The organism is Bradyrhizobium sp. SZCCHNS1022, from assembly GCF_032484835.1.
Classification (GTDB): Bacteria; Pseudomonadota; Alphaproteobacteria; order Rhizobiales; family Xanthobacteraceae; genus Bradyrhizobium.
Window position 1 is genome coordinate 1,493,592 of the sequence record NZ_JAUETT010000001.1, and the last position, 224,678, is coordinate 1,718,269.

Genomic DNA, 224,678 nt, shown 5'->3' on the forward strand with positions numbered 1-224,678 from the left:
CCTACACCCGTTACATCCGTTCCGCCGTGCTCGACGTCATCAAGCTCGATTACGTCACCACCGCACGCGCCAAGGGGCTCAACGAGAAGAAGGTGATCGTCAAGCACGTGGTGCGCAACGCGTTGATCCCGGTGGTGACGCTGGTCGCGCTGCAGATGCCGACCGTGTTCGGCGGTGCCATCGTCACCGAGCAGATCTTCCGCATTCCCGGCATCGGCTCGCTCCTGATCAGCGCGATCCTCGCCAACGACACGCCTGTGATCATGGCGGTGACCTTCGTGTTCGCCTGCCTGGTCGTCCTGTTCAACCTCATCGCCGATATCCTGTATGGCTGGCTTGACCCACGTATCTCCTTCCGTTGAGACGGTCGTCGCGCCGGTTAAGCGCAAACGCCGTTTCTCGCCCGGCCGCGACGCGGTTCGGCGCTTTCTGCGCCATCGCCTCGCGGCGGTCAGCGTCCTTGTGCTGGCGTTGCTGGCGTTGTCGATCCTGATCGGGCCTTGGCTGTGGCGCGTGCCGATCAACGAGATCGATTTCACCGCGCGCCTCGCAGCGCCGTCCTGGGATCATCCGTTCGGCACCGACGATCTCGGCCAGGATCTGCTCTCGCGCATGATCTATGGCGGCCGCATCTCGCTTGCAGTCGGCTTTGCGGCGATGGCGGTCGGCCTGTGTTTCGGCATCATCGTCGGCGCCATTGCCGGCGCCTCGAGGGGCGTCGTCGATGCCGCGCTGATGTGGCTGACCGACCTGTTCCTGTCGTTGCCGCAACTTCCGCTGCTGCTGCTCGTGATCTATCTGTTCCGTGATTTCCTCAAGGGCTGGCTGGGGCCGGAGGGCGGCGTGTTCGTCCTGATCGTGCTCGTCATCGGCGGCTTCCGCTGGATGCCGGTGGCGCGCCTGGTGCGGGCGCAATTCCTCTCTCTGCGTGAGAAGGAGTTCGTCGAGGCGGCCCGTGCGCTCGGCGCCTCCAACCTGCGTCTCACGGTGCGTCACATCCTGCCCAACGCACTCGGCCCCGTGATCGTCGCCGGTACCATCGACGTGGCGGCCGCGATTATTGCCGAGTCGACCCTGTCGTTTCTCGGCCTCGGTTTTCCGCCTGACATCCCGACCTGGGGCCGCCTGCTCTATGATGCCAAGGACTATCTCGACATCGCGCCGCATTGGGCGCTGTTCGCCGGCGGGGCGATCTTCCTCACCGTCATCGCGATCAATTTCATCGGCGACGGCCTGCGCGACGCGCTCGATCCACGGAAGGTGATGTGATGGATGCGTGCGTGACGCCGCTGCTCGAGATCAAGGGGCTCAAGACCTATTTCGACAGCGATGAAGGCAAGGTGCAGGCGGTCGACGGCGTCGACATCTCGATCGGTCGTGGCGAGACCTTGTGCGTGGTCGGCGAGTCCGGGTCCGGCAAGACCGTGACTGCCATGTCGGTGCTGAAGCTGATCGCGATGCCCCCCGGGCGCATCGTCGGTGGCCAGATACTGTGGCAGGGCCGCGATCTGGTGCCGCTCGGCTCGTCCGAGATGAACAAGATCCGCGCCAGCGAGATCGCGATCGTGTTCCAGGAGCCGATGACCTCGCTCAACCCGGTCTACACGATCGGCGAGCAGATCACCGAGGTGATCCGGCTGCATCAGGGCCTTTCGAAGCGCGCGGCGCTGGAGCGCGCGATCGAGATGCTGGCTTTGGTGCAGCTCCCTAATCCGCAACGTCGCGTGCATGATTATCCGCATCATTTTTCGGGCGGTCAGCGCCAGCGCGTGATGATCGCAATGGCGCTGTCCTGCAATCCGAAGCTCCTGATCGCCGACGAGCCGACCACCGCGCTGGACGTGACGATCCAGGCCCAGATCCTGGACCTGCTGCTCGACATGAAGGAGCGGTTGGGGATGTCGATCATGCTGATAACGCATGCGATGGGCGTGGTCGCCGAGGTCGCCCAGCGTGTCGTCGTCATGTATGCGGGGCGCGTGGCGGAGGAGGCGCCGGTCGATCGCCTGTTCGCCAATCCGCGCCATCCCTATACCCAGGGCCTGATCCGCTCGATCCCGCGCATCGACCTCGATGCGGTGCGCAAGACGCGGCTCGAGAGTATCGCTGGCACCGTGCCCAAACTGGTCAACCCGCCGGAAGGCTGCCGCTTCGCCTCGCGTTGCCGTTTCGCGCTTCCGGACTGCAAGCGCGCGCAGCCGGAACTGCGTGAGATCGAGCCGGGCCACAAGGTCGCCTGCATCCGCGCCGAGGAGAGCTTGCTGCAATGAGCGCGCTTGCTGAAGCCACACCCGCCGCCGCGCCGCTGCTCAGCGTCCGCGATCTGACCAAGGCGTTTCCGATCCGTGGCGGCCTCTTGAAGCGCCAGATCGGCAGCGTGCGCGCGGTCGACGGCGTCAATTTCGATATCGGCGCGAGCGAGACGTTCGGCCTCGTCGGCGAGTCCGGTTGCGGAAAATCGACCACCGGCCGCTGCGTGCTGCGTCTGATCGAGCCGAGTTCGGGCGAACTCCGCTTCGAGGGCAAGGACGTGATGTCGCTGTCGGGCGACCGCTTGCGCGCGCTCCGGCGCGACATCCAGATCATCTTCCAGGATCCTTATGCCTCGCTCAACCCGCGCATGACCGTCGGCGCCATCATCGGCGAGGCGCTCACGATTCACGGGCTGGCGGCGACGCGGCAGCAATACGAAGCGCGCATCGTCCATCTGCTCGAGACCGTCGGCCTGCAGGCCGACCACATGACACGCTATCCGCATGAATTCTCCGGCGGCCAGCGCCAGCGCATCGGCATCGCGCGGGCGCTCGCGGTCGAGCCGAAGCTGATCATCTGCGACGAGCCGGTGTCCGCACTCGACGTCTCGATCCAGGCGCAGGTGATCAATCTGCTGGAGGACCTGCAGCAGAAATTCGGCATCGCCTATCTGTTCGTCGCGCACGATCTTTCGGTGGTCGAACATATCAGCCGCCGCGTCGCGGTGATGTATCTCGGCCGCATCGTCGAGACCGCGGCCGCGCGCCAGCTCTATTCGGCGCCCAAACATCCCTACACCGAAGCGCTGCTCTCGGCGGTGCCGATTCCGGACCCGTCGGTCAAGCGCAAGCGCATCCGCCTGAAGGGCGAGGTGCCGAGCCCGATCAACCCGCCCTCCGGCTGCCATTTCCACACCCGCTGTCCGCTGGCGAAGGACATCTGCAGCAAGGACGTGCCGCCGCTGAAGGAGAGCGCTCCGGGCCATCTGGTGGCGTGTCACTTCAGATAGGCAAGGGACGGCCGCAGATCGTCGGGATCACCGCGGCGCCAGCTCGATCACGCCGGGGGCCGCATCGGTCCGAAGCATCGCGATCAGCTCCGCCCGTCGTGCCAGCACGGCGCGCTGGTTGATGTAGCCTTTGTCGGTGATCTCGCCGGCATCGAGCGATGGCGGCTCGGCCATCAGCAACGCGCGCGTTGCAAAGCGCGACGAGCCGACTGCGTCGGCGCGCAGCTTCGCAAGACCTCGCGCGACCGCCTCCCGCACGGCCTGATGCGCCAGGACCTCGGTGACCGGAGCCGTATCAGGCAGTCCGGCCGTGACCCGGCAGGCGGGCAGGCTGGGAACAATGAGGAAATGAACCTCATCGGTGCCGTGACCTGCGATCACAATGTCCTGCGCGAGCGGCGCCAGTGCCGCAATTCCCGCGATGCGCAGCGCCCCGACATTCACCCAGGTGCCGGAGCTGAGCTTGAAATCCTCGGTGATGCGGCCGTCGAAGAACAGCCCGCGCTCCGGACGGTCAGGGTCGGCAAATTTGACGGCGTCGCCGATCTTGTAGAAGCCTTCCTCGTCGAATGCCGCCGCGGTGAGCTCGGGCGCCCGCCAGTAGCCTGGCGTCACGTTGGGTCCGCGCACCCGGATCTCCAGCTTCTCGCCGGCAGGCACCAGCTTCAGCTCGGTGCCAGGTATCGGCACGCCGATATTGCCGGCGCGCTCGGCAAAGAAGTGGCAGTCCGTGGCAAGCGGAGACGTCTCGGTCGCGCCCCAGGCCGAGATCAGCGGTGCCGGCCGGCCGGTCGTTGCCTGACACAGCTCGTTCAGCGCATCCCACAGGTTCTGCGGCAGGGCCGCGGCTGCGTAGAAGATGCATTTCACGCCCGAGAAGAAATTCTGCCGAAGCTGGGCATCGGATTTCAACGCACCTACCAGCATGTCGAAGCCGCGGGGCACGTTGAAATAGACGGTCGGCACCACGCTGCGCAGGTTGGCCAGCGACGTCTCGAACAGGCCCGGTGCCGGCTTGCCTGCATCGATGTAGAGCGAGCCGCCCTGGCTCAGCACGAGATTGAAGTTGTGGTTGGCGCCGAACGTGTGACTCCAGGGCAGCCAGTCGACGATGACCGGGCCGCCCTCGATCTCGCCGAGAAATGTCCAGAGCTGGGCCTTGGCCTGCTGGCTCGTCGTCAGCATGCGCTGGGTGTTGATGACCGCTTTGGGTTGGCCGGTCGATCCCGAGGTGAACAGAAGCTTGGCTACCGTATCCGGCGTCACCGCGGCGAAGGCGCTGTCGACCTCCGTGCCGGCGCGCGTCGCGATCACCGATTGCAGCGGCACTGACGTGGCCGCATCGCCATCCCCGGCGATGATCGCCGCATCGTGATGTCCGTCGATCGCCGCCAGCGCCCGGGTAAACGGTTCTCGCTGCGCGACGAAGATCGCGCCGGGGTCGAGCAGCCGCATCATCGCGCGCAGCTTCTCATGGTCGGTCGACATCAGAGAGTAGGCCGGCGAGATCGCGCTGACGGGTACGCCGACATACTGCGCGGCGAGTGACAGCATCGCATGCGCGATGCTGTTGTCCGAGAGAATCGCGAGCGGGCGGGCGGGCCCGAGACCTTGCGATAGCATCCAGGCTGCGGCAGCGCGAACCTGAGCCAGCGCTTCGCGATAGCTGAGCCTGGTCCATGTTTCGCCGCAGCGCTCGGCGAGGAAAGTCCGCTCCGGAGCCTCCCGTGCCCAGTGTTCGAGCCATTCGCCCGTGCACCGCGCCGACGCCGTCAGCGGCATGGGCGAGCGCAGGAGGATGATGCCGTCGTTGCGCCTGGTTGCTTCGACCGAGGGTTCAGCGAACATGGCGTCCTCGGCGGTCATGACGCGCTCGGCGAAGCGCATGGGGCGCCTTCAAGAATGCGCAACCTGCTTCGTTGCGCCGCGGCATTTCGGTCGCGCCGCATCCGGCCGCTGCCTCACGGGCTGACATGGCTCCTCCCCTCATCTTCTTTATTGGAACAGAGAGTAGCAGAATAGTTGCACTTTGCAATTATTGTCGATGCAACCGATCGGGCCGGCTTGCTCGCGGCAAGGACCCGGTCTACGGGGATCATCGTGCGGGATCGCGAGTCAGCATGTCCAAGAACGGGGACGCCGCCGCATCGGCGCAACAGGAAACAGGCAGGACACAAGCCAAGATTGGCCTCGGGGAGCTCGAGAGCCATCTCGGCTATTTCGTGCGACGGGTCCAGCATTGGATTTTCCACGACGTCAATGCGACCTTGGCTGACATCGATCTCGACGTCATCCGCTATTCGATCCTGGAGACCATCGCTGCGAATGGTGGCATCACTCAGGTCGCGGCCGCGGGCGCGTTGGGCATCGAGCGAGCCCGCATGGTGGGTCTGCTCGATGATCTGCAGCGGGCGGGGGTCATCGTCCGGCAGCGCTCGGAGCTGGACCGGCGGGCGCATGCACTGCATCTAACGCCGCGCGGCCGCGTGACCTTGAAGAAGGCCAATGCGTTGGTTGCCGCGCACGAGAAGAGGGTGGAGCGGCGGCTTGGCGCCGACAATTACCGGCGCGCGCTGTCCGCGCTGGCGCGGTTCAATCAGGATTAGCCTTGGGACGATCGCTGCGCCGTTTACGCCGCCTCGCGATCGGAGATCACGTTGATCAGCTTTCCAGCCTGCTCGTGGCTAAGCGAAAACTGCAGCAATGCGGTGTGATCGTTCACCCGCATCACCGTTCCCGGCAGCTCCGATGTCATGTCGGTCACCGTGAGGGTGACCGGCGTATTGGCCGTCAGCGCGATCGGGATTGCTTCGATCAGCGCACCACCGAGCGCGATGTTGCGAACCCTGACCGGAACGCTCTGGCCGTCGACCTGCAAGATGCCGGGGCGGTTGATGTTGAGCCGCGAGGACAGTCGGCGGTCCACCTCGGACGTCGAGGTCCGGATCACGTGCACCAGATCGGTCCGCAGCTCCTGAACCTTGCGCGCGATCTGGGCGGAGCCGTCGCGGATGTCGGTCGAGTGCCGTCCGGCCTGGCTCGCCTCCCGGGAGACGGAGGCGATCTGCGTCGCCACCTCGTGCGCCGCGCTTGAGGTCTCCGCGACGGTGCGCGAGATCTCGACGGTCACGTTGTTCTGCGCCTCGATCGCATCGGCGATTTCCGATGAGACGGTCTCGACATTGCGGATCACCTCGCCGATGACGCCGATCGCGCCGACCGAGGCGCGCGTGGAGTCCTGGATCTCCGCGATCTGTTGGGCGATCTCGCTGGTGGCCTTCGCAGTCTGCTCGGCGAGGGATTTGACCTCGGAGGCGACCACGGCAAAGCCGCGGCCGGCATCTCCGGCGCGCGCGGCTTCGATCGTCGCATTCAACGCCAGCAGATTGGTTTGCCCGGCGATCTCGCTGATCAGGCTGGTCACGGCGCCGACCTTGTCGGCGGCTTCCGAGAGCTTGGCGATGGTCGATTGCGCTTCGCTCGAAACCGAAACGGCCTTGCGGGTCAGCTCGCGCGATGAGCTGACTTGGGATGCAATTTGGGCGATCGAGGCCGCGAGCTGCGAGGACGCCTTGGCGACCGTCTGCGTGTTGGCCAGCGCCTGTTCAGCGGCCGCGGCGACGCTGCTGGAATTCTGCTCGACGCTCAGTGCACTCTCGGTCATGGACCTCGCATTGTCGGCCATGTGGCCGGTGCCGTCGGCGACCTCGCCCACGGCGAAGCTTGCCGCGCGCTCCACCGCCTCCGCCATATCCTTGAGCGCCATGCTCTTGATCCGATCGGCGAGTTGGCGTTGCTCATCTTCCAACAGCGCGGTCTGGTGCGCCTTCTCCTCGATTTTCTGCCTGAACTGTTCGATCGAACGGGCCATGTCGCCGAGTTCGTCGCTGCGTTTCAGGCCGGGCAAGGTGATGTCGAAGTTGCCGAAGCCGAGCTGGGTCAGCGCGCCGCGCATCGAGGCCAGCGCAGCGGACATGGAGCGCGCGATGAGCAGCGTGATGGTGCCGAGCAGGAGAATGATCGCCGCCGCTGCAATCACGACGTTGCGCTTGCTGTCCCACATCTGCGCTTCGAGATCGTCGACGTAGACGCCGGTGCCGATGACCCAGCCCCACGGCTCGAAGCCAGCGACATAGGACAGCTTGGGCTGGGGAGCGTCCTTGCCGGGCTTCGGCCACATGTACTCGACGACACCAGCGCCATCGCGCCTGACGACGTCGACCATCTCGGTGAACAGGTGTTTGCCGGTCGGGTCCTTGTTGTCGGCGAGCATCTGGCCGTTCAGTTCGGGCTTGATCGGATGCATCACCATCCGCGGGCCCATATCGTTGATCCAGAAATAGTCGCCATTGCCGTAGCGCAGTCCGCCGATCCGCGCCGCAGCCCGCTTTTGCGCAAGCTCCGGCGTGACCTTGTCGCGGGCGACCGTCTCGTACTCCTCGCGGGCGATGCTGAGCGCGGTCTGGGTGAGATGGATGAGCTCGTTCCGGCGCTGCTCTTTGAGCGCGGTCGCCAGGTTTGAGCTCTGCGTGACGGCAAGTCCGACCAGCCCGCAGAAGGACAGGCCGATGATCGCGTAGATGCGGAGAGCGAGCGAAAGTCGCGGTCGGGTCATCGAGAATATCCGGGAAAGTGCGAAGCGTTGTTGTTTGCACGAAATACTAGCCGGGCGCTGTTGATGCGGCGTTAAGCCAATCCTTACAGAGCAAGCATCCGTCAACGTCTGAGCGGTATTTCGTTGCTGCTAATAGTAATGCAGCGCCTGTTTGTTCGTTTCCGCGGCAATGAGCTCATTGCGCCGGTCGCGAACGGCTGGTGCGCTGACACCGGGGAATGTCGCGGTGCTTGGACACGTCAGCCATGCCCAAATTGCCCGTCGTGCCACTCTGTCGCAGGCTGCGCGGCTTGCCGTGTCGGGCAAATCAGAAGCACATTTGTCCGCGTCTCGGCCCGCAAGAGGGACGCTTCGCGATCGTCACGAGTGTCGGGCCGGGATGCGATGGACGCGATGATATCGCAGTGTGCGTGAGCATACCGACGAACGATATCGCCGCGTACGGTCAAGCCGCATGGTCCTGGCATCCCGACGCTGATGCCCCGCGCAACGCGCGTTCCGCGCGTTGTCGCGATCGCGACGAGGCTTTGCCTCGCGCGGCGGTGACCAACAAGCCCGGCGCACCGGGGAGAATGCGGAGCAGCCGTTAAGACCGTCGCGCAGGGAAGGCCGGATCATCCGGCTGAGCCTGTGGTTCCTGCCCCGTGCATTTTTATCGCACGGGGGCCGCGGGTATCAGTCGATGCCCGGCCTTCCCTGCGCCTCTCTTCTCGAAGAGGGACGATGAATTGCAAAGCTCGGGCGCGGAAAGCGTCGCGAGAACGGGAATGCATGTCGTGGGACCGTCATTGCGAGCGAAGCGAAGCAATCCAGAGCTGCGGCCTGATTCTGGATTGCTTCGTCGCTCACGCTCCTCGCAATGACGGAACAGAAACAGCGCCGCATCTGTCCGGCACAGGTCGCCTTAGCTCGCCGCTTCGAGCCGCTCTTCCGTCAGCAGCCGCATCGCGGCGTCGGCGTCCATCGGTTCGCCGAAGGCGTAGCCTTGGGCGAACTCACAGCCGAGGTGGTAGAGCTCGACCGCATCCGAATCCGTCTCTGCGCCTTCGGCGACAACATCCATGCCGAGATCATGCGCCAGCGCGATGATCGATTTGAGGATGACGGGACGGGTGCCGCGCGCCGTGGTGCGCACGAAGGACTGGTCGATCTTCAGCGTGTCGAACGGGAAGCGCTGCAGATAGGCCAGCGACGAATGGCCGGTGCCGAAATCGTCGATCGAGAGACCCACGCCGAGCTCGCGGATGCGGGTCAGCATCTGCGCCGCGTGCTCCGGGTTCTCCATCACCAGCGATTCCGTCAATTCCAGCTTCAGCGAGCCGCGTGCGACCGAGGAGCGCGCCAGCACCGAACGGATGTCGTGGATCAGGTCGTGACGCAGCAGCTGCCGCGAGGAGACGTTGACGCTGGCGAAGATCGGCTCGCGCGCGCGCATCGCGCGCTGCCAGATGGTGAGCTGCCGCGCGGTCTGGTCGAGCACAAACGTACCGAGGTCGACGATGAGTCCGATCTCCTCGGCGATGGTGATGAACTCGATCGGCGACATCCGCCCCAGCTTCGGATGGTCCCAGCGCGCCAGTGCTTCGAAGCCGGCGACCGAGCGATCCTCGAGCCGCACGATCGGCTGGTAGAGGATCGTGATCTCCTGGCGCTCGATCGAGCGGCGCAGCTCGCTCTCGAGCGTGAGGCGGTCGTTCTTGCGCGCGCGCATCGCAGGCTTGTAGACGTCGATGCGATCGCCGCCGATCCGCTTGGAGTGATACATCGCCAGCTCGGCGTCCTTGATGATGTCCTCCGAGAGCTGGACTTGCGGGTCGGAGAGCGCGAGCCCGATCGAGGCGGTGAGGAAGATCTCGCGCTCGTTGAAGGCGATCGGCGCGCGGATCGTCTTGCGGATGGTCTCGGCAAAGGCGGTGATGCGCGGGGGATCCTGTTCGGAGAGCAGGATCAGGCCGAACTGATCGCCGGCGAGCCGCGCCAGGGTGTCCTGCGGTTTCAGGATGCGGGAGAGCCGCCGGGCCAGCGTGAGCAGGATGGAATCGCCGACCGCGATGCCGACGGAATCGTTGACCTGCTTGAAGCGGTCGAGGTCGATCACCATCAGCGTCGGCCTGAGATTCGGCATCGACTTGCCGAAATTGGCCACCGCGGCGAGACGGTCGATGAACAGCTTGCGGTTGGGCAGGCCGGTCAGATTGTCATGCACGGAGTCGTGGAGCAGGCGCTCCTCGGCATTCTTGAACTCCGTCACGTCGGTCAGCGTGCCGACCACGCGCGAGACCTCGCCGTCCGAGCCGACCACCGGGCGCGCCTTCAGCGCGAACCACATGAAGTGGCCGTCCGGGGTGCGCAGGCGGAAATCCTGCACCAGGCGGCCGCGACGCTGGTCGAGCACGCTGTCGAGCGCGGCACGGAAGCGGTCCTGGTCCAGCGGGTGCAGCACTTCCAGCCACTTCGCCGCCGGTCCTTCGAGCGTGCCGCGCTTCAGCCCGAGCAGGTGCTCGGTCTCAGGGCTGGTGAACACCTTGTCGGCGGAGACGTCCCAGTCCCAGATCAGATCGCCCGAGCCGGTCAGCGCGAGCGCGCGGCGCTCGACATCGGAAACGATGCCCGTGGTGGCGCCGCCGCCGGCAAAGGCGTGCTGCATGACGGTGAAGCCGATCAGCATCACGATCAGAACGAGACCGCCGAGCAGGGCCGGGCCGACGATGTCGTTGGTGACCGAGCCGGCAACCGTCAGGCCGGCGGCGCCGACCCAGACCGTCAGCAGGAACCAGGTCGGGATCAACAGCACCGCGCGATCGAACCCGTGGCTGGAGAGATAGACGATCAGCGCGAAGCCGGCGACCGCGATCAGGAGCAGCGACATCCGCGCGATGCCGGAGGCCACGGCCGGATCGAACAGCGCAACGGCGACCAGGGAGCCCAGGAAGAACAGCCAGCCCACGGTGATGTGGGAATATCGGACATGCCAGCGCGACAGGTTCAGATAGGCGAACAGGAAGACCAGCAGGGTGGCGGCCAGGATCGCCTCGCCCGACGCGCGCCAGACGCGCTCGGCGTTGTTCGACATGTCCAGGACCTTGGCCCAGAAGCCGAAGTCGACGCCGATATAGACCAGCACCGCCCAGGCCAGCGCGGCCGCCGCCGGGAACATGATGCTGCCCTTGACCACGAACAGGATGGTGAGCACGAGGGCAAGGAGGCCGGAGATGCCGATCACGATGCCCTGGTACAGCGTGAACGAGTTGACCTTGTCCTTGTAGGCCTCCGGCTCCCACAGATAGAGCTGCGGCAGCTTGTCGGTGCGCAGTTCGGCTACGAACGTGACCACCGAGCCGGGATCCAGGGTGACACGGAAGACGTCGGCCGTCGGGCTGTCCTGCCGATCCGGCAGGTCGCCGACCGAGGGCGTGATGGTGGCGATGCGGGACAGGCCGAGGTCCGGCCAGAACACGCCGGAGCCGACCACGCGGTAATGCGGCGCCACGATCAGGCGATCGAGCTGGTCGTCGGTATTGTTGGCGAGCGCGAACACCACCCAGTTCTGGCCCCCCTCGCGCGCGCGCACCTCGATGCGGCGGACGATGCCGTCGGTGCCGGGCGCGGTGGAGACCTGGATGCGGTCGCCTTCGCTCTTCTGATGCTCAAGGATGCCGGTGAGGTCGATCGCAGGCGCATCGCTGCGGACGCTGACCGCGTCGACGGCATGCGCAGGGGCTGCGGCAACACAAATCACGAGGCCCAGCGCAAGCGACGCGAGGCACCTGATCAGATGCAATGTCAAATCTCCGCGTTCGACGCCAATCCAAAGCGAAACAGGTCAAACCGAAAGCCGCAGCCAGAAGGGGATGGCAATGTCATAGGATTGCGCGATCATTGCCACGAAAGCGTGGAAAATCAAAGGGTTTCCGAACACACTCTGTTTAGAGCGTGCCTAGATCTCCAACACAATTTTGCCAATATGTTGGCTGGTCTCCATGCGTGCGTGCGCTTTGGCGGCGTCCGCCAGCGGAAAGGTCGAGTCCATCAGCGGCTTGATGCGGCCCTCGCGCAGGAACGGCATCACTTTCTGCTCGATCGCCGCGACCATCGCGGCCTTGTCCGCGTTACTACGGGGGCGCAGAGTCGAGCCGGTGTGGATCAGCCGCTTCACCATCAGCTTGGTGAAATTGACGGTCGCCTTGGGGCCGCCCAGGAAGGCGATCTGGACGATGCGGCCGTCGGGCGCCGCGGCGTCATAATTGCGCTCGACATAGTCGCCCCCGACCATGTCGAGAATCACGTCGGCGCCTTTGCCACCGGTTGCGGCCTTGGTCGCGGCGACGAAGTCGTCGGTCTTGTAGTTGATGGCGTGATCGGCGCCGAGCTTGAGGCAGGCTTCGGCCTTGTCGGAAGCGCCGACGGTGACGATCACCTTGGCGCCGAAGGCCTTGCCGAGCTGGATCGCCATGGTGCCGATTCCCGACGAGCCGCCATGGATGAGCAGCGTCTCCCCGGCCTTCAACGCGCCGCGTTCGAACACGTTGTGCCAGACCGTCATCAGGGTCTCCGGCAGCGCGCCGGCTTGCAGGATCGAGAGCGATGGTGGCACCGCCATCGCCTGGGCGTCCTGGGCGATGCAATATTCGGCGTAGCCCCCGCCGGCCACCAGCGACATCACGATATCGCCGAGCTTGTGCCGGACCGCACCTTCGCCGCGCGCCACCACTTCGCCGGCGACCTCGAGGCCGGGCAGGTCGCTGGCACCGGGCGGCGGTGGGTAGCTGCCGGAGCGCTGCGCGACGTCCGGGCGGTTGACGCCCGCGGCCTTGACCTTGATCAGGATCTCGCCAGGACCCGGCTTCGGCACGGGGCGGGTTTCGGGCTTGAGCACCTCCGGCCCGCCGGGCTTGCTGATGCCGATCACGGTCATTTGCGCGGGCAGCTGTTCCATGAGATGTCCTTCGGGAAAATCGGAGGCTTGCTTGCTAAGCTGCTTAGCCAGCCGGGCTGCGGCTGGCAACCGGGAGGAGGTCGGGAATGGCAGGCGAAGACGATGATCGGCCGCGCAAGGCGGCCTCGCACGAAATCGGTCAGGATCTGTCGATGCTGTCGGTCGAGGAGCTCACCGGGCGCATCGACCTGCTGCGCGGCGAGATCGCGCGGCTGGAGCAGGCGGTTGCAAAGAAGCGCGCCTCGCGTGACGCGGCGGCCAGCATTTTCAAGTCGTGATGTTCGGAGCGGGGTGGCAGCCGGCCGGCTCGGCCAATGGCCGACATGGCTAACGAAGGCTGAATTTTTTCCGCTATTTACGGTTGATTAAGCTTTCGCCTTTATAACCGGAGCCGTCCTCGTTTGGACACCGAGTGGCTCCTGTCCACTCTGTTTGACGCCTCCCTGTTATCAACTTTAAAAGCCGCCGGAAACGGCGGCTCTTTTTTGTTTTTGCACGGTTGTGGCCGTCCTGCGGCGTCCGCACGCTGCACAGCAATAGCTCCCACTTCGCGGAAACCATATTCGGTCTTGCTGCTGGACTCTCGTAACGTCCCGCGCAATGATTTGTTCATCATACCGGCGAGGCAAGCCGGCTTCGTAAACAGTCGCGTAAGAGGCGTTAACCATGTCGGACCGTTTGCAGGGCGATGGTGCTCTTGTTCAGTTCAACGAGCGGCTCACCAATTCCGCTGCATTCGGGGCCTTGTTTCGGGAAGGCATGGATCTGGTCGAGGAGACTGCCGCTTATCTCGATGGCGCCGGCCGTACCGAGGCCAAGGCGCTCGACCGCGCCGTGAGCCTGACCTACGCGACCGAAAGCATGCGGCTCACCACCCGCCTGATGCAGCTCGCCTCCTGGTTGCTGCTGCACCGCGCGGTGAAGGAAGGCGAGATGACCTTGAGCCAGGCCAATCGCGAGAAGACCAAGGTGAAGCTGACGGCCGCCGATCCGGGGCCAGCTGACCTCCTGGAGAAGCTGCCGCAGCAGCTGCAGGACCTGATTACACGCTCGATGAGCCTGCAGGCCCGTGTCCGCCGGCTCGATACCTCGATCCACACCCCGCCGGACCAGACGGCGATCGGTAATCCGCTGGTGCCGCAACTTAACCGGCTCAAGGCCGCCTTCGAGCAGTAAGGCCCGCCCGCGCCGGGGCCGCGCGCCGAACGATCAACGCCAAACAAAAACGCCCCCGAATTCGGGGGCGTTTTGCGATCTGGGCCAAGATTAAGAACGGGTGCCGCATGCAGCACCCGGCAGGGATCAATCCTTCTTGAGGAAACCCTGGAACTTCTTCTGGAAGCGGGAGACGCGGCCGCCGCGATCCATGATCTGCTGGGTGCCACCGGTCCAGGCGGGGTGCGACTTCGGGTCGATATCGAGGTTGAGCTTATCGCCCTCTTTGCCCCAGGTCGAACGGGTCTGGTATTCGGTTCCGTCGGTCATCACGACCGTAATCATATGATATTTCGGATGAATGTCGGCTTTCATGGCATATCCTACGGCACGGTGAGGCGCGACCGCGCCTGTTCCTGTCATCACTGAAGGGGGACAATTGCGGCGCTCTATAGCCGAAGGTGGCGGCCAAAACAAGCTCATGCTCCGAATCTGGCGGCGGTGACAGTCCCGGAGTCAGGTTCGCCACCAATTCTGCCGCACTTGCCCCCTTGGTATATTTCCGGATTTGCCAAGCCGCGGGGCCGAGGCCTATCAGGACTGGCAGAGTTTTGAAGCATTTCAGGTGATCCATGAGCGCAGTCGAGCGGCTTGACGACAGGCAGGACGAGACCGGTCCCGATCCGGTGGGAGACGCCGCGGCGGCTGTCGAGGCGCTGACCGAGGAGGCTGCCCCTGGGCGTCGCTCCAAGCTGCGTCCGCTCCTCGCGCTATCGCCCTATATCGCCCGCTATCGCGGCCGCGCCATTCTGGCGCTGATCGCACTGACCGTCGCCGCCTTGACCACGCTGCTGGTGCCGGTGGCCGTGCGTCGGATGATCGATTTCGGCTTCACGCCCCGCGGTATCTCGCTCATCAATGATTATTTCAGCGTCATGATTGCGGTGGTGGCCGTGCTCGCGCTGGCAAGCGCGTCACGGTACTACCTGGTCATGACGATCGGCGAACGTATCGTTGCCGACCTCCGGCGCGACGTGTTCGCGCATCTGATGTCGCTGTCGCCGGCGTTCTTCGATTCCGCGCGCAGTGGCGAGTTGATCTCGCGGCTCACGGCCGACACGACCCAGATCAAGTCGGCGGCCGGCGCCTCGGTCTCGATCGCGCTGCGGAATGTGCTGATGTTCGTCGGCGCCACTGCGATGATGGTGATCACCAGCCCGAAACTATCCGGCTTCGTGCTGCTCGCTATTCCGCTGATCGTGCTGCCGCTCGTCGCATTCGGACGCTGGGTGCGGCGGCTGTCGCGGAATGCGCAGGACACGCTGGCGGAGGCGTCGGCCTACGCGTCCGAACTCGTCGGCGCGATCAGGACGGTGCAGGCCTATACCAGCGAGCGGCTCGCGGGCGACCGCTTCGGCCGCGAGGTCGAGCAGGCTTACGAAGCCGCACGGGTCTCGACCAAGGCGCGCGCGGTCCTGACCGCGATCATCATCTTCATCGTGTTCTCGAGCGTTGTGGCGATCCTCTGGATCGGTTCGCATGACGTGCTCGCAGGCCATATCAGCGCCGGCCGTCTCGGCCAGTTCGTGCTCTATGCGGCGTTCGCCGCGGCAGGTCTTGGGCAACTCAGCGAGGTCTGGGGCGAAGTTTCGGCAGCCTCGGGCGCTGCCGAGCGGCTATTCGAACTGTTGCATGTGCGGCCGGAGATCGCGGCACCCGCTGCGCCTCGCGCGCTGCCGGAGCCGCCGCGCGGCGATCTCAGCTTCAATCATGTCAGCTTTGCCTATCCGGCGCGGCCCGATGTTCGTGCCATCAATGACGTGTCGTTTGAAATCAAGGCCGGCGAGAAGGTCGCCATCGTCGGCCCGTCGGGTGCCGGCAAGAGCACGCTGTTTCATTTGCTGCTGCGCTTCTACGATCCGGTGTCCGGTCGGATTGCGCTCGACAGCGTGCCGGTCCGCGATGCCGATCCGCGCAAGGTGCGCGAGCGCATTGCGCTGGTGCCGCAGGAGCCGGCCGTGTTTGCCGCGAGCGCACGCGAGAACATCCGCTTTGGCCGGCCCGAGGCCAGCGATGCCGAGGTCGAGCGCGCGGCTGAGCTGGCTCATGCGAGCGAATTCATCCGCCGCCTGCCGGAAGGCTTCGAGACGCCGCTCGGCGAGCGCGGCGTAACCTTGTCAGGCGGGCAGCGTCAGCGCATCGCGATCGCACGCGCGATCCTGCGCAACGCGCCGCTGCTGCTGCTCGACGAGGCGACGTCCGCGCTGGATGCCGAAAGCGAGACGCTGGTGCAGACCGCGCTGGAGGAACTGATGCGCGGCCGCACCACGCTGGTGATCGCCCATCGCCTTGCCACGGTGCTGTCATGCGACCGCATCCTGGTGATGGAGCAGGGGCGCATCGTCGAGCAGGGCACCCATGCCTCGCTGGTTGCTGCCAACGGACTCTATGCGCGGCTTGCGCGCCTGCAGTTTGAAGGCGTGTGATCGCGCCATCAATTTCGGCTCTGTTCCCTGCAACCTTTTTCGGTGCTTGGTCGTTCCGGGCGCTGTTCCGCGGCGTATAGCGCGACCGCTACGGCCTCCACGCCATGCGCAGCACCGGCCGGCCGGAGGTCGGATTGACGTCCTCGCCGTCGTCGACGAAGCCGTTGCGCCGATAGAAGCGGATTGCGCGCGCATTGTCCTTGTTGACCAGCAAGGTGACGCCTGACGGCGCGTGCTCCTTTGCGGCATCGACCAGCACCGTCGCGAGCGGCGAGCCCCAGTGCTCCGGTGCGACCACGAGCTGATCGAGATAACCCGATGCGTCGATGGTCACGAAGCCGATCAGCTGCTGGTCCTGCTCGGCGACGATGATGGCCGCGTTCGGCACGAGCTCATCGCACCAGCGGGCCCGCCACCAATCCACGCGCGCAGCGAAATCGATCGCTGGATAGGCCTGTTGCCACGTCCGCTGCCACAGGGCGATCGCGGCGTCTTCGTCGGCTGCGCAATAGCGGCGCAAGGTGAATGTGCTCGTCACCGTTCCGTCAGCTTCAGCTCGATGCGACGATTGCGGCGGAAGGCATCTTCGTTGTTGCCGGGATCGAGCGGCTGGAATTCGGCAAAGCCGGCGGCGACCAGACGCTGCGGAGGAACACCGAGCGAGATCAGATATTGCACCACGGAGATCGCGCGCGCCGAGGACAACTCCCAGTTCGACTTGAAGATCGGGCTGTTGATCGGGCGCATGTCGGTATGGCCATCGACACGCAGCACCCAGGCGATCTCGCTTGGGATTTGCTTGTCCAGATCGATCAGCGCCGATCCCACGGAGTTCAGCTCCTGCTGGCCTTCGGGCAGCAGCGTCGCCTGGCCGGTATCGAAGAATACCTCGGACTGGAAGACGAAGCGGTCGCCGACGATGCGGATGTCAGGACGGTTGCCGAGAATGGCGCGCAGTCGGCCGAAGAATTCGGAGCGATAGCGTGACAGCTCCTGCACGCGTTGCGCCAGCGCGACGTTGAGGCGCTGGCCGAGATCAGCGATGCGACTCTGCGATTCCTTGTCGCGCTTCTCCGAAGCATCGAGCGCCTCTTCCAGCGCGGCGAGCTGGCGGCGCAGCGCGCTGATCTGCTGGTTCAAGACCTCGATCTGCGCGAGTGCACGCGCGGAGGTCTGCTTCTCCGAATCCAGCGCCTTGTTCAGCTCGTTGGCGCGGCCGTTGGCATCGTTGCCGGCGTTGGCGAGCCCGTCGTACAGGCTCTTGACCCGATCGCGCTCGGCTTCCGCCGAGGCGAGGCCAGCGCGCAGCTGCGACACCTGGTCGTCGAGGCTCATCTTGCCGAGCTTCTCCAGGGACAGCATCTCGTTGAGCTGGGCGATCTTGGCGTTGAGCTGCTCGAGCGCCTTGTCCTTGCCGGTCACCTCTTGCGAGAGGAAGAATTGGACGACCAGGAAGACGGTGAGCAGGAACACGATCGAGAGGACCAGCGTCGACAGGGCGTCGACGAAGCCTGGCCAGTAGTTCATGCCGGACTCTCGGCGGGTACGGGCAAGGGCCATTCAATAGTCTCCGCGATTTGGTTTTGCTCCGAGCGTCCCTCCTCGTGGGAGAAGCCGGCGGACGCGCCGGGTCAGGGAGCTAACTCTTCTCAGTTTGCCGCGCGAGGCGCTCGAGCAGCCGCTTGATCTCGCGGTTCTGTTCGCCCTGGCCGTCGGCCCATTCGCGGATCATCTGCTGCTCGGTCCGCATATGCGCGACCAGGCCCTGGATCGCCTCGGCGAGATTGGCCATCGCAGCGGTCGCCCCGCGGTTGGAGCCTTCCTCCATGGCAGAGCGCAGCCGCTCGATCGCGCCCGATAGGTCGCCGCCCTCGACATCGCCCGTCCCATATTCGCGGACCGTGCCGGCCAGCCAGTCTTCGAGGTCGGTATAGAAGCGGTTCTGGGCCTGGCTGGATTGCAGGTCGAGGAAGCCGAGGATCAACGAGCCGGCGAGACCGAAGAGTGACGACGAGAACGAGATGCCCATGCCGCCCAGTGGCGCGGCGAGCCCGCCTTTCAGGGTGTCAAACAACGCGCCGGCGTCGCCGCCGACCTTCAGCCCGTCGATCACCTTGCCGACCGAGCCGACTGTCTCGATCAGGCCCCAGAAGGTGCCGAGCAGGCCGAGGAAGACCAGCAGACCGGTCATGTAGCGGGAGATGTCGCGGGCTTCATCGAGTCGGGTAGCGATGGAATCCAGCAGGTGCCGCATCGTCTGTTGCGAGATCGTCATCCGCCCGGTGCGCTCGCGGCCGAGGATCGCCGCCATCGGCGCCAGCAAGGTCGGATAGCGAGCCACGGCGAGGCCCGGGTCGGCGATGCGGAAATTGTTGACCCAGGACACCTCCGGGTAGAGTCGGATGACCTGGCGGAACGACAGGATGATCCCGATGAACAGCACCGCACCGATCAGCGCATTCAGCCCGGGATTGGCGAAAAACGCCTGAACGATCTGCTTGTAGAGCACGACCCCGACCAGGGCGCAGAGCACCAGGAAGACCAGCATTCGCACCAGAAAAATCCGGGGCGAGGACAGTTTGGTCAGTTCGTCCATCGCGGAACGGGAAGGGGAGCCTTGAGCCATTGTCGATGACTTCCGTTACGGGGAACCGGTCCTGGGGCACACTATGGCATAGCAGCGGCGGGAAAGAAGCTGCGATTGCTGCAATCCCGCACTCTGCATGGAATCGTGTCCCGAAACCGGTCAGCGGTCGGTGCGTATTTCAGTTGATATTTAGCGGGAACGCCCGGCATTTGTCATGACCATCCTTGGATATTTGGCAGCCGTGCTGCTGATTGGCCTCTCGCTCTCCATCCTCATGGCGTTGGCCTGGGCGGTGCAGCAGGGCACCGGCAATTCCGGCTGGGTCGATACCATCTGGACGTTTTCGGTCGGGCTGGTTGGTGCCGCCGGCGCCTTGTGGCCGTTGACCGGGACGGCGCCGAACGCCCGGCAATGGCTTGTCGCCATCCTGGTTACGATCTGGTCGCTGCGGCTAGGCACACATGTCGCCCTGCGCACCGCCAAGAGCGGTGATGACCCCCGCTATGCCGAGTTCGCCAAGCAATGGGGATTGGCCGCTCCCCGTCGGATGTTCCTGTTCCTGCAGCAGCAGGCCTGGGGCTCCATCCCGCTCGCCTTCGCCATTTTCGTTGCAGCTCATGCACCAGCGAGAGATCTGCGCGCACAAGATGGCCTGGGCGCGCTGATCCTGCTGCTCGGCATCGCAGGGGAAGCCCTCGCCGATGGTCAATTGAGGTCCTTCCGCTCCGATCCGGCCAACCGCGGAAAAGTCTGCGATGTCGGACTCTGGCGATGGTCGCGGCATCCCAACTACTTTTTCGAATGGGTGTGCTGGCTGTCGTATCCCGTGATCGCGCTATCGCCGGATCATCCCTGGGGAGCAGCCGGCCTGCTGGCGCCGCTGGTCATGTACTGGATCCTGGTGCATGTGACCGGCATTCCGCCGCTGGAACAGCAGATGCTGCGCTCGCGCGGCGCCTGCTATCAGGCTTATCAGGCGCGCACCAGCGCCTTCTTCCCGCTGCCGCCCCGCAGGGAAACTGCGGCATGAGTGCCTGCGAGATTCTGTCGCTGCCATCGGACCAAGAGTCGCGATCGGCGCTGCGGGAACCCTGAGTTCCGCTCGATCTCGGCCGGCTCACAATCCGGTGAATCGAAAATCGCGTTGTTTCTTCAGGCACATACCTCCGTGTGACATCAAGCCGCCGCAATCCGCATTGCGCTGCACCAGCTCACTTCTATGTTGGCGTCGGCAGCGCCAGAACAGCGCAAGGTCATCCCGTCGCATAGTCAGCCGTTACTCCAACTATCAGGAGCTCATCTTTCATGTCTCGTCTTCGCGCGTCATTGGTTTGCAGCGCATTGCTGCTCGCAGTCGTCGCGCCACTTCTCGCCGCCTGCGACGATGCCACCACGGCCCAAGCGTCATCGACTAATCAGGTTGATATTCCCGAAGTCGGGATCGTTACCGTCGAGCAGCAGGCCCGCGCCATCGTTCGCGAGCTGCCGGGCCGCATCGCGCCGACGCGGGTGTCGGACGTGCGGCCTCGGATCTCTGGCATCGTGGTCGAGCGGCTGTTCCGCCAGGGCAGCGAGGTGAAGGCAGGCGATCCGCTCTACCGGATCGACCCCAAGCCGTTCGAGGTCGAGGTGTTGTCCGCCAAGGCTGCGCTGGCCAAGGCCGAAGCGGTGCACGAGCGTGCCGTCCAGCAGGCGCGGCGGATCGCTCTGCTGTTCAAGGAACGCGCCACGCCTGAAGTCGAAAACGAGAAGGCGATCGCCGGCGAGCGCGAAGCGGCTGCTGACGTCGAAGCCCGCAAGGCGGATCTGGCCCGCGCTCATCTCAATCTCGATTACGCGACGGTGCGTGCGCCGATCGATGGCATCGTGGGCGCGGCCCAGGTCAGCGAGGGCGCGCTCGCGGTGCAGAACGAGACCTCGATGGTGACCATCCAGCAGCTCGACCCGATCTATGCCGACTTCACCCAGTCGGTCACCGAAATGCACCGCCTCCGGCGCGCGTTCGAATCCGGCGATCTCGAGCGCATCGTGCACGATGCGATCAAGGTCCGGCTGCTGCTGGACGACGGCACGCTTTATCCGGTTGCGGGCAAGCTGCTGTTCTCTGAAGCCAAGGTCGATGCCGCAACCGGCCAGGTCACCTTGCGCGGCGAGTTCGCCAATCCGAAGCGGGAGCTCTTGCCCGGCATGTATGTCCGGGTGCGGATCGAGCAGGGTATCGACAGCGACTCCGTCGGGGTGCCGCAGCAGGCGGTTCAGCGCACTGTGGGCGGCGGCAGCGAGATCTTCGTCGTCCGGGACGACAACCGCGTCGTGGCGCAGCCGATCCGCACCGGACCGATCCAGGACGGCCTGGTGCTGGTCACCGAAGGTCTGAAGGCGGGCGACAAGGTCGTGGTCGAAGGCTTCCAGAAGTTCGCCGCGGGCGACAAGGTCGCGCCGCAAGCCTGGACCGAGGTTTCCTCGGCCGAGGCCGTCTCGGTGCAATCGTCGGCGACGAGGTAAGCTCATGCCGAGCTTCTTCATCGACAGGCCGATCTTCGCCTGGGTCGTCGCGCTGTTCATCTGCTTGATCGGCGCGATCTCGATTCCGCTGCTGCCGATCGCGCAATATCCGATCATCGCGCCGCCCTCGATCTCGATCTCGACCAGCTATCCCGGCGCCTCGCCCGAGAACCTCTACAACAGCGTCACGCGGCTGATCGAGGAGGAACTCAACGGCGCCTCCGGCATCCTGAACTTCGAATCCACCAGCGACTCGCTGGGCCAGGTCGAGATCACGGCCAATTTCGTGCCGGGCACCTCGACCAACGACGCCTCCGTGGAGGTGCAGAACCGCCTCAAGCGCGTCGAGGCGCGGCTGCCGCGCGCGGTGATCCAGCAGGGCATCCTGGTGGAGGAAGCGTCCAGCGCGGTGCTGCAGATCATCACGCTGCGCTCGACCGACGGCAGCCTCGACGAGGTCGGGCTCGGCGACTTCATGATCCGCAACGTGCTCGGCGAAATCAGGCGCATTCCGGGCGTCGGTCGCGCCACGCTGTATTCGACCGAGCGCTCGCTGCGGGTCTGGCTCGATCCGGCCAAGCTGATGGGCTATGGCCTCACCGCCGATGACGCGACGAAGGCCATCAGTGCGCAAAACGCGCAGGTGGCCTCGGGCTCGATCGGCGCCGAGCCGGCCACATCGGGCCAACGCACCTCGGCGCTGGTGCTGGTCAAGGGCCAGCTCGACTCGCCCGATGAGTTCGGCTCGATCATCCTGCGCGCCAATGCCGACGGTTCGACGGTGCGGCTGCGCGACGTCGCCCGCATCGAGATCGGCGGCCTGAGCTATCAGTTCAACACCCGCCTCAACGGCAAGCCGACCGCCGGGCTGTCGGTGCTGATGTCGCCGACCGGCAACGCCCTGGCGACCGCGAGCGCTGTCGAGGCCAAGATGAAGGAGCTGTCGCGCTTCTTCCCCGCCAACATCACTTACGAAATTCCCTACAACATCACGCCGGTGGTCGAGGCATCGATCGAGAAGGTGCTGCATACCCTGCTTGAGGCGGTGGGGCTGGTCTTCGTCGTGATGTTCCTGTTCCTGCAGAACCTCCGCTACACCATCATTCCGACCATCGTCGTGCCCGTCGCGCTCTTGGGCGCCTGCTCCACCCTGATGCTGCTCGGCTACTCGATCAACATGCTCACCATGTTCGGCATGGTGCTGGCGGTCGGTATCCTCGTCGATGACGCCATCGTCGTGGTCGAGAATGTCGAGCGCATCATGTCCGAGGAGGGGCTGCCGCCGAAGGAGGCGACGCGCAAGGCGATGTCGCAGATCACGGGCGCCATCATCGGCATCACCCTGGTGCTGATGGCCGTGTTCGTGCCGATGGCGTTCTTCCCGGGCTCGGTCGGCATCATCTACCGGCAGTTCTCCGTGACCATGGTGGCGGCGATCGGCTTCTCGGCGCTGCTCGCGATGTCGCTGACGCCGGCATTGTGCGCGACCTTGCTGAAGCCGGTGCAGGCGGGGCACGGCCACGCCAAGAAAGGCGTGTTCGGCTGGTTCAACCGCTTCATGGATCTGAGCCGCAATCGCTACGGCGGTGTCGTGAGAGGCGCACTGGGGCGCACCGGCCGGCTGATGCTGATCTACGCGATCCTGCTCGGCGGATTGACCTTTGCCTTCGTCAGGATGCCCGGCGGCTTCCTGCCGGTCGACGACCAGGGCTTCATCACCACCGACGTGCAGACGCCGGCCGATTCCTCCTATGCACGGACGCTGGGAGCAATTGAGCGGGTCGAGAAATATCTGTCGGAGCGGGCCGGCATCGACAACGTCACCTTCCTGACCGGCTTCAGCTATGCCGGGCAGGGCATCAACACGGCGCAGGCCTTCATCTCGCTGAAGGACTGGTCGGAGCGCGGTGCGAAGGACAGTGCGGCCGCGATCGTTGCCGACATCAACCGCGACCTCGCCTCGATCCGCGACGCCAAGATCACTGCGCTGCAGCCGCCGCCGATCGACAATCTCGGCAACTCCTCAGGCTTCAGCTTCCGCCTGCAGGACCGCGGCCAGAAGGGCTATGCGGCGCTGACGGCAGCCGCCGACCGTCTGATCGCGGACGCCAATGCGAGTCCCGTGCTGCAGAAGGTGTATATCGAAGGCCTGCCGCAGGGCCCGCAAGTGAACTTGACGATCGATCGCGAGAAGGCCGGCGCCTTCGGCGTCACCTTCGAGGATATCAACAATACGATCTCGACCAATCTCGGCTCGAACTATGTGAACGATTTCCCGAATCGCGGCCGCATGCAGCGCGTGGTGGTGCAGGCGGATCGGCTGAGCCGCATGAATGCGGACGACATCCTGAACTACAGCGTCAAGAATGCGAGGGGCCAGCTGGTGCCGCTCTCCTCCTTCGCTTCGGTCGAATGGGCGAAAGGACCGATGCAGATCGCCGGCTTCAACTATTATCCCGCAGTGCGTATTTCGGGCGAAGCCAAGCCGGGCTACACCTCGGGCGACGCGATCGAAGAGATGGAGCGGTTGGCGTCCAAGCTGCCGCGCGGCTTCGGTTATGAATGGACCGGACAATCGCTGCAGGAAAAGCTGTCGGGTTCGCAGGCGCCGTTCCTGCTGGCGCTGTCGGCCTTCGTGGTGTTCCTGTGTCTGGCCGCGCTCTATGAGAGCTGGACCATTCCGCTCGCGGTGCTGCTCACGGTGCCGCTCGGCATTCTCGGCGCCGTCGTAGCGGCAAGCCTGCGCGGCTTGCCCAACGATGTCTATTTTACGGTCGGCCTGATCACGATCATCGGCCTCGCTGCCAAGGACGCGATCCTGATCATCGAGTTCGCCAAGGACCTGCGCGCCCATGGCAAGCCGCTGGTCGAGGCGACGATCGAGGCGTGCTCCCTGCGCTTCCGTCCGATCGTGATGACGGGCCTTGCCTTCGTCTGCGGCGTGCTGCCGATGTCGATTGCATCAGGCGCCGGCGGTGCCAGCCAGCAGGCGCTCGGCACCAGCGTCATGGGCGGCATGATCGCGGTGGTGATCCTGGCGCTTCTGATGGTGCCGGTGTTCTTCGTCTCGGTGCAGCGCGTGCTCGCGGGCGACCGCGAGAGCGTCGCGCCGCAGGACGAGGTCTATGGTCCGCCGTCGCCGGTGAACTTGTAGGTGGTGTCTCCACAAAGCCGCCATCCGGCTGACCAAGGGTCCGATCATGTGGCTGACGATGGACAACGCCTGACGTCGATCACTCCGTGGTCGGCGCATCGTCCTGCGCTCGAGGCCGCCACTGGCATTCTCGGCGCCGTAAGCGTATAATCCGGCATCACATGACGGTAACGAAATGTCGAACTTCGCAGGCAGATTGAGTCTCGCGCTGGCCTTGGCTGCGCTCTCGCTGGGCTGGCCGACGGCGCATGCCCAGATGGCTCCAATTCAGTATTGGGTTCCTGGCTGGCCCGTCGACCTGGGGAGCGCCGGTGAGAGCCTGGACAGTTACGGAAACTTCCCAAGCTTCGATGCAAGCGGCCGGGACAGCGGCTTCTTTACGCGGCGCTACAGTTACTCGAACAACTGGTCCGCCTTGAACAGCACGGGCCTGAGCATGCAGGGGCTGAACGCGTATGGCTCGCTCGGCTCTCTGACGGCAGAAGGCTCGCAGTTCGGTTACAGGTTCAAGAGCGGTGTCGCGCTGTATGGCGGTTTCGACACTTTGAAAGTCGACCGCGGCAGCAGCGCTTTCGCCGCCTTCGATTCCAATTCCGCGACTCTGCCCGCCTATCGCGCGAATGCGGGCATCGAGTTTCAGCCAGCGCCAAATGTCAGCTTGTCGTTCGGTCTCAGCTATACCGGACAGCAGTCGGATCGTCTCGACAGCGACATCAGATCACCGCTGTTGCCCGGCGAGACGCCGTCCGCCTTCACCAGCGGTCGCCGCTGACGTAACTCCAGAGTGTAGGGTGGGCAAAGCGCTGTCGCAATGCGCCTTTGCCCATCCTACGTCAGCCTTACGCCGCCGCCTTGAGCACCTTCACCAGCTCGCGGTGAATGACCTCGTTGCCGCAGACGACGTGACCGGTGGTGAGAGCATCGTCCTTGCCGTCGATGCCGGAGACGGTGCCCCCGGCTTCGCGCACCATGATCGTGCCTGCCGCGATATCCCAGGGCGAGAGGTCCCGTTCCCAATAGCCGTCGAGCCGGCCGGCCGCCACGAAAGCGAGGTCGAGCGAAGCTGCCCCGAAGCGGCGCAGACCCGCAACCTTGGTCTGCAGCGCGGTCATCTCGCGCATGAACAGCGCGTGATCGCCGCGTCCGATATGGGGCAGGCCGCACGCGATCACGCACTCGTGGAGCTGGCGCCGCGCGGCCACGCGCAGTCGCTGATCGTTGAGGAATGCGCCCTTGCCACGCTCGGCGATATAGAGCTCGTCATTGGCGGGATTGTAGATGACGCCCGCGATCACGGCGTCCTCGCGCTGGAGCGCGATCGAGATCGCGAATTGCGGAATGCCGTGCAGGAAGTTGGTGGTCCCGTCCAAGGGATCGACGATCCAGGTGTGCGACTTGTCGCTGCCCTCGCGCACGCCGCCTTCCTCACCGATGAAGCCGTAGCCCGGCCGCGCCTTGGCGAGATCTTCATAGATCATCTCTTCGGCCCGCTTGTCGGCGCGCGAGACGAAATTCGCAGGTCCCTTCAGCGACACCTGCAGGTGCTCGATCTCGCCGAGATCGCGCTTGAGGCTGCGGCCGGCGCGGCGCGCGGCCTTGACCATGACGTTCATGAGGGCGGAATGGATCATGAGCTCGATACGGCTGGCTGATGCACCTTGCGGCGCGCATCTCTCCCGACAGGGAGATGAGGATGGATGAATGAGAGCTGTGGGTGCCCTGTACAGGGCGCGGCGTCAAGGGCGGATCATTTGGCCCCGATCCAGCGCTTGGCGGCTTCTTCGCCTTTGGCGCGCTCCTCGGGGCTCAATTCGGCGAATTTCTCGTCCAGCTTGGGATCGCCCTTGCCGGCGGTCTTGGCGACCAGATGCCATTTGTACGCCTCGACCCGGTCCATCGGCGTGCCGCCGACACCGTAGAATAGCACCCAGGCCAGCCGATTCTGTGCGATCGGGCTGTTCTGCTTGGCGGCCTTCCGCAGCAGTGCCACGGCGCCTGCTTCGTTCTTGGGGGTCCCGCTGCCGTTGAAGAGGGCGATCGCGTATTCGACCTCGGCATCGACATTGTCGGCGAGCGCTGCGGCCTGCAACAGCCGTGCGGCCTTCTCCGGATCCTTCTGAACCGCTGTTCCCTCCTTGTAGAAGGTTGCCAGCGCATATTGTGCTTCGGGGTTGCCGGCGTCCGCCGCCATCTGCAGCAGCTCGGCCGAACGCTTCAGATCCTGGGGCAGGGTCTGGCCGTCAAGATAGAGCAGAGCGAGATTGTAGGCCGCCTTGGGCTCGCCCAGCTTGGCGGCGGAGGCGAGCAGCTTCACCGCCTCCTGCTTGTCCGTCGGGCCGCCACGGCCGGCCAGCCGCATCATCGCCAGCGCAAACATCGCCTCGCGGTCCCCGGCCTCCGAGGCACGCTTGTACCACGTCGCCGCCTTGTCGAAGTCGCGCCGGACGCCCATGCCATTTTCATAGAGCTGGCCCAGCATCGTCATGGCCTTGGCATCGCCGGTCTGCACACGCGCCGTGGCGAGGTCGAACGCGGTCTTGTACTGGCCGCGCTGATAGGCGCCATAGACCAGGTCGACATTGGGGTCGTTCGCGGTCGGGAGCGCGTTGGCGGAGGGCTGGCTCGCGGGCGGAGCGGCCGGCGTGGGCGGCTTGGCGGAAGCGCCCGGTACAGGCACAGGCTTTTTCGCCGGCGGCTTCGGCTTTTCGACCGGCTTTTCGACGGCCTTGGGCTTTTCGGCGGGCGGCTGCTGAATGCCGGGCGGGGTCAGCGAGATCTGCGCAAGCGCGCTGGTCGAAGCGAGCAGCAAAACCGTGAGAACGGATGTCAGGCGCAGCATCGGCATCTTAATGGCGTTACCCTTATCCGGCTCGCGCCGCGGGGATCGCCATATAGGCCTGCTTGATGGCGCTGTCGATATCGGAAAGGGCCGCAGCGGGGCCGCGCGCATCGTTCCAGATGAGGTCATCGACCAGGACGAAATCGGCGCCGGCGGCCACGAATTCGATCGCCTCCTCGCGCGTTGCGGCATAGCCGACGCAAGGCGGCTCGAACAGCTCGGCCCACCATGACAGCCGTTCTGCAATAGCGTCGACGGACGGCCGCTTGCCGTCCGCATCCTTTTCGCCGAACAGCACATAATCGGCGCTGCGCTCGCCGGCCGTCATCGAATCGTGCCGGGTGGCGAGCCCGCCGACGCCGGCGATGCGGTCCGGTTTCAGGCTCGGCAGGGCCTCGTCGAGCGCAGCGAGGCCCGTCAGATGCGCGCCGTCGGCGCCGGCGCGCGCCACGATGTCGGCATGCCCTTCGATCAACAGCGCAGCGCCCGCATCCTGAATTGCGGGCGCCAGCGCTTTCACGTTTCTGATCATGCTGCGCGGATCGCTCTCTTTCAGCCGCACCAGCACGGCGGCGACATCGCCGCTGCGGAGAATGCCTGGCAGGCTCGCGGCCAGCGGCGCCGGGTCTGCGACCACGGGCGTTGCAAGATAAAGCCGCGGCGCCGGCCGCTGTGGGGTCGTTTTGCCCGACACGTTATGCCGCCTTCCGTTCCAATTCGGCTGCCCATTGGCCGAGGCTGGCGAGCCTGTTCATATGAGCGCGATGCGCGAATGCGCGCTGGCCGGCCGCCACGTTCTCCGCCTTGCCGGACCATGCCTTTTGCGGCGCCGCCTGCAGGGCCCGGCCGTATGAAAAGGTCAGACGCCACGGCAGATGGCCGATGCGGTTCATTGCATCGAGATGCGCGGTGGCCTCCTCGTCGGACTGACCGCCGGAGAGGAAGGCGATGCCGGGAACGGCCGCGGGGACGCATTCCTTGAGCAAACGAACCGTCTTCTCCGCCACCTCCTGCACCGAGGCTTGTTTCATGGATTTCTTCCCCGGCACGACCATGTTGGGCTTCAGGATCATGCCCTCGAGCGCAACGCGCTGGACGCGGAGTTCGCGGAAGACCTCGTTGAGCACGCGCCGCGTGACCTCGTAGCAGCGGTCGATGTTGTGATCGCCGTCCATCAGCACTTCCGGCTCGACGATGGGCACGATCTGCGCCTCCTGGCACAGCGCGGCATAACGCGCCAGCGCATGCGCATTGACATGGATCGCGGTCATGGAGGGGATGTCGTTGCCGATGTCGATCACGGCGCGCCATTTGGCGAAGCGCGCGCCCTGCGCATAGTACTTCGTCAAGCGATCCGCCAGCCTGTCGAGGCCGGCCGTGATCGTCTCGCCGGGGCAGAAGGGAAGGGGATGGGTGCCCTCATCGACCTTGATGCCGGGAATACTGCCGGCCTGCTCGATCAGCTTGATCAGCGGCGTTCCGTCCTTGCCGTGCTGCCAGATGGTCTCGTCATAGAGAATGACGCCGGAGATGTAGCTCATTCCCTCGGCGCTGCGAAACAGCATCTCGCGATAGTCACGCCGGCTCTCCTCGGTCGACTCCACCTTGATCGCATCAAACCGCTTCTTGATCGTGCCGGTGGATTCGTCGGCGGCCAGGATGCCCTTGCCCGGCGTCACCATGGCAACCGCGACGTCGTTGAGATCGGAGAGGTTCATGACGGCATGCTCCAGAGTGCACCTGCCCTGCTCGCCAAAATAGACCGTTCTCGGGCGGATGCCGAGAAAACATTGTTGTGGGCGGGGCAGGGTTCCCGGAGGCGTGAAGGCCGAAGTGGCTATTGGAGAAGCGCGCGCCAGGCGCTGGTCAGGTGGCCTCGCCCCGCAAGCGGGGCGAGGAGACAGCGCGGGACATGCTTAGGCGACCGTCGGGTCGAGCTCGCCCTTGGCGTAGCGCTTGGCCATCTCGGCGGTGGTCAGCACGCGCTTGATCTTGGAGGCTTGGCCCGCGGTGTTGAATTCCTGGAGCCGCTGCTTGCACAGCTTGGTCATCGCCTCCATCGCCGGCTTCAGATACTTGCGCGGGTCGAACTCTTCCGGGTGCTCCTGCAGGATCTTGCGGATCTGGCCGGTCATCGCCATGCGGTTGTCGGTGTCGATGTTGATCTTGCGCACGCCGTTCTTGATGCCGCGCTGGATCTCGGCGACCGGTACTCCCCAGGTCGGCTTCATCTTGCCGCCATAGGTGTTGATGATGTCCTGCAGCTCCTGCGGCACCGACGAGGAGCCGTGCATGACCAGATGCATGTTCGGCAGCTTGCGGTGGATCTCCTCGATCACGCCCATGGCGAGGATGTCGCCGTCGGGCTTGCGGGTGAACTTGTAGGCGCCATGCGAGGTGCCCATCGCGATCGCGAGCGCATCGACCTTGGTCTCGCGCACGAACTTCACGGCCTCGTCCGGATTGGTCAGCAGCTGATCGTGGGACAGCTTGCCCTCGGCGCCGTGGCCGTCTTCCTTGTCGCCCATGCCGGTCTCGAGCGAGCCGAGCACGCCGAGCTCGCCCTCGACCGAGATGCCGCCGAGATGCGCCATCGTGGTCACGGTCTTGGTGACGTTGACGTTGTAGTCCCAGTCGCCCGGGGTCTTGCCGTCGGCCTTCAACGAGCCGTCCATCATGACGGAGGTGAAGCCGGACTGGATCGCCGTCATGCAGGTCGCGGGCTCGTTGCCATGGTCGAGATGCACGCACACCGGGATGTGCGGATAGATCTCGGTCAACGCATCCATCATGTGCTTGAGCATGACGTCATTGGCATAGGCACGGGCGCCGCGCGAGGCCTGGATGATGACCGGCGCATCGACGGCGTTGGCCGCCTCCATGATCGCCAGCGCCTGCTCCATATTGTTGATGTTGAAGGCCGGGACGCCGTAATCGTTCTCCGCCGCGTGGTCGAGCAGTTGACGCAACGTGATGCGAGCCATCGATCCTGTTCTCCGTTGTGGGCCCGGTGCGAGCAAGCCTCGAGCCTCGTATGTCCAAAGTCAGCGATTTTTTAAAACTTCCACGCCCGGCAGCGGTTTCCCTTCCATCCATTCCAGGAAGGCGCCACCGGCCGTCGAAACATAGGTGAAATCATGCGCGACGCCGGCCTGGTTGAGCGCCGCCACGGTGTCGCCGCCGCCGGCGACCGAAATCAGCTTCTTGGCCTTGGTGCGCTCGGCCGCATGCTTGGCCGCGACCATGGTGCCGCGGTCGAACGGCGCAATCTCGAACGCGCCGAGCGGGCCGTTCCAGACCAGCGTCGCTGCATCGTCGATCGCGGCATGGATGCGGGCGGTCGATTGCGGGCCGACGTCGAGGATCATGCTGTCGGGCGGAATGGCATCGAGCCCATAGGCGAATGAGGGCGAATTGGCTTGGAAATGATAGGCCACTGTCGCGTCCACGGGGAGGATGATCGCGCAGTTCGCGGCTTCCGCCTTCTCCAGGATCTTCAGCGCGGTCGGCGCCAGGTCCTTCTCGGCCAGCGACTTGCCGATCTGCACGCCCTGCGCATGCAGGAAGGTGTTGGCCATGCCGCCGCCGATGACGAGCGCGTCGACCTTGGTGACGAGGTTTTCGAGCAGGTCGATCTTGGTCGAGACCTTGGCGCCACCGACGATCGCGATCACCGGCCGGGCAGGCGTGCCCAGCGCCTTCTCGAGCGCATCGAGCTCGGCCTGCATGGTGCGGCCGGCATAGGCCGGCAGCTTGTGGCCGAGACCTTCGGTCGAAGCGTGGGCGCGATGCGCGGCGGAGAAGGCGTCGTTGACCCAGATGTCGCCGAGCTTGGCGAGCTCCGCGACGAAGGCCGGATCGTTCTTCTCTTCCTCTTTGTGGAATCGGGTGTTCTCCAGGCACAGGATGTCGCCATCCTTCATCGCGGCGGTCGCTTTTGCGGCCGCCTCGCCGATACAGTCGTCGGCGAAGCCGACCGGACGCTTCACGACCTCCGCCAGAGCGGCTGCGACCGGCTTCAGCGACTCCTTCTCGTCGCGGCCCTTGGGGCGGCCGAAATGCGCGAGCAGAATCACCTTGCCACCTTTGTCGGAGAGCTCGGTGATGGTCGGTACGACGCGCTCCAGCCGCGTGGCGTCGCTGACGTGACCGTTGTCCATGGGAACGTTGAGGTCGACGCGCAGCAGCACGCGTTTGCCCTTCACGTCGACGTCGTCGAGGGTGCGGAATAGTTTCATGTCGAACATCTCCGTCCGTCTTGACCCGGCCATCCACGTCTTGCTTGCCTTGTGGCCAAGACGTGGATGCCCGGCACAAGGCCGGGCATGACGGTGAATGTAGTTACAGCAGCTTGCCCATCGCGACGGCGGTGTCGGCCATGCGGTTGGAGAAGCCCCACTCGTTGTCGTACCAGGACATCACGCGCACGAAGTTGCCGTTCTGCACCTTGGTCTGGTCCATGTGGAAGGTCGAGGAGTGCGGATCGTGGTTGAAGTCGATCGAGACGTTTGGCGCAGTGGTGTAGCCGAGAACGCCCTTCAGCTCCTGCTCGCTGGCGCGCTTCATCGCCTCGTTGATCTCCTTCGGATCGGTGTTGCGCTTGGCGACGATCTTCAGGTCGATCACGGAGACGTTCGGCGTCGGCACGCGCACCGAGACGCCGTCGAGCTTGCCTTTCAGCTCAGGGAGCACGAGGCCGATCGCCTTGGCGGCGCCGGTAGAGGTCGGGATCATCGACATCGCTGCGGCGCGGGCGCGGTAGAGGTCCTTGTGCAGCGTGTCGAGGGTCGGCTGGTCGCCGGTATAGGCGTGGATCGTGGTCATGAAGCCGGTCTCGATGCCGACGGTGTCGTTCAGCACCTTGGCGACCGGGGCGAGGCAGTTCGTGGTGCAGGAGCCGTTGGAGACGACCAGATGATCCTTGGTCAGGCTTTCATGATTAACGCCGTAGACGATGGTGGCGTCGGCGCCATCGGCCGGCGCCGAGACCAGCACGCGCTTGGCGCCGGCGGTCAGGTGCGCGGAGGCCTTCTCCTTGGCGGTGAAGATGCCGGTGCATTCCAGCGCGATGTCGACGCCGAGCTCCTTCCAGGGCAGCTTGGTGGGATCGCGCTCGGCGCTGACCTTGATCTTGCCGTTGCCGAGGCTGATCGAGTCGCCCTCGACGGTCACGGTGCCTGGGAAGCGGCCGTGCACGGAGTCGTAACGGAGCAGATGGGCATTGGTCTCGACCGGGCCGAGGTCGTTGATCCCGACCACTTCGATGTCCTTGCGGCCGGATTCTGCGATAGCGCGCAGGATATTACGGCCGATGCGGCCAAACCCGTTGATTGCGACCCGGACTGCCATCTTCGTCTCCTTCAATGACGTTTCTCACCCCTGCGAGAGGACCCATGCAGGCCCCACCAGGGTGTTTCGCGGTGTTAACGCCCGGTTCTGCCGGACGGGAGCGGATAGTATGGCTCTTTCGTAGTCCTTTTTTTGCGATCGCTCAACCGCCCCTTGCGGCCAATCTGGCCTTCCCCGGCTGGCGTGCCAGGGAACGTGGTGAACCGCGCCGAGATCCCGCTCGGCGCGCCCCCCTTTTTTTACGACAACCGCTTCACCGCGGCTTCGACCGCGGCCTCGGCGGTGATGCCGAAATGCTTGTAGAGCTCCTTGTAGGGGCCGCTTTCGCCGAACGAATGCATCCCGATGAATTCGCCGTCCTTGCCGATCACGGCATCCCAGCCCCAGCGCACCGCGGCCTCGATCGCGATCTTCACCGGTGCGTTACCGATGACGGCAGCGCGGGCTTCGGCCGGCTGCTCCAGCAGCAGTTCCAGCGAGGGCACCGAGACCACCCGCGCCGGAATGCCGCGCTCGGCGAGCTGCTTCTGGGCGGCGACCGCGATCTCGACCTCGGAGCCGGACGCGAACAGCGAGACCTTGGCTTCGCCCTGAGCCGCTACCAGCTCATAGCCGCCACGGCCGCACGGGTTGTCCGCCGGCGCATTGGTCCGCAGCTGCGGCAGGTTCTGCCGCGTCAGCGCCAGCACGGTCGGACCGTTGGTGCGGTTGAGCGCGAGCTCCCAGCATTCGGCGGTCTCGATCGCGTCGCAGGGCCGGAACACGCGCATGTTCGGGATCGCCCGCAGCGCCGCCAGATGCTCCACCGGCTGGTGCGTCGGGCCGTCCTCGCCGAGACCGATGGAGTCGTGGGTCATCACATAGACCACGCCCGCGCCCATCAGCGCCGCCAGCCGCATCGCCGGCCGCGCGTAGTCCGAGAACACCAGGAAGGTGGCGCCGTTCGGCGCGAAGCCGCCATGCAGGAAGATACCGTTCATGCACGCGGCCATGCCGTGCTCGCGGATGCCGTAATGGATGAAGCGGCCTTTCGGCGTCTTGGCCGAGAACGAGGTCGCCGACTTCGCCTTGTTGTTGTTGGAGCCGGTGAGGTCGGCACTGCCTGCGAGGAACTCCATCGGCATCGCGGCGGCGATCACCTCGATCGCGGCTTCCGAGGATTTGCGGGTGGCGATGTTGAGCGGATTTTCCAACAGCGCCTTCTTGTGGTCCTTCAGCGCCTTCGCCAGCGAAGCGGGGCGCTCGTGGCGCAGCCGGCGCTCGAACTCGGCGCGCTTGCGCGGGCCCATCTCGGCGAGCCGCCCGTCCCATTCGGCGCGCGCAGCGGCGCCGCGGGACCCGGCCTCGCGCCAAGCCTTCAGCACGTCTTCCGGCACGAAGAACGCCTCCTGCGAGATGCCGAGCTTCTCCTTGGCGCCCTTCAGCTCCTCAGGCCCGAGCGCCTCGCCATGCACCTTGGAGGTGCCGGCCTTGGTCGGCGCGCCGAAGCCGATCGTGGTCTTGCAGGCGATCAGCGACGGCTTGCTCGATTTCTGCGCGCGTTCGATCGCAGTTGCGATCGCAGCGGGATCATGGCCGTCGATCAGTTCGGCAGCCCAGCCGGCCGATTTGAAGCGCTTCACCTGGTCGACGGAATCGGCGATCGAGGTCGGTCCGTCGATCGAGATGCCGTTGTCATCATAGAGCACGATCAGCTTGTTCAGCTTCCAGTGCCCGGCCATCGCGATCGCTTCCTGCGAGATGCCTTCCATCAGATCGCCGTCGGAAGCCAGCACGTAAGTATGGTGATCGACGATCTTCTTGCCGTATTCGGCCTGCAGCATCTTTTCCGCGAGCGCCATGCCGACCGCCGTGGAAATGCCCTGGCCGAGCGGGCCGGTGGTGGTCTCGATGCCCTTGGTGCGGAAATTCTCCGGATGGCCCGGCGTCAGCGAATCGACCTGGCGGAACCGCTTGATCTGATCGAGCGTCATCTCCTCGTTGCCGGTCAGATAGAGCAGCGCGTAGAGCAGCATCGAGCCGTGGCCGGCGGAGAGCACGAAGCGGTCGCGGTCGGGCCAGGCCGGCGCCGCCGCATCGTATTTCAGGAAGCGCGTGAACAGCACTGTGGCGACGTCGGCCGCGCCCATCGGCAGGCCGGGATGGCCCGATTTGGCCTTCTCGACGGCATCCATCGCGAGCGCGCGGATGGCATTGGCCATGCGGGAATGATCGACCTGCGTCATGATGGAGATCCGTCTTGAAATGAGATGCCGTGTACGAGGAGCCCGCCGGTAACGGCGGATGGTGCGAGATTCCGGGCTGGATAGCACCTCGGTTCCGGGAGTGAAAGGCAATCAAACGCGGAAACCCGCGCCCCGTTCCGTGGTGGGCAGGCGCTATCCGGACAAATACGGGAAATCCGCTTAGCAGTGCATAGTTTTGCCGCAGCGTTGCGCTTTCCTCGCCCGGCACGTAAGTTTCTGCCCGTAAGCGCTTGCCGGACGGCGGCTTTTGACCCGCGGCGGGCGCTTCTCGAAGGGCCCGCGTCCGACCCATGAGTGATCATCTGAGTGATCATGCCGCCACGCTTCCCGGCCAGGCGGAACCTGCCGCTTTCGAGCTGGAAGCGGCGACCCGTCGCCTGATGGCGGCGCTGGACGCGCTGGAGAGTGCGGTGGAACGGCGCCGCGAGGCCGATCGCGATGAAGACGAGCTGGCGACACGGATCCAGGCGCTCGGCGCCGATCGTTCGCGGCTCGCCGATGAGCTCGACGGCTCCCTGATGAAGTCGCGCAAGCTCGAGCGCGCCAATCGCGAGATCGCCGAGCGGCTCGACACTGCGATCGGCACCATTCGCGCGGTGCTCAACGGTGGCGGAAGTCACGACGAGGATGCCGAGGAATGAGCCACATCAACGTCACCATCAACGGCCGCCAATATCGCATGGCGTGCGAGGAAGGCCAGGAACTGCGGCTGCTGAAGCTCGCCGAGAGCCTGGAAGCGCGCATCACCAATCTGCGCGGCAAGTTCGGCGAGATCGGCGACGCCCGGCTGACGGTGATGGCGGCGCTCACGGTGTGCGACGAACTGATCGACTCCAATCAGCGCGTGCGCGCGCTGGAGGAGGAGGTCGAAGGCCTGCGCAGCGTGCGCAACCAGGCTACCGACCGCGCCCGCGCGACCCAGACGGCCGTGGCGAAAGCGCTCAACGCCGCCGCCGAGCGCATCGAGAAAACGACGCAGGTTTTGAACCGCACCATCGGCGGCGGCGTCGCGATCGGGTGAGAGCCCGACGCGTACTAACAGGTGTCTAGCGCGACAGCGGTGTTATTTGCTCCGTCATTGCGAGCGAAGCAATCCAGGGTTACGCGAAGAATCTGGATTGCTTCGCTTCGCTAGCAATGACGCCGCAAAATCGAACTGGCACCAGGGGGCGGCCAGCTCGCCGAGGCTCAGCCCGACGAAGCCGAGCACGAACGCGCCGCCGATGCCGTGACGGCTGAAGCCGGAGTTCGCGCCGATCGCCGTGCCGAGGATCAGCATGCAGCCGGTTCGTGCCGCGTCGCGCCGCGGTTCCGTTGTGCCGCAGCGAAGGCGATCGCAACGCGAGGGCAATCAGTCGTGACGGCGGGTCTTGTGTCGCGCCGTCGACTGGGCCATCGCATTGCTTGCGTTGGCGCTGCTGCCGAACGGGTTGGGATCGCAATAGCCCGAGGCGCCCGAGGCCCGGGCCTGGCACTGCGCGAGGCTGGTGTAGCCGCAACCGCGCATGCCGCTGGTGCTCATCAGGCAGTAATCGTCGGCACGTGCGGCCGGCGCTGTGGCAGTGACGGATATGGCGGCGCAGGCGGCCGCGGCGGAGAGACGGATCGACCGGGAGATGATGGTCATGTGTGTACCCAGTGTTGGAGGAGGGGCATCGGGCGATGCTCCATGAGTCCAACTTGCCGGCGATCTGTTATTTTGATAATTCCGATGAAATCAAATAGCTTATTTGAAAAGGCCAAATAATGAGCCGCTTGGAGATCGGCGAGCTCGCTGCCTTCGCTGCGGTGGCGGAATCGATCAGCTTCACCCGCGCTGCGACTCAGCTCGGACTCTCGCCGCCGACCGTGAGCCAGACCATCCGTGCGCTTGAAGACCGGCTCGACGTTCGGTTGTTCAATCGCACGACGCGGAGTGTCGCGCTTACGGAAGCTGCCGAACGCCTGCTGCGCGAGGTGCAGCCGATCCTGCGCGCCGTCGATGACGCGCTCGAGAACGTCAATCTCTTCCGCGACAAGCCGATGGGAACGCTGCGCCTGGCCGTGGTCCGCGCTTTCGCATCTCGCGTGCTCGTTCCTCTCATCGAGCCGTTCCTGCTTGCCTATCCGGACATCCGTCTGGAACTCGCGGTCGACGATACCGAGAGCGACATCGTCAGGAATCGCTTCGATGCGGGTGTCCGGCTCGGCAGCATGGTCGAGCGCGACATGAAGATCGTCAGGGTCACCGACGACTTCCGGCTGTTCGCGGTTGCCGCGCCGGCCTATCTCGCGTCCCATCCCGCTCCGCTGCAGCCGCAGAACCTGCATGCTCACAACTGCATCCGCTATCGGCGCCCCGGTGACGGCGCGATACAACCATGGGCCTTCGCGAAAGGCCGTCAGCGCGTTGAGATTTCGGTGGAGGGGTCGCTCACGATCAACGACGTCGAATTGCAGCTGGATGCGGCTCTCGATGGCGTCGGGATCACCTATCTCCCTGAGCCGATCGTGAGCGGGCATGTCGCGACCGGCCGGCTGGTCCGAGTTCTGCACGGTTGGGAAGATCTGGTTCCCGGACTGTTTCTCTATCATCCGAGCCGCCGGCAGACGCCGGCGCCACTCCAGGTGTTTCTCCGCTTCGTCAAGGATTGGCGCAAGAAGCAGCCGGCATAGGGCACTCTCCTGAGTGCTGTGTCCATCTGTCCGCGGATGTCTCGGTGATCGCGGCCGCGCCAGGCGTTGATCACGCGCATCATCGTCTCGATACCTGCCTTGTCGTTCTGCAGAGTTGTAGGGTGCACAAAGGCGCGGAGCGCCGTGCCCACGGCCTATCGAGCTGGAAAAAATTGGTGGGCACGCCTCCGCCTTCGCCCTTCGGGCTACGGCGGACAAGTCGCTTTGTCCACCCTACCCGATTTGTTGCACGCGCGATCGAAACAAGCGGAACTCCATTTGGGCGTGCGAGTCTGCTAGAGCTTGAGCGCGCACCTGAAGCCGGAGCAGAGCATGTCAGCCAATCCGCCCCAATTCCCGTCCCGCCTTCTCGACCGCTACGCCCTCGTCACCGGGGCGCCGCAAGGCATCGGCCGTGCGGTCGCCATTCGCTTCGCGCAGGAGGGGGCGCATGTCGCCCTCAACTACATCGGTCCGCGCGCGGCGGCGGAAGACGCGCTGGCGCGGGTCCAGGCGGCCTCGGCCGCGCGCGGACATGAGAAGCGCGACCATGTCATCGTGCATGCCGATATCGGCGTCGAGGCCGATATCGACGCCATGTTCGAGACGCTGCTGTCGCGCTGGCCGCGGCTCGACTGCCTGGTCAACAATGCCGGCTTCCAGCGGGAGTCGCCGAGCGAGGCGCTGGACGTCGAAACCTATCGCAAGATCCTCGAGGTCAATCTCACCGGCGCCGTGCTCTGTGCGCGACATGCGCTGGCGCATTTCGTTGCGCGCGGCGAAGGAGGCAACATCATCAACACGTCGAGCGTCCATCAGATCATCCCGAAACCAGGCTATCTCGCTTATTCGATCTCAAAGAGCGCGATGGCGGGTCTCACCCGTACGCTGGCGCTCGAGTTCGCCGGCCGCGGCATTCGCGTCAACTCCGTCGGCCCGGGTGCCATCGACACGCCGATCAACGCGGCCTGGACCGACGATCCGGTCAAGCGCGCCGCTGTTGAATCCCACATCCCGATGGGGCGGGTCGGCACGGTGGAGGAGATTGCCGCCGTGTTCGCATTCCTTGCCTCGGACGAGGCGAGCTACATCACCGGCCAGACCCTCTATGCCTGCGGCGGCGTCTCGCTGTTTCCCGAATTCCGCGACAACTGGGCGAGTTAACTCTGCGGGGACAGTGCTACGACGGGCTTGATGAATGGCCTGAGGAGGCGCAATGTCGAGCCGGTTTCGTGATTGTGATCAGGGAACAATTCGTCGCGCTTAACGGGTCCGGCCAGTCGATGAACGTGGTGAGCAGGACATCGAACATCCGAGTCATCCTGTTGCTGGTGGCGATTGTCGTCAGCGGTAGCTTGGCGCCGCTCTATTTCAGCGACCTGTTCACACGCCATGATCAGCCGGCCCCCGTCGCGCCTTCGGCGAGCAACGACAGCGATGCTGCGAAGCCGCCGACTTCGCAGCAGGCCGCCCCCACGACCCTCGCCGGGGTGCAGAAACAGGCCAGCGATCTCGCCGCGACGCTGGGACCATCGCCATCTCCTTCGGCACCGGACGACGGCACCCCGTCGTTCGATGTCGTCAGTGTCGAGCCGACGGGCGAGGCCGTGGTCGCCGGCCGGGCGGCGCCCGGTGCGACGGTCGAGCTGTTGCGCAATGGCGAAGTGCATGATCGGGCGGTTGTGGGCAAGTCCGGACAGTTCGCGATGGTGCCGCGCCCGCTGCCACCCGGAACCTACGACTTGACCCTGCGCGCCAGGCAGCCGGACGGCAAGGAGATCGCGTCCAAGCAGAGCGTGGCAGTGGTGATCGATCCCACCAGCGAGCGCCAGAAATCTGCCGGCGAGCGGCCGATGGTGGCGCTGATGACCCCCGATAAGCCGACGGTCGTGTTATCGCGCCCGACCGGTCCGGCGGAGAGCGTGGCGGTGGAGACGGCCGACGTCGATGCCTCCGGCAAGCTCCAGGTGAGCGGCCGCGCGCATCCCGGCGCCGATGTCAGGCTCTATCTCAACGACAGCTTCATCGCGTCTGCGACGGCCGGCGCAGACGGGCGGGTTGCCATCACGATCAAGGAAGGCGTGGCGCCGGGCCGCTATCGTGTCAGGCTCGACGAGGTGGAGTCCGGATCTGGAAAAGTCCGCAGCCGCGCCGAGGTGCCGGTCACGGTGCCCGAGATGACGGCTGCGCTGTCGCCCCGGGAGCCTGCAGCGGCCGCGCCGGAGAAAGGTGCGGCGCGGCAGACGGCATCGGCCGACGCCTCCGGCACTGTCCCGCCGGATGAAGGCAATCCGTCGTCTGTGGTCGTATCCAAGATCGCCACCGTCACCGTGTCCCGCGGCGATAGTTTGTGGCATATCAGCCGGAAGGCGCTTGGCATCGGCGCGCATTACGCCGTCATCTACAAGGCTAACCGCGAGCAGATCCGAAATCCCGACCTCATCTATCCCGGCCAGGTCTTCGTGCTTCCAAAGCGGCCGTAATTACGCATAGGGGTCGATCAGCTTCTGGTGCTCGGCGCTGTGCCGAACGAGCATGTCGATGAAGGCCCGGACCTTGGCGGACAGGTGATGCCGGTGTGGGTAAACCGCATTCATCGACATCTCCACCGGCCGGTACTCGGGCAAAAGGCGCACCAGCCGTCCGGCTTCGAGATCGTCGCGCACCAGAAAGCCGGCCGCGAGCGCAATTCCGACGCCCTCGAGCGCTGCACGCCGCAAGGCCTCGCCGCTGCTCGATACGAGATTGCCGGACACGCGTACTGATGCCGGGTGCCCGTCCCGATCGACGAAGCGCCATTCGGTGCCGAACGGATAGTTGGCGTGACGGAAGCAGTTGCGTGCGCTCAACTCGTCCAGCGTTTGCAGCGGCCCATGCTTTTCCGTGTAGCCTGGCGAGCAGCACAGCACATGCCGCCAGGTCGCGAGGCTGCGGACGATCAGGCTGGAATCCGGCGGCGTCGTCAGCCGTAGCGCCACGTCGAAACCCTCCTCGATCAGATCGACACTGGTCTCGCCCATCATCAGCTCGACCTTGACGTCTGGATAGCTGGAGAGGAAGTGCGCCACCACCGGTGCGATGAACGGCACGATATGGGTCGCCGAATGGACCCGGAGGGTGCCGCGCGGGGTCGCGTGCAAGGCGCTCGCGATGTCGTCCGCCTGCTCGAGATCGGCGAGAATCTGCGCGGTGCGGTCGTAATAGGCCTTGCCGATCTCGGTGAGGCTCACCTTCCGGGTGGTCCGATTGAGCAGCCGGACGCCCAGGCGGTCCTCGAGCGCCTGCACATGGTTGCTGACCATGGTGGTCGACATGTTGAGGCGGCGCGCCGCGGCTGAAAAGCCGCCGGTTTCGACCACCCCGGCGAAGGCGGTCAGGCTGGCAAAGCGGTCCATGTCCGATCTCCGATTGTCCGCTCTGACCGGATAATCCTTTCAGATTTGGACGGATTATCACGAGCCGCAGGACATCGCATCTACAGCTGCAAAGGACGGCGCCTCTGTCACGCGCAGCGTCCGGAGCAAGCCATGTCAAATGTTGCCTATGTCTCTGAAGCAAAACAGAAAACGAGTCTCCGCCCATCGCGCACGGCGATCAAGCGGGCTGGGCTCGGGCTGCTGCTGGTGCTCGGCGCCGTTGCCGCCTCCCGTTACGGCTACGATTATCTGACCGTCGGGCGCTACCTGGAGTCGACCGACGACGCCTATGTGAAGGCGGATTCCACGATCATCTCGCCCAAAGTGTCCGGCTATATCGCCAAGGTGCTGGTCGGCGACAACGAGAAGGTCAGCGCCGGCCAGGTGCTGGCGCGGATCGACGATCGCGACTTCAAGACGGCGCTCGACCAGGCCCGCGCCGACGTCGCCGCGGCTGACGCCTCGGTCCATAACCTCGATGCGCAGCTGGAACTGCAGCAGCAGATCATCGCGCAGGGCAGCGCCGATGTCGCCGCCGCCGAGGCCAATCTGAAATTCGCGCAGGAGGAGCGCGCCCGCTACGACGATCTGATGAAGACCGGCTCCGGCACGGTGCAGCGGGCGCAGCAAACCGATGCCGCATTGCGCGCCGGCAACGCGCAAGCGCAGCGCGCGAAGTCGGGGCTCGCTGCCGCGCAGCGGCAGGTCGATGTGCTCACCACCGAACGCGCCAAGGCCGTGGCGCAGCTTGCCCGGGCCCGCGCGGTCGAGCAGCAGGCGTCGTTGAACCTCTCCTATACCGAGATCATTGCGCCGGTTGATGGCACGGTCGGCGCACGGTCGCTGCGTGTCGGCCAATATGTGCAGGCGGGCACGCAGCTGATGGCCGTGGTGCCGCTGGATGCGGTCTATGTGGTCGCCAATTTCAAGGAAACCCAGCTCACTTACGTGCGCGCCGGCCAGTCGGTCGAGATCAGCATCGACGGCTTCCGCGACCAGACCCTGCGCGGCCATGTCGACAGCCTGTCGCCGGCCAGCGGGCTCGAATTCGCGCTGCTTCCGCCGGACAATGCGACCGGCAATTTCACCAAGATCGTGCAGCGCGTGCCGGTGAAGATCGTGCTCGACGATCACGGCCTGACCGGCCTGTTGCGTCCGGGCATGTCGGCGGTGCCGACCGTCGATACCAAGGCCACCGTGCTCGCCGCGCGCGACGAAGCCAAGCGGCTGGCCGCCAACGCCATCCGGCCGCACGGCGGCTGATGTTCTTACGTCCCGCGAGCAAGAGCTGCTCGCGGGCAAAAGACTGGATCGCGTCGCTGCGCTCGCGATGACGAGAGTTGTGGGCGCATGACGGCGAACCCCGGCCGTCATTGCGAGCGAAGCGACGCAATCCAGACTTCATCCACGGACGAATCGTCCGAGATTTATCTTCCAGGAGGCGCCGATGAGCGCTCGTCATCCCTCAACTGCGGTGCAGTCCGCGGCTTCGGCCTCGCCAAATTCTCCGAGTTCAGCCGCTTCTGCGACCGTCTCAGCCAAGACCTGGATCGCGGTGATCGGCGCCACACTCGGCGCCTTCATGGCGGTGTTGAACATCCAGATCGTCAATGCCTCGCTCGCCGACATACAAGGCGCGATCGGCGCCGGTATCGACGACGGCGGCTGGATCTCGACCTCCTATCTGGTCGCCGAGATCGTCGTGATCCCCTTGAGCGGCTGGCTCGCCCAGGTGTTCTCGATCCGCCTCTATCTCTTGACCAATGCGATCCTGTTCCTGGTGCTGTCCGCGGCCTGCGCCCTGGCGCAGGACCTGCCGCAGATGATCGTGCTGCGCGCGGTGCAGGGCTTCACCGGCGGCGTTTTGATCCCCATGGCATTCACCTTGATCATCACATTGCTGCCGCGCGCCAAGCAGCCGGTGGGGCTCGCGCTGTTTGCGCTGTCCGCGACGTTCGCGCCGGCGATCGGCCCGACCATCGGCGGCTATCTGACCGAGAATTTCGGTTGGCAGTACATCTTCTATGTCAACCTGGCGCCGGGTGCGATCATGGTCGGCATGCTCTGGTATGCGCTGGAGCCCAAGCCGATGAAGCTTGCGCTGCTCCGCCAGGGCGACTGGCCGGGCATCGTCACCATGGCGATCGGCCTGTCGGCGCTGCAGACCGTGCTGGAGGAGGGCAACAAGGACGACTGGTTCGGCTCGCCCTTCATCGTCAAGCTCTCGGTCATTGCGACGCTCGCGCTGACGGCGTTTTTGCTTATCGAGCTCAGCGTCGAGAAGCCGCTGCTCAACCTGCGCCTGTTGTTCCGGCGCAATTTCGGCTTCGGCATCCTCTCCAACTTCCTGCTCGGCATTGCGCTGTACGGTTCGGTGTTCATCCTGCCGCAATATCTGTCGCGCATTCAGGGCTACAATGCCGAGCAGATCGGCATGGTCTTGGCGTGGACGGGGTTGCCGCAGCTCGTGCTGATCCCGTTGGTGCCGCAGCTGATGCAGCGCTTCGACGCGCGCGTCGTGATCGGAATCGGCTTCGTGCTGTTCGCCGGCTCCAACTTCATGAACATCTTCATGACCAACGATTACGCCGCCGACCAGCTGTTCTGGCCCAATGTCGTGCGCGCCATCGGGCAGGCGCTGGTGATGGCGCCGCTGTCGGCGGTTGCGACCGCCGGCATCGAGCCGGAGAACGCGGGCTCGGCCTCCGGCCTGTTCAACATGATGCGCAATCTCGGCGGTGCCGTCGGCATTGCTGTGCTGCAGACCGTGCTGACCAAGCGCGAACAGTATCATTCCAACGTGCTGATGCAGTCGGTCACCGTGTTCGAGCCGGCGACGCGGACGCGGCTCGATCAGCTCACACAGTATTTCGTCAATCATGGCATCGCCGACCGCACTGATGCCTCGCGCCGCGCCTTCGTCGCGATCGGCCACATCGTGCAGAAGCAGGCATTCATCCAGGCCTTCAGCGACACCTTCTTCCTGCTCGGCGCCGCCCTGATCGTGGCCCTGGTCGCGGCGATGTTCTTGAAGAAGCCCGGGCACGTCTCGGCGGGGGAAGCGCATTAGGAAGTGCTCGTAGCCCGCGTGAGCGAAGCGACACGCGGGACCGCCCGCGCGGCCCCCCGTATGTCGCTTCGCTCACCCGGGCTACATGACGGTGGCGCTTTGCTCCCCTTGCTTGCTGTGGACTCTAAGCGGAACAAGGTCGCGGTCATCGTTGATGTCTTGAGCCCACGAAGCGAGCGATAGGAAGACTGCCTGTTGCACGTACCAATGAGCTCCACATCTCCGCAGGCACCTTTGGATTGAGACAGCCAGAATAATAGAGGTGCTCATCTAGGTGTCCTTCCGACGACCACGTAATTCAATGGACGGGGCGTCGGTCGCGTATTCGAGGCAGAGAGCAGAGCCAGGTCGGACAAGTACATCTTGTCCTTGTTTCGGGCGGTAGCGTGCAAGACGCGAACGGAATGCCTCGAACTCGGATGGACTCACCTGAAAAGAGCGTTCTCCGGATACAGCAACATGGCTCTCGCCTTTGTAACTGCCTTTCCCATCACTCGATACGCTTACGGTGTAGACCGGACATGAACCAAGACAGGCCGTTGCATGATAGGTGATGGTCTCGGGTGGCGACGAGGCCGCCAGGACGGTAGTAAGTAGCAGCGCTTTCATGACCGCAGCCCCCCAAAGTTCCGCGCGGGCTCTTCACTTCCGCCAACGCGCCATTCAACGGTGACAGCTGTTTGTCTGCTCTTGGCTTAAACGCGATAGCCGGGCCATGGACAGCAGCGTAGGTTGGGCAAAGGCGTGTTCGTGACACATCCACGTTCCAGCACTCAAAGGTGCCGTGCCCACGTGTTGCTCATTAATACAGGCTCTGATTGTGGGCACGCGCGACCGAAAGTGGCGCTTTGCCCACCCTACGGTAGCTACAGATAGTCGACGGACTGCCCGGGCGGAACGTATCCATACACCCGGAAACCATCGTCCGTTGCAGATGGATCTTTTTGAGTGCGCTTCGAATCTTTTGGCGGTGAGATTTGTCGGTCGCGAATATATCCACGTATCGAATGTCATCGTATCCGCCCTCCTGAAAGTGATAAAACCAGTCGGCATCCGGCGGTGCGTAATATCCGTTGGTGCTCATGGTTCGATAAGTTGTTGCGGATTCGATCTCGAGCAGGGCAGTCCGAAATTCTCTCCATTTCGTGTTGTTCATCACGGGATGAAGTTCGGACATCCTTGCCTTGAAGGAGGGGCAGTCGCCTCCATGGCATGATGATCGTTCAGGCCGGTGTCTAAGATCGTCACGCCTGAATTCTTGCCAAGGCGTTTGCGCCGAACTCTCGCCAAACCGCGCTCCACGCAATAGCGGATCACCGGAGCCAGCTTCTTGCCGTTGATCATCAGCATCCCGCTCTGCAGAGCGGGACGTTCGGCATTCACGCTGCGCAAGAACTCCATAGCTCGCATGTGCTTTTTTTGCTTATCTTTGCTCACGTGCCGATGTCCTGGCTCTCCATGCGCTGTGTCCACGCAATCCTCATCAATATAGCCTGTAATCGTGGGCACGCGCCACCGAAGGTGGCGCTTTGCCCACCCTACGGCAGCTTTACGCGATAATGTCGGAAGAGAAGCTGCGGCGCTCGCCCTCACGGCTTCAGATAGCTCCAGCCGCTTTCCTGCAGTTCGATCAGCCGGATGGCGCCTGATGGCACCAGGCTCGCCTCGGGCACGATGGCGATGGGGTGCCCCTCGCGCTTCTCCATGCCCATCTTGGTGATGTTGCAGGCGGAGAATCTGATGCGGGACGGGAAGCTGAGCTCGGCAATCTGCTTGATCCGGTCTTTGACCGGCGAGGTATCGTCGCGCAGCATGTTCAGCCCAGGACCGTAGGCGACGAGCTCGATCTCGACCTCTTCACCTTTGTCCTTGTATGTTTCCATGATGTTGGTGGCGTTGTTCAACGCGAGGTTCATCACGGCCGGATCGTTCTGATCGACCTGGATGGCCACCCGATGGGGTTTGGCGTCGGCGGCGAGGGCGGGGCTGAGGGCCGCGACCAGAAGGGCGCAGGCGGCCGTGAGCGTCTGGAGGACGGAGCGCATGCCATATCTCCATGGTGGGGCAGAGCGTGGACGGGTCATTGTTGTACGATGTCGTATCGGTAAATCTCAGCCGACCCGCGTTGTTACGGCTAGGGCCGAAGATCTTCAATGGAGGGATCGCGTCCTTTCGGGCTGCGCACCACGTCGATGTCGGTTTGCTGCGTGCATGTCCGCCATGCGCGAATTGCCCGTCGTGCCAACGTGTCGCACGCTACGCGCCTTGTCGTGTCGGGCAAATCAGGACGATCTTTGGTGCGTCCCGTGCTCATGAGAGGGGCGCTTCGCGATCGTCACGAACGTTGGGCGCGGGATGCGGTGGACGTCCTCATATCCGGCGCTATTGCGCAAGACGACTGATATGGCGGCGGACGCGAAATCGCGTGGTCCTGGCATCCCGGTGCTGGTGCCAAGGTCGTTCGGCTTGTCGAGTCCAGCGGCCGACGGGGGCAAGAACGCCGGTCCCCGAGGAGAGCGCGTATAAGCGTTAAAACCATCGCACAGGGAAGGCCGGTTGTCCGGTCCGGACCTGTGGTTCTGCCGCGTGCATTCTTCTGCACGCGAACCGCGGGTGCGGCCAGCACCCGGCCTTCCCCATAGGCGTTAAGTTTATGCTTGAGTGTTGGAATCCGCCGTGATTCGAACAGGGGATGGCAGACGAATCGCTCCTGAACGAGGACTGGACGAGAGTGGTTGCGCAGCTGGGCGGGGCTGCGCAGCTCGAGAAAACTGCGCGCCAGACGAAGGCCTTCGCGCGTCGGCGGCAGATTCCAGATGCGGTGACGTTACTTCGGCTGATGCTGGCCTATTGTTTGGGTGAAAGAGGGCTGAGATCGACAGCCGCATGGGCGGCTTCTGTTGGCCTTGCCGACCTCACCAGCGTGGCGTTGTTCTATCGGCTGCGTCAATGTGGTGATTGGTTTGCGGTGCTGGTGGAGGGCTTGCTCGCTGCGGCAGCTCCGAAGGCGAGCCAAGGCCGCCTGATCCGCATCATCGATGCGACGACAGTGCCTCAGGCGGGACCGGCTGCGCGCAAGAACAGTGAGCTTTGGCGCGTTCATAGCGCATTTGATCTGCCCTATGAGCGCTTTGGTCACTTCGAGCTGACAGATCAGCAAGAGGGCGAAACGTTTGACCGGATACCAGTGGTCAAGAACGAGATCCGCATTGCTGACCGCGCTTATCTGCAACCTGACCGCATTGCGGCCGTCCGCGAAGCCGGGGCCGACGTTTTGATCCGAGCGGGCTGGAAGAACGCACGTTGGCTTGACGCCAAAGGCCTTCCGTTCGATCTGATGGCCCAATTGCGTGCCGCGAAGGCGCGCGGACTGGTCGATCGGGAGATTTGGATCAAGCGCAAGGGCGGCGCGCCTCTGGCTATGCGTCTGGTCGCAATCAAGAAGCCCACCGGTGCGGCTGCTGCTTCTCGGCGTAAAGCCCGGCAAGACGCAAAAGATGAAAACCGCATCATCTCCAAAGAAACTTTGGAGGCTGCGGATTGGGTCATTCTGATCACGTCGCTCGCGCGGGACGAGTTCTCCACCAAAGATGTGCTTGCGCTCTATCGATTGCGATGGCGGATCGAGCTTGGGTTCAAGCGACTGAAGAGTCTGATTGGCCTCAAGACGCCGCCAGGAACCGATCCGCGCTCTGCCAAGCCCTACCTGCTGGCCCACCTCCTGATCATCCTGTTGCTCGAGCCGCTTGCCAGCGACTTCGAGGACTCTCCCCACTGGACGCAGGCCGCTTAACGACGCCTGGCGCTTGGCGGGTCCTGCAGCAGCTCGTTGCATCCTTGCTGCAAGCAATCATTCCACAACCAACCATCCGTTGCTTGCGCCGCAGAAAACGCGCGTTGGGGCGCCACCTTCGCGAGCCTCCTCGAAAACGCAAGTATCAATCGATGCTCGCGCTACCTTAACGCCTATGCGGCCTTCCCTGTGCCCTCTTCCCAGGAAGAGGGTGACGAATTGCAAAGCTCGGGCGCAAATTGCGTCGCGAGAGTGTCGATGCGTGTGCTCTGATCGCCGTTTGAAATGTGAAGCCGTCCACGAAAATCTTCCAACTTGTGGGCACAGACTGGCCGGCCGCCGCTGGCGAAGCGGCGAGGTCGTTGTTACATTGGGTCGGCGAAGCTGTGGCGCGCGTCAGGAGCCATATATCCCCGGGGCCTTATCGATCCTTTAGGGAACTGTCCCTGGCCGGGTCCGTGGATCCGGACATATGGTGCCCACCTACTTTCGTAGGGAACTCCGGGATCGAGCGCTTCAACGGCGTCCGCGGCTTCGCGCTTTCCTTCCCGTGCTCCCTTCAGTTGCTGATCCCCTGCGTTTCTGCGAGGTTCGATCGCCCGCTTTGGGCTTCCAGCGGAGATAACGTTGCATGCCGTCGAAGGCGGCTCAGCATTCCAAGCAGGAGTTGCGCGCCGCAGCGCTCGCGGCGCGGGACGCGTTGAGCAACGAGGAGCGGACGGCCGCGGCGCAGACGATCGCGGCGCGGGGACTGCCCTTTGCCATTCAGCCCGGCACGGTGGTCTCGGGCTATGCGCCGATCCGGAGCGAGTTCGATCCGATGCCGCTGATGCTCAAGCTTGCGGAAGAGGGCGCCCGGCTCGCGCTGCCGGCGATCACGGCTCGGGGACACGCGCTGCTATTCCGGGCCTGGGCGCCGGGCGACCGTCTGGTGCTCGGCTCGCTCGGCATCACCGAGCCGTCGCCGGCCGCAGCCGAACTCGCGCCTGACGTGATGCTGGTGCCGCTCGCCGCCTTCGATCGCTTGGGCCATCGCATCGGCTATGGCGGCGGCTACTACGATTACACCTTTTCGCATCTGCGGAAGGCAAAGCACGTGATCGGAGTCGGCCTTGCCTTTGCCGTGCAGGAAATCCCGCTGGTGCCGGCACTAGCCCACGACGAGGCGCTGGATTATGTGCTAACCGAAGCTCAGACATTCGACTTCCGGAGCACATAGATTTGCGAATTCTCTTTGTCGGCGATGTGGTCGGCCGGGCCGGCCGCACCGCCGTCTCGGACCATCTGCCTGGTTTGATCCGCGCCTGGGCGCTCGATCTGGTCGTCGTCAACGGCGAGAACGCCGCCGGCGGCTTCGGCATCACCGAAGCGATCTATCAGGAGCTGTGCGACGCCGGCGCCGATGCGATCACGCTCGGCAATCACGCCTGGGACCAGCGCGAGGCGTTGGTGTTCATCGAGCGCGCCCCGCGCTTGGTGCGTCCGACCAATTTTCCGCGCGGCACGCCGGGCCGTGGGGCCGCCTTGGTCGAAACCAAGACCGGCGCCCGCGCGCTGGTGGTCAATGCGATCGGGCGCGTGTTCATGACGCCGTTCGATGATCCCTTCGCCGGGATCGGCGCCCAGCTCGATGCCTGTCCCTTGCGCGAGGCGGCCGATGCAATCGTGGTCGACGTGCATTGCGAAGCGAGCAGCGAGAAGCAGGCGCTCGGCTATTTTTGCGATGGACGCGCGAGCCTGGTCGTTGGCACCCACACCCATGTTCCGACGGCCGATCACCAGATCCTGCCGGGCGGCACGGCCTATATGACCGACGCCGGCATGACCGGCGATTATGACTCGGTGATCGGGATGCAGAAGGACGAGCCGCTGCGCCGCTTCACCTCGGGCATTCCCTCGGCTCGGTTCGAGCCTGCGGCGGGAGCGGCGACGCTGAGCGGCGTCGCCGTCGAGACCGACGATGCGACCGGGCTTGCGGTGAAGGTGGCGCCGGTGCGGATCGGCGGCCGGCTCTCTCCGGCAGCGCCGGAGTTCTGGGGGAGCTGATCAGCTCTGCCGGAAGCCCATGCGGAAGGCGCCCCAATGCCGTCCCTTGACGAAGATCGGGGCCGACAGATCCTTCATCAGCACGAACTGGCCGCCGCCCATGTCGCGCCGATAGGTCTGCAGCAGGAACGGCCGCTTGCTCTCGGCGACCTTTTTGACTGCGCGATCACTGAATAGCCGGCGGTTGCGGCAGTTCGCGTTGTTCCAGACCGGGTCGGAGCCTTGCGGCAGGCGGTAGTTCGGATTGTGGGTCGGCAGGTAGCCGCCCTTGGCCCAGGCGACGCAGAACACGATCCGCGGATCTGATTTCTGGATCGGGTCCTGGATGGCCGGCAAGATCCGATCGGTGAATTCGACATAGTCGGTCAGGTACTGCTTGGGATCGGTGCCGAGAATTTCACGGTAGTTCTCGTCCATCAGCTGCGCCACCGTGATCTCGCCGCGCTCCACCGCCGCATCGAACGCGCTTGAGATCACCTTCGCGGTTTCGACCACGGTGCGGATCAGCGGTGCATCCGCGGTCTCGACGCCGCTTTCGGCGATCAATGCGATCAAGCCTTCCGACAGGTCGAGCAATTTGGCGATCCGGCTGTCGGCCTGCTTCAATTCGATCGAGGACCGATCGACGCCCTTGGCGAGTTCGGCGAGCTCGGTGATGACCATGTCGCAATGCGCGAGATTGGAGGTCGCGGCGCGCGCGACCCCGTCGATCTCCTGGCCGACATGGGTGAAGCCGTTCTGCACCCGCGCGATGATGTCCTCGATCCGCTGGGCGCCGTCGCCGGCATTTTTGGCGCGCGAGGACGCCTCCCCGCTCTCCCCGAGCAGGCCCTTGATCTGGCCATCGAGCCCGCGCAGCGTATCGCCGATCTGCTGCGTCGCCTGGCGGGTCGCTTCGGCCAGGCTCTTCACCTCGCTGGCGACCACGGCGAAGCCGCGCCCGGCATTGCCGGCCCTGGCCGCCTCGATGGTGGCGTTCAACGCGAGCAGGTTGGTCTGCTTCGCAATCGCCTCGATCGAAACCGAGACTTTTGCGACCTGCGACAGCGCCGAGCCGACCGCTCCGAGCCGGTTCTCGATCCGGTCCACCGCCTCGATCAGCTCCGAGATGTGCTTCACCGCGGTCTCGACCACCGTGCGCGACTGCGTGATCTCGCCGACAGCGGCGGAAGCTGCCGTCTGCACCGCCTGGGACGCCGTGGCGATGTCGTGATTGGCGGCGACCATGGTCTGCGCCGTGTTCTGCAGATGGCCGAAGCGCTCCGACTGGTGGGCGACGCGGCTTGCGACCTCCTGGACGTTGCCGGCGACGTCGGCAAGCTCGACGCCGAGCCCGCCGATGCGGTTGGCGAGCTCGTCGATCAGGCGTTCGGCGCCGGAGGATGCGTCCGCAGTTTCCAGGAACACGCGCTGCGCGAGCGACATCGTAAGGCTCCGTCAGAATGAAGTGAAAAATACGGCTGGTCTTTTCGCACTCATAATTTGTAAGCCGTCCGGAAGCCGCCCCAATGGCGGCCACGGACACGGATCGGCACGTCGATCTCGCGCATCATCACGGTGTTGCCGTTGCCCATGTCGCGCGCGTAGCTCTGAATCAGATAAGGCCGCTCGTTGCGGCCGGCGGCAAGGCCGGCGGCATCGTTGAAGATGCGGCGGTTGCGGCTGTTGGCGGTGTTGAAGGCGACATCGCCCGGCCGCTGCGGATGCGAGTAGATCTTGTTGTGGACCGGCAGATAGCCGTTGCGGTCGATGGCGACGCAAAACGCCATTCGCGGGTCCTTGGCCAGGAAGGCTTCCTGGAACAGCGGCAAGGCGCGGTCGGCCCAGTCGAGAATCCTGGTGCGGTGCTGCTGCGGGTTGGTGCCGGGGATTTCGACATAGTCGGCGTCGAACATGTCATCCATCGAGAGCTCGCCGCGGGCGACCGCGCTCTCGAACATCCTGGTCAGCTCGGTCCCGGCCTCCATCGCGCGCGCGACGAATTCGTTGTTCTCCTCGCGGAGCGCCCACAGCTTGTCTTCGACCTTTTCGCGCAGATCGGGCGTGTTCGCCTCGAACCGCGCCTGCGCGCCGGCCTTTGTCTGCTCGGTTATACGCAGTGTGCAGGGACCCACGTCTTCCAAGACTCCGCCGAAGCGCTCGTTGACGGCGAGTCGGCTTGCATCGGGCCCGGTGATCAGGATGCCGTCATTGCCGATCTCGTAGACCGGCGCAGTGATTGTACGTCCGGAGAGCTTGATCTCGACCTTGAGATGGCAGGGCAGGCGCTGGCTCGACAGCTTGTCCTCGCCTTGCCCTTGGCGCAGCAGCACCGCAGCGCGGGCCTTCAGTTTCTGCGCATACATGGTGACGGCCTTGCCCGCGCTGCTGACGCGCTCGCCGTAGCTTTCGGCCTGCTTGGTCGCCCCCTCGATCTCGGATGCGCTGTCGACCACGGAGGCGATGAAGCCCGACGCCTGGGTGGCGTTGTCGGAGATCTCGCCGGTGGTCTGGTTCTGCTCGGCGACTGCGCCGTCGACATTGGCAAATACCGGCCGGATCGCCTCGATGGCCTGCGCGATCCGGTGCACGGCGTCGGCCGAGCCGTTCGCGTCCTTCTGCAGTGCCTCGATCTTCTTGGTGATCTCCTCCGTCGCATTCTGCGTCTGCACCGCCAGCGCCTTGACCTCGGTGGCGACCACGGCAAAACCGCGGCCCGCTTCGCCGGCACGGGCCGCCTCGATGGTGGAGTTGAGCGCCAGCAGCGTGGTCTGGCGGGCGATCTGCGCGATCAGGTTGACGACATTGCCGATCGCAGCCGAGGACTCCCGCAGGCGGTCGACATTGGCCCTGGCTTCCTGGGCGGCAGCGCTCGCCTGATCGGCGAGCGCGCCGGCGCCGCGGACCTGGGTGCCGATGTCGTGCGCCGACCGGGTGACCTTCTCCGCGGCTTCAGCGAAAGTTGCCGCGGTCCCTTGCGCGGCGCTGCTGCGTTGGGTCAGTGCATCGGCGCGCGTGCGGATATCGGTGAGGGTGCTGGCGGTGGCCTCGGCGCCGCTCGCCACCGAATTTGCGGCGCGTTCGAGCTGGCGGATCATGCCGCCGAGTTCCAGCTCCAGGAGTTCGAGGATTGCCTTGGCCGATTCGGCCTCAGCCTGGCCACGCGAGTCCAGCGCTGGGGCTGCCGGCGGTGCCATGATTTCCTCCACCGGTGCAGCGCGCTTCGGCGCGCCTCTTCCGAACCACGCGAACGGCATCGGGGCTCTCTTGTATGCATTGACGGCTGAGGATCCATCCTTGCATCTGATGGTTAACAATGGCTTCAGAGAAGCTCTACTAAAATACCTCTGCACTACCATCTTTGATTTTGATCATCGCCGGCCTATAAGGCCGCGCTCCCCCAATTCCCCAGACGATTCCGAAGAGACTTCGCATGGCCGGCCATTCCCAATTCAAGAACATCATGCATCGCAAGGGCCGGCAGGATGCGATGAAGTCCAAACTGTTCGGCAAGCTGGCCCGCGAAATCACCGTCGCGGCCAAGCTCGGCACGCCGGATCCGGCCATGAACCCCCGCCTGCGCGCCGCCATCGTGGATGCGCGGGCCGAGAACATGCCGAAGGACAATATCGAGCGTGCGATCAAGAAGGCGCTCGGCGGCGAGGGCGAGAATTACGAAGAGATCCGCTATGAGGGCTATGGACCCGGCGGCGTCGCCGTCATCGTCGAAGCGCTGACCGACAACCGCAACCGCGCCGCCTCGGACATCCGCTCCTATTTCACCAAATCCGGCGGCAACCTCGGCGAAACCGGCTCGGTGTCCTTCATGTTCGACCGGGTCGGGATCATCGAATACGATTCCAGTGTCGCCTCCGACGATGCTATGCTGGATGCAGCGATCGAGGCCGGAGCCGACGACGTTGTGTCGAGCGAAGGCGGCCACGAGGTCTATGCCTCCCCGGAGAACTTCCGCGAGGTCGCCAAGAACCTGGAGGCCAAGTTCGGCGAGCCGCGCAAGGCGGCGCTGACCTGGAAGCCGCAGAATACGGTCGCCGTCGACGACGAGACCGGCGAAAAGCTGCTCAAGCTGATGGATCTCTTGAACGAGCATGACGACGTTCAGAACGTCTATGCGAACTTCGACATCTCGGACGCCCTGATGGCCAAGATGGGCGGTTAGCGTTCTGTTGACCAAGGGCGCACACCGGCCGTCATCCGTTCTGTTTATGTTTCGCTTCAGGCGGACGGACGCTATCACTACAGCATGACCGTCCAGCCGATTCGCTCACCCGTTCGTATTCTCGGCATCGATCCCGGCCTCCGCCGGACCGGCTGGGGCGTGATCGAGAGCGAGGGCAATCGTCTGGTCTTCATCGGCTGCGGCTCTGTCGAGCCTCCTGACGATCTGCCGCTGGCGGGCCGATTGCTTGCGATCCATGAGGGACTTGCCCGCGTGCTCGGCGAGTTCAGTCCGATGGAAGCGGCCGTCGAGCAGACTTTCGTCAACAAGGATGGCGTCGCCACGTTGAAGCTTGGGCAGGCGCGCGGCATCGCCATGCTGGCGCCGGCAATGTACGGCATCACTGTCTCCGAATATGCGCCGAACCAGGTGAAGAAGACCGTGGTCGGCGCCGGCCATGCCGACAAGAACCAGGTCGCCGTGATGTTGAAGCTGCTGCTGCCCAAGGCCGATCCGCCTTCGGCTGACGCAGCCGATGCACTGGCGATCGCGATCACGCACGCCCACCATCGCCAGGGCGCGGCGCTGCGAAGGAAGGTGGCGGGGTTATGATCGGCAAGCTGAAGGGCCTGATCGACTCCTATAGCGAGGATTTCGTGATCCTCGATGTCGGCGGCGTCGGCTATCAGGTGCATTGCTCGACGCGCACCTTGCAGGCGCTGCCATCGCCCGGTGAGGCGGCGGTGCTCTCGATCGAGACCTATGTCCGCGAGGATCAGATCAAGCTGTTCGGTTTCAGGACCGACGCCGAGCGCGAATGGTTTCGCCTGCTGCAGACGGTCCAGGGCGTGGGCGCCAAGGTCGCGCTGGCCGTGCTCGGGACCTTGCCGCTGGCCGACCTCGCCAATGCGATCGCGTTGCGCGACAAGGCGGCGGTGGCGCGCACGCCGGGCGTCGGCCCCAAAGTGGCCGAGCGCATCGTGACCGAACTGAAGGACAAGGCGCCGCAGCTTGCCAGCGTCGATCCGGCCGTGGTCCACCTGTCCGGCGCCTTGGACGAGGCGCGGGCGCCCCAGCCGGTCGCGGACGCGATTTCGGCCCTGATCAATCTCGGCTACGGCCAGCCGCAGGCCGCGGCTGCGATCGCGGCGGCGACCCGAACGGCAGGTGACAAAGCCGAGACGGCGCAATTGATCCGGCTCGGTCTCAAAGAGCTCGCAAAATAGGCTATCGTCGGCCAGTGCCGACCGATGAAGGACTTGATCCCGATCATGCTGAGTAAGGAAGACCAGGAACTGATCGACGCCGCGACCTCCGTGATCAGCGACCGCTATCGCAACGACTGGCAGGAAGTGGGCGCGGCGATGCGCACCCGCGACGGCCGCATCGTTACCGGCGTCAATATCGACGCCTATATCGGCCGCATCGCGGTCTGCGCCGAGGCGATCGCGATCGGCCGCGCCATTACCGAACATGGCGATCACGGTATCGAGACCATCGTCGCCGTGCGCCATCCCAAGCCGGACGAGCCCGGCAAGATCGCGGTGGTGTCGCCCTGCGGTATCTGTCGCGAGCTGATCCATGACTATGACGCCAAGGCGCGCGTGATCGTGCCTGACCAGGGTCGCGAGCCGAAGGTGACGAGCATCGGAGAGCTTCTGCCCAACAAGTACAAGCGCGGCAGCGAATGAAGCCGCCCGCCCGCATGGTCAGCCCGGAGCGCCGCTCCGACGATGTCGGGGACACCGCGCTGCGCCCGCAGCAATTGTCGGAATTCGTCGGGCAGCAGCAGGCGCGGGCCAATCTTTCGATTTTCATCGAAGCCGCGCGCAAGCGCGGCGAGGCGCTGGACCATGTGTTGTTCGTCGGTCCGCCGGGTCTCGGCAAGACCACGCTGGCGCAGATCGTCGCGCGCGAGCTCGGCGTCGGCTTTCGTGCAACTTCGGGCCCAGTGATCGCAAAAGCCGGTGATCTCGCCGCGCTGCTCACCAATCTCGAAGAGCGCGACGTGTTGTTCATCGACGAGATCCATCGGTTGAGCCCCGCGGTGGAGGAGGTGCTCTATCCCGCGATGGAGGACTTCCAACTCGATCTCATCATCGGCGAAGGTCCGGCTGCGCGCTCGGTGAAGATCGATCTGGCGAAATTCACGCTGGTCGGCGCCACCACCCGCGCCGGGCTTCTGACCAATCCGTTGCGCGATCGCTTCGGCATTCCGATCCGGCTCAACTTCTACACCGTCGAGGAGCTGGAAAGGATCGTCACCCGCGGCGCCCGCGTGCTGGAAGTCGGCATGACGGCCGATGGCGCCAACGAGATCGCCCGCCGTGCCCGCGGCACCCCGCGTATCGCCGGCCGGCTGCTCCGCCGTGTCCGGGATTTCGCGTCCGCCGCCAATGCCGATGCGATCGATCGCGCCATTGCGGACCATGCACTGAGCGCGCTGGAGGTCGACGCCGCCGGGCTCGACGCCATGGACCGCCGCTATCTTTCGACCATCGCGCTGAACTATGGCGGCGGTCCGGTCGGCGTCGAGACCATGGCGGCCGCGCTGTCCGAGCCGCGCGATGCGATCGAGGACATCATCGAGCCTTACCTGATCCAATGCGGTTATCTGCAAAGGACGCCGCGGGGCCGGCTGCTCACCTCGCACGCGTTCCGGCATCTTGGCCTCGCCGAGCCCAACCGCGATCCGGCGCAGTTCGGATTGTTCGGCAGTGATGCGGATGATTAACGAAACTGCTGAGAATCTGCAAAAGCGCACCCAAAATCGGCTTTAATCCCTGCGCACAAGATCGCGCAGGGATCATGGTTCATAAGTCATGCTGACACGTCGACGTTTCCTGCAATTCTCCGGTGCGTTCGCGGCCTCCGGAGTTTCCACGACGGCCTATGGCGTCGGTGTCGAACCCCTGGTCCGGCTGCAGGTCGCGGACTATCACGTCCAGCCGGCACGCTGGCCCGAGCGCCTGCAGCTCAAGATCGCCGCGATCGCCGACCTCCATGCCTGCGATCCCTGGATGTCGCTGGCTCACATCGAGGAGATCGTCGCGCGCACCAACTCGCTGCACCCGGACATCATCGTCATGCTCGGCGATTATGTCGCCGGTCATCGGCACATCATCCAGCGTATCGAAGCGCCCGCATGGGCCTCCGTACTGGCCGGCCTGAAGGCGCCGCTTGGCGTTCACGCCATCCTCGGCAATCATGATTATTGGGACGATCACGAGGTGCAGCGCGCCGGCCGCGGACCGACGGTCGCACGGCGCGCGCTGGAAGCGATTGGAATTCCCGTCTACGAGAACGATGCCGTGCGGCTCGTCAAGGACGGCCAACCGTTCTGGCTTGCAGGCCTCGGCGATCAATTGGCCTACATGCCGGCACGCCGCTTTCGTCCCGTGAACCGGATCGGCGTCGACGATCTCGCAACCACGCTCAGGAAGGTGACCGACGACTCGCCGATCGTCCTGCTCGCCCACGAGCCGGACATTGCCGCGCACGTGCCGCAGCGGGTTTCGTTGCAGCTGTCGGGTCACACACATGGCGGCCAGGTGAGGCTGCTCGGCTGGGCGCCGATCGTCCCCTCCCGCTACGGCAACAAGCTCGCCTACGGCCACACGCAGATGGCCTGCGACGTGGTCGTGTCCGGAGGGCTCGGTTGCAGCATCATGCCGGTTCGCATCGGCGTGCCGCCGGAGATCGTCCAGGTGACGGTCGGTGGCACTCCGCCGGACACCGTGTCCTAGCGCGTCCCAGCGCTTGCGCTTGCCGCTCGATTTGCGCAAAACGAGCCTTTGCTCGGCAACCGAGGGCATCCGGTGACATATTCCCATCTTGACGGCGAGATCCGCGACGGCCGTCATCATATGCAGGTGCGCGTCTACTACGAAGATACGGACTTTTCCGGCATCGTCTATCACGCCAACTATCTGCGCTTCATGGAGCGCGGGCGCACCAATCACCTGCGGCTGATGGGCGCGGAGCAGCACGCGCTGTTTGCACAGGCCGAAAGCGAGGCGCCGGGATTTGCCTTCGTCGTGCGTTCGATGGCACTCGACTATCTCAAGCCGGCGCGGATGGACGACGTGCTCGACATCGTGACCTGGCCGGTCGCGGTGAAGGGCGCTTCCATCACCCTGGCGCAGGAGGTCCGCCGCGTCGATGAGGTTCTGGTCAAAGCCGAGGTGCGGGTCGCCTTCATCAGCGAGGGACGGGCGCATCCGATTCCGAAGGCGCTGCGCGAGCTCTTGAAGGCCGATATCATTTAGCAATGGTGCGATCAGAAATGCGCCATCGACTCGCACCGCTTCGGCGCTAGAGTGCGGGCTCCTTCGGCTGACGATCACGAGGTCCCGATGTCGCGCCCGCCATTTCCGCCGTTCACGAAAGAGACCGCGATTCAGAAAGTCCGGATGGCGGAAGACGCCTGGAATTCGCGCGATCCGGAGCGGGTTTCGCTGGCCTATACCGAGGACAGCCGCTGGCGCAATCGCAGCGAGTTTCTTCAGGGGCGGCCGGCCATCGTCGCGTTCCTGACCCGCAAATGGCAGAAGGAGCTGGACTACCGCCTGATCAAGGACCTCTGGGCCTTCGACGGCAAGCGCATCGCGGTGCGCTTTCAATACGAGTGGCACGATGCCGACGGGCAGTGGCATCGCTCCTACGGCAACGAGCAGTGGGAATTCGATGTGCAAGGCCTGATGCAGCGGCGCGAGGCCAGCATCAACGACATCGCGATCGCCGAGGCGGATCGCCGCTTTCACTGGGCTGCGCCGGGGCCGCGGCCGGCCGACGTGCCGGGCCTGAACGAAGACCCGTTCTGACGATCCGCGCCGCCGCGGCAAAAGTCGGGGCGGCGCGATCGACATCATTCAGGCCGCTGCCCTGTGGCGGGCGATCTCGGCCTTGTACAGCTCGAACTCCTCGGCGATCGCCTTCGCGATCGATGGCCGCGCGCGCAGCCGCTCGTAATAGGCTTTCACGGCCGGCCATTTTGCCAGCTCGATCGGCGGCGTCGCCATGGTCCAGTTGATCACCGTCACCAGATAAGCGTCGGCCACGCTGAAATGGTCAAGCAAATAGTCGCGCCCTTTCAGATAGGTCTCGAGATAATCGAGGCGCGAGAGGTTCTTCTTCAACACATGCGCCTTCATCTCCTCCGGCGCGGTCTTGTCCAGCATCGGAATGAACAGGCCCTTGTGCAGCTCGGTGCCGATGAAGCAGAGCCACTGATGCAGTCGGCTGCGATCCATGCCGGGCGAGGTGCCAAGATGAGCGTCGGGGAAATGATCGGCGACATATTGCAGGATCGCCGCATTCTCGGTGAGCACCTGACCGTCATCGGTGCGCAGGGTTGGGACCAGACCGAGCGGATTGATGGCGCGGAAATTCGATCCATCCTTCAGCACGACCTTGGTCTTCGGATCGACCTCGATGAAGCTCGCAGGCGCGCCGGCCTCATAAAGCGCGATGCGGGTGGCGAGCGAGCAGGCGAGTGGCGAGAAATAGAGATCCATGGACGCCTCCATAAGCTCCAGACCGGAGCTGTTATTGATTTTTATACTGTTCTGCATAATATGGATGTCGTCAAGGAATTTATTGCGATATGGTACAAAAAAGAAAAGGTGGCTCCGATCCGGCTCCGCCAAGCGAGCCCGTCGCCACGAAGCGCCGCGGCCGGCCGCGCGCCTATGAGCCGGACGTCGCGCTTGGCAAGGCGCTGGATCTGTTTCGGCAGAGCGGCTTCGCCGCGACTTCGCTCGATGATCTCTCCGCCGCGACCGGGATGAACCGGCCGAGCCTCTACGGCGCCTTCGGCGACAAGCGCGAGCTCTATATGAAGAGCTATCAGCGCTATCGCGACGAGGCCCGTGCCAAAATGGCGGAGATCTTCCGCAACGACTGGCCGGTGCGAAAGCAGCTCGAACGCATCTATGCCAGCGCCCTCGATATCTATTTGTCGGGCGAGGAGGGGCCGCGCGGCTGCTTCACGGTGATGACGGCAGGCTCGGAGGCGGTTACCGATCCAGACATCCGGGCGATGGTGCAGGATGCGCTGAGTGGGCTCGACAAGGCTTTCACCGTTTGCTTTCGCAGTGCCCTGGAGAAGGGTGAGCTGCCCGAGCGCGCCGATCCGGTCGTGCTGGCGCAGCTTGCCTCGGCGACGATCCACACGCTCGCCGTCCGCGCTCGTGCCGGCGCGCCGCGCAAGGAGCTGGACGCGATCGTGAAGGGGGCGATCGACGTGATGCTGGGCAAGGGCTAGCCAGCCTGTCGTTCCGGCGAACGCCGGGACCCAGACCGCGCGATGTCGCTGTGGGATGCGACTGCAACGACCAGCTCGCGCCATCATGATGGACTGTGGTTATGGGTCCCCGCTTTCGCGGGGACGATGATCATGGGCATCGGTAAGCCTCGATGGACATCAGTATCCCCGCGTCCGATCCACCACATTCTGCAGCGCGTTGCCGGCTTCGAAGCGCGCGATCTGCTCGGCGACGTAGCGCGAGATGGCGTCGGCATCGGTATCGGCCGCGTTGTGCGGCGTCAGCACCACCTTGGGATGGGTCCAGAAGCGGCTGCCGGCGGGCAGCGGCTCCTGCGCGAACACGTCGAGCGAGACGGCGCCAAGCGTGCCGTCGTCGAGGCAGGCGAGGATATCGTCCTCATTCTGCAGGCCGCCGCGGCCGGCATTGATCAGGACCGGTGCGCCGAGCGGGCTGGCGCGGTTGAGCTTTTCAAACAGGCTGCGGTTCAGAATGTGCCGCGTGTCCGGCGTCAGCGGCAGCAGCGAGACCAGAATGTCGGTTCGCGAAAGAAACCCATCGAGCTGCTCCGCGCCATGGAAACAGTCGATGCCATCGATCCGCTTTGCGCTGCGGCTCCAGCCGGCCACGCGGAAGCCGAGCCGCTTCAAGACATCGGCCGCGTCGGCGCCGAGTGTGCCGAGCCCCATGATGCCGACGCCGATCGCAGAGGCCGGCCATTGATAGTGGGGCGCCCAGCGCTTCACGCGCTGTGAGTCCCGCAAGTACAGCTCCTGGCGATGATGCATCAGCACATGCAGCGCGACATATTCGGTCATGCGCGCGGTCAGGTCATCGACCGCAACCCGGACCAGCGGCACAGCCGGCAATGTCGTGTCGGCCATCAGCGCGTCGACGCCGGCGCCGAGATTGAAGATCACGCGCAGGTTCGGAAAGGCGGCCAGCTCGCCGGGAACGGGCTTCCACACCGCGGCGTAGTGCACCTCGGCCGGATCGAGACCGGCATCGGGCAGCAGCACGACGTGGCGGTCGCCGCAGACCTCGTCGAAACGTGTTTTCCAGCGCTGCGGCGACCAATTGTCGGTGCCGCCGTGGATCAGAAGCGCCAGCGCGCCTTTGCTCATCCTATCGTCCTTCTTGGTGTGTGGAAAAATCGGTGACGGGTCCGACCGCGGCGCGCGACCGCTTTCCGCAGGGAACCCGGCAAAATTTCTTCGCTGATGTGTCGGCTGAAGGCATACTGCACCGTCTTAAGAACAAATGGAGACGCCTTCAGATGCTGTATGCCCTGCTTTGCTATCACGACGAGGATTTCGTCGGCTCCTGGAGCAAGGAGCAGGACGCCGCGGTCATGGCCAAGCTCGCCGTGGTGCAAGAGAAGCTCGCCAAGCAGGGCCGGCTCGGGCCGGTGGCGCGGCTGTTGCCGACCACGGCGGCTGCGACCTTGCGCAAGGAGGATCCGCCGCTGGTGATCGACGGTCCTTATGCCGAAACCAAGGAGCAGCTGCTCGGCTTCTATATCATCGACTGCAAGAACCTCGACGAGGCGCTCGAGGTCGCGCGCGAGCTCGGACAGGCCAATCCCGGCGGCGCCTACGAGATCCGTCCGGTCGGCATGTTTGCGCCGGGAGGTGTCCTGAAATGACCGACACGGCCTGGATCGATGCGGCACTAACATCGGCGCGTCCCCAGGCCGTCGGCGCGTTGTTGCGCTATTTCCGCGATCTGGATACGGCGGAGGAGGCCTTCCAGAACGCGTGCCTGCGCGCGCTGAAGAGCTGGCTGGAGCACGGGCCGCCGCGCGATCCTGCTGCGTGGCTGATCATGGTCGGCCGCAACGCGGCCATCGACGAGGTCCGGCGCGGCTGGCGGCAGCAGCCGCTGCCGGCCGATGAGGCGATCTCCGATCTCGACGATGCGGAAGCCGAGCTCGCCGAACGGCTCGATGGTTCGCACTACCGCGACGACATCCTGCGACTCCTGTTCATCTGCTGCCACAAGGAGCTGCCGGCGACCCAGCAGATTGCGCTGGCGCTGCGCGTGGTCTCCGGCCTCACGGTGAAGCAGATCGCTCGCGCCTTCCTGGTCGGCGAGGCGGCCATGGAGCAGCGGATCACGCGGGCGAAAGCGCGCGTGGCGCAGGCCAATGTGCCGTTCGAGACGCCGGGCGCCATCGAGCGCAGCGAGCGGCTCGCGGCCGTTGCGGCGATGATCTATCTGATCTTCAACGAAGGCTACACGGTGAGCGGAGAGACGGCCGACACCCGCAGGCCGCTCTGCGAAGAGGCGATCCGGCTGGCGCGGCTGTTGCTGCGGCTGTTTCCGAGCGAGCCGGAGATCATGGGGCTGATGGCGCTGCTGTTGCTGCAGCATGCGCGCTCGGCCGCGCGGTTCGCGGCCGACGGCACGCTGATCCTGCTGGAGGATCAGGATCGCTCGTTGTGGAACCAGCCGATGATCGCGGAGGGCATGGCCCTGATCGACAAGGCCATGCGTCATCACCGCAGCGGGCCATACTTGATTCAGGCTGCGATCGCGGCCCTGCATGCCCAGGCCGCGACGCCGGAGCAAACCGAATGGGCCCAGATCGACCTGCTTTACGGCGCGCTGGAACTGGTGCAGCCCTCGCCGGTGGTGACGCTCAATCGCGCCGTTGCCGTGTCGAAGGCTCGCGGTCCGCAAGCGGCGCTCGAGATGATCGAGCCTCTGGCCGAACGGCTGCAGAACTACTTCTATTTCTACGGCGTTCGCGGCGCGCTCTTGATGCAGCTTGGCCGCAACCAGGAGGCGCGAACGTCGTTCGATCGCGCTATTGCGCTCGCGCACAGCCCCGCCGAAGCCGCCCATATCCGCATGCAGCTCGACCGCCTGATGCGCGACTGCGCGCAGGAGCAGGCCACGGCCGGCCGGTGAACCCGCCCTGGCATGCGCGCAGGGCTGAGGCTCTGAGATAAATTTTTCGCCCGAACTGTCGTCCGTCGCCATCCCCGTTCGTCCTAGGAGCAAAGCAGCACGATGGAGCGGAACATGTCGACGGTCACGCTGGATCAGCCGGTTTCGAAAGCCGAATTGTGGAGCGGCCGGGTTCTCAGCGGCCTGGTCATCCTGTTCATGCTGTTCGACGGCGCGATCAAGCTGTTGCCATTGTCTGTTGTCACAGAAACGATGGAGCGGATAGGTTATGGCTCCAGCGAGGCGATGGCGCGATCGCTCGGCGTCATCACGATCGCCTGTACAGTGCTGTACGCGATCCCCCCGACCTCGATGGTGGGAGCCATCCTGCTCACCGGGTATCTTGGCGGCGCCATCGCTGCGCATGTCCGCATCGGCAGCCCGCTGTTCAGCCATGTGCTGTTCGGGCTCTATCTTGGGCTGATGGTGTGGGGCGGCCTTTGGCTCCGCGACCGGCATCTCCGCGCGCTGCTGCCGTGGCAGCGCTGACGATTGAACGAGTTCACCAAGGAGGAAGCGATGCTCAATCCCTATCTGAACTTCGATGGCAACTGCGAAGAAGCGTTCAAACATTACGAGAAGGTGCTCGGCGCCAAAGTCCAGGCGCTGTTCCGCAACGCGGACGCACCGCCCGAGATGCCGTATCCACCCGAGCGCAAGGACAAGATCATGCACGGCTCGATCACGATCGATGGCCAGGTGCTGATGGCCTCCGATGTGCCGCCGGAATATTTCCAGAAGCCGCAGGGTTTCGCGGTGTCGCTGACCGTCAAGGATCCTGTGGAAGCCGAGCAGAAATTCGCAAGCCTGGTGGAAGGCGGCTCGGTCACGATGCCGTTCGGCAAGACCTTCTGGTCGAAGGGTTTCGGCATGGGCTTTGATCGCTTCGGCATCCCCTGGATGATCAACTGCCCGGCCGAAGGCTACTGATCGCGTTAGCGGCACGTCGGGTATATCGCCTTCAGCTCGCGTCCGCGCAGCAACAGAAGCCGCGACGTCAATCCGCCGCGGCGTTCGATCCAGGCGCGGACTGCGTTCGGATAAGCCTTGAGCACGATCTTCGATGCCTCGGGCTCGGAGAAGGTGTGGCCGCGGGGATCGACCGAGCGCGCGGCGTGAAAGCCGAGCACGGCACGGCGGGTCACGCAAATGCGGTTCTGCGGCACCACGCTCAGGACCAGCGTGCAGGCCGACAGGCACGGGCCGTCGATCACGACGCGCTCGCCGGAATCGCGCACCTTTTCGAACAGGTCGAGAAACGGCCCGACCTCTCCGCCGGGGCTGGCGAGGATGCGGACGTCGGCCCGCGCCAGCACCGAGGCGATGGCCCATAGTGCGACCGCAAGAACGAGGGTCAGGATGATGCGGGTCCAGCTGAACATGATCTCATCCGTTCTGTCCCCCGCCTCGCAAGGCCGGCAAGCCGATCCCGGCGGCATCGAACCCGCCGTCCACGGCGAGAACCTGGCCGGTGATGTAACTGGAGCGGTCGCAGCTCAGGAAGAAAATAGCCTCCGCCAATTCCTCTTCAAGGCCGTAGCGGTTGAGCGGAATGGCGTCGTGATATCCGGCACGGATATCGGGCGTATGCACGGCCTTGGCCATCGCGGTGTCCACGGGGCCCGGCGCGACCGCGTTGACGCGGATGCCGGCGGACGCGAGCTCGACGGCGAGCTGCTTGGTGAGATGCGCGAGCCCGGCCTTGCTGGTGCCGTAGGCCGAGCGCAGGGTGGAGGCGCGCACCGCAGAGATCGACGTGATATTGACGATCGTGCCGCCCTGTTCGCGCAGCAGCGGCACAGCGGCCTTGGTGCAGAGAAACGGGCCGGTCAGATTGACCGCCAATATGCGATGCCAGTCGTCGTCCGAGGTCTCCATCAGCGGCGCGAATTGGGCGATCCCGGCATTGTTGACCAGCGCGTCGAGCCGGCCGAAACGTCGAGCCAGCCGCACGAAGGCGCGAGTCACCATCGCCGGGTCCGCAACGTCGCAATGCAGCGCCAAGGCCGCATCAGGACGTTCGAGTTGTGTTGCTGCGTCCTGGAGCAATTGCTCCTCGATGTCGAGCAATGCCACCCGCCAGCCCTCGCGGAGGAAGCGCTTGGCGGTCGCAAGCCCGATGCCGCGCGCGGCTCCGGTGACGAGGGCTACTTTTTCGGAAGACGTCATCGCTGTCAGCTACTCCGGCCGGGTCTTCCGGCGCCATCTGGCGCGATCCTAGCACAAGGTCCGGGCGGCCGCTGCAGCGAAGCTGCATCGAGATGAACGACCGCCTTCTCGCGGCGCGATTTGCGTCCGAGCTTTGCCACGTCAATCGCCCTCAAGATAGCGAGGGCGCAGGGAAGGCCGAGTGTTTAGCCAACACCCATGGCCCGCCTGCAACAAAGAAAGCAGGCGGCAGTCACCACAGGTATGGCCGCACACCGGCCTTCCCTGCGCGATGGTTTTAACGCTTATACGCGCTCTCCTCGGGGACCGGCGTTCTTGCCCCCGTCATCGGCGCGATGCGCAGCATCGTCGCCAACTTGACACCAGCACCGGGATGCCAGGACCACGCGATTTCGCGTCCGCCGCCATATCAGTCGTCTTGCGCAATAGCGCCGGATATGAGGACGGCCACCGCATCCCGCGCTCAACGTTCGTGACGATCGCGAAGCGCCCCTCTCATGAGCACGGGACGCACCAAACATCGTTCTGATTTGCCCGACATGACAAGGCGAACAGCATGCGACATGTTGGCACGACGGGCAATCTGCGCAAGGCGCCCATCTCTCTCCGTCATTGCGAGGAGCGCAGACGACGAAGCAATCCAGAAATGGTCCTGGCCTCAAGTCTGGATTGCTTCCGCCTTCGCTCTTTGAGCTTCGGCGAACATGTCGCTTCGCTCGCAATGACGGCATTGTCTGATATCTGCGGCCCCTCATGTCCGATCAAATTCAGTTTCGCTCTGATAGTCCTCACCCCTTGGCCTTCTTCTTCGCCAGCACCTTCTCATAGCCGGCTTGCTCATAAGCGGCTTGCAGGCGCTCGCCGACGCTCGGGCCGGTTTTGCGCCTCGGTTTGCGGCCCAGGTGAATCTCGCGCAGCTCGTCCATTAACTCGGCCCACAGCTTCGGGCCGCCCTCGGTCAGGAGCTTGGCGCGGATGCCGAGCTCTTCGGTGACCGGCAGATACTTATAACCCCAGCCGGCCATCTGCGCGAGGACCGGCAACAGCTCGATGCCCTGCTCGGTCAGCGAATAGATCCCCTTTTGCTTATGCGTCGGGTCATCCTCGCGCGTGATGATGCCGGCCTCGAGCAGCGTCTTCAGGCGGTCGGCCAGGATGTTGGATGAGATGCCTTCTTCGGACTTGCCGAGCAGCTCGCGAAAATGCCGGCGGTTGCCGAACATGATGTCGCGGATGATCAGAAGGCTCCATTTGTCGCCGAGCACTTCCAGCGAAAGATTGATCGGGCAGCCGGAGCGTTGTGCGTCGGTCATTGGGCATTCCAGTCAGGGGCATTCCAGTCAGGCTTCGTCGAGGTAAAAACCGCTTGCAATATTGCATCGGTTTCGGCAGTCTACAACCAGTTGCAAAATGCAAGCGGTATGGGAAGGCGACGGGTTGGCCAGGTTGATCATGTGGGACCTGATGACGTTGGACGGATTCGTGGAAGGACCGGGACGCGACATCACCTGGCACAATGACGTCTGCGATGATGAGCTCGAACGGCTCTCGCTCTGGCAATTGCACGGGGCCGATGGGCTTCTGTTCGGTCGCGTCACTTATGAGCTGATGGCCGGCTGCTGGCCGACCGCGAGCGGCGAGATCGCGGACTTCATGAATTCGGCGCCGAAATATGTCTTCTCGTGATCCTGAACTACGTTCCGCAGCTCTAGGAGGGGCCATGTCGCTCACGCGGGGCGGGAACGCGGACCGGCCTGCGACGCAATGACCTCCGAAATAATTTCCTCCCCGATGTCGGTGCCGTAAGGGCCGGTTCGTCTTTGTGGTGAGGCCGGGGTGATCCCGGCGGCAGCGGACCGGGGAGAGCGACGATGCGGTTCATGGTGATCGTGAAAGCCACCAAGGATTCGGAAGCCGGCATCTTGCCGAGCACCGAGGAGTTTGCGGCGATGGGCAGGTTCAACGAAGAACTGGTGAAGGCGGGCATGATGGAAGCCGGCGAGGGGCTGCATCCGACCGCCAAGGGCGCACGGATCGATTTCTCGGGCGATCAAGTCCAGGTGACGCGAGGACCGTTCGAACTCTCGCGCGATCTGACCGCGGGCTTCTGGATCCTCAAGGCCATGTCGCTCGACGAGGTGATCGAGCAGATGAAGCGGGCGCCGTTCCCGAGCGGCGAGATCGAGATTCGGCAGGTCTATGCGGCGGAGGATTTCGGCGAGGCCCTGACGCCGGAACTGCGTGCCCAGGAGGAACGGCTGCGCGCGAGGGCCGCCAACGGCTGATCGGACAGGACGATCCAGGAGAGGAGCAGGCAAAGATGCGATTCATGATGCTGATGATTCCGCTCGGCTATGAGAATGCGCCACCGGACGTGAAGCTCGATCCGGAGCGGGTCACTGCGATGATGCGCTACAACCAGGATCTGCAGGACGCCGGCGTGCTGATCACGCTGGACGGGCTCCATCCGCTGTCGATGGGCGCGCGGGTCTCCTTCGCCGCCGGCAAGCCGGTGGTGACCGACGGTCCGTTCGCCGAAGCCAAGGAGGTGCTCGGCGGCTATTGGATGATCGAGGTCGCCTCGCGGGACGAGGCGATCGCATGGGCCACGAAATGCCCGGCCTCCGACGACGAGATCATCGAGATCCGCCAGGTCCAGGAACTGACGGATTTTTCCGAAGACGTGCAGAAGGCCGCGGCCGGGTTCGACGATCTGCCGCGCGCCGGCCGTTGTTAATCCAGCAGATCGAACAAGCAGAGGGAAGAACCGATGAGCGACAACAGCAACACCTATCTCGCCGTGTTTCTTGGCAGCAGGACCAGTCCGCAATGGAAGGCCTGGGAGGCGCTGTCCGAAACCGATCGGAAGGCGAAAGAGCAGCAGGGCATGGCCGCCTGGCACACCTGGGTCGACAAGCACAAGGACGCGATCGTCGGCATGGGCGGTCCGCTCGGCAAGACCAAGCGGGTCGCCAAGGACGGGATCGCCGACATCAGCAACGAGATGGGTGCGTTCACGACGGTTCGCGCCGCCTCGCATGAGGCAGCGGCGAAGATGTTCGAGAACCATCCTCATTTTGCGATCTTCCCGGGCGAGCGGGTCGAGATCATGCCGGTGCTGCCGATCCCCGGCGGTTAGGACAGAGTGGCTCTGGAGAGGCTCCCATCGTGCGGCGCGGGCGGTGCGTTCCCTCCCCCCTTGCGGGGGAGGGTCGGGGAGGGGGTACTCCATCCACAGTGTCCGGTGTGGACCCCCACCAACCCCTCCCCGCAAGGGGGAGGGGAGTCCATGGCCTCCGGTGTTGGAGATCGCGCCCCGTCGGCTGTTCACCCCGCTGTCGCTTAAGCGCGGGACATCTCCGTGTGAAAGTTTCTGGCCTCCGGCCGTTCCGCTCATGTAAAAGCCATTCACATGAGCTGGCGCAAGGAAGAGCGCCGCGCCGAGCGCGGCTATCATCACGGCAACCTCAAGGAGGCGCTGCTGCAGGCGGCGCTCGACCTGATCGCGCAGAAGGGCGCCGCCGGCTTCACCTTTGCCGACGCCGCGCGGATGGCGGGCGTCAGCCCCGCTGCGCCCTATCGCCATTTCCGCGACCGCGACGAGCTCCTGACCAGCATCGCCCAGCGCGGCTTCGAGCAGTTCGAGAGCCAGCTCACGGCGGCCTGGGACGACGGGCGGCCCGATCCGGTCACCGCATTCGAGCGGGTCGGCAAGGCTTACCTCGCCTTCGCGCGCGAGGAGCCGGCCTTCTATTCGGCGATGTTCGAATCCGGCGTGCCGGCCGATTCCACGCCCGGCCTCATGGCTGCCGGCGAGCGTGCATTCGGCGTTCTGCGCGCGGCCGCGGAACGGCTTACGGCATTGGCGCCGGCGGGCATCCCGCGTCCGCCCGCGATGATGATGGCGCTGCACATCTGGTCGATGGCCCATGGCATCGCCTCGCTGTTCGGGCGCGGCGATGCGGCGCGCCGCAAGCTGCCGATGTCGCCGGAGGAGCTGCTCGAAGCCGAGCTCCTGATCTATCTGCGCGGCCTCGGTTTCCCCGGCGATCGCCGCGCCGCGCCGCCTCCTTTGCCCGAGGACGAGCGGCCGTCGGGACCGTGGGGCCGGGCGAAATAATCTTTCAAAAATAATTCGGGCGGCGCGTCAGGTGGTCGCCTTGACAAAATCCCGGGTTGAGCTAGCTATGTAAATGTTATTTACATTCACAGCGGCGTGACGCCGTGATGGAGATGCAGATGGCCTACAGCGCAGATGTCAATCGATGGCGCGGCCCCGACGAGGACCAGTACCGGCGACCCCACATGATGGAGTCGCCCTGGCATCCCGGCTGGATCGCTGTGACCATCCTCGGCTTCATCATTTGGTGGCCGATCGGACTTGCCCTTCTCTTTTTCACACTCGGGAGCAGAAAGATGGCGTGCTGGAACGGCGGCGATCGCTGGCAGAGCAAGATGGAACGGATGCAGTGGAAGATGGAGCGGATGCGCGACAAGATGGAGCGCCGCGGCTTCGGTTTCGGCTTCACTCCGGCCTCGAGCGGCAACCGCGCCTTCGATGAATACCGCATGGAGACGCTGCAGCGGCTCGAGGAGGAGCAGCAGGAATTCAAGGAATTCCTGAGCCGGCTGCGCCATGCCAAGGACAAGGAGGAGTTCGACGCCTTCATGGCCCAGCACCGCCAGCGTCCGACCCCGCCGAACGACCAGCCGCAGCAGGGCTGACGACCTCCGCGACATCGCGCCTCAGGTTGATCCAGCCCCAAACCTGACGGCTCACAAGACGCCCGTCTGCCTCGGCAGGCGGGCGTCTTGCATGGGTGGCTGTGAAGCCGGCGTCGCGCCGCGGCCTTGCGCGCCCAGATGCCGAGCTTGTGATCGCGCCGTGACTATAACGGGTTGCGTTGCCTCAGCTTTCACCCTTGAAACGCACGCGCGGTAACTCCGCCTTAACCACCGGCGGGGTTTGGTGACCCCCGAGTAAAGTCGCGCAAGCAGCCCTTGTTTTGACATTTTGGCGGGAGAAGGAGGCCAGAAGGCTTCGGCGGGCCTCCCAAGCGACCAAGACAGGGTTTCATCGCGTAGGCGCTTTACCGCCGCGACGGCAGCGGCCATGAAACCTGCCAGCTGCCTGTTCCCGGAATACCTGCAGCACGCGTTTGCAAGACGGGGCTTGCAACACGAGATTTGGAACGATCAAGGCTTTGAGGTTCGAGATTTGGAACATCAAGGCTTGGACACTTGAGAGGATACTGCCAATGAATCCGGCCGACGTCGGTCAGTCCGCCCTCCCGGTCGTCTCGGGCGACGTCTCGCTGATCGCGCTGTTCTGGCAGGCGCATTGGGTGGTGAAATGCGTCATGCTTGGCCTCATCACCTGCTCGGTCTGGGTCTGGGCGATCGCCATCGACAAGGTCTTTCTCTATTCGCGGACGCGCCGGGCGATGGATCGCTTCGAACAGGCGTTCTGGTCCGGTGAATCGATCGAGGAACTCTATCGCGCGCTCTCCGCCAAGCCGACGCATTCGATGGCGGCCTGCTTCGTGGCCGCGATGCGCGAATGGAAGCGCTCCTTCGAGGGCCATGCGCGCTCCTTCGGCGGGCTGCAGATGCGGATCGAAAAAGTGATGAACGTCTCGATCACGCGCGAGGTGGAGCGGTTGGAGCGCCGGCTGCTGGTGCTCGCCACGGTCGGTTCTGCCGGCCCCTTCGTCGGCCTGTTCGGCACCGTCTGGGGCATCATGTCGAGCTTTCAGTCGATTGCGGCCTCGAAGAACACCTCGCTCGCGGTGGTCGCGCCCGGCATCGCCGAGGCGCTGTTTGCCACCGCCATCGGCCTGATCGCCGCCATTCCCGCGACCATTTTTTACAATAAATTCACATCGGAGGTGAACCGGCAGGCCCAGCGGCTCGAAGGCTTTGCTGATGAATTTTCCGCCATCCTGTCGCGTCAGATCGACGAGCGGGGATGAGGACGGGTATAGTGCGGCACGGATGGTGAGCGCCACGACATGGGCATGAGCATGGGAAGCGCGTCCGGCGGCGGTGGCCGTCGTGGCCGGCGCAACAAGGCTGTCATGGCGGAGATCAACGTCACCCCCATGGTCGACGTGATGCTGGTGCTGCTGATCATCTTCATGGTCGCAGCACCGCTCCTGACCGTGAACATCCAGGTCGACCTGCCGCAGGCGCAAGGCGGCTCCGCCTCGACCGCGGACGCCAAGCCGCCGCTCGAAGTCACCGTGAAGCGGACCAGCGGCGGCTGCCAGTCCAAGGTCGACGTCTATCTCGGCGACACCCAGATCGCGCTCAACGAGCTCGAGCCGAAGATCAAGGCGATCAAGGACGCCAATGCCGGCGGCGAGAACGTCGTCAAGATCCGCGGCGATCGCGACGCCTGCTATGCCGACATGATGAAGGTGCTGGGCATGGCGCGTGACGCCGGCTACCGCGCCAGCATCGTGGTGATTCCGGACCAGGGCTCATGACGGTTTCCGACCTCGTCAGTTTTGTGCGGACGCGCAAGGGCACGGTGCTCTCCGTGCTGTTGCATGTGGTCGTGCTCGGCTGGGGTCTGTTCACCTTCTCCGCACGTTCGGTGGTTGCGCCGCCCGAAGACCTCGTACCGGTTGACGTGATCTCCGACGACAACACGTCCAAAGCCAAGGCCGGCCACCTCGACGGCAGGAAGGACGCTCAGAAGCCGCTCGTCGACAAGATCGGCGACAAGAAGCCGGCCGAGGACATCGTCGGCAAAGTCGATCCGAAGCCGGTGACCGAGACCGACGCGGCCCCGACGCCGCAGCCCAAGCCGGACAAGCCGGTCGAGAAGAAGCCCGATCCGCCCAAGCCCGTCGAGAAGAAGCCGGAGCCGCCGAAGCCCGTGGCCGAAAAGAAGCCCGAGCCGCCGAAGCCCGCGCCCGCCGACAAGCCCAAGCCCGAGGACAAGAAGCCCGATCCGTTCAACCCGGACCAGATCGCGAGCGTGCTGAACAAGGAGAAGGCCAAGCAGCCGCCGAAGCAGCAGCAGGCCGACGCGGCGCAGCCCGAGCCGCCGAAACACAAGAGCGAGCGCAAGTTCGACTACGAGAAGATTTCGAGCCTGATCAACCAGAAGGACCCGACCCGTCAGGCCGCCGCTGGCGCCGAGCTGAACGCCAATGCCGCGCTCGGCACCGTTCGCGGGAATGCCGACAGCAACGTCGCGAGTTGGAGCAACGCCTTTGTGACGGCGGTGACGCGCTGCTTCAACTTCCCCTACAACGGCCTTGATGCGGAAAAGTACAGCGTGGACGTCGACATCGAGATGCGCCCAGACGGCACCGTTGCCGCGACACCTCGGGTCACGGCGCTTAATGGCCCGTCAAGGTCGATCGCAGAGGCGCTCGCCGAAAATGCGAAGCGCGCAGTCGAAAGTTGCCAGCCGTATTCCTTCCTGCCGAAGGATCGGTACGCGAGCTGGAAGATCATCTATACGAACTTCAACCTTGGAACCATGAATTCCATACGAGGACGAACTTGACGACATCTCGATTTGATGGCGCTGGACGCCTGACTCGGCGCGGATTCATGACGGTGGCGGGTTCGACCGCAGCCGCCTTCGGCTTACGGCCTGCATTCTCACAGCGACTTCAGATCAATCCAGGCGATTTTCAACCGATTCCGATCGCGATTCCGCCCTTCGTGCCGGGCGGGCCGGGCGACGCCGACGTTGCCAACGGCGTGTCGGGGGTCATCACCAACAATCTGAAACGCAGCGGGCTGTTCGCGCCGATCGATCCGTCCGCGTTCATCGAGCGCATCACCAATTTCGATGCCGTGCCGCAGTTTGCAAGCTGGAAGCAGATCAACGCGCAGGTGCTGCTGGTCGGGCGCGCCACGCGCCAGGGCGACGGTCGGCTGAAGGCCGAATTCCGGCTGTGGGACGTCGGCTCGGGCCAGCAACTCGCCGGCCAGCAATACGTCACTGCGCCCGAATTCTGGCGTCGCCTTGGTCACATCATCTCCGACCAGATCTACACCAAGATGACCGGCGAGAAGGGCTATTTCGACAGCCGCATCGTGTTCGTCGACGAGAGCGGCCCGTCGGAGCGCCGCGTCAAGCGGCTGGCGCTGATGGACCAGGACGGCGCCAATGTACGCTATCTGACCCGCGGCGCCGACCTCGTGCTGACGCCGCGCTTCTCGCCGTCGACCCAGGAAATCACCTACATGGAATTCGGGCAGGGCGACCCGAAGGTCTATCTGTTCAATATCGAGACCGGCCAGCGCGAGATCGTCGGCAATTTCCCCGGCATGTCGTTCTCGCCGCGCTTCTCGCCGGACGGTCAGCGCATCATCATGAGCCTGCAGCAGGGCGGCAATTCCAACCTGTTCGTGATGGATCTGCGCTCGCGCACCACCACGCGGCTCACCGATACGCCGGCGATCGATACTTCGCCTTGCTACTCGCCCGATGGCAGCCAGCTCTGCTTCGAGTCCGATCGCGGCGGCAAGCCGCAGATCTATGTCATGCCGGCCGGTGGCGGCAACGCGCAGCGCATCTCCTTCGGCGACGGCACCTACTCGACGCCGGTGTGGTCGCCACGCGGCGACTACATCGCCTTCACCAAGCAGGGCGGCGGTCAGTTCGCGATCGGCGTCATCAAGCCGGACGGCTCGGGTGAGCGCATCCTCACGGCGGGTTTCCACAATGAGGGGCCGACCTTTGCACCGAACGGTCGCGTGCTGATGTTCTTCCGCGATCCCGGCGGCAATGCGGGCCCGTCGCTGTATTCGATCGACATCTCCGGCCGCAACGAATTGAAGGTGCCCACCCCGGGCTATGCCTCGGACCCGGCCTGGTCCCCCCTGTTGTCCTGAGGGATGGCAGGCCTTCATCGAGAAACGCATGTCCGCGTGTGTCGATAACTCGATACACGCATCGGTGTCATGGTGCCGGTGCCGGGTAAGCCTTGCCTACTTCATTGACTTACTGAGCGGTTTTGCGCGTTACGCGGCTGCTGCAAGCTTCCGCTAACGATATTCGCTCAGAAAGGCTTCACCTGACACCAGTAATACTACGCGCGAACGGGACACGCGCGGCCGAATGCAGCTTGCAAGTCAGAACGGATATGCGGACCAGAGGATGTCGCCCGCGATTCACGCGGCGCTGATCAATTCTCTGTTCCAGGACCCCGGTCCGATGTTCGCCGGCGCGCTCTGCGCTGCGATTGCGGCCATCATGACCGCCGTCAAGAGCGGCGACCCTTATCTCTGGCCGTGTGCCGCTCTGCTGATCATCGTCGGCGCGTTGCGCTCGCTCGACATGCGCCATTACCGGCGGCTGCGCGACGCCAATCAGCTGTCGCAACCCGCAACCGCGCGCTGGGAAATGCGCTACCAGATCGGCGCGATGGCCTACGCATTGGTGCTCGGGGTGTGGAGCCTGGCAGCGGTGCTCGACAGTCGCGACCCCGTGGTCCATTTGATCGCGATTACCGTCACCCTCTGCTACATGTCCGCTGGCGCCGGCCGGACCTATGGACGTCCCTGGATATTCCATGTCCAGATCCTGCTGGCCTGTGGACCGCTGACTGTCGCGCTGATGCTGGACGGCAGCCCATACTACCTGGGCATGGCCGTGTTCTGCGTGCTGTTCTTCCTCTCGCTGAAGCATATCTCGACCAATCTGCAGAAGATGTTCGTGCAGGCCTTCGTCGCCCGGGAGGGCGAGACGGCGCTGGCCAACCAGTTCGATACGGCGCTCAACAACATGCCGCACGGCCTGTGCATGTTCGGCGCCGATGGCCGGCTCGCCGTCATGAACTACCGCTTCTGCCAGATGGCGGGCCTGCCGGACGATATCATCCACAGCGGCGCCAGCGCCTCCGACATCGTCGGAGCGTGCGTCAGCGCCGGCTCGATCTCGGCGGTCAACGGCACGATCATTCTGGCGCAGATCGAGCACACCAAGGCCCACAACATCGTCACCACCGATTCGGACGGCAGACGCAACCGCTCGCTGTCCTGGACCTTCCAGCCGATGGACGGCGGCGGCGCCGTGGTGTTGCTCGAAGACGTGACGGAGCGCCGCCAGGCCGAAGCGCGGATCACCCATCTGGCGCGGTACGACGAACTGACTGCGTTGCCGAACCGCGTCAGTTTCCGCGACGAGATCGAGCGTCTGCTCACCATTCGCCAGCAGGACGGCCAGCTCTCGGCGCTGTTGTTCGTCGATCTGGACCAGTTCAAACAGGTCAACGACACGCTCGGGCATCCGTGCGGCGACCAGCTGCTGTGTGCGGTGTCGCAGCGGCTGCGCGACATGCTGCGGCCTGAGGATTTCGTCGCCCGCTTCGGCGGCGACGAATTCGTCGTGTTCCAGCGCAACATCCGTTCCAACGACGATGCCGCGACCTTGGCGCGGCGCATCGTCGACCATTTGAGCGAGCGCTACAAGATCGACAATCACCTGGTCGAGATCGGTGCCAGCATCGGCATCGCGATGACGACGCCGGGCATCAGCGCGGATACGCTGTTGAAGAACGCCGACATGGCGCTGTATCGCGCCAAGGCCGATGGGCGCGGCACTTTCTGTTTCTTCCGCGACGAACTGGCCCAGACGGTGGAAGCGCGGCGCACGCTCGAGCTCGACCTGCGCAAGGCGCTGGCCAACGAGGAGTTCGAGCTGTTCTACCAGCCGCTCGTCAGTCTCAAGTCCGGCAAGATCTCGACCTGCGAAGCGCTGCTGCGCTGGAATCATCCGGTGCGTGGCACCGTCTCCCCGGTCGACATCATTCCGGTCGCCGAGGACATGGGGCTGATCGTCGATCTCGGACGCTGGATCTTGCGCAAGGCGTGTCTGGAATGCGTGAAATGGCCGGAAACGGTCAGCGTCGCGGTCAATTTCTCGCCGCAGCAGTTTCACCAGCGCGATGTGCTGAGCGAGGTGCGCTACGCGCTGGAGATCTCGGGCCTGCCGCCGCATCGCCTGGAAATCGAGATCACCGAGTCATCATTGCTGCGCAACACGCAGCTGACCCACGACGTGCTCTCCCAGCTGCATGCGATCGGCGTTCGGATTTCGCTCGACGATTTTGGCACCGGCTATTCCAGCCTGAGCTATCTGCACAACTTCCCACTGCAGAAGGTCAAGATCGATCGCTCCTTCCTCGAAGGCATCGACAGCGATCGGCCGCTGACCTTGTTGCGCGGGGTGGCGCGGCTATCAGCCGATCTCGGCATGTCGGTGGTGGTCGAAGGGATCGAGACCAACGAGCAGCTCGAACTCATCAGCGTCGACGGTACCGTGAGCGAGGCGCAGGGCTATCTGTTCAGCCGGCCCGTGCCGGCCATGCGCATCCGCCAGCTCCTCAACGCTTCGCATGGCCGCCAATCGGACAGCGATCCTTTCCTCGCCGTCGGCGGCCGCTCCCTCGGCTGAGACTCAAAGGCACCAATCACATCGGTTGTATTGCGCAAGACCTGCACTCCATTAACTCTACATCCCTGAAATCTTTGCATCCCCGTTAACGAGCCGTTAAGCTTCTTTCGGTTCGCGTAAGAGTTTGTGGTGTAAAGAGGTTTCCTATGAAGTCTGCGGCTGGAGCTGCCGCTGATGCTCTGGAACGGAAGGCGGATCCGCTCGAGAACGTCGATTACCGACTGGCTGTAACCCCGGAAGACAAGGATCGAATTTACCGCCTCCGCTATAATGCCTATCTGCGTGAAGGGGCGATCCTGCCGTCCGAGAGCGGGCGCGTCACGGACGAGTACGACGATCTTCCGAACAGCTTCATCTTTGGGGTCTACGTCGACGATGAACTGTACAGCTCGATTCGCATCAGCGTTCTGACCCCGGACTGGCGCGACTCCCTCTCGGCCGGCATGTTCTCCGACCTGATCTATCCGGAGCTCGATCGCGGCAAGGTGATCATCGATCCGACGCGATTCGTCGCAGACCACGAGAAGGCACGCCGTTTTCCGGCTCTGCCCTACGTCACGGTGCGTCTCGGCTATGTCGCCTGCGCCCACTTCAACGCCGACATTGGCCTTGCCAACGTCCGACCTGAGCATCGGGCGTTCTATCGCAAAGTGTTTCTCCAGGAGCCTTGGGGCGAGCCGAGACTCTATTCCGGCCTGACCAAGCCCGTCGGATTGGTCGCCGCGCACTATCCCTCGATCCGCGATCGGGTCTTTCAGCGTTTCCCCTTCATGCGATCGAGCGCGTTCGAGCGGCGCGTGCTGTTCGAGCGCTCGGGCGATGACGCTTTTGCCCGTTCGTTCAGGATTCGCCCGGCCGCGATTGCGGGCTGACCGGCGCGCCATCGGTCCGGTTCTTTGGGCTGCATGCTCAAAATGCCTACCAAAAGGGCACTAATGTAAGCGGCGGAACGCCAGATCCGTCGCCGGGCCGCGTTTTGTTGCGGAAATCCCGACTGGAACGTCCGCATTTCCGGCTGCCGGACTCTTGCCTTCACCCTGGCGCCACATTTACAACGCATTAACCAACGCAGTCGCTTTTGGCGGTTCCTTGGCTTTTGACCCAGTCCGGCAAGACCTCGTCAAGGTTGACGGAACGTTCGCTTAACCATCGCCCTGTAGACCGGACGACAGTCTAGAACGTGAGCGTGGAGGCTCCGGAATGAAATATCAGATGCGTATCCTCCAGGGATTGAAGCTGGCCGCCGTGCTCGCGGTCGCGCTGTCGATGGGCGCCTGCGCCAACAAGAATCTCGGCGGTGCCGACGCCATGGCGAGTGCCGCGACCCCGGGCAGCCAGCAGGACTTCGTCGTGAACGTCGGCGACCGCGTGTTCTTCGAGAGCGACCAGACGGACCTCACGCCGCAGGCGACCGCGACTCTCGACAAGCAGGCGCAATGGCTGCAGACCTATTCGCGCTATTCGTTCACGATCGAAGGTCATGCCGACGAACGCGGTACCCGCGAATACAACATTGCGCTCGGCGCCCGCCGCGCCCAGTCGGTCCGCAACTATCTTGCCTCGCGCGGCATCGACCCGAGCCGCATGCGCACGATTTCCTATGGCAAGGAGCGCCCGGTCGCGGTCTGCAACGACATCTCCTGCTGGTCGCAGAACCGCCGCGCCGTCACGGTCCTGAACGCCAGTTCATAAGCCTGAACGACATTCCGAGAATGCAAGCCGGCGTCTGCTGTGGACGCCGGCTTAGTTCGTTACGGGGCGTGTTTTTCGCTCGAACGTCATTTGTCTGAAAGCCATTTTTGCAGTAAGTGCCTCGCGCAAACGGGCGCGTTCTGGTGGCGCCGATCCGGTCGTCAGGGCAACATGTCATCGAAAACTCTTCAAGGAAGCGCAGCTGCAGCGGTCGCTGCATTTGTGATGCTATCGTCGCAGCTATTGCCGTCGCAGGCCTTCGCGCAGGCCGATGAAGATCCGGAGGTTCGCATCGAGCGGCTGGAGAATCAGCTGCGGCAGCTCACGGGTCAGAACGAGGAACTGCAGTATCGTAATCGCCAGCTGGAGGAGCGGCTGCGGCAGCTCCAGGGTGGGGCGCCGGGAGCGCCCGGCGCGGCGTCGGCACAGCCGAGCCCCGCTTATGGTCAGCCAGCGCAGCCGGCCTATGCCCAGCCGGCCCAACCGCAATATGGCGGCCAGCCGCAGACCTATTCCCAGCAGCCTGGTTATGGCCAACCGCAAGGTGCTGCGCCTGCGCCGATCGCGCAGGATTCGGCTGCGAACGGAGGCGGGCGGCGACGTGGCGACGCGTTCGATCCGGGCCAAAATCCCAGTGCGCCAGGCGCACCGCAGGCGCTCGGCGGCGGTCAGTTGCCGATCCAACCCGGCGGCGGCGCGCCCTCCGGACGCCCGGTCGGCGAGCCGATGGACCTCGCCAACACCCCAGGCCGCTATCCGCAAGGCGCGCCGCCGGCCGCGGCGCCCGGTCCAAGAGCGGGCGGTCTCGACACCGCGCCGCCGACGCAGTCGCCGCGCGACGAATACGACCTCGGCATCGGTTATATGCAGCGCAAGGACTATGCGTTGGCAGAGCAGACCATGCGCAATTTCGGCCAGAAATATCCGAACGATCCGATGGTCGGCGATTCGCAATATTGGCTCGGCGAGAGCTTCTTCCAGCGGCAGCAATATCGAGAGGCCGCGGAGGTCTTCCTGGCGGTGACCACGAAATATGAGAAGTCGGGGAAGGCGCCGGATGCGTTGCTCAGGCTCGGCCAGTCGCTGGCCGCGCTGAAGGAGAAGGAGGCCGCCTGCGCGGCCTTCGGCGAGGTGACCCGCAAATATCCGCGGGCGTCCGCCGGCGTGAAGGCTGCGGTCGATCGCGAGCAGAAGAAGGTGAAGTGCTGAAGACAGCTCGCGCGTAGGCGCGCTGGCGGCGTTCGCCGGGACGACGGCTGAGTTTGTGGTTTGCAGCTCCCGCGCCTAATCTGCCGGGCATGGCACGGCAGAAGACAGCGCAGACCGACGCCTCAGACGATGGTCGTCCCATCACGGCCGCGGAGGCCGAACGGCTGTTCGCGGCTTTTGTCGACGCGCCGGGGCTGGTGCTTGCGGTTTCCGGCGGTCCCGATTCGATGGCGCTGATGTGGCTTGCGGCACGCTGGCGGCAATCGCTGGCGCGCGGCCCGCGGCTGATCGCGGTGACGATCGACCACGCCCTGCGGCCTGAAGCCGCCCGCGAAGCGCGTGAGGTCAAGCGAGTGGCGCGTACCCTCGATCTGCCGCACCGGACCTTGCGCTGGCGCGGCGACAAGCCTGCCTCCGGGGTGCCTGAAGCCGCGCGGGCGGCGCGCTACCGATTGCTGGCGCAGGCGGCGCGCACGGCCGGCGCAAGTCATATCGTCACGGCACATACCAGGGACGATCAGGCCGAAACGCTCTTGATGAGACTGTTGCGCGGCAGCGGCGTCGCCGGCCTGGCGGCCATGGCCGCTATCAGCGAGCGGGAGGGACTGCTGTTGGCGCGCCCGCTGCTCGGCATCGCCAAGGCGCAGCTCGTCGCAACGCTGCGGGTGGCCAACATCGATTTCGTCGAGGATCCAACCAATATCGATCCGGCATTCACCCGGCCGCGGCTGCGTGCGCTGATGCCGGCGCTCGCAGCCGAAGGCGGCGATGCACGCAATTTGGCGCGGCTCGCGGCCCGGCTTGCCCGGGCCAATGCGGCGATCGAGGTGCTGGCCGACGGCGCCGAACGCTATCTTGCTCTGACCGGCCACATCGAATCAGGGGGGCTGCGCGCCGGGCGCAATCCGCTCCCGAACCGCCAAGTGAAGGGCCTGGTGAATGGCCAAGCCTTCGATCTCCAGGCATTTGCGCGGCTGCCGGAGGAAGTTCGGCTGCGGCTCCTGATGCGCGCGATCGATCGCTACGGCTCCGAGGGGCCGGTGGAACTCGGCAAGGCCGAGGTCCTGCTCGCGAAGTTGGACCGGACTCTTGCGGGGATCGCCGGAGGTGGCGCAGCCACGCCAGACAGGCTAAAACAAACCCTTGCCGGTGCATTGGTAAGCGTAACCAAAGGACAGGTCCGCATCGAGCCGGCGCCAGCCCGCCGCCGAGGCGGTGGCTAGCGGCCTTCGCGGACCCTTAACCACCTGCGATGACGCGGTTTTCCTGCGTCATTTTTCGAGCAGGAATCGGCGATAGATGCGGTAAATAGTCCTGCGTGGTTCCCTTGGCATTGTCGCGAGTGGCACCTAGATTAAACGACGGTCGACCGGGGGATTCCCTCGTGGCTACCTAGGGATAAGTCCGGGATCAATCCAAAGGACAGACGGCCGCGATCCGCGCGACCACGAAGGAAAATCGATGAACGCCAATCTGCGCAACTTCGCCCTTTGGGTCATTATTGTTCTGCTGCTGTTGGCACTCTTCACGCTGTTCCAAAATCCAAGCCAGCGCGCGTCCTCGACCGATATTTCGTTCTCGCAGCTGCTGACCGAAGTGGATCAGGGCCATGTCCGCGACGTCGTGATCCAGGGGCCGGAGATTCACGGCACCTTCACCAACAATACCTCGTTCCAGACCTATGCGCCGAGCGACCCGAACCTGGTCAAGCGGCTGTACGACGCCAAGGTTCAGATCACGGCGAAGCCGCCGGGCGACAACGTGCCGTGGTTCGTGTCGCTGCTCGTGTCCTGGCTGCCGTTCATCGCGCTGATCGGCGTCTGGATCTTCCTGTCGCGGCAGATGCAGGGCGGCGCCGGCAAGGCGATGGGCTTCGGCAAGTCGCGCGCGAAGATGCTGACTGAAGCGCATGGCCGCGTCACCTTCGAAGACGTCGCCGGCGTCGACGAGGCCAAGCAGGACCTGCAGGAGATCGTCGAATTCCTGCGCGATCCCGGCAAATTCCAGCGCCTTGGTGGCCGCATTCCGCGCGGCGTGCTGCTGGTCGGTCCTCCCGGCACCGGCAAGACCTTGATCGCGCGTGCGGTCGCAGGTGAAGCGAACGTGCCGTTCTTCACCATTTCGGGTTCGGACTTCGTCGAGATGTTCGTCGGTGTCGGCGCAAGCCGCGTCCGCGACATGTTCGAGCAGGCCAAGAAGAACGCGCCCTGCATCATCTTCATCGACGAGATCGACGCGGTCGGCCGTCATCGTGGCGCCGGCCTCGGCGGCGGCAATGATGAGCGCGAGCAGACGCTGAATCAGCTCCTGGTCGAGATGGACGGCTTCGAAGCCAATGAGGGCGTAATCCTGATCGCGGCCACCAACCGGCCCGACGTGCTCGATCCCGCCTTGATGCGCCCCGGCCGCTTCGACCGCCAGGTCGTGGTGTCGAACCCCGACATCATCGGCCGCGAGCAGATCCTCAAGGTCCACGTCCGCAAGGTGCCGCTGGCGCCCGATGTCAACCTGAAGACCATTGCCCGCGGCACGCCCGGCTTCTCCGGCGCCGACCTGATGAACCTCGTCAACGAGGCCGCCCTGACCGCCGCGCGCCGTAACAAGCGCATGGTGACTCAGGCCGAGTTCGAAGAGGCCAAGGACAAGGTGATGATGGGCGCCGAGCGCCGCTCCATGGTGATGACCGAGGAGGACAAGCTGCTGACCGCCTATCACGAGGCGGGCCACGCCATCGTCGCGCTCAACGTGCCGAGCCATGATCCGATCCACAAGGCCACGATCATTCCGCGCGGCCGTGCGCTCGGCATGGTGCAGTCGTTGCCCGAGGCCGACCGCCACTCGCATACCCGCGAATGGTGCGTCTCCAAGCTGGCGATGGCGTTCGGCGGCCGCGAGGCCGAGGTGCAGAAGTTCGGTCCGGAAAAGGTGACCAACGGCGCCACCGGCGACATCCAGCAGGCCACCAACCTCGCCCGTGCGATGGTGATGGAATGGGGCATGTCGGACAAGCTTGGTCGCGTGCGTTACCAGAGCAATGAGCAGGAGGTCTTCCTCGGCCATTCGGTGGCGCGCAGCACCAACATCTCCGACGACACCGCCAAGCTGATCGACTCCGAGATTCGCGGGCTGATCGAGGCGGGCGAACAGGAGGCGCGCCGCATCATCACCGAGAAGCGCGAGCAGTGGGAGGCGATCGCCCAGGCGCTGCTCGAATATGAGACGCTGACCGGCGAGGAGATCAACGACCTGCTGAAGGGCAAGAAGCCCAACCGCGAGTCCGTGGTCGAGCCGTCGACGCCGCGAGCCTCCGCCGTGCCGCCGGCCGGCAAACCGCGGCCGCGCCCCGATCCGGATCCCGGCCTGGAGCCGCAGCCGCAGGCCTGAGCAAATCTATCCGCGTTGACGAAAAGCCCGGCGATGAGCTGGGCTTTTCCTATTTTGGCGACCGACCGCTTTCTTTGTCAGGGGGGAAGAGGGCCCCGCGGACCTTGAGCCTGTTTAAGCCTTCCTCAAGCGGTCTTCACTTATTGCTCCTCGGTGCGAGCATCATTCTCAGTCCGCACGAGGATTAGATGGCCAACAGCTTCCGCGCCTCGCGGCTCGAGCCGCAGGCGAGCCTCGTTCCAGGCGGCCTGTTTGCCGTCTGCTTCGTGCTGGCCTGGATCAACGCCTCGTTTTTCCCGGCGGCCTATCTTTGCGGTGGGTGGATCTGGGACGCGCACGGCCTGGGCATTCCGACCGATTTCGTCAATGTCTGGGCGGCGGGCAAGCTCGCGCTGCAGGGCCATCCGGCGCTGGCCTGGGACTGGGACGTCCAGCGCGCCGTTGAACTCGATGTGCTCAAGCAGGATTGGCCCGGCGGCTATTTTGCCTGGCACTATCCGCCGCCGTTCCTGTTCGTGGCGGCGTTCCTGGCGCAGCTTCCCTATTCGATCGCCTTCATCGGCTGGGCCTGCGCAAGCTTCGTGCCCTACCTGGTGGTGATGCGCGCGATCGTGGGCCGCGCCTTCGGCTTCGTGCTTGCGGCCGGCTTTCCGATCGTGTTCTCGAATACGATCGTCGGGCAGAACGGGTTTCTGACCGCCGCCCTGGTCGGCGGCACGCTCTACCTCTTACCCATGCGGCCGGTGCTCGCTGGCATCTGCCTCGGCCTTCTCACCTACAAGCCGCAATATGGTTTCCTGTTTCCGATCGTGCTGATCGCAACCGGCCGCTGGCCCACCTTCGTCTCCGCCGCCATCACCGCCGTCGTGCTTGCCGGCATCTCCACGCTCGCTTTTGGTGTCGAGAGCTGGCAGGCCTTCTTCCATTGGATGCCGACCTTCTCGCAGGCCTTCCTCACCGAGGGCAAGGCGACCTGGTGGAAGCTGCAGAGCATCTTCTCGCTGATCCGCTATTTCGGCGGCACCGAGGCGCTGGGCTGGGCGTTCCAATGGGTGCTGACCGCGGCGGTCGTGGTGGTCCTGGTCGCGATATGGCGCAGCCCGGTGCGCTACAGCCTGAAAGCCGCAGCCCTGGCGGTGGGGACCCTGCTCACCACGCCGTATCTGTTTCTGTATGACATGATGGTGCTGGCGATCGCGGTGGCGTTCCTGGTGAGGATCGGGCTGAAGGACGGCTTCCGTCCCTACGAACTGCCCGCGCTCGGTTGCGCCGCGCTGCTTCTGATCGCCTTCATCCTGTTCGGAGTTCCGGTGGGTCTTGCCGCCAATCTCATTGTCGGCAGTCTGGTGCTGCTCCGGGCGGGGCCGTGGTGGCGGCGCGAGCCGGCGCGCGCTGCGCACGCGCTCGCGGCGGCGTGAGGCCATTCCGGCAGATCAGACCTTCGTCCGAGTCAGCCCATTTCCGGCTTGTCATCCGCTCTGAATAGTTGTTCAGTTCTTCCTGACGCATAACGGGGCTTGCCTCCAAAAACAGTGAATTCCTATTCGTCGCGGCTCGGCCGGGACGGTGGGCGGGATGAGAGACGCGCCATGGTCTATCGGCGAACCCATCAGGTGGTGAAGCGGCTGGCCGCGCGGCGCAGCGCGATCCTGGCTGCTGCACGCGAGGCCGCCGCCGAAGGCGGCATGGCGGCGGTGCAGATCGCGCCGGTCGCGGTGAAAGCCAACGTCGCCGCCGGAACGGTGTACCGCTACTTTCCTTCCAAGGCAGATCTGATCTCCGAATTGATCGCCGAGGTGTCCCGCGACGAGCTTGCGGCGATCCGGCGCGCCGCCGATGCGGCGCCGGGACCATCCTCGGCGCTGGCAGCCGCCATCTCGACGGTGGCGGTTCATGTCCTATCGCAGCGCAAGCTCGCCTGGGGCATTCTCGCCGAGCCGGTCGATGTCGATGTCACGGCGTCCCGCATCGCAAGCCGGCTTGAGATCGCGAGCGAGATCGGCACCCGGATCGAAGCTGCGGTTCGCGCCGGCCACCTGCCGGCGCAAGACACTCAGCTGGCTGCGACCGCGCTGCTGGGCGCGCTGCACGAGGCGCTGGTCGGGCCGCTGGCCCCGGAGAATCTCGACGATCCCATCAAGCTGCGCGATACGGTGCAGGCGGTCACGCTGCTGGCGCTGCGCGCGGTCGGCGTGATGGATGCCCGCGCCCGCGGCCTGGTGGTGCAGGCCGTGCTGCCGGTGAAGACCCTGGTCGGCGCCTGAGCGCGACCACGCGCCTCAATCCGGCTTAAGCAAGGATTCACGCGCGAAGGTCATGTTGCGGGAGGCTTCCAGGATGCGCCCGCGAACGGCGGCCGCATCGCTCACGCGGGCGCTTCTGCCGGGATGTTCATCTCACGCAAACAAGTAGTTATGCCGCTGGTGATCGCCGCCGCAAGCGCGGCCGGCGCGATCTACGCCTATTTCGCCGGCGAAGATATCAATTGGGACTGGCAGAATTATCACGACTATGCCGGCTTCGCGTTGCTGCACGGCCGCTTCGATGTCGACGTCATGTCGGGCGGCTTCCAGAGCTTTCTCAATCCGCTGGTCCATGTGCTGCCTTATCTGCTGCGCCACGGCCTCGCCGCGCCGTGGTGGGGCGTTGCACTCGGCGCGCTGCACGGGCTCAATCTTGCGCTGGTGTGTTGGGTCACGCGGGTGATGCTGGAGAAGGATGCACGCGTGCCGGCGCTGCTCGCCGCCGTGCTGATCGCCGCATGCGGGCCGATGACCTTGTCGGAGGTCGGCACCAGCTTCGCCGATATCCTCACGGCCATGCCGATCCTTGCCGGCGTCGCGCTGATCTTTGCGGACAGCGAACAGGACGGCCGGCGTATTTTGCTGGCCGGGCTACTGATCGGCGCGGCGACCGGATTGAAGCTGACCAATGCGACCTTCCTGATCGGCGCCGGCGTTTGCTTGTTGCTTGCGCCGCGCCCGCTTGTTGCGATGCTCCATTTCGGGGCGGGCAGTGCTGTGGGGGGACTTGCGACCGGTGGCGCCTGGGCGCTCAAGATGTGGCGCGACTTCGGCAGCCCGCTGTTTCCGTTCTACAACGCGATCTTCCGCTCGCGGGAGGCGCCGCCGGTCTCGATCATCGACACGCGCTTCATGCCACGTGGCCTGATCGAAGCTTTCGCCTATCCCTTCGATTGGCTGGTCGGACGGCATCCCTCCTCGGAGTGGCCGTTTCGCGATCCGCGCTTCGCCGTCGTTGTTGTACTGCTGCTTGCGACAATTGCCGTCGGCGCATGGCGTCGGCGTGAGTTCTTGCAAGCGCGCGACAGACAGTTCCTGCTGTTATTCTGGGTGAGCTACGCGCTGTGGATGCTGGCCTTCTCGATCCAGCGCTATCTGATTCCGCTCGAGCTGCTGTCAGCGCCGCTGATCGTGCTGCTGCTCACGCGGCTCGCGGCGGCAGGGCGGCCGTCGCTCTCGTTCGAACAGGGCGCGGCTTTGCGCGCATGTCATCTCCTCACCATGACGGCCGCGTTTGCGATCGCGCTGTGGTCGCAGCCGACCGATTGGATGCGGCGGCCATGGTCGGATCCATATCGCCCGCAGCTTGCGGCCGCATTGCAGAAGCCGGCGACCTTTCTGCTCCTGCACAAGCCGCTGGGCTATATCGTGTCCCAGCTTCCTGCCGGTTCGCGCGCCTATCAGCTCTCCGAGATTGTGCTGCCCTTGGTGCCCGGCGGCGTGCTGGAACGCCGCGTCCGCGCCGGGCTGGCCGAGCCGCTGCCCGGCGGGATCTGGGCGCTGTATTTCGCGACGAGCCCGACGGACAATCCGCCCCGGCTCGCGGCGCTGGATGCCTATGGTCTCGAGCGTGACCCCGGGAGGGCTTGCGAGCGGATCGCTGCCGTGGACGGCAGCGACATCGAGGCGTGTCCGGTGATCTCGCGTGCGTCGTCGGCATCGGCGGCCGAACTCGATCGAACCGGCCGCGATTCGAATTAGAGCATGATCCGGAAAAGTGGAAACCGGTTTTCAGAAAAGATCATGCTCAATAAGAGAGACTAGATCATGATACGATTCCTTCTAATCGCATCATGATTATCTAGGCTGCGTACTCATAAATTAACCGCGTGAATCGATGTCCGCTTGTCTCCAAGAGCCGCGCGAAAGCGGACGTTGTCGGACTTCCGGGAAGGGCCAACAAGAGACGTCGCTATGAGAACGCGTTGGCGGGAATCCAAAAAAATACTTCAATAGGCGTTCTGCCTAGCTCCGTTCATGAGTATTGTGCTGCGATTAGGTCAAGCTCGTAGCGCGTGGGATCCAATGTATATTCGCCAGATTGTTTTCGCCGTCGTGCTGCTCGGCGCTTTGGTTCCGTTCGGGCCTGCCACAGCTGAAGATGGCTTCCCAGCGGCGGAGTGGCAGCGCGTCACCCTTGCAGAATTGGGCTGGTCAGAGACCGAATTGGCCCAAGCGCGATCCTTTTCGGATCAGATCCGGTCGAGCGCGGTTGTGATCGTTCAACACGGAAAGGTGGTGGCCGAGTGGGGCAACACGACGAAGCCAATGGAGCTTGCTTCAATCCGCAAGAGCCTGCTCAGCGCCCTGATCGGCATCGCAGTGTCGGATCACCAGATCAACCTTGACAGCACGCTTGGCGAACTTGGCATCGACGATAACCCGCCTGGCTTGACCGGGGTCGAGAAGGGCGCGACGGTGCGCGAACTCCTCGAAGCGCGTTCCGGGGTCTACCACGCGGCTCTCTATGAGACGCCGGACAATGCCAAGATGAGACCGCCGCGCGGCAGTCACCCGCCCGGCACCTTCTGGTATTACAACAATTGGGACTTCAACGCGCTTGGCACGATCTACGAGCGTGCAACCGGCACCGGCCTCTTCGAGGCGCTCGACCAAAAGATCGCAAAGCCAATCGGCATGCAGGACTACCGGCCACAGGATGGCAGCTACGTCCGCGGCGAAGCGTCTATCCACCCCGCCTATGAGATCCGCATGAGCGCACGGGACTTGGCGCGTTTTGCACTTCTCTATCTTCACAAAGGCAATTGGGCCGGACACCAGATCGTGCCGCGGGAGTGGGTGGAAGAGAGCACGCGCAGCTATTCGAAAGCGGCGTTCGGGATGGGCTATGGCTATCTCTGGTGGATCGGTTTTTTGGGCGGTGACGTTGCGCCGACGGTGACTTTGCCCGAGGGCAGCTTTATGGCCCAAGGTGCCGGCGGCCAATACGCCCTGGTCGTACCCGCACTCGACCTTGTCGTGGTGCATCGTGTCGACCGCGATGCGCCCTACGTCGAACCTTCATTTCGCAACATGGCCAGGCTCTTCTGGCTGATCCTGAAGGCCGATGGCTATGATCCGGGGCCCGATGCCTCGCTCGCCGCAGCAATCGGCGAAAGACCGACAGGTGAGACCCTGGCCGCAAAATTCAAGGGCAAGACGATCAGCTTCGGTCCGAAGCTCAAGAATGGTCCGTTATCCATGCGATTCGAGCCCGACGGCCGGATGACTTATCCGCACTGGGACGAGTCCTTTGGGCCTGCAGCCGGGACATGGACGGTCGCGGAGGATAAGCTCTGCATCTCGACCTCGGGAGGCAGACGTCGCTGCTACATTCCGGTGCTGAACGGTGAACAGATTGAGTTGTTCGACCAGCTGGGCGTCATGCAAATCGCCGGGATGGCGCTGCCTCAGTGATCTGCATGCAGCAATCGGCTCGCGACGTCCGTTCAGGCTCATGAACGACAATACTCAAGGTAAGCATAATAGGTCGGCTTTCGGGTGCATAGCGACCAGTTGAGCCTGACAGCCGAGCCATGATTCAAGCCACCAGACGGAAGGGGCCGATCGTGCGCTACGAACTCACAGACAATGAGTGGTTCGCTATTGAGCCGATGCTGCCGAATCAGCCGCGCGGTGTGCCACGAGTGAATGACCGTCGTGTCCTCAATGGCATCTTCTGGGTCTTGCGCTCTGGAGCACCATGGCGTGACCTGCCAGAAAACTTCGGTCCGTACACGATCTGCTACGATCGGTTCGCTCGCTGGCGACGGGCGGGCGTGTGGCCCAAGCTCATGAGCGCACTGGCCGGTGCTCATGATGCTGCGGTGCAGATGATCGACACGTCTATTGTTCGCGTGCATCAACATGGGGCCTGTATCACAAGGAACCCGCGCCAATCGATGGGAAGGTCACGCGGCGGCTTGACGAGCAAAATCCACGCGGTGGTCGATGGCAATGGTCTGCCGCCTGTACGGCTGGCGTTGAGCCCCGGCGAGGCGCACGACGTTCGACTGGCCGGAAAACTGCTGTCCCGTCTTAAATTCGGATCGATGCTGCTTGCCGACCGAGGCTATGACGCCGTCTGGATCAGGGAGCTTGCCATGAAGAAGGGCGCATGGGCCAACATCCCGCCGAAAAGCAATCGCAGCGATCCGATCTGCTTCAGCCCGTACCTCTACCGCGCTCGCAATCAGGTCGAACGGTTCTTCAACAGGATCAAGCAATGCCGTCGGGTAGCGACGCGCTACGACAGGCTCGCCGCCAACTACCTTGCATTTGTTCAACTCGCGTCAATCCGGTTGTGGCTGCGCCTTAATGAGTCCGCGTCCTAGCTGCGCTCACATGTAAGCGTCGCCGGACGGACCGACATAGGCGATGCGCACCATGTTGGTGGTGCCGGGTGTCCCGAGCGGCACGCCCGCGACGATCAGCACGCGCTGGCCGGCGCGGACGAAGCCGTCGCGAAAGGCGATCGAGCCGGCGCGGTCGACCATGTCGTCCTGATCGCGCGCATCCTCGGCAACCACGCAATGCACGCCCCAGACCACCGACAATTTGCGGCCCGTGGCGAGATTGGGCGTGATCGCGACGATCGGCGGCTTCGGCCGCTCGCGCGCGACGCGGATCGCGGTCGAGCCAGACGAGGTCCAGCAGATGATGGTCGGCAGGTCCAGCGTCTCGGCGATCTGCCGCGCGGCATCGGCAATGGCATCGCCGGCGGTCGACTCCGGCTCCGGCCGTTGCGCGGTGATCACCGAGCGATAGACGAGATCGCGCTCCACTTCCTCGCCGATCCGGTTCATGGTCGAGACCGCTTCGACCGGATATTTGCCGGCCGCCGATTCGGCCGAGAGCATGATGGCGTCGGCGCCCTCATAGACCGCGGTGGCGACGTCGGAGACTTCGGCGCGGGTAGGCACCGGCGACTGGATCATCGATTCCAGCATCTGCGTCGCGATCACCACGGGCTTGCCGGCGCGTCGCGCCAGCCGCGTCATCTGCTTCTGCAGGCCCGGCACCCGCTCCAGCGGCAGCTCGACGCCGAGGTCGCCGCGCGCCACCATCAACGCGTCCGAGGCCTCGACGATGTCGGTGAGGCGGTCGATCGCCTGCGGCTTCTCGATCTTGGACATCACGGCGGCGCGGCCGCGGATGATCTTCTTGGCTTCGAGCACGTCGTCGGCGCGCTGCACGAAGGAGAGCGCGATCCAGTCGACGCCGGTGTTGAGCGCGGCATCGAGATCGGCGCGGTCCTTCGGCGTCATCGCCGAGACCGGCAGATCGGTGTCGGGCAGGCTGACGCCCTTGCGGTCGGACATGCGGCCGCCGACCACGACGCGCGTGACGACGAAAGTCGGCGAGGTCTCCTCGGCCACCAGACGCACCTTGCCGTCGTCCAGCAGCAGCACGTGGCCCGGTCGCAGCGCAGCGAGGATTTCCGGATGCGGAAGGTAGACGCGATTCGAATCGCCCGGCGTCTTGTCCGAATCCAGCATGAAACTCTGGCCGTTCTGCAACTGCGTCCCGCCATCGGCAAAGGTGCCGAGCCTGAGTTTCGGTCCCTGGAGGTCGACCAGGATGCCGATCGGCCGGCCATAGCTCGATTCGACATTACGGATCGTGGCCACCAGCTCCCGCATCTTGTCATGAGAGGTGTGGCTCATATTGATGCGGAAGATGTCGGCACCCGCCTCGAACAGCTTGCGAATCATCCCGCTGTCCGAGGATGCCGGGCCCAGGGTCGCCAGGATCTTGATCCGGCGCAGCCGCCTCATGGCTTCGGCGCTGCGGCAGGCGGCGCAGCTGCGGGCGGAGCGCCTTGCGGCGGGGCCGGCAGCCCCGGCACATTGCCGCTCGGCCCCAGCGTTCCGGGGATGCCGGGCACCCGCTGTTGCGCCGGCTGCTCATTGGCTTCGGTGAGCTGCACGGTCCAGGCGCGCTGGTCACCGGTGTCGACCTCGAAAAAGCCGGTGCGGTCGAAGCCCCGCGCCAGGCAGTTCTCGGTGCCCTTGATGGTGAATTCCTTGTCGCGTGAGCACATGAAGGCCTGGCCCGACCATTCGCCGCCGCGGTCATAGTCCAGCGCGTAAATATAGTAATAGCGCGCGACCAGGGTTCCCTTCAGCAGGGTTTCGCAGCTGCGCGAGGACACGTTCCACCAGCCTTCGGTGGTCCAGCCTTCAGCATCTTTGTAACCGAGCGCAACGCCGACGCGGCTCGAGGTGTTGTTGCACAGGCGGAAATCGGCCGCCGCCGGGCTGGTCCAGAGGCAGAGCATTGCCAAACCGAGCACCGACAGCAGTCCGACACCCGGCCGACAGATCGGAAAACGGAGGAGGGCGGAGATTTCGGGGATCATTGCGCGACGCTATATCAAACGTTGGATGGTGTCGCGTGACTTGGCTGCGGCTCTCAACATTGAGGGCGATGGCGATGCAACGCTGCAACCGAGCCCCCAAGCTCTTCGCTGCAACGCGATTTGGCCAAACCGGCGACGAGGCCAGACTATATACCAGAAATCTGGCATAACGCGACACAGGGAACGGAACACGAAAGAGGCGACGATGGATACAACCACCCGGACCGAGCTTGAGGCGGCTGCTTTCCGCAGGCTGGTCGAACACCTGCGGAGCCGGACCGACGTTCAGAATATCGAATTGATGAATCTGGCCGGCTTCTGTCGCAATTGCCTGTCGAACTGGCTGAAGGACGCTGCGGATGCGCAGGGCGTCCCGATGACCAAGGATGAGAGTCGCGAGGCGATCTACGGCATGCCTTACGACGAATGGAAGACGAAGTACCAGCGCGAGGCGACGGCTGAGCAGCTCGAGGCGATGAAAAAGGTGCATCCGGGTCACTGAATCGTGCTGGCGAATCATGCCCGGTCAATTCGGATGAATCCCCCTGAGCCGTCTGCCCAACGATAGGTTGGATGCTTCCTTTCCCGTTACTTTCGCGGGATAGGACGGGAGAAAGCCTGCGCCACAGTCGCGAATCGGGCCGATCCAGGAGACGCAAGAAAAACGCAAGCGGCGCGGCCGCATTTTGTGGGCTGCGGGCGTGTGGCCGCAACAAGATGTGGGCGCGCTGTGGATGAGGGCGATGTTGCCTTGACGCAGGGCACGCCAAATTTGAGGGTCTTCCTGAAAGAACGCGCGCCTTGCAACGATTGGCGCCCTCATCGAGCCACACCAGTTCCACTCAGGAGTATCAGATGGCCACCGCCGCCGCTGCGAAGGATGACGACTCGCCTGCAACCCGCTTTGCCGTAGACCAACTGAAGTCGATCATCGAGCGCATCGAGCGCCTGGAGGAGGAGAAGAAGGCGATCTCCGAAGACATCAAGGACGTCTATGCCGAGAGCAAGGGCAACGGTTTCGACGTCAAGGCCCTGCGCACGATCATCCGCCTGCGCAAGCAGGACCCCAACGAGCGCCAGGAAGAAGAGAGCATTCTCGAGACCTACATGCAGGCGCTGGGAATGATCTGAGCTGACATCGAATGCTTCGTTCCGATGCTTCCCGTCCGCGACGGGGAGCGTCGTTTTATTGGCGTACGGCGACTGCGGTGTCTTCGCCCGGGGCGACGCTCGCTAGCCCCGGGGCAGTGCCGTCAGCGCAATGCTGCGGAGCGCAAGACGAAGGCCTTCGTCTCGAGCTTCACCGTCGCCGAGCCCGAGAACTGGACGTAGCTCAGGCCCTGCGCAGGATCCTCCGAGAAGCTCATCGCAAGCACCATCTGCGGCTTGACGAAATAGTTGCGCATGAGCGTGAGGTCGGGGTCGCCCAGTGTGGTGACCGACATCGAGCTCGACACGCTCGGGGCCAGCAACATCGCCCGCATCCAGATCGTGTCGGTGCTCTTGGCGGCGGAAATCCGCGTCTCGGTCGTGATCACACCGTCATGCCCTTGCGGGTCCTTGGCGGCCGGCGTGGTGGTCTCGGCCGCAGGTGCCGCATTGCGTGCCGGCGAGCGGGTGTTGCGGACCGGGATCGGTGCCGATGCTGCGACGATCCGGGAGCGGTCGACCGGGGAGGAAGCGGGAGGCGCGAACGCCATCGCGTTCATCAGACTGGCAGTCGGCTGCGGGTCGGCCGCGTGGCGCGCCGTAATCGCTGCGACCTGCTCGGGGGTCGCCTGTTTCGGATTGGCGGGATCGTCCCCCCAGAAGCCGCGCGCATTGATGATGTCGGACATGGTCTGCGGTGCAGCCTGGTCGCCGGCGGTCTGCGCCCCGCCGCTAGCCGATGACGCCGGCTGCGGCTTGCCGGCCTGAACCAGCTGCGAATCGGCGGAAGCAAGCTGCAACGTGTTCACGAGCTTGCCGCGGCCCAGTTTGGCGTCCGCGGCTTTGCCGTTCGCCGCCTTGCTGTCGCCGGCCTTCGGGTCCGTTGTTTTGGCCGGAGCCATCGCTGCGACCTGCACCGGCTTGGCATCGGCTTCCGAGGCGCTCTCCTCCTCATCCTCGGCAGGACGGCCACGGAACAACCGCGCAAACAGGCTCGGCTTGCTCGACCCTGCATCATCGCCATTGCCGCGCTTCTCGATATCGGCCCGCGCGAGCTCATAGCCCTTCAGCGGCGCGCCATCGGACGGAATATGAACGGTGCGGCCGTCGGGGAAGACTCTGACCAGCTGGTCATGGGTCATTCGTGGCCAGTGGCGGATATTGCCGGTATCGAGATGAACGAAGGGCGAGCCGGACGTCGGATAGAAGCCGACGCCGCCGCGCTGCAGCCGGAGGCCGGCATAGCGAATCTGTTCGAGCGGCACGCCGGGGATGAAGAAATCCATCGCATGCCCCAGCATGTGCTGGCTGTAGCGGGCCACGCCCGTATGCGCCGAGCGCCGGCGCAGCATCGCATTGGTGGCCGGCGAGCGGTAGGACGAGATGATCTGGATCGGCTGCTTGCCGTCGACGTCGCGATAGACTTCCCACAGGATGTCGAACAGATGGCGATTCATCACCGTCTCGTCCTGGGTGCGCCAGTCGCGCAGGTAATGATTGAGCTTCTTCAGCGCCTCTTCGTCATAGCGGCCCTCGCGCTTGAAGGTGACCGTGAGGTCTTCGCCGGAATGGGTGTGGTGAAAGGAAAGCGTGCGGGTCTCGTTCAGTGCCGTCGCGTCATGGACCGACCCGGCAGCGCCGAACAGCAGCACCGAGACCAAGCCGATCTGACATCCAGCCTTGCGGCCCGTCCTGGGCAGCGAATGCCATTGGCGCGCGAAAATAGACAGCAAGATGCAGCCCACCCGTCGACGAGCGTTTACTCAAATACCCTCTTGCGGCCCGTCCGGCGGAAGAGAGAGCAAACGCGTATTTAAGGCGGGATGGTTAAGGGAGATTGACCGGCCCGCCCCCCAGATTAGGCTTAACATAAGCGCTTGAGTGTGGCGAAAAAGTGCCAGTGATTCTTGGTGGGTTGGAATGGTTACCAAAAGAACAACCCCGCTCACGGGCCACGGGCCGGGAGCGAGGTTGGCGAATCAGCCGGACAAGCTGGAACAGTCGGCCCGCCAGCTCAGCGGGTGAAGATCCGGCGCTGCTGTGACTGGCCGCGACGCCCCACCGGAGCCGGTGGCGTCGGGTTGCCGAAGCCGCCGCCGAACAGGCGCTCGAAGAAGTTTGGCCCCGACGAGAAATCATTGCCGCTGGCGACACTGACTGAACTCGGCAGCGGTCCGGTTGGGCGCGAATAGCTCGGCTGCGCGTGGGCGACCACGTTTTCGAGGTCCTTGCCGCGGTTGTTCTTCAGCATCCCGATCATGGTGGCGTCGCGGCCGTAGATGTCCTTGCGGACTTGCAGCTTGCCGGCATCGTCGACGAAGGCGGTCTGATAGGTGATGTTGACCGGAATCGGGGTCGGGAATTTCAGATCGACCTCGCTCGAGCCGTACATGCTGCGGATCTTCTCCGGCGTGTAGTGCTCGTTCGGCTGCGTGATGTTGAGCAGCACCGAGGCATATTGATCCGGATACTGCACGCGCATGCAGCCATGGCTGTAGGCGCGCTCGTCCTTGGCGAACAGGTATTTGTCCGGCGTGTCGTGCTGATAGACCAGGAACTTGTTCGGGAAGTTGAAGCGGACGCGGCCGAGCGCATTGCCGTCGCCCGGCGGCTGCGAGATGTGCACCGAACCGTCGCGGTTTCGCTCCAGCCTCAGACCCATGCGCGCGAGCACGTCCGGATCCTGCTGCAGCGCCGGCAGGTATTCGCCATAGACGATCGAGGGCGGCACGTTCCAGGTCGGATTGACCGTGATGTATTTCATGGTCTCGGTCAGCAGCGGCGTGGCGTGAATTCCCGGCTTGCCGACCACGACCCGCGTGGTCCAGACCTGCGCGCCGTGCTGCATGACCTTGAGCGTGTAGTCGGGAATGTTGAGGATCACATAGGCGTCGCCGATCCCGGGGGCGCCGAGATCGCGCGGCAGCCAGCGCCAGCGCTCCATGTTGACGACGATGGTGTCGATCTGCCGGTCGCGCTTCGGCGTGTTGAGCGCTTTGACCGTGCGATCATCGAGAATGCCGGTCGGCTTGAGGTCGACGCCTGCCTGGAATTTGCGGACGGCGGCGGCGAGCTTGGCATCGTAATTGGTGTCGTCCGCGTTCTCGGTGAGCCCGAGCCTGGCGCGCAGCTGCGGCACGCGCGGATCGGACATCTGGGCCTCGGCCTCCGGCGCGTTCTTGCCGCGCGCCGGCGTATATTTCAGCGCCGGGCCGTCATCGATCTTGATCGTGCCGGCACCCGTATCGCCGCGCAATTCGGCGAGCTTGGCCTTCAGCTCCTTGTAGAGCTTCTGCGGCGGATTGTAGCTGTCGAGCGCGGCGGAGGCATCCTTCGCGCCGATGACATTGGCGAGCACCTCGTTCGGATCGACCGGGTGCTCGGGATATTGGATGTCGCCGGAGACCTGGGACCAGTGCAGGCGGCCGCTCTGCGCCTGCCGCGCATAGTCCAGCATGCTGGCGGTCAGCTTCAGGTCGGCTTCGGCGAGCGCATCGGGCGAACTCGTTGCCGCGGCGAAATCCGGCACCGGATAGTCTTCGGGATTGAGCCCGTCGGAAGCGGCATCCTGCAGCCGTGCGATGACGCCCTTGGCCGACGCCGTCAGGCTGCCAGCTTGTGTCCAGATCGGGGCGTAGTCGCGGGTCGTATAGAACTTCTCGACGGCCGCACGCTCGGCCTTGCGATCGAAATAGCGGAGGCCCTTGGTGGTCATCAGGTCGCGCAGGCGATCGGCGACCGGCTGGTCGGCGGCCGGCACATTGCTTGCGGCCTTGACCGGATCCTTTGCGGGCTCGGCGGTGGGCGCAGTGGCCGTGGCCGGAGCGGATGGCGCGGCGGCCGGTGCCGTCGCGGCCTTGTCCGGCTCGGTCGACGGCGCAGCCGCGCTGCTCGCCGGCTTGATCACGGGAGCAGGCGGCGCGGTCGCGGTGTCCTGCGGTGCTGCAGGCGCTTTGGCCGCATCCGGCGAAACCGTGGCGGTGGTGTCGAGCTTGAAGTCGCTTGCGGTCGGTGGCGGCACATTGGCGGGCTCCGGCCGCGGGATCGCTGCTTCGATTGCGAGTTCGGCGGCGCTGCTGCGCGCATCGCTTTGCGCCAGCGCCGATGTTGCCGATACCGCGAGGAAGCTTGCCGCGACGGCCATCAGCACGCGGTCATATCCACCACGGTTCTTCGAACAGTCTCGCATCGTCGCTTCCCTTGGATGTTCTGCTCCGGCAGGGAGCAGCGTCGGTTTTCGTCGGTCGGCTCAAGCGCCAGTTTCTGAGAGCGGCACGCCTGCACGCAACGAATTACGTCAAACGGTAACCAAGCCCCGCTTACGCGGCCAGCGCCATGCGGAGCAACTCACGACAAACTGACTCTCCGGAAAAAACCCGATCAGCTCTATCGTGCGTTTGTGCCACGCGTTTTTTCCTGTGTCTGTCACCGCAAGGCAACGGTTCAGATGTTCCATGGTTGCGCAGCCTTGCGGCGTTTTTCAGTCGATCAAGAGGGCATGTCGCTCTAATTCGATGCAGGGGGGCGATTTGCCTCATTCGACCGGAGGGTGGCTCGCACTGGTGTCCGCCTCGGCATCGTCGCCATTGATGTCATCGAGTTTGCGATAGAGCGTGGAGCGGCCGATCTTCAGCCGTCGCGCCACTTCGGACATCTGGCCGCGATAATGCGTGATCGCAAACCGGATGATCTCATTTTCGAGCTCTTCCAACGGGCGGACCTCGCCCTCCGGCGTGAGCATGGCCAAAGCGCCGTGAAGGGGCAGGGGAGCGATTGGTATTTCATTACCTGGAACGACTGCAGGTGCCGCCTGGAGGGGACGCTCGATGACGAGCGGCGGCGCCGGCTGCACCGGCGGTGCATGGGTGGGAATCAGCGGGAAATCGGCGAGATCGAGCTGGTCGCCCTCGCTCATCACGACGGCGCGATAGACCGCGTTCTCGAGCTGGCGGATGTTGCCGGGCCAATCGAGCTGGGTGAGATAGCCGACCGCCTCGCCGCTGATGCCGGTCAGCACACGATTTTCCTCGGCGGCGAAGCGCGCGAGGAAATGCCGCAACAGGTGCGGAATGTCTTCGCGGCGCGTGCGCAGCGGCGGGATCGTCAGCGGCAGCACGTGCAGGCGGTAGAACAAGTCCTCGCGAAAATGGCCTTCTTTCACCTGGTCGAGCAGCTTGCGGTTGGTCGCGGAGATGATGCGCACATCGACCTTCACCGGCCTGCGGCCGCCGACCGCCTCCACGGCGCCTTCCTGCAGCGCGCGCAACAGCTTCACCTGCGCGGTGAGCGGCAGCTCGGACACCTCGTCGAGGAACAGGGTGCCGCCATGGGCCTCGACGAACTTGCCCATGTGGCGTTCGGTCGCGCCGGTGAATGCGCCCTTCTCGTGGCCGAACAGGATCGATTCCACCAGATTGTCCGGGATTGCGCCGCAATTGACCGCGACGAACGGTTTGCTCTTGCGCTCGCTGCTGCCGTGAATGGCGCGGGCGAACAGCTCCTTGCCGACGCCGGATTCACCCTCGATCAGGACCGGGATCGCGGATGCCGCAGCCTTGTCGGCGATGCGCAGGATCGGCGTCATCGCCTCGCTGCGGCTGATGATGTCGGCGAAGGTCAGTCGCCCCTCGCGGCTGTGGCGGATGCGTTGCAATTCGCCCTTCAGCGCCGAAGTGTTGAGCGCGTTGCGAAGTGAGACCTGCAGCCGCTCCAGGCCGACCGGCTTGACCACGAAATCGTGCGCGCCGGCGCGCATGGCCGAGACGACGTTATCGATGCCGCCATGGGCGGTCTGCACGATCACGGGGATGGACAGACCGGCTTCGCGCATCTTCGCGAGCACGCCCATGCCGTCGAGACCGGGCATCACGAGGTCGAGCAGGAGAGCGTCGATGGCGGCCGCATCAGGGCCGGTCAGCTTGTCGATGACCGCGTCGCCGGTGTCGACGACAATCGCTTCATAGCCGCATTTCTGTACCATGTTCTCCACCAGCCGACGCTGGACGGGATCGTCGTCGGCGATCAAAATGCTGGCAGCCATGGCTTTCCTCGCACGCTACAACTATCTGTCTCGAATCGGGGCACTCTCGCCGACACCGATTAACGCAACCTTAATCGTTGCGGTTCGCGACAACGTTTGAACAACAGGTTACGGACACGATGAGCTCGCGCGCTTCTTCTTCTGCCCTCCGCAAGACCGCCAAGCCGACTGCGAAGCCGGCCACCAAGTCAGTCGCCAAGGGCAAGGCCCCAGCGAAGCCGACCAAGAAGAGTCTCGCCAAGGGGCCGGCGAAGCCGGTCGCCAAGACTGCCGCCAAGACTGTCGTCAAGGCTGCCGCCAAGAGCGCTGTCAAGGGCGGCATCAAGACCGGCGCGTTGCCGGTGTGGAACCTGGACGATCTCTATGCGGGAATCGAGGCTCCGGAGATCACGCGCGATCTTGAGCAGATGGATGCGGACTGCATCGCGTTCGAGACCGATTATAAAGGCAAGCTCGCCGAGCACACTGCGCGCGAGGATGGCGGTGAGTGGCTCGCGGGAGCCGTCCGACGCTATGAAGCGATCGACGATCTCGCAGGACGGCTCGGGTCTTATGCAGGGCTCGTGCATGCCGGCGACAGCGTCGATCCTGCAATCTCCAAATTCTACGGCGATATTTCGGAACGGCTGACCGCGGCCTCGATGCACCTTCTGTTCTTTCCGCTCGAACTCAACCGCGTCGACGATGCGGTGATTGAGCGTGCGATGCAGGCGCCCGCGCTCGACCATTACCGGCCCTGGATCGAGGATCTGCGCAAGGACAAGCCGTACCAGCTCGAAGATCGCGTCGAACAGTTGTTTCACGAGAAATCACAGACCGGCTATTCGGCCTGGAACCGGCTGTTCGACCAGACCATCGCCGCGCTTCGCTTCAAGGTCGGCGGAAAGGAGCTCGCAATCGAGCCGACGCTCAGCTTCCTGCAGGATCGCGACGGCGCCAAGCGCAAGGCGGCTGCCGAAGCGCTGGCCAAGACCTTCAAGGCCAATGAGCGCACCTTTGCGCTGATCACCAATACGCTCGCCAAGGACAAGGACATTTCCGACCGCTGGCGCGGCTTCCAGGACGTCGCGGACTCCCGCCATCTGAACAATCGCGTCGAGCGTGAGGTGGTGGACGCGCTGGTTGCTTCGGTGCGCGCGGCCTACCCGAAACTGTCGCATCGCTACTACGCTCTGAAGGCGCGCTGGTTCAAAAAGAAGAAGCTCGCGCATTGGGACCGCAATGCGCCGCTGCCTTTCGCCGCCACCTCGACCATCGCCTGGCCCGAGGCGAAGGATATGGTGCTGACGGCCTATCGCGGCTTTTCGCCTGACATGGCCGACATCGCCCAGCGCTTTTTCGATCAGCGCTGGATCGATGCGCCGGTGCGGCCGGGGAAGGCGCCCGGGGCCTTCTCACACCCGACGACGCCCTCCGCCCATCCCTATGTGCTGATGAACTATCAGGGCAAGCCGCGCGACGTGATGACGCTCGCCCATGAGCTCGGCCATGGCGTGCATCAGGTGCTGGCGGCCAAGAATGGCGCGCTGATGGCGCCGACGCCGTTGACGCTGGCGGAGACCGCGAGCGTGTTCGGCGAGATGCTGACCTTCAAGCGGCTGCTGGGCGAGACCAAGAATGCCAAGCAGCGCCAGGCGCTGCTCGCCGGCAAGGTCGAGGACATGATCAACACGGTGGTGCGGCAGATCGCGTTCTATTCGTTTGAGCGCGCCGTGCATACCGAGCGCAAGAACGGCGAACTCACTGCCGAGCGCATCGGCCAGATCTGGCTGTCGGTGCAGAACGAGAGCCTCGGCGAGGCGATCGAGATCAAGCCGGGCTATGAGAATTTCTGGATGTACATCCCGCACTTCATCCATTCGCCGTTCTACGTCTACGCCTATGCGTTCGGCGACTGCCTGGTGAATTCGCTGTATGCGGTCTACGAGCACGCCGCGGACGGGTTTGCCGAGCGCTACCTCGCGATGCTCGCTGCCGGCGGCACCAAGCATTATTCGGAGCTGCTCAGGCCGTTCGGCCTGGACGCAAAGGACCCGAAGTTCTGGGATGGCGGCCTGTCGGTGATCGCCGGCATGATCGACGAGCTGGAGACGATGGGGTGAGGGCAGGGACGTAAAACATCTGTTAAACGGTTGCCTCGGGCGTGTTGTACGGATTGTATAACGCGCCCGTAGGCTATCTGGAGCCTGTCATGAAGATCGAGATCAAGAAGATCGGCAATTCCGATGGGCTCTTGCTGCCGCGCGAATTGATGCAACGGCTCGATCTCAAGCGCGGCCAGCAGTTGCATATCGTCGAGCTTCCCGGCGGCGGCTTCCAGGCGCTGCCTTACGATCCGGATTTCGAGCGGACGATGGAGATCGCCGACGAGATCATGGATCAGTACAGGGATACCTTGGTGGCCCTCGCGAAATGAGCGAGGCGCCGGAGCCGCTCTGGATCAGTTACGAGCAGGCCATCGCGATCCATACCCGCCAACTCCGCCGCTTCGGCGGGGCGTCGGGCTTCCGCGACGAGGGAATGCTCCGCTTGGCACTCGAGGAGCCCGTCAATAAATGGAGCTACGAGCACGCCATGCTGCCTAGGCTCGGGGCGGCCTATGCCTTCGGCCTTGCAAAGAACCATGCCTTTGTCGACGGCAACAAGCGGATCGCTTTCACGGTGATGACGACGTTTCTCCGAAGAAACGGCACGGCCTTTGCGCCCGATCCTGCACAGGCCACGATCATCATCCTCTCCCTCGCTGCGGGCGAGGTCAGTCTGACCCGCTGGATCCGGGACAATTGGCCGCCTCAATGACCTGATAAGAAAAGGCGTGCAATCGGGGCGCCGTTGCCCTGCGACCGGCTTTGCGCTATGCGAGCCATTAAAGGAAATTTTTCGGGGGACCCAGATGGCAGATCACGGCGAAGTCGCCTATTCGACGGCTGACGGCAACGACTACGCGGCGCATGAGGCGACCTATGAGGGCTTCATCAAGCTGGTGAAGTACGGCACCATCACCGTCGCGCTCATCGTCATCTTGATGGCAATTTTCCTCACTTAAGTCCATTTGCCCGCCGCAAGTTGCCGGCGGGCTTTCGGCCGCCCGGCTGAAACACCTGGAATTCCGCACCCTACCAGCTCGCGCGCGCGCCCGCGCCGGAGGCCTCATGAAGATTGCCGTCGCCAAGGAAATCGACCCGTCGGAGCCGCGGGTTGCCGCCTCGCCCGATACGGTGAAGAAATTCAAGTCCTTAGGCGCCGAGGTTGCGGTCGAGCCGGGCGCCGGCGTCAAGTCGGGCGTGCCGGATGCCGAGTTTGCTGCCGCCGGCGCCACGGTGAGCGCGGATGCGCTCAAGGACGCCGACATCGTCATCAAGGTGAAGCGGCCGGAGCCGTCGGAGCTTGCCCAATATAAGCGTGGCGCGCTGGTCATCGCGATCATGGACCCCTACGGCAATGATGGCGCACTGAAGGCAATGGCCGATGCCGGTATCTCGGCCTTCGCCATGGAGCTGATGCCGCGCATCACCCGCGCGCAGGTGATGGACGTGCTGTCGAGCCAGGCCAATCTTGCGGGCTACCGCGCCGTGATTGAGGCCGCCGAGGCATTTGGCCGCGCCTTCCCGATGATGATGACCGCGGCCGGCACGGTGCCGGCCGCGAAGGTCTTCGTGATGGGCGTCGGCGTCGCCGGCCTGCAGGCGATCGCGACCGCGCGTCGTCTCGGCGCGATCGTGTCCGCGACCGACGTGCGGCCTGCCACCAAGGAGCAGGTCGAGAGCCTTGGCGCGAAATTCCTCGCCGTCGAGGACGAGGAGTTCAAGAGTGCGCAGACCGCCGGCGGCTACGCCAAGGAAATGTCCAAGGAGTATCAGGCCAAGCAGGCGGCGCTGACGGCCGAGCATCTCAAGAAGCAGGATATCGTCATTACGACCGCACTGATCCCGGGCCGGCCGGCCCCGCGGCTGGTCACGCTCGACATGGTCAAATCGATGCGGCCCGGCTCGGTGCTGGTCGACCTCGCCGTCGAGCGCGGCGGCAATGTCGAGGGCGCCAAGCTCGGGGAGACGGTCGACGTCGACGGCATCAAGATCGTCGGTATTCCGAACCTCGCTGGCCGCGTCGCGGCCTCCGCCTCCAGCCTCTATGCGCGTAACCTCCTGTCCTTCATCGAGACCATGATCGACAAGGCAACCAAATCCCTGGCCGTCAATTGGGATGACGATCTGGTCAAGGCCACGGCTTTGACAAAGGATGGCGCCATCATCCATCCGAATTTCCAGCCGAAGGCATAGTCAGAGGCATCAGGAGAAAAGTCATGGAGCATGTCGCCCAAGCCGTTGATCCCTTCGTGTTCCGGCTCTCGATTTTCGTGCTGGCCGTGTTCGTCGGCTACTTCGTCGTATGGTCAGTGACACCTGCGCTGCATACGCCGCTGATGTCGGTCACCAACGCGATCTCCTCGGTGATCGTGGTCGGTGCGCTGCTCGCGGTCGGCGTCGGCATGATCTCGAGCGGCAGCGGCTGGGCGCGCGGCTTCGGCTTCATCGCCTTGATCTTCGCCTGCGTGAACATCTTCGGCGGCTTCCTCGTCACCCAGCGCATGCTGGCCATGTACAAGAAGAAGTCCAGGTAACAACGCCGCATCGCGCGCAGGCATCAACGGGGCATCTCGCAATGAACGCCAATCTGTCGGCACTCCTTTATCTCGTGGCAGGTGTGCTGTTCATCCTGTCGCTGCGCGGCCTGTCGAGCCCGGCCACCAGCCGGCGGGGCAATTTCCTCGGCATGGCCGGCATGGTGATTGCGGTCGTCACCACGCTGGCCAATCATCCGCCGGCGGATGGCGTCGCCTGGATGCTGGTCATTCTCGGCATCGCGATCGGCGGCGGCATCGGCGCGGTGATCGCGCGCCGGGTGCCGATGACCGCAATGCCCGAACTTGTCGCGGCCTTCCACTCGCTGGTCGGCATGGCCGCGGTGCTGGTCGCGGCCGGCGCGTTCTATGCGCCGGAAGCCTTCGACATCGGCACGCCCGCCAACATCCACACCCAGAGCCTGGTCGAAATGTCGCTCGGCGTCGCCATCGGCGCGCTGACCTTCACCGGCTCGGTGATCGCGTTCCTGAAACTGTCGGCGCGCATGAGCGGTGCCCCGATCATCCTGCCGGCGCGGCACCTCATCAACATCGTGCTCGCAATTGCCCTGGTCGCCTGCATCGTCGGCCTCGTCGTTACCGGCAGCGCGGGCTTCTTCTGGCTGAACGTCGTCCTGGCGCTGGCGCTCGGCGTGCTCATGATCATCCCGATCGGCGGCGCCGATATGCCGGTCGTGATCTCGATGCTCAACTCCTATTCCGGTTGGGCCGCGGCCGGCATCGGCTTCACGCTCGGCAATTCGGCGCTGATCATCACCGGCGCGCTGGTCGGCTCGTCAGGCGCGATCCTGTCCTACATCATGTGTCACGCGATGAACCGGTCCTTCATCTCGGTCATCCTCGGCGGATTCGGCGGCGAGACCGCAGCCGCAAGCGTCGGCACCGGCGAACAGAAGCCGGCCAAACTCGGCTCGGCCGAGGACGCCGCCTTCATCATGAAGAATGCCTCCAAGGTCATCATCGTGCCCGGCTACGGCATGGCGGTGGCGCAGGCCCAGCACGCGCTGCGCGAGATGGCCGACACGCTGAAGAAGGAAGGGGTGGAGGTGAAATACGCCATCCACCCGGTCGCCGGCCGCATGCCCGGCCACATGAACGTGCTGCTCGCCGAAGCCAACGTGCCGTACGACGAGGTGTTCGAACTCGAGGACATCAACTCCGAATTCGCCCAGGCCGACGTCGCCTTCGTGATCGGCGCCAACGACGTCACCAACCCGGCGGCCGAAGAGGATAAGTCCTCGCCGATCTACGGCATGCCGGTGCTGCAGGTCTGGAAGGCCGGCACGGTGATGTTCATCAAGCGCTCGCTCGCCTCCGGCTATGCCGGCATCGACAACCCGCTGTTCTACCGCGACAACACGATGATGCTGCTCGGCGACGCCAAGAAGATGACCGAGAGCATCGTCAAGGCGATGTAAATCACCAGACGCTATGTCGGAAACCGGCTAAACTCGCTTGGCCAGAGACTAGGCCGGAGCCATCCAATGCTGGACCGTCGCGAGGTGATTGCAGGCGCAACCGCAACCTTGGCGGCTGGCGATGTCGGTCTCGCGAGTTCAGCCGCGCCTGCCGGGCCATGGCAAAAAGCGGCTCCTACCGATGCCGGCCTGACGGCGGACCTTGCGCCGCGTCTCGACAGACTGATCGCGGACAAGCGCGTATGGGGCCTGCACGGCGTGCTCGTCGTGCGCCACCGGCGGATCGCGTTGGAACGCTATTTCGAGGCGGAAGACAATAATTGGGGGCAGTCGCTGGGCCTCGTGCGATTTGGCCCAGATACGCTGCACAATCTCTATTCGGCAACCAAGAGCATCGTCGCGCTGCTCTATGGCATCGCGCTCGCGGACGGCAAGGTTCCGCCGCCAAACGCGCCGCTCTACGCGCAGTTCCCTGAATATCAGGACCTGGTTGCGGCCGATGAACGGCGCAGGCAGCAGACCGTCGGACATGCGCTGTCGATGTCGCTCGGCACCCGATGGAACGAGATCGGTTTAGCCTACGACAGCCCAGATAACGACGAGATCGGCATGGAGATGGCGGAGGATCGCTATCGCTTCGTGCTGGAGCGGCCAGTCATCGGGCCTCCTGGCAAGCGCTGGCAATACAGTGGCGGCGCGACCGCGCTGCTCGGCCGGCTGATTGCCAAGGGCACGGGGCGTTCATTGTCCGACTATGCGCGCACCGCGCTGTTCGATCCGCTCGGCATCGGCCGCACGGAATGGATCACCAGCAGCGAGACCTGGGTCGGCCGGCAACGCGGCTCGGCCGATGGCGAGCCGGTGGCAGCTTCCGGCCTGCGCATGACGCTGCATGATCTCGCGCGCATCGGCCAGCTCGTGATGGACGATGGCAAGGTTGGTGCGCGCCAAGTGGTGCCCGCGGATTGGCTCACGGAGTGTTTCGTCCCGCGCGTCTCCGTCAACGAGCTGCAGCGCTACGGCTATCAATGGTACCTTGGCGACATGGAGTTTCGCGCCGGCGACAAGGTGCATCTGGAGCATTGGGTCGGCGCCGCAGGCAATGGCGGCCAGCGGCTCTATGTTATGCCTGATCTCGACCTGATCGTTGTCGTCATGGCAGGAAACTACAGCGCGCCCGATCAATGGATGCCGCCGATCCGCGTCGTGCGCGAGGCCGTGCTGCCGAGCCTGTTGATGTGATGATTGATGCCGGTAAGCACTTGGCGGCGCGCCCGATGGCTCTCCTCAAATGGCTTCTTATCGTCCTTGCCGGGCTCTACGCTTGCGGGCTTGCCGTGCTGTTCGTCAAGCAGCGCACGATGCTGTTTCCGATCCCGCCGGTCGGCCGCACGGCACCTGACGCGGCTGGATTTCCGCAGGCCGAAGAGCATGTGCTGACCTCGGCCGATGGCGAGAAGGTCGTCGTCTGGCATGTGCCGGCCAGGCCCGGTCGCAAGGTCGTGCTGTATTTCCACGGCAACGGCGATGTCCTGGCGGGTCTCGTCCCGCGCTTCAAGGCGTTGACGGCCGATGGCACCGGCCTCGTCGCGCTATCCTATCGCGGCTATGCCGGTTCGACCGGCAGTCCGAGCGAGCACGGGCTGCTATTGGACGCCGACGCTGCCTATGCCTTCACGGCCGCGCGCTATGCACCTGACCGCATCGTGGCCTGGGGCTTCTCCCTCGGCAGCGGCGTCGCCACCGCGATTGCGGCCGACAAGCCGATCGCCAAGCTGATCCTGGAAGCTCCTTATACGTCCATTGTGGAGGTTGCCGGCGCCATGTTCCGGTTCGCGCCGGTCAGCCTGCTCATGCTGGATCGGTTTCGATCCGATCTGCGGATCGCACGCGTCAAAGTGCCGCTGTTGATCATGCATGGGGAGAAGGATCCTGCGATTTCGATCCGCTTCGGGGAACGACTATACAGGCTTGCGCATGACCCCAAGCAATTCGTAGCGTTTCCTGACGGCGGTCACAACGATCTGGATAGGTTTGGTGCGACGGAGACAGCGAAGCGATTCATCGACGGATCATAGGACCAATATCACGCGTCTGTTGTGCTGGTTTGTTGCTGTCGCGCTGCTCGCGACGTGGCCTGTGAGCGCGCAGGCCGCCACCGGGCTTGATGGCGCCGCCATGGGCTGGCCGTTTGCCTTGCCCTTTGCCGGCCTGCTGCTCTCGATCGCGCTCGGGCCGCTCTTGTTTCCCAAGTTCTGGCACCATCATTACGGCAAGGTCGCGGCTCTCTGGTCGCTCTTGACCTTCGCTGCGCTGACATCGTCTGCCGGCCCGACGCCTGCGTTCGAGGGATTCATTCACGCGCTGCTCGGCGAATATTTCAGCTTCATCGTGCTTCTGTTTGCGCTCTACACCGTGACGGGCGGCATTCTCGTCACGGGCGACATCAGAGGCACGCCTGCGACCAATGCCGGCATTCTGGCGCTGGGAACGATGATCGCCTCCATCGTCGGGACCACCGGCGCCGCGATGATCCTGGTGCGCCCCTTGATCCGCGCCAATTTGACCCGCCGGCACAATGTCCATGTCCTGGTCTTCTTCATCATCCTGGCCGGCAATGTCGGCGGCGCGTTGAGCCCGCTCGGCGATCCGCCGCTGTTCGTTGGCTTCCTGCGCGGGGTCGATTTCTTCTGGACCACACGGCACATCTGGCCGCAGACCGCGATCGTAGCGGGGCTGCTGCTGGCCATTTTCGTCGCACTCGACTGGTGGCTGTCCCGCGCTGAACCAGGGATGGGCGATAAGACGCGGCGCGAGCCGGTTCGAATCCGTGGTCTCGTCAACCTCGTGCTGATCGGAGCCGTGGTTGCCAATACGCTGTTCTCGGCGAACTGGCACCCAGGCGTGACGTTCGACGTCTTCGGCACGCATCTGGAGCTGCAGAATCTGGTTCGTGATGCGCTGCTGGTCGTGATCGCCATGCTGTCGTTGTGGCTGACGCCTGACGAACATCGCGAGGCCAACGGCTTCAACTGGGAGCCGATCCGGGAGGTCGCAAAGCTGTTCGCGGCGATCTTCACCGCGATCGTTCCAGTGGTGGCGATGCTGCATGCAGGCCGCAGCGGCAGCTTCGCCTGGCTGTTGGATGCGGTCACGACCCCGAGCGGGGCGCCGCGGGAAGTGGCCTATTTCTGGTTCACCGGATTGATGTCCGCGTTCCTGGACAATGCGCCGACCTACCTCCTCTTCTTCGAGCTCGCCGGCGGCAATGCGTCGACTCTGATGCAGGAGCTGTCCGGCACGCTGGCCGCGATCTCGATGGGCGCCGTCTATATGGGCGCGCTGACTTATATCGGGAACGCGCCCAACTTCATGGTGGAGGCAATCGCCCGCGAGCGCGGCATCAGGATGCCGAGCTTTTTCGGCTATATGCTGTGGGCGGCAGCGGTGCTGATTCCGCTCTTTCTCCTGCTCACCTTCCTGCCGATTTCGCCGCGGCTCGGCGCCGGTTAAGCTAGTGCCAAGCTGGTGCCGGTGCGGCGGGCATCGCGGACGCACAATTGAGGGGCTCTGTCACATGAGTGCTGTGAACGCGACGCCCAGATCGGCCGTGGTCTTTCCCGCATTGGCCGTGGTGCTGTTTGCGCTGGTGACAGCCACGCATTACGAGTTTGCGCCCACATTAGGCGGCCTCGTGTTCGCTGGCGGATTGCTGATCGTTCTGTTCGGGACGGTGTTTGCGGCCGTGCATCACGCCGAGGTGATCGCGCATGAGCTCGGCGAGCCCTATGGAACGCTGCTTCTGACCTTGGCTGTCACGGTGATCGAGGTGGCGCTGATCGCGACCATCATGCTCGGCGACAAGTCGGTGCCGACGCTCGCCCGGGATACCGTGTTTGCGGTGGTGATGATCGTCTGCAACGGCCTGGTCGGAATCTGCGTTTTCATCGGCGGCCTGCGCTACCGCGAGCAGGATTTCCAGGTCTCGGGCGCGAATCTGTATCTCAGCGTGCTGTTCACGCTGGCGACGATCACGCTGGTGCTCCCGAATTTCACCTTGACCGAGACAGGGCCGGTCTATTCCGCCGCCCAGCTCGGATTCGTCAGCGTGGTCACGATCCTGCTCTATGCCGTTTTCCTTTACACCCAGACGACGCGACACCGCGATTATTTCGTGAGCGGCGCTTCGGCATTCACCGACCATGATCCGAAATTGCCGCCGCGGATGCTCGCGTTCAGCATCGGCCTCCTGCTGGTGGCATTGCTGTCGGTCGTGCTGCTTGCCAAGAAGTTCTCGCTGGTGGTCGATGCCGGCGTGGCCGCGACCGGCGCCCCGCCGGCCTTGGCCGGCGTGCTGGTGGCGGCGCTGATTCTGCTGCCCGAGAGCGTTGCGGCGATCTCGGCTGCGCGCGCCAATGATCTGCAGCGGAGCATCAACCTGGCGCTCGGCTCTTCGCTTGCGACCATTGGGTTGACCATTCCCGCGGTCGGGCTGGCCGGCTACGCGCTCGACAAGCCCCTGGTGCTCGGCCTGAACCCGCCTGGAATGGCGCTCCTGATTCTGACATTCGTGCTGAGCATGCTCACCTTCGGCACCGGCAGGACCAACGTCCTGTTTGGGCTGGTGCACATGGTCGTGTTCGCCGTATTCGTGTTTCTGTTGTTCGTGCCGTGATCAGCAGGGAACGTGAGATGCTCAGCGCCAAATCCGATATTCAGGTCGACACTCCCGAAGTGCGCGTCACCGAATGGCGCCTGGCCCCCGGCAGCGCCACCGGCCGTCACATTCATGAGATGGATTATGTCATTGTTCCCGTCACTGCCGGCGAGATGACCATCGTGGCGCCAAGCGGGGAACGGAACTCGGCGCAGCTTGCAGTCGGGAAATCTTACTTCCGCAAAGCAGGTGTGGAACACGACGTGCTGAACGAGACGTCTTCCGAAATTGTCTTCCTGGAAATTGAGTTGAAGCCGTAAAGCTTTTCTTTACTAAAATGCCACTGATGTGTCGTATCTGATCCCTTAATTGTGCCTCAAAGTTCCCCCAAATACCGGCGGGGAGTGGTCAGCATGCTGAAATATCTGAAAAAGCTCGCCATGGAGATCGTCCCGTCGGTGGTCGCGACCATCCTCGGGGCGTACATCGTCAATCACTATATCAACGCCAAGCCCGCCACCCCTTCAGCCACGGTCGCGGCTGTGGCGCCGACGACGGTCGACTCCAAGAACGACGCTTCCAAGAACGACGCTCCCAAGGCTGACGCTTCCAAGACGGCCGGTGCGAAGCCGGACGCCAAGCCGGCGGAGACGTCGGTCGAGCTCTCGAACTTTCCCGGTCCCGGCATCAAGGCTAAGGGCATTGCCGAGAAGTCGGTGAGCGAAAAGGCTGCTGGAGAGAAGTCGATCGAGGCCAAGCCGGCTGAGACGGCAAATGCGCCCGCCGAGGCGCAGCGCCATGTGCCAGCGCGGGAAAAGCTGATCGCGCGCAGCACGCCCGCTGAGATGCCTGCTCCGGAAGAGCACCGCGACGCCGCCGATCTGGCCCGGGCCGCAATCGAGCGGCTGCGGGCGAGCGAGGCGACCAAACCTGCCGAGAAGCCCTCGGATCCTGCTCGTGCTCCGGCGGATCCGTCGCGCATCGTGACCGCTGCCCCGCCGCCGGTGTCTCCGGTGCGGCCATTGCCGCCTCCGATCACCGTGTCCACGCCACCAGCCGACACGTCGGTCGTGCTTGGTCCTCCGCCCGGCAACCCTGCGATTACCGGCTCGGTTCAGCCGGACGGGCGTCCGACGCCGCCGGCCGATATCCCCCTGGCTTCGCCGCTCCGCCCGCTCGATCTGCGCGCCGACACGGAATCCGCCAAGGAGCGTATGCATAACGTCGCCGAGGATATGCTCTCCGCGGCCAAGTCGGTGTTCCACGCGGTCATCCCGAAGTAATTCGTCGGGCAATGCTTCCGGTCGGATCGGGCCGGAAAGCTGAATTAGACGAGACGTCGGTGGTCGCCGTCGCCGCGGTCCTTCCCTGCGGCGCTCTGTCGCAGGTAGACGACCTCGGTCTCCCGATGATTGTGCAGCCGGGCATTGGAGCCCATGACGACGGCGTGTGAACCGACGACGCCATAGCCCAAAACAAAAGCGCGAGCCCGAAGGCCCGCGCTGTCATCTCAAAACTCGAATTGGTTCGCGATCAGCGCATGCCGCCGCTGCGCGCACCTGCGCCCGGACCACGGCCCGCACCCCGGTCACCACCGGCGCCAGCGCCGAACACCGGCTTCGGCTTCATCGGCAGCAGGCCTTCACGCTGCAACTTCTTGCGCGCCAGCTTGCGTGCGCGGCGCACGGCTTCGGCCTTTTCCCGGGCTTTCTTCTCAGAGGGCTTCTCGTAATGTCCGCGGAGCTTCATCTCGCGGAAAATACCCTCGCGCTGCATCTTCTTCTTGAGCGCCTTGAGGGCTTGATCGACATTGTTATCGCGAACGAGAACCTGCACGCGGCATCCTCTTTCTCAGTACATCGGTTTGGAATCGGGTGAAGCCAGGGCTGGCAAATGGCCTCGCCCTTAACCTTGAGCGCGCCGATGTATCAGACTACGGGACCAATGTCCACCCGCCCTGGTAACCCTGACGCAAAGTTTAGCTGTTCCGCGGGCGGGTAGGATCAGGCGGATTTCGGCGGGGTCGGCGACACCAGCGTCACGTGTCCCATCTTGCGGCCGGGTCGCGGGGTACCTTTGCCGTAGAGGTGGACGGTCGCGCCGGGGACGGTGAGCCATTGCTCGTAGGTGTTGATCTCGTCGCCGATCAGATTGGTCATCGTGACCTCGCCGTGGCGTACCGGCTTGCCCAGCGGCCAGCCGGCGATGGCGCGGATGTGCTGCTCGAATTGCGAGATCGAAGCGCCGTCCAGGGTCCAGTGCCCCGAATTATGCACCCGCGGCGCGATTTCATTGACGAGCACGCTCGGCCCCTGTTTGCCGGGCACCACGAACATTTCGACTGCGAGCACACCGACATAATCGAGCGCGGTCGCGATCCGGCCGGCGATCTCGCGCGCCTGCTCGGCGAGCGCGTCCGGGATTGCGGCCGGCGCCCGCGAGATCTTCAGGATGTGATCGCGGTGTTCGTTCTCGGTCACGTCGAAACATTCGACCTGGCCGTCGGCCGCCCGCGCAGCGACGACCGAGATCTCGCGCTCGAATGGAACAAACGCCTCGAGGATCGCGGACCTCGTACCGAGCTCGGCCCAGGCGCGCTCGAGATCGTCGCCCTGGCGTATCTTGATCTGGCCCTTGCCGTCATAACCGAAACGGCGGGTCTTGAGCACGCCGGGCAGGCCGATGCGGACGATCGCCTCGCGCAAGCCTGCCACCGAGGAGACGTCGGCGTAATCCGCAGTCCGAATGCCGAGCGAGGTGACGAAATCCTTTTCGGCAAGGCGATCCTGCGTCGTTTCCAGCACCGTCCGGCTCGGCAGCACCGGCCGCCTCGCAGCCAGCACCATGGCTGCCGCGGAGGGGACGTTTTCGAATTCATAGGTCACGACGTCGACGTCGTTGGCGAAGAACTCCAGCGCCTCGACATCGGCATATTCGGCGCAGGTGGCGCGCTGCACGACGTCGAAAGCCGGAGAATCCGGATCCGGCGAAAACACCTGGCAGCGCAGTCCGAGCCGCGCCGCCGCGAGCGCCAGCATGCGCCCCAATTGTCCGCCGCCGAGAATGCCGATGGTGTCGCCGGGCTTGAGCCGCACCGGATGAGACGCAGTCACGCCGATCCCTCCGGGCGTTCGGCGACCTGCTCGGTCTGCTGTGCTCGCCAGGCTGCCACGCGCGCCGCAAGTTCCGCGTCGGTCAGCGCAAGCACGCTTGCCGCCAGAAGGGCCGCGTTGATCGCGCCGGACTTGCCGATCGCGAGCGTCCCGACCGGAATTCCGGCGGGCATCTGCACGATCGAATAAAGCGAATCGAGCCCGGACATGGTCTTGGACTCCACGGGCACCCCGAATACCGGCAGTTCGGTCAAAGCGGCGGTCATGCCGGGCAGATGGGCGGCGCCTCCGGCGCCGGCAATGATCACCTTGAAGCCGGCCGCCTTCGCTCCCTTGGCAAACGCGTAGAGCCGATCGGGGGTCCGATGCGCGGATACGATGCGGGCGTCGTAGCCTAATCCCAGCTCCGCCAACGTATCGGCGGCATGGCGCATGGTATGCCAGTCCGACTGGCTTCCCATGATGATGGCGATCGGGGCAGTCATAAGCTCAATTCTTCTCGGGAATCCAGAAACATGAGCCGGAGTATAGGGGCCGGCCCGACCGCGGCAAGGCATGGTAAGGAGACGCGAATGCACTATCCCGTCTTGGCGAATCGCGGCAAGCCCATAAGTAGCGTTCCGCCGCCGATGTTCGCGCAACGTTCTGGCGAGTTTCGGATGCGTGGATCGCGCGCCGATCGACCGCCACGGTGCGGCTCGAATCGTGCAGATTGAGTTCGAAGTTCCGTCATGTGCCACCGCTCGAACTGCAATCCGCCGAGGCACGGCGGTGCGCGTCAGGGATTCGATGAAACAGAAGCGTAATGGGCGGCCCCGCGTATGGGCGAAACCAGGGATCCTGGTTCGGCGGCAGATCCGGACATTCGGTGACGCGCAAGCCGAGGTCAGTTTCCCGGGTACGCGTCAGACCATTCACCGGCTGCGGCGGGAACTTGCGCAGGCGGCGAGGCAGATCGAAGAACTCAAGGCGAGTGCCGAGCGGGACTTCCTCCTCGACATCTTCAACCGGCGAGGATTCGTCCGCGAATTGGATCGGTCCGCAGCTTACATCAAGCGCTACGGGGCGACCGGTGCACTGATCCTGCTCGATGTCGACCGTTTAAAGCCGGTCAACGATACCTTCGGCCACGCGGCAGGCGATGAGGTTCTGAGGGCGGTAGCGCGCACCCTGTCGGGGCAGGTGCGCTCGTCCGATGTGGTCGGGCGGTTGGGCGGTGACGAATTCGGCATCCTGTTGTGGAACTTGAGTGCGCTGGATGCTGCTGCCAAGGCTCTCACGCTGGAGCACGCGATCGATGCGCTGAGTTTCGAATTCGAGGCGCAAACCGTGCGGGTCGGTGCATCGGCGGGCGTTGCGATTCTGGACCCGCACACGGATGCCGCGCGCGGCCTGGAAGCGGCGGATCGCGCCATGTACATCCGCAAGAGAGAGCGACGGTGCGCTTCGATTCCGAAATTCGCAAATGAATGCGCCGCGAGCTGATCGATGTTCGGAATCGAAGCATCGGCCGGTCAGTTCGTCCGGTTTGGCAACGCATCCGAGGATGTGCGGTTACATCCCGCCGAGATCGTCCGGCACCTGCCCGAATTTGCGTAACAGCCGTGCATCGCTGAACTCGCCCATCATGGGATCGCCGCTGCGGCTGAAGGCAACGGCGCCGATATTCCCCTCCAGGTGCGACATCATCTCCGCGCGCAGCAGCGCCGTGGTCGAGCTTTGGCATTCCTCTGCGGTGCCGGCGATCAGCATGCCGGAGGCATCACGCGTGAACGGCATCGCGACATAGTAGGTGATCTCGGACATTGCGCTATCTCCTGACGCTCCTTTCAACTGACCAATGCTCTGCGAAGCTCACCCATCGCGGGGCGAGCTGCCAGCTTATGCGGCTTCGCTGTTTGCGCGATCGAGCGGGTTCGGCACGCAGCCGCAGACCACCGCAGCGCGCAGCTCCTGCAATTCCAGCTCGAGATATTCGTTGGCCATGATCAGGGCTTTGATGGTCGAGCGGAGATTGCCGCTGCACATCGCGATCGCCTGATCGCAGGCGCGTTCGTAAAGGCCATCATCGGACGGGAAGGCTGCTTGCATCGGGATCTCCCTTGGTCGGGGTGACGTCGGCGCGTTGCCAGGGCGGTGAATACTGTGCCGATTGTTCCTGTTTTGTTCTGGATTGTCAATCGTGTTTTCGATGATCGGGAGATCCGGGTCCGATCGGCGTTTTTGCCGACGGCGTAAAGGCAACCGACAATCGCTTCGTGAGCCGCATCCCTCGCGCCGGCTTGCGGCCAAGCCGGGCGGCCCGCTCGCCAAGGCCTACAGATCAAGCGATGATATCGGGCGTGATCTGGTCTTCGATGAAGGCGATCCGATCGCGCAACAACAGCTTGCGTTTTTTCAACCGCTGCAGCCGCAAGAGATCTGGCGCGGGCGATTGATGCAGCGCATCAATCGCCGCGTCGAGGTCGCGGTGTTCCTGCTGCAAGCGTGCGAGTTCTGCGTGCAACTCGCGCTCGTCTGGATCGGCCATGATCTATATTAGCAAAAAAGCACAGAGGGAGGAAAAGGCTTGCGGAGGGACGATCGACTATTGCTGCAGCGAAGCTGCGACGCAAGTCACGATGTTCCCGATGGCCGCATTGTCCTGCCGAATTTCGCGTTCGCGCAAGTCAGGACTGCGCGTGATCTGCTCACGCTTCATTACACATGGTGCGCAAATTTGCGCCCGCGGTTCTTTGGCCCATCGACACGACAAGCGAGTCGTGTACACTCAATAGTCCTGGTCGAATCTCAGGTTAACTCACCAAGGAGGTTGCGAATGGCCATTCAGGCGCATCTCGTTGAACTGGAACGTAAGCACAAAGTTCTTGAAAACGAATTGCATGATGCTCTCCTGCACCTTTCGACGGACGACCTGCGAATTGCCGAATTGAAGCGACGAAAGTTGATGGTGAAGGACGAGATCGAGCGCTTGAAGCTCGCCACTAGCGAAACGGTTCACTGAAGGCGAACCACATCATTTTCGAAATCCTTCTGGGGTGGACGGTCTCGCTCCATCCCAGATGGCATGCTGACCTAACCTGCTTACCTGGCCGCCTACTTGGCTCTTGTCCCATTTGGCTCGTTCCCATGATGAACGAGCGGCTTTCCTAAATACCTGCGAGCTCGCCGACATGGTCGGCAATCGCCAGCGACGATGTCAGTCCCGGCGATTCAATTCCAAACAGATTGATCAGCCCTGCAACGCCGTGATCGCTGGGGCCCTGAATCAGAAAGTCCTGCGTCGCCACGGCGGGCGGTACGATCTTGGGGCGCATGCCGGAATAGGCCGGCATCAGCGCACCATCGGGCAGCGTCGGCCAATATCTGCGGATCGCCGGATAAAACCGCTCGGCCCGTGCCGGATCCACCGCATAGTCGATATGATCGACCCATTCTACGTCGGGACCGAAACGGGCCTGTCCCGCCAGATCTAGCGTCAGGTGCACGCCGAGGCCGCCGGGCTCCGGCACCGGATAGATCAATCGCGCAAACGGCGCCCGGACGCTGCAGCTGAAGTAGTTGCCCTTGGCCAGATAGGCCGGCGGAATCAGCGCGAGCGGCATGCCGTCGATCATGCGCGCCACCGCGGGTGCATTCAGCCCGGCCGCATTGACGAGCAGCCGGCAGCCGAGGATCATCGGCTGGTCGCCGCCGGCATCGAGCTCGATCTGGTCTGCATCGGCCTTGGCCCGCAGCAGCGGCGTGTGAAAGGCAAATGCGGCTCCTGCGGCTTCTGCTTCGCCGCGCAGCGACAGCATGTAGGCGTGACTGTCGATGATGCCCGTCGATGGCGACAGCAGCGCGGCCGCGCAGGCGAGCGCAGGTTCGAGGGCGCGTGCCGCATCCCCTGACAGCAACTGCAGGTCGTCGACCCCATTGGCCGCCGCGTGCGCGCGAATGCCTTGCAGTTTGTCGGTTTCGTTCGCGGTCGTCGCTACGATCAGCTTGCCGCAATTGCGGTAGGGAATGCCGTGCTCGTCGCAATAGCGATAGAGCAAGCGCTTGCCTTGGACGCAGAAGCGCGCCATCAGGCTGCCGGCCTTGTAGTAGATGCCGGCATGGATCACCTCGCTATTGCGCGAGGAGGTGACGGTGCCGATGTCCTCGGCCGCCTCCAGGACCACGACCTCGCGGCCGGCCTTTGCCAATCGCCGGGCAATCGCGAGGCCAACGACACCGGCGCCGATAACGACGCAGTCGACCTTATCCATGGTGTGACCGCCGCTGCATAGTTAGCAAATTCGCGGGTCTGCACGCCGCAGTTGCGGGGCAAAGGCGGAGCGGCGATCCTGATTTTAACGAGGCATTCATCATCATTGGTCAAAGGCGGACGTCGGCGCTGCCGTTTTCGCGAAGCACGAGAAGCCGTTTACCCGATCCAAACGCGTCCGACCAGAGATTGTGCTCCCGAAATCCGCGGGTGATCGATGGCTGGCAACAATTGGCAGGCAGGCGGCAAGAATCTGATTCCTGCGCAGGCCATTGCGGGCTTCGCTGCAGTTGCGATGTCGCTCGCGCCTGTGCGGAGCCTGGCTGCGAACGTCCCGCAGCAACGTGCCTTCGGCGATCTCGATGCAAACGTGCTCTGGGAAATGCTCATCGGAGGCCTTGTCGTCTGCGCGTTTCTCGCCTCTGTCCTGCTGTGGGTCCATTCGGCGCTGCGCCGTTACAAGCGCGAACAGTTGCATCGCGACGCATTCGTCAGTTCCGCGCTGAACAATCTCAGCCAGGGCATCATGATGACCGATGCGGCCAACCGCATCGTCTTCTACAATGATCGCTTCTTGGACATCTATGGCCTGAGCCGCGCCGACATTCCGCGCGGCTCGACCGGCCGCGAACTCGCCGAGCTTCGGCGCAAGCGCGGCTTGCTCAACCTGTCGATCCAGGAATACGCCCGTCGGGCGCGCGAACCGGAGGGCTACGTCACCGAGCTGCCGGATGGCCGCGCGGTGGTGGCGAAACTGTTTCATCTGCCGGATGGCGGTTCGATCGGAGTTCACGAGGATTGCACCGAGCGGCGCAGGCTGGAGCGGGAGCTCGCCTCGACCAAGCAGTTCCTGGAATCGGTGCTGGACCACGTGCCGGTCTGCGTAGCCGCCAAGAACATCGACGACGGCCGCTATATCTTCGCCAACCGCGCCTTCGAGAAATTCTCGGGCCTGCCTCGCGAGCGAATCACGGGCCGGCGCGCCAGCGAGTTGTTCTCACCCGAAACGGCTGCGAATATCGAGGCCGCAGACCGCGCTGCATTGCTTGCGTCCAGCGAGGCCTACCGCAGCGAGCTGATGATCCGGCGCGGCGAGGAACGGCGCATCCTCGCCTCCAATCGCGTCATCGCGCGCAACGAGAAGAACGAACCGCAGTTCCTGATCGCGCTGCTCGACGACGACACCGAGCGCCGCGCCTTGAGCTACGAGCTCGAAAACGCCAAGAGGTTCCTCGAGCTCGTGGTCGACAACATCCCGGTTTCGCTGATCGTCGAGCGCGTCAGCGACGGCCGCTATCTGCTTGCCAACCGCAGCGCGGAGATGATCCTCAATCGCCGGCGCGAGGACGTCACCGGGCTGACCACCGCCGACATCTTCAATCCGCGGGAGGCCAAGCTGATCATCGCCCGCGATGAGGCCGCGATCAAGAAGCGCAGCCTGATCACCGAGGAGCACCCGATTTCGACCAAGGACGGCCTGCGCCTGTTCCTGACAAGGCGGATGATCGTCAACGGCGACAATGACGAGCCGCAATATCTGATCAAGACCTACGAAGACGTGACCGACCGTCGCCAGACCGAGTCGCGGATGGCCCACATGGCCTATCATGACGGCCTGACCGACCTGCCCAACCGGGCCGCCTTCCTGCAGGCGCTCAGTCAGATGATCGAAGCGTGCGGGGCGACCTGCGAGGAGTTCGCGGTTCTCAACGTCGACCTCAAGGGGCTGAAGGAGGTCAATGACGTCTTCGGCCATGCGATCGGCGACAAGCTCCTGATCGAGGTTGCGCATCGGGTCCAGGACGCCGCACGGGGCGGGGTCGTGGCGCGGCTGTCGGGCGACGAGTTCGGCTTGATCATCGACGGCAAGCAGCCCGAGGCCGGGCAGCGGCTGGCCGAGCAGCTGGCGCAAGCCATCGCCATCGAGTTCCAGATCGACGGCAAGTCGATCCGCACCGCGCTGACGACGGGCATCTCGGTGTTTCCGCACAATGGCTCGGATCCTGCCTCGCTGCTCGCCAATGCCGGTGCGGCCCTGTTCCGTGCCAAGGCCAAGTCGCGCGGAAGCATCACCTTCTACGAGCCCGAAATGGATCAGCAGATCCGCGATCGTCGCGTGCTGCACCAGGAGCTCTCGGTCGCGATCAAGAACGGCGAACTGTCGCTGTATTTCCAGCCGCAGGCGAGTTCCGGCCGCACGGTGGACGCCAGCGAGATCATCGGCTTCGAGGCGCTTGCCCGCTGGCAGCACCCGCAGCGCGGCTTCGTTCCGCCGAGCGATTTCATCCCGCTGGCCGAGGAAAGCGGCCTGATCGTCGAGATGGGCGAATGGATTCTGCGCGAGGCCTGCCGCGAGGCGGCGTCCTGGCCCAAGCCGCTGCAGGTCGCCGTCAACCTGTCGCCGGCGCAATTCGTTCACGGCGATCTGGTCGGGCTTGTGCACTCGATCCTGATCGAGACCGGTCTCACGCCGGACCGGCTGGAGCTCGAAATCACCGAAGGCGTGCTGATCGAGGATTTCGATCGCGGTCTCGGCCTGCTGCGACGGCTGAAGGCGCTCGGGGTGCGGATCTCGATGGACGATTTCGGTAGCGGTTATTCCTCTTTGAGCTATCTGCAGGCGTTCCCGTTCGACAAGATCAAGATCGACCGTGCCTTCGTCATGAATCTCGGACGCACCCCGCAGTCCGCCGCGATCGTGCGCGCGGTGATCGATCTCGGTCACGGCATGAACATGCTGATCGTGGCCGAAGGGGTCGAGACGCCGGAGCAGCTCGGGTTCCTGGCCGAGGAAGGCTGCGACTCCGTTCAGGGCTATCTCCTGGGCAAGCCGCTGCCGATCGAGAAATATGATGCGCTGGTCGGCCGCAATGATGCCAATGTCATGGAGTCAGTGCGCAAGACCGGTTAGGTAAAGCGCGCACCATTTCGGCGCGCTTCGGCACATTCGCGCATGACGGATTACGATCTGGCGGTCATCGGTGGCGGGCTGAACGGCGCAAGCCTGGCGCGCGATGCCGCCGGCCGCGGGCTGCGCGTGATTCTCATCGAGCAGGGCGATCTCGGCGCTGCGGCCTCCTCGGCGAGCTCGAGGCTGGTCCACGGCGATCTTGCCATGCTGGAGCGCCGCGGCTTGCTCCGGGTCCGCGCGGCGCTGTCCGAACGCGACATCTGGCTCGATATCGCGCCGCATCTGGTGCGGCCGATCCGGTTTGCTGTTCCCGCGCACGCCAATGAGCGTCCGCCCTGGCGCCTGCGCGCCGGGTTGTGGCTTTACGATCGGCTGGGCTCCCACAGTCGCCTGCCGGCCGCAACGACCCTGGACGTCACGCACCACCCGATCGGCAATGCGCTGCAGCGCCCGATCGGCACCGCCTTCGAATATTCCGATTGCCTGGTGGACGATTCGCGCCTGGTCGTGCTGACGGCGCTCGATGCGGCGGAGCGGGGCGCCGCCATCTGCACCGGCGCCCGGTGCGTGCGCGCTGATCGCGATCGGATCTGGCGGCTCGCGGTGATCGATCGCGGCTACCGGCGCATCCTGACCGCGCGTGCGCTCGCCAACGCCACCGGCGCCTGGAGCGCGTCCACCGCAGAAACAGTGTTGCGCCAGCCCTCGCCACGGCTCGTCGCGCGGCAGGTGAGCCAGATCGTCGTGCCGCGCCTGTTCGATGTCGATACCGTCTACGTGTTCCAGAATCCGGATGGGCAGCTGATCTTCGCCAGTCCCTATGCGCGGGATTTCACGCTGGTCGGCACGGTCTCCCATGCCTTCAAGGGCGACCCCGCGGTGGTCGCGGTGCCGGCCGTGGATGTCGCCTATCTCTGCACGGCCGTGAACCGCTACTTCCGGGCGGAGATCCAGCCCGTCGACGTGATCAGGACCGTGTCGGGTGCCAACATGGTGTTCGCGCGCGACGGTGGTCGCGCGCCGGCGGCCAGTATGATGGACTTTGATGCCGGCCGGAGCCGGGCGCCGCTGCTGACCCTCTCGGGCGGTGATGTCACCACCGTCAGGCGTCGTGCTGAACGCGCCATCGACCGGCTCTCGCGGGTTTGTCCGATGGCGCCGCGCTGGACGGCGCGGAGGCCGCTGCCGGGCGGAGATTTTGCCTGGGACCGCTTCGACGAGCAGGTCGAGCTCGCGCGCGAGCGCTGGCGCTTTCTGACCGAGGCAGAGGCGCAGCGTCTGGTTGGCGCCTATGGCTCCCGGCTCGCCGACATATTGGGCGAGGCCAAGAGCCGCACCGATCTCGGTCGGAGCTTCGGGGCGGAGCTCACGGAAGCCGAAGTGCGCTATCTCATGGCCAAGGAATGGGCACGGTTCGCCGACGATATCCTCTGGCGCCGCACCAAGCTCGGCCTGACGATGACGCCGGCGGAGCGGGACGCGCTGGCGGCCTTCATGGGGGGCGCAGCCTCAGGGCAGGCTGTGGGCGTCCTGGACGTCCTGGGCGATCGGAGAGGGGATAGCGCGACGACGCCGGTTGAGCCGCGGCCGATCCGTCGTTAGCTTGCGGCGGGCATCGCAACGCTTATCGGGACATGGCTGAGGACATCGCGAATACGGAGATCGCCGCGGAGCCGGCCAAGCCCTTGCCCTTGCCGGATCCGATCATGCCGCTGCTGCGCATGGAGGGCGTCGTCAAGGCGTTCGGCGGTTTTCGCGCGGTCGATGGCGTTTCGCTCGAGATCCACGCCGGCGAGTTTTTTGCGCTGCTCGGCCCGAGCGGCTGCGGCAAGACCACGCTGCTGCGGATGCTGGCCGGCTTCGAGACCCCGGACGAGGGACGTATCCTGCTCGGCGGCGAGGATATCGCGCAGGCGCTGCCGCATCAGCGTCCCGTCAACATGATGTTCCAGAACTACGCGCTGTTTCCACATTTGTCGGTCTACGACAACATCGCCTTCGGTTTGAGACGGGCCGGCATGGCGCGGCGCGAGATCGCCTCGCGCGTGGCGGAGATGGTCGCGCTGGTCAGGCTGGAGGGGCTGGAGAAGCGCAAGCCCGACCAGCTCTCCGGCGGCCAGAAGCAGCGCGTGGCGCTGGCGCGGTCGCTGGCACGGCGGCCGCAAGTGCTGCTGCTCGATGAGCCGATGGCCGCGCTCGACAAGAAGCTGCGCGAGAGCACGCAAGTGGAGCTGATGGAGTTGCAGCGCCGGCTCGGCATGACCTTCATCATCGTCACCCACGACCAGGACGAGGCGATGACGGTTGCAAACCGGATCGGCGTGATGGACGCCGGCCGGTTGGAGCAGGTGGCGACGCCGCGGCGCCTCTATGAAGAGCCGGCCTCGCGCTGGATCGCGGAGTTCGTCGGCGACGTCAACCTGTTCGAGGGCGAGGTGAAGGGGCACGAGCCGCATCGGTTGACGATCGCGACGCGCAATGCCGGCGAGCTCGTCGCCGCCGCGCCGCTGATGCCGCTCGCCGAGTCGGCTGTTGCGGTCGCGATCCGGCCCGAGAAAGTGCGGCTGGCGCGACGCGGGCCCGCGACCGACGCGCTGACCGCCCATGCGATCAACCGCATGGAGGGCGTCATCACCGAGGCCAATTATCTCGGCGGCACCACGGTCTACAAGGTCAAGCTCGACAGCGGCGCTGTGCTGCGCGCGGCAGCGGCCAACACCGCGCGGCTCGACGTCGATGGCTATGGCGTCAGCCATCGCGTGGTGGCGTGGTTTACGCCTGACGACTGCGTGGTGCTGGAACGATGAGCGCGCGCCGCACCTTTGCCCGTCCGGCGCGGCTGGCCGCGATCGCACCTTACGTCTGGATGGCGCTGTTCTTCCTGGTGCCGTTCGGCTTCATCGTGAAGATCAGCCTGTCGCAGACGGTGATCGCGCAGCCGCCCTACGCGCCGGTGTTTTCCGTGGCGGACGGTTGGACTGGGATCAGGAACGCTTTCGCCGCGCTGTCGGCGGATAATTTCCGCCTGCTGTTCTCGGACGATCTCTATCTGTTGTCTTATCTGCGCAGCCTGATGGTGGCAGCGACCTCCACCGCGATTCTGCTCGCGATCGGCTATCCCATCGCCTATGCCATGGCACGCCTGCCCAGGCGCTGGCAGGCAACCGCGATGCTGCTCGTCATCGTGCCGTTCTGGACCTCGTTCCTGATCCGCATCTATGCCTGGATCAACATCCTGCAGCACGATGGCCTGCTTAACCAGATCCTGCTCGCATTGCATCTGGTCTCCTCGCCCGTCGCGTGGCTCTCCACCGACACCGCGATGTATATCGGCATCGTCTATTCCTATCTGCCGTTCATGATCCTGCCGCTCTATGCGACGCTTGCGAAGCTGGAGCCTGCGCTGGAGGAAGCCGCCGCCGATCTCGGCGCGTCGCCGCGGGAAACCTTCTGGCTGGTGACGTTTCCGCTGTCGCTGCCCGGCGTCGGCGCCGGAATATTGCTCTGCTTCATCCCGATCGTCGGCGAGTTCGTGATTCCCGATCTGCTCGCGGGCTCGCAATCCCTGATGATCGGCCAGACCCTGTGGCTGGAGTTCTTCACCAACAAGGACTGGCCGGTGGCTTCGAGCATCGCCGTGGTTCTGCTGGTCGTGCTGCTGCTGCCGCTGCTGCTCTACGACCGGCTGCAGCGCCGGCAGCTGGAGGAGGGCAGATGATGTTCTGTTTCCTCCCACTTGCGCCGCTCTGTTCCCTCCCCCCTTGTGGGGGAGGGATAGGGAGGGGGGTAGGCTACGAATACCGTGTCCGTGGTACCCCCACCCCCACCCCCAACCCCTCCCCGCAAGGGGGAGGGGAGCGCACTGGAGTCGTGTGATGGCTCCGAAACTCATCCGCCTGTCCCGCTTCAACATCGCTGCGCTGTCGCTCGGGCTCGCCTTCCTCTATCTGCCGATTCTGATCCTGGTGATCTATTCCTTCAACGCCTCGCGGCTGGTCACGGTGTGGGGCGGCTGGTCGCTGCGCTGGTATCACGAGTTCTTCAACGATGACGCGATGATCGATGCGGCCTGGATGAGCCTGCGGGTGGGCGCGACCTCCGCCACGATTGCCACCGTGCTCGGGACGCTCGCCGCAGTCGCGCTGTCGCGCGGGCAAGGCTTTCGCGGCAGGACGCTGTTTTCCGGCATGCTCTATGCGCCGCTGGTGATGCCCGAGGTGATCACCGGATTGTCGCTGCTGCTGCTGTTCGTCGCGCTGAATGCCGAACGCGGGTTCTGGACGGTGACGATCGCGCATACCACGCTGACGATGTGCTTCGTCGCCGTGGTCGTGCAGTCGCGGCTGGTCGCGCTGGACAGAAGCGTCGAGGAGGCCGCGATGGACCTCGGCTGCGACCCGTTCCGCGCCTTCGCGCTGGTCACCTTGCCGTTGATCGCGCCGGCGGTCGCGGCCGGCTGGATGCTGGCCTTTACACTCTCGCTCGATGATCTCGTGATCGCGAGCTTCACCACCGGGCCCGGCTCGGCGACGTTGCCGATCCGGATCTATTCGGAGGTGCGGCTCGGGGTGAAGCCGGAGATCAACGCGATCTGCACGCTGGTCATCGGCGTGATCGCGGTCGTGATCGTGGTGGCCTCGCTGGCCTCAAAATTGTCGAGCGAGCGTGGCGAGAGCGCCGCGCCGTTGTAGATGTCGTCGTCCTTCAGAAAGAACTGAACAGCTCCGCGGCCGTTGCCGCCACATGGCGGTGGATCGCGCCCCGATCCACCGAGGGTGGGTCGACGCAGCAGGTCGGATCGGCGCGGCGTCCGGCCTCGGTGCTCTCGGGCAGGAACACGTAGTGCCCGGCCTCTTCGGCGACGATATCGAGGGTGCTGTCGGGCAATCGTCGATGCAGCCAGCGCGCCGTCGGTGCGAGGACGTCAGCGCCGCCGACCATGATGTGAGTCGGCACGGCGATCGAGGCGATGCTTTCGTCGGAAAAGCATTGCGCGGAACGGCCGGGCGCCAGCAGCAACGCCGCCTTGATGCGGGGATCGCGATAGGATTGCGACATCCGTGCCCAGGACTCGCGGAAGATGCGGCTCTTCTCGAGCAGGCGCGGCAGGTGGTCGACGAGGTCCGGGAATTCGCGCGGGCCGCGGCCGAGATTGGCGCCCGGCTCGAACGGCGAGCGCACCATGACCGCACCGAGCAGGGACGTTGCCGTCGCACCGCCGAGAGAATAGCCGACGGCGACGATGTGATCGGGATCGACAGCTCCGGCGAACTCAGGGATTGTCCCGATCCGATCGAGCAGCAGGGTGATGTCGCGCGCACGCTCCCACGAGCACAGGAAGCCTTCGGCGCGATAGGGCTCGGCGTTGGTGTTGCCGTGATGATCGACGGCAACCGCGATGAAGCCGCGGCTCGCCAGATCGCGCGCCAGCCATTCCTGTTGCAAGCCGTTGCCGCCGGTGCCGTGCGAGAACACCGCGAGTGGATAACGTCCGTCCCTGAGAGGCGCATCGAGCGCGGCCCTGCCGGCCTTGAACCAGCCTTGCGGCAGCGGAGCCATCGGCAATTCCGCTTCGGCTGCAGCGTCCGGGGCCGGATACCACGCCGCCCAGTTCACGGGCCGGGGCGCGTCGCCGTCCCAGTTCGGCCGTGCCGGATCCTCGAAGCGGCCGCGCGCAAATCCAATCAGCATCTGTCCATCACGACTTCACCGCGCCTGCGGTCAATCCGCCCACCATGTAGCGCCTGAAGACATAATAGACCGCAGCCGGCGGCAGCGCATAAATGAAGCCGGTGGTCATCAGGAGCTCCCAGGGCGAATCGTCGGCAGCAAGGAAGTTGCCGAGCGCGACCGGAAGGGTGATGTCCTTGTCGTTCGACAGGAGCAGGAAGGCGTAGAGATATTCGTTCCAGGCGAGCAGCACCGCGTAGGTGCCGATCGCAACCAGCGAGGGCATCATCAACGGCAGATAGACCAGGCGGAAGATCTGCAGCGGACTCGCGCCGTCCATGACTGCGGCCTCGTCGAGTTCGACCGGCAGCTTGTCGGAAGCCTGTTTCAGCACCCAGATCGCGTAGGGCGAGGCGATGGTTACCATCGCGAGGATCAGCGACCAGTGCGTGTTGAGCAGTCCGTATTTGCCCATGGTTCGATACATCGGCACCGCGAGGAATGCGGCGGGGATGAAATAGGTGAACAGCGCCAGATTCATCACCATCCGGCTGCCGGGCACCCGCAGCCGCGAGATTGCGAACGCTGCGGAGGTGGCAATCACCAGCGTCAGCGCGCCGACCGCGGCTGCGATCAGCACAGAATTGCCGAATTGCAGCCAGAAGTCGCGCAGGAAATAATGCTGCTGGTGGAATACGATCGAGAAGTTGTGCAGGGTCGGATGATCCGGCCACAGCTTGCCGGAAAACGCGTCCTCCTTCGGCGAGATCGCGAACAGGAACATGTGATAGATCGGAACCATGGTCCAGATGAAGACCGGGATGCCGATCAGGAGCAGGCCGGCCTCATTGCCGATTTCGCGTAAGGTCGGGAGCTTCATCGCGACAGCCGTTTCATCATGAAATAAACCAGGGGCAGCACCAGGGGCAGCGCGCAGACGATGGAGGCCATCGCGAGGCTGAGCTGGTCGAGCCGGAGATAGCGGATGCCGAGCGTGGACAGCACATGGGTGAGGTCGGCCGGCCCGCCGCCGGTCAAGAGATAGACGCTGTTGAAGTCACCGAGCGTCCAGATCATCGAGAGCAGCGTGCAGGTGATGTACAGCGTCTGCATCGATGGCCAGGTGACGTAGCGGAATTTCTGCCACCAGGTGGCGCCGTCGACATCGGCGGCCTCGAACAGATCGTGCGAGATCGCAAGCCGCCCGGTCATCAGGATCAAGGTCCAGAACGGCAGCGACTTCCAGATGTGGACGCCGATCGCCATCGACAGCGCCACGGTCGGATCGTTCAGCCAGTTCGGCCCGTCATCGCCGGTGAACTGGAAGATCAGCTGATTGATGACGCCCCATTCGGGGTTGAGCATGAAGCGCACCGACAGGATGGTCGGGATCGACGGCACGGCCCAGGGCAGGATGAAGATCACGGAAAGCCATCTGATCCAGCCGCGCTGCTGCACGAAGAAGCCGGAGAGGAACAGCGCGATCAGCATCTTCAGATTGATGCCGATGACCAGGAAGATCAGCGTGTTGATCGCGGCGCGCGCGAAGATCGGATCGTTGTAGAGCGCGACATAGCTGGCCGGATGCCGCGCCAGCCAGAGGCCGTAGCCGACCGGATAGACTACGAAGGCGAGGAATACGAGCAGATAAGGCGCGAGCATCACGATGCCCCAGACCTGCGGGGACGTCAGCCGGGGCGGGCGTGGGGCGACCGCTATCGCCTGGTCCGATGCTGAGAGTGTGATCGCCATATCGTCTCTTTCTAACGGTGACGCTGCTGCAGTGGCGGTGTCGTCCCGGCGAACGCCGGGACCCATACGCCGCGGCAGGTGCTGTTGAAAGGCGGCGTCAACGACGTCCTTTCCTCATCACGGCGGCCGGCGGTTATGGGTCCCCGCTTTCGCGGGGACGACACCAGTGTTCGGGCGGCCATTCTGCCTAGCCTGCAACTTCCTTGATCCGCGCGATCAGCTCGTCCACGGCCTTGTCGACCGGCACCTTCTCGCTGACCACGCGGTTCATCGCCTTGGCCCAGACGTTCTCGTTGTTGAGGATCGTGAACTTGTAGTTCTTGGTGAAGTCGAACGGCGTCGTGCCGCCGGTGAACTGGGCATAAACCGCCTTGCGGTGACGGTCGGCCTGCCAGAACGGGCTCTTCTGGCCGGCGAGCGTGACCGGGAACCAGCGGCCGAGCGCGCCTTCGACATAGGGCCCGAGATTTTCTTCCTGCATCAGGAATTTAATGAACTGCTTGCCTTGTTCCTTGTGCTTGGCGTTGGCGAAGATCAGACCCGTCTTGACGTCGGAGCGGTATTTGATCGGCGTGCCGTCCGGCTTGTTGGGGAAGGACGCGGTGATGATGTCCTCCTCATAGGCCTTCTTGCCGGCGGCGCGCTGCTCGGGCGTCAGTGCCGGGTTGGTGGAGTCCTCGAACCATTTCGCCGCGATCGAGATCGTGAAATTGTGGGTCATCACGATCGTCTTGTTGTGGAAGGCGACGTTGTTGTCAGGGTCCTTCCAGGTGGTCGACGAGGGCGGGGTGCAGCCCTTGATGTAGGTGTCGGTGTAGTCCTTGAGCGCGTGGATCAAGCCGTCGCGCACCTTGGGATCATCGACCAGCAGCTTGCCTTCGTCATCGACCAGCTTGACGTTATAGGCGTCCATGAAGGTGTAGAACGATTGAAAGGAGTCGGTCGACTCGACGCCCATCGGCTGGCCGACGCCGTAGATGCGCTCGCGGGTGGCCTTGCGGACCGCGGGTTGCACCTTGTCGCACCAGAACGACCAATAATCCTCCCATTTGGTCGGAATGTCGCTCTGCTTGAACCCGGCCTTCTGCAGCATGTCGCCCCAGATCTGCACATGCATGCTCTGCTGCTTCAGCGGGAAGCCGTAATAGGCCTTCTTCTTGGTGACGTTGTTGTAGAGATAGGTGGTCTCGATTGTGTTGGGCGCGAACTCCGCCTTCATCGGCACGAGAATGTCGCTGAGATCTTCCAGCTTGCCCTCATAGGCCCACTTGCCCTGCGCCTGCACGTCGTAAGTGTCCGAGTAGGCGACGTCGGGCACGGTGCCGGAATCGAGCGCCGCCACCGTCTTCGGGATCATGTCCTGGATCGCATATTGCGACAGCTCGACCTTGATCCCGGTCTTGGCCTCGAATTTCTTGACGACGTTCAAGAGCGCATCGTCTTCGGACTTGTAGAAGCCCTTGCCCCACCAGACGGTGATGGTGTCCTGTGCGACGGCTGGTGCTGCAGCGCAAAACAGCCCGGCAACTGCAGCCGCGAGCGAAAGCGCCCCCATTCCTCTGGATCTCACGTGTCTCTCCCTGTTCCGCCGATCTTGTGGTCGGTCGCAGGAAGACTAGCGCAGTGCGAAGGTGCGATCCAGTTGCATGTTGTCAGACATAGGTCGCGGTTCGTTGGTCCGCGGACTTGACCCGCGCGACACTGAGCCGCACGCGACACGTGAGCAGAGGATCGTTCTCTAATTCGACTTGCTTTGGTCGTTGTTGCGGTCGTTGCTGCCCTGAGCCTCAGGCGAAGACGGCGCGGGCGTCTCCTGCGGCGTCGGCCGCAAGCCTCCACCAGTAAAATGTTCGAGCACGCCGCGGATGGTGTCGCGGGTCTTGCGGTCCTTCACCGCATCGAGCAGCGGTGCAGCCGCCGGGGCGCGGCGGATCAGGCTCTCCGGATCCGGGAAGATCAGCGGGTCTTCCCACGGCCCCTGCACCACGAAGGGCAATTCGAAGCTGTTGCCGCCATTGGCGGGCACAGGCAGGCTCGCGACGCCCTTGAAGTCGTATTCCCGCGTCGGCACCGATGCCGTGCCTGTCATGGTGATGCGCGCGGTCGGCCCCTCGACGCGGATATCTTCGGCGGTGGCGATGCCGTCGGCGAATTTGACCGCGATCGTGAGATTGTCATAGGGCGTCGCGCCGCTGCGGAAATTGCCGCTGCCCGACAGAGGCCGTCGCTCCAGCCGTTTCAGCAATTGCTCCACGTTGAAGCCGGAGATCGCGCCATCGTGCCCCTGCAAGGTGGCCGTGCCGTCGAGCGACTGCGCAAGCCCGAACGGGCTCGAGCCCGATGCGGTCAGCGAGACGTTGAGATTGCCGTGGCCGGACAGCGACGAGACGCCGAACAATTCGCTGGCGCAGCCCTGCAGGTCGACGTCGCTGAACTGCAATTCCGCCTTGACGTCGGCCATGGTGTCGGCGCGCGCAACGCCGAACGATCCGCGGATCATGCCGCCGCACATCTGCGCTTCGCCGACCGACAGCGCGAGCACGCCGTTGCGCAAATTCGCCCCGAATGCGGTACGTCCGAGTTTCGACGGTCCCACCGTGACCCGCGCCGCCGACAGGCGCATATCGAGATCGGTGGTCGAGAGCGCCTTCAGGTCGAACAGCTGCCGGTTCCAGTCGCGCGCGCCGTTCGCGAGCAGACGGAAGGTCGAGATGTAAGGCGTAAAGTCGAGCGCGTCCGCGGCCAGTGTCGCCTGCAAGGTCTGCCGGCCGTTGTTCGCATAGGTCATCACGCCTTCGGCGGAATTGCCATCGAGCTCGACATTGACGTTGGTCAGCGCGATCGAGGCGCCCACCACATTGGCCCGTGCACGGAGCGCAAAGCGGCCGAAGCCGCTGCCGCCGAGCGGCGTCTGTCCGGTCCAGCGCAGCGCCTCGCGCAGCGAGGGGCTGTCGACGGTGAGCGTGCCTTCCATCAGGGCGCTGGTGCGGTTGGCGATGGTGCCATCGAACGCGACCTTCAGCGGCGGACTGGCCAGCCGCATCTTCAGGCCCGAGCGGTCGCCCGAGAGCGCGGCGAGGAAGTCGCTCACGCTGATCGCGCCTTCGATGCGTTGGCCTCGCCAATCGAACTGCCCGGTCGCGGCAAAGGAGCGCGAGATCGACGGCCAGGCCAGCGACAGGTCGATGTCATCGAGCTGTTCCGAGGCGTGCGTGCCGCCGTTCTCATAGGCCAGCGTGCCGTCCTGGATGCGGATCTCGGAGAACGACATCTGGCTCTCGGAGCCGGGTCGCATCGTGCGCGTGATCGTCTGGATGAAGGGCGTCCAGTTGCTGCTGCCGTCCGCGTCGTGAACGACGTTGATATGCGGGCGCAACATCATGAGGTCGGCGATTTCGAAGCGCTGCAACAGCAGCGGCAGCAGCCGCAGATTGGCTGTCAGCACATCGACACGGAGTGCGGGGTCTCCGCTGCCGCCGCCCTTCAACCCGACATCGTGGAAGGAGACGTAGCTGCCCGGAAAAACCGAGATGTCGATATTCCCGTTGACCACGAGCTCCAGCCCGGTCACGGCCCGGATCTGCGCCTCCACCGCCCGGCGCAGCATGTCGCGATTGATGAGCCAGGAGCTGGTGACCATGCCGATCAGCGCCAGCCCGAGCAGCGCCGCAATCGGCGTGCCGAGGCGCCTCATTCCTTGGGCCATGGTCACGGACATTTCTGGATTATCGTCGGATCGCTGTTTCAGGACGATGGGCAGGGCGCGCCGAAACCCGTGCCAACATCAACAACTTGATCGGATTTCTTGACCCTTTCAAGGCCGCGCCTTGGATGTGACCGGATTGCGGCGATCGTTCAAGGTGCAGCGTTCCGTATATCCACCGTCGCGCAAGGTGGCAAAACGTTGCAGCGGGTCTGACGCGCGGGAGGGCGTCATTGACGCATCGCGAAGAATTCGCCTAATAATCTGGATTATCCGGCGCGCTGGGCCGTGCTTTGCTTTCCACAGGTCATTTCCATGAACAAGGTCTATCCCGACGCCAAAACGGCCCTCGCCGGCCTTCTCAAGGACGGCATGACCATCATGTCGGGGGGCTTCGGTCTTTGCGGCATCGCCGAGACCTTGTCGGACGCCATCCGCGACTCCGGGGTCAAGAATTTGACCGTGATCTCCAACAATGCGGGCGTCGACGGCATCGGCCTGAGCCGTCTGCTGGAGACGCGGCAGATCAAGAAGATGATCTCGTCCTATGTCGGCGAGAACAAGCTGTTCGCCCAGCAATATCTGGCCGGCGAGCTGGAACTGGAGTTTTGCCCGCAGGGAACCCTCGCCGAGCGCATCCGCGCCGGTGGCGCAGGGATCCCCGCCTTCTTCACCAAGACCGGTGTCGGAACCCTGGTCGCTGAGGGCAAGGAAGTCCGCGAGTTCGACGGCGAGAAATACCTGATGGAGCGCGGCCTGTTCGCCGACCTTGCCATCGTGCACGCCTGGAAGGGCGACACCGCGGGCAATCTGGTTTACCGCAAGACCGCGCGCAATTTTAACCCGATGATGGCGACCGCGGCGAAAGTGACGGTGGCGGAGGTCGAGCATCTCCTGCCGGCAGGCCAGATCGATCCGGACCACATCCATACGCCCGGTATTTTCGTCAAGCGCATCGTTCAGGTCGGGACTGCGTTGAAGCGCATCGAGCAGCGCACCGTGCGCAAGCGCGAGACCGCCGCCGCAACCGGAGAGGAAGTCTGATGGCCTGGACCAGAGAGCAGATGGCGGCGCGCGCCGCCAAGGAGCTGCGTGACGGCTTTTACGTCAATCTCGGCATCGGCATTCCCACTTTGGTGTCGAACTACATCCCGCCCGGCGTCGACGTGGCGTTGCAGAGCGAGAACGGCATGCTCGGTATGGGACCGTTCCCTTATGAGGGCGAGGAGGATCCCGACCTCATCAACGCCGGCAAGCAGACCGTCACCGAGTTGCCGATCACCAGCTATTTCTCCTCGGCTGACTCGTTCGCCATGGTGCGCGGCGGCCATATCGACCTGTCGATCCTCGGCGCCATGCAGGTCGCCCAGAACGGCGATCTCGCCAACTGGATGATCCCCGGCAAGATGGTCAAGGGTATGGGCGGCGCGATGGATCTCGTCGCCGGCGTCAAGCGCGTGGTGGTCGTCATGGAGCACAGCGCCAAGGACGGTCCGAAGCTCTTGAAGCAATGCACGCTGCCGCTGACCGGCGAGCGCGTCGTCGACATGGTGGTCACCGACCTCGCGGTGTTCACGATCGACAAGCACGGCAACGACGGCATGGCGTTGATCGAGCTCGCCGACGGCGTCACGCTCGATGAGGTGAAGGCCAAGACCGAGGCCGAGTTCCGCGTCGCGCTGACCAACACCTAGAACGTCCGCCAAGGAAGGTCCGCCAAGGAGTTCGCGTGTCAAAGGACAGACGCGCGCCTCTTCCCGGATATCCTGTGCGCCAGACTACGACGACCGGAGTGTTGCTTTGAGCCGGCTCGCCATCCGGTCCGTCCACGATGGCTGCTCGCGCACCAGGCGAAAGCCGAGATTGTTCGGCGGCGTCCCGGCGGCGCAGCCGCCGGCGCGGGCGTCGCGAATGAAGTCGGTGACATAGGCGCGATGCGCGCCTTCGGCGATCCGCACACCGCAATTCGCATAGCTCTTGATCGTGCGCCCTGCATCGTCCCGGACGTTGCGCGTGAAGCAGGTCGAGGTCCACTCCCAGACATTGCCGGCAAGATCGGCCAAGCCGTTTTCATTGACGCCGAAACTGCCGAACCTCTGGGGCTGCTGCCCTTCGGATGCGCCCTGTTCGCGCTCGTAGCGTTCGATCCAGCGCCGCGAGGGGTCTTGCGTGTCGACCGCAATGCCATCATCGCGGAAGCGACTGCCCGCCGCATAGGCCCATTCGGTATCGGTCGGCAGGCGATAGGTGTCGCCGGTCTTGCGTGAGAGCCAGGCGGCATAGGCCACCGCATCGTGCCAGCTCACCTGCACGGCCGGAAGGTCGATCGCGATGGCGACATCGCGGTCCAGGGCGCGACATGCGCGGTCATCGACGCAGGCCTGATAATCCGTGGCGCTGACCTCGGTCTTCATGATGGCGAAGGGCCGATCGAAGTGAATCGTCGTCAACGGCGCGTCGCTCTGCTGGCTCTTGCGGGTAAAGTCGCCGGACTCACGATAGGCCATGGTGCCGTGTGCGATCTCGACGAGCGCCGGTGCCGGATATCCGGCCTCCGCTGTGCTGTGCAGTCCGCCGGCCAGCGGCGCCAGCGCGAGGGGGCCGGCCAAGCCGGCCGCACATGCAAGCGCGAGTTTGATCTTGAAGGCGAGCAGCATGGCGGCCTCCGGGATGTTGAGTGCGACGGGGGGCCGGAGCCGGCCCCCGAATTTGGGTGTGAGTTGTGGCGCTCAGTTCGTGGCGCCGGTTGGAATTTCGGCGGGCGCCTTGACCTGGGTCATCAGGTCGTCGTTCCACTTGCCTTCGACCTTGAAGTGAGCGGTCGCGCCGAGGTCGGCGGCTTCGATCAGGTTATGCGTCACATAGGCGTAGATGCCGGGCTGCAGGAACTTGTACATCGCAGCTCCGGCCGAGCCGCCGCGGATGAACCAGGTCTCGAGCCCGGTCTCCGGCGGGTTGGAAAACTTGCCGGTCTCCCAGACGTAGTCGCCATGGCCGCCGATCAGATGCGGGCGGCTGTCGCGATTGGCCTGCGAATGCACGATCAGAACGTTGTCGCCGACATTGGCGGTCAGCGCGTTCTTGCCGGTCAGCGCGCCGACCTTGCCGTTGAAGACGACGTGGGTCGGGATCAGCTTGCGCATCACCTCTTCGGTGTCGGCGTAGGCGTCGCCCGGCGAGTCGTAGGATTTGAAATTGCCCTTCTCGTCCCGCGGAATGTAGAGGTCCTGTTCGCCGATGTAGTAGATCTTGTCGTAGTGCAAGGGATGGCCGTGGCCGTCGTTCAGTCCGTCGCGCGGCAGCACCATCACGGCGCCGTTCATGCCGGAGACGACATGCCAGGGAATCATCGGGCCGCCCGGCGCGCAGTGATAGACGAAGACGCCGGTGCGGGTCGCCTTCCAGCGCAGCACGACCTGTTCGCCGGGGTTGATCAGCGTGAGCGCGGCGCCGCCGAGCGCGCCGGTCGCGGAGTGGAAGTCGATGTTGTGCGGCATCGTGTTGGTCGCGGGATTGACCAGCGTCACCTCGACATAGTCGCCCTCGTGCACGACCATCAGCGGGCCCGGCATCGAGCCGTTGAAGGTCATCGCCTGCATGGTCGTGCCCTTCTCGTCGATCACCATCTTCTTTTCCTGGATCACGAGCTTGAACTCCATGATCTTCGGACCCTGCCTGGTTGCCTGTTCGTGCGGATGGACGAAGGGCGGCGCGACCAAATCCACTTTCTGGCGCGGCAGCTTGAGGTCGTCGGCGAAGGCGGGCGCGGCCAGCATCATCGTTGCAACGGCTGCGCTGAGGAGAGCGGCTCGGCGGGTCAACATGTGATCGCTCCTTGATCGGATCTGTTGTGGTGCCACGATCACCATGCGCCTGTTCGCCGCGAGCTTGTTTGTGCTGCAGCAATCTTCTGCGCATCTGCAGCAGACAATGCGCAGGGCTGAGCCATGCAACTAATTAGCAGAACGCTCGCCGTGCGGTGGCGCCGCCGAAGCAAAGCGCGAGGAGCAAACATCTACATGAGGACAGCTGGGACGCCGGCGGCGATCTAATTCGGCCAGCGAGCCGCGAGCAGGACGGCGCCGGTGAGCGCGGCGGCGAAAGCCGCCGTTGCGACGACCAAGCCGACGACGGTGCGGAGTGGTCCGCCGAAACCTCCGCCCGCGGCGGAATCGTCGCGGAAGGGTTCGAAGCGATCGGATTGTGGAATATGCCCGCGGATGCTGGTCAGGACAGCGAAGACCCGGATCAGCATTTCCAGACCGTGCATGTAGACCTCCGACTCGTCGATCGAGGCAACATAATGGCGCGAAATTCGACCCGCGACTTTGAGGAAGCTCAAAGTCCGCCGCGAAAATTGCAATTTAATTGCTCAGCACGGTACTGGCTTCCGGCCAAAGCGGCAGGAGCCATCCCGGATGCGGAACTTCGGAATACGGCGGTAGGTAGACATGAGGTCAGATCTGGCAGTCCATTACGGGCAGGAGCGTCTGCCCCGCTATACGAGCTACCCGACCGCGCCGCATTTCTCGCAAGCCGTCGGACCTGCCACTTATGCCGACTGGCTGCGGGCGATTCCGCCGCATGCCACGGCATCGCTCTATTTGCATGTCCCGTTCTGTCGGCAGATGTGCTGGTACTGCGGCTGTAACACCATGGTCGCCAAGCGCGACGAGCCGGTCTCGGTGTATGAGTCGGCACTCCGCTGCGAGGTCGACCTTGTGGCGCGCAAGATCGGCCGCAGGCTGCAAGTCGGCCATATTCACTTCGGCGGCGGCACGCCGACGATCATGGCCCCGGATTCATTCGTCGACCTGATCGGATTGCTGCGCCATGTCTTCTTCGTGCGGCCGTCGGCCGAGATTGCAGTTGAGATCGATCCGCGGACGCTGACCGTGCCGATGATCAAGGCGCTGTCGCTCGGGGGTGTCAACCGGGCAAGCCTCGGCGTGCAGAGCTTCGACCCCGTCGTGCAGCAGGCGATCAATCGCGTGCAGAGTTTCGAGCAGACTGCGGCGGTGACCGCCAGCCTGCGGAAGGCCGGAATCTCCGGCATCAATTTCGATCTGATCTATGGGCTGCCGCATCAGAACGTCGCATCCTGCCTGGATACGGTCCACCGCTGCGTGGACCTGCGTCCCGATCGCTTTTCGGTGTTCGGCTACGCGCATGTTCCTTCCTTCAAGAGACATCAGCGCATGATCGCGGAGGCGTGGCTGCCGGACAGCGCGCAGCGCTATGACCAGGCCTGTGCGATCGCGAATGCGTTGAAGGAAGCCGGTTACGTCCAGATCGGGCTCGACCATTTCGCGCTGCCCACGGATTCGATGACGATTGCTTTCAACGAAGGGCGGCTGCACCGCAATTTCCAGGGCTACACCACCGACAGCAGCGAGGTGCTGATCGGCTTCGGCGCTTCGGCGATCGGGCAGTTGCCGCAGGGCTATGTGCAGAACCAGACGCAGGTCCGCGCCTACGAGGAAGCCATCGCCTCCGGCGGGTTTGCCACCGCAAAGGGTTATGCGCTGACCGACGACGACAGGCTGCGTGCCGATATCATCGAGCGGATCATGTGCGACTATGGCGTCGACCTCGAGACGGTCTGTGCGCGTCACGGCGCCGAGCCGGCCGCGATGCTGAAATCAGCGCCGCGGCTGCAAGAACTGCTCTCCGACGGTGTGGTCGAACTCCATGGCAAGACGCTCGCCGTTGCGGAAGGTTCCCGCTTCCTGGTGCGCAGCGTCGCCGCGGCATTCGATGCGCATCTCGATTCCTCCAAGCAGTTGCACAGCCGCGCGGTCTGATCGTCGCGTCCCGCCGCAATGAGGAACCCCTGGCGTTCCGCTCGAATTCGTTCGATGCGGAGGCAAGGTTGTGTGCGGTTCATCGGGGGATGACCGGGAAGCGATGCGGTGGAGTTTGTGCTGGCACAATCACGCGCCGACAGCCACCGGTTAGGTTTCCGGTCAATCGATCAATGACCCGGAATGAATGAGGGAAAGAGCAGATGGCCATTCCCCGCTATCGCGAGCATCAGGGCTTGCCCATTCTCGCCAACGGCTTTCGACCATTTTTCCTGCTCGGCGCCATCCAGGCCGCGCTGACAATCCTGGTCTGGCTGCCGGTGTTCTATGGCGAGCTGAAGCTGACCTCGGCCTTTGCACCGCGGGACTGGCACGTCCACGAGATGCTTTATGGCTACCTGCCTGCCGTCATCACCGGATTCCTGCTCACCGCGATTCCGAACTGGACCGGACGGCTGCCGCTGCAGGGCATGCCGTTGCTGACGTTGGTGCTGGCCTGGATCGCCGGCCGATTGGCCGTCACCTTTTCCGCCGGGGCGAGCTGGTGGCTCGTGCTCGTGATCGATGCCGGTTTCCTTGCGCTCGTCGTTGCGGCAACTGCGCGGGAAATCATCGCCGGCAGGAACTGGCGCAATCTGCCGGTGGTCGGCCTGGTCACCCTGCTGCTGGCGGGCAATGTCGGCTTCCATCTCGAAGCCCATGTCCGCGGCACCGCCGACACCAGCATCCGCATCGGTGTCGCCGTCGTCGTGCTGCTGATCGCGCTGATCGGGGGCCGCATCACGCCGAGCTTCACCCGCAACTGGCTGGTTCGCCAAAATCCCGGGCGCCTGCCGGTGCCGTTCGGTCGCTTCGATGTCGTGGTCATGCTGATCAGCGCGCTGGCGCTGCTCGGCTGGATCGTGATTCCCGACAGTGCATTCACGGGCGCTGCGCTGGCATTCGCCGGCTTGCTGCACATCGTTCGGCTGGCGCGCTGGGCCGGCGATCGCACCGTGCGGGAGCGGCTGCTTGTCATCCTCCACGTCGGCTACGCTTTCGTGCCGCTCGGCTTCTTGATCAATGCGGCCGCGAGCTTTGGGATCGTGCTGCCGAGCGCGGGCCTCCACGCCTGGATGGTGGGAGCCGCCGGCGTGATGACGCTCGCGGTGATGACGCGCGCAACCCTTGGCCATACCGGCCAGCAATTGACGGCCTCACCCGCGACACAGGCGATCTATGCCGCGATCGTTGTTGCGGCGGTCACACGCATCTGCGCCGCGGTGGCGCCGGCGCATGGCGAGATCGTGCTGTACGTCGCAGCCTTCGCCTGGGTCCTCGCCTTCGCCGGATACGCGTTGGCCTATGGTCCGTTGCTGCTCGGGCTGAAGCGGCGCGCGCTTGCAGTCCATTCAGCCTAGGCTCTGATTCCGCGCCATCGCGCGCGAGAACACCACTTCCATCAGCGTGCCGGATTTCGGCGCCGGCTTGATGTGGAATTGCGCGCGGTTGGCTTCGACCAGCGCCTTGGTCAGCGACAGGCTGAGACCGGACGTCTCGGACGCCTGATCCGATGGCGGGCGCGAACGGAACGGCTCCAGCGCTGCCGCGACCTCCTGGGCGTTGAGTGCGTGGCCGGTGTCGCGCACGCGCAGGACCACCTCGCCGAAATCGGAGAGTGCGGTGGAGACGATGACCTGGCCGCCGGGATTGGCCAGCGAAATCGAGCTTGAGATCAGGTTGAGCGAGATCTGGCGCAGCGCGCGTGCATCCGCTACCACCGGCGGCAGCGCATGCGACAGCGAACTGCGGATGATGATGCGGGCACGGTTGGCCTGGGGCTGCATCACGGCGACGCAATTCTCGACCAGTTCGTTCAGATTCTGATTGCTGAAGCTGAGCTCGATCCTGCCGGTCTCGACGCGCGAGAGTTCGAGCATATCGTCGATCAACGCAACCACCCGCTCGCCGGAAGTGCGGATGTCCTTCAGATAGTCGACGTAGCGCTTGTTGCCGATCGCGCCGAAGCGCTCGCCGATCATCACTTCGGCAAAGCCGATGATCGCGTTCAGCGGCGCGCGGACCTCGTGGCTGATCCGTGCCAGCATGTCGGCCTTGGCGGTGGCCGCGCGGTCGGCGAGCCGGCGCGCCTGCAACAGTTCGTTCTCGCCGCGGCGGGCCTGCGACAGGTCGCGAACTACGGCAAAGAAATTCGGGCCGTCAGGCCGCGTTCGCCCGATGGTCATCGTGAGCGGAACGATGCCGCCCTGGCGGAGCCGCCCAAGCACCTCGCGCGGCTGCTCCAGGACGGTGGCGGCGCCGGCTTGGCGGACTCCGTCCAGATAGTCCAGCACCAGCCGCGCGCTGTCCGGCGCAAACAATTCAATGAGATTGCGACGCACGAGTTCGGGACCGTCATAACCGAACAGCGCCTCCGCGCTGCGGTTGCAGGCGTGGATGTTGCCGCCGGCATCGAACATCAGCACGCCTTCGGCGGTGACGTCGAGAATGGCGCCGAGATCTTCCGCATCCGCATGGCCGGCCTCGGGCGGCGTCATCACCAGCGGAGGCGGCGGCGCCGGCGCAGCTGGCGGTTCGACCGGTGCGGTGTTCTGGGGCGGCGGAGAGTTCGCAGGCGGCGCAAAAACCAGGGCGTGCGCGATATCGCCATCCCAGGCGATCGTGAACAGCCGGGCTGCGGCTTTCTGTCCCTCGCTCGCCGGCCCGTCGGCGACCGAGATCGTCACCGGCGTGCCGGCCCCGGCCGTGCTCGCGCTCGGCGATGCGCCCAGCTCGACATAGAGCGCATCGAGCCCGCCGGCTTGCTCCAGCGCAGCCAGATCGGGATAACCCATCTGCGCGAGAAATGCGCCGTTGGCATAGAGCAGCCGGTCGAGCCGATAGATCAGGACGGCGGTCGGCAGCAGGTCGAGCAGGATGCGATCGCGCTGACTGTCGCCTTGCACCGGCGGCGGCTCAGGGCTCAGCCAGTCGGCGTGGCTATCGGCCGCGCGCGCGTCGGCTGCGAACGGATCGAGCGGGGAGGTGTCACCCGATGACTCGAAAGGCGGCTCGCTCACGCGCTGGCTGCTCTCCATCTCGGACATTGCCGTGAGCAGTTCCGTGGGCGCCGCGCGCATTTCGCCTTCGAGCCGGGCCGACAATTGCCGTGCAAGTTCATGGAAGGCATTGTTCTCCACCGCTGTCAGCGCCGGAAACCTGCTCTCGCCGGGCGGCCGGAACGGCACGACATTGCCGGCCGGCTCCGCGCTATTGTCAGTGGTTGCCGAAATGGCCGGCGACACCTGGTCGTGGGGCGCACCGACCAGGGTGGACGGCGAGGACGGCACATCTTGGGCGGAGGCGTGTTCGGCTTCCGCGGCAACGATTTTGCTCGAAGGGGCAGGTGCCTCGACATCTGCCGCACCGGAATGTTGGTCGGCATGACCGTCGCCGATCGGATTTGGCTCGGCCGCGGCCTCGATCGAATTCGCCGCGTCAGCAGGCGCCGCCGCCTCGGCGGCGCGATCGATCAGCAGGACTTCGGACGGCGCCTCGTTGGAGAGCTCGGGTGCTTCATAAGCCGGTGGGGCCGGCGTCTCGTCGCTTGTCATCGTGCTTGTAAGCTCGCTCGCTTCTTCCGGCATGGCAGCCGCGTCGTTCGTTTGCTGCAAGGGCGGCTGCTCTGCATCCGCCGGCGGATGCGCGTGCGGGGTTTCGCTCCTGCCGGGCATCCGCGCCAGGACGAGCCCGATCTGCTGGCCGCTGCCGACGCGGTACAGCACGGCCCGCGCAGGACCGAACTGAACCTCCGCCTGGCCGTCGGCAATCGCCAGGTCGCGCGCGCCCGCAAGACCCCCGTCGGCAAGATCGCGATAGCCGAACATGAGCCGACCGGCGGTGCTGGCGCCTGCGAACAGACCATCCCGCGTGAACGCGATCAGCGCGGCCTCGCTGTTCGCGACCAGCCGCTGCAGGCGCTCCACCAGCGGGATGCTGCGGCCGGCATTGTCGGTGCTGGTGATCAACACCGCATGGGAGCCGTCGGGGAGGTCAATCCTGGCGCAGCCGCAGGTCGCCAGCGTGCCGAGCGGAGCGCCGAAGCCGCGCAATCGCTCGAGCCGCATCGCGCCGTTCTCGGGCAGTCGGCGCCACAGCTGGACGATCTGACGCCGATGCACGTCGGCCGGGCCGAACGACCTCGCGGCCAGGGCCGTGGTGTCCGTCGCGCCGAATGCCTTGGCGCCGATCGGATTGGCCCACAGCACCCGGCGGCCATCGGCCGACCACAGCCACGCGGGCAGCGCGCCCACGGCATGAACGGCCAGCCGGGGATCGCTCAAGCCGAGCAGCTGGAGATCGGTTTGACTCATATCGGTCGTCGAACGGCTCTTTGGGGTGGTCGAAACGGACGCCGCGGACGGCAAGCTTAACGAAAGGTTACTATCGCCTGTTTTCGGAGGCGAGGTCCACGGCCGGGCCGCCGGCAGGTCCGGCGAAACCTTGGATAACCTTAACCTGTCCCGGATGTTCCGGCGGTACGGCCTTGCGCCCGGGCACTTCCGCAAAAGTTGCATGTTGCAATTTGACCCCGGACGTCCACCATGCCGAGGGGAGGCACGTCATACCGGCGCAGCGATCGCAGGGTAGATTGGTACTGGTCCGCTCGGAGCGGGCAAGCTCCGCGGATATCAGAAGGCGGGTCGGCGGGTCGGCGGGCCGGAGGGGCGTAGCCGGCCGATCCGAGTACAGCAGAAGTCCAGCAGAGAGGAATGGGACGATGACTGAAAATGGTCGTGCATTCGAGATGCCCAAGGAAATGCGGTCGATGGCCGAGGCGAGCTTCGAGCAGGCGCGCAAGGCCTTCGAGAAATTCCTCGCCAGTGCGCAAGCCACCGCCGGCACGTTGGAAGAACATGGTGCCACCGTTCGCGCCGGAGCCAAGGATATCGGCGCCAAGGTGATCTCCTATGCGGAGAAGAACGTGCAGTCCTCGCTGGACTACGCGCAGTCGCTCCTGCATGCGAAGGATCTGGCCGAGGTGATGCGGCTGCATAGCGAGTTCGTCCAGGCCCAGATGCGCGCGCTCGCGGAGCAGGCCAACGAGATGGGCCAGGCGGTCAGCAAGGCCGCGATGGATGTGGCCAAGCCGAAATCTTAAACTGTATCAGTGGCTTGGGAATTCATCCGAGCGCTCCCAGTTCGATGCCTCTGTGCAGCGCCATAAAATTGCTTTGCGTTGCACAAAAACGACATTATCTCTTTCTACGGGAGGTTGCTCTCAGGGGCACTTCCTCTGCGTGATCCGATTCGACCACCCGGCCAACCGGCCGGGCAACCGTGCTGATTGCTTCGAAGGATACATGCCATGACCAACGCCACCGATCCGTTCTCTGCCTCCATCATTCCGTTCGAGGTCCCTGAGCAGATGCGTGCATTTGCTGAAAAGGGCGTCTCGCAGGCCCGCGAGAGCTACGCCAAGTTCAAGGACGCGGCGGAAACCCATAACAGTGCCATCGAGGCCTTTTTCGCCAACGCCAGCAAGGGCGCCGGCGAATATTCGGCCAAGGTGATGGAATTCACGAAGGCCAATACCACCGCGAACCTGGACTTCGCCCAGCAGCTGCTCGGCCTCCGCTCGCCGTCGGAAGCGTTGGAGCTGTGGAGCTCGCATGCGCGCAAGCTGGTCGAGACGTTCGCCGTCCAGGCCAAGGAACTCGGCGAGCTCGGCCAGAAAGTGGCCACCGAGGCCGTCGAGCCGATCAAGGAAAGCGCCTCGAAGCTGTTCAAGACGGCCGCCTGAGCCTGCGATCCGCGGTCCCCGGCATCGGGACCGCAACGCATGAATCGAGCCAAAGAATCAACCCGAGCCCGGGCTCTCCGCCTGGGCTCGGTCGTTCCGGAGAGCGGTTGAAAAATCGCTTCCCTAGGCGGGGGACTTTGCTTCGCCCGGCCTTGCCAAAGCCGCGCATTGCACCTAGTTTCCGCCCCGTTCGGCGCCCCTTTGCAGGCGCCAATTGCGGATGCAGTTGTAGCTCAGTTGGTTAGAGCGCCTGTCTGTGGAACAGGAGGTCGGTGGTTCGAGCCCACCCAACTGTACCAGTTAAGGTGCTGAGAAACATTCACTTTCCTTGACTGCGCTTTCTGGCGCCAGAGTAGACGGCCTTCAAGGAACCACCGCGGAACCACGCGGACCATTTTTGAAGTCCGCAAGATGACCGACGACGAAGCAACTGACCCCTCCTCGCAGCCGCGCCTCCAACCGTTGCCTGATACATCGTCGTTTGATGCAGCCGCTGCTCTGATCGCTACTTGGAGGGCGAGGCTGAGATCACCTAACATGTCAACCGGCGGTGCCGTGGAGGTTCCTCCCCCTCCGCTCGAAAGCTTCGCCCCGCAAAACCCTGCCCCGGACCTATCGCGATTTGATGAACCGCAGCTCGATTCCCTTTCCACGCCACCCGACGTCAGTGGGTTGGAGAGTGACGAAGCGGTCGAAGTCATCAAAGAATGGTTCCTCTCGAATTTCGAAGACCCGGCTATGGAGACGCCCCGAGACGACGGGGAGTTTGTCTACATCTGGGGCGGCCCTTATGACGCTCGAGACGTGATCTCCGATGCATTCGGCGATGCCGCATCTGAAAGCGTAATCGAAGCCGCCATTGAGGCGGTTGAGGCTGAAGGGGTGTTCGACTGGGCGCCCCACGGCAGACGAACACAGCCGCCAGACGACCAGGAAACGCCAGACCAGCGCGACCCGACAGAACTGCATCGGGAGATGATGCAGCGCATCGAGTCCCTTGAGGACGCGCTTGCTAGGCTCTCACCGGATCATGGAGGCATCGGCCATAATCAGCCTCCCGAGCCGATCGAGCCGCTTCCCTTTGGGGACCTTGACCGCGAGGCCGTCGAAACTGCTCTTGTCGTCTTGAGGTCTCAGCCTCCGGAGCCGGCGCAGACCCCTCAAGAGGCAGTCGTTGCGGCGAATACGCTGCTATCGTTCGGACAACGACTTCGCGACTATCTCGAAAAGCAGGCGGATATTTTCGTCACCGAAGCGGTGAAAGCGGCCGGCTCTGAGGTCGGGAAATGGGTCGTGCGATTGCCGCTTTGGATGCTTGTCGCGGACCGGCTGATCGCAGTTGCCGAAGCGGCGCGGCAATGGTTCGGTTCACTCGGGATAGGGCTCTAAGCCCGATCTCGTGGCGCAGCTATTCGGAGCGTAGCCGAGACGAAAGATGCCGGAAGGAGGGAGGCATGGGCCAAGCGCGGGGTCGCGTTCTTTCAGAGCCGGCCGCGGCGAATTGCAGCAGCAACTGATCGCAGCATGGACGGCGCTCCAGCGCCACCGAGCGGCGCGCAACCGGCATCAGGCCGCAAAGGCGCGGCATGAAATGCCCAATTGGCAGGTCGAACGCCGCAAGCGCACGCGGCATCTCATCGAGCTCGGTGGACTCGTCGTCAAAGCCGGCATCGTAGGGCTCGCCGGGGATGATCGGGCGACGATCTTAGGCATTGCTCTGGGCAGCCGATAAGCTCCGCAGCGACAAAGGCGAAGAGGCCCGCAAGCTGTGGGCGACAAAAGGCCGGCCCGAATTAGAGGCGATCGCGGCAAAAGGTCACGAGCGAACTGTGTAACCAGTTCGTCGCTGATGCAACGCGATATCTCATTGCGTCAGTATTCGCGCAAGAAAATGGGTGAAATGCGAGCGGCTCACAAGTGTTCCGCGCAATCTACAAAAGTCGAGCCGATGCGGCAGCGATGCGCTGGCAGGCGTCGCGAAGCTCGGCCGCTGAGGTAGCGTAGGAGATCCGGAAATAGGGCGCGAGGCCGAAGGCCGAACCCGGGATGACGGCAACGCCGGCGGTGCGCAGAAGATAGTCTGCGAACAGGGTATCGTCTTCCACGACGCGGCCCTCCGGCGTGGTCTTGCCGATGAGGCCTGCACAACTCGCGAACGTGTAGAAGGCGCCCTCGGGGACGCGACAGCTGATGCCTTCGATGCTGTTCAACGCGTTGACGACGAGGTCGCGCCGCTGCTGAAACGAGCGGCAGCGGTCGGCGATGACATCCTGCGGTCCTGTCAGCGCCTCGATTGCGGCGGCCTGGCTGATGGACGAGGGGCAGGAAGTTGATTGGCTCTGCACGACGGCCATGGCCTTGATCAGCGCGCTGGGGCCGGCGCCGTAGCCGATGCGCCAGCCGGTCATCGCATAGGCCTTTGAGACCCCGTTCACCGTCAGCGTGCGGTTGCGCAGCGCCGGCTCGATGGCGACTGGCGTCACGAAGCGAAAGCCGTCGTAGACGATGTGCTCGTAGATGTCGTCGACCATGAGCCAGACATTGGGATGCTTCAGCAGAACGTCGAGGATCGGCCGATACTGGTGCTCCGAATAGGCCGCTCCCGACGGATTCGACGGCGAGTTCAGCATCAGCCAGCGCGTCCGCTGCGTGATGGCGCGTGCAAGATCCTCGGCCGAGAGCCGAAACCCGTCGGCTTCCGAGCACGGCACGAGAACGGGCGTCCCGCCGGCGATCGCCACGATGTCGGCGTAGGTCACCCAGAATGGCGTGGGGATGATGACTTCATCGCCGGGGTCCAGCGTTGCCATCATGGCGTTGAATAGCACCTGCTTGGCGCCGGCCGAAACCGTGATCTCGTCCTGCGCGAAGTCGAGTCCGTTGTCGCGCTTGAACTTGGCACGGATGGCGGCCTTCAGCTCGGGCGCGCCGTCGAGAACGGTGTACTTGGTCGCGCCGTCCCGCATCGCCCGCGCCGCGGCCTCCTTGATCGGCTCGGGCGTGTCGAAATCAGGTTCGCCCGCGCCGAGGATGATGACATCCCGCCCCTCGCGCTTCATCTGCGCGGCGAGCCCGCTGATCTTCAGAATCTCCGACACGCCGATGGTGGACAGCCGCTGGGCCGGCTTGAACGGAGATGGCGACTTGGCGATCACGTTCACGGGCGGCTCCTCTCAGGCGATATCGAACTTGACACCCTGGGCGAGCGGTAGCGTGCGTCCGAAGTTGATGGTGTTGGTCGCGCGCCGCATATAGGCTTTCCAGGCGTCCGAGCCCGACTCGCGTCCGCCGCCGGTCTCCTTCTCGCCACCGAACGCGCCGCCGATCTCGGCGCCGGAGGGGCCGATGTTCACGTTCGCGATTCCGCAGTCGGATCCGCGCGCTGACAGGAAGGTTTCCGCCTCGCGTAGATCGTTGGTGAAGATCGAGGACGACAGACCCTGCGGGACGTCATTGTGCAGCTCGAGCACCGCGCCGAGATCGCGATAGGTCATCACGTAGAGAATTGGCGCGAAGGTCTCGTGCCTGACGGGACCGGTCTGCGCGGACATCTCGACCAGCGCCGGGCGCACATAATAGGCCTCGTCGGCTCCCGCCAGCGCAACGCGCTCGCCGCCGAGCACGTGGCCGCCAACGGCACGCGCCGCCTCGAGCGCTTTCTGCATCGCCGAATAGGCCAGTTGATCGATCAACGGCCCCACGAGAGCGTCGGTCTGGAGCGGATTGCCGACCGTCACGCTCTGATAGGCCCGCTTCAGACGCGGTACGAATGCGTCGTAGACCGTCTCGTGGACGAAGAGACGCCGCAGCGTCGTGCAGCGCTGGCCGGCCGTCCCCATGGCAGCAAAGGCGACGCCGCGCAGCGTCAGATCGAGGTCCGCCGTCGGCGTCACGATCGCGGCGTTGTTGCCGCCGAGCTCGAGGATCCCCCGCGCAAATCGATTGGCGAGCCGCGGGCCGACTGCACGGCCCATGGCTGTCGATCCCGTCGCCGAGACCAGCGGGACCTTGGCGTGATCGACCAGGATCTCTCCGATGTCACGCCCGCCGAACAACACCACGGACAGCGCGTCGGGGGCTGATCCGCCATCCCGCCTGAAGCGTTCGAGCGCGCGCGCGAACAGCGCCTCGGTGGCGAGGGCGGTCAGCGACGTCTTCTCCGACGGCTTCCAAACGATGCTGTTGCCGCACACCAAAGCAAGCGCCGCATTCCAGCACCACACCGCCACGGGAAAATTGAACGCGGAGATGATGCCGGTCACACCGAGCGGATGCCACGTCTCCATCATGCGGTGCGCGCTGCGCTCGGTGGCGATGGTCAGGCCATAAAGCTGGCGCGACAGGCCGACAGCGAAGTCGCAGATGTCGATCATCTCCTGGACCTCGCCCAGGCCCTCCGAGGCGATCTTGCCGACCTCGATCGAGACTAGCCTGCCGAGCGCCTCCTTGTTGGCGCGCAACTCCTCGCCGAGCAGCCGCACCAGCTCACCGCGCTTCGGCGCAGGGACCTGCCGCCATTCCAGAAAGGCGGCGTGCGCCTTGTCGATCTCGACGGCCGCCTGGGCGGCGCTGACCTCGTGCACGCGCCCGGTGATCTCGCCAGTGATCGGAGTTCGTGCCACCAGCGTGCCGCCTGTGTGCCGACTCGGCTCGACGCCGAGCTTGGCGAGCAATGCGTCCACTTCGCCGGCGAGCGATGTGATGGAACGAGACGGCGTATCGGTCATGGCAAACGGCCTTTGAACGGTAGATTGGATGAGTTGTTGCGATCTGCCCGCTGCTAACCGGCGACCGCCGTGCGTCCGAGATTTGATGATGTCAGCTGCAGCAGAGCCTGCTGCAGCGAATCCTGCTCCGCCCTCGCGTATAGCTCCATTTCATCGCAAACCTTGGCGCCGAGAGCGACCTCGAATGCGGACCGGTTGGCGTTGGACGCGTAGGTCTTCTGGTCCTCGGAGCCGAGATTCGACTGGAAGATGCCCGCGGCGCTCACCGGCAGAAAATCCTCGTAGACGATCGGATCGAAGCGCAACAGCCCCTCGGCAATTAGATCAGCGACGGAGGACGTCCGAGCGTGGCCCGATCCGGCCCCGGCCTCGGTCACCGAATAGCGGAAGAAGGCCAGGCCTTCGCGTCGCAGCGTTGCCCAGTCGTCGGGAAACGCCTCAAAACGTTCGGCCAGTCTTTCGGAGTAGCTGCGCGGGCTCGCCTCGCGGCCGCCAGTCTCCCGTGCCGACGCAAGCAGCGCGTCGTAGAGCGCGCGCCCTTCCGGCGTCAAGGCCACGCCGCGCTGCTCGATCTCGCCGAAGCGCGCGGTATGTGTTCCGGGCGCGGATGTGCCGTCGGCTCGCTTGAAGATGATAGGTTCCTCAAGCGCCTTGAAGCTGGTCTGGCGCAGCAGGATCGGGCAGTTGCGGCGCGGCGGGCCCTCGATGACGGCCTTCGGGGCGATGCCGCGTCCCGGCATTGCGGCCTGGACGGCATCGATGTCGAGCGTGCGCGGCGTCAGATGATTGATGTGGGGACCCCTGAAGCTCACCACGTCGGCAATCAGCCGATGCGCATCGTGCAGCTGCTCGTAGACGTCGAGGCTGACCGTCGCCTCGCTGTGCCAGCGGAAGGTCTCCAGCGCTTCGCCGACGAACTCCTCGGCCTGCGCGACGGTCAGGTAACCCCGCGTCTCGAACACGTCCACGAGGTCCAGGGTGCGCGGCGTGAAGATGCTGCGCTCGCCAAGGATGCGCTCGGCGTCCGCGCGTAGCGCGTCGTCCTCGATCAGCTCCAGGCGCAGCAGCGAGGTGAAAACCCGAAACGGATTGCGGCGCAGAGCTGCATCGTCGATCGGGCGAAACGCCGTCGCATGCACCGGCACGCCCGCGGCCGACAGGTCGTAGTAGCCGACCGGGTGCATGCCCATCACGGCAAACACGCGGCGCACGTTGAACAACTCCTCCGCGCGTCCCAGGCGGATCGCGCCGTGACGCTCGAGGCTCAATCGCTCGAGTTCGTCGCTCCGCTCGAGGCTCGCGCGCAACTGCTCGCTCTCTTGCAAGGTCGCCCGATTGACCTCGCTCACCAGCTCCATCAGGGTTCCGTATTGCGGCACCTCGGCGCGGTACATGTCCGACATAGCGCGCGAAAACAAGGTGCGGATGTCGTCGGCGTCCGCGTGCAGTGCTCGCATCGGAGATCTCCAGTGGGGCCGGACCAGCCTGATCGTGCGAGGCCCTGATCGCTCAGTCATGCAATTTGATCATGACATCTGCAGATTAGACTTGCCGCTGGGGCCGGTTCAAACAATGTTTGCTCAGAAGATCATTCTGAATTGGAATGACCAAATGAGCACCCAGACACCTCGCCGCTTCCTTCCCTCCACCGCGGTTCTCGCCGCCTTCGAGGCGACGGCCCGCACCGGCAGCATGACCATGGCGGCGCAGGAGCTTCAGCTGACGCAGAGCGCGGTCAGTCGGCAGATCAAGATCCTGGAGCAGCAGCTCGAGGCCGAGCTCTTCATTCGGGAACGTCAGACGGTGCGGCTCACCTCCGCCGGCGCGTCCTATGCGCGCGAGATCCGCGACGCGCTCCACAAGATCAGCTCCGCCTCGTTGAACCTGCGGGCCAATCCGGGCGGGGGAACGCTCAACCTCGGCATTCTCCCGACGTTCGGGACGCGCTGGCTGGCGCCGCGGCTGCCGCAATTTCTCGCGGCCAATCCCGGGATCACGATCAACCTCGCGACGCGGCTGTCCTATTTCGATTTCGGCGCGGAGGCGCTGGATGCCGCGATCCATTTCGGCCAGGCGGAATGGCCGGGCGCAGAAATGGCCCTCCTGCGCTCCGAGCAGGTCATTCCGGCGTGTAGTCCCGGCCTGAAACGGGAGTATCGCTTTCGTGCCGCGGGCGATCTCCGGCGGGCGCCGCTGCTCAGCATCTCGACTCGTTCCCAGGCCTGGACGCGCTGGTTCGCGATGCACGACGTCGCAGCGCGGCCCACTCAGGGAATGGTGTTCGATCAGTTTGCCACCGCGGCGCAGGCCGCGATGGCCGGCCTGGGCGTGGCCTTGTTGCCGACGTTCCTGATCGAGGAGGAGCTTGCGAGCCGCAAGCTGGTCCGGGCCATCAATCTGCCAATGGAAAGTCCCGAGCGCTACTACCTGGTCTGGCCGTCGGAGCGTGCGGCCTATCCGCCGCTTCGAGCGTTCCGGGAGTGGCTCATCGCGGTGACCGCGCCTGATCGATAGACAGGCAGGGGCTGACTGGAAGAAGTGCTGGACCGTTTTGGCCAGAACGTAATAATTTCCCTTCGTTCTGCTCAGAAACGATCAATTCGGAGAGGTAAGATATGGCCCGCCCCGCGGACGCCAGGAAGGATCAGGACCTCATCAACATCCTGATGGTGAACGCGCGGACCTCCATTTCCGATCTTGCGAAGGCGCTCGGCGTGTCCCGGGCGACCGCGCAGGGGCGATTGGCAAGATTGGAAAAGGACGGAACGATCGCCGGCTACACCGCGATCCTGGGCAAGCAGGCGCATGTGACCTCGATCTCGGCGATCATCCTGATCGAGCTGGAGGTGAGGCAGCAGGGCAACGTCATTGCCGCGCTGCGCAAGAAAGCTGAAGTCGTCGACTGCTACACGCTGAGCGGCCCGTTCGATCTTTTCGTCAAGATCAACTGCGCGACGTCGGCGCATCTCGACGAAATCATCGACTGGATCGCCGAGATGGAAGGTGTTCGACGCACCACGTCATCGATTCTTCTCGCCAGAAAATTCGAAAGGTGAACAAGGCCTGGGCAAAGCCTGCCTCATTGCCGTCCTTCTTGCTTCGATTGTTAGCAAGATGTCTCGTTTCCCGTCGAAACGAGTCTTAGTCCGGCGGTTTGCAACTATATTCTTCGTATAACCGGCGGTTTGGATATTTATGCCGCGCCTATGCTCCTGAATAACAACTGAGAACAAGGAGCATTTGAAAATGAACGGTGCAACCGCGCTGGTGAGCATGCTGTCCGGATATGGCGTCGACGTCATCTTCGGCGTCCCGGGCGATACCAATGTCGCGCTCTATGAGGCTCTCAGAACGACGAAGGGCGCGCCCCGCCACATCCTGTGCCGTGACGAACGTTCGGCGGTGTTCATGGCGGACTGCTATGCGCGCCTGTCCGGAAAGCCGGGAGTCGCGGAGGTGCCGAGCGGGGCCGGTGCGCTGTACGGTCTGCCCGGCGTCGCCGAAGCCAACAAATCGTCGGTGCCCCTCATCCTGCTGGTCAACGACATTCCGCAGCCCGGCGTCGGGCGCGGCACCCTGACTGAGCTGCCCGTCCAGGATCTGTTCAAGCCGATCAGCAAGCGGGCCGAGACGCTCGCTCATGTGCGCAAGCTGCCCGAGGTCGTGCGCCGCGCCTTTCGCGAGGCGACTGGCGGTCGGCCCGGCGCCGTCGTCCTCGCGCTGCCGGAGGACATTCTCTACCAGGATCTGCCCAGCGAGGGCGTCTCGCTGCATGTCGAGCCGCAATGCAGGCAGGCGCCGTCCTACAGGAGCAGGCCCGCCGACGCCGATCTCGACAGCGCGCTGGGCGCCATCCTCGCCGCCGAGCGTCCGCTGATCGTTGCGGGCGGCGGCGCCAATCGATCCGCAGCGGCGGAAGCCATCACCGCCTTTGCCGAGCGTCTCGGCATTCCCGTCGTCACGACGATCACCGGGCAAGGTGTCATTCGCGACGACCACAGGCTCGGGATCGGAATCATCGGCGACAACGGCTTCCATCCGCACGCGGTGTGGGCGCTCGGGCGTGCCGATCTCGTGATCTATGTCGGCTGCCGCATGGGCTCGGTGGCCACCATGAATTGGCAGTGGCCGGTGCCAAACGGGGAGACCAGGATCGTTCAGGTCGATCTCGAGCCGGAAATCATCGGCAATACCTACGCCATCGATTTCCCGCTGGTGGGCGACGCGCGCGCGGTCGTCGAGGCCCTGATCGCCAAGGCCCCCGCCGATCGTGCGTCGGTGACCGCCGGGTGGGTCGACGACATCAACAACCGTCGCGCCGAGTTCTGGGACGTGATGGCGCCGCATCTGCAGAGCGACGAGGTACCGCTGCGGCCCGAGCGGGTGATCGAAACGCTCAACCGGTGCCTGCCGATGCCGTGCAACGTGGTGTCGGACGCCGGTACGCCGACGCCCTATGCGACGCGCTTTCTCCGCCTGCGCGATCCGCAGTCCAAGCTCGTGATCCCCCGCTTCTATGGCGGCCTCGGCTACGCCATTCCGGCGGTGATCGGCGCCTACTTCGCAGCGCCCCATCTGAAGCCCGTCGGCCTGTTCGGCGACGGCTCGCTCGGCATGTCGGCCGGCGAGTTGGAGACGCTCGCGCGCCTGCAAATTCCGGCTGTATTGATCCATTTCAACAATGCCTGCTTTGGCTGGATCAAGGCCCTGCAGCGGGTCGTCGATCGGGATCGCGCCCGCAAGGCGTCCGCGCCGGGCGCGGCCGTGCCGGCCAACGACCCGACATTCAGCGTCGACTTCGGCAAATACGACATGAGCCGGCTCGCGTCCGTCTACGGCATTCGCGGCTTCCGGGTCGAAACGCCGGTGCAACTGGAGGCGGCGCTGCGCGAGGCGTTCCAGCTGAACGAGCCGGTCTTCATCGACGTTGCGGTGGAATCCATCGCCGATCGCCTGCCGCCGGTATTCTCATGGCTGAAGAAGGTCGGGGCCGATCCGGCGGCCGTCGGCGTCCAGGCTGCTCTCTAGGAAGGGGTTCGATATGGCTCAATCATCGCGAAACATCGCCGTTCTCGGCGCCGGGCAGATTGGTACCGTGATCGCCGGCATGCTGGCGGAGCAGGGGCACAAGGTGACCCTGGCGGACGCATCGGACGCGCAGCTCGGCTTGAGTGCCGGACGCATCTTCGCTACCACAGTTGTGGATGCCGGAGACGTTGCTGCCCTCCGCGCCTTTCTGAAGGACCAGGAGATCGTCGTCAGCGCATGTCCGTATTTTCTCAACCGTGGCATTGCGCAGACCGCCGCGGAGACCGGCACCCATTATTTCGACCTCACCGAGGACGTCGCCACGACCGCCTATATCAAGGACATCGCAGCGGGCGCGGACGTGATGTTTGCGCCGCAATGCGGCCTGGCGCCGGGCTTCATCTGCGTGCTCGGGGCGGAGATGGCATCGCGGTTCGATAGCGTGAAAACCATCAAGATGCGCGTCGGTGCGCTGCCGCTCTATCCGACCAATGCCTTGCGGTACAACGTGACCTGGTCCGTCGATGGGTTGATCAACGAATACTGCAACCCCTGCGAGATCGTGTTTGACGGCAAGCCGACGGCGGTGCCGGCGCTGGAGGGGGTCGAGGGCGTGATGATCGATGGCGTCGCCTATGAGGCTTTCAACACCTCAGGCGGGCTTGGCACTTTGACCGAGACCTTGGCGGGCAAGGTTCGCGACATGAGCTACAAGACCTTGCGCTACCCCGGACATGCCGAGATCATGAAGTTGCTGTTGCAGGGACTCGGGCTTGCGGACGACCGGGAGACCATGCGCCGCATCCTCAATCGCGCAGCTCCATTTACGCGCAAAGACGTCGTTGTGATCTTCGTCACCGGCATCGGTGAGCGCGACGGCCGCATGGAGGAGGACAGCATCGTCCTGCGCTACGATGGCCGACCCGAGCTCGGGGCGATCCAGCTGACGACGGCCGCGGGCTGTGTCGCGATGGTCGAGCTGTTTCTCGCGGGCAAGCTGCCGGCAAAGGGCTTTGTGCGCCAGGAAGATGCAAGCCTGTCCGACTTCCTGTCGACCCGTGAAGGTAGCCGGCTGGCCAGGGAGGCCCGTAGCACCGAAACGGGTGACTTTGTCGCACGGTTTGCTAGCAAAAGGGCGGCATGAGTGTGTCCGACCTCGCGGCATCGCAGTCCGGGGTCAAAAAATCAACTTTAAGAGGGGGAGTTTGAATGGTCAATCGTCGTGAAATCGGATCGCTTGTGGGACTTGGCGCGGCGGCCGCTGCGATCGCAGCGAGCTCGGCGGTGTCGCCGGCCCTTGCGCAGTCGCAACCGGAGAGCACGTTCGCGCAAATTCGCAGGACCAAGAAGCTCCGTATCGCTGGTATCGTCGGCACCGAGCCCTATTACCACAAGGACATCGCGACCGGACAATGGTCGGGCTTCTGCGTCAGCATGGCGACCGAGCTGGCCAAGGCGATGGAAGCCGAGATCGAGATCATCGAGTCGACCTGGGGCAACTCGGTGTTGGATCTCCAGGCCAACAAGATCGACATCATGTTCGGACTGAGCCCGACGCCGTCGCGGGCTCTGATCGTTGAATTTACCCGCCCGATCATGAACAACACGTTCACCATCATCGCGAAGCCCGGCTTCGAGCCGAAATCATGGGACGACCTCAACAAGCCGGAGGTGAAGGTGGCCGTGGATATCGGATCCACGCACGATCTCTATGCGCGGCGGACGCTGCCGAAGGCGACGCTGGTTGCGCTGAAGTCCCCGGATGAGGCCGTGCTGGCGGTGCAGTCGGGCCGGGCGGACTGCCTGATCCAGGTGGCGATGCTGTCGCTGGTGACCGTCAAGAAGAACGCGAAGGTCGGCAAGGTCATCATCCCGACGCCGGTTGCCGCGCAGCCGACCTGCTGCGGCGTGCGTGTCGATTCCGATACCCGCTTCCGCACCTATGTCGACAACTGGCTGGAATATAGCCGTGCCCTCGGCGCGCTGCGCGAATGGATCCTGGGGAGCCTTTCGCTCGTGAACATCCAGGAGCAGGACATTCCTCCGGGCCTCCAGTTCTGATGCTGTCGATCGATCTGCCCGCGTCCACGCATGACGCGGGCAGTTTTGCATCAGGGCTCTCCTGATTGCATCGCATCGTTGAAGGAATCGATGTTTGAAGGGATACGGCTTGACGCAGAATGATCGACACCCTCCGCTCGGCATCATTATGCTCGATGCAGCGATCCACCGTCCGCCAGGGGACGTCGGCAATTCCGCAAGCTGGCCGTTCGATGTGATCTTCAAGATCGTTCCAGGAGCATCCGCGCGTAAGATCGTCGGTGGCGATGACGCCGACCTCATGGATGCGTTCGTTAAAGCCGGTGACGAGCTGCATGCGGAGGGGGCCATCGGACTCACGACGTCGTGCGGCTTTCTGGCCGCACGACAGTGCGAGCTTTCCGCGAGGATGAAGCTGCCGCTCGCAACCTCGAGCCTTTTGCAATTACCCATCGTCGAGCGCTGCCTGTCGGCGGGCCGCCGAGCGGGCGTCGTCACCTACGATGCGAAGGCTTTGACCGAGAGGCATTTCGTTGCCGTCGGCGCCGACCCGGGCACGCCGCGAGTCGGGCTTCCTGCTGATGGCGCGTTGCGCGCGCATATCGAAGGCGATCGCCCCTATGATCGCGAATGGCTGCGGCGGGACGTTTTCGCAGCCGTCCAAACGCTTCTCTCCGGCGATCCGAGCATCGGTGCCATCGTGTTCGAATGCACCAACCTGCCACCGTTTTCCGACGAGGTGTCGCGCGCCTTCGGATTGCCGGTCTATGACGTCATCACACTCGGGCGCTGGTTCTATTCGGGGCTGACCCAGACCGCCTATTCGCAATCGTTTGGTATGGGGTAGGCGAGATGCATTACGAGTGGAGCTTCGGCTTCCTTCTGCAATACAGCAAGCTGATCGGCGTCGGTACGGCCTATACGATCGGCTTCACCATTCTCACCGCGATCGCCGGCTTCGTCGTCGGCTGCATCGTGGCGATCGCAAGCCTGTCCAACATACGGCTGATCTCGTCACCGCTGGTGATGCTCGTCGAGATCTTCCGCTGTACGCCGGTGCTGGTTCAGCTGGTGTGGATCTACTACGCGCTCCCGGTCCTGATCGGCGTTGAGCTGTCGCCTGCGGTGGCGGCCTTCATCTCCCTGAGCCTCTATGGCGGCGCGTTCTATTCGGAGATCATTCGCGGCGGCATCGTGTCGATCGATCCCGGCCAGTGGGATGCCGGGCGCGCCCTCGGCATGCGCCGCTTCGACCTGATGCGGCGCATCGTGATGCCGCAGGCGTTGAAGCGGATGATTCCGCCGCTGGTCAATCAGGCCGTGCTGCAGCTGAAGAACACCTCGCTTCTCTCCGTACTGGCGGTGCCGGACCTGCTGTATCAGGGGCAGTTGATCACGTCGGCGACCTACCGACCGCTCGAGACCTACACGATGATCGCTGTGATCTACTTCATCATCCTGTTCCCGATGACCCGTGTCGCGCGCGTGCTGGAAGCGCGCCTCGCGCATTGAGGTGGGCCGATGTCAACGAGCGAGGCGAATGCTCCCATGTCCGATGCCGCGATGATCGAGCTCATTCACGTGAAGAAATCCTTCGGGGCCGTGAGCGTGCTCAAGGACATATCTCTGCGCGTTCCGCGCGGGGGCGTCGTCGCGCTGATCGGGCCCAGCGGTTCGGGCAAGTCCACGCTGCTCAGGTGCCTCAATCTGCTGACCCTCCCGGAAAGCGGAGTCATCCGCGTCGGTCGGAGCACCATGGACTTCACGAATGGACATCAATTGCCTCGCGACAAGGATCTCGCAGCGTTTCGCGCGCGGACCGGCATGGTGTTCCAGAACTTCAACCTGTTTCCGCACATGTCGGTCATCCGAAACGTGATGGAGGGGCCCGTCACCGTCCTGAAGGTTCGGCCGGACGAGGCACGCCAGACGGCGCTGGCGCTGTTGGACAAGGTCGGATTGAGGGACAAGGCCGACGTCGCCCCGGACAAGCTGTCCGGAGGGCAGAAGCAGCGCGTGGCGATTGCCCGTGCACTCGCGATGAAGCCGGAGGTGATGTTGTTCGACGAAGCGACCTCGGCGCTCGATCCCGAGCTCGTCGGCGAAGTGCTGGCGGTCGTCCGCCAGCTCGCGGCCGAAGGAATGACGATGGTGCTCGTGACGCACGAAATGGCATTTGCGCGCGAAGTCGCCGACACCGTGGTGTTCATGCGCGATGGTGTCGTGGTCGAGGACGGACCGGCGCGACAGGTGATCGACACACCGCAGCAGTCGGCGACACGCGCCTTCCTCAGTCATTTCCATGGCGGCCGCTTGCCGGCCGCTGCGGCCACCGCGTGAAGACGCAAGGACGCAGCTCCTCATGGAACAGAGTCAGACGCCGCTGCGCATCGCAGTGATCGGCGCCGGCATCGTCGGCGCCGCCACGGCCTGGGAGCTGATCAAGGACGGACATGCCGTCACGCTGATCGAGCCGGATGAGCCCGGCGGACCCCAGGCGGCGAGCTTCGGCAACGGCGCCTGGATCAGCCCCGCGTCGATCATCCCGATGTCGATGCCCGGTCTCTGGCGCAAGGTGCCGGGCTATCTGCTCGATCCGAGCGGACCGCTGGTGCTGCGCTGGGCGGCCCTGCCTTCGCTGGCACCGTGGCTGTGGCGCTTCCTCGCAGCCGGTTGGACCGTGCAGAAGGTCGAGCATACGGCGCGCGTGCTCGCATCGATCCTGCGCGATGGTCCGCAGCGCCATGCCCTGTTGGCGGAGGAGATCGGACGGCCCGATCTGATCCGTCGCACCGGCCTGCTCTATGCCTATCGGGACCGCAAGGCGTTCGAAGAAGAGGCGCTCGCCTGGCGGCTTCGGAGCCAGAACGGGCTGCGTTGGGTCGAGCTCGACGCCGACGAGTTGCGTCGGCGTGAGCCGGACTTGAGCCCCGGCTACCGGTTCGCGGCCTTTGTCGAGGAAGGCGCGCATTGCGCCGATCCAGGCGCCTATGTGTCGGCAATCGTGGCGGCCGCGCTTGCGCGCAGCGCTGATCTTCGTCGCGCGCGAGCGACGGGGTTTATCATGGCCAATGGCCGCCTTGAGGCCGTGGCGACCGACCAGGGGCGGGTCGACTGCGATCGCGCCGTGATCTGCGCCGGCATCTACTCCAAGGCGCTCGCTCGGGCCGCTGGCGATCGCGTCTCGCTTGCTAGCGAGCGGGGCTACCACGGCGTGATCACATCCCCTCGCGCCGGCCCGCGGCTTCCTATCATGCCGAGCGATGGAAGAATGGCCAACACGCCCACGGCTGCCGGCCTCCGGCTCTCGGGACAGGTCGAGCTTGCGCATGTTGACGCCAAGCCGGATTGGGCCCGCGTCGAGATTCTTGTTCAGCATGCACTGAAAACCTATCCGGGCCTCGGGTCGCGTGGACGTCTGGCGATAGAACGCTGGATGGGGCACCGGCCATCGACGCCGGACGGTCGTCCAGTCATCGGTCCGTCCCCGGCGTCACCGGATATCTTCCACGCGTTTGGACACGGACATATCGGTCTGGCTTCGGGCCCGCTCACCGGACGGATCATCGCCGACCTCGTCTCGGGCAAGGACGCACCGATCGACATTCGGCCGTTCGCCATATCGCGATTCGGCCGGTCTAGGTAACGGATGACGTCGGGAGCGACATGAAGCTGCGATGGGCGCGCAACCGGGCTTTCGATTCCGGGGCACGGCGAGCGCAGTCAAACGCCGTCAAATTGCCACCGCCAGCGGATGTCGTTATCGGTGGTGCCTCCCCGAAACCACCGATGAGAAAGTCCTGTGTGACACCGGCTTGATCGCTCGCGGTGCGGGCGCGGCTGGTCGCGCGTGCCCAGGATTGGACTTGGTCGAGCACGCGTGCGCATCTGCGCGGCAGGGACGACGGCGTGACCGCACGCGAGTCGGTGCGAGAGATTTTTCCTGATGTTGCCGGGCTGCTGACGAACTCACCGGACGATGAGGATGATCTGTTCTCGAAACTGCGCGCCGCCGAGAGCATCGGCCGGCCGCTTGGAAGCGACCGCTTCCTGGCCCGGATCGAGAAGCTGACGGGACGGGTGCTCAAGCCGGCCAAGCGCGGGCCGAAGCCGGCGGAATGGGAGGAGGGAAGAGGGCGGCGATGCCCGGCGCAGTGCCGTCGTAATTAAGTGCACTGTCACCGAAATCCGGGGCACAATTTTGCGTTGCAGCACAATTTTCGGAGAGGATGGGGGCGCTGTTACGGCTGTAACGAAAAAGCGATCACCGGAAATCGTTCTTGAACGATGTGAGCGCGAGGGCTGAGCGGTGCGTGTTGGAACCCATCTTGCCCGCAGAAAACTGAGGTTCCGCTTATAGGTCGCCGGTTTGGCGAACCCCAAAGGGAGCTAAGCCGAGAGGTACTGACCGGAACGCCTGTCAGCAGGAGATGTCGAAAGTCCATTGTGGAGAACGGCTCGTTGGCTCGCGTGCGACAACTGGACGGCTATGATGCAGCCCTTGGTTGACCTCTGGAAAGGAGAAATCAATGGCAAAAATGGCGAAGAAGTCAGGCGGCGGGAAGCGCTATGAAAACCCACCGCCCAAAACGTCGCGTCCGGTCAAACATCTCGCGGGTGAAAAACTCGAAGGCGGCACGAAACCTGAGAGGACGCTTGCCGCATCCGTCGAACGACACATTGAGCCAAGAAAGTCTCCCCGCAAAAAACATTAGCTACCCATGCAGCGCTTCATGGACGCGACCGAGGTCGTCATGCGCCACGTACGGGCTCATGGCGGTTTCGTGGTTCGCCAGCTTCTTTGAGATGCCGTTGATGAGCCGGGTAAATCGCCGCTCGCTCATGCCTATGCCGAAATCTTGGTGCTCGCCATAGGTGGTCGAGACGTCGCCCGGTCATTCGCTTTCGACCTCTCGGCTTACCGATACTACCTCAGCACGGCCATAGGGCGGACTACCGTTAGCGTATCCGCCATTTTCATAGCGACGACGGGGGGACGGCCGCCACTCGAGTTTAGTTTGGCAAAATTGAAGTGGCGCATCACGCGTCGTCGATCCGCTCTACGCGCTATGTTCAGTAGGCTTTTGTCCGCATGTGAAAAGGTGGAATACGGCAACCTCCGAGCGATTGACGGGAGGAGCGCGTGTTAAAATTGGCGTTGGCTGATTCGCTGAGGAGCGCCTATCTATGCCCGTCCAGTTGCCGTACTTGAGCAGCTACAAGAACGTCAGTACCCTTTTCGAGAAAATCAATAGCGCGAAGATCCCAGAGACCTTCAATCATCAGTTCATGCAGGACACGATAGGCTTGAAGTCAACGGGCGACCGTCCTCTTATTCCATTTTTGCGTAACCTCGGTTTCATCGATACGGCGAATAAGCCAACGCCCAAATATAGCTTGCTGAAAGGGTCGGAGGACCAACGCAGGACCGCAATAGCGGAGGGCCTGCGCAAGGCTTATGGACCGCTGTTCGACTCTGACGAGAGGGCTTGGGAGTACACGGGCGAGAAGTTGCGGAGTCTGGTCTCACAAGTTGCAGGTACCGATGAGGACATGACGGCCCGTATTGCGAATACTTTTGCGGCGGTCGCGAGGCTCGGCGATTTTAAGTCGGCCTCAAAAGAGGAGCCCAAAAAGGAAAAGGAGAATAGCCCGGAGGTGGAAGTCGAGGACCACGGGGCCGGCCGGAAAGTAAAGGGCTTGAGAACGGAGTTCCATTACAACATTCAAGTTGTCCTGCCATCGAACGGCTCGGAGGAGGTGTATCTCAACATCTTCAACGCCATCCGCAAGACGTTCCAATGACGATAGATTCTACCGCGTCGCTCTTTGTGATGCTCGGTCAGACGGCTGAGAAGACGGTCGCCAAAATCGACAACGTCGTGCCCAAGGAGACGCTTCTGATTTCCAAGGAGCAGGACCTAGCCGCGGTTGTTCCGGACATTGTTCGCAAGGCGGTCGAGGCATCTGAGCCGTACAAGCTCTTCTTTTTCTTTGAGAGTTATCTGCGTGACCTACTGGTCGAGGTGCTGTCGAAGGAAGGGACGGTTCCCAATTGGTACGAGAAAGTACCAAAGGACGTGCAAGATGAAGTCGAAAAGCTAGAAGCGACCGAGGAAATGAAGAGTTGGATGTCCTTAGGTTCGCGCGACAAATCGGCACTCCTGACGCTGCCTCAACTCTTGAAAGTGATCGAGCAGAACTGGAAAGAGGGCTTCGATGATCTGATCAGGGATAAAGGACTAATTCAGGAAGCTCGGCTGCTCGTGCACCTGCGCAACACGATCTGCCACATGAGCATCATTCCTGCTGAGGAGGTCGAGCGCATCAAGCAGACAATGCGGGACTGGTTTAGAGTCGTTGCCCCATAGTGCTGCAGGTAGAGTGCTTAGGCAAATTGCGCGGCACAGTTGGCTGAAATTTCGGTGACAGATTTCGGTGACAGTGCACTTAATTGACACCTGCGAACGGCACATGGCAGGATGAGCCATGGCCCGTCTTGCCCGCGTCGTCATTCCCGGTCTGCCCCACCATGTGACCCAGCGTGGCAACGGGAGGGCGCGTACGTTCTTCGGCGACGACGATTACATGCTCTATCGCGATCTGCTCGCCACACATTGTCTCGCCGCGAAGGTTGAGGTGTGGGCATGGTGCCTGATGCCCAACCATGTGCACCTGATCCTGGTGCCGTCGGATGCTGACGGCCTGCGGCGGGCGCTATCGCGCGTGCATCGCATCTATGCGGGGATCGTCCAGGCGCGCCGCAAGCGCAGCGGGCATTTTTGGCAGGGACGGTTCGGCGCGGTGGCGATGGACGAGGCGCATCTCGCCGCAGCGTTGCGTTATGTCAGCCTCAACCCGGTGCGGGCGCGGCTGGTCGCGCGCGCCCAGGATTGGGCTTGGTCGAGCACGCGTGCGCATCTGCGCGGCAGGGACGACGGCGTGACCGCACGCGAGTCGGTGCGAGAGATTTTTCCTGATGTTGCCGGGCTGCTGACGAACTCACCGGACGATGAGGATGATCTGTTCTCGAAACTGCGCGCCGCCGAGAGCATCGGCCGGCCGCTTGGAAGCGACCGCTTCCTGGCCCGGATCGAGAAGCTGACGGGACGGGTGCTCAAGCCGGCCAAGCGCGGGCCGAAGCCGGCGGAACGGGAGGAGCGATGAGAGCGGCGGCGCCCGGCGCAATGGCGTCGTAATTAAATGCACTGTCATCGAAATTCGGTGATCGACCGTCAGCTCAACCGCGAGGTGTGGGGCATCGTGCAGGGCGGATCGGTGTCTTGGCAGATGGGGCGACAGCGGGGGCTACAAGTTTAGGCTATGATGGAAGCCTAGCGTCGGAAGTAGCCAGGATGAACTGGCGCGCGAGCGATTGGCAATGCAACACTGACGGCGCCCCAGCGGAACCGGCGGGCGGTTCATTCAGAGCTTTCCGATGCGGCGGTCTGAGCGGCCTGAGTAAGCCGAGACATGATGTTACGCGCAACGTGTGACGCTTCCTCACCGAGAATGTCTGTCAATCTAGCTCTAGCTCGCTCCCAAACGACGATGGCTGCCTCCATCAACCTGCGACCTTCGTCGGTAAGCACCAAGCGCTTCCCGGCGCGACCGAGACCTCCTTGGCTGTATACGAGACCCCTTTGCTCAAGACTCTTGACGTTGCGGCTGAGAGTGGTGGCGTCCACTCCCGCTCGCGCGGCCAGTTCCGCGAGCGTCGGCTCGTGGCTGCCACCAATTCCTACCAGAAGGCTGAACTGCTCAGCGGTGATCCCCAGCGAGCGGAAGCAAGCATTGTAAAAGCGCGTGACCGCTCGTGCGGTCGCTCGCGCCTGGAATGCCGGGCATTCGGTTTCGATGAGGCGATAGAGATCTGAATCGTCCGTCATATGTCGGCCTCGACAGGCTTCGAGAAAGAGAATAATGTATATGCATTATTTCAAGGAGAAACACCATGCCAGCCTATGTCCACGTCAACCTCCGGGTTAAGGATGCTGCTAAGCAAGCGGATTTGGCCCCGCACTTTCAGGCAGCCCTCACAGCCGCCGGGGGGCGCATCCTCCATTTCGGACCTGTCGCTCGGGTGTTGGAAGGAAACGTGGAGCCGCTGCCTCTAGCCGGCATTTTTGAGTTTGCGACGTTGTCCGACGCTCTTGCATTTTACAACTCGTCAGAATACGCGCCGATCAAAGTCGAGCGCGATGCGGCTCAAGAGGCGCGCATGTTTGTCGTCGATGCAGGCTGACGGGCGTCAAGGTCATGAGCCGAGCGCAAAAATCGCGGTAAAGCGATGCCCGGCATCCTGGACACGACGCCATCCATGATCCAACTCACGTTGAGCCTCTACATGGTGATGCTCGGCGAGTGGCAGGGCGCGCGCCTCGTCGATTCGGTCTGGATCCGCTTCATGGCGACGCCCCAGACGTATTGCGGTGACAGTGCATTTATCTTTGGGCTGTGAGATGTGCGGTGGCCTGCAGGTCCATCGCTCATAGTTCGATTACGCCGTCGCGCCGGTCTATGACGCTTATTCCGATTTTCAGAAATCACCTTGACTCCACCCCCAAATCAGTGGTTTCATCCGCGACATCCCGCCTCGATGCTGAGGGGCGTACGCGCGATCGTCACGATACGTGAGGCGGGGATGCGGTGGCCGCGGCACATCAGGCGCTATTGCGCGACGACTGATGGCGCTTGCGGGCGGTGAAGTCGTGTGGTCCTGGCGCCCCGGTGCTGGCGTTACGTTGGCGACGATGCTTGGCATCGCGCCGACAACGGGGACAAAAGAGCCGGTCCCCGGGGAGAGCACGTATAAGCCGTAAGCCCATCGCGCAGGGAATGCCGGTTGATCGGCTTGACCTGTGGTGACTGCCGCCTGCTTTTTTTCTGCAGGCGGGCCATGGGTGAGGCCTTCACCCGGCATTCCCTGCGCCCTCGCGCTTTTGGAGAGAGGGCCTGTTGCAGCCAAACTCGGGCATCTGGTGCCGCGAGACCGTGAGCGTGCGCCCGCATGGCATCTGGGCAGAGTTGCGATGAAGAATTCATGTCAGGCGGTGCAATTTCGGACATTGCGAGATGCAGGGCGGCGGGCCGGCAGCGTCCGGGAGTCCGTCGACCTCCGTCCTTGAGGCCCCGCATGAACGATGAGGCGGTCAGTCCTCTCTATCGCGGAGCTTGCGAATCTTTCATATTTCAATCAGAGTTTGCAATCACGAGGGGAGGGGCGCATGACCGTGAACGGGTGGGGAGGCATCGGCGCCGTATTGCTCCTGTCGGCGGTGGCGACGGCGCATCCGGCGACCAGCTATGCCTACACGCCCGAGCAGCAGCAGGCCTGCACCGACGACGCACTCCGGCTGTGCAGCTCGGATGTCCCCGATGTCGACCGCATCACCGCCTGCATGGTCCGGCACAAAGCGGAGCTGTCGCCGTCATGCCGCGCTCAGTTCGGGCCGGAGCCGGGCGAGACTGCGACCTCCGCGACCGGTAAGCCGATGAGCATCCGGCCTGTGGCGAAGAAGCCGGCCGGCAAGAGAACGCAAGGGAAGAGATCCGCAAAGTCCGAGGCGAGTTGAGCGGAGGTTCGGCAGGACGGATGCAAATCCGAGCAGTTCGACGTGAGCAGTCCGACGCTTTGCGTTCGGACACGTGGATTGCTGTTGAGCGAGTTATCATCGGGAAAGCGTTTGCAGCCCGATGTTCAACGTTGGACGGGTGATCGGCGTTGCTCGATCGTGTGCTGGCCGCGGGTGTGACTCAAAACCAACGCGAATCAGCAATCAGGAGTTACGCCATAACAAACACTAAATTTTTCTTCCGCGAATCAGCCCGCTGATTCATTTTTGTTTCCGGGGTCAATCTGGAGGCCAAAGTATGAACGTTATTGTTTTCGCTTCGCGTAAGGGGGGCTCGGGCAAGAGCACGCTCGCTGCCCATCTCGCTGCGCAGATCAAGTCGAGCAAGTCTTGTCTGCTCATCGATGCCGACCCGCAGGGGTCGCTGACGCTCTGGCACAAGCTGCGCGGCACCAACGAGCCGCCGATCAAGACCGCGGTGAATTCGGTGAGCGGGATCGTTGCCGCCGCCCGCCGCGAGGGCGTCGAGTGGGTGCTGATCGATACGCCGCCGACCGTTTCGGCCGTCGTCGAAGACGCCATCAAGAACGCCACCATGGTCATCATCCCGGCGCGTCCGGGCGTGTTCGACGTCAACGCGGTGCAGGAGACGATCCAGACCTGCCGGGCGGCGCGCAAGCCCTATGCCGTCGTGCTGAACGGTGCGCCGGCGCGCCGCGACGAATCCGAAAGCCCGATCGTCACCATCGCCCGCGAGGCGCTCGCCAAGTTCAGGGCGCCGGTCTGGGGCGGTCAGATCACCAACCGCGCCGACCTGCTGATGGCGCTCGGCCAGGGCGAGGGCGTGCGCGAATATTATGCCGAGGGTCGTGCTGCGGCCGAGATCGCAAGGCTGTGGGCTGCGATCGAGCGTTCGGTGCGGGCGATCCGGGGCACCGTGTCGGCGAACGGCGCGATGCACAAGCAGGCGGCTTGATCGCGTCCCGAAGTCAGGAGCGTACAACGCACGGCTCCCGCGCGTTGGTTTAAGTGGTCAAAGATCTCAGAGCCGTGCGGCGGCGCGGCTTGATCTTCCCGACCTCCAGCCGGCAACCAGGCTAGACGACCATCAGGAAATAGACCGCGATCGCGGGCGTCAGGGTCAGGATGACGGACCAGATGCCGATCGCCCAGAGAATGTCTTCTCGAGTGAAGCTCTGCTGCGCAGAGTAGGGATGATGCTGTAAAGCCACGACGCCCCCGCGTTCTTGCTCTTCGCGAGTTTGATATTGGAATAGTTTTAAAAGCCGGTTGCGATTTCGCTTCCATTTGTTCGCTTCGATTTGCTCGCGGGGATTAGTTTGCATTTAACTCGATGGCAGCCGATCGGCATCGGTTCGCGGCATGCCGCGCCGGGTCAGCGGCGCGGCCATACAGGTCCCTCATGCAGGTAACAGGACGCCGTGCCGGTGCGCGATCAGCTGGTCGAGACGGGCGGCGAGCTCGACGCTCACCTCCACCATCGGCAAACGCAGCTCGGGGCTGGCAATGACGCCGGTGCGGGCGAGCCAGTACTTCGCCGGGGCCGGGCTCGGCTCGGCGAACAGCAGCCGCGTCAAGCTCTCGACGGCATCCCAGCAGGCGGCTGCGCTGTCATGACGGCCGGCCGCGATGTGAAGCTGGATGTCGGCGAAGGTCTCGGTCTCGATATGCGCCGAGAGCAGGATCGCGCCATCCGCCCCGGCCTGAAGCGCGTCGAAGCTCTGCGCGTCTTCTCCCGTCATCACGCGGAAGCCGTGCGGCCGCTTTTGCAGGAGTTCGCGGGTCTGCGCGCGGTTGGCGCAACAATCCTTCAGGCCCACGATCTTGGGGTGCTCGGCGAGCCGCAGCAGCGTTTCGTTGTCGAGCCCGACCGCGGACCGGTAGGGGATGTTGTACAGGATGATCGGATGCGCGGTGCGTTCGGCCAGCGCCAAGAAGTGCTGCAGGAGCCCGCGTTGCGAGGGCCGCACGTAGAACGGGCTCGAGATCAGATAGCCGTCGATCGGCCAGGTCGCGGTCCGATCAAGCGCCTCCGCCAGCTCCGCCGTGGCCGCGGCGCAGAGGCCGAAGCAGATCGGCAGGGTTCGGCCGGTCGCCGCCAGTTCGGCGCGCACGATCCTGACCAGGCGCTCACGCTCGGCCCACGACAGCGCCAGGCCTTCGCCGGAGGTCGCAGCCAGGATGAGGCCATCGATCGGCTTGGCCGCATAATGCCTGACAAGGCTGCGCAACGACGGCTCATCCAGCTCGCCGTCACGGAACGGGGTGATCAACGGCAGCCAGAGGCCGTGCAGTTGGGTGCGCAGGTCGGTCATGGTCCATCTCCTTGTTTCGAGCCGGGAGACGGAGCCAACAAAAAACCCCGTCCTAGCGGCGGGGTTTTGCGAAGCGGCGGATCAGAAATTCAGCGCGCGCGTCCACACCTCCCCCAAGGGGGAGCTTTTTTCGACGACAGCTTAGCGTGCGACGACGTGGACATGGCTCCTACATGCGTGGAAGCGGCCGTACTGTCAACGACAGGTTGCCTTAAGCGCAAAAAAATAGCCGGGCCCAATGAGCCCGGCTGGAGGTTTGGCCATGTGAGGCCGACACAATCACCTTCCAAGAGGGATTCCTGAACGCCCGCGCCACTGGAGGAGGGGGACAAATGCGCAACGCGAGCGCTCAGTACGAACTTATTATGGTACCCGCCACCGCTACCCAGCAACCATGCGAGCCGCATGTCAGACATGCACAAATCAGGACGGCCAGCGCTGCGCTTTGCTCACGACAAAGTCACGGAACACCTGCACGCGCGCCACCGTCTTCAACTCTTCGGGATAGACAAAGTAGGTGTCGAGCTGGATCGAATCCGACTCGCCGAAAAGTTGCACCAGGCGGCTGTTTTCTTCGACCAGATAATCCGGCAGCGCGGCGATGCCGAGCCCCTGCTGACAGGCGCGCACCAGCCCCAGGATGTTGTTGACCTTGAAGTAGGCCTCGCGCGGTCCGGAGCCGTTGCGGCCGGCCTCGACCAGCCAGTTGCGGTTCTGCAGATGCGGAGCGACCTGGCCGTCGGCCAAGGTGATGATGCGATGGCTGTCGAGTTCGTCGAGGGTGCGCGGCGTGCCGAACCGCTTCACATATTCCGGCGAGCAATAAGCATGGAAACCCATCGCGAACAGCTTGCGTTGGATCAGGTCGGGCTGGGTCGGCTTGCGGGTGCGGATCGCCACGTCGGCCTCGCGCATCGAGAGGTCGAGCTCCTCGTCGGTCACGATCAGCGAGATCCGGATCTCTGGATAGAGCGCTGTGAACTCGCCGAGCCGCGGGATCAGCCAATTGATGCCGACCCCCGGCGTGGTCGTGACCTTGAGGTCGCCGCTCGGCCGCTCCCGGCTGTCTGTCAGCTTGGCGCGCGCCGCCTGGAGCTGCATGAAGACGTCATGCGCGGTGCGGAACAGGAGATCGCCTTGTTCGGTGAGGATGAGGCCACGTGCATGGCGGTGGAACAGCGAAACCGACAGCTCCTGTTCGAGCGCGCTGACCTGGCGGGACACCGCCGATTGCGACAGCCCGAGCTGCTCCCCGGCATGCGTGAAGCTCCCTGCTTCCGCCGCTGCGTGAAACACCTTCAGCTTGTCCCAATCCATATCCGTAAATCCGTCGCGAGTTCGTGCCATCGTTGAGTTCATTCCGCAGCCGCGCGTTCGCTCGCGGCATGCGCAAGGAAGCGTTCGGCCTCGAGCGCAGCCATGCAACCCATGCCGGCTGCGGTGATCGCTTGGCGGTAGGTTTCGTCGGCCACGTCGCCGGCCGCGAACAGGCCGGGGACGGACGTCGCCGTCGAATTCGCCGCGACCTCGACATAGCCGGAGGGTTTCAATTTCACTTGGCCGGCGACGAGGTCGGTCGCGGGCGCGTGTCCGATTGCGATGAAGACGCCGTCGGCCCGGAGCTCGGTCAGCGCGCCGGTCTTGATGTTCTTGAGCCGGACATGGGTGACCTTGGCGGGCGAGCTATCGCCGCAGACCTCGTCGAGTGCACTGTCCCACACCACCTTGATCTTGGGGTGGTTGAACAAGCGGTCCTGCAGGATGCGCTCGGCGCGGAAATGATCGCGCCGATGCACGACCGTGACCGATGCCGCAAAATTGGTCAGGAACAACGCCTCCTCGACCGCTGTGTTGCCGCCGCCGACCACGACGACGTCCTTACCTCGGTAGAAGAAGCCGTCGCAGGTCGCACAGGCGGAGACGCCGAATCCCTTGAACTTCTCCTCGGAGGGGATGTCGAGCCAGCGCGCCTGGGCGCCGGTTGCTAGGATCACGGTATCCGCGAGGTAGGTGTCGCCGGAATCGCAGGTCAGCTTGAACGGCCGCCGCGACAGGTCGAGCTTGGCGACATAGTCCGTCTTGATCTGGGCGCCGACATGCGCCGCCTGCTTCTCCATCTGTTCCATCAGCCAGGGCCCCTGGATCACGTCTGCGAAGCCCGGATAGTTCTCGACGTCTGTGGTGATCGTGAGCTGACCGCCCGGCTGGATGCCCTGGATCAAGATCGGCTCCAGCATTGCCCGCGCTGCGTAGATGGCTGCCGTATAGCCGGCTGGGCCGGAACCAATGATGACGACCTTGGCGTGGAGCGGAGCTTGCATGGGGCGGATTTCTCGTCGGGCGGGGGATTTTCGCGATGTGGCAAGCGGAATGTGCCGGCACACGCCCCGGCCGCCCATCGAAAGTGTCAAATCCAAGTCTAAGGCATCTGGCTAGCCATGCAAGAATTGCAACGCATCTCAGCGAATTTTCCCTTCACGAGCCGGTCATTGGCTGGAAAAGGCGTAATAAAATTGCGCAAATGAGCCGGCCTGCGCTAAGACAGTTCCGTCCCCTCGGGGTGACCGACCGGTCATCCGCCGCAGCTTCCGCCAGGACCAATATCCCCGTGTCGAAAAATCTTGACGAGATAGACCTCAAAATCCTGAGCGAGATCCAGGCTGACGGCCGGATCACCAATGTCGAGCTGGCAAAGCGGGTCGGCATCTCTCCGCCGCCCTGCCTGCGGCGGGTACGGACCCTGGAGGAGGAAGGCTACATCACCGGATATCGGGGCCTGCTCGATCCACGCAAGCTCGGCTTCGATGTGACGGTGTTTGCTTCCGTCCATCTCTCCAGTCAGGCGGATGCGGACCTCAAAGCGTTCGAGGAGTTCGTGCGTGCCGAGCCGCTGGTACGGGAATGCTGGATGTTGTCGGGCGAGGTCGATTTCATCCTGAAATGTGTGGCGCCCGACATGGCGACCTTCCAGGAATTCGTGACGCACCTGACCGCGGCACCCCATGTGCGCAATGTCAGGACGTCGCTCGTGCTGCACAACTCGAAATACGAGGCGGCGGTGCCGCTCGACGTGAAGGGACGGGATTGATCGTCCCGTCATTCTGGGGCGATGCGACCATCAAAGCTCAAATGGGCAATTGCACATCTGGGAATCTCAAGCTTGCGATTCGTCCCTTCCGCGCAAAATGGCTTTGCCATTTTGTCGCGGAGGCATCCCACAATGACCACGAATTGATGTGATTACATCTTCTTCCGGATCACCGCGTCCAGGCTGATCGGGCCGCCGCCCGAGGTCATCAAATAAAGGCATGCGAAGCAGAGCGCGATCGCGAGCGAGCCGCCGTTGACGACGGGAAAGAAGTTCTTCGGAAAATGGCCGATGAAATAGGCAAACGCCATTTCCCCCGAAAGAATGAAGGCGACCGGCCGGGTGAAAAGGCCGAGCATCAGGAGAGCACCCAGGATCAGTTCGATCGAGCCTGCTACTCCGTACAGGGACATGATCTGGACTTTGGCGAAAGGCGAATCTGGCGGGAAGTGAAGGATCTTGGCCACGCCAAATTGAAACAAGAGCAGCCCGGCGATGAAGCGAAACAGGCTAAGCGCCGCCGGCTGCCAGGATGAGAGCATCTTCTCCATATCGATCTTCCCCAGTCAAAACGAGCAAAGCTCCAAACGGACAAAGCCGGCCGCGGCGAGCGGAGGCTGCCGCGATCGCATGCCTTCTCCCCGAGAAGGAGGGACGCCGCAGCCCGTGTTTGCCCCTATCGGATATGCTCTATCGCAACGGCCCGCGTCCGTCACTGGAATGTGTTCGCGTTGTCGATGAATTGACTTAGCTAGCGAACAGCTCGCCTGGTCGTGCTCGGGGTCTTACAATCAGTAATTGCAGCGCAACAAAAAAGCCGCGCAGCATGCGCAGCTTTTTGTAGGGCGGAAGTGGCAGCCGTGGGCTAGCGCCACTCCACCTTTGCAATTTCATAGGATTTGGCGCCGCCCGGCGCCATCACTTCGACGGAGGTGCCCTTCTTCTTGCCGATCAGGGCCCGCCCCAGCGGCGAGGTGATGGAGATCTTGCCCTTCTTGGCGTCGGCCTCGACCTCGCCGACGATCTGCCACACCGCCTTCTTCTCGGTGTCCTCATCGATCAGGGTCACGGTGGCGCCGAACTTAATGGTGTCGCCGGACAGCTTGGTGACGTCGATCACATCGGCGCGGGCCAGCTTGTCCTCGAGCTCGGCGATGCGCCCCTCGTTATGCGATTGCTCCTCTTTCGCAGCGTGATACTCGGCATTTTCCGAGAGGTCGCCATGCGAACGCGCTTCCGCAATGTGTTCGATGATGCGCGGACGGTCCACCGATTGACGCTGCTTCAGTTCGGTCTCCAGCGCGGCGTAGCCGACCGAGGTCATGGGAACCTTTTCCACCATCTCTTCTCGTCCTTCAGTCGTGCGCGCAGGGGCCCGCACGAGTCATACGTTCAGATTAAGCTTTTGCGGCTCAAAGCAAAGCCCGAAAGCCCGGCATGCTCGTCCCCTTTGAGGGCCGAGACAACAGTCAGACGAGGCGGCGGGTTCCTGCGGAGCGTATTATTGCCGAAAATTGCCAATCGCTTAGCGGGCGCTCGGGCGCCGGCAGCGATCAGTTTTCGGAAAAGTAGCTCTGCAGGGTGCGGACCTCAAGGTCCCCGCCAAGATAGGCGCGGATGCCCTGTGCTGCCGCCACGGCGCCGGAAAGAGTGGTGTAATATGGCACTTTATGCAAGAGGGCAGCGCGCCGCAGAGAACGGCTATCGGCCAGCGCCTGCGGGCCTTCGGTAGTGTTGAAGACGAGCTGGATGTCGCCGTTGGTGATGGCGTCGACGATGTGCGGCCGCCCCTCCAGCACCTTATTGATCTTCTCGGCCGGCACGCCGTGATCGACGAGGAAGCGCTGGGTGCCCGACGTCGCCAGTACCTTGAAGCCCAGTGAGTGCAACATCCTGACCACCTCGGTGATCCGATGCTTGTCACTCTCGCGTACCGAGACGAACACGGTGCCACGCCGCGGCACGCGGGTGCCGCCGCCTAATTGGCTCTTGGCGAAGGCGACCGCGAACGAACGATCGACGCCCATCACTTCGCCGGTAGAGCGCATTTCGGGACCCAGCACCGTATCGACACCGGGGAAGCGCGCGAACGGGAAGACGGATTCCTTGACGCCGACGTGCTTGAGCTCGCGCTTCTTCAAGTCGAAATCGGCGAGCTTCTCGCCGGCCATGATTCGCGCTGCGATCTTCGCCACGGGCGTGCCGACGACCTTGGCGACGAAGGGCACCGTGCGCGAGGCGCGCGGGTTGACCTCAAGCACATAGATATCGCCGTCCTTGATCGCATATTGCACGTTCATCAGCCCGACCACGTTGAGCCCGAGCGCGAGCTCACGAGTCTGCCGCTCCAGCTCAGCGATCATGGTCGCATCCAGCGAGTAGGGCGGCAGCGAGCAGGCGGAGTCGCCGGAGTGAATGCCGGCCTCTTCGATGTGCTCCATGATGCCGACGACGAAGGTATCCTTGCCGTCGGAGAGGCAGTCGACGTCGACCTCGGTCGCGTCGGACAGATAGCGGTCGAACAGCAGCGGGTTCTTGCCGAGCACCGTGTTGATCTGGCCGGTCTTGTCGTTCGGATAGCGGGCCTTGACGTCGCCGGGGACCAGTTCCGGCAGGGTGCCGAGCAGGTAATCGCCGAGCTGGTTGTCCTCACGGATGATCTGCATGGCGCGGCCGCCGAGCACGTAGGATGGGCGCACCACCAAGGGCAGACCAAGATCGGACGCGACCAGCCGCGCCTGCTCGACCGAATAGGCGATGCCGTTCTTCGGCTGCTTCAGGTGCAGCTTGTCGAGCACCCGCTTGAAGCGGTCGCGGTCTTCGGCGAGATCGATCGCCTCGGGCGAGGTGCCGAGGATCGGCACGTCGGCAGCTTCCAGCGCGTGTGCAAGCTTGAGCGGGGTCTGGCCGCCGAACTGCACGATCACGCCATGCAGCGTGCCGTTCGTGCGCTCGGTCGCGATGATCTCCAGTACATCCTCGGCGGTGAGCGGCTCGAAATAGAGCCGGTCGGCGGTGTCGTAGTCGGTCGACACCGTCTCCGGGTTGCAGTTGATCATGATGGTCTCGTAGCCGACGTCGGCAAGCGCAAAGCAGGCATGGCAGCAGCAATAGTCGAACTCGATGCCTTGGCCGATGCGGTTCGGTCCGCCGCCGAGAATGATCACCTTTTTCTTGTTGGATGGCGCGCTTTCGTCGGCGAGTTTGCCCGCAAACAGCGCTTCATAGGTCGAGTACATATAGGCCGTCGGCGAAGCGAACTCGGCCGCGCAGGTGTCGATCCGCTTATAGGCCGGGCGCACGCCGAGAGCGCGGCGCTTGGCGGCGACTTCGGCCTCGGTCGTATTGGCGAGCACCGCAAGACGGGCGTCGGAGAAGCCCATCGCCTTCAGGCCGCGCATGGCGGACGCATTCGGCGGCAGGCCGTGCTTGCGGACCTTGTCCTCCATCTCGACGACGCCGCGCATCTGCGCCAGGAACCAGCGGTCGATCTTGCAGGAATTGAAGATCTCCTCATCCGACCAGCCGAGCCGCATCGCCTGCGCCACCTGCAGGATGCGGTTCGGCGTCGGCGTGCCGAGGGCAGCGCGGATGGCGTTCTTGTCGTCGCCGCGGCCGAGCCCCTCGATCTCGATCTCGTCGAGGCCGGTCAGGCCGGTCTCGAGACCGCGCAACGCCTTCTGCAGGCTTTCCTGGAAGGTGCGGCCGATCGCCATCACTTCGCCGACCGATTTCATCGACGTCGTCAGCGTGGACGAGGCGCCCGGGAATTTCTCGAAGGCAAAGCGCGGAATCTTGGTGACGACGTAGTCGATCGTCGGCTCGAACGACGCCGGGGTGGCGCCGCCGGTGATGTCGTTGGCGATCTCGTCCAAGGTGTAGCCGACCGCGAGCTTGGCCGCGACCTTGGCGATCGGAAAGCCGGTGGCTTTGGAGGCCAGCGCCGAGGAGCGCGACACGCGCGGATTCATCTCGATCACGACCATGCGGCCGTCGACCGGGTTGACACCGAACTGCACGTTGGAGCCGCCGGTCTCCACCCCGATCTCGCGCAGCACCGCCAGCGAGGCGTCGCGCATGATCTGATATTCCTTGTCGGTCAACGTCAGCGCCGGTGCGACCGTGATGGAATCCCCGGTGTGCACGCCCATCGGATCGAGGTTCTCGATCGAGCAGATGATGATGCAGTTGTCCTTTTTGTCGCGGACCACCTCCATCTCGTATTCTTTCCACCCCAGCACCGATTCTTCGATCAGCACTTCGTTGGTGGGGGAGGCGTCGAGCCCGCGCTCGATGATGTCGAGATATTCTTCCTTGTTGTAGGCAATGCCGCCACCGGTGCCGCCCATGGTGAAGGAGGGGCGGATGATCGCCGGCAGTCCGATCTCGGACAGCGCCATCAGCGCTTGGCCGAGCGCGTGTTCCTGGTAGCGCTTGCGACGCTCGTTCTCGCCGAGCGTCCATTGCCGATCGAGCTCGTCCCGCTCGGCGCCCGACAGCTTCTCGCGCTCGGCGAGATATTTGTCGCGATATTGCTTCTTCAGCGCCGAGGCGTTGGCGAGACGCGATTTCGGCGTCTGCAGCCCGATCTTCTCCATCGCGTTGCGGAACAGCTGGCGGTCTTCCGCCTTGTCGATCGCATCAGCGGTCGCGCCGATCATCTCGACGTCGAACTTCTCCAGCGTCCCCTGGCGCCGCAAGGACAGCGCGCAGTTCAGCGCGGTCTGGCCGCCCATGGTCGGCAACAGCGCGAAACCGCCCGGAACGACGTAGCGTTCCTTCTCGATGATCTTGCCGACGATCTCCGGCGTGATGGGCTCGATATAGGTCGCGTCCGCCAATTCCGGGTCGGTCATGATGGTGGCCGGATTGGAATTGACGAGGACGACGCGATAGCCCTCTTCCTTGAGCGCCTTCACCGCCTGCGTACCGGAATAGTCGAATTCGCAGGCCTGGCCGATCACGATCGGACCGGCGCCAATGATCAGGATGGTGGAGATGTCGGTTCGTTTCGGCATTCAATCTCGCGGGCAGGAATTAGGCACAAAAAAAGGGCGCGCGTGACGCGCGTCCCCGAAGGCCAAGGCGCGACCAGACCTCGCGCGCGGGCGGTTCTTAGACCAGTTTCCCAGCATCGGAAAGGGTTTTGGGCCGAAATCAACGGCCAATTTGGCCGGATCCTGCGATGAGGCGGCTTTTAGGGCGAAACCGGCTTGCCCAGCCGAAACGCCAAAGGCGCGCAGGCTGGAGGCCCGGCCTGGACTTGAACCAGGTTCAAGAGCGTTGCACCGCTCTTCGCGTCGAAGCTTCCGCCACCGGGCCAAGGGCGATCTTACCGTTCACGGCTCCCGAAGCTACCCGATGCTTCAGTTAACCCTAATTCGGCTTCGGCCTGCGGCGCGCCCAGCGCAGGGCTCGCCACGAAGGTCATGCGCCAGGGATTGTGGCCGATATTCTTCGGCGCGCGCACCGCGCTGAAGCCCGCCTGTTTCAACTTGGCGAGCATGTCGGCCTCGCCGTAGCGCTGCAGGCCGATCTTGGTCCGCAGCTGGCGGTAATCCGACAGCGCGGTGGCGGCGAGACCGACCAGGGCGTCCTTCAGGAACCCATGGGCGCCGGCAAAGCGCAGAAGGGCGATCACATCGCGGGCCATGCCGACATTGGGGCGCAAAATGTCGCCTAGTACCAAGCGGCCGGTCGGCTTCAACAGCCGGCGAATGACGCCGAGCGCCGCGTCGAGCTCGGCCGCGGTCATGTATTGCGCCACCGAGTTCATCACGACGAGGTCGACGGAGGCTTCCGGCATCCCGCGCAACTCGTCGGGCGAGCGTACCCGGATCTTGGTGTTGGGGGCATAGCGGGCGATCAGCCGCCCGCGCACGCCGGGAGCGGGTTCGGCCAGGATCAGCATGGCGCAGGCGTCGGCCACCTTGCCGGCCGACAGAGCCTCGCCGCAGGAATAATCCAGCACGACCGCATCAGGCGAGCTGATGTAGCCGATGATGTCCCGCGCGATCACCTCGAAGTGGAGGTTACGATGCCGCTTGCTCGCGTAAATCGTGTGCGTGGAATCGTAATAGTCGATCCAGTCGTCCATGGTCCCGCGAGCTTCGAATTGAGTTCCTGTGACGGAACCGGGGAGGCCAGCGAGCGTTAACGGGTCCCGTCACCCCTGTCCATGGCCTGCTTTAACAGGAAGGTACCACCGTGAGTAAAGCAAAGACTGACAAAAGCGATCTCGACACCCCGACGGATCTCGCGCCCGACGCGGTCAACAAGATCTCGGCGGCACTGAACACGTTGCTGGCCGACAGCTTCGCGCTGTACCTCAAGACCAAGAACTTCCACTGGCACGTCAGCGGCCGCCACTTCCATGATTATCACCTCATGCTGGACGAGCAGTCGGACGCGATCTTCGCCACCACCGACCAGCTTGCCGAGCGGGTGCGCAAGCTCGGCGGCACCACGCTGCGTTCGATCAGCGAGGTGAGCAAGCTGCAGACCATCAAGGACAACAACGAGGAGTATGTCCCGCCGCGCGAAATGCTGCGCGAGTTGATGGAGGACAACAAGCACATCGCCGCCGCGATGCGCAAAGCCCACGAACTCTGCGACGACAATGACGATCCTGCCACGGCGGGCCTGCTCGAAACCTTCATCGACGAGACCGAGCGCCGCACTTGGTTCCTGTTCGAGGCAAGCCGCCAGGAGGGGAGCAACGCAGCCTGACAGTCAATGACCGGCGTAGCGGGTGCTTCAAGCGCCCGCTGCTATGCTGCATGGCCGAGCGCCGTCCAGCTCCGATACATCATGTAGGCGGCGACCGCGAAGATCATGATCGCGAAGATCTTGTTGAGTGCGCCGCGCTTGGCCGACAAGTTGGTCGCAAGCCGCGCGCCCACCAAGCCGCCGACCACGCCCGCGGCGAGAAACACGAGGGCGAGCGGCCAGTCGATCAGGTCCGAGGCGGCGTAGTTCGCCGCCGTCGTCAATCCGAACGCTGTGACGGATACCAGCGAGGATCCGATCGCGAACAGGATCGGCATTCCAGTCGCGAACATCAGGGCGGGCACGATCAGGAAGCCACCACCGATGCCGAAGAAGCCCGACAAGGCACCGCCTCCGAAGCCAAAGGCCAGGAGCGGAACGAGGTTGTCGCGGTTCAACACCACCGACAGATTTCCGTCCCCGCTGCGCCTGCGCAACATCAGTATGCCAATGATGATCATGACCAGCGCAAACAGCAGCAGCAGTTTCTGGCCATCGATCATCTTGCCGAAGGTCGAGCCGGCAAAAGCGCCGACGATGCCGGCTGCCGCGAACACCACCGCGCAGGGCCATTTCACGTGCCCAGCCCGGGCGTGGTTGGCGAGATTGGCAGCAGCATTGACCGCGACCGCGACGGCACTGGTCCCAATAGCGACATGCGGGCTGCTGACCCCGACCAGATAGACCATCAGTGGCACCGCCAGCACAGAGCCTCCACCGCCGATCAGCCCCAGCGTGAAGCCGACCAAGGAGCCGGAGAGCGAGCCCAGGGCGAGCTGAGCGGCGGGCAGGGCAATCATGAGGATACTCCAACGTTGCGCAAGCAGGCGCCGCCGCTTTGGCGGGAGCAAGTGCACCGATAGGGCTGCGGGGCGCGCAGCCGGTCAAGTTTACAAGGTATCGAGCGGAACTTTGAGGAATCGCCGCCCGCCGCTGTCGGCCACCGGCAGCTGCCCGCCTTTCATGTTCACCTGCAGCGAAGGGATGATGAGGGTCGGCATCGCCAGCGTCCGGTCACGTGCTTCACGCATCGCCACGAATTCGTCCTCGCTGATGCCCTCGCGCACATGGATGTTGTGGGCACGCTGGTCGGCCACGCTGGTCTCCCAACGGGCGGCGCGGCCGTTCGGTCCATAATCATGGCACATGAACAGACGGGTCTCGGGTGGCAGCGCCAGCACCCTCCGGATCGAGCGGTAGAGCTGACGGGCATCGCCGCCGGGGAAATCCGCCCGCGCCGAACCGCCATCGGGCATGAAGAGCGTGTCGCCGACGAACGCCGCGTCTCCGACCACATGGGTCATGCAGGCCGGCGTGTGACCCGGCGTATGTATCGCGAAGGCTGTCATCCCGCCGATCTGGTAGGTGTCGCCATCCTTGAACAGCCGGTCGAACTGGCTGCCGTCACGCTGGAATTCGGTGCCTTCGTTGAAAATCCTGCCGAAGGTCTCCTGCACGATCCTGATGTTTTCGCCGATGCCGATCCTGCCGCCAAGTTTGGACTGGATGTAGGGCGCGGCCGACAAATGATCGGCATGGACATGGGTCTCGATCAGCCACTGCAGCTCAAGCCCACGCCCTTTGATGAAGTCCACGATCGCGTCGGCAGATCGATGGGCGATCCGGCCCGAGGCATAGTCGATGTCCATCACAGAATCGATCACGGCGCAGGCGCGTGAGGTGGGGTCCGCGACGACATAGCTGACGGTGTTGGTGGTCGGGTCGAAAAATGGCGTAACCTCCGGTTTCACGGAGAGATCAACGGGGTGGGGGATCTCGAACATCTTCATGCTCCGTTACTCAAAGCGGGAGTTGCCGCCGTGACACGACGAGCTGCCAGAGTCCGCGCGGTCGCCATGCCAACCAACATCGCGATCGCGAAGAGAATCGCCTTGGCTGAACCGTAGCCGAGATCGACAAAGGCGGGACCCGGGCAGATGCCGGCGAGCCCCCAGCCGACGCCAAAAATGGCCGCTCCCGCCACGAGGCGCCGATCGAGCCCGCGCCTCGGAGGCAGCAGGTGGCTGCTTGCCAGAATCGGGCGCGGCCGCCTCAGTACCAAGCGGAATCCGGTGAACGTCACCGCGATGGCACCGATCATCACGAATATCAGACTGCCGTCCCACGCCCCTTTGTCGATGGCCGCCAGATCGAGGAAATTCAGAACCTTCGCGGGGTTGGAAAGGCCGGACAGCAGCAGCCCCAACCCGAACAGCAGGCCGACGAGGAATTGGATCAAGATTGTCATGTGACACTTGACGCTTAGATCGCATGCCGAATGATGAAGACCGTCGCAAATCCCATGCCCATGAAGACCAGCGTGGCCACCATCGAGCGACGCGATAGGCGTGAGATTCCGCAGATCCCGTGTCCCGATGTACAGCCGTTGCCCCAGACTGCGCCGAAGCCGACCAACAGGCCCGCAGCCACCAACGCGAGGTTGCCGGCCCCGATGACGAGTGGGGGCAGAGCCCCACAGGCCAGCCGAAGGACAAGCGGAGCGCCGACGAGGCCCGCAATGAACGCCAACCCGCTGGCAGCATCGCTGCTCATTGGACCCAGCAGCCGTGCGGCGATGCCGCTCACGCCGGCAATGCGGCCCAGGAAGGCCATCAGGATCACGGCCGACAGTCCAATGAGGACACCGCCTGCCAAGGAGGCGCCGGGGGTGAATGGAGTGATCATCTGGAACAAGTACATTCGCTTAAATTCGTATCTTCGAATATGATAAAGTAAGCGGCATGAAAATGCAAAGCAATCGCAGCCGCAAGGGTTCACATCTAGGCGAGCTGGAAAGCAAGGCCGAGGAAGTCGCAGGCCTGCTTGCGGCGATGGCCAATGCGCGGCGGCTCGTTGTGCTCTGTCAGCTGATCGACGGCGAACGGTCGGTCGGCGAGCTGGCCGGGAATGCGGGCTTGAGTCCGGCCGCACTGTCGCAGCACCTCAGCAAGCTGCGTGCTCTCGGCCTGGTGGCGACCCGTCGTGACGGGCAGACCATCTATTATCGGCTGGTGAGCCCGGAGGTCCGGGCGGTGCTGCAGACGCTGTACGGGCTTTATTGTACGTGAGTGGGCTGCCACAACTTTGTGAGCGGACCGTCCTTGCCCATCACCGGGTCGGTCTTCGGCAGCGGCACCTGCGGAATTGTCTTCAGCGCCTTCGCATGGTTTTCCGGTGTCGGCCGGGTGATCTGCATCTTCGGCCCCGGCGGATAGGCGCCGACCACGGAAAAATCATCGCTCGCGGACATGCATTGATGGCCGGTGCCGGCGGCCAGGATGGCGACATCGCCGGGCGCGAGATCGAAGTCCTTGCCGTTGTCGCCGCCGAAGCGCACCCGCGCCGAGCCACGCCGAGTGCCTCATGTACGGTCGAATGGTAATGCAGATAATCGAAGATACCATTGCGCCACATGTCGCCCCAGCCGTTGGCGCCGAACAGCTGCTCGATCGTCTGCTCGGGATCGCCGCCGCCAATGGCCACCGCGCCCTTATAGACCAGGAACGGCATCGGATTGTTCGGCACCAGGCCGTCATCCTCGAAGACGACGGTCAGCGGTTCGATCTTCTCCTTGATCGCAGACATGCGGGGCCTCCGGACGATCCAAGCCTAAGCTCGGATCAACCGAGGTCAGATCGGCACGTTCCACTCGCGTGCCGCGATCACAAAAGCAAACGCCCGGGAACGGGCCCGGGCGTTACCTGAAATCTGCGTTGCCTGAATCTACGATGGGGGCGGCTTACGCGCGGGCGCGCTTCTTCTCCCGCATCAGCTCGGCGAAGCGTTGGAACAGGTAATGCGAGTCGCGGGGACCGGGCGAGGCCTCGGGGTGGTACTGCACCGAGAACACCGGCTTGCCCTCCAGTTGGATACCGCAATTGGTTCCGTCGAACAGCGAGATATGGGTCTGGGTGGCGCCCGCGGGCAGCGTCGCCTGGTCGACCGCGAAGCCGTGGTTCATCGAGGTGATCTCGACCTTGCCAGTGGTTTCGTCCTTCACCGGGTGGTTGGCGCCGTGATGGCCCTGATGCATCTTCTTGGTCTTGGCGCCGACGGCGAGCCCCAGCATCTGGTGGCCGAGGCAAATCCCGAAGGTCGGCGTGCCCGAGGAGATCACCTGCTGGATCACCGGCACGGCATATTTCCCGGTCTCGGCCGGATCGCCGGGGCCGTTGGAGAGGAACACGCCGTCCGGCTTCATCGCCAGGATGTCCTCAGCCGAGGTCGTGGCGGGGACGACCGTGACCTTGCAGCCGACGCCGGCCAGCAGGCGCAGGATGTTGCGCTTGATGCCGTAATCGATCGCGACCACGTTGAATTCGGGCGCGGTCTGGCGGCCGAAGCCTTCGTTCCACACCCAGGGCGTCTCGTCCCAGGTGAAGCGCTGGGCGGAGGTGACCATCGGCACCAGGTCCATGCCTTCCAGGCCCGGCCATTCCCGCGCTTCCTTCTTCAGCGCATCGAGGTCGAACTTGCCGTCCTTGGCGTGCGCGATCACCCCGTTCGGCATGCCCCTGGAGCGGATCAGCGCCGTCAGCGCGCGGGTGTCGATGCCGGACAGGCCGATGATGCCGCGGGCGCGCAGCCATTGGTCGAGATGGCGGGTGTTCCGGTAGCTCGAGGGATCGGTGATCGCGGTGCGCAGGATCACCCCGCGTGCACCCGGCGTCGCCGCCATGTTCACCGTCTCGATATCCTCGTCGTTGGTGCCGACATTGCCGATATGCGGGAAGGTGAAGGTGATGAGCTGGCCGGCATAAGAGGGATCGGTCAGGATCTCCTCATAGCCGGTCATCGCGGTGTTGAAGCAGACCTCGCCCACGGCGTGGCCTTCGGCGCCGAGGCCATGGCCTTCCAGCACCGTGCCGTCGGCGAGCACGAGGAGCGCGGTCGGCTTGGGGTCCGACCAGGCGGCGTCAGTATCGATCTGTGTCATGAGGCCTCTACATAGTCTCCCGGCACGGCCGCGTCAAAGCAGGAGACGGCGGTTTTCCGCACGTCTTCCGCGGACTTGGCCGGCAAATTGGCATGCCAGATCGGCAGAACGCCTCAGGAACCGAGTTGTTTCGAGGCTGCGAACCGCCTAGATCAGCCCGAACGATCTTGAAGAGGGCACGATCATGCTGCGCGACGACATCAATACCGCGGTCAAGGAGGCGATGAAGGCCAAGGACGAGCGCAAGCTCTCCACCCTGCGCATGGTCAATTCGACCTTGAAGAACGCCGACATCGCCGCGCGTGGCGAAGGCAAGCCGCCCTTGACCGACGCCGAAGTGCTCGCCGTGCTGCAGAAGATGATCAAGCAGCGCCAGGAATCGGTCGAGCTTTATGAGAAAGGCGGCCGTGCCGAGCTCGCCGCCCAGGAGCGCGAGGAGATCACTGTCATTTCGGCCTACCTGCCGAAGCAGATGAGCGAGGACGAGGTGAAGGCGGCGATATCAGCTGCCGTCGCCGAGACGGGGGCAGCCGGCATGAAGGACATGGGCAAGGTCATCGCGGCCCTGAAGGCCAAGTACACCGGGCAGATGGATTTCGCCAAGGCGAGCGCTCTGGTGAAGGCCTCGCTGGCGGGATAGTCGCTCCCAGCCAAAGCCTGAACTGTTTCCAAACCGCCATGCCCGGGCTTGTCCCGGGCATCCACGTCTTTAGAGTTACGAGAAAGAACGTGGATGGCCGCGCCAAGCGCGGCCATGACGGAGGAAACGGTGCTCAAGGAAACGTCCGACTACGACCAGCTCTACCGTGATTTCCGCTGGCAGATTCCGGCGCAGTTCAACATCGCGGTGGCCTGCTGCGACCGCCACGCCGACGGCTCGGGCCGGCTCGCGCTGACGGTGGTCGAGGAGGACGGCAGCGCCCGGCGCGTCTCCTTCGACGAATTGCGCGCATTCTCCAGCCGTTTCGCTCATGTGCTGAAGGCCGATGGTCTGGCGCAAGGCGACCGCGTCGCGGTGTTCCTGTCGCAATCCCTGGAATTGCCGATCGTCCATCTTGCGGCGTTCCGCGCCGGCCTTGTTTCCGTGCCGCTGTTCACCTTATTCGGCGAGGACGCGCTGCAATTCCGATTGGCGAACTCCGGCGCCAAGGTCGTCGTCACCGACAGCGGCGGCTTTGCCAAGCTGGCTGCGATCCGCGACCGGCTGCCCGAGCTGAAGGCGATCTATGTCACGGATGGCGATGGTGCGGGCGCCAAGCCGTTCTGGCCGGCACTCGAAGCTGCTTCGGACCGCTTCCCGACCGTCGCGACGTCATCCGACGATCCCGCCATCATCATCTACACCTCCGGCACCACGGGGAATCCGAAAGGCGCCTTGCATGCGCATCGCGTTCTGCTCGGACATTTGCCCAATGTCGAGATGGTGCACGGCTTCCTGCCCAAGCCCGGCGACGTGATGTGGACGCCGGCGGACTGGGCCTGGATCGGCGGCCTGTTCGATGCACTGTTTCCGGCCTGGTATCATGGCGTACCGGTGGTCGGCTATCGCGCCAGGAAATTCGAGCCTGACGCAGCGATGCAGCTGATGGCCGATCATGCCGTGCGCAATGTCTTCCTGCCGCCGACCGCGCTGAAGCTGATGCGGCAGGCGAACGTCAAGCACGAGGGCGTGAAGCTGCGCAGCATCCTGACCGGCGGCGAGTCGCTCGGCGCCGAGCTGCTGGGTTGGGTGCGCGCGACCTTCGGCATCGATGCGCACGAGATCTACGGCCAGACCGAGTGCAATCTCGTGGTCGGCAACAACGCAAAACTGTTTCCGATCCGCCCTGGCTCGATGGGCAAGGCCACGCCGGGCTTCGAGGTCGTGATCGTCAACGACAGGGGCGAGGAGCTGCCGCGCGGCGTCAGGGGCATCATCGGCGTGCGCCAGCCCAACCCCTGCACCATGATCGAATATTGGCGCAATCCGGAAGCCACGGCCAAGAAGTTCGCCGGCGACGTGCTGCTGACCGGCGATCTCGGCACCCAGGATGAGGACGGCTATTTCTGGTACGCGAGCCGCGAGGACGATGTCATCACCTCGGCCGGCTATCGCATCGGCCCGTCCGAGATCGAGGACACCTTGCTGAAGCATCCGGCGGTGGCGCTGGCCGCCGTCGTCGGCATTCCCGATCCAGTCAGGACCGAAGCGGTGAAGGCCTGGATCGTGCTGCGGCCCGGCTTTGCCGGCACGGATCAGCTTGCGCGCGAGATCCAGGACTTCGTGAAGGTGAAGCTCGCAGCTCACGAATATCCGCGGCACGTGGAGTTCACGGACACCCTGCCGATGACGGCGACCGGAAAGGTGCTGCGGCGCGAGTTGCGCGCGCGGGGCTAGTCTTCAGCGTCACCCGCGCGCATTTTTGGTGCGCGTCGGCCGCGAGCCGAGGGAAAAAGCGGCCGCGGGACGCCTCCATCCGCCTTACAAGTTCAAATTGAAATTGCACCGCATCCGCTGCTAGCATCCTCCAAAATAGACATAGGGGAGGGCAGGCCGATGACAGCATCCGTCTCAGGCAAGGTCGACCCCGTGGTGCGGCGCATCACCACGGCCGACATCGCCGAAGCATTGACGCAAGGATTGCGCGATTTCCAGGCGCAGCCGTTCTACGGACTCGCCTTCGGCGGTCTCTATGTTCTGGGCGGCATCAGCATCCTGATGTGCCTGACCGCGTTCGGCATGGTCTACCTGGCCTATCCGCTCGCGGCCGGTTTTGCGCTGATCGGCCCGTTCGTTGCGATCGGACTCTATGAGGTGAGCCGCCGCCGCGAAGCCAAGCAGCCGATCTCGCTCGGCGCAATCTGGCGCACCATCACTTCGCGGGCCGAGATCGGCTGGATGGCGTTCGTGACGCTCTTTTTCTTCGTGGTCTGGATGTATCAGGTGCGGCTGCTGATCGCGCTGCTGCTCGGGCTGAACGCCTCGTTCTCGAGCATGCGCGAATTCCTGACGGTTGTGCTGACCACGAACGAAGGCCTCTTGTTCCTCGCGATCGGCAATCTCGAGGGCGCCGCGCTGTCCCTGATCCTGTTTTCGCTGACGGTGGTCTCGTTCCCGTTGCTGCTCGAGCGCGAGGTCGACTTCGTCACCGCGATGATCACCAGCGTGCGCGCGGTGGTGACGAGCCCGGTGCCGATGATCGGCTGGGCCGCGATCATCGTCGTCTTGCTGATCGTCTCGGCGCTGCCTTATTTCCTCGGGCTGCTCGTCACCTTGCCGGTGCTCGGCCACACCACCTGGCATCTCTACCGCCGCATCGTCGCGCCGGTGGCGGCCTGATACTCTGTCAGCGATCTCACTGTCGCCCCGGCGAAAGCCGGGGCCCATAACCACAGGACGGGGTCGTTTCGCGAGATATCAGTTGCGACGTTCTTGGCGCTAGCTTGTCCGCGGCGTTTGGGTCCCGGCTTTCGCCGGGACGACCCGCAGAGTACGTCATGGCACCGCGATCCCCATCGCCTTCAGCGCCGCCAGCATTTTCGCCGGCGGGGCCATCTTCACCGCCAGCGGCCGACCGGTCTCGAGCAGGCTCTTCAGGCTGGACAGGATCGCCGGCCAGCCCTGCCGGCCGCCTTCGAGAATGTCGTCGGGGAGCGGCCGCTCATGCGATTCGATCATGGTGAGACGGACGGCGTCGCCGGCCGGCTCGATCTCGTATGTGACCAGCGTCTGTCCGAGCGCCTCGATCAGCGCTGGCCAATTGACGTTGAAGGTGACGGTGAGCTTACGCGGCGGATCGCATTCGATCACCTCGCCGCTGATATGCAATGCGCCGTCCGGTGTCCGCACGATATAGCTGCCGCCGATCTTGGGATCGATTTCGATGGCATTGCCGAAGAAATATTGCCGGCTGAACTCCGCCGAGGTCAGCGCCTCCCACACCTTCTCGGGCGTGGAGGCGATGTAGATCGTGTAGACGGTGGCGGGCTTGAACTTTGCGATATCCATGGCTCAGCCTTTCTTTCCGAGCGCCGACCGCGGGATTGCCAGCGCGGTGCCGGTTTCCAGCAAACTCTTCAGGCTCGATAGAATCGCCGGCCAGCCGTTGGAGATCGCATTCAGCAACTTGGGCGCGCCGTCGAAGCCTTCATGGGTCAGCGTCAGCTTGACGAATTTGCCGTGCTGCTCGATCGCGAACACGACCTTGGTCGGTCGCTCGTTGCGAAATTCGTCGCTCAGCACGTGCTGGAAGGTATAGGAGAGGCGGCGCGGCGGGTCGAATTCCAGGATCTCGCCGATGTCGCTGGTCGTGCCGTCCGTCACCAGCGCAAAGGGCGAGCCGACGCACCAATCGGATCGTAGCTCGGTGCCGAACCAATAGGACTTCGAGAACTCGCTTGATGTCAGAGCCTGCCAAAGCCTGTCCGGCGTGGTCTCGATATAGGTGACGTAGACGAATTCCGGCCTACTCATGGCGTTTCTCCAATTGCCGTTTCAACTCGCTGAGCGCTGCCAGCTTGCCGCGCTCGAATTTCTTGATCCAGCGTTCGCCGATCTCGTGGATCGGGACCGGGTTGAGATAGTGCAGCTTCTCGCGGCCGTGCCTGATCGTCGTAACCAGATTGGCCGCTTCCAGAATCGCAAGATGCTTGGTCACGGCCTGTCGCGTCATGTCGAGGCCGTCACAGAGCTCGTTCAGGGTCTGGCCGTTACGGGCATGAAGCCTGTCCAGCAGCGACCGCCGCGATGCGTCCGCCAGTGCTTTGAAGACCTCATCCATGCGTTTCAAAATAGGCAACCATTCGGTTGCATGTCAAGAGCGTGTGTTCGGTGCCGGTTCTTGCCGTGTTAGACTTCGGATCCAGCCGGCGATCAGACCGGTGACGAAAAGAAGGGTGGACGCGCATGCGGAACGGCGTCGGCTTGGCGGTCTTGGTTCTCAGCTTCGTGGTGCCCTTTGCCACGTCAGCCCAGCAGGTGATCGGAGCGCCGCCGGAGGCGTCGAACATGAAGCTGGTCGGCTTCAATGACCTGCAGGCGCGCGGCGCCTATCAGCCGACCATCCATCATCAGGGCGACCGTTGGATCGCCTATATCGGCCATCACGGCGGCACCGATGCCGTTCCTGATCCGGTCAATCCGCTGACGGGCAAGGCCGAGCCGAACGGCACCTCGATCGTCGACGTGACCGATCCCGCGCATCCGCGCTATCTGCACCATATTCCGGGGCAGGAGGGCAAATATGAAGGCGGCGGCGCGCAGATGGTGCGGGTCTGCGATGGCAAGACTTTGCCGAAGGGCGATCGCAATGCGGTCTACATGCTGCGTACCTTCGGCAGCGAGGCGCATGAGATCTGGAACGTTGCCGATCCCGCAAATCCGGTGTTGGTCACGCGCATCGGTGGGCTGAAGGACACGCATAAGAGCTGGTGGGAATGTGACACCGGCATCGCCTTTCTAGTGTCAGGCGCCCCCGACTGGCGCGTGCGGCGCATGACGCAGGTCTACGACCTCTCCGACCCCGCGCATCCGGTCAAGATTCGCGACTTCGGGCTGCCCGGCCAGGAGCCGGGTGCGACGGGCGCGGTGCCGACCGAATTGCACGGGCCGATCTCGCTGGGGCCGCAGGGTAACCGGGTCTATTTCGGTTACGGCACCGACAAGGGCGGCATGCTGCAGATCGTCGATCGCGACAAGCTGTTGAACGGGCCGAAGGAGCCGACCCCGGAGAATTTGCGTTATCCCGAGATCGCGCGCCTGCCGATGTCGGCTTTCAACGGCGCACATACCACGTTCCCGATGAAAGGCATGCCGATCGCGGAATACGCCAGGGACAAGGATGGTCAAAGCCGGGACATCGTCATGATCGTCGACGAGGCGATTCAGAACGAATGCGGCGAGCCGCGGCAGATGGTGTGGTTCGCCGACGTCACCACGGAGACGCGGCCGATGATGATTTCGAGCTATACGGTGCCGGAAGAGAGCGGTCATTTCTGCAGCCGCGGCGGCCGCTTCGGCTCGCATTCATCCAACGAGAGCATGGCCCCGGTCTTCTACAAGAAGCTGGCCCTCATCGCCTTCTTCAATGCCGGCGTGCGTGCGCTCGACATTCGCGACCCCTATCATCCGCGCGAGGTTGGCTATTTCATCCCCTCGATCACCGACAAGACCGATAAGCGCTGTGTCACCATCGAGGGCGAGGAGCGCTGCAAGGTTGCGATCCAGACCAACAATGTCGAGACCGACGACCGCGGCTATATCTATGCCGTCGATCGCGCCAACACCGGCCTGCATATTCTCGAGCTGACCGGTGAGGCGCGCGCCATCGCCGGCCTGCCGCCGCAATAGCGGGCCGCCATGCGACCGCAACCGCTCCTCGTCATCGCGTTGCTTGCGATCAGCGTCGCCTGGGCTGCGTTCGTGTTCGAGATGGTGCAGTCGCGTGCCGCGCGGCATGACGATGTTGGAATGGGCAAGCTCGGCTGGCGCGAGATCGCCTGGCCGTTTCCGCGCGATGGCTGGCCGGCGGGACGCGCCTTCCGCTGCCAATCTTCATCCTGCGTTCCCGACAGTGAAATCTATCTTCGCGCCAAGCTCGGCTTCTGCAATTGCGACACCGGGGTGGCCGATGATGACGAAGTGGATCGCGTCGCCGACATCGACCTGATCAGCCCGCGTTTTGTTGCGCATGAAGCCGGCCGCGCGGTGCGCGTTGCCGAGCTCAGCGGGCGTGCGCGAAGTTATGATCTCGAAACCGGCGGAGCATCTCACGGTGCGGTCGGCTTCGCATTGTCGCACCGTTGCGACCTGATGGTCGCGGTGATCGAGGGCAGGGCGGCTCAGCCCTTGCTGCAGGATGCCGCGCAGCAGTTCCTGGCCTCGCACGAGGTGCGGCGCTGGATGATGGCGGCGCTGGGCGGCGGGAAGTAGCCCTCAGCCCAACCCTCCCGGCGCGAGCGATGCTCGTCGCATCCCCGTAGGAACGGGAGAGGGGAGCGCACCGCGCGCCGCACTTTCCTCCACGCCTGCATCATGCATTAATATGTAATATGCGCCTCATCACAACATCGAGCCCCGCCCATGTCCCTGCAAGCCTATCTCGCTTTCGTCGCCGCCTGCATCGCGCTGGCGCTGTTGCCTGGTCCCGTTGTCACGCTGCTGATCGCCAATGGCTTGCGCCACGGCACCCGCGCGGCGCTGGTCAACATCGCCGGCGTGCAGACCGGGCTCGCGATCGCGATTGGCGTCGTCGCGATCGGCCTGACCTCGCTGATGGCCACGATGGGCTATTGGTTCGAATGGGTGCGGTTGCTCGGAGCGGCCTATCTGGTGTGGCTCGGCGTCAAGCTGATCCGCACGCCGATCGAAGGCCTTGCGACGAGTGATGCGCCGCCACCACCGCCCCGCGGGGGCTTTTTCCTGCAGGGGCTTCTGGTGCTGTTGTCCAATCCGAAGATCATGGTGTTCTTCGGCGCGTTCCTGCCGCAGTTCATGGACATGAACCGCGATCACGTCCCGCAGGTCGCCCTCCTCGGCGTCACCTTCATGATGATCGCGGGCCTTACCGATGGTGTCTATGCGCTGCTGGCGGGCCGTGCGCGCAAGCTGTTCTCGGCGCGACGCACGCGGCTGGTGTCGCGCATCTCCGGCGGCTTCATGATCGGCGGCGGCGTCTGGCTCGCGCTGACGCGGTCGCGTTAGCAGAGAGGCGTAAGACATTCACAGCTGTCGTCCCGGACAAGCGCTTGTCCGCCGAAGCCTAAAAGGCGAAGGCGGAAGCGCAGCGAGGGCGATCCGGGACCCATACGCCGCAGCGGAAATTGTTGCGATGAAAGATGTCACGGGCATCTCGCATCGAACGCCGGCCGATGGTTATGGGCCCCTGATTTCACAGGGGCGACAAGCGAACGTATTGGGTCAGTATCGGCCCCAACACGTGCTGACCTGTTCCGCAACGTCGTTCCTAGACCCCGATCGTCCCCTTCACGCAGATCGTGACGTCGCCGCCGATCCAGATCGTCTCTCCGTCCTGCGCCACGTGCACACGGCCGGCGCGGCCGAGCACGGTGCCCTGCGCGGCGACATATTGCCTCGGTGCAATTTCGGCCCCGATCAGCCATTGCGCCAGGCTTGCATTGAGACTGCCGGTCACCGGGTCCTCGCCGCCGCGGCCCATGAAGCCTCTGACCTCGAACTGCGCATCGGTGCCGTCAGTTGCCGGATCCCACAGAGCGACAACCCCGAGCGACTGGTTGGGGAGAATGCTCGCATCGTGCTTCAGCGCCAGCACCTCGCTGCGTGAGCCCATCAGCACTGCGACCCAGCCCGGGCCGTTGTCGACCCACTGCGCGGCCCGGAATGAACCTTCGGTCACCCCGAGCGCTTGCGCAATGCGGGCCTTTAGCTCGGGCTCGACCTCGCCGGAGCGGCGCTGCGGAGGCGCCGCGAACGCCAGCCTTGTATTTTCCTTTGCGCCATCGCGCTTGATCCGCACAAGGCCTGCCCCGCATTCCTGCACGACGTGCTCGCCCTTCGCCTGGCCGCCCAGCGCGAGCCAGACGTGACAGGAGCCGAGCGTCGGATGGCCGGCGAACGGCAGCTCGCGCTGCGGCGTGAAGATGCGGACGCGGTAATCCGCCCCCGGCGCCTGTGGTCGCAGCAGGAAGGTGGTCTCTGACAGATTGGTCCAATTGGCGATCCGCTGCATCGTCGCATCGTCGAGGCCGTCGGCTTCGGCGATCACGGCGAGCGGATTGCCCTTGAACGGAACGGCGGAGAAAACGTCGACCTGGTGGAACGGCAAGGTCTTCATGCGTCGTCTCCTCTAGGCTCTATGCCCGCCAGAACGGCTTGGTCGCCTCACGGCGAACGGCTTCGGGATCGAGACCGCAGTCGCGCAGCTGATCGTTGTCCAGCGTCGCCAGTTCATGCCGCCAGGACCAGCGCTGCAGCCACGTTTGCGGAAGCTGCAACAGCGTGCCTTCTCCGTGGGCAGTTTGCGTGGTTGCCCAACGCTGCGCCAGGGAATATGCCATGTGTCACCTATTGCTCTTCAAGTCCTTCATTGTTCGGAGAGCAATCGCGCAGTACAATGTTCGGTGCAATTAAAACATTGCACTCGGAGCAATATAGCATGAATGCTTCGTATACCGTTCTGGTCGACGCCATCGCAGCCGATATCGCCAATGGCCGGCTCAAGGCCGGCGACCGGCTGCCGCCGCAGCGGCAATTCGCTTATGAGCGGGGCATTGCCGCCTCGACCGCGGCACGGGTCTATGCCGAGCTGCTGCGCCGGGGCCTCGTCGTCGGGGAGGTCGGCCGCGGCACCTTCGTTGCGGGCGAGACGCTGGCGCCGCTGCCGGCACTGCGGCTGGAGCCGTTCGATGGCCGCATCGACCTCGAGTTCAATTTTCCGACCCTGCCCGACCAGGCTGCCTTGATCGCCAAATCGCTGCAGAGCTGGCAACGGCCGGACGTGCTGGGCACGGTGCTGGCCCCGATCACCCAGCGCCGCCTGGCCGAGGCCGGGCGGACCAGCGCGAGCTTTTTCGCGACCGATCGCTGGCGGCCACGGGCGGAGAATTTCCTGTTCGCCGGCAGCGGCCGGCAGTCGCTGGCGGCGGCCGTGTCAGCGCTGGTCCCGGTCGGTGGTCGGCTCGGAGTCGAAGCCGTCACCTATCCGATGATCAAGGGCATCGCCGCCCGACTCGGTGTCACCCTGGTGCCGCTCGCGATGGATGGCGAGGGCATCCGTGCTGACGCGCTGGTCAAGGCGCATCGCGCGCACGCGCTGAACGCGATCTACCTCCAGCCGGTGATGCAGAATCCGCTCGGCCACACCATGAGCGATGCCAGGCGCGAGGAGATCGTCCGCATCGTCCGCAAGCTCGACCTGATGATCATCGAGGATCTGGTCTACGGTTTCCTGAGCGATGCGGCGCCGCTCGCCTCGCAGGCCGAGGAGCGCGCGGTGATCGTCGACAGCCTCGCCAAGCGGCTGGCGCCGGGCATTGCCGTGGGCTTTCTCTATGTGCCCTCGCATCTGCGCGAAAAATTCGCGGTCACCGTGCGCACGGGCGCGTGGTCGGTGACGTCGCTGGCGCTGGCCGCCGGCATGGCGCTGCTGGCCGACGGCACCGCGGCGGAGATCACGCGGCGCAAGCGGTCGGATGCGGTGGCGCGGCAGGCGATCGTGACCGAATGTCTGGCGGGCTATCACATCGACGCCGATCCGCGCTCCTATCACGTCTGGCTCAATCTGCCGGACGGCTGGCGCGCCGAAACGCTGACCGCGGCCGCCGCGCGCGCCGGCATCGCGATCACGCCGGCCAGCGCCTTTGCCATCGCGCATGGACATTCGCCCAATGCAGTGCGCCTCGCGCTCGGGCTGCCGAGCCACGGCGAGCTGCGTATTGCCTTGACGCGTCTTGCCGGCCTGCTCGCCGCAAGGCCCGATGAGAGCGACATGACGGAGTAGGCCGCTCCGCGCGGGCTCAGACCAGACCTTGCGCCCGCAGGGTCACTTCGATCTCGCCAAAGATCCGGACCAGCCGTTCGGCCCATTGCTGCTGGCCGTCCGCGTCCGCGATCAGGTCCTGGCGGATTTCGATGCCGGAGTTGATCAGCCCGCGCGCCTCGCCATGGACCGGGATGGTGTAGTCGGTTGCTTCGCTGACGGCATAAGGCTGGTTGTCGCCGACCACGAGCTCCGGCTCGGCACGCAACGCCTGCAGCAAGAGCGGCGGCAGCGTGCGGTCGCGCTGGTAGAGCGTGCCGACATGCCAGGGCCGCTTGATGCCGGCATAGACCGGCGTGAAGCTGTGCAGCGCCAGCAGCAACGTCGGCTGGCCGGCGCGCTGGCGCGCCTCGATCACAGCACCGATGCGGTCATGATACGGAGCGAAGATCGCGCGGCGCCTGAGCTCGGCGGCCTCGTGCGTCAGGCCCTCATTGCCCGGGATCGTGGTGTGCTCGCTGATCATCGGGATCGCGTTCGGCGCCTTCGGTGGTCGGTTGCAGTCGATCACGAGCCGCGAATAGCGCTGCGCGATCAGATGGCCGTCGAGCGCGTCGGACACGGCCTCCGCCACGCCGGCGATGCCGATGTCGACAGCGATGTGACGTTCGAGCTCGCTCGCGGGCAGGCCGAGGTCGCCGAGCGCGCGGGGCAGCAGCCGGCCGTAATGATCGCAGGCGAACAGGAATGGCGAGCGGCCGCCCGCATTCCGTTCGAGCACAGGCGGGATCTCATCGGCCCCGAGCAGGGTGGGTGCGGCGGCGTTGCCTTGGACAGTCATGACGTGATTCGGGGCCTTCAAGGACGATATGGTGATTCTAAAATCGGGCAGACGAAAGTCCATCCGGGCACGCCCGTGGCTTTGACGTCGCCCCGCCGAGCTTCGCTTCGCTCGCGATGGCGGCTATAGAGCAGCATGACCTCCGACCTGCTCTTCGTTTACGGCACCTTGATGCGCGGCTTCGATCATCCGATGGCGCGGCTGCTCGCGGCCAATGCCGAGTTTCTCGGCGAAGCCCGCTGTCAGGGCCGGCTCTATCTGGTGAAACATTATCCCGGCCTCGTGCTCTCCGACGATGCCGCCGACATCGTGCATGGCGAGCTGTTCCGCCTGCGCGAGCCGCTCGCCCTGCTGGCCGAGTTCGACATGTATGAAGCCTGCGGCGAGGGTTTTGCCGAGCCCACCGAATATGTGCGGCGGCTGCTCGATGTGCGGCTTGCCGACGGCAGCTCGCGGGAAGCCTGGACCTATCTCTACAACTGGCCGGTCGCGGAGCTGCCGCGGATCGGTTCGGGCAGGTTCCTGGAGCATTGATGCCAGGAGCCCTGTGAATAGCCCGTACAACGGCGATTAAGTTCACATTTTGTGAACTGCTCCTATATGCCTAGTACCTTGGCATCGGCCGGAGACAGCCCCCAACCCTATGGCCCGCTTCACGCAGGAATTTCTCGACGAGCTCCGCGCCCGGCTCCCGGTCTCGGACGTGGTCGGCCGCCGCGTGAAGCTGAAGAAGGCCGGGCGCGAATATAAGGGCCTGTCGCCGTTCCAGCAGGAGAAGACGCCGTCCTTCTACGTCAACGACCAGAAGGGCTTTTACCACGATTTCTCCTCCGGCAAGCACGGCAACATCTTCGATTTCGTGATGGAGACCGAGGGCGTTTCCTTCCCCGAAGCCGTCGAGCGGCTGGCGGGCCTCGCCGGCCTGGCGCTGCCGGTGGCGACGCCGGACGCCGCGCGGCATGAGCAGCATCGGAAGTCTCTCTATGACGTGATGGAGCTGGCGGCGAAATTCTTCGCTGAGACGCTGGCCTCGCGGCTGGGTGCGAAAGCGCGCGGCTATCTCGCCGATCGCGCGATCCAGCCGCAGACGCAGCTCGCATTCCGGCTCGGCTATGCGCCCCCCGAACGTTTCGCGCTGAAGGAGTTTTTAGGATCCCACGGCATTCCCGTCACCGACATGGTCGAGGCGGGATTGCTGATCGGCGGCGACGATATCCCGGTGCCGTACGATCGCTTCCGCGATCGCGTGATGTTCCCGATCACCGATGCCAGAGGCCGCGTGATCGCCTTCGGCGGCCGCGCGCTGGAGAAGGACGTTCCGGCCAAATATCTCAATTCGCCGGAGACGCCGCTCTTCCACAAGGGCGACAATCTCTACAACCTCGCCACTGCGCGCCAGGCGACGCATAACGGCAGCGCCCTGATCGTGGTCGAGGGCTATGTCGACGTGATCGCGATGGTCACGGCGGGCTTTCCAGGCGCCGTGGCGCCGCTCGGCACCGCGCTGACGGAAAACCAGCTCGCGCTGCTCTGGAAGATGGTCGACGAGCCGATCCTCTGCTTCGACGGCGACCGCGCCGGACAGAAGGCCGCCTATCGCGCCGCTGACCTCGCGCTGCCGCACCTGAAGCCCGGCAAGAGCCTGCGCTTTGCGCTGCTGCCCGAAGGCCAGGACCCCGACGATTTGGTCCGCTCGGGCGGCCGCGGCGCGGTCGAGGAGGTGCTGGCCGTGGCCAAGCCGCTTGCCGAGGTGATCTGGAGCCGCGAGATCGAGGGCGGCAGCTTCAATACGCCGGAGCGGCGCGCGGCGCTGGAGGCGCGGATCGGCCAGCTCACCAACGGCATCGGCGACGAGGTGGTGCGCCGCTACTACCGCCAGGACCTCTCCGAGCGGTTGGGTCGCGCCTTCGCTCCCGAAGGTGGCCGCGGCTTCGGCCGCTCCTTCGGTGCCGAATCAGGACGCCGTTTTGCCCCGCGCGGTCCCGCTCTGGGACAGTCATCTGGACGGTTGTCCACAGGCCCCCGCCGCGGCGGCGGCTTATCCACAGGGGCGCCACTGGGCCGCGGACCGTACCAGGCGGCGAGCCCACAACTCGCGGCCAGCCCGCTCATGCGCGGCCAGCGTTCGGCGATCTCGCGCCGCGAGGCGCTGATCCTGCTCTGCCTCGTCAATCATCCCTGGCTCCTGCACGACCATCTGGAGGAGGCGGCCGCGCTGGAACTTCCGCACATGGAAGCGCACAAGCTGCGCGCCGCCATCATCGCCGCCTTCGCGCATGACCACCACCATTCGCCGGATCCGGAAGAGCAGGCCGAGAAGATGCGCGCCGATCTCGATGCGGCCGGATTTTTACAAATTCTTCAAAGGGTTGAGCGTGCGATCACCACCGCCGCGGTCTGGGCGGTCGGGCCCGGCGCAGCGCGCGAGGATGTTCTTTCCACCTGGCATCAATTGGTTGCCTTGCATCGGCAGTGGCACACATTATTTAGGGAATTGAAGGACGCCGAGCTGGCGCTTGGGGACGACCCGAGCGACGCAAATCTGGGTTGGCTGAAGGACGTGAAGGCCAGAATGGCCGAGATGGACGGGACCGAAGCGCTCATCGAGGGCTTCGGGGAACTGTCCGGCCGGTTCAGCCGGAATGTGTAGCGCACATCCGGTCGAACGGTCCGCCACCAGGCCTTGCGACGCCAGGCCTCGCGAAATGACTCGCCAAACCCATGGTTTGGCTGCACAAACAGGGTTAAGCGAAGTTTAAGGGGTCCGGAGCATTTTCAAGAGTGGGGTCGCTGGGGCCGTCGGCAGCCGCGTTACGTTGGATGGCGTAACGGCGGGCGTCGTCCGACTGTAAACCGGTATCGCTTTTGCAGGCACACCGCAGGGTAAGACGTCGCATGGTAAGACCATGCCGTGTGCAAAAAAGCTTTCGCCGGGCCTTAAAGCGACACACCGGTGACAGAAATTAGGGGGTGGCGACGTAAAAGTGCGCCACCCTTTCCGCGTCGAGGACAGTAAGTAGATCAGGCGGGTGCCGCAATGCCAAGGTGCGAGATTGCCACAGGCAAAGCGGGCGCGTTTCGGGAGCAATGAATGGCCACGAAGGCAAAGACGCTGCAGGTGAAAGACAAGGAAAAGGACGACAAGGCGGTGGATACGCCTGAGAAGGACGCCACCGATGCGCCTTCCCCGTTGCTCGACCTGTCGGACGCCGCCGTCAAGAAGATGATCAAGCAGGCCAAGAAGCGCGGCTTCGTGACCTTCGATCAGCTCAACGAAGTCTTGCCGTCCGACACCACCTCGCCCGAGCAGATCGAGGACATCATGTCGATGCTCTCCGACATGGGCATCAACGTCACCGAGGCCGAGGACGCCGAGGGCGAAGAGGACAAGGACGAGGCCGAGGACGAGACCGACAACGAGCTCGTCGAGATCACGCAGAAGGCCGTCACCGAGGTCAAGAAGTCGGAGCCGGGCGAACGCACCGACGATCCCGTGCGCATGTATCTGCGCGAGATGGGCACGGTGGAATTGCTCTCGCGTGAGGGCGAGATCGCGATCGCCAAGCGCATCGAGGCCGGCCGCGAGGCGATGATCGCAGGGCTCTGCGAAAGCCCGCTGACCTTCCAGGCCATCATCATCTGGCGCGACGAGCTCAACGAAGGCAAGATCTTCCTCCGCGACATCATCGATCTCGAAGCCACCTATGCCGGCCCGGAGTCCAAGGGCGGACTCAACCCGGCGATTGCCGCGCCCAATGGCGGTGATGGCGAGACGGCCGAGGCCGATCCGCCCGAGGCGCAAGGCGCCGCACCGGCTCTTGTCGCCCCGCCTGCCGCTCCCCCGCAGCCGACCCCGTTCCGTCCCGCGCCTGCCGCCGCTGACGTGGAGGAAAAGGATCCGGGCGAGGCCGCAGCCGAAGCCGACATGGAGGACGACGAGTTCGAGAACCAGATGTCGCTCGCGGCCATCGAGGCCGAGCTGAAGCCGAAGGTGGTCGAGACCTTCGACAAGATCGCGAGCGAGTACAAGAAGCTGCGCCGCCTGCAGGAGCAGGACATCCAGAACCAGCTGCAGAGCGAGTCGCTCTCGCCCTCGCAGGAGCGCAAGTACAAGAAGCTGAAGGACGAGATCATCGTCGAGGTGAAGTCGCTGCGGCTGAACCAGGCCCGCATCGATTCCCTGGTCGAGCAGCTCTACGATATCAACAAGAAGCTGGTCTCGTTCGAGACCCGCCTGATGCGGCTGTCCGACAGCCATGGCGTGGCGCGCGAGGATTTCCTGCGCAACTACCAGGGCTCGGAGCTCGATCCGCGCTGGCTCAATCGCGTCTCGAAACTGTCGGCCAAGGGCTGGAAGAACTTCGTCCATTACGAGAAGGACCGCATCAAGGAGCTGCGCCAGGAGGTGCAGTCGCTGGCGGCGCTGACCGGGCTCGAGATCGTCGAATTCCGCAAGATCGTGCACTCGGTGCAGAAGGGCGAGCGCGAGGCGCGCCAGGCCAAGAAGGAGATGGTGGAAGCCAACCTTCGCCTCGTGATCTCGATCGCCAAGAAATACACCAACCGCGGCCTGCAGTTCCTCGACCTGATCCAGGAAGGCAATATCGGGTTGATGAAGGCGGTCGATAAGTTCGAATACCGCCGCGGCTACAAGTTCTCGACCTACGCCACTTGGTGGATCCGGCAGGCGATCACGCGCTCGATCGCCGACCAGGCCCGCACCATCCGCATTCCCGTGCACATGATCGAGACGATCAACAAGATCGTGCGCACCTCGCGCCAGATGCTCAACGAGATCGGCCGCGAGCCGACCCCGGAGGAGCTGGCCGAGAAGCTCGGCATGCCCCTGGAGAAGGTGCGCAAGGTCCTGAAGATCGCCAAGGAGCCGCTGTCGCTTGAGACCCCGGTGGGCGACGAGGAAGACAGCCATCTCGGCGACTTCATCGAGGACAAGAACGCGATCCTGCCGATCGATGCGGCGATCCAGTCCAACCTGCGCGAGACCACCACGCGCGTGCTGGCTTCTTTGACGCCGCGCGAAGAACGCGTGCTACGCATGCGCTTCGGCATCGGCATGAACACCGACCACACGCTCGAAGAGGTCGGCCAGCAGTTCTCGGTCACCCGCGAACGCATTCGTCAGATCGAAGCCAAGGCTTTGCGGAAGCTGAAGCATCCGTCGAGGTCGCGGAAGCTGCGGAGCTTCTTGGATAATTGAGCACGGCGTAGCCCGGATGGGCGAAGCGACATCCGGGTTCTTCAAAGTCCCGCATATCGCTGACGCTCATGCGGGCTAACACGTGTTTGGGTACGTCAATTTATCGGCCGAAATGAAAAGTTTTCCTTAATGGCGTTAAGGTTGGCTCTCGGCCCAAAATCTCTTTTATCTAACTGAATCTTATGATAAAAATAGCACCGCCTCCGATGCCGTGCCCGCAAAGCTTGGTCAGCGGAGGCGGCTCTTTCCCCTGTACAAAAGGGGGGTAGCTGCTCCCCGGGGTGGCCGGTCCACAGCCGACCCCCCGGGGCTCCCTCCCCAAAACCGACCATGGCGGCCTCGGGAAGCTCTACAGCGATTCAAATCGCTGGTTATTCAGTGCAGAGGCGACTGACCGTCATCCTCTGTGAAATCTTCTATCTCATCTTCGTCGTCATCATCCGCATAATCCTGCGAAGGACGGCGACCAATTTTGGCGCGACTATCCATGTTGCGGACGTTCGGCGGGATGCCGCATGCTGTCGCGAGGATACGCCACCACCGCCTAAACTCCGGCGCGGTCCATGGCAATTCATCCCACTCCGAGACGATAACCGCGCCCGATTTAGGAAGCGGATCGTAAGCCCCAACAGACGATCCAAACTTGCGCTCCAACTCCTCCATTACCATCGGAGACTGGCGCAAGTTCGCAACGAAAGGTTCGTCTTGTCCCGGGACGGCGAATCGCAAAACGAAATTCTCGTCGATGTCAGACCAGCGCAGGCCGCGAATCCATTTCATATTGCCCTTGCTGATGTCGGAATCGCCCGGTTCCCCAAGCGGCACCCATTCGCCAATTACCCAAGTTTGCTTGAGCCCAAGATCGTATTGGAAAGCCTGTGCCAGCGCGATTGAAGGGCGTTCCCGCTCATGGGCCTTTGCTCGAAGGGCAATCACCTGTTCGGCTGTGAGCTGCTCCTTGCGACGCTTCGGAACCTTGAAGCGGAGAGTGTGAAGTACGGTCGAAAGACGTAGACATTCCGGGTCTTCGAGGATGGTGGCGCCAAATGAGAAAAGCCTGCGCAGCATCCCGATTTTACTATGAGCGATGGCGATCTTGCCGCCAGCCTTCCACGCGTCGTGCCACTCAACTAGCGTTCTCGCGTTGATTTCGGATAACCGTCGCGAACCATAGTCGCGCACAATTATCGATATGATCGCGTCGTAGTTCTCTCGCGATCGAAAGCTGAGTTTCGGGTACTGGCCATTGGGGTCAGATTTGTAGAGAGCGACCAAGCCTTCAACATTCAATTCAGGACGCGTCCGGCTCTTTAATCGCTCTACGGGGGGCAGCTCCTGAGTACTATCCATATTCGGAAGCTGCGGGACCCCCAGCTGACCTTGATCGCCGTGGCGACGCACGGCGCTTTTGCGAAGATCAATCATGTCGAGCCAATCGTGCCGCATTTCCTCAAGCGCCTCGTCGATCTCGCGAACCACCTGCGGCAAATGAAGCTTTGCCGCCAGTTCAACATATCGAGCGTTCGAATCCTTTTTCCTGGCCATCGCGAGCGCAATCTGCATCGACTCTCGTTCCTGCGTCAACTCCTTTTTACGTCGTTTGGGCAACTTTCTTCGAAACTCATACCCAAATAGCGCTACCGAATACTGGACGTATGCGGCGAGTTTCGGAGGTATGGTCAAATTGTTTTTTATTATCAATCGATTGCGCTAGGTATATCGAATGTCCCCGGGTACGAGCAGGAGTGTTTACAATTGTTAACGGTCCTATATTTACTGTGGTGCGGGCTAGACCATGGCGGACAGATCCGGGCATCCCGTATCGCAAGATGGGTCGTTGGGGTTGGATGTGCTGCCCCATCACGATCATGCCGATCGATGCCATGGCGTCGTCAACGGGACGCTGAAGAACGCCGGCAAGCCAGATCAGGAGAGTGGTCGAGGGCTGTCCGCACCGGATAAGGGAGGAAGATGATGAAGACGTTTGAGTTCAGCATCATCGCCTCGGGCGTTGATCCGGAGGCGGACGATTTTGGTGATCGGTTTTACGATGCCGGATGCGACGATGCACTCGTGGCCTATCAGAAGGGACATATCATCCTCGATTTTGCCCGGGAGGCCGACACGATCGACGAAGCCGTTGCGTCCGCAATCGAGAACGTCCGTGCGGCAGGTGCCGTGGTCGATCGCATCGAACCAGATCCGCTCGTCAGTCTTGCTGATATCGCGGAGCGGACAGGCCTGACGCGGGCTGCGATCAGCAACTATTTCAAGGGAAGCCGCGGAAAGAACTTTCCTGCGCCTGTTGCCAAGGTCACCTCGGACAGTCCGCTTTGGGACTGGGCCGCTGTCGCGCATTGGATGGCTGCAAATCAGAAGGTACCCGTCGAGCTATCGGTCGAAGCCTGCGTGCTCAAGGAAGCCAACGCTGCGATCGGCGCGGGCGAGGTGCATCTCGCGGATAGGCTGAAGCGGCGGGCGCAGCAGGCGGTGCAGGCGTTTAAGGTCGCGTGATCGGCTGGGCAAATCGATGTCATGCAGCGGATATAGGGTGGGCAAAGGCGCGTGTCCGCTGTTGCAGCTTGCGCCGTCGATCAACCGGCGCCGTTCCCGCCGTCTAGAGGGCGCACGGATCTCGGTGGGCACGCGCTTCGCGCTTTGCCCACCTTACGGAGCCTGAGGCTGTGCTACTTCTTCTTCGCGCCGACGCGGGCAAGGCTCTTGATCTGCAGCGGCGGGCGGCCGGATTTTTCGGCGATCTCGCGGTCCTGCTCCATGATGAAGCCGCGCGCGGGCTCGTCGCCGTCGAGGCCGCCGAGCAGCTCGGCCGGCACCCGCCGGTTGGAACGCTGCGAGCCGTCCTCGTAGGTGACGTTGAAGAAGGCGAATTCGCCTTTGGGATTGGAGCCGGGTTTTTTCGCCATAGCAGGCCGTTTACGGCGGGGAGGCCAGCCCGGTCAACGCAAGAAAATGCCTATCCCCTGCCCGAATTTGCGCGGCCCGTCATATGAGTTTCGCAGAATCGCCGGCGTGGAGCGGGTGGCCGCGCCCCGCCGGTCGCTCTGCAAACTCCTCGATTTTGCCCGATGAAAGTGCCTTGATGGCAGCAAACCGAGGCCGACGAGACGCCCATGTCCATGCCGCAACTGACCGTCTGGTACAACACCCGCTGTCCGGTCTGCGATGCCGGGATCGACTGGCAGCGCAACAAGCTGCTGGCGCTGGTGCGTTCCGGCCGCGTTGCGTTCAGGGACATCAACGAGCAGCCGGAGGCGCTGGCCGCCCACGGCGCCGATGTCGATGACGTCAGGCGCCGGCTGCATGCGACCGACGAGGAGGGCCGGCTGATCACGGGCGCCGACGTTGCGCTGCTGCTCTGGAAGCTGACGCCGGGCGAGGGCTGGCTCGCCACGCTGCTCGGCAACCGCGCGATCCGGCCGCTCACCCGCTTCGGCTACGACCGCATTGCCGACGCGCTGTTCGCCTGGAACAGGTGGAAGGGGCATTGGTGAGCCGGGCTAGGGACGATTGGGGTCGGGCCTCGTTGCCGCGAAGTTGGTGAGCTCCCCTCCCCCTTGCGGGGAGGGGAGCGCACCGTCAACGCGGCAAGACCTCGATCCTACCGTCCCGCCTTCACCAGCGCGGCGGCGGCATGGGCGCGGCTGCCGCCACGCGGGCCGTCATCGTCCTCGCGCCGGCCCAGCGCCATGATGGCGGTGCCCATCGCGGTCGAGCCGAAGGTGATGAAGAACGACATTAACAGCAGCCCGAGCGCGACGCCGGGCGAACGGTCGGTGAAGATCAGATGGCGCAGGCCGCCCGGATTGAGCGCGAGCAGTCCGCCGACCAGGAGCGTGGCCATGCCGAGCCCGAGCGCCAGGTTGATCGCCAGCAATCGAAACAGTGGCAGCCGCAACAGGCTGCGCTTTCTCGGCGTCCGGTTTGCCATCGCTCGTCATCCGTGATCGTGTGAGCGCATCAACTCTAGCATCGATAGCAGCGCGTTCAAGGTCGGCGCCCGCTCCGCGGTACACGATAGGGGCACGTCATTCCGGGGCGCTCGCAAAGCGAGCGAGCCCGGCGACTGTCTTAGCTGTCAAGCGATTGCTGGGTATATCGGGTGTTGTTTTTGACCATGGTGTTTGCGGTGACCAACAGCTTTCGGGCGATGGCAATGAGGGCGAGCTTGGCGGGCTTGCCCTGTTCTCGCAGGGCTTGGTAGGCGGCTTTCATTCGGGGATTGTGACGGCTGGCGACGAGGGCGGCCATGTAGAGCGCCGTGCGCACGCAAGGGCGGCCGCCCGAGATGGCGGCACGGGGCGGCGCATTGCCGGACTGGCTGACATGCGGCGCGAGGCCGGCCAGGCTGGCGACAGCCTTGCGATCGACGCGGCCAATCTCAGGCAGTTCGGTGATCAGCACAGTGGCCACGCGCTCGCCGATCCCGGGGATCGAGGTGAGGATCTCGAAGCTGCAGGCAAGCTGCGGATCGGCGGCGATCCGGCGGTCGAGTTCGGTCTCGATCTGGCGGCACTGGGTCGTCAGAACAGAGATGGTGGCACGGTGATTGTCCAATAGGAGTGGCTCGGCGGTTTGTTTCAGCCGTGTCTTCTCCATGGCGATCATTTCCGTGAGCTGGCGACGACGTGTGGTGAGGGCCTTGAGCGTCAGCTGCTCGGCGGATGGCAATGGGCGAATGGCGTCGGTCATGGCGAGAGCGAAGCGCGCAATCAGCCGCGCGTCCAGCCTGTCGGTCTTGGCACGGCGCCCTTCAAACTCACGGAATGCCTTGATGCGGCGCGGATTGACGAGACCGACCTCGAACCCGGCCGCGCCGAGAGCGCTGACGAGTTGCCGGGCATAGGGGCCGATCGCCTCCAGCACGACACGGCCGACGCCGGCCTGGGTCAACCGCTCGACCACGGCGGCAACGCCTTCGGCAGCGTTGGCAACCCGGAAAGTCTTGCCCGAGGGAGCAAGGCCGACATCAAGAAAGCGCTGACCGACATCGATGCCGGCCGCGAGCGCAAGAGACTGAGCTGTCATGGGGATCAGACCTGTATGCGAGCTACCGGAAATCGGCGCTCATGCGACTGTTCGATCAGACAAGGCAAGCGGAGACGCCCAAGCCGGGTTACGGTCGCCGAGGCAACCGGGAATCCAACGAGCTGTCTCTACCCGCCGCCACTATGACAGTGACACCCGGTCAGATACAGGAATCCATACCCACAGGGAAACATTTTCGAGCACGATGGAGGAAGGTCTGCGCAACAAATTCCCGGCCTGTGGTTATGGATTCCGGGCCCGCGCTCTTCGAGCGCGTCCCGGAATGACCGATGGAGATTTGCGCGAGATTCCATGCTGTGCAATGGCGTCGCTGGGTCCGCGACTTCGCTGACTTCACTGCGCTCCGGAACGACGGCGTCAATGTCGTTGGGGTTGAGCGCGCGCTACGCCGCCTCGCCTTCGGCCACGCCATGCTGCTTGGCGATCACCGTCTGCCAGACGCTCGCGATGGCGCGCTGCGTCTCGGGGGCGATCAGGCAATGGCCCTCATTGTCGAAGCCGCAGAAGCGCACCGATGGATCGTGCCTGACCTCGGCGAGCGCGCGGTTGATCACTTCCAGGCAGGCCATGACCTGGCCGATGTTCTGCAGCCGCGTGTGATGCAGGATGTCGATCAGGCGGACCATCATCACCGGCGGCTGGCCGAGCGAGACGCCGGGCCGGGCGAATTCGAAGAAGACGTTGACAGCCGGCAGCATGCCTTCGATCTGCGAAAGCACTTTCGCGGCGTCGTCGGTGTTCAGGGCAACCAGATGCGCGCTCTGTGCCGGCAGCGTCGGCTGCGGCGGCGCATCCGCAGCGAGCCCGAGTCCGGCCAGCACCTGATGCTCGATCCAGCGCCGCACCTCCGGCGGGGCACTGCGGATCTGGTCGGCGGTCAGGGTAATTCCGATCATGGCGTCTCTCCTTTTGGCGGCGAGCTTAAGGGCGAGCGGTGGCGTAGTATTGACGCGGATCAAGCGCATTCCGGGCGGGGATTGCGATCTCTGCCGTTTTGACGCCACCGTTGCGGCCATGGCATGATCCGCTTCCCGATACCGATCATGAGGACTGTGCATGCTGATCCGTCGTCTGGCTGTGTTGTTCGCGGCCTGTGTTGCGGCAACGTCCGCGCAGGCCGCCCGCTGTGGCGGCGATTTCAACTCCTTCATCGCCAATGTGTCGGCGGACGCGCAGGCGGCCGGCATCTCCTCCAGCACGATCAGCTCAGCGTTGTCGGGCGTGACGATCGATCCCAGCGTGCTCGCCTTCGACCGCCGCCAGCGCTATACCTTCAACAAGACCTTCGAGCAGTATGTCGCGACCCGCGTCGGCCCCGGCCGCATCAACGGCGCCCGCGCCCGGCTGCAGCGCCACGCGGCGCTGCTGGCGCGCATCGAGCAGCAATATGGCGTGCCGCGGCAGATCCTGGTCGCGATCTGGGGGCTGGAAAGCGACTTCGGCACCGGCGACATGGGCAAGCTGCCGGTGGTCCGCACGCTCGCCACGCTGGCGCATGACTGCCGCCGCAGCGAGCTGTTCCAGGGCGAATTGCTTGCGGCTCTGCAGATCATCCAGCGCGGCGATCTGCCCTTGCGCGATTTGATCGGCGCCTATGCCGGCGAGATCGGGCAGACCCAGTTCCTGCCGTCGTCCTACATCAAATACGGCGTCGACTTCGACGGCGACGGCCGCGTCGACCTGCGCCACAGCGTGGCCGACGTCCTGGCCTCGACCGCGAACCTGCTCCACACCAACGGCTTCAAGATGGGCGCATCCTATGAGGAAGGCAGCGCCAATTTCGAGGCGATGCGCGAGTGGAACAGGGCGGTGATCTACCGCAAGACCATCGCGTACTTCGCCGATCAGCTGATGGGACGCTGAAGGGAGTTGCCTCCCACCCTCCACGTCATTCCGGGGCGTCGCGCAGCGACGAGCCAGGAATCCATAACCACCGGCGGATGTCGCGCTCTCGCCTGCTGACTGTACTCCCTGCAGACCGTACTAACAGCGTTGGCCTGTGGCCATGGATTCCGAGCCCGGCCCGCTGGGCTGTCCCGGAAGACGACCTTGAGCATGCGCATACGCCCAATGCGCAGATTGCCCGTCGTGCCAATCTGTCGCGTCACGTCGGCTTGCGTCGTCGGGCAAATCACCTGCAGAATCGTTCGCGTCTCGGCCCACAAGAGGGACGCCTCGCGACCGTCACGAGTGTCGGGCCTGAGATGCGATGGACGCGATCACCCGCAGCGCGCAGCTTGCGCGCGGACGAACGAGGTGAGCGCGGACGGCGAAATCGTGTGGTCCTGGCGTCCCGGTGCTGACGCCTGCGCGATGCGCCTTGGCGCATCGTCGCGACGGGGGCAAGAAAGCCGGTCCCCGGGGAGATCACGTATAAGCCGTAAACCATCGCGCAGGGAAGGCCGGATCATCCGGCTGAAACCTGTGGTAACCGCCGCGTGCATTCTTTTTCGCACGCGGGCCATGGGTATCAGCGGATACCCGGCCTTCCCTGCGTCCTCTGCTTGAAGAGGGCGCTAAATTATCGATCATGACTCGGGCATGCCATGTCGCGAGAATGCCGCCTCATACTCGTTCGTCATGCCCCGCGCATGCGGGGCATCCAGCACGCCGAGGCTCATCGAGAGATAATTGCTGTCTCTGGAATATTGGATCATCCGCTGGAGCCTGTCATCCGGCTCGCCGGAGGCGAGACCTGGTGGCGGATGATGACTGCAGATACGAAAGATCTGCCAGGATCGTTCGGTCACCCCGCCTTCGCCGCCGCCTTCTCGAGCCGCCTCGCCATCACGTTCCAATAGGTGCCCGGCATGAGACGCTGCAACAGATCCATGAAGCGCGCGTCGCTGCCGATCAGGATGCGCGGTTCGTTGCGTTCGATCCCTTTGATGATCCGCAGCGCCGCATCCTTCGGCGTCGTCTTGGCGAGCTTCTCGAAGCGGTCGATGGCCTGCGCCCGCCGCGCATTGTCGGTCATGCCGCTGCCGGACCGGGCGTTGCGCGCGATCGCGGTGGCGATACCGCCGGGATGCACCACCGAGAGCTTCACCGGGCTTTGTGCCATCGCGAGCTCATGCCGCAGGCTTTCGGAAAAGCCGCGCACGGCGAATTTCGCCGCCGCATAGGCGCATTGTCCGGGCGGCGCGATGATGCCGAAGATCGAGGAGAGGTTGACGATATGCGCTTGCGGCCTTTGCGAAAGATGCGGCAGGAAGGCGCGCGTGCCGTGCACCACGCCCCAGAAATTGATGTTGAACAGCCATTCCATGTCGGCCTGCGAGATTTCGGCAAAGGTCCCGGCCAGCGCGACGCCGGCATTGTTGATGAGGATGCTGAGCGAAGGGTGCGCGCCGGTTGCCGCTTGTGCGAACGCCGCGATCGCGCCGGCATCGCTGACATCGAGCCGATGCGTGGTCACCTTCCTGCCGTGCCGGGCGACCTCATCGGCGATGCTTGCCAGCCCGGCCTCGTCGCGATCGGCGAGCGCGAGGTCGCAGCCGCGTGCCGCCAGTTCTTGTGCGAGCGCGCGCCCGATGCCGCTCGCGGCGCCCGTCACCGCCGCCGCCGTTCCGTTGATCCTCGTCATTGTTTGTTGCTCCCCCTTGCGCCTGTTGTTCCTCGCGCGCCTCGCGTTCGTATGATGACTCGTGTATTCCAACGCGTTGCCGGCGACGTGAGACTTTTTGATATTGGAACTGAACCATCGGACGGTTCCGCTTTTAACTCACATTACTTTGTGAAGATACAATTTGGAGGCACACGCATGGGACAGTCGAAGCCCTTCCGCGCCACGGCCCTGATCGTGGAGGATGATCCCACGCAGCGGGATATGGTGACCATGCTGCTGGAGGAGAGCGACTACGACGTGATCGCCTGTGAGAGCGCGGAGGCGGCGGAGCTCGTTCTCAGCAAGCCCGGCAATCGCGTGGTGCTGTTGATGACCGATGTCAATCTGGCGGGACGGATGAGCGGGGTGGAGCTCGCGCATATCGCCAAGCAGCGCCAGCCGCGGCTCAACGTGGTGGTGACCTCGGGCCGGCCTTTGGCGGAGCCGTTGCCGGACGATACCAAATTCTGGTCGAAGCCGTGGGCGCCGCTGGACGTGCTGCGCGAGGCCGAAATGGCGCTCACGGCCGCCGGTCCCTCCGAGGCGCGGCGGCGCGAATAGCAGGATGGCTGCCGGATGCTTCCGTCGGGTCCGGCGCTGTGATAGCAGCGTGGTGAGTGCAGCCGGAGGCCTCTGATGTCGATCGCATTTCTCCTCACCTCGCTGATCGTGGTGGCCTCGCCCGGCACCGGCGTGCTGTATACGCTCTCGGTGGCGCTCGCGCGGGGGGCACGCGCGAGCACCGCCGCGGCTTTCGGCTGCACGCTCGGCATCATCCCGGCGATGCTGGCCGCGATCTTCGGACTCGCCGCCGTGCTGCACACCAGCGCATTGGCTTTCGCCGCGCTGAAATGGTGCGGCGTGCTCTATCTGTTGTACATGGCCTGGCAGACCTTGCGGGAGAGCGGCGCGCTCTCGGTCGAGGCGCGCGCCGAGGCGAAATCGCACCGTCAGGTGATCGCCACCGGCTTCCTGATCAACATTCTCAATCCGAAACTGTCGATGTTCTTCCTGGCCTTCCTGCCCCAGTTCATCGCCGCCGACGAGGCGCATCCGCTTCCTGAGATGCTCCTGCTCAGCGCGGTCTTCATGGCGATGACCTTCGTCGTCTTCGTGCTTTATGGGCTGTTCGCCGCCCGCGTCCGCGACGCGGTCGTGACCAGGCCGAACGTGATGGGCTGGATGCGTCGGGCCTTCGCCGGCGGGTTTGCGCTGCTCGGCGCCCGGCTCGCCTTGACGGATCGCTAGGACGATCCCATTTCGGATAATGGTGAGAGCCCGGGTGGAAGCCGCGCTCCCACCCGGGGAAGGGGTGGCGCAACTACTTCTTCTTGGCAGCCTTTTTGGTCTTCTTGGCGGCCTTCTTGGTCGCTTTCGCGGCCTTCTTCGCTTTCTTTGCCATCGGATCCTCGTTCAGGAGTTCATGGATTGAAACGCGACGCGAGGCCGGCACAGCGGACGCCCGCATGTGCGACAGCCTCGGGGAATGATCCCAGCAGATTCGCGAACGGCTGCCTCACTCTGTCACCGCTCCGTCATGCCGTTATCCACAGCTCGGTTGCAGGTAATGACGGCGTGGGATCGGCGCACAGCGTTAACGGGAGGCAAACGCGCCGTCTTCATCAATTCAAAACCACGGCGAAATCTCGGTTTTGCCATTGAGGTTCCTTTAAGCCCGTCGCCCCATGGTGTCGCGATCGTCAGGGATCCTCATGGCCACCACCTTTGTAAATCGATGGGACAGGGCGCGCGTTCTGTTATCGCCATGCTGAGCGTCCCGACCCTGTGGACGGCCTTCATCGTCAACTTTCTCGCGCTGGGCTTGATCTGGGCTTACGTCCTGCGCAGCTACCCCAACCTGGAAGCGGCCCGCTTTTGGACCGGATCGGCGCTCGTTGCCGCGGCGGGCGCGACGCTCGCGCTGATGCGCATCTATTTTGACGCGATGTTGCCGCTGCTGTTGGGCAGCGGCATGATCGTCTTCGCGATCTGTTTGAGCGCGATGGGCGTTCAGCGCTTCTATGATCAACCTGTGTCGTGGCGGAATACGGTGCTCACCGTCTTGCTGACCGGCGCTGCGGTCGCGTTCTTTGTCTATGTCTATGACAGCCAGCCGCTGCGAATCGTCGCGTATTCGATCGGCCAGTTCATACCGGTGTTTCTGATCGCGCGGCGGCTGCTCGACCCGCGGAAGGGCCGCGTCAATCCCGGCGCGCGGTTGGCCGGAGTTCTCGCCATTCTGCTCATGGCGATTTTCATGTTTCGTGTCGCCGGCAGCCTGACAGGTCTCGACTTCAACATCAGCCGCTCCAGCACCGTGCAGTCCGTCGCGGTGTTGGTCCTGATCTTCTTATCCATGTCGCTCAATTTCGGTTTCCTGCTGATGGCGGTCGACCGGCTCCGTAATGAGGTGGCCGATCTCGCGCTGCTCGATGATCTCACGGGGGTTGCCAATCGGCGTCATCTGATGCTGCGGCTCGGCGAAGAATGTGCGCGCTCGGAGCGTTCGGGCCGGCCATTTGCGCTGCTTGTGATCGACCTCGACGGCTTCAAGTTCATCAACGACACTTATGGCCATGCCGCGGGCGATGCCTGCCTGCAGCATTTCACCTTGATGACGCAGACCCGGCTGCGGCCCGGGGACATGCTTGCGCGGACCGGCGGGGACGAGTTCTGCATCGTGTTGCCGTCGTCCACCTTGCGCGAAGGGGAGATGATCGCGCGGCGCGTGCTGCAGGTCTGCCGCGAGGATGCGGAGGCTTGTACCGGCTCCGACATCCCGATCGCCGTCTCGATCGGCATCGCCGAATGGAGCGGCGAGGTCGGGGCCTTTCCGGACCGCTTGATCGCGCGCGCGGACCAGGCGCTGTACGTGGCGAAGAAGCAGGGCAAGAACGGCTATGCGCTCCATGACGGCGCTCCGTCACTTGCTCCCGATATGATCGCCGGCCTGCTGGGCGCACAGATCGCCCACGACGCTTCGGCATCCTGATGCAGCAAAGCCGGCGTCGCCGCCGGCTCCATTCATTGCTTCCGATGAGCGATCAGACAGAAGCCGCGCTTAGTGCGCAGCTTCCAAGGCTGCAGCTTCCTGCTTGGCGATCGTGCCCTTGACGGCCGACTGCACCTTCTCGAAGGCGCGAACCTCGATCTGGCGCACGCGCTCGCGGGAGACGCCGAACTCGGCGGCGAGATCCTCCAGCGTCATCGGGTCCTCTGCGAGCCGCCGCGCTTCGAAGATGCGGCGTTCGCGCGGGTTGAGCACGCCGATCGCGCCGTTCAGCGCCGCGCGGCGGTGATCATACTCCTCGTGCTCGGCCATGATGGCTTCCTGGTTGGGCGAGGTATCGACCAGCCAGTCCTGCCATTCGCCCGCCTCGCCGTCGTCGCGGATCGGCGCGTTCAGCGAGGCGTCGCCGCCGAGGCGGCGGTTCATGTCGACCACGTCCTGAGCGGTCACGCCGAGCCGCTTGGCGATCAGCTTGACCTGATCGGGGTGAAGATCGCCTTCGTCCAGCGCGGAGATCCGGCTCTTGGCCTTGCGCAGGTTGAAGAACAGCTTCTTCTGGTTCGCCGTGGTGCCCATCTTCACGAGCGACCAGGATCTCAGGATGTACTCTTGTATTGACGCCTTGATCCACCACATGGCGTAGGTGGCAAGACGAAATCCCTTCTCGGGCTCGAACCTTTTCACAGCCTGCATCAGGCCGACATTGCCTTCCGAGACGACTTCGGATATCGGCAAGCCATAGCCGCGGTAGCCCATGGCGATCTTGGCCACGAGCCGCAAGTGGCTGGTCACGAGTCGCTGCGCTGCGTCGCTGTCGTCATGCTCGCGCCAACGTTTGGCAAGCATGTACTCTTCCTGCGGTTCCAGCATCGGGAACTTGCGGATTTCGGCGAGGTAGCGAGAAAGTCCGGATTCTCCATTGAGAACCGGTAAAGTAGCTGTACGGGCCATTGAGCGCCCTCCAGTTGGTTCAGGCCCCCGATAGCGGCGGGCCAGGCAAGACGGTCGCTTTCTTAAAGCCGGCCAGCTTGCGATGTTCCTTGCGTCGGGTATTCGACGCGGACGCAACATACACTAAAATCATCCGCGGGTGGAAGGATAACAGGGGTCACGTCCCCGTGTGGCTGCCATAACATATTGTCATACTTACGTTTTTCTCAACAGTCTGCGTCATAGCGCCGCCCCCAGCGCGCCTCGCAAAGCTGCCAGATCGGGCGGAAGCTCGGATTCCCAGTGCATCAGCTCGCCGGTTCTGGGGTGTTCTATTACCAGAAGGTATGCATGTAGCGCTTGGCGGCCGAGGGACGCGAGGGCGGCCTGGGCCGCCGGGCTGAGCTGGCTCGCCTTGGTCTTGAAATGCGGGCCATAGACAGCGTCGCCAAGCAGCGGGTGGCCGAGATGCGCCAGGTGCACCCGGATCTGGTGGGTGCGGCCGGTCTCGAGACGGCAGGCCAAAAGAGCGGCGACCGGCTTGCCGTCGCGGCCGTTGAAGGTTTCCTGCACCTCGTAATGGGTGACGGCGTGGCGGCCGCGCTCGCGCACGGCCATCTTCTCGCGGGCGTGCGGGTGGCGGTCGATCGGCGCATCGATCGTGCCGTACTGACGGTGCGGCACGCCCCAGGCAAAGGCCAGATAGCCGCGTTCCATCAGCCCGGTGCGGCCGTGATCGGCGAACTGGGCGCTGAGGGATTGATGCGCCATGTCGTTCTTGGCGATCACCATCAGCCCCGATGTATCCTTGTCGAGGCGATGGACGATACCCGGCCGCTTGACGCCGCCGATGCCGGACAGGCTGGCGCCGCAATGGGCGATCAGCGCGTTCACCAGCGTTCCCGTCTCGTGGCCGACGGCGGGATGCACCACCAGCCCGGCCGGCTTGTCGATGACGATGATGTCCTCGTCCTCGTAGACGATATGAAGCGGGATGTTCTCGGCCGCGGGCTCGGCCGCCACCGCCTCCGGCACGTCGATTGTGATCGTGTCGCCGGCCGCGACATGGTAAGCGGGGTCACGAACCGCGACGGGGCTGGTTTGGCCGGGGTTGGTTCGGCCGATGCTGACCTGACCGATGCTGACTTGGCCCGCCAGGATCAGCGCCTTCAGCCGCGACCGTGACAGCTCCGGCAGCCTGCTTGCGAGTACGCGGTCGAGCCGCGACGAGCCCTCGTCGCCGGCGACGACGACCCTGACCGATCCTTGAGGACGAGAAGCCGAGATTTCCATGAACACTACCGTTGCGCCGGACGCATCATCCCCCGAGCAGGCTCAGCTGATGGCACGGCTGCGGCGCATGATGATGATTGCAGGGGTGACGACGTCGGTCGCGATCGCCGTCCTGCTGGTTGCCATCGGCTACCGCCTTTTCAAGGGCGAGGGAAGCGCCGCGTCCGGCCCCGATATCACGGCCGTGCTGCCCAAGGGCGCCCGGATCGTCGCGACCGCCACGGCCGGCGACCGCCTCGCCGTGACCCTGGACGTCGGCGGCACCACCGAAATCCGCACCTACGACGCCAAAACCCTGAAACCCACCGGCCGCCTGCGCTTCGCCGTCGAGCCGTGAGGGCGGAAAAGATATCTTTTCGGTCATACGGGGCGATCTCTCGCCGCGACAGCGGTGCGCCCCCCTCCCCCTTGCGGGGAGGGGTTGGGGGTGGGGTTCTCTCCACGAGGCGCCCCCCTCGGAAAACCCACCCACCCACCGACAACCTCACGGATAATTCCGCCGCCCGTCTTGCGGTGCGCCGATTTCGAGGCTATTCGGTTCACCTCACGCTCCCTTCGTCTAGCGGTTAGGACGCGGCCCTCTCAAGGCTGAAACAGGGGTTCGATTCCCCTAGGGAGCGCCAATAAAATCAATGACTTAGCTGAATCTGGCAAAAGTCGTCGAATATCCGTCAAATAAGCGTCTACGGATGCTGGCGGACGCTCCAGGGCACGTATGCTCACGACAGGTGGCCGTCCTCAGATCCGCCAGCGGAGCTGGCTTCAGAAAAAGCGATCGTCTTCCAATAGGCATCGGGACGAGAGGGCGTCTCATCCTGGCGTGTTTCCGTGCGCTAAGCGAGCTGTTGCCGACATGACCCGCGCGAGGAGCGCCGGGATTCATCATCCTGCGTGCGGCGAATGACCGGGGCGGTACCTTGATCAAGGAAGGTTGAGGGGTAGGATGCTGGCTCCTTCTCACCCGAGGCGCCGCCGTACGGGCTTGGCGATGGAGAGCATCGGCGGCGATGGTCCGATGGGCTCTACCTCCTATTAAACAATTGTTGACCATAACGGGCTTGGTCAACGGGGATGCTTAGAGACTGGGGATTTAGTGGTGCCGCGCGGGAAAAATTCTGGAAACAAGAAAACTGTCGCTAAGGATGTAAAGCCGGGTCTCTCCATTGCCGCTACGCTATTCGCGGCTGCCGATAAGCTACGGGGCAACATGGATGCCGCCGAATATAAGCATGTCGCACTCGGGCTAATCTTCCTGAAGTATATCTCCGACCGGTTCGACGCCCGCATCGCGGAGGTTAAGGCAAACCCGGAGGAAGCATTCCTCCTCGACGATCCCGATGCTGCCCGCGATCTGATCGTCGGCGCCGGCATCTTCTTCGTGCCCGAGCGTGCGCGCTGGGACTTTCTGAAGGAGAACGCCACCAGTACCAAGCCGACGATTGGCGAGCTGATTGATCAGGCCATGATCGCCATCGAGGCGGAGAACCCGACGCTCAAGGGCGTGCTGACCAAAAACTATGCCCGTCAAGAGCTGGACCAGACCCGGCTGGGCGGCGTGCTGGAGCTGTTCTCCAACATCAAGTTTGAGGACGCGCATCACGGCCAGGATGTCCTGGGCCGCGTCTACGAGTATTTCCTTGGTGAGTTCGCCAAGTTGGAGGGCAAACGCGGAGGGCAGTATTATACGGCTGGCTGCGTGGTGAAGCTGCTCGTCGCCATGCTGGAACCGTTCAAGGGTCGCGTCTACGACCCATGTTGTGGGTCAGGGGGAATGTTCGTTCAGTCCGAGCGCTTCGTCGAGGAGCACGCCGGCAAGCATGTCGACCCCAAGAAGGCGCGCGATCAGATCGCAGTCTACGGGCAGGAATCGAACGCGACCACATGGCGGCTGGCCAAGATGAACCTTGCCATCCGGGGCATCGAGGCCAACCTGGGCTCGAAATGGTCGGACTCATTCCATGAGGACCTGCACAAGGGCCTGATGGCGAAATATGTGCTCGCTAACCCTCCCTTCAATGATAGCGACTGGGGCGGCGACAAGCTCAAGGGAGACGCCCGCTGGCGCTATGGCGTGCCGCCCGCTGGTAACGCCAATTTTGCTTGGCTCCAGCATATCGTGTATCACCTCGCGCCGGATGGTTACGCTGGCGTGGTACTGGCCAATGGCTCGCTTTCCAGCCAGCAATCCGGCGAGGGTGACATCCGCCGAGCATTGATCGAAGGCATTACTGTCACCGAAGACGAGAAAAAGATCCACTATCCCGGCCTCGTCGATTGCATCGTTGCGCTGCCGGGACAGCTCTTCTCCACTACGCAGATTCCGGTCTGTCTGTGGTTCCTGACTCGCGACAAGTCGAATGGTATCTCGCGAGATAAGAAGCTGCGTGACCGCACCGGCGAAATCCTGTTCATCGACGCGCGGGGCTTGGGCACCATGGTCTCGCGTACCCTCAAGGAGCTGACGGACGAGGACATCGCCAAGGTCGCCGACACGTATCACGCGTGGCGGGAGGTGGGCGCGCGCTATCAGGATGTGCCCGGCTTCGCCAAGTCAGTAGATCTACAGAAGGTCGAAGCGGAGGGCTTCGTGCTCACGCCGGGGCGTTACGTGGGCACCGAAGCGGCCGAAGAGGACGAGGAAGGCTTCGAGGCCAAGATGACGCGGCTGACCGCAGCCCTGCGCGCACAGATGGCAGAGGGCGCGACGCTCGACGAGCGTATCCGCAAGGCGCTGGCGGGGGTCGGCTATGGCTGGTGAATGGACAGAGACAACGTTTGCCGAGCTTGTCGGTGGCCCACAAAACATCATCGGCGGCCCATTCGGCTCCAACCTTACTCAGGCGGATTACACCATTCATGGTGTCCCCGTGATCCGTGGAAGCAATATGGGGCAGATGGGGCGTTTTATCGCGGGGGACTTTGCCTATGTCAGCGATCAGAAGGCTAGCACCCTTGCTTCCAATCAAGTCATGCCGGGGGATATTGTCGTAACGCAACGTGGCACGATGGGGCAGGTTTCCATCGTGCCGCAGGGGAGGGCCGAAAAATTCATCGTTTCTCAAAGCCAGATGGGTGTTCGCGTTGAAGCAAGCGACCCTATGTTTGTGTATTACCTTCTGACGTCCAAGCTGTTCTCTGACTACCTTGAAGGGGCGACCATTCAAACTGGCGTGCCTCATATTAACATGGGTATACTTCGATCTTGGCGAGTTGCTGCCCCGCCAAAACGTTCCCAAGAATTGATTGCCGCCGTTCTTTCCTCCCTTGATGACAAGATCGAACTGAATCGGCGTACGGCGGTGACACTGCAGGAAATGGCGCAGGCGCTGTTCAAGAGCTGGTTCGTGAGTTTCGATCCCGTCCGCGCCAAGGCGGAGGGCCGCCCTACGGGCCTGCCCGACACCACCGCGGCCCTCTTTCCGGCCCGCTTCTGCGACGGTGGGCTGCCGGAGGGCTGGCAAGAAGCTCCGTTCGGCGAAGTGTTCGACATTAGAAACGGCAACACGCCAAGTACGGAAGATCATCGATATTGGGGAGGTGATCATCAGTGGGCTACGCCAAGGGACTTGTCGCCGCTCGCGTCCCCAGTGCTGCTCAACACAGACAGGACGCTATCGGATCAAGGCTTGGCTGTGGTCAACTCAGGGTTGTTGCCGGTTGGGTCTGTGCTCTTGTCAACACGCGCGCCCATTGGCTACCTGGCCTTTGCCACACGTCCGGTTGCCATCAATCAAGGGATGGCAGGAATCGTCCGCAAAAGCGTCTCACCAACATATGCTTGGCTATGGTGCGATACCAACATTGACATGTTCCGCGCGGTTGCCGGCGGCTCAACATTCCCAGAGATCAGTAAAGGCACGCTACGTCGTTTGCCCATGGTTATTCCGACCGGCTCTATTTCGGAGGCCTTTGCGGCATGTGTAGATCCCATAGTAGAGCGCCTTATCGAGTTGGCGAGTGAGAGTGACCGCCTTGCAACGGTGCGTGATACCCTTCTTCCCCGGCTCATATCCGGGGAGTTGCGGATCAAGGACGTTGACGCCAAGGGGGAGGCGGCGTGACGATGGTCTATCGTCTCCAAATGCTGCGCGCGCTGATTGAGGCCCATCCCGATAGAGCGGATCGGCTGAAGGTGCATGTCGATGCTTTGGAGTCCACCATTATCGGGGAACCAGAGCGCTGCCTTGAGCGGGTGCGAGCGTTGTTCGAAGCGACATTTCACACTATCGCTCCCCATTTGGGATTGGGCTCCGTTGCGGGAGAGGATTTCCCTGCACAAAATAGCCGAATTATTAAGGCGCTGGACTTCAGTCTGGATGGACATCCTGATGCCCAGCGCATCGGAGAGACGATCCGAAAGCTGGTAGGCAGCATTAACGGTACCGTCGGCGCCCTGGCTGAGTTGAGCAACATTAGTGGCATGCGTCATGGCGGATCGCTCGACTGGAAAACGCTGCAACGTCAGCATGCCCTCATGTTGGGCGGACTATGCGATACGCTTGTTAGTTTTCTGTTCGACGCGACTTGGAGTCGATTAACAGCTACAGATGCAAGCAATCCGAAATACGGCGATTTCGCCGAGTTCGACGCATATCTCGATTCCGAACATGAAATTGTGGAAATTGCGGGTGCGAATTTTGAGCCCAGTCGAGTTCTGTTTCAGCTGGACCGCACAATCTATGACGCGGCGAGAGTAGAATGGGAACTGGCCCAGGCTCCAGATCAGACTACGGATAAAGAGGCCGCCGCATGACGCGCGTCGTCAGACCCGAACCTGTTCAACTAGACGCAGCAGCGCGCTGGCGTAGTCCCCCGAGGTGCTCCGGCGCGATCGCGTCCGTTTGGTGTTAAATCATTGGGAGGTAGCATGAGCGAGACCTACGCCACGCCCTCCGACACCCCTCGCATGGAGCTGGCAGAACAGGCAGTTGAGCTGGCAGCGCTGTCGTGGTTCGAGCTGATCGGCTGGAAGAGCCTGCCGGGGGATCACCTTGCACCAGACGGCCCGATGGGAGCTCGTGCCGACTACCGTGAGGCAATCCTCGAGCCAGAGTTGCGCAGCGCTATCGCCTTGCTTAACCCCGAGGCTACTTCAGATATGGTCGACTCCGCCGTGATCAAGATCAAGGCGTCGCAGAGTCAGGACCTGATCGAGAATAACCGACTCTTCCATCCCTTCCTCGTCAGCGGCGTACCGGTCGAGGTCAACGAGAAAGGAACCACGCGCACTGTCGGCATTAGGATCATCGATCAGGAACGGCCTCACGCGAACCGCCTATTGGTTGCTAACCAGTTCATCGTGAAGAGCGACAGGGGAACCGTGCGCGCGGACGTGACCGCTTTCGTCAATGGGCTGCCGATCGCGGTGCTGGAGCTGAAGAGCCCGTCGGACGCGACGGCCACGCTGGAGAAGGCGCACAACCAGCTTACAACCTACAAGTCGCGAGCGCCGGAGCTGATGCGTACCAATCAGGTGCTCGTGATCAGCGATGGGAGTAACGCGCGCATCGGTTCGCTTACGGCAAAGTTGGACCGGTTCGCACCGTGGCGCACCATTGATGGCGCGGATTTCGATGACACCGGGCGTTCCGAATTGGAGGTGCTGATCCGCGGCGTATTCGCGCCCGAGCGATTCATGGACTTGATCATCGATTTCGTTGCCTTCGAGATCAAGGACGGCACCGTCAAGTCCAAGAAACTTGCAGCATACCACCAGTTTCATGCGGTCAGGAAGGCGCTGATCTCGACGCTGGCGGCTTCGCAATCCGGCAGCCGCAAGGGCGGCGTGGTGTGGCATACGCAAGGATCGGGCAAGTCGCTGACCATGCTCTTTTTCGTGCGTCAGCTCCAGCTCGCCAAGGCACTGAAAAACCCCACAATCGTTTTGGTGACCGATCGCAATGACCTCGACGACCAGCTCTTCGGTACTTTCGCCGATCACCGCACAGCCCTCCGCGGTCTTCCTCGGCAGGCCGAAACGGCGGAAGAGATGCGGGAGCTGCTCGCGGTTGACATCGGTGGTCTTGTTTTTACGACCATTCAGCGCTTCCGGGGCGAGGATGGCGCCCATCCGCTGCTCACCGATCGCAGCAACGTGATCGTCATTGCCGATGAGGCGCATCGCACACAATATGGCTTCAAGAAGCGCTACGTGGAACGCGAGGGCGGTATCCGAGAGGCGGTGGGCTTCGCCAATTACCTGCGGCAGGCATTGCCTCACGCCACAGTCATCGGATTCACCGGTACGCCCATCGAGGAGAGGGACCGCGACACCTATGGGACTTTTGGCGAGGTGATCGACACCTACGACATGACCCGTGCGGTGCACGATCATGCTACGGTCCCCATCCATTATACCGCGCGCCTCGCCCGTCTCCACCTCGCCCTTGACGAAGCCGAACGCGCTCAGCTCGACATTCTCGCCGAGGAACTGTCGGAGGGAGACGATGCTGCCGTCGAGAGGATCAAAGGTAAGCTCGCGCGCTTCGAGGAAGTGGTCGGCTCCCGGGATCGGATCAAGCAGATAGCCGCGGATGTCGTGAGCCACTTCGACGCGCGCCGCGAAGCGATGGCGGGCGGTAAGGGCATGATCGTCACCGTCAGCCGGCGCGTCGCCGTGATGCTCTACGATGAAATCGCCGAGCTCAGACCGGACTGGGTCTCAGCCGACACAGGCGACGATAAGGCTGGATTGCTGAAGGTGGTGATCACGGGCAACCGAGCCGACGATCCCCAGCTTTTGCAGCCTCACCTGCGCACCAAGTCCCGGCTTGAGGCGCTCGCGACTCGGTTCAAGGATCCTTCATCGGGCTTCGATCTGGTGATCGTGCGTGACATGTGGCTGACCGGGTTCGATGCGCCGTCGCTCCATACGCTCTATATTGACAAGCCCATGCGTGGCCACGGTCTCATGCAGGCAATCGCGCGTGTCAACAGAGTCTGGGGTGATAAGCCCGGTGGGTTGGTCGTCGACTATCTGGGGATCGGAGCTGAGCTCAAGGCGGCTTTGGAGGAGTATACCCAAGGCGACCGTGACCAAGTGCGAATGGACGCCGACGAAGCGGCGCGTCAGACGTTGACGCTCCTCGAAAGTGCGCTGGCGCTTTTGGGCAGTGTCCCTTGGAGGGGCTTTTTCGTCGCGCCACCGGCCGCTCGGCTGACGATCTTAAAACAGTGCCTCGAGCACCTGCTGGCCACAGGCAAGCGTGACGCTTTCATCGAGACTGGGCTCAAACTAGAGATCGCGTATGCGATCAGCGCAGGCGATGAACGGGTTAAAGGGCGCGCGCACGAGATTGCGATGGTTGCCGCGCTACGCGCGAACTTGGCGAAATACACGACGGGTACAGGGCGGAGCCGCGCTACAGTGGAGCGAGACATCCGCCAACTGCTCTCGAAAGCAGTGATGGCAGATGGTATTCTTGATGTGTTCAAGTCCGCCGGGCTGGACCAACCCGACCTGTCCATCTTCTCCGACGAGTTCCTTTCCGAGGTGCGCGGCACCAAACAGAAAAATCTCGCAGTCGAGACTCTGCGCCGCCTGCTTGCAGATGAGATCAAGGCGTATGCCCGCTCGAATATCGTACAATCCCAGAAGCTGAGCGAGCGGTTGGACGAGACACTGCGCAAGTACCATAATCGTGCCGTCGATAGTGTGCAGGTCATCGAGGAGCTGATTGCGTTGGCGCATGAAATTCGCGCCGAGTCGGCGCGGGCGGCGGAGCTGGGATTATCAAAAGAAGAAGTAGCCTTTTACGAGGCTCTCGCGGAGAACGGGTCAGCGCGGGAATTGATGGCCCATGAGACGCTGCGCACCCTTGCGCAGCTGCTGGTCCAAACAATCCGAAACTCGGCAACCATCGACTGGACCCACAAGGAGGGCGTCCGAGCCAAGATGCGCATCGAGGTCCGAAAGCTTCTTGCTCGATACGGCTATCCGCCTGACCTGCAAAAAGCTGCCGTCGACTTGGTCGTCCGTCAGGCTGAGACAATTGCTGCTGATTGGGGTTGAGCAGGCCTCAGAAGTCTGCTTGATCGGTAAGAATATCTTTTCGTGGCGATCGGCGTCAAACCGGACTGGCGAGGCTGCAAGATCCGGCTGCACCAGTCGTTGCGGAGGCGAGAGGCTTAGCACTTGTTCCTCTAAACGCGTTCTTCGGCGATAGTTCGGAGAAGGATGGCTGACGGCAACATGCTTCCGTGAATTGCGCGCGTATCGCCAAGTTTTGCAATGGCGGCCTTGAAAGAGTTTCTGAATTTCGGCGTCAAGCACCGTTCGGAAACTAGGCTGGACGAAGTGAGCGCGGCCTTAGATGGTAGTTGGTTGTGCTTGGAGGCATGCTGTGTGCCGCGCCGTCAGGAGGAGGGTGCTGGCTGTGCGCCTCAATTCAGTGAACTGGCGGCTGTAAATCGCAAGCTTTTGAGGGAATATGTCAGGACGCACTGTAAGGCTCTTTATGGCTGATGGGTCGGCGCTGGGTATTCGCCAGTGCGAGATTCTTAATCGAACCATCCACGCGCTATCCGTTTCGAGGCTGCGGCTTGCCGAGCTCAAGGATTGGGAAGAGGCAAAGCGTGCAGGCGTCTACTTCCTTTTCGGGAAGTCGGAGGATGGTAGTCTCAAGGCCTACGTGGGTGAGGCTCAGCGAGTTATCGATAGAATCTCAACTCACCTTCGGGAGAAGGACTTTTGGAATGAGGTCGTGATTTTCGTTAATAAGGACGAAAACATGCATCCGAAATATCTCGAGGCAAGGCTGATAGACGTGGCCGATCGAGCGGGCCGTTACGTGTTGGAGAACGGAAAGGGACAGGAAGTGCCGGTTCTTTCGCGGGCGGACAAGGCTGCAATGGAGGAGATCATCCCAGACATCCGTTTGATCTTGGGCGTTCTCGGTCATCTGATCCTGGAGCCGATCGACGTGCTACCTGTCGCGTCGCCGAATGCAACAAAGTCGACGGCTGAGCCGATCTTGGCGGGCCGCGAGTTTCGGTTCACCGGGCCTGCCTTCGACGCGAAGGGTAGAATCACTGACGAAGGATTTTTAGTCATGGCAGGCTCGACAGCTGCGCGTGAGTTTAAGGCTGGAAATGCAGGTTATGAACGTCTCCGTGAGAAGCTAATACAGAATGGCACCCTCAAGGTTGAGGCTGACCGCCTCGTGTTCGCGCGTGATTTTCCGGCCGACAGTTCGTCCCAAGCCGCATCCGTGGTCGCGGGCGGGAATCGGAGCGGCCCCGGATCATGGAAGAATGAAGGCCGAACGCTCGGTGACCTGGAAGCTGCGTCGGTCGCGATTTCCAACGACAGCGTCAGCTGAGATCCGGTGAATGCCTATATAGGAAAAAGCCGAACACGCGTCGCGGGAGCTGAGCCCGTTCTTTCATCTAGTAGCTAGCAGAGTCCCAGGTTTAGTGCAGTGACTGAACGTTGCACGACCCAGAACAAGGGGCCTGCGTCTAGATAGGCTCTTTCACCGCGAGCCGGGACGGCCCTTGAACGCCATCACTGATGTGCATGTCGCCGTCGTGCAGTAGATCAGCGTGAGCGCAGAGCCTCTGCGAATGGTATGCAAAGTGCGTTTGCCGCACTGATAGCACTTTTTGCCGGAACCGCCGCCGGTGCCGGCCGGCCTCTTCACCCAGCCAATGCCGTCACAATTGCTGCACTTGCTGTAGGCTCTGTCTTTGTTCTTGTAGCGCGCACGAGCAAACGTCAGCTCACCGCACCACGGACATCGCTTCCCCGGCATGGTCGTCCCCTTTTTCGCTGTGAATAACATGGTATGAAGGTCCGATCTATATTGAAGAAGGTAGGCGCGACCGCATCTTTCTCTGCTTTCCTCTTTTGTGTTTTCCGCTTTGCTCGCTGTCTCTTTTGGGGCGATCGCAAGTTGAATTTGGTGCCCGACAACGAACCCTCGAAGCTAGCCACTTTATTGCGATCAATAGTTGTGTTTAGAATCCGCAGCGAGACTTAGACGACTAGCTATTTTGAGAGTAGTCGTGTTCCAAGGGCGCGCTGCGGAAGCGATCGTTACGTTGTAGTCCGCGTCCCCGCGCTTCGACTTGGCAGTGCGAGAAGGCATAGGAAGTCTGCCGCACAGATCGCGAACTCATGCAGCTCGACCGTTGGGATAAAGAGGCGATATTGTCTCGCGGCCGCGCCATGTTCGAAATCGCCCGCGGAATCTGGCCCGGACCGGAAGGCGCATTATGCGAGCTAAGGACGGATATCGCGAAGTTGGTCTTTCAGGCCTTTTCATCACTTGAGTAGGGTGTGCCGCGCTGCGACCCGCGGCTGAAACCGTTACACCGGCCGCGGCCGAAACGCCCGACATGAAACGGCACGTAATGGTTACAGAAGCCGTTACGTAACGCCGGCGAGACGTTTCATGAAACGGACCAGAGCAGATATTGATGATGATGGTGATGCGCGGGTGCGCGCGACCCGGAAAACGCTGCCTGATGGGCGGAGCGCGCGCGGGGGCCGCAAGCGACTCTTGGGCGCCGCAGCGCCGCCGCCTGTTCGTTGTTTCGAGGTCGGCCCTGTAAACCACTGGCTAATGCGGCAACGGCATCAGCAGCTCCCTTGCTTGTCGACGTTACTTGCGACCGTCGCATGGACAGACGGCCTCGCGGGTCGGGCGTCGGTGATCGACGGCGATACGATCGAAATCCAAGGCAACCGGATACGACTGTTCGGGATCGATGCGCCTGAGAGCGCTATGTGTCGATAGTGGCGGAAAGAACTCTCGCTGCGGTCAAACGGTAGCAAACGCGCTGTCTGAACATTTCGAAGGAAAATCAGTCTCGCGCGCGAGCCGCGGGACCGACCAGAACCGAAGGACAGTGGCAGTGTGCACAGCGGAGAACATCGACCTCGGCGACTGGCTTGTGCGACGGGGTCTAGCCATCGATTACGTCTATTACTCGAAAGGTCGGTACAGGCCAGCACAGGTCTAGGCTTCGAAGGCCCGTCTCGGCGCATGGACCGGCGAATTTGTCGAGCCGCGCGACTTCCGGTCGTGCATGAAAAATGGAAGAGTTGCCCTCGGATTGCTCCTCTCGCTGACGAGGTAAACCGATGGCGCTGCCACCGCTCTACAAGTACCTGGATGTAAATGGAGCTAAGCTAACGCTTGGCAATAAGTGCTTCCGCTTCGCGAGGCCGTCAGAATTCCGGGATAAAACGGACATGACATCGGAGGGTTTGTTTCCGGAAACGCTGGAGATCGCTTTGGCGGCGATGCCTGACGGATTTGTCGACGCGATAAGGGAAAACCTCTACGCGCCACCGACCTGTGCGCCGCGCCTCCGACAGGCAGTGATCACCCTGCAGAAGAATTTTCGTGAGAAGCCCGAGCTCGCTCCGATTGTGGCCGCTGAGTTGAAAAAAGATCCGGGGAAAGGCGGTTTCGGCGTCGAGGCGTGGAGGACGCGCTCTGACGCCTTCGTGAAGGAGACGAACGATTTTTTGCAAAGCTATCGCGTGTTCTGCGTGACGACCGACAAGGCCTCTGATCGGATGTGGAAAGAGTATGCTCAGGCCGACCAAGGCATCGCCTTGCGTATTACGCCGAGCGTCGAGAAGGACTCCAAATACTTGATGTTCCGCCAAGTTACGTACCAGGAGACGCGGCCTCCGGTCTTCGCAGGCAGCACTGACTATGCTGCGGAAACACTATTCGGCAATCACGCCGAGCGGGCGCGGGCAGCGCTGCACGGTATCATCTACGCCAAGACAAACGATTATAAATTCGAGAAGGAATACCGCCTCGCGATTCCGCTCGGTGAAGACGAAGAGGATTACCGGACACAGCCCTTTCACCCCGAAGAGATCACCGAGCTCTATCTCGGTGCTGCAATGACGGATGCCGACAGGCAGGAGATTGTCGCAACCGCCAAAGCGCTCAATCCTCACGTCGCGGTATTTCAGGCGAAACGGCTGAAGAACGGCGCAATCGAGTTCGATGCGGTCTGACCGCGCCTTCTACGCGGTAGATTCTTCGGCGCGCGGGTCGTGATGAGCGACGGGATTTGTGACCAGAATTTTCGTCTCCGGCCGCAATTGCATGGCTGCGCGAAGACCGGCTATGGCGGAGTTTATCTCAGGGGTGTCGGACGACACGCCGTCGAGATTGACGCCGCTACAATAGGTTTCGGCAGGAGACCGAGGTGTCACTTCCCATCCAGGGGACATCCAAAGAACTGAGCCGGCTTTTTGCATGGTGCTTCGGCCACCGCGCCCCGGATAAAGACTGCTCCATGCCTTCATGGATGCGTTGAGCTTTGCCATCGCGCTCGCAAGCGCGGGGGCTCGGACGCCGATCGCGAACGCAGCGCCTTGAAGGATGACGTTCTGCGCCAACAAAGTTCGTTGATCGGGGTGGGCTACGGCGACGAGGTCTGCGCATTCCATCACCTGCGCGATCGCGTTGGCTTGCTGGACCAGCGCTCCCAGTGATTGGGCTTTGGGTTTAGCGAGCGCAGCGAGCAACACGGTGAACAAGGCGCCATCACCGATCGCCTTCAGCAATTCGGCCCTCTTTTCTTCAGTCGCATAACGAGCCTGAACGTGCCGCAAGAGGCCTCGTGGCTTATCGCGGCCATAGGCTTTCGAAAACATCGTGTCGACCACCTGGCACGCGATTGTTGCAAGTACATCATCAGGGAGCCACCCTTCCTCGCTTCCTTTGATCGCGAGCAGAATTGGAAAGACAACAGCCTGGGCGAATGTCTCTGCGGGGCATGCCTCGGCAAAACGAGGCTTCGCCAGGTCAAACAGGAACTGCTCGATCTGTTTGCGCAGGCTTGCGAGGGCCTCAGCATCGGTTCTGGTAAATGACTGC

General features: G+C 63.8%; 215 protein-coding genes, 3 tRNA genes, 1 other RNA gene and 3 pseudogenes (2 of these 222 cut by a window edge). 135 read left to right on the forward strand and 87 right to left on the reverse strand.

Annotation, left to right across the window (positions count from 1 at the left end):
• The 4 genes in view from QX071_RS06710 to QX071_RS06725 are tightly spaced (each overlapping or abutting the next) and all read left to right on the forward strand, a layout consistent with a single transcriptional unit that may run on beyond the window.
• On the forward strand, window positions 1-362 hold the 3' portion of the coding sequence (locus QX071_RS06710; protein ID WP_315701673.1) for an ABC transporter permease. 598 nt of this gene lie to the left of the window's left edge; 362 of the gene's 960 nt are visible here — the last part of the coding sequence; the start codon falls outside the window, past its left edge; the stop codon is at window positions 360-362.
• Window positions 328-1,269 carry an ABC transporter permease gene (locus tag QX071_RS06715; protein ID WP_315701672.1) on the forward strand — a complete coding sequence of 314 codons (942 nt, stop codon included), beginning with the start codon at window positions 328-330 and terminating at the stop codon, window positions 1,267-1,269. Before QX071_RS06710 ends, QX071_RS06715 begins: the two co-directional genes overlap by 35 nt.
• Window positions 1,269-2,270: an ABC transporter ATP-binding protein gene (locus QX071_RS06720; protein WP_315703105.1), complete on the forward strand. Its 1,002-nt coding sequence runs from the start codon at window positions 1,269-1,271 to the stop codon at window positions 2,268-2,270. Before QX071_RS06715 ends, QX071_RS06720 begins: the two co-directional genes overlap by 1 nt.
• Window positions 2,267-3,262, forward strand: a complete 996-nt coding sequence (locus QX071_RS06725) for a dipeptide ABC transporter ATP-binding protein (RefSeq protein ID WP_315701671.1) — start codon at window positions 2,267-2,269, stop codon at window positions 3,260-3,262. Before QX071_RS06720 ends, QX071_RS06725 begins: the two co-directional genes overlap by 4 nt.
• 27 nt (window positions 3,263-3,289) lie before the next feature.
• Here QX071_RS06725 and QX071_RS06730 read toward each other — a convergent pair whose 3' ends face one another.
• A complete protein-coding gene (locus tag QX071_RS06730; protein WP_315701670.1) occupies window positions 3,290-5,149 on the reverse strand; it encodes a feruloyl-CoA synthase in 1,860 nt (619 codons plus the stop codon).
• Window positions 5,150-5,382: 233 nt separating this feature from the next.
• Between QX071_RS06730 and QX071_RS06735 the strand changes: the two genes are divergently transcribed.
• On the forward strand, window positions 5,383-5,868 hold the full coding sequence (locus QX071_RS06735; RefSeq protein ID WP_315701669.1) for a MarR family winged helix-turn-helix transcriptional regulator: 486 nt from the start codon (window positions 5,383-5,385) through the stop codon (window positions 5,866-5,868).
• Window positions 5,869-5,891: 23 nt separating this feature from the next.
• Here the strand turns inward: QX071_RS06735 and QX071_RS06740 are convergent, their stop codons facing one another.
• The 3 genes from QX071_RS06740 to QX071_RS06750 form a co-directional block, all read right to left on the reverse strand.
• On the reverse strand, window positions 5,892-7,877 hold the full coding sequence (locus tag QX071_RS06740) for a cache domain-containing protein (protein WP_315701668.1): 1,986 nt from the start codon (window positions 7,875-7,877) through the stop codon (window positions 5,892-5,894).
• Between the two features lie 904 nt (window positions 7,878-8,781).
• On the reverse strand, window positions 8,782-11,658 hold the full coding sequence (locus QX071_RS06745) for an EAL domain-containing protein (RefSeq protein WP_315701667.1): 2,877 nt from the start codon (window positions 11,656-11,658) through the stop codon (window positions 8,782-8,784).
• 156 nt (window positions 11,659-11,814) lie between these two features.
• Window positions 11,815-12,813: an NAD(P)H-quinone oxidoreductase gene (locus tag QX071_RS06750; protein WP_315701666.1), complete on the reverse strand. Its 999-nt coding sequence runs from the start codon at window positions 12,811-12,813 to the stop codon at window positions 11,815-11,817.
• Window positions 12,814-12,899: 86 nt separating this feature from the next.
• Here QX071_RS06750 and QX071_RS06755 point away from each other — a divergent pair, with 86 nt between their 5' ends.
• Together QX071_RS06755 and QX071_RS06760 are read left to right on the forward strand one after the other, a co-directional pair.
• Window positions 12,900-13,091, forward strand: a complete 192-nt coding sequence (locus QX071_RS06755) for a DUF1192 domain-containing protein (RefSeq protein WP_315701665.1) — start codon at window positions 12,900-12,902, stop codon at window positions 13,089-13,091.
• 388 nt (window positions 13,092-13,479) lie between these two features.
• The gene (locus QX071_RS06760; protein WP_315701664.1) at window positions 13,480-13,989 is read left to right on the forward strand and encodes a DUF1465 family protein; all 510 of its coding nucleotides are present in this window, start codon (window positions 13,480-13,482) and stop codon (window positions 13,987-13,989) included.
• A 126-nt stretch (window positions 13,990-14,115) separates the two neighbouring features.
• On the opposite strand, the gene rpmE is transcribed toward QX071_RS06760, so the two are convergent.
• On the reverse strand, window positions 14,116-14,343 hold the full coding sequence (rpmE, locus tag QX071_RS06765) for a 50S ribosomal protein L31 (RefSeq protein ID WP_315701663.1): 228 nt from the start codon (window positions 14,341-14,343) through the stop codon (window positions 14,116-14,118).
• 257 nt (window positions 14,344-14,600) lie between these two features.
• Here rpmE and QX071_RS06770 point away from each other — a divergent pair, with 257 nt between their 5' ends.
• A complete protein-coding gene (locus QX071_RS06770) occupies window positions 14,601-16,454 on the forward strand; it encodes an ABC transporter transmembrane domain-containing protein (protein WP_315701662.1) in 1,854 nt (617 codons plus the stop codon).
• A gap of 88 nt (window positions 16,455-16,542) precedes the next feature.
• Here the strand turns inward: QX071_RS06770 and QX071_RS06775 are convergent, their stop codons facing one another.
• From QX071_RS06775 to QX071_RS06785, 3 genes are all read right to left on the reverse strand, one after another.
• Window positions 16,543-16,992 (reverse strand): GNAT family N-acetyltransferase, encoded by a 450-nt coding sequence (locus QX071_RS06775; RefSeq protein ID WP_315701661.1) that lies wholly within the window; start codon window positions 16,990-16,992, stop codon window positions 16,543-16,545.
• Window positions 16,989-18,014 (reverse strand): peptidoglycan -binding protein, encoded by a 1,026-nt coding sequence (locus tag QX071_RS06780; RefSeq protein ID WP_315701660.1) that lies wholly within the window; start codon window positions 18,012-18,014, stop codon window positions 16,989-16,991. The genes QX071_RS06775 and QX071_RS06780 overlap by 4 nt, the downstream gene beginning before the upstream one ends.
• 79 nt (window positions 18,015-18,093) lie before the next feature.
• On the reverse strand, window positions 18,094-19,080 hold the full coding sequence (locus QX071_RS06785) for a flagellar motor protein MotA (protein WP_315701659.1): 987 nt from the start codon (window positions 19,078-19,080) through the stop codon (window positions 18,094-18,096).
• A 175-nt stretch (window positions 19,081-19,255) separates the two neighbouring features.
• On the opposite strand from QX071_RS06785, the gene QX071_RS06790 reads away from it, so the two are divergent.
• The 4 genes from QX071_RS06790 to QX071_RS06805 all read left to right on the forward strand — a co-directional run bounded on the left by QX071_RS06790 (window position 19,256) and on the right by QX071_RS06805 (window position 25,472).
• Complete coding sequence (locus QX071_RS06790) at window positions 19,256-20,071, forward strand: DUF1295 domain-containing protein (protein ID WP_315701658.1); 816 nt, start codon at window positions 19,256-19,258, stop codon at window positions 20,069-20,071.
• Window positions 20,072-20,346: 275 nt separating this feature from the next.
• Window positions 20,347-21,546 (forward strand): efflux RND transporter periplasmic adaptor subunit, encoded by a 1,200-nt coding sequence (locus QX071_RS06795; RefSeq protein ID WP_315701657.1) that lies wholly within the window; start codon window positions 20,347-20,349, stop codon window positions 21,544-21,546.
• Window positions 21,547-21,550: 4 nt separating this feature from the next.
• Window positions 21,551-24,700: an efflux RND transporter permease subunit gene (locus QX071_RS06800; RefSeq protein ID WP_315701656.1), complete on the forward strand. Its 3,150-nt coding sequence runs from the start codon at window positions 21,551-21,553 to the stop codon at window positions 24,698-24,700.
• Window positions 24,701-24,914: 214 nt separating this feature from the next.
• Window positions 24,915-25,472: a hypothetical protein gene (locus QX071_RS06805; protein ID WP_315701655.1), complete on the forward strand. Its 558-nt coding sequence runs from the start codon at window positions 24,915-24,917 to the stop codon at window positions 25,470-25,472.
• Window positions 25,473-25,539: 67 nt separating this feature from the next.
• Here QX071_RS06805 and QX071_RS06810 read toward each other — a convergent pair whose 3' ends face one another.
• The 8 genes from QX071_RS06810 to tkt all read right to left on the reverse strand — a co-directional run bounded on the left by QX071_RS06810 (window position 25,540) and on the right by tkt (window position 35,113).
• Window positions 25,540-26,331 carry an inositol monophosphatase family protein gene (locus QX071_RS06810; RefSeq protein WP_315701654.1) on the reverse strand — a complete coding sequence of 264 codons (792 nt, stop codon included), beginning with the start codon at window positions 26,329-26,331 and terminating at the stop codon, window positions 25,540-25,542.
• 116 nt (window positions 26,332-26,447) lie between these two features.
• A complete protein-coding gene (locus tag QX071_RS06815) occupies window positions 26,448-27,545 on the reverse strand; it encodes a tetratricopeptide repeat protein (RefSeq protein WP_315701653.1) in 1,098 nt (365 codons plus the stop codon).
• Window positions 27,546-27,561: 16 nt separating this feature from the next.
• The gene (locus tag QX071_RS06820) at window positions 27,562-28,233 is read right to left on the reverse strand and encodes a thiamine phosphate synthase (RefSeq protein WP_315701652.1); all 672 of its coding nucleotides are present in this window, start codon (window positions 28,231-28,233) and stop codon (window positions 27,562-27,564) included.
• 1 nt (window position 28,234) lies between these two features.
• Entirely contained in the window at window positions 28,235-29,257 is a 1,023-nt protein-coding gene (locus QX071_RS06825) for a class I fructose-bisphosphate aldolase (protein ID WP_315701651.1), read from the reverse strand.
• Between the two features lie 198 nt (window positions 29,258-29,455).
• Window positions 29,456-30,523 carry a class II fructose-bisphosphate aldolase gene (fba, locus tag QX071_RS06830; RefSeq protein ID WP_315701650.1) on the reverse strand — a complete coding sequence of 356 codons (1,068 nt, stop codon included), beginning with the start codon at window positions 30,521-30,523 and terminating at the stop codon, window positions 29,456-29,458.
• Between the two features lie 60 nt (window positions 30,524-30,583).
• Complete coding sequence (locus QX071_RS06835; RefSeq protein WP_315701649.1) at window positions 30,584-31,777, reverse strand: phosphoglycerate kinase; 1,194 nt, start codon at window positions 31,775-31,777, stop codon at window positions 30,584-30,586.
• Between the two features lie 103 nt (window positions 31,778-31,880).
• A complete protein-coding gene (gene gap / locus QX071_RS06840) occupies window positions 31,881-32,888 on the reverse strand; it encodes a type I glyceraldehyde-3-phosphate dehydrogenase (protein WP_315701648.1) in 1,008 nt (335 codons plus the stop codon).
• Between the two features lie 239 nt (window positions 32,889-33,127).
• A complete protein-coding gene (gene tkt, locus QX071_RS06845; protein ID WP_315701647.1) occupies window positions 33,128-35,113 on the reverse strand; it encodes a transketolase in 1,986 nt (661 codons plus the stop codon).
• Between the two features lie 323 nt (window positions 35,114-35,436).
• On the opposite strand from tkt, the gene QX071_RS06850 reads away from it, so the two are divergent.
• Both QX071_RS06850 and QX071_RS06855 read left to right on the forward strand, forming a co-directional pair.
• Window positions 35,437-35,775 carry a DUF4164 domain-containing protein gene (locus QX071_RS06850; protein WP_315703104.1) on the forward strand — a complete coding sequence of 113 codons (339 nt, stop codon included), beginning with the start codon at window positions 35,437-35,439 and terminating at the stop codon, window positions 35,773-35,775.
• Complete coding sequence (locus tag QX071_RS06855) at window positions 35,772-36,155, forward strand: cell division protein ZapA (RefSeq protein ID WP_315701646.1); 384 nt, start codon at window positions 35,772-35,774, stop codon at window positions 36,153-36,155. The genes QX071_RS06850 and QX071_RS06855 overlap by 4 nt, the downstream gene beginning before the upstream one ends.
• A 54-nt stretch (window positions 36,156-36,209) precedes the next feature.
• On the opposite strand, the gene QX071_RS06860 is transcribed toward QX071_RS06855, so the two are convergent.
• On the reverse strand, window positions 36,210-36,413 hold the full coding sequence (locus QX071_RS06860) for a hypothetical protein (protein ID WP_315701645.1): 204 nt from the start codon (window positions 36,411-36,413) through the stop codon (window positions 36,210-36,212).
• A gap of 72 nt (window positions 36,414-36,485) precedes the next feature.
• Window positions 36,486-36,761, reverse strand: coding sequence for a DUF3551 domain-containing protein (locus QX071_RS06865; RefSeq protein WP_315701644.1), 276 nt, complete (start codon window positions 36,759-36,761; stop codon window positions 36,486-36,488).
• A gap of 119 nt (window positions 36,762-36,880) precedes the next feature.
• On the opposite strand from QX071_RS06865, the gene QX071_RS06870 reads away from it, so the two are divergent.
• From QX071_RS06870 to QX071_RS06880, 3 genes are all read left to right on the forward strand, one after another.
• Window positions 36,881-37,789, forward strand: a complete 909-nt coding sequence (locus tag QX071_RS06870) for a LysR family transcriptional regulator (protein ID WP_315701643.1) — start codon at window positions 36,881-36,883, stop codon at window positions 37,787-37,789.
• Window positions 37,790-38,122: 333 nt separating this feature from the next.
• The gene (locus QX071_RS06875) at window positions 38,123-38,953 is read left to right on the forward strand and encodes an SDR family oxidoreductase (protein ID WP_315701642.1); all 831 of its coding nucleotides are present in this window, start codon (window positions 38,123-38,125) and stop codon (window positions 38,951-38,953) included.
• Window positions 38,954-39,021: 68 nt separating this feature from the next.
• Complete coding sequence (locus tag QX071_RS06880) at window positions 39,022-40,272, forward strand: LysM peptidoglycan-binding domain-containing protein (protein ID WP_315701641.1); 1,251 nt, start codon at window positions 39,022-39,024, stop codon at window positions 40,270-40,272.
• Here the strand turns inward: QX071_RS06880 and QX071_RS06885 are convergent, their stop codons facing one another.
• On the reverse strand, window positions 40,273-41,184 hold the full coding sequence (locus QX071_RS06885) for a LysR family transcriptional regulator (protein WP_315701640.1): 912 nt from the start codon (window positions 41,182-41,184) through the stop codon (window positions 40,273-40,275).
• Window positions 41,185-41,316: 132 nt separating this feature from the next.
• Here QX071_RS06885 and QX071_RS06890 point away from each other — a divergent pair, with 132 nt between their 5' ends.
• Together QX071_RS06890 and QX071_RS06895 are read left to right on the forward strand one after the other, a co-directional pair.
• Complete coding sequence (locus tag QX071_RS06890; RefSeq protein ID WP_315701639.1) at window positions 41,317-42,468, forward strand: HlyD family secretion protein; 1,152 nt, start codon at window positions 41,317-41,319, stop codon at window positions 42,466-42,468.
• Between the two features lie 184 nt (window positions 42,469-42,652).
• On the forward strand, window positions 42,653-44,275 hold the full coding sequence (locus QX071_RS06895) for an MDR family MFS transporter (RefSeq protein ID WP_315701638.1): 1,623 nt from the start codon (window positions 42,653-42,655) through the stop codon (window positions 44,273-44,275).
• Window positions 44,276-44,545: 270 nt separating this feature from the next.
• On the opposite strand, the gene QX071_RS34015 is transcribed toward QX071_RS06895, so the two are convergent.
• From QX071_RS34015 to QX071_RS06910, 4 genes are all read right to left on the reverse strand, one after another.
• On the reverse strand, window positions 44,546-44,884 hold the full coding sequence (locus QX071_RS34015) for a DUF6438 domain-containing protein (protein ID WP_409977524.1): 339 nt from the start codon (window positions 44,882-44,884) through the stop codon (window positions 44,546-44,548).
• 193 nt (window positions 44,885-45,077) lie between these two features.
• Window positions 45,078-45,452 carry a DUF6678 family protein gene (locus QX071_RS06900; RefSeq protein ID WP_315759775.1) on the reverse strand — a complete coding sequence of 125 codons (375 nt, stop codon included), beginning with the start codon at window positions 45,450-45,452 and terminating at the stop codon, window positions 45,078-45,080.
• Window positions 45,431-45,712 (reverse strand): hypothetical protein, encoded by a 282-nt coding sequence (locus QX071_RS06905; protein WP_315701637.1) that lies wholly within the window; start codon window positions 45,710-45,712, stop codon window positions 45,431-45,433. Before QX071_RS06905 ends, QX071_RS06900 begins: the two co-directional genes overlap by 22 nt.
• A gap of 152 nt (window positions 45,713-45,864) precedes the next feature.
• Window positions 45,865-46,320, reverse strand: a complete 456-nt coding sequence (locus QX071_RS06910) for a DsrE family protein (RefSeq protein ID WP_315701636.1) — start codon at window positions 46,318-46,320, stop codon at window positions 45,865-45,867.
• Window positions 46,321-46,967: 647 nt separating this feature from the next.
• Between QX071_RS06910 and QX071_RS06915 the strand changes: the two genes are divergently transcribed.
• The 4 genes from QX071_RS06915 (at window position 46,968) to QX071_RS06930 (ending at window position 50,114) form a co-directional block, all read left to right on the forward strand.
• The gene (locus QX071_RS06915) at window positions 46,968-48,068 is read left to right on the forward strand and encodes an IS4 family transposase (RefSeq protein ID WP_315701243.1); all 1,101 of its coding nucleotides are present in this window, start codon (window positions 46,968-46,970) and stop codon (window positions 48,066-48,068) included.
• Window positions 48,069-48,446: 378 nt separating this feature from the next.
• Window positions 48,447-48,607, forward strand: a non-coding RNA gene (ssrS, locus tag QX071_RS06920) — 6S RNA.
• A gap of 92 nt (window positions 48,608-48,699) precedes the next feature.
• Window positions 48,700-49,287, forward strand: a complete 588-nt coding sequence (locus QX071_RS06925; RefSeq protein WP_315701635.1) for a 5-formyltetrahydrofolate cyclo-ligase — start codon at window positions 48,700-48,702, stop codon at window positions 49,285-49,287.
• 2 nt (window positions 49,288-49,289) lie between these two features.
• On the forward strand, window positions 49,290-50,114 hold the full coding sequence (locus QX071_RS06930; protein ID WP_315701634.1) for a TIGR00282 family metallophosphoesterase: 825 nt from the start codon (window positions 49,290-49,292) through the stop codon (window positions 50,112-50,114).
• Here the strand turns inward: QX071_RS06930 and QX071_RS06935 are convergent, their stop codons facing one another.
• Entirely contained in the window at window positions 50,115-51,539 is a 1,425-nt protein-coding gene (locus QX071_RS06935; protein ID WP_315701633.1) for a methyl-accepting chemotaxis protein, read from the reverse strand.
• Window positions 51,540-51,589: 50 nt separating this feature from the next.
• Window positions 51,590-53,290, reverse strand: a complete 1,701-nt coding sequence (locus QX071_RS06940) for a methyl-accepting chemotaxis protein (RefSeq protein WP_315701632.1) — start codon at window positions 53,288-53,290, stop codon at window positions 51,590-51,592.
• 236 nt (window positions 53,291-53,526) lie between these two features.
• Here QX071_RS06940 and QX071_RS06945 point away from each other — a divergent pair, with 236 nt between their 5' ends.
• The 8 genes from QX071_RS06945 (at window position 53,527) to QX071_RS06980 (ending at window position 59,096) form a co-directional block, all read left to right on the forward strand.
• Window positions 53,527-54,273, forward strand: a complete 747-nt coding sequence (locus QX071_RS06945) for a YebC/PmpR family DNA-binding transcriptional regulator (RefSeq protein ID WP_315701631.1) — start codon at window positions 53,527-53,529, stop codon at window positions 54,271-54,273.
• A gap of 84 nt (window positions 54,274-54,357) precedes the next feature.
• On the forward strand, window positions 54,358-54,885 hold the full coding sequence (gene ruvC / locus QX071_RS06950; RefSeq protein WP_315701630.1) for a crossover junction endodeoxyribonuclease RuvC: 528 nt from the start codon (window positions 54,358-54,360) through the stop codon (window positions 54,883-54,885).
• Window positions 54,882-55,499, forward strand: a complete 618-nt coding sequence (gene ruvA / locus QX071_RS06955) for a Holliday junction branch migration protein RuvA (RefSeq protein ID WP_315701629.1) — start codon at window positions 54,882-54,884, stop codon at window positions 55,497-55,499. Before ruvC ends, ruvA begins: the two co-directional genes overlap by 4 nt.
• 45 nt (window positions 55,500-55,544) lie before the next feature.
• Complete coding sequence (locus QX071_RS06960) at window positions 55,545-55,964, forward strand: cytidine deaminase (protein ID WP_315701628.1); 420 nt, start codon at window positions 55,545-55,547, stop codon at window positions 55,962-55,964.
• On the forward strand, window positions 55,961-57,007 hold the full coding sequence (ruvB, locus tag QX071_RS06965; protein ID WP_315701626.1) for a Holliday junction branch migration DNA helicase RuvB: 1,047 nt from the start codon (window positions 55,961-55,963) through the stop codon (window positions 57,005-57,007). The genes QX071_RS06960 and ruvB overlap by 4 nt, the downstream gene beginning before the upstream one ends.
• An 88-nt stretch (window positions 57,008-57,095) precedes the next feature.
• Complete coding sequence (locus tag QX071_RS06970; RefSeq protein WP_315701624.1) at window positions 57,096-58,019, forward strand: metallophosphoesterase; 924 nt, start codon at window positions 57,096-57,098, stop codon at window positions 58,017-58,019.
• A 72-nt stretch (window positions 58,020-58,091) separates the two neighbouring features.
• Entirely contained in the window at window positions 58,092-58,541 is a 450-nt protein-coding gene (ybgC, locus tag QX071_RS06975) for a tol-pal system-associated acyl-CoA thioesterase (RefSeq protein WP_315701622.1), read from the forward strand.
• Window positions 58,542-58,628: 87 nt separating this feature from the next.
• Window positions 58,629-59,096, forward strand: coding sequence for a nuclear transport factor 2 family protein (locus QX071_RS06980; RefSeq protein WP_315701620.1), 468 nt, complete (start codon window positions 58,629-58,631; stop codon window positions 59,094-59,096).
• A gap of 48 nt (window positions 59,097-59,144) precedes the next feature.
• Here QX071_RS06980 and QX071_RS06985 read toward each other — a convergent pair whose 3' ends face one another.
• Window positions 59,145-59,789 carry a glutathione binding-like protein gene (locus tag QX071_RS06985; RefSeq protein ID WP_315701617.1) on the reverse strand — a complete coding sequence of 215 codons (645 nt, stop codon included), beginning with the start codon at window positions 59,787-59,789 and terminating at the stop codon, window positions 59,145-59,147.
• An 89-nt stretch (window positions 59,790-59,878) separates the two neighbouring features.
• Between QX071_RS06985 and QX071_RS06990 the strand changes: the two genes are divergently transcribed.
• Window positions 59,879-60,538: a TetR/AcrR family transcriptional regulator gene (locus QX071_RS06990; protein WP_315701616.1), complete on the forward strand. Its 660-nt coding sequence runs from the start codon at window positions 59,879-59,881 to the stop codon at window positions 60,536-60,538.
• 159 nt (window positions 60,539-60,697) lie between these two features.
• Here QX071_RS06990 and QX071_RS06995 read toward each other — a convergent pair whose 3' ends face one another.
• Window positions 60,698-61,663, reverse strand: a complete 966-nt coding sequence (locus QX071_RS06995; protein ID WP_315701615.1) for a glyoxylate/hydroxypyruvate reductase A — start codon at window positions 61,661-61,663, stop codon at window positions 60,698-60,700.
• 152 nt (window positions 61,664-61,815) lie between these two features.
• On the opposite strand from QX071_RS06995, the gene QX071_RS07000 reads away from it, so the two are divergent.
• The 4 genes from QX071_RS07000 (at window position 61,816) to QX071_RS07015 (ending at window position 64,421) form a co-directional block, all read left to right on the forward strand.
• Window positions 61,816-62,184: a YciI family protein gene (locus QX071_RS07000; RefSeq protein ID WP_315701613.1), complete on the forward strand. Its 369-nt coding sequence runs from the start codon at window positions 61,816-61,818 to the stop codon at window positions 62,182-62,184.
• On the forward strand, window positions 62,181-63,452 hold the full coding sequence (locus tag QX071_RS07005; RefSeq protein ID WP_315701612.1) for an RNA polymerase sigma factor: 1,272 nt from the start codon (window positions 62,181-62,183) through the stop codon (window positions 63,450-63,452). Before QX071_RS07000 ends, QX071_RS07005 begins: the two co-directional genes overlap by 4 nt.
• 114 nt (window positions 63,453-63,566) lie before the next feature.
• The gene (locus QX071_RS07010) at window positions 63,567-63,980 is read left to right on the forward strand and encodes a DoxX family protein (protein WP_315701611.1); all 414 of its coding nucleotides are present in this window, start codon (window positions 63,567-63,569) and stop codon (window positions 63,978-63,980) included.
• Window positions 63,981-64,010: 30 nt separating this feature from the next.
• Window positions 64,011-64,421, forward strand: a complete 411-nt coding sequence (locus tag QX071_RS07015) for a VOC family protein (protein WP_315703102.1) — start codon at window positions 64,011-64,013, stop codon at window positions 64,419-64,421.
• A gap of 5 nt (window positions 64,422-64,426) precedes the next feature.
• Here the strand turns inward: QX071_RS07015 and QX071_RS07020 are convergent, their stop codons facing one another.
• The 3 genes from QX071_RS07020 to QX071_RS07030 all read right to left on the reverse strand — a co-directional run bounded on the left by QX071_RS07020 (window position 64,427) and on the right by QX071_RS07030 (window position 66,973).
• The gene (locus tag QX071_RS07020) at window positions 64,427-64,873 is read right to left on the reverse strand and encodes a hypothetical protein (RefSeq protein ID WP_315701610.1); all 447 of its coding nucleotides are present in this window, start codon (window positions 64,871-64,873) and stop codon (window positions 64,427-64,429) included.
• Between the two features lie 4 nt (window positions 64,874-64,877).
• Complete coding sequence (locus QX071_RS07025; RefSeq protein WP_315701609.1) at window positions 64,878-65,660, reverse strand: SDR family oxidoreductase; 783 nt, start codon at window positions 65,658-65,660, stop codon at window positions 64,878-64,880.
• 788 nt (window positions 65,661-66,448) lie between these two features.
• Entirely contained in the window at window positions 66,449-66,973 is a 525-nt protein-coding gene (locus QX071_RS07030; RefSeq protein ID WP_315701607.1) for a helix-turn-helix domain-containing protein, read from the reverse strand.
• A gap of 124 nt (window positions 66,974-67,097) precedes the next feature.
• On the opposite strand from QX071_RS07030, the gene QX071_RS07035 reads away from it, so the two are divergent.
• From QX071_RS07035 to QX071_RS07135, 21 genes are all read left to right on the forward strand, one after another.
• Entirely contained in the window at window positions 67,098-67,346 is a 249-nt protein-coding gene (locus QX071_RS07035) for a hypothetical protein (protein ID WP_315701606.1), read from the forward strand.
• Window positions 67,347-67,531: 185 nt separating this feature from the next.
• Window positions 67,532-67,945, forward strand: coding sequence for a YciI family protein (locus QX071_RS07040; protein ID WP_315701605.1), 414 nt, complete (start codon window positions 67,532-67,534; stop codon window positions 67,943-67,945).
• A gap of 35 nt (window positions 67,946-67,980) precedes the next feature.
• Window positions 67,981-68,397, forward strand: a complete 417-nt coding sequence (locus QX071_RS07045; RefSeq protein WP_315701604.1) for a YciI family protein — start codon at window positions 67,981-67,983, stop codon at window positions 68,395-68,397.
• A gap of 33 nt (window positions 68,398-68,430) precedes the next feature.
• Window positions 68,431-68,799: a hypothetical protein gene (locus QX071_RS07050; protein ID WP_315701602.1), complete on the forward strand. Its 369-nt coding sequence runs from the start codon at window positions 68,431-68,433 to the stop codon at window positions 68,797-68,799.
• A 273-nt stretch (window positions 68,800-69,072) separates the two neighbouring features.
• Window positions 69,073-69,780, forward strand: a complete 708-nt coding sequence (locus QX071_RS07055) for a TetR/AcrR family transcriptional regulator (RefSeq protein ID WP_315701600.1) — start codon at window positions 69,073-69,075, stop codon at window positions 69,778-69,780.
• 119 nt (window positions 69,781-69,899) lie between these two features.
• Window positions 69,900-70,385 (forward strand): DUF2852 domain-containing protein, encoded by a 486-nt coding sequence (locus QX071_RS07060; RefSeq protein WP_315701598.1) that lies wholly within the window; start codon window positions 69,900-69,902, stop codon window positions 70,383-70,385.
• A gap of 533 nt (window positions 70,386-70,918) precedes the next feature.
• Window positions 70,919-71,632, forward strand: coding sequence for a protein TolQ (gene tolQ, locus QX071_RS07065; RefSeq protein ID WP_315701597.1), 714 nt, complete (start codon window positions 70,919-70,921; stop codon window positions 71,630-71,632).
• A 39-nt stretch (window positions 71,633-71,671) separates the two neighbouring features.
• The gene (locus tag QX071_RS07070; RefSeq protein ID WP_315701596.1) at window positions 71,672-72,148 is read left to right on the forward strand and encodes a biopolymer transporter ExbD; all 477 of its coding nucleotides are present in this window, start codon (window positions 71,672-71,674) and stop codon (window positions 72,146-72,148) included.
• Window positions 72,145-73,182 carry a protein TolA gene (locus QX071_RS07075; protein ID WP_315701594.1) on the forward strand — a complete coding sequence of 346 codons (1,038 nt, stop codon included), beginning with the start codon at window positions 72,145-72,147 and terminating at the stop codon, window positions 73,180-73,182. The genes QX071_RS07070 and QX071_RS07075 overlap by 4 nt, the downstream gene beginning before the upstream one ends.
• Window positions 73,183-73,229: 47 nt before the next feature.
• A complete protein-coding gene (gene tolB / locus QX071_RS07080) occupies window positions 73,230-74,522 on the forward strand; it encodes a Tol-Pal system beta propeller repeat protein TolB (RefSeq protein ID WP_315701592.1) in 1,293 nt (430 codons plus the stop codon).
• Between the two features lie 226 nt (window positions 74,523-74,748).
• Window positions 74,749-77,085: a putative bifunctional diguanylate cyclase/phosphodiesterase gene (locus QX071_RS07085; RefSeq protein ID WP_315701590.1), complete on the forward strand. Its 2,337-nt coding sequence runs from the start codon at window positions 74,749-74,751 to the stop codon at window positions 77,083-77,085.
• Window positions 77,086-77,231: 146 nt separating this feature from the next.
• On the forward strand, window positions 77,232-77,957 hold the full coding sequence (locus QX071_RS07090; RefSeq protein ID WP_315701589.1) for an N-acyl amino acid synthase FeeM domain-containing protein: 726 nt from the start codon (window positions 77,232-77,234) through the stop codon (window positions 77,955-77,957).
• Between the two features lie 328 nt (window positions 77,958-78,285).
• A complete protein-coding gene (pal, locus tag QX071_RS07095) occupies window positions 78,286-78,777 on the forward strand; it encodes a peptidoglycan-associated lipoprotein Pal (protein WP_315701587.1) in 492 nt (163 codons plus the stop codon).
• A gap of 171 nt (window positions 78,778-78,948) precedes the next feature.
• Window positions 78,949-79,986, forward strand: a complete 1,038-nt coding sequence (gene ybgF, locus QX071_RS07100; protein WP_315701586.1) for a tol-pal system protein YbgF — start codon at window positions 78,949-78,951, stop codon at window positions 79,984-79,986.
• Between the two features lie 89 nt (window positions 79,987-80,075).
• Window positions 80,076-81,209 carry a tRNA lysidine(34) synthetase TilS gene (gene tilS / locus QX071_RS07105; RefSeq protein WP_315701585.1) on the forward strand — a complete coding sequence of 378 codons (1,134 nt, stop codon included), beginning with the start codon at window positions 80,076-80,078 and terminating at the stop codon, window positions 81,207-81,209.
• A 238-nt stretch (window positions 81,210-81,447) separates the two neighbouring features.
• Window positions 81,448-83,370 carry an ATP-dependent zinc metalloprotease FtsH gene (gene ftsH, locus QX071_RS07110; RefSeq protein WP_315701583.1) on the forward strand — a complete coding sequence of 641 codons (1,923 nt, stop codon included), beginning with the start codon at window positions 81,448-81,450 and terminating at the stop codon, window positions 83,368-83,370.
• A 188-nt stretch (window positions 83,371-83,558) separates the two neighbouring features.
• Window positions 83,559-84,788, forward strand: a complete 1,230-nt coding sequence (locus tag QX071_RS07115; protein ID WP_315701581.1) for a glycosyltransferase family 87 protein — start codon at window positions 83,559-83,561, stop codon at window positions 84,786-84,788.
• Between the two features lie 171 nt (window positions 84,789-84,959).
• Window positions 84,960-85,634 (forward strand): TetR/AcrR family transcriptional regulator, encoded by a 675-nt coding sequence (locus QX071_RS07120; RefSeq protein ID WP_315701579.1) that lies wholly within the window; start codon window positions 84,960-84,962, stop codon window positions 85,632-85,634.
• A gap of 123 nt (window positions 85,635-85,757) precedes the next feature.
• Window positions 85,758-87,374, forward strand: coding sequence for a glycosyltransferase family 87 protein (locus QX071_RS07125; protein ID WP_315789503.1), 1,617 nt, complete (start codon window positions 85,758-85,760; stop codon window positions 87,372-87,374).
• 324 nt (window positions 87,375-87,698) lie between these two features.
• A complete protein-coding gene (locus QX071_RS07130) occupies window positions 87,699-89,090 on the forward strand; it encodes a serine hydrolase (RefSeq protein WP_315701575.1) in 1,392 nt (463 codons plus the stop codon).
• A gap of 119 nt (window positions 89,091-89,209) precedes the next feature.
• Window positions 89,210-90,007, forward strand: coding sequence for an IS5 family transposase (locus QX071_RS07135; protein ID WP_315701573.1), 798 nt, complete (start codon window positions 89,210-89,212; stop codon window positions 90,005-90,007).
• A 6-nt stretch (window positions 90,008-90,013) separates the two neighbouring features.
• Here QX071_RS07135 and pyk read toward each other — a convergent pair whose 3' ends face one another.
• Together pyk and QX071_RS07145 are read right to left on the reverse strand one after the other, a co-directional pair.
• A complete protein-coding gene (gene pyk, locus QX071_RS07140; RefSeq protein WP_315701572.1) occupies window positions 90,014-91,450 on the reverse strand; it encodes a pyruvate kinase in 1,437 nt (478 codons plus the stop codon).
• Entirely contained in the window at window positions 91,447-92,034 is a 588-nt protein-coding gene (locus QX071_RS07145; protein WP_315701571.1) for a DUF1036 domain-containing protein, read from the reverse strand. Before QX071_RS07145 ends, pyk begins: the two co-directional genes overlap by 4 nt.
• Window positions 92,035-92,239: 205 nt before the next feature.
• On the opposite strand from QX071_RS07145, the gene QX071_RS07150 reads away from it, so the two are divergent.
• Both QX071_RS07150 and QX071_RS07155 read left to right on the forward strand, forming a co-directional pair.
• The gene (locus tag QX071_RS07150; protein WP_315701570.1) at window positions 92,240-92,536 is read left to right on the forward strand and encodes a DUF1244 domain-containing protein; all 297 of its coding nucleotides are present in this window, start codon (window positions 92,240-92,242) and stop codon (window positions 92,534-92,536) included.
• Between the two features lie 353 nt (window positions 92,537-92,889).
• A complete protein-coding gene (locus QX071_RS07155; protein ID WP_315701568.1) occupies window positions 92,890-93,165 on the forward strand; it encodes a DUF2312 domain-containing protein in 276 nt (91 codons plus the stop codon).
• A 122-nt stretch (window positions 93,166-93,287) separates the two neighbouring features.
• Here the strand turns inward: QX071_RS07155 and QX071_RS07160 are convergent, their stop codons facing one another.
• The 3 genes from QX071_RS07160 to QX071_RS07170 form a co-directional block, all read right to left on the reverse strand.
• A complete protein-coding gene (locus QX071_RS07160; protein WP_315701566.1) occupies window positions 93,288-94,916 on the reverse strand; it encodes a DUF882 domain-containing protein in 1,629 nt (542 codons plus the stop codon).
• 281 nt (window positions 94,917-95,197) lie between these two features.
• Window positions 95,198-97,372: a murein L,D-transpeptidase gene (locus QX071_RS07165; protein WP_315701565.1), complete on the reverse strand. Its 2,175-nt coding sequence runs from the start codon at window positions 97,370-97,372 to the stop codon at window positions 95,198-95,200.
• 345 nt (window positions 97,373-97,717) lie between these two features.
• Complete coding sequence (locus QX071_RS07170; protein WP_315701564.1) at window positions 97,718-99,223, reverse strand: sigma-54 dependent transcriptional regulator; 1,506 nt, start codon at window positions 99,221-99,223, stop codon at window positions 97,718-97,720.
• Window positions 99,224-99,342: 119 nt separating this feature from the next.
• On the opposite strand from QX071_RS07170, the gene QX071_RS07175 reads away from it, so the two are divergent.
• The 13 genes from QX071_RS07175 (at window position 99,343) to QX071_RS07235 (ending at window position 111,223) form a co-directional block, all read left to right on the forward strand.
• A complete protein-coding gene (locus QX071_RS07175; RefSeq protein ID WP_315701563.1) occupies window positions 99,343-101,325 on the forward strand; it encodes a M3 family oligoendopeptidase in 1,983 nt (660 codons plus the stop codon).
• Between the two features lie 89 nt (window positions 101,326-101,414).
• Window positions 101,415-101,639: an AbrB family transcriptional regulator gene (locus QX071_RS07180; RefSeq protein ID WP_315701562.1), complete on the forward strand. Its 225-nt coding sequence runs from the start codon at window positions 101,415-101,417 to the stop codon at window positions 101,637-101,639.
• Window positions 101,636-102,022, forward strand: a complete 387-nt coding sequence (locus tag QX071_RS07185; RefSeq protein ID WP_315701561.1) for a type II toxin-antitoxin system death-on-curing family toxin — start codon at window positions 101,636-101,638, stop codon at window positions 102,020-102,022. Before QX071_RS07180 ends, QX071_RS07185 begins: the two co-directional genes overlap by 4 nt.
• A 94-nt stretch (window positions 102,023-102,116) precedes the next feature.
• The gene (locus tag QX071_RS07190) at window positions 102,117-102,269 is read left to right on the forward strand and encodes an aa3-type cytochrome c oxidase subunit IV (protein WP_315701560.1); all 153 of its coding nucleotides are present in this window, start codon (window positions 102,117-102,119) and stop codon (window positions 102,267-102,269) included.
• A gap of 106 nt (window positions 102,270-102,375) precedes the next feature.
• On the forward strand, window positions 102,376-103,503 hold the full coding sequence (locus tag QX071_RS07195; protein ID WP_315701558.1) for a Re/Si-specific NAD(P)(+) transhydrogenase subunit alpha: 1,128 nt from the start codon (window positions 102,376-102,378) through the stop codon (window positions 103,501-103,503).
• A gap of 23 nt (window positions 103,504-103,526) precedes the next feature.
• The gene (locus QX071_RS07200; RefSeq protein WP_315701557.1) at window positions 103,527-103,844 is read left to right on the forward strand and encodes a proton-translocating transhydrogenase family protein; all 318 of its coding nucleotides are present in this window, start codon (window positions 103,527-103,529) and stop codon (window positions 103,842-103,844) included.
• Window positions 103,845-103,885: 41 nt separating this feature from the next.
• On the forward strand, window positions 103,886-105,283 hold the full coding sequence (locus tag QX071_RS07205) for an NAD(P)(+) transhydrogenase (Re/Si-specific) subunit beta (RefSeq protein ID WP_315701556.1): 1,398 nt from the start codon (window positions 103,886-103,888) through the stop codon (window positions 105,281-105,283).
• A 66-nt stretch (window positions 105,284-105,349) separates the two neighbouring features.
• Window positions 105,350-106,525 (forward strand): serine hydrolase, encoded by a 1,176-nt coding sequence (locus QX071_RS07210; RefSeq protein ID WP_315701555.1) that lies wholly within the window; start codon window positions 105,350-105,352, stop codon window positions 106,523-106,525.
• Window positions 106,526-106,560: 35 nt separating this feature from the next.
• Window positions 106,561-107,361: an alpha/beta hydrolase gene (locus QX071_RS07215; RefSeq protein WP_315701554.1), complete on the forward strand. Its 801-nt coding sequence runs from the start codon at window positions 106,561-106,563 to the stop codon at window positions 107,359-107,361.
• A gap of 100 nt (window positions 107,362-107,461) precedes the next feature.
• Window positions 107,462-108,796, forward strand: a complete 1,335-nt coding sequence (locus tag QX071_RS07220; protein WP_315703101.1) for a sodium:proton antiporter — start codon at window positions 107,462-107,464, stop codon at window positions 108,794-108,796.
• A gap of 64 nt (window positions 108,797-108,860) precedes the next feature.
• The gene (locus tag QX071_RS07225; RefSeq protein WP_315701553.1) at window positions 108,861-109,958 is read left to right on the forward strand and encodes an ionic transporter y4hA; all 1,098 of its coding nucleotides are present in this window, start codon (window positions 108,861-108,863) and stop codon (window positions 109,956-109,958) included.
• Window positions 109,959-109,975: 17 nt separating this feature from the next.
• The gene (locus tag QX071_RS07230) at window positions 109,976-110,260 is read left to right on the forward strand and encodes a cupin domain-containing protein (RefSeq protein ID WP_315701552.1); all 285 of its coding nucleotides are present in this window, start codon (window positions 109,976-109,978) and stop codon (window positions 110,258-110,260) included.
• A gap of 93 nt (window positions 110,261-110,353) precedes the next feature.
• Window positions 110,354-111,223 carry a hypothetical protein gene (locus tag QX071_RS07235; RefSeq protein WP_315701551.1) on the forward strand — a complete coding sequence of 290 codons (870 nt, stop codon included), beginning with the start codon at window positions 110,354-110,356 and terminating at the stop codon, window positions 111,221-111,223.
• Between the two features lie 250 nt (window positions 111,224-111,473).
• Here the strand turns inward: QX071_RS07235 and rpsU are convergent, their stop codons facing one another.
• The 3 genes from rpsU to purE form a co-directional block, all read right to left on the reverse strand.
• On the reverse strand, window positions 111,474-111,776 hold the full coding sequence (gene rpsU, locus QX071_RS07240; RefSeq protein ID WP_315701550.1) for a 30S ribosomal protein S21: 303 nt from the start codon (window positions 111,774-111,776) through the stop codon (window positions 111,474-111,476).
• 167 nt (window positions 111,777-111,943) lie between these two features.
• The gene (locus tag QX071_RS07245; protein ID WP_315701548.1) at window positions 111,944-113,053 is read right to left on the reverse strand and encodes a 5-(carboxyamino)imidazole ribonucleotide synthase; all 1,110 of its coding nucleotides are present in this window, start codon (window positions 113,051-113,053) and stop codon (window positions 111,944-111,946) included.
• Entirely contained in the window at window positions 113,050-113,538 is a 489-nt protein-coding gene (purE, locus tag QX071_RS07250; RefSeq protein WP_315701547.1) for a 5-(carboxyamino)imidazole ribonucleotide mutase, read from the reverse strand. The genes QX071_RS07245 and purE overlap by 4 nt, the downstream gene beginning before the upstream one ends.
• A 304-nt stretch (window positions 113,539-113,842) precedes the next feature.
• Here purE and QX071_RS07255 point away from each other — a divergent pair, with 304 nt between their 5' ends.
• Entirely contained in the window at window positions 113,843-114,538 is a 696-nt protein-coding gene (locus tag QX071_RS07255; RefSeq protein ID WP_315747766.1) for a GGDEF domain-containing protein, read from the forward strand.
• A 69-nt stretch (window positions 114,539-114,607) separates the two neighbouring features.
• Here QX071_RS07255 and QX071_RS07260 read toward each other — a convergent pair whose 3' ends face one another.
• From QX071_RS07260 to QX071_RS07270, 3 genes are all read right to left on the reverse strand, one after another.
• Window positions 114,608-114,859 carry a hypothetical protein gene (locus tag QX071_RS07260; RefSeq protein WP_315701545.1) on the reverse strand — a complete coding sequence of 84 codons (252 nt, stop codon included), beginning with the start codon at window positions 114,857-114,859 and terminating at the stop codon, window positions 114,608-114,610.
• 75 nt (window positions 114,860-114,934) lie between these two features.
• Complete coding sequence (locus QX071_RS07265; protein ID WP_315701544.1) at window positions 114,935-115,144, reverse strand: hypothetical protein; 210 nt, start codon at window positions 115,142-115,144, stop codon at window positions 114,935-114,937.
• A gap of 232 nt (window positions 115,145-115,376) precedes the next feature.
• Window positions 115,377-115,583 carry a YdcH family protein gene (locus QX071_RS07270; protein WP_315701543.1) on the reverse strand — a complete coding sequence of 69 codons (207 nt, stop codon included), beginning with the start codon at window positions 115,581-115,583 and terminating at the stop codon, window positions 115,377-115,379.
• Window positions 115,584-115,871: 288 nt separating this feature from the next.
• Here QX071_RS07270 and QX071_RS07275 point away from each other — a divergent pair, with 288 nt between their 5' ends.
• Window positions 115,872-116,057, forward strand: coding sequence for a YdcH family protein (locus QX071_RS07275; RefSeq protein WP_315701541.1), 186 nt, complete (start codon window positions 115,872-115,874; stop codon window positions 116,055-116,057).
• Between the two features lie 145 nt (window positions 116,058-116,202).
• Here the strand turns inward: QX071_RS07275 and QX071_RS07280 are convergent, their stop codons facing one another.
• Window positions 116,203-117,306, reverse strand: a complete 1,104-nt coding sequence (locus QX071_RS07280; RefSeq protein ID WP_315701539.1) for an NAD(P)/FAD-dependent oxidoreductase — start codon at window positions 117,304-117,306, stop codon at window positions 116,203-116,205.
• Window positions 117,307-117,522: 216 nt separating this feature from the next.
• Between QX071_RS07280 and QX071_RS07285 the strand changes: the two genes are divergently transcribed.
• The 5 genes from QX071_RS07285 to QX071_RS07305 all read left to right on the forward strand — a co-directional run bounded on the left by QX071_RS07285 (window position 117,523) and on the right by QX071_RS07305 (window position 124,907).
• A complete protein-coding gene (locus tag QX071_RS07285; protein WP_315701538.1) occupies window positions 117,523-120,216 on the forward strand; it encodes an EAL domain-containing protein in 2,694 nt (897 codons plus the stop codon).
• A 42-nt stretch (window positions 120,217-120,258) separates the two neighbouring features.
• Window positions 120,259-121,818 carry a glycerol-3-phosphate dehydrogenase gene (locus QX071_RS07290; RefSeq protein WP_315701537.1) on the forward strand — a complete coding sequence of 520 codons (1,560 nt, stop codon included), beginning with the start codon at window positions 120,259-120,261 and terminating at the stop codon, window positions 121,816-121,818.
• Between the two features lie 32 nt (window positions 121,819-121,850).
• On the forward strand, window positions 121,851-123,023 hold the full coding sequence (locus QX071_RS07295; protein ID WP_315701536.1) for an ABC transporter ATP-binding protein: 1,173 nt from the start codon (window positions 121,851-121,853) through the stop codon (window positions 123,021-123,023).
• Window positions 123,020-123,934: an ABC transporter permease gene (locus tag QX071_RS07300; protein WP_315701535.1), complete on the forward strand. Its 915-nt coding sequence runs from the start codon at window positions 123,020-123,022 to the stop codon at window positions 123,932-123,934. Before QX071_RS07295 ends, QX071_RS07300 begins: the two co-directional genes overlap by 4 nt.
• A 157-nt stretch (window positions 123,935-124,091) precedes the next feature.
• Complete coding sequence (locus QX071_RS07305) at window positions 124,092-124,907, forward strand: ABC transporter permease (protein WP_315701534.1); 816 nt, start codon at window positions 124,092-124,094, stop codon at window positions 124,905-124,907.
• A 13-nt stretch (window positions 124,908-124,920) separates the two neighbouring features.
• On the opposite strand, the gene QX071_RS07310 is transcribed toward QX071_RS07305, so the two are convergent.
• The 5 genes from QX071_RS07310 to QX071_RS07330 all read right to left on the reverse strand — a co-directional run bounded on the left by QX071_RS07310 (window position 124,921) and on the right by QX071_RS07330 (window position 131,344).
• Window positions 124,921-125,907, reverse strand: a complete 987-nt coding sequence (locus QX071_RS07310; protein ID WP_315701533.1) for an alpha/beta hydrolase family protein — start codon at window positions 125,905-125,907, stop codon at window positions 124,921-124,923.
• Between the two features lie 7 nt (window positions 125,908-125,914).
• Window positions 125,915-126,766, reverse strand: a complete 852-nt coding sequence (locus tag QX071_RS07315; protein WP_315701532.1) for a carbohydrate ABC transporter permease — start codon at window positions 126,764-126,766, stop codon at window positions 125,915-125,917.
• Window positions 126,763-127,638 (reverse strand): sugar ABC transporter permease, encoded by an 876-nt coding sequence (locus QX071_RS07320; protein ID WP_315701531.1) that lies wholly within the window; start codon window positions 127,636-127,638, stop codon window positions 126,763-126,765. The genes QX071_RS07315 and QX071_RS07320 overlap by 4 nt, the downstream gene beginning before the upstream one ends.
• A 187-nt stretch (window positions 127,639-127,825) precedes the next feature.
• On the reverse strand, window positions 127,826-129,193 hold the full coding sequence (locus QX071_RS07325) for an ABC transporter substrate-binding protein (protein WP_409977530.1): 1,368 nt from the start codon (window positions 129,191-129,193) through the stop codon (window positions 127,826-127,828).
• A 183-nt stretch (window positions 129,194-129,376) separates the two neighbouring features.
• Complete coding sequence (locus QX071_RS07330; RefSeq protein WP_315703100.1) at window positions 129,377-131,344, reverse strand: AsmA family protein; 1,968 nt, start codon at window positions 131,342-131,344, stop codon at window positions 129,377-129,379.
• A 312-nt stretch (window positions 131,345-131,656) separates the two neighbouring features.
• On the opposite strand from QX071_RS07330, the gene QX071_RS07335 reads away from it, so the two are divergent.
• Window positions 131,657-132,385: a CoA transferase subunit A gene (locus QX071_RS07335; protein ID WP_315701527.1), complete on the forward strand. Its 729-nt coding sequence runs from the start codon at window positions 131,657-131,659 to the stop codon at window positions 132,383-132,385.
• Window positions 132,385-133,035: a CoA transferase subunit B gene (locus tag QX071_RS07340; protein WP_315701526.1), complete on the forward strand. Its 651-nt coding sequence runs from the start codon at window positions 132,385-132,387 to the stop codon at window positions 133,033-133,035. The genes QX071_RS07335 and QX071_RS07340 overlap by 1 nt, the downstream gene beginning before the upstream one ends.
• 84 nt (window positions 133,036-133,119) lie before the next feature.
• On the opposite strand, the gene QX071_RS07345 is transcribed toward QX071_RS07340, so the two are convergent.
• The 3 genes from QX071_RS07345 to QX071_RS07355 form a co-directional block, all read right to left on the reverse strand.
• Window positions 133,120-133,998, reverse strand: a complete 879-nt coding sequence (locus QX071_RS07345) for an SUMF1/EgtB/PvdO family nonheme iron enzyme (protein WP_315701525.1) — start codon at window positions 133,996-133,998, stop codon at window positions 133,120-133,122.
• 72 nt (window positions 133,999-134,070) lie between these two features.
• Window positions 134,071-135,165: a copper-containing nitrite reductase gene (nirK, locus tag QX071_RS07350; protein WP_315701524.1), complete on the reverse strand. Its 1,095-nt coding sequence runs from the start codon at window positions 135,163-135,165 to the stop codon at window positions 134,071-134,073.
• A 224-nt stretch (window positions 135,166-135,389) separates the two neighbouring features.
• Window positions 135,390-135,611, reverse strand: coding sequence for a hypothetical protein (locus QX071_RS07355; protein ID WP_315701523.1), 222 nt, complete (start codon window positions 135,609-135,611; stop codon window positions 135,390-135,392).
• Between the two features lie 181 nt (window positions 135,612-135,792).
• On the opposite strand from QX071_RS07355, the gene hemN reads away from it, so the two are divergent.
• Together hemN and QX071_RS07365 are read left to right on the forward strand one after the other, a co-directional pair.
• A complete protein-coding gene (hemN, locus tag QX071_RS07360; protein WP_315701522.1) occupies window positions 135,793-137,145 on the forward strand; it encodes an oxygen-independent coproporphyrinogen III oxidase in 1,353 nt (450 codons plus the stop codon).
• Window positions 137,146-137,348: 203 nt separating this feature from the next.
• Window positions 137,349-138,545: an NnrS family protein gene (locus QX071_RS07365; protein ID WP_315701520.1), complete on the forward strand. Its 1,197-nt coding sequence runs from the start codon at window positions 137,349-137,351 to the stop codon at window positions 138,543-138,545.
• On the opposite strand, the gene QX071_RS07370 is transcribed toward QX071_RS07365, so the two are convergent.
• A complete protein-coding gene (locus QX071_RS07370; RefSeq protein WP_315701519.1) occupies window positions 138,537-141,497 on the reverse strand; it encodes a PAS domain-containing protein in 2,961 nt (986 codons plus the stop codon). The genes QX071_RS07365 and QX071_RS07370 overlap by 9 nt on opposite strands.
• 407 nt (window positions 141,498-141,904) lie before the next feature.
• On the opposite strand from QX071_RS07370, the gene QX071_RS07375 reads away from it, so the two are divergent.
• The 6 genes and pseudogenes from QX071_RS07375 to QX071_RS07400 all read left to right on the forward strand — a co-directional run bounded on the left by QX071_RS07375 (window position 141,905) and on the right by QX071_RS07400 (window position 144,762).
• Entirely contained in the window at window positions 141,905-142,285 is a 381-nt protein-coding gene (locus tag QX071_RS07375) for a phasin (protein ID WP_315701518.1), read from the forward strand.
• A gap of 207 nt (window positions 142,286-142,492) precedes the next feature.
• Window positions 142,493-142,927, forward strand: coding sequence for a phasin (locus tag QX071_RS07380; RefSeq protein ID WP_315701516.1), 435 nt, complete (start codon window positions 142,493-142,495; stop codon window positions 142,925-142,927).
• Window positions 142,928-143,149: 222 nt separating this feature from the next.
• Window positions 143,150-143,226, forward strand: a tRNA-His gene (locus QX071_RS07385).
• A gap of 238 nt (window positions 143,227-143,464) precedes the next feature.
• The gene (locus tag QX071_RS07390) at window positions 143,465-144,316 is read left to right on the forward strand and encodes a hypothetical protein (protein ID WP_315701515.1); all 852 of its coding nucleotides are present in this window, start codon (window positions 143,465-143,467) and stop codon (window positions 144,314-144,316) included.
• An 18-nt stretch (window positions 144,317-144,334) separates the two neighbouring features.
• Window positions 144,335-144,517 (forward strand): annotated as a pseudogene (locus QX071_RS07395) (conjugal transfer protein TraD); the annotation flags it as partial.
• 1 nt (window position 144,518) lies between these two features.
• Window positions 144,519-144,762, forward strand: a pseudogene (locus tag QX071_RS07400) (conjugal transfer protein TraD).
• A gap of 96 nt (window positions 144,763-144,858) precedes the next feature.
• Here the strand turns inward: QX071_RS07400 and QX071_RS07405 are convergent.
• From QX071_RS07405 to QX071_RS07415, 3 genes are read right to left on the reverse strand one after another with little or no spacing between them, the layout of a single operon-like run.
• On the reverse strand, window positions 144,859-146,088 hold the full coding sequence (locus tag QX071_RS07405; RefSeq protein ID WP_315701513.1) for a pyridoxal phosphate-dependent aminotransferase: 1,230 nt from the start codon (window positions 146,086-146,088) through the stop codon (window positions 144,859-144,861).
• A gap of 12 nt (window positions 146,089-146,100) precedes the next feature.
• Window positions 146,101-147,654: an aldehyde dehydrogenase family protein gene (locus QX071_RS07410; RefSeq protein WP_315701512.1), complete on the reverse strand. Its 1,554-nt coding sequence runs from the start codon at window positions 147,652-147,654 to the stop codon at window positions 146,101-146,103.
• Window positions 147,655-147,707: 53 nt separating this feature from the next.
• The gene (locus tag QX071_RS07415) at window positions 147,708-149,111 is read right to left on the reverse strand and encodes a VOC family protein (protein WP_315701511.1); all 1,404 of its coding nucleotides are present in this window, start codon (window positions 149,109-149,111) and stop codon (window positions 147,708-147,710) included.
• A 154-nt stretch (window positions 149,112-149,265) separates the two neighbouring features.
• Between QX071_RS07415 and QX071_RS07420 the strand changes: the two genes are divergently transcribed.
• The 14 genes from QX071_RS07420 (at window position 149,266) to QX071_RS07485 (ending at window position 161,889) form a co-directional block, all read left to right on the forward strand.
• On the forward strand, window positions 149,266-150,168 hold the full coding sequence (locus tag QX071_RS07420) for a LysR family transcriptional regulator (protein WP_315701510.1): 903 nt from the start codon (window positions 149,266-149,268) through the stop codon (window positions 150,166-150,168).
• A 101-nt stretch (window positions 150,169-150,269) separates the two neighbouring features.
• Entirely contained in the window at window positions 150,270-150,710 is a 441-nt protein-coding gene (locus QX071_RS07425; protein WP_315701509.1) for an Lrp/AsnC family transcriptional regulator, read from the forward strand.
• A 190-nt stretch (window positions 150,711-150,900) separates the two neighbouring features.
• Entirely contained in the window at window positions 150,901-152,682 is a 1,782-nt protein-coding gene (locus tag QX071_RS07430) for a thiamine pyrophosphate-binding protein (RefSeq protein ID WP_315701508.1), read from the forward strand.
• Window positions 152,683-152,695: 13 nt separating this feature from the next.
• Entirely contained in the window at window positions 152,696-153,826 is a 1,131-nt protein-coding gene (locus QX071_RS07435) for a saccharopine dehydrogenase family protein (RefSeq protein ID WP_315701507.1), read from the forward strand.
• A gap of 65 nt (window positions 153,827-153,891) precedes the next feature.
• Window positions 153,892-154,743 (forward strand): transporter substrate-binding domain-containing protein, encoded by an 852-nt coding sequence (locus tag QX071_RS07440; protein ID WP_315701506.1) that lies wholly within the window; start codon window positions 153,892-153,894, stop codon window positions 154,741-154,743.
• 109 nt (window positions 154,744-154,852) lie between these two features.
• Window positions 154,853-155,569 carry an aspartate/glutamate racemase family protein gene (locus QX071_RS07445; RefSeq protein ID WP_315701505.1) on the forward strand — a complete coding sequence of 239 codons (717 nt, stop codon included), beginning with the start codon at window positions 154,853-154,855 and terminating at the stop codon, window positions 155,567-155,569.
• Between the two features lie 5 nt (window positions 155,570-155,574).
• Entirely contained in the window at window positions 155,575-156,234 is a 660-nt protein-coding gene (locus QX071_RS07450; RefSeq protein WP_315701504.1) for an amino acid ABC transporter permease, read from the forward strand.
• A 36-nt stretch (window positions 156,235-156,270) separates the two neighbouring features.
• On the forward strand, window positions 156,271-157,062 hold the full coding sequence (locus QX071_RS07455; protein ID WP_315701503.1) for an amino acid ABC transporter ATP-binding protein: 792 nt from the start codon (window positions 156,271-156,273) through the stop codon (window positions 157,060-157,062).
• Window positions 157,063-157,084: 22 nt separating this feature from the next.
• Window positions 157,085-158,368 (forward strand): FAD-binding oxidoreductase, encoded by a 1,284-nt coding sequence (locus QX071_RS07460; RefSeq protein WP_315701502.1) that lies wholly within the window; start codon window positions 157,085-157,087, stop codon window positions 158,366-158,368.
• Between the two features lie 263 nt (window positions 158,369-158,631).
• Window positions 158,632-158,892, forward strand: coding sequence for a hypothetical protein (locus tag QX071_RS07465; RefSeq protein WP_315701501.1), 261 nt, complete (start codon window positions 158,632-158,634; stop codon window positions 158,890-158,892).
• A 359-nt stretch (window positions 158,893-159,251) separates the two neighbouring features.
• On the forward strand, window positions 159,252-159,437 hold the full coding sequence (locus QX071_RS07470) for a hypothetical protein (RefSeq protein ID WP_315701499.1): 186 nt from the start codon (window positions 159,252-159,254) through the stop codon (window positions 159,435-159,437).
• 472 nt (window positions 159,438-159,909) lie between these two features.
• Window positions 159,910-160,527, forward strand: a complete 618-nt coding sequence (locus tag QX071_RS07475) for a DUF5343 domain-containing protein (protein ID WP_315701498.1) — start codon at window positions 159,910-159,912, stop codon at window positions 160,525-160,527.
• Entirely contained in the window at window positions 160,524-161,093 is a 570-nt protein-coding gene (locus QX071_RS07480; RefSeq protein WP_315701497.1) for a Swt1 family HEPN domain-containing protein, read from the forward strand. Before QX071_RS07475 ends, QX071_RS07480 begins: the two co-directional genes overlap by 4 nt.
• A gap of 118 nt (window positions 161,094-161,211) precedes the next feature.
• Window positions 161,212-161,889 carry a transposase gene (locus QX071_RS07485; protein ID WP_315701496.1) on the forward strand — a complete coding sequence of 226 codons (678 nt, stop codon included), beginning with the start codon at window positions 161,212-161,214 and terminating at the stop codon, window positions 161,887-161,889.
• Between the two features lie 254 nt (window positions 161,890-162,143).
• Here the strand turns inward: QX071_RS07485 and QX071_RS07495 are convergent, their stop codons facing one another.
• Entirely contained in the window at window positions 162,144-162,611 is a 468-nt protein-coding gene (locus QX071_RS07495; RefSeq protein WP_315701495.1) for a MarR family winged helix-turn-helix transcriptional regulator, read from the reverse strand.
• A 65-nt stretch (window positions 162,612-162,676) separates the two neighbouring features.
• Between QX071_RS07495 and QX071_RS07500 the strand changes: the two genes are divergently transcribed.
• From QX071_RS07500 to QX071_RS07515, 4 genes are all read left to right on the forward strand, one after another.
• On the forward strand, window positions 162,677-162,967 hold the full coding sequence (locus tag QX071_RS07500) for a DUF1330 domain-containing protein (protein WP_315701494.1): 291 nt from the start codon (window positions 162,677-162,679) through the stop codon (window positions 162,965-162,967).
• Window positions 162,968-163,012: 45 nt separating this feature from the next.
• Window positions 163,013-163,183, forward strand: a complete 171-nt coding sequence (locus QX071_RS34020) for a hypothetical protein (RefSeq protein ID WP_409977525.1) — start codon at window positions 163,013-163,015, stop codon at window positions 163,181-163,183.
• A gap of 766 nt (window positions 163,184-163,949) precedes the next feature.
• Window positions 163,950-164,297: a hypothetical protein gene (locus tag QX071_RS07510; protein WP_315701493.1), complete on the forward strand. Its 348-nt coding sequence runs from the start codon at window positions 163,950-163,952 to the stop codon at window positions 164,295-164,297.
• Between the two features lie 298 nt (window positions 164,298-164,595).
• The gene (locus QX071_RS07515; protein ID WP_315701492.1) at window positions 164,596-165,273 is read left to right on the forward strand and encodes a ParA family protein; all 678 of its coding nucleotides are present in this window, start codon (window positions 164,596-164,598) and stop codon (window positions 165,271-165,273) included.
• A gap of 121 nt (window positions 165,274-165,394) precedes the next feature.
• Here QX071_RS07515 and QX071_RS07520 read toward each other — a convergent pair whose 3' ends face one another.
• The 4 genes from QX071_RS07520 to trxB all read right to left on the reverse strand — a co-directional run bounded on the left by QX071_RS07520 (window position 165,395) and on the right by trxB (window position 168,954).
• On the reverse strand, window positions 165,395-165,529 hold the full coding sequence (locus tag QX071_RS07520) for a hypothetical protein (RefSeq protein WP_315701490.1): 135 nt from the start codon (window positions 165,527-165,529) through the stop codon (window positions 165,395-165,397).
• Between the two features lie 189 nt (window positions 165,530-165,718).
• The gene (gene dapA / locus QX071_RS07525) at window positions 165,719-166,633 is read right to left on the reverse strand and encodes a 4-hydroxy-tetrahydrodipicolinate synthase (RefSeq protein ID WP_315701489.1); all 915 of its coding nucleotides are present in this window, start codon (window positions 166,631-166,633) and stop codon (window positions 165,719-165,721) included.
• 423 nt (window positions 166,634-167,056) lie between these two features.
• Window positions 167,057-167,980: a LysR family transcriptional regulator gene (locus QX071_RS07530; RefSeq protein WP_315701487.1), complete on the reverse strand. Its 924-nt coding sequence runs from the start codon at window positions 167,978-167,980 to the stop codon at window positions 167,057-167,059.
• An 8-nt stretch (window positions 167,981-167,988) separates the two neighbouring features.
• Window positions 167,989-168,954 (reverse strand): thioredoxin-disulfide reductase, encoded by a 966-nt coding sequence (trxB, locus tag QX071_RS07535; protein WP_315701485.1) that lies wholly within the window; start codon window positions 168,952-168,954, stop codon window positions 167,989-167,991.
• Between the two features lie 287 nt (window positions 168,955-169,241).
• Between trxB and QX071_RS07540 the strand changes: the two genes are divergently transcribed.
• The gene (locus QX071_RS07540; protein ID WP_315701483.1) at window positions 169,242-169,721 is read left to right on the forward strand and encodes an Lrp/AsnC family transcriptional regulator; all 480 of its coding nucleotides are present in this window, start codon (window positions 169,242-169,244) and stop codon (window positions 169,719-169,721) included.
• A gap of 152 nt (window positions 169,722-169,873) precedes the next feature.
• Here the strand turns inward: QX071_RS07540 and QX071_RS07545 are convergent, their stop codons facing one another.
• The 5 genes from QX071_RS07545 to QX071_RS07565 all read right to left on the reverse strand — a co-directional run bounded on the left by QX071_RS07545 (window position 169,874) and on the right by QX071_RS07565 (window position 175,818).
• Complete coding sequence (locus QX071_RS07545) at window positions 169,874-170,272, reverse strand: DoxX family protein (RefSeq protein ID WP_315701481.1); 399 nt, start codon at window positions 170,270-170,272, stop codon at window positions 169,874-169,876.
• Window positions 170,273-170,586: 314 nt separating this feature from the next.
• Window positions 170,587-171,063, reverse strand: a complete 477-nt coding sequence (gene greA, locus QX071_RS07550) for a transcription elongation factor GreA (protein WP_315701480.1) — start codon at window positions 171,061-171,063, stop codon at window positions 170,587-170,589.
• A 211-nt stretch (window positions 171,064-171,274) separates the two neighbouring features.
• Complete coding sequence (gene carB / locus QX071_RS07555; RefSeq protein ID WP_315701479.1) at window positions 171,275-174,739, reverse strand: carbamoyl-phosphate synthase large subunit; 3,465 nt, start codon at window positions 174,737-174,739, stop codon at window positions 171,275-171,277.
• A gap of 227 nt (window positions 174,740-174,966) precedes the next feature.
• Window positions 174,967-175,043: transfer RNA gene (locus QX071_RS07560), tRNA-OTHER, on the reverse strand.
• 10 nt (window positions 175,044-175,053) lie between these two features.
• Window positions 175,054-175,818, reverse strand: coding sequence for a class I SAM-dependent methyltransferase (locus QX071_RS07565; protein ID WP_315701478.1), 765 nt, complete (start codon window positions 175,816-175,818; stop codon window positions 175,054-175,056).
• Window positions 175,819-175,928: 110 nt separating this feature from the next.
• On the opposite strand from QX071_RS07565, the gene QX071_RS07570 reads away from it, so the two are divergent.
• On the forward strand, window positions 175,929-176,450 hold the full coding sequence (locus tag QX071_RS07570) for a DNA starvation/stationary phase protection protein (RefSeq protein ID WP_315701477.1): 522 nt from the start codon (window positions 175,929-175,931) through the stop codon (window positions 176,448-176,450).
• A gap of 41 nt (window positions 176,451-176,491) precedes the next feature.
• Here QX071_RS07570 and QX071_RS07575 read toward each other — a convergent pair whose 3' ends face one another.
• The 4 genes from QX071_RS07575 to QX071_RS07590 all read right to left on the reverse strand — a co-directional run bounded on the left by QX071_RS07575 (window position 176,492) and on the right by QX071_RS07590 (window position 179,189).
• On the reverse strand, window positions 176,492-177,289 hold the full coding sequence (locus QX071_RS07575; RefSeq protein ID WP_315701476.1) for a sulfite exporter TauE/SafE family protein: 798 nt from the start codon (window positions 177,287-177,289) through the stop codon (window positions 176,492-176,494).
• A 90-nt stretch (window positions 177,290-177,379) separates the two neighbouring features.
• A complete protein-coding gene (locus QX071_RS07580) occupies window positions 177,380-178,273 on the reverse strand; it encodes an MBL fold metallo-hydrolase (RefSeq protein WP_315701474.1) in 894 nt (297 codons plus the stop codon).
• A 2-nt stretch (window positions 178,274-178,275) separates the two neighbouring features.
• A complete protein-coding gene (locus QX071_RS07585; protein ID WP_315701473.1) occupies window positions 178,276-178,737 on the reverse strand; it encodes a DUF6691 family protein in 462 nt (153 codons plus the stop codon).
• Between the two features lie 14 nt (window positions 178,738-178,751).
• Window positions 178,752-179,189, reverse strand: a complete 438-nt coding sequence (locus QX071_RS07590; protein ID WP_315701471.1) for a YeeE/YedE family protein — start codon at window positions 179,187-179,189, stop codon at window positions 178,752-178,754.
• A gap of 41 nt (window positions 179,190-179,230) precedes the next feature.
• Between QX071_RS07590 and QX071_RS07595 the strand changes: the two genes are divergently transcribed.
• A complete protein-coding gene (locus QX071_RS07595) occupies window positions 179,231-179,557 on the forward strand; it encodes a metalloregulator ArsR/SmtB family transcription factor (RefSeq protein ID WP_315701470.1) in 327 nt (108 codons plus the stop codon).
• On the opposite strand, the pseudogene QX071_RS07600 reads toward QX071_RS07595, so the two are convergent.
• Window positions 179,545-180,074: pseudogene (locus QX071_RS07600) on the reverse strand (hypothetical protein). The gene QX071_RS07595 and the pseudogene QX071_RS07600 sit on opposite strands and share 13 nt — an antisense overlap.
• A gap of 154 nt (window positions 180,075-180,228) precedes the next feature.
• Window positions 180,229-181,425: a glutamine-hydrolyzing carbamoyl-phosphate synthase small subunit gene (gene carA, locus QX071_RS07605; RefSeq protein ID WP_315701469.1), complete on the reverse strand. Its 1,197-nt coding sequence runs from the start codon at window positions 181,423-181,425 to the stop codon at window positions 180,229-180,231.
• Window positions 181,426-181,609: 184 nt separating this feature from the next.
• On the opposite strand from carA, the gene QX071_RS07610 reads away from it, so the two are divergent.
• From QX071_RS07610 to QX071_RS07620, 3 genes are all read left to right on the forward strand, one after another.
• The gene (locus tag QX071_RS07610) at window positions 181,610-182,065 is read left to right on the forward strand and encodes a GatB/YqeY domain-containing protein (RefSeq protein ID WP_315701468.1); all 456 of its coding nucleotides are present in this window, start codon (window positions 181,610-181,612) and stop codon (window positions 182,063-182,065) included.
• 129 nt (window positions 182,066-182,194) lie between these two features.
• Window positions 182,195-183,802 carry an acyl-CoA synthetase gene (locus QX071_RS07615; RefSeq protein WP_315703099.1) on the forward strand — a complete coding sequence of 536 codons (1,608 nt, stop codon included), beginning with the start codon at window positions 182,195-182,197 and terminating at the stop codon, window positions 183,800-183,802.
• A gap of 159 nt (window positions 183,803-183,961) precedes the next feature.
• Window positions 183,962-184,744 carry a DUF2189 domain-containing protein gene (locus QX071_RS07620; protein ID WP_315701467.1) on the forward strand — a complete coding sequence of 261 codons (783 nt, stop codon included), beginning with the start codon at window positions 183,962-183,964 and terminating at the stop codon, window positions 184,742-184,744.
• Between the two features lie 156 nt (window positions 184,745-184,900).
• Here QX071_RS07620 and QX071_RS07625 read toward each other — a convergent pair whose 3' ends face one another.
• From QX071_RS07625 to QX071_RS07635, 3 genes are read right to left on the reverse strand one after another with little or no spacing between them, the layout of a single operon-like run.
• Window positions 184,901-185,413 (reverse strand): SRPBCC family protein, encoded by a 513-nt coding sequence (locus QX071_RS07625; RefSeq protein WP_315701466.1) that lies wholly within the window; start codon window positions 185,411-185,413, stop codon window positions 184,901-184,903.
• A 3-nt stretch (window positions 185,414-185,416) separates the two neighbouring features.
• On the reverse strand, window positions 185,417-185,878 hold the full coding sequence (locus QX071_RS07630; protein WP_315701465.1) for an SRPBCC family protein: 462 nt from the start codon (window positions 185,876-185,878) through the stop codon (window positions 185,417-185,419).
• Complete coding sequence (locus tag QX071_RS07635) at window positions 185,871-186,185, reverse strand: metalloregulator ArsR/SmtB family transcription factor (protein ID WP_315701464.1); 315 nt, start codon at window positions 186,183-186,185, stop codon at window positions 185,871-185,873. The genes QX071_RS07630 and QX071_RS07635 overlap by 8 nt, the downstream gene beginning before the upstream one ends.
• A gap of 125 nt (window positions 186,186-186,310) precedes the next feature.
• Between QX071_RS07635 and QX071_RS07640 the strand changes: the two genes are divergently transcribed.
• The 3 genes from QX071_RS07640 to QX071_RS07650 all read left to right on the forward strand — a co-directional run bounded on the left by QX071_RS07640 (window position 186,311) and on the right by QX071_RS07650 (window position 189,106).
• Window positions 186,311-187,753, forward strand: coding sequence for a hypothetical protein (locus QX071_RS07640; protein WP_315701463.1), 1,443 nt, complete (start codon window positions 186,311-186,313; stop codon window positions 187,751-187,753).
• Window positions 187,754-187,762: 9 nt separating this feature from the next.
• Window positions 187,763-188,335, forward strand: a complete 573-nt coding sequence (locus QX071_RS07645; RefSeq protein WP_315701461.1) for a hypothetical protein — start codon at window positions 187,763-187,765, stop codon at window positions 188,333-188,335.
• Between the two features lie 150 nt (window positions 188,336-188,485).
• Window positions 188,486-189,106, forward strand: a complete 621-nt coding sequence (locus tag QX071_RS07650; protein ID WP_315701460.1) for a LysE family translocator — start codon at window positions 188,486-188,488, stop codon at window positions 189,104-189,106.
• Window positions 189,107-189,368: 262 nt separating this feature from the next.
• Here the strand turns inward: QX071_RS07650 and QX071_RS07655 are convergent, their stop codons facing one another.
• Window positions 189,369-190,217, reverse strand: coding sequence for a PhzF family phenazine biosynthesis protein (locus QX071_RS07655; RefSeq protein ID WP_315701459.1), 849 nt, complete (start codon window positions 190,215-190,217; stop codon window positions 189,369-189,371).
• Window positions 190,218-190,236: 19 nt separating this feature from the next.
• Entirely contained in the window at window positions 190,237-190,440 is a 204-nt protein-coding gene (locus tag QX071_RS07660; RefSeq protein ID WP_315701458.1) for a DUF1127 domain-containing protein, read from the reverse strand.
• Window positions 190,441-190,538: 98 nt separating this feature from the next.
• Between QX071_RS07660 and QX071_RS07665 the strand changes: the two genes are divergently transcribed.
• Window positions 190,539-191,882, forward strand: coding sequence for a PLP-dependent aminotransferase family protein (locus QX071_RS07665; protein WP_409977526.1), 1,344 nt, complete (start codon window positions 190,539-190,541; stop codon window positions 191,880-191,882).
• Window positions 191,883-191,898: 16 nt separating this feature from the next.
• On the opposite strand, the gene QX071_RS07670 is transcribed toward QX071_RS07665, so the two are convergent.
• Window positions 191,899-192,702: an N-formylglutamate amidohydrolase gene (locus tag QX071_RS07670; protein ID WP_315701456.1), complete on the reverse strand. Its 804-nt coding sequence runs from the start codon at window positions 192,700-192,702 to the stop codon at window positions 191,899-191,901.
• A 135-nt stretch (window positions 192,703-192,837) separates the two neighbouring features.
• On the opposite strand from QX071_RS07670, the gene QX071_RS07675 reads away from it, so the two are divergent.
• The 3 genes from QX071_RS07675 to rpoD all read left to right on the forward strand — a co-directional run bounded on the left by QX071_RS07675 (window position 192,838) and on the right by rpoD (window position 197,920).
• Window positions 192,838-193,236, forward strand: coding sequence for a gamma-glutamylcyclotransferase family protein (locus QX071_RS07675; protein WP_315701455.1), 399 nt, complete (start codon window positions 192,838-192,840; stop codon window positions 193,234-193,236).
• A gap of 109 nt (window positions 193,237-193,345) precedes the next feature.
• A complete protein-coding gene (dnaG, locus tag QX071_RS07680; RefSeq protein WP_315701453.1) occupies window positions 193,346-195,352 on the forward strand; it encodes a DNA primase in 2,007 nt (668 codons plus the stop codon).
• A 441-nt stretch (window positions 195,353-195,793) separates the two neighbouring features.
• On the forward strand, window positions 195,794-197,920 hold the full coding sequence (gene rpoD / locus QX071_RS07685; RefSeq protein ID WP_315701452.1) for an RNA polymerase sigma factor RpoD: 2,127 nt from the start codon (window positions 195,794-195,796) through the stop codon (window positions 197,918-197,920).
• A 375-nt stretch (window positions 197,921-198,295) separates the two neighbouring features.
• Here rpoD and QX071_RS07690 read toward each other — a convergent pair whose 3' ends face one another.
• Window positions 198,296-199,483 (reverse strand): hypothetical protein, encoded by a 1,188-nt coding sequence (locus QX071_RS07690; RefSeq protein ID WP_315701451.1) that lies wholly within the window; start codon window positions 199,481-199,483, stop codon window positions 198,296-198,298.
• 411 nt (window positions 199,484-199,894) lie between these two features.
• Here QX071_RS07690 and QX071_RS07695 point away from each other — a divergent pair, with 411 nt between their 5' ends.
• Window positions 199,895-200,434 carry a helix-turn-helix transcriptional regulator gene (locus tag QX071_RS07695; protein ID WP_315701450.1) on the forward strand — a complete coding sequence of 180 codons (540 nt, stop codon included), beginning with the start codon at window positions 199,895-199,897 and terminating at the stop codon, window positions 200,432-200,434.
• Between the two features lie 173 nt (window positions 200,435-200,607).
• On the opposite strand, the gene QX071_RS07700 is transcribed toward QX071_RS07695, so the two are convergent.
• Window positions 200,608-200,844 (reverse strand): hypothetical protein, encoded by a 237-nt coding sequence (locus QX071_RS07700; protein WP_315701449.1) that lies wholly within the window; start codon window positions 200,842-200,844, stop codon window positions 200,608-200,610.
• Between the two features lie 213 nt (window positions 200,845-201,057).
• On the opposite strand from QX071_RS07700, the gene QX071_RS07705 reads away from it, so the two are divergent.
• On the forward strand, window positions 201,058-201,432 hold the full coding sequence (locus QX071_RS07705) for a thiol-disulfide oxidoreductase DCC family protein (RefSeq protein ID WP_315703098.1): 375 nt from the start codon (window positions 201,058-201,060) through the stop codon (window positions 201,430-201,432).
• A gap of 107 nt (window positions 201,433-201,539) precedes the next feature.
• Here QX071_RS07705 and QX071_RS07710 read toward each other — a convergent pair whose 3' ends face one another.
• The 3 genes from QX071_RS07710 to QX071_RS07720 form a co-directional block, all read right to left on the reverse strand.
• Window positions 201,540-201,869 (reverse strand): hypothetical protein, encoded by a 330-nt coding sequence (locus tag QX071_RS07710; RefSeq protein WP_315701448.1) that lies wholly within the window; start codon window positions 201,867-201,869, stop codon window positions 201,540-201,542.
• A 140-nt stretch (window positions 201,870-202,009) separates the two neighbouring features.
• Window positions 202,010-202,966: an IS110 family transposase gene (locus tag QX071_RS07715; RefSeq protein ID WP_315701447.1), complete on the reverse strand. Its 957-nt coding sequence runs from the start codon at window positions 202,964-202,966 to the stop codon at window positions 202,010-202,012.
• A 404-nt stretch (window positions 202,967-203,370) separates the two neighbouring features.
• The gene (locus QX071_RS07720; RefSeq protein ID WP_315701446.1) at window positions 203,371-203,883 is read right to left on the reverse strand and encodes a hypothetical protein; all 513 of its coding nucleotides are present in this window, start codon (window positions 203,881-203,883) and stop codon (window positions 203,371-203,373) included.
• Window positions 203,884-204,043: 160 nt separating this feature from the next.
• Here QX071_RS07720 and QX071_RS07725 point away from each other — a divergent pair, with 160 nt between their 5' ends.
• On the forward strand, window positions 204,044-204,850 hold the full coding sequence (locus tag QX071_RS07725) for a lytic murein transglycosylase (RefSeq protein WP_315701445.1): 807 nt from the start codon (window positions 204,044-204,046) through the stop codon (window positions 204,848-204,850).
• Window positions 204,851-205,515: 665 nt separating this feature from the next.
• Here QX071_RS07725 and QX071_RS07730 read toward each other — a convergent pair.
• The gene (locus QX071_RS07730) at window positions 205,516-205,737 is read right to left on the reverse strand and encodes a hypothetical protein (protein WP_315701444.1); all 222 of its coding nucleotides are present in this window, start codon (window positions 205,735-205,737) and stop codon (window positions 205,516-205,518) included.
• Window positions 205,734-206,573, reverse strand: a complete 840-nt coding sequence (locus QX071_RS07735) for an SDR family NAD(P)-dependent oxidoreductase (RefSeq protein WP_315701443.1) — start codon at window positions 206,571-206,573, stop codon at window positions 205,734-205,736. Before QX071_RS07735 ends, QX071_RS07730 begins: the two co-directional genes overlap by 4 nt.
• A gap of 177 nt (window positions 206,574-206,750) precedes the next feature.
• Here QX071_RS07735 and QX071_RS07740 point away from each other — a divergent pair, with 177 nt between their 5' ends.
• On the forward strand, window positions 206,751-207,155 hold the full coding sequence (locus QX071_RS07740) for a response regulator (protein WP_315701442.1): 405 nt from the start codon (window positions 206,751-206,753) through the stop codon (window positions 207,153-207,155).
• A gap of 75 nt (window positions 207,156-207,230) precedes the next feature.
• Entirely contained in the window at window positions 207,231-207,842 is a 612-nt protein-coding gene (locus QX071_RS07745) for a LysE family translocator (RefSeq protein ID WP_315701441.1), read from the forward strand.
• 73 nt (window positions 207,843-207,915) lie between these two features.
• Here the strand turns inward: QX071_RS07745 and QX071_RS07750 are convergent, their stop codons facing one another.
• The gene (locus tag QX071_RS07750) at window positions 207,916-208,062 is read right to left on the reverse strand and encodes a hypothetical protein (protein ID WP_315701440.1); all 147 of its coding nucleotides are present in this window, start codon (window positions 208,060-208,062) and stop codon (window positions 207,916-207,918) included.
• A gap of 297 nt (window positions 208,063-208,359) precedes the next feature.
• Here QX071_RS07750 and QX071_RS07755 point away from each other — a divergent pair, with 297 nt between their 5' ends.
• Window positions 208,360-209,586 (forward strand): GGDEF domain-containing protein, encoded by a 1,227-nt coding sequence (locus tag QX071_RS07755; protein ID WP_315701438.1) that lies wholly within the window; start codon window positions 208,360-208,362, stop codon window positions 209,584-209,586.
• A 69-nt stretch (window positions 209,587-209,655) separates the two neighbouring features.
• On the opposite strand, the gene rpoH is transcribed toward QX071_RS07755, so the two are convergent.
• On the reverse strand, window positions 209,656-210,555 hold the full coding sequence (gene rpoH, locus QX071_RS07760) for an RNA polymerase sigma factor RpoH (protein ID WP_315703097.1): 900 nt from the start codon (window positions 210,553-210,555) through the stop codon (window positions 209,656-209,658).
• A gap of 219 nt (window positions 210,556-210,774) precedes the next feature.
• Complete coding sequence (locus QX071_RS07765; RefSeq protein WP_315701437.1) at window positions 210,775-211,827, reverse strand: RluA family pseudouridine synthase; 1,053 nt, start codon at window positions 211,825-211,827, stop codon at window positions 210,775-210,777.
• On the opposite strand from QX071_RS07765, the gene QX071_RS07770 reads away from it, so the two are divergent.
• The 9 genes from QX071_RS07770 (at window position 211,826) to QX071_RS07810 (ending at window position 223,810) form a co-directional block, all read left to right on the forward strand.
• Window positions 211,826-212,164, forward strand: coding sequence for a hypothetical protein (locus QX071_RS07770; RefSeq protein WP_315701436.1), 339 nt, complete (start codon window positions 211,826-211,828; stop codon window positions 212,162-212,164). The two genes, QX071_RS07765 and QX071_RS07770, sit on opposite strands and share 2 nt — an antisense overlap.
• 211 nt (window positions 212,165-212,375) lie before the next feature.
• Window positions 212,376-212,450 (forward strand) — tRNA-Glu (locus tag QX071_RS07775).
• Window positions 212,451-212,923: 473 nt separating this feature from the next.
• Window positions 212,924-214,585: a class I SAM-dependent DNA methyltransferase gene (locus QX071_RS07780; protein ID WP_316171509.1), complete on the forward strand. Its 1,662-nt coding sequence runs from the start codon at window positions 212,924-212,926 to the stop codon at window positions 214,583-214,585.
• On the forward strand, window positions 214,575-215,888 hold the full coding sequence (locus tag QX071_RS07785; RefSeq protein WP_316171511.1) for a restriction endonuclease subunit S: 1,314 nt from the start codon (window positions 214,575-214,577) through the stop codon (window positions 215,886-215,888). Before QX071_RS07780 ends, QX071_RS07785 begins: the two co-directional genes overlap by 11 nt.
• 2 nt (window positions 215,889-215,890) lie before the next feature.
• Window positions 215,891-216,580: an abortive infection family protein gene (locus QX071_RS07790; protein ID WP_316171810.1), complete on the forward strand. Its 690-nt coding sequence runs from the start codon at window positions 215,891-215,893 to the stop codon at window positions 216,578-216,580.
• Between the two features lie 114 nt (window positions 216,581-216,694).
• A complete protein-coding gene (locus QX071_RS07795; RefSeq protein WP_316171513.1) occupies window positions 216,695-219,838 on the forward strand; it encodes a type I restriction endonuclease subunit R in 3,144 nt (1,047 codons plus the stop codon).
• 418 nt (window positions 219,839-220,256) lie between these two features.
• Entirely contained in the window at window positions 220,257-221,147 is an 891-nt protein-coding gene (locus QX071_RS07800; protein WP_316171515.1) for a GIY-YIG nuclease family protein, read from the forward strand.
• A 1,390-nt stretch (window positions 221,148-222,537) separates the two neighbouring features.
• Complete coding sequence (locus QX071_RS07805) at window positions 222,538-222,792, forward strand: thermonuclease family protein (protein WP_316171517.1); 255 nt, start codon at window positions 222,538-222,540, stop codon at window positions 222,790-222,792.
• A 121-nt stretch (window positions 222,793-222,913) separates the two neighbouring features.
• The gene (locus QX071_RS07810; RefSeq protein ID WP_316171519.1) at window positions 222,914-223,810 is read left to right on the forward strand and encodes a DUF2971 domain-containing protein; all 897 of its coding nucleotides are present in this window, start codon (window positions 222,914-222,916) and stop codon (window positions 223,808-223,810) included.
• Between the two features lie 9 nt (window positions 223,811-223,819).
• On the opposite strand, the gene QX071_RS07815 is transcribed toward QX071_RS07810, so the two are convergent.
• On the reverse strand, window positions 223,820-224,678 hold the 3' end of the coding sequence (locus QX071_RS07815) for a phospholipase D family protein (protein ID WP_316171521.1). 1,787 nt of this gene lie beyond the right edge of the window; 859 of the gene's 2,646 nt are visible here — the last part of the coding sequence; the start codon falls outside the window, past its right edge — the gene reads right to left on this strand; it ends in the stop codon at window positions 223,820-223,822.

Excerpts from the sequence above, each read along its gene's own strand:
- QX071_RS06990 (WP_315701616.1), top strand. The coding sequence starts at position 59,879 with ATGGTACAAAAAAGAAAAGGTGGCTCCGATCCGGCTCCGCCAAGCGAG.
- QX071_RS07800 (WP_316171515.1), top strand. The coding sequence starts at position 220,257 with ATGTCAGGACGCACTGTAAGGCTCTTTATGGCTGATGGGTCGGCGCTG.
- QX071_RS07795 (WP_316171513.1), top strand. The coding sequence starts at position 216,695 with ATGAGCGAGACCTACGCCACGCCCTCCGACACCCCTCGCATGGAGCTG.
- rpoD (WP_315701452.1), top strand. The coding sequence starts at position 195,794 with ATGGCCACGAAGGCAAAGACGCTGCAGGTGAAAGACAAGGAAAAGGAC.
- QX071_RS07640 (WP_315701463.1), top strand. The coding sequence starts at position 186,311 with ATGCGGAACGGCGTCGGCTTGGCGGTCTTGGTTCTCAGCTTCGTGGTG.
- QX071_RS06855 (WP_315701646.1), top strand. The coding sequence starts at position 35,772 with ATGAGCCACATCAACGTCACCATCAACGGCCGCCAATATCGCATGGCG.
- QX071_RS07260 (WP_315701545.1), bottom strand. The coding sequence starts at position 114,859 with ATGTCCGAGATCACCTACTATGTCGCGATGCCGTTCACGCGTGATGCC.
- QX071_RS07375 (WP_315701518.1), top strand. The coding sequence starts at position 141,905 with ATGACTGAAAATGGTCGTGCATTCGAGATGCCCAAGGAAATGCGGTCG.
- dapA (WP_315701489.1), bottom strand. The coding sequence starts at position 166,633 with ATGACCGACCTGCGCACCCAACTGCACGGCCTCTGGCTGCCGTTGATC.
- QX071_RS07675 (WP_315701455.1), top strand. The coding sequence starts at position 192,838 with ATGACCTCCGACCTGCTCTTCGTTTACGGCACCTTGATGCGCGGCTTC.
- QX071_RS07660 (WP_315701458.1), bottom strand. The coding sequence starts at position 190,440 with ATGGCATATTCCCTGGCGCAGCGTTGGGCAACCACGCAAACTGCCCAC.
- QX071_RS06730 (WP_315701670.1), bottom strand. The coding sequence starts at position 5,149 with ATGCGCTTCGCCGAGCGCGTCATGACCGCCGAGGACGCCATGTTCGCT.
- QX071_RS07185 (WP_315701561.1), top strand. The coding sequence starts at position 101,636 with ATGAGCGAGGCGCCGGAGCCGCTCTGGATCAGTTACGAGCAGGCCATC.
- QX071_RS06995 (WP_315701615.1), bottom strand. The coding sequence starts at position 61,663 with ATGAGCAAAGGCGCGCTGGCGCTTCTGATCCACGGCGGCACCGACAAT.
- QX071_RS07630 (WP_315701465.1), bottom strand. The coding sequence starts at position 185,878 with ATGAGTAGGCCGGAATTCGTCTACGTCACCTATATCGAGACCACGCCG.
- QX071_RS07310 (WP_315701533.1), bottom strand. The coding sequence starts at position 125,907 with ATGCTGATTGGATTTGCGCGCGGCCGCTTCGAGGATCCGGCACGGCCG.
- QX071_RS07430 (WP_315701508.1), top strand. The coding sequence starts at position 150,901 with ATGAACGGTGCAACCGCGCTGGTGAGCATGCTGTCCGGATATGGCGTC.
- QX071_RS07045 (WP_315701604.1), top strand. The coding sequence starts at position 67,981 with ATGCGATTCATGATGCTGATGATTCCGCTCGGCTATGAGAATGCGCCA.
- QX071_RS07315 (WP_315701532.1), bottom strand. The coding sequence starts at position 126,766 with ATGAAGCTCCCGACCTTACGCGAAATCGGCAATGAGGCCGGCCTGCTC.
- QX071_RS07090 (WP_315701589.1), top strand. The coding sequence starts at position 77,232 with ATGAAGTCTGCGGCTGGAGCTGCCGCTGATGCTCTGGAACGGAAGGCG.
- QX071_RS07750 (WP_315701440.1), bottom strand. The coding sequence starts at position 208,062 with ATGCGGGCGTCCGCTGTGCCGGCCTCGCGTCGCGTTTCAATCCATGAA.
- QX071_RS07340 (WP_315701526.1), top strand. The coding sequence starts at position 132,385 with ATGGCCTGGACCAGAGAGCAGATGGCGGCGCGCGCCGCCAAGGAGCTG.
- QX071_RS07255 (WP_315747766.1), top strand. The coding sequence starts at position 113,843 with ATGAAACAGAAGCGTAATGGGCGGCCCCGCGTATGGGCGAAACCAGGG.
- QX071_RS07135 (WP_315701573.1), top strand. The coding sequence starts at position 89,210 with ATGATTCAAGCCACCAGACGGAAGGGGCCGATCGTGCGCTACGAACTC.
- QX071_RS07725 (WP_315701445.1), top strand. The coding sequence starts at position 204,044 with ATGCTGATCCGTCGTCTGGCTGTGTTGTTCGCGGCCTGTGTTGCGGCA.
- QX071_RS07285 (WP_315701538.1), top strand. The coding sequence starts at position 117,523 with ATGGCTGGCAACAATTGGCAGGCAGGCGGCAAGAATCTGATTCCTGCG.
- QX071_RS06910 (WP_315701636.1), bottom strand. The coding sequence starts at position 46,320 with ATGCGCTCCGTCCTCCAGACGCTCACGGCCGCCTGCGCCCTTCTGGTC.
- QX071_RS06810 (WP_315701654.1), bottom strand. The coding sequence starts at position 26,331 with ATGATCCATTCCGCCCTCATGAACGTCATGGTCAAGGCCGCGCGCCGC.
- QX071_RS07745 (WP_315701441.1), top strand. The coding sequence starts at position 207,231 with ATGTCGATCGCATTTCTCCTCACCTCGCTGATCGTGGTGGCCTCGCCC.
- QX071_RS06835 (WP_315701649.1), bottom strand. The coding sequence starts at position 31,777 with ATGAAACTATTCCGCACCCTCGACGACGTCGACGTGAAGGGCAAACGC.
- QX071_RS07720 (WP_315701446.1), bottom strand. The coding sequence starts at position 203,883 with ATGATCGGAATTACCCTGACCGCCGACCAGATCCGCAGTGCCCCGCCG.
- nirK (WP_315701524.1), bottom strand. The coding sequence starts at position 135,165 with ATGTTGACCCGCCGAGCCGCTCTCCTCAGCGCAGCCGTTGCAACGATG.
- QX071_RS06795 (WP_315701657.1), top strand. The coding sequence starts at position 20,347 with ATGTCTCGTCTTCGCGCGTCATTGGTTTGCAGCGCATTGCTGCTCGCA.
- QX071_RS07450 (WP_315701504.1), top strand. The coding sequence starts at position 155,575 with ATGCATTACGAGTGGAGCTTCGGCTTCCTTCTGCAATACAGCAAGCTG.
- fba (WP_315701650.1), bottom strand. The coding sequence starts at position 30,523 with ATGGCTCGCATCACGTTGCGTCAACTGCTCGACCACGCGGCGGAGAAC.
- tilS (WP_315701585.1), top strand. The coding sequence starts at position 80,076 with ATGGCACGGCAGAAGACAGCGCAGACCGACGCCTCAGACGATGGTCGT.
- pal (WP_315701587.1), top strand. The coding sequence starts at position 78,286 with ATGAAATATCAGATGCGTATCCTCCAGGGATTGAAGCTGGCCGCCGTG.
- QX071_RS06960 (WP_315701628.1), top strand. The coding sequence starts at position 55,545 with ATGCTGAGTAAGGAAGACCAGGAACTGATCGACGCCGCGACCTCCGTG.
- QX071_RS06725 (WP_315701671.1), top strand. The coding sequence starts at position 2,267 with ATGAGCGCGCTTGCTGAAGCCACACCCGCCGCCGCGCCGCTGCTCAGC.
- QX071_RS07275 (WP_315701541.1), top strand. The coding sequence starts at position 115,872 with ATGGCCATTCAGGCGCATCTCGTTGAACTGGAACGTAAGCACAAAGTT.
- QX071_RS07000 (WP_315701613.1), top strand. The coding sequence starts at position 61,816 with ATGCTGTATGCCCTGCTTTGCTATCACGACGAGGATTTCGTCGGCTCC.
- QX071_RS07620 (WP_315701467.1), top strand. The coding sequence starts at position 183,962 with ATGACAGCATCCGTCTCAGGCAAGGTCGACCCCGTGGTGCGGCGCATC.
- QX071_RS07365 (WP_315701520.1), top strand. The coding sequence starts at position 137,349 with ATGGCCATTCCCCGCTATCGCGAGCATCAGGGCTTGCCCATTCTCGCC.
- QX071_RS06900 (WP_315759775.1), bottom strand. The coding sequence starts at position 45,452 with ATGTCCGAACTTCATCCCGTGATGAACAACACGAAATGGAGAGAATTT.
- QX071_RS07050 (WP_315701602.1), top strand. The coding sequence starts at position 68,431 with ATGAGCGACAACAGCAACACCTATCTCGCCGTGTTTCTTGGCAGCAGG.
- QX071_RS07175 (WP_315701563.1), top strand. The coding sequence starts at position 99,343 with ATGAGCTCGCGCGCTTCTTCTTCTGCCCTCCGCAAGACCGCCAAGCCG.
- QX071_RS07415 (WP_315701511.1), bottom strand. The coding sequence starts at position 149,111 with ATGCGAGCACTGCACGCGGACGCCGACGACATCCGCACCTTGTTTTCG.
- QX071_RS07500 (WP_315701494.1), top strand. The coding sequence starts at position 162,677 with ATGCCAGCCTATGTCCACGTCAACCTCCGGGTTAAGGATGCTGCTAAG.
- QX071_RS07380 (WP_315701516.1), top strand. The coding sequence starts at position 142,493 with ATGACCAACGCCACCGATCCGTTCTCTGCCTCCATCATTCCGTTCGAG.
- QX071_RS07210 (WP_315701555.1), top strand. The coding sequence starts at position 105,350 with ATGCTGGACCGTCGCGAGGTGATTGCAGGCGCAACCGCAACCTTGGCG.
- QX071_RS07480 (WP_315701497.1), top strand. The coding sequence starts at position 160,524 with ATGACGATAGATTCTACCGCGTCGCTCTTTGTGATGCTCGGTCAGACG.
- QX071_RS07770 (WP_315701436.1), top strand. The coding sequence starts at position 211,826 with ATGAACACTACCGTTGCGCCGGACGCATCATCCCCCGAGCAGGCTCAG.
- QX071_RS07670 (WP_315701456.1), bottom strand. The coding sequence starts at position 192,702 with ATGACTGTCCAAGGCAACGCCGCCGCACCCACCCTGCTCGGGGCCGAT.
- QX071_RS07305 (WP_315701534.1), top strand. The coding sequence starts at position 124,092 with ATGGCTCCGAAACTCATCCGCCTGTCCCGCTTCAACATCGCTGCGCTG.
- QX071_RS06770 (WP_315701662.1), top strand. The coding sequence starts at position 14,601 with ATGAGCGCAGTCGAGCGGCTTGACGACAGGCAGGACGAGACCGGTCCC.
- QX071_RS06815 (WP_315701653.1), bottom strand. The coding sequence starts at position 27,545 with ATGCCGATGCTGCGCCTGACATCCGTTCTCACGGTTTTGCTGCTCGCT.
- QX071_RS07335 (WP_315701527.1), top strand. The coding sequence starts at position 131,657 with ATGAACAAGGTCTATCCCGACGCCAAAACGGCCCTCGCCGGCCTTCTC.
- QX071_RS07325 (WP_409977530.1), bottom strand. The coding sequence starts at position 129,193 with ATGGGGGCGCTTTCGCTCGCGGCTGCAGTTGCCGGGCTGTTTTGCGCT.
- QX071_RS07755 (WP_315701438.1), top strand. The coding sequence starts at position 208,360 with ATGCTGAGCGTCCCGACCCTGTGGACGGCCTTCATCGTCAACTTTCTC.
- QX071_RS07060 (WP_315701598.1), top strand. The coding sequence starts at position 69,900 with ATGGCCTACAGCGCAGATGTCAATCGATGGCGCGGCCCCGACGAGGAC.
- QX071_RS06860 (WP_315701645.1), bottom strand. The coding sequence starts at position 36,413 with ATGCTGATCCTCGGCACGGCGATCGGCGCGAACTCCGGCTTCAGCCGT.
- QX071_RS06895 (WP_315701638.1), top strand. The coding sequence starts at position 42,653 with ATGAGCGCTCGTCATCCCTCAACTGCGGTGCAGTCCGCGGCTTCGGCC.
- QX071_RS06970 (WP_315701624.1), top strand. The coding sequence starts at position 57,096 with ATGCTGACACGTCGACGTTTCCTGCAATTCTCCGGTGCGTTCGCGGCC.
- QX071_RS07595 (WP_315701470.1), top strand. The coding sequence starts at position 179,231 with ATGAAAATGCAAAGCAATCGCAGCCGCAAGGGTTCACATCTAGGCGAG.
- QX071_RS06715 (WP_315701672.1), top strand. The coding sequence starts at position 328 with ATGGCTGGCTTGACCCACGTATCTCCTTCCGTTGAGACGGTCGTCGCG.
- QX071_RS07125 (WP_315789503.1), top strand. The coding sequence starts at position 85,758 with ATGTTCATCTCACGCAAACAAGTAGTTATGCCGCTGGTGATCGCCGCC.
- QX071_RS07635 (WP_315701464.1), bottom strand. The coding sequence starts at position 186,185 with ATGGATGAGGTCTTCAAAGCACTGGCGGACGCATCGCGGCGGTCGCTG.
- QX071_RS07130 (WP_315701575.1), top strand. The coding sequence starts at position 87,699 with ATGTATATTCGCCAGATTGTTTTCGCCGTCGTGCTGCTCGGCGCTTTG.
- QX071_RS07785 (WP_316171511.1), top strand. The coding sequence starts at position 214,575 with ATGGCTGGTGAATGGACAGAGACAACGTTTGCCGAGCTTGTCGGTGGC.
- QX071_RS07005 (WP_315701612.1), top strand. The coding sequence starts at position 62,181 with ATGACCGACACGGCCTGGATCGATGCGGCACTAACATCGGCGCGTCCC.
- QX071_RS07455 (WP_315701503.1), top strand. The coding sequence starts at position 156,271 with ATGTCCGATGCCGCGATGATCGAGCTCATTCACGTGAAGAAATCCTTC.
- rpmE (WP_315701663.1), bottom strand. The coding sequence starts at position 14,343 with ATGAAAGCCGACATTCATCCGAAATATCATATGATTACGGTCGTGATG.
- greA (WP_315701480.1), bottom strand. The coding sequence starts at position 171,063 with ATGGTGGAAAAGGTTCCCATGACCTCGGTCGGCTACGCCGCGCTGGAG.
- QX071_RS07470 (WP_315701499.1), top strand. The coding sequence starts at position 159,252 with ATGGCAAAAATGGCGAAGAAGTCAGGCGGCGGGAAGCGCTATGAAAAC.
- QX071_RS07230 (WP_315701552.1), top strand. The coding sequence starts at position 109,976 with ATGCTCAGCGCCAAATCCGATATTCAGGTCGACACTCCCGAAGTGCGC.
- QX071_RS06735 (WP_315701669.1), top strand. The coding sequence starts at position 5,383 with ATGTCCAAGAACGGGGACGCCGCCGCATCGGCGCAACAGGAAACAGGC.
- ybgF (WP_315701586.1), top strand. The coding sequence starts at position 78,949 with ATGTCATCGAAAACTCTTCAAGGAAGCGCAGCTGCAGCGGTCGCTGCA.
- QX071_RS07320 (WP_315701531.1), bottom strand. The coding sequence starts at position 127,638 with ATGGCGATCACACTCTCAGCATCGGACCAGGCGATAGCGGTCGCCCCA.
- purE (WP_315701547.1), bottom strand. The coding sequence starts at position 113,538 with ATGACTGCCCCGATCGCCATCATCATGGGAAGCCAGTCGGACTGGCAT.
- QX071_RS07330 (WP_315703100.1), bottom strand. The coding sequence starts at position 131,344 with ATGGCCCAAGGAATGAGGCGCCTCGGCACGCCGATTGCGGCGCTGCTC.
- QX071_RS07295 (WP_315701536.1), top strand. The coding sequence starts at position 121,851 with ATGGCTGAGGACATCGCGAATACGGAGATCGCCGCGGAGCCGGCCAAG.
- QX071_RS07205 (WP_315701556.1), top strand. The coding sequence starts at position 103,886 with ATGAACGCCAATCTGTCGGCACTCCTTTATCTCGTGGCAGGTGTGCTG.
- QX071_RS06875 (WP_315701642.1), top strand. The coding sequence starts at position 38,123 with ATGTCAGCCAATCCGCCCCAATTCCCGTCCCGCCTTCTCGACCGCTAC.
- QX071_RS07370 (WP_315701519.1), bottom strand. The coding sequence starts at position 141,497 with ATGAGTCAAACCGATCTCCAGCTGCTCGGCTTGAGCGATCCCCGGCTG.
- carB (WP_315701479.1), bottom strand. The coding sequence starts at position 174,739 with ATGCCGAAACGAACCGACATCTCCACCATCCTGATCATTGGCGCCGGT.
- QX071_RS07225 (WP_315701553.1), top strand. The coding sequence starts at position 108,861 with ATGAGTGCTGTGAACGCGACGCCCAGATCGGCCGTGGTCTTTCCCGCA.
- QX071_RS07735 (WP_315701443.1), bottom strand. The coding sequence starts at position 206,573 with ATGACGAGGATCAACGGAACGGCGGCGGCGGTGACGGGCGCCGCGAGC.
- trxB (WP_315701485.1), bottom strand. The coding sequence starts at position 168,954 with ATGCAAGCTCCGCTCCACGCCAAGGTCGTCATCATTGGTTCCGGCCCA.
- QX071_RS07585 (WP_315701473.1), bottom strand. The coding sequence starts at position 178,737 with ATGACAATCTTGATCCAATTCCTCGTCGGCCTGCTGTTCGGGTTGGGG.
- QX071_RS07145 (WP_315701571.1), bottom strand. The coding sequence starts at position 92,034 with ATGATCCCCGAAATCTCCGCCCTCCTCCGTTTTCCGATCTGTCGGCCG.
- QX071_RS07765 (WP_315701437.1), bottom strand. The coding sequence starts at position 211,827 with ATGGAAATCTCGGCTTCTCGTCCTCAAGGATCGGTCAGGGTCGTCGTC.
- QX071_RS07120 (WP_315701579.1), top strand. The coding sequence starts at position 84,960 with ATGGTCTATCGGCGAACCCATCAGGTGGTGAAGCGGCTGGCCGCGCGG.
- ftsH (WP_315701583.1), top strand. The coding sequence starts at position 81,448 with ATGAACGCCAATCTGCGCAACTTCGCCCTTTGGGTCATTATTGTTCTG.
- QX071_RS06755 (WP_315701665.1), top strand. The coding sequence starts at position 12,900 with ATGGCAGGCGAAGACGATGATCGGCCGCGCAAGGCGGCCTCGCACGAA.
- QX071_RS07085 (WP_315701590.1), top strand. The coding sequence starts at position 74,749 with ATGCAGCTTGCAAGTCAGAACGGATATGCGGACCAGAGGATGTCGCCC.
- QX071_RS07020 (WP_315701610.1), bottom strand. The coding sequence starts at position 64,873 with ATGTTCAGCTGGACCCGCATCATCCTGACCCTCGTTCTTGCGGTCGCA.
- QX071_RS07695 (WP_315701450.1), top strand. The coding sequence starts at position 199,895 with ATGAAGACGTTTGAGTTCAGCATCATCGCCTCGGGCGTTGATCCGGAG.
- hemN (WP_315701522.1), top strand. The coding sequence starts at position 135,793 with ATGAGGTCAGATCTGGCAGTCCATTACGGGCAGGAGCGTCTGCCCCGC.
- QX071_RS07200 (WP_315701557.1), top strand. The coding sequence starts at position 103,527 with ATGGAGCATGTCGCCCAAGCCGTTGATCCCTTCGTGTTCCGGCTCTCG.
- QX071_RS07645 (WP_315701461.1), top strand. The coding sequence starts at position 187,763 with ATGCGACCGCAACCGCTCCTCGTCATCGCGTTGCTTGCGATCAGCGTC.
- QX071_RS06785 (WP_315701659.1), bottom strand. The coding sequence starts at position 19,080 with ATGGCTCAAGGCTCCCCTTCCCGTTCCGCGATGGACGAACTGACCAAA.
- QX071_RS07410 (WP_315701512.1), bottom strand. The coding sequence starts at position 147,654 with ATGACCGATACGCCGTCTCGTTCCATCACATCGCTCGCCGGCGAAGTG.
- gap (WP_315701648.1), bottom strand. The coding sequence starts at position 32,888 with ATGGCAGTCCGGGTCGCAATCAACGGGTTTGGCCGCATCGGCCGTAAT.
- QX071_RS07015 (WP_315703102.1), top strand. The coding sequence starts at position 64,011 with ATGCTCAATCCCTATCTGAACTTCGATGGCAACTGCGAAGAAGCGTTC.
- QX071_RS07010 (WP_315701611.1), top strand. The coding sequence starts at position 63,567 with ATGTCGACGGTCACGCTGGATCAGCCGGTTTCGAAAGCCGAATTGTGG.
- QX071_RS06980 (WP_315701620.1), top strand. The coding sequence starts at position 58,629 with ATGTCGCGCCCGCCATTTCCGCCGTTCACGAAAGAGACCGCGATTCAG.
- QX071_RS07040 (WP_315701605.1), top strand. The coding sequence starts at position 67,532 with ATGCGGTTCATGGTGATCGTGAAAGCCACCAAGGATTCGGAAGCCGGC.
- QX071_RS06940 (WP_315701632.1), bottom strand. The coding sequence starts at position 53,290 with ATGGCACCGCCGGCAGCCCCAGCGCTGGACTCGCGTGGCCAGGCTGAG.
- QX071_RS07390 (WP_315701515.1), top strand. The coding sequence starts at position 143,465 with ATGTCAACCGGCGGTGCCGTGGAGGTTCCTCCCCCTCCGCTCGAAAGC.
- QX071_RS07625 (WP_315701466.1), bottom strand. The coding sequence starts at position 185,413 with ATGGATATCGCAAAGTTCAAGCCCGCCACCGTCTACACGATCTACATC.
- QX071_RS06885 (WP_315701640.1), bottom strand. The coding sequence starts at position 41,184 with ATGGACCGCTTTGCCAGCCTGACCGCCTTCGCCGGGGTGGTCGAAACC.
- QX071_RS07190 (WP_315701560.1), top strand. The coding sequence starts at position 102,117 with ATGGCAGATCACGGCGAAGTCGCCTATTCGACGGCTGACGGCAACGAC.
- QX071_RS07195 (WP_315701558.1), top strand. The coding sequence starts at position 102,376 with ATGAAGATTGCCGTCGCCAAGGAAATCGACCCGTCGGAGCCGCGGGTT.
- QX071_RS06890 (WP_315701639.1), top strand. The coding sequence starts at position 41,317 with ATGTCAAATGTTGCCTATGTCTCTGAAGCAAAACAGAAAACGAGTCTC.
- QX071_RS07495 (WP_315701495.1), bottom strand. The coding sequence starts at position 162,611 with ATGACGGACGATTCAGATCTCTATCGCCTCATCGAAACCGAATGCCCG.
- tolB (WP_315701592.1), top strand. The coding sequence starts at position 73,230 with ATGACGGTGGCGGGTTCGACCGCAGCCGCCTTCGGCTTACGGCCTGCA.
- QX071_RS06825 (WP_315701651.1), bottom strand. The coding sequence starts at position 29,257 with ATGAACCTCTCCGATCTCAACGACGTCGCGGTTGCCATGGTGACGCCG.
- QX071_RS07790 (WP_316171810.1), top strand. The coding sequence starts at position 215,891 with ATGGTCTATCGTCTCCAAATGCTGCGCGCGCTGATTGAGGCCCATCCC.
- QX071_RS07530 (WP_315701487.1), bottom strand. The coding sequence starts at position 167,980 with ATGGCACGAACTCGCGACGGATTTACGGATATGGATTGGGACAAGCTG.
- QX071_RS34020 (WP_409977525.1), top strand. The coding sequence starts at position 163,013 with ATGCCCGGCATCCTGGACACGACGCCATCCATGATCCAACTCACGTTG.
- QX071_RS07220 (WP_315703101.1), top strand. The coding sequence starts at position 107,462 with ATGGGCTGGCCGTTTGCCTTGCCCTTTGCCGGCCTGCTGCTCTCGATC.
- QX071_RS06925 (WP_315701635.1), top strand. The coding sequence starts at position 48,700 with ATGCCGTCGAAGGCGGCTCAGCATTCCAAGCAGGAGTTGCGCGCCGCA.
- QX071_RS07170 (WP_315701564.1), bottom strand. The coding sequence starts at position 99,223 with ATGGCTGCCAGCATTTTGATCGCCGACGACGATCCCGTCCAGCGTCGG.
- QX071_RS07655 (WP_315701459.1), bottom strand. The coding sequence starts at position 190,217 with ATGAAGACCTTGCCGTTCCACCAGGTCGACGTTTTCTCCGCCGTTCCG.
- QX071_RS07485 (WP_315701496.1), top strand. The coding sequence starts at position 161,212 with ATGGCCCGTCTTGCCCGCGTCGTCATTCCCGGTCTGCCCCACCATGTG.
- QX071_RS06800 (WP_315701656.1), top strand. The coding sequence starts at position 21,551 with ATGCCGAGCTTCTTCATCGACAGGCCGATCTTCGCCTGGGTCGTCGCG.
- QX071_RS06760 (WP_315701664.1), top strand. The coding sequence starts at position 13,480 with ATGTCGGACCGTTTGCAGGGCGATGGTGCTCTTGTTCAGTTCAACGAG.
- QX071_RS07030 (WP_315701607.1), bottom strand. The coding sequence starts at position 66,973 with ATGACCGACGCACAACGCTCCGGCTGCCCGATCAATCTTTCGCTGGAA.
- QX071_RS06945 (WP_315701631.1), top strand. The coding sequence starts at position 53,527 with ATGGCCGGCCATTCCCAATTCAAGAACATCATGCATCGCAAGGGCCGG.
- QX071_RS06790 (WP_315701658.1), top strand. The coding sequence starts at position 19,256 with ATGACCATCCTTGGATATTTGGCAGCCGTGCTGCTGATTGGCCTCTCG.
- QX071_RS34015 (WP_409977524.1), bottom strand. The coding sequence starts at position 44,884 with ATGAAAGCGCTGCTACTTACTACCGTCCTGGCGGCCTCGTCGCCACCC.
- ruvB (WP_315701626.1), top strand. The coding sequence starts at position 55,961 with ATGAAGCCGCCCGCCCGCATGGTCAGCCCGGAGCGCCGCTCCGACGAT.
- QX071_RS07025 (WP_315701609.1), bottom strand. The coding sequence starts at position 65,660 with ATGACGTCTTCCGAAAAAGTAGCCCTCGTCACCGGAGCCGCGCGCGGC.
- QX071_RS07705 (WP_315703098.1), top strand. The coding sequence starts at position 201,058 with ATGCCGCAACTGACCGTCTGGTACAACACCCGCTGTCCGGTCTGCGAT.
- QX071_RS07070 (WP_315701596.1), top strand. The coding sequence starts at position 71,672 with ATGGGCATGAGCATGGGAAGCGCGTCCGGCGGCGGTGGCCGTCGTGGC.
- QX071_RS07235 (WP_315701551.1), top strand. The coding sequence starts at position 110,354 with ATGCTGAAATATCTGAAAAAGCTCGCCATGGAGATCGTCCCGTCGGTG.
- dnaG (WP_315701453.1), top strand. The coding sequence starts at position 193,346 with ATGGCCCGCTTCACGCAGGAATTTCTCGACGAGCTCCGCGCCCGGCTC.
- QX071_RS07575 (WP_315701476.1), bottom strand. The coding sequence starts at position 177,289 with ATGATTGCCCTGCCCGCCGCTCAGCTCGCCCTGGGCTCGCTCTCCGGC.
- QX071_RS06740 (WP_315701668.1), bottom strand. The coding sequence starts at position 7,877 with ATGACCCGACCGCGACTTTCGCTCGCTCTCCGCATCTACGCGATCATC.
- QX071_RS07740 (WP_315701442.1), top strand. The coding sequence starts at position 206,751 with ATGGGACAGTCGAAGCCCTTCCGCGCCACGGCCCTGATCGTGGAGGAT.
- QX071_RS07150 (WP_315701570.1), top strand. The coding sequence starts at position 92,240 with ATGGATACAACCACCCGGACCGAGCTTGAGGCGGCTGCTTTCCGCAGG.
- QX071_RS07355 (WP_315701523.1), bottom strand. The coding sequence starts at position 135,611 with ATGCACGGTCTGGAAATGCTGATCCGGGTCTTCGCTGTCCTGACCAGC.
- QX071_RS07710 (WP_315701448.1), bottom strand. The coding sequence starts at position 201,869 with ATGGCAAACCGGACGCCGAGAAAGCGCAGCCTGTTGCGGCTGCCACTG.
- QX071_RS07425 (WP_315701509.1), top strand. The coding sequence starts at position 150,270 with ATGGCCCGCCCCGCGGACGCCAGGAAGGATCAGGACCTCATCAACATC.
- QX071_RS07420 (WP_315701510.1), top strand. The coding sequence starts at position 149,266 with ATGAGCACCCAGACACCTCGCCGCTTCCTTCCCTCCACCGCGGTTCTC.
- QX071_RS06915 (WP_315701243.1), top strand. The coding sequence starts at position 46,968 with ATGGCAGACGAATCGCTCCTGAACGAGGACTGGACGAGAGTGGTTGCG.
- QX071_RS07270 (WP_315701543.1), bottom strand. The coding sequence starts at position 115,583 with ATGGCCGATCCAGACGAGCGCGAGTTGCACGCAGAACTCGCACGCTTG.
- QX071_RS07215 (WP_315701554.1), top strand. The coding sequence starts at position 106,561 with ATGGCTCTCCTCAAATGGCTTCTTATCGTCCTTGCCGGGCTCTACGCT.
- QX071_RS07810 (WP_316171519.1), top strand. The coding sequence starts at position 222,914 with ATGGCGCTGCCACCGCTCTACAAGTACCTGGATGTAAATGGAGCTAAG.
- QX071_RS07300 (WP_315701535.1), top strand. The coding sequence starts at position 123,020 with ATGAGCGCGCGCCGCACCTTTGCCCGTCCGGCGCGGCTGGCCGCGATC.
- QX071_RS07715 (WP_315701447.1), bottom strand. The coding sequence starts at position 202,966 with ATGACAGCTCAGTCTCTTGCGCTCGCGGCCGGCATCGATGTCGGTCAG.
- tkt (WP_315701647.1), bottom strand. The coding sequence starts at position 35,113 with ATGACGCAGGTCGATCATTCCCGCATGGCCAATGCCATCCGCGCGCTC.
- QX071_RS07055 (WP_315701600.1), top strand. The coding sequence starts at position 69,073 with ATGAGCTGGCGCAAGGAAGAGCGCCGCGCCGAGCGCGGCTATCATCAC.
- QX071_RS07610 (WP_315701468.1), top strand. The coding sequence starts at position 181,610 with ATGCTGCGCGACGACATCAATACCGCGGTCAAGGAGGCGATGAAGGCC.
- carA (WP_315701469.1), bottom strand. The coding sequence starts at position 181,425 with ATGACACAGATCGATACTGACGCCGCCTGGTCGGACCCCAAGCCGACC.
- ruvA (WP_315701629.1), top strand. The coding sequence starts at position 54,882 with ATGATCGGCAAGCTGAAGGGCCTGATCGACTCCTATAGCGAGGATTTC.
- QX071_RS07515 (WP_315701492.1), top strand. The coding sequence starts at position 164,596 with ATGAACGTTATTGTTTTCGCTTCGCGTAAGGGGGGCTCGGGCAAGAGC.
- QX071_RS07440 (WP_315701506.1), top strand. The coding sequence starts at position 153,892 with ATGGTCAATCGTCGTGAAATCGGATCGCTTGTGGGACTTGGCGCGGCG.
- QX071_RS07690 (WP_315701451.1), bottom strand. The coding sequence starts at position 199,483 with ATGCAGATTGCGCTCGCGATGGCCAGGAAAAAGGATTCGAACGCTCGA.
- QX071_RS07545 (WP_315701481.1), bottom strand. The coding sequence starts at position 170,272 with ATGGAGAAGATGCTCTCATCCTGGCAGCCGGCGGCGCTTAGCCTGTTT.
- QX071_RS07345 (WP_315701525.1), bottom strand. The coding sequence starts at position 133,998 with ATGCTGCTCGCCTTCAAGATCAAACTCGCGCTTGCATGTGCGGCCGGC.
- QX071_RS07475 (WP_315701498.1), top strand. The coding sequence starts at position 159,910 with ATGCCCGTCCAGTTGCCGTACTTGAGCAGCTACAAGAACGTCAGTACC.
- pyk (WP_315701572.1), bottom strand. The coding sequence starts at position 91,450 with ATGAGGCGGCTGCGCCGGATCAAGATCCTGGCGACCCTGGGCCCGGCA.
- QX071_RS07565 (WP_315701478.1), bottom strand. The coding sequence starts at position 175,818 with ATGGACGACTGGATCGACTATTACGATTCCACGCACACGATTTACGCG.
- QX071_RS07510 (WP_315701493.1), top strand. The coding sequence starts at position 163,950 with ATGACCGTGAACGGGTGGGGAGGCATCGGCGCCGTATTGCTCCTGTCG.
- QX071_RS06870 (WP_315701643.1), top strand. The coding sequence starts at position 36,881 with ATGAGCCGCTTGGAGATCGGCGAGCTCGCTGCCTTCGCTGCGGTGGCG.
- QX071_RS06935 (WP_315701633.1), bottom strand. The coding sequence starts at position 51,539 with ATGTCGCTCGCGCAGCGCGTGTTCCTGGAAACTGCGGACGCATCCTCC.
- rpoH (WP_315703097.1), bottom strand. The coding sequence starts at position 210,555 with ATGGCCCGTACAGCTACTTTACCGGTTCTCAATGGAGAATCCGGACTT.
- tolQ (WP_315701597.1), top strand. The coding sequence starts at position 70,919 with ATGAATCCGGCCGACGTCGGTCAGTCCGCCCTCCCGGTCGTCTCGGGC.
- QX071_RS06865 (WP_315701644.1), bottom strand. The coding sequence starts at position 36,761 with ATGACCATCATCTCCCGGTCGATCCGTCTCTCCGCCGCGGCCGCCTGC.
- ruvC (WP_315701630.1), top strand. The coding sequence starts at position 54,358 with ATGACCGTCCAGCCGATTCGCTCACCCGTTCGTATTCTCGGCATCGAT.
- QX071_RS06720 (WP_315703105.1), top strand. The coding sequence starts at position 1,269 with ATGGATGCGTGCGTGACGCCGCTGCTCGAGATCAAGGGGCTCAAGACC.
- QX071_RS07280 (WP_315701539.1), bottom strand. The coding sequence starts at position 117,306 with ATGGATAAGGTCGACTGCGTCGTTATCGGCGCCGGTGTCGTTGGCCTC.
- QX071_RS07700 (WP_315701449.1), bottom strand. The coding sequence starts at position 200,844 with ATGGCGAAAAAACCCGGCTCCAATCCCAAAGGCGAATTCGCCTTCTTC.
- QX071_RS07115 (WP_315701581.1), top strand. The coding sequence starts at position 83,559 with ATGGCCAACAGCTTCCGCGCCTCGCGGCTCGAGCCGCAGGCGAGCCTC.
- QX071_RS06985 (WP_315701617.1), bottom strand. The coding sequence starts at position 59,789 with ATGGATCTCTATTTCTCGCCACTCGCCTGCTCGCTCGCCACCCGCATC.
- QX071_RS07180 (WP_315701562.1), top strand. The coding sequence starts at position 101,415 with ATGAAGATCGAGATCAAGAAGATCGGCAATTCCGATGGGCTCTTGCTG.
- QX071_RS07590 (WP_315701471.1), bottom strand. The coding sequence starts at position 179,189 with ATGTACTTGTTCCAGATGATCACTCCATTCACCCCCGGCGCCTCCTTG.
- QX071_RS06780 (WP_315701660.1), bottom strand. The coding sequence starts at position 18,014 with ATGGCCCTTGCCCGTACCCGCCGAGAGTCCGGCATGAACTACTGGCCA.
- QX071_RS07075 (WP_315701594.1), top strand. The coding sequence starts at position 72,145 with ATGACGGTTTCCGACCTCGTCAGTTTTGTGCGGACGCGCAAGGGCACG.
- QX071_RS07460 (WP_315701502.1), top strand. The coding sequence starts at position 157,085 with ATGGAACAGAGTCAGACGCCGCTGCGCATCGCAGTGATCGGCGCCGGC.
- QX071_RS06750 (WP_315701666.1), bottom strand. The coding sequence starts at position 12,813 with ATGGAACAGCTGCCCGCGCAAATGACCGTGATCGGCATCAGCAAGCCC.
- QX071_RS07435 (WP_315701507.1), top strand. The coding sequence starts at position 152,696 with ATGGCTCAATCATCGCGAAACATCGCCGTTCTCGGCGCCGGGCAGATT.
- QX071_RS07155 (WP_315701568.1), top strand. The coding sequence starts at position 92,890 with ATGGCCACCGCCGCCGCTGCGAAGGATGACGACTCGCCTGCAACCCGC.
- QX071_RS07265 (WP_315701544.1), bottom strand. The coding sequence starts at position 115,144 with ATGCAAGCAGCCTTCCCGTCCGATGATGGCCTTTACGAACGCGCCTGC.
- QX071_RS07580 (WP_315701474.1), bottom strand. The coding sequence starts at position 178,273 with ATGTTCGAGATCCCCCACCCCGTTGATCTCTCCGTGAAACCGGAGGTT.
- QX071_RS07290 (WP_315701537.1), top strand. The coding sequence starts at position 120,259 with ATGACGGATTACGATCTGGCGGTCATCGGTGGCGGGCTGAACGGCGCA.
- QX071_RS07805 (WP_316171517.1), top strand. The coding sequence starts at position 222,538 with ATGCGCCTGAGAGCGCTATGTGTCGATAGTGGCGGAAAGAACTCTCGC.
- QX071_RS07665 (WP_409977526.1), top strand. The coding sequence starts at position 190,539 with ATGAATGCTTCGTATACCGTTCTGGTCGACGCCATCGCAGCCGATATC.
- QX071_RS07165 (WP_315701565.1), bottom strand. The coding sequence starts at position 97,372 with ATGCGAGACTGTTCGAAGAACCGTGGTGGATATGACCGCGTGCTGATG.
- QX071_RS07650 (WP_315701460.1), top strand. The coding sequence starts at position 188,486 with ATGTCCCTGCAAGCCTATCTCGCTTTCGTCGCCGCCTGCATCGCGCTG.